Annotated in this window: 129 protein-coding genes and 2 pseudogenes; 108 read left to right on the top strand and 23 right to left on the bottom strand. The window is 51.8% G+C overall.

The genetic code is table 11. The features are described 5' to 3' along the window. Window positions 1-641: 641 nt before the first annotated feature. Both ACFFT4_RS27220 and ACFFT4_RS27225 read left to right on the top strand, forming a co-directional pair. Window positions 642-1,604, top strand: a complete 963-nt coding sequence (locus tag ACFFT4_RS27220) for a helix-turn-helix transcriptional regulator (protein WP_378052205.1) — start codon at window positions 642-644, stop codon at window positions 1,602-1,604. A gap of 110 nt (window positions 1,605-1,714) precedes the next feature. Then, a complete protein-coding gene (locus ACFFT4_RS27225) occupies window positions 1,715-2,341 on the top strand; it encodes a type 1 glutamine amidotransferase family protein (protein WP_378052206.1) in 627 nt (208 codons plus the stop codon). Window positions 2,342-2,877: 536 nt separating this feature from the next. Here the strand turns inward: ACFFT4_RS27225 and ACFFT4_RS27230 are convergent. Then, entirely contained in the window at window positions 2,878-3,075 is a 198-nt protein-coding gene (locus ACFFT4_RS27230) for a DUF2281 domain-containing protein (RefSeq protein ID WP_378052208.1), read from the bottom strand. A 281-nt stretch (window positions 3,076-3,356) separates the two neighbouring features. On the opposite strand from ACFFT4_RS27230, the gene ACFFT4_RS27235 reads away from it, so the two are divergent. The 9 genes from ACFFT4_RS27235 (at window position 3,357) to ACFFT4_RS27275 (ending at window position 15,606) form a co-directional block, all read left to right on the top strand. Continuing rightward, a complete protein-coding gene (locus ACFFT4_RS27235; RefSeq protein WP_378052209.1) occupies window positions 3,357-3,710 on the top strand; it encodes a BlaI/MecI/CopY family transcriptional regulator in 354 nt (117 codons plus the stop codon). Window positions 3,711-3,719: 9 nt separating this feature from the next. Next, window positions 3,720-5,405 carry a M56 family metallopeptidase gene (locus ACFFT4_RS27240; protein WP_378052210.1) on the top strand — a complete coding sequence of 562 codons (1,686 nt, stop codon included), beginning with the start codon at window positions 3,720-3,722 and terminating at the stop codon, window positions 5,403-5,405. A 179-nt stretch (window positions 5,406-5,584) separates the two neighbouring features. Then, window positions 5,585-9,454 (top strand): GLUG motif-containing protein, encoded by a 3,870-nt coding sequence (locus tag ACFFT4_RS27245; RefSeq protein ID WP_378052211.1) that lies wholly within the window; start codon window positions 5,585-5,587, stop codon window positions 9,452-9,454. A 252-nt stretch (window positions 9,455-9,706) separates the two neighbouring features. Next, window positions 9,707-10,864 (top strand): nucleotidyltransferase family protein, encoded by a 1,158-nt coding sequence (locus ACFFT4_RS27250; RefSeq protein WP_378052400.1) that lies wholly within the window; start codon window positions 9,707-9,709, stop codon window positions 10,862-10,864. Between the two features lie 37 nt (window positions 10,865-10,901). Beyond that, window positions 10,902-11,939, top strand: a complete 1,038-nt coding sequence (locus tag ACFFT4_RS27255; protein WP_378052212.1) for a phosphoenolpyruvate carboxykinase (ATP) — start codon at window positions 10,902-10,904, stop codon at window positions 11,937-11,939. A gap of 1 nt (window position 11,940) precedes the next feature. Continuing rightward, window positions 11,941-12,360: a hypothetical protein gene (locus ACFFT4_RS27260; RefSeq protein ID WP_378052213.1), complete on the top strand. Its 420-nt coding sequence runs from the start codon at window positions 11,941-11,943 to the stop codon at window positions 12,358-12,360. A gap of 4 nt (window positions 12,361-12,364) precedes the next feature. Next, window positions 12,365-13,030, top strand: a complete 666-nt coding sequence (locus tag ACFFT4_RS27265; protein ID WP_378052215.1) for a glycosyltransferase family 2 protein — start codon at window positions 12,365-12,367, stop codon at window positions 13,028-13,030. After that, complete coding sequence (locus ACFFT4_RS27270) at window positions 13,027-13,878, top strand: glycosyltransferase family 2 protein (protein ID WP_378052216.1); 852 nt, start codon at window positions 13,027-13,029, stop codon at window positions 13,876-13,878. Before ACFFT4_RS27265 ends, ACFFT4_RS27270 begins: the two co-directional genes overlap by 4 nt. Window positions 13,879-13,908: 30 nt before the next feature. Next, on the top strand, window positions 13,909-15,606 hold the full coding sequence (locus ACFFT4_RS27275; protein ID WP_378052218.1) for an ATP-binding cassette domain-containing protein: 1,698 nt from the start codon (window positions 13,909-13,911) through the stop codon (window positions 15,604-15,606). A gap of 42 nt (window positions 15,607-15,648) precedes the next feature. Here ACFFT4_RS27275 and ACFFT4_RS27280 read toward each other — a convergent pair whose 3' ends face one another. After that, complete coding sequence (locus ACFFT4_RS27280; RefSeq protein WP_378052219.1) at window positions 15,649-15,984, bottom strand: helix-turn-helix domain-containing protein; 336 nt, start codon at window positions 15,982-15,984, stop codon at window positions 15,649-15,651. A 313-nt stretch (window positions 15,985-16,297) separates the two neighbouring features. On the opposite strand from ACFFT4_RS27280, the gene ACFFT4_RS27285 reads away from it, so the two are divergent. The 3 genes from ACFFT4_RS27285 to pyrE all read left to right on the top strand — a co-directional run bounded on the left by ACFFT4_RS27285 (window position 16,298) and on the right by pyrE (window position 17,512). Next, window positions 16,298-16,486 (top strand): aspartyl-phosphate phosphatase Spo0E family protein, encoded by a 189-nt coding sequence (locus ACFFT4_RS27285; protein ID WP_378052220.1) that lies wholly within the window; start codon window positions 16,298-16,300, stop codon window positions 16,484-16,486. Between the two features lie 26 nt (window positions 16,487-16,512). Further along, window positions 16,513-16,812, top strand: a complete 300-nt coding sequence (locus ACFFT4_RS27290; protein WP_378052221.1) for a hypothetical protein — start codon at window positions 16,513-16,515, stop codon at window positions 16,810-16,812. A gap of 181 nt (window positions 16,813-16,993) precedes the next feature. Next, on the top strand, window positions 16,994-17,512 hold the full coding sequence (pyrE, locus tag ACFFT4_RS27295) for an orotate phosphoribosyltransferase (protein ID WP_378052222.1): 519 nt from the start codon (window positions 16,994-16,996) through the stop codon (window positions 17,510-17,512). A 156-nt stretch (window positions 17,513-17,668) separates the two neighbouring features. On the opposite strand, the gene ACFFT4_RS27300 is transcribed toward pyrE, so the two are convergent. Further along, the gene (locus ACFFT4_RS27300; protein ID WP_378052223.1) at window positions 17,669-18,808 is read right to left on the bottom strand and encodes an ROK family transcriptional regulator; all 1,140 of its coding nucleotides are present in this window, start codon (window positions 18,806-18,808) and stop codon (window positions 17,669-17,671) included. Between the two features lie 213 nt (window positions 18,809-19,021). Here ACFFT4_RS27300 and ACFFT4_RS27305 point away from each other — a divergent pair, with 213 nt between their 5' ends. From ACFFT4_RS27305 to ACFFT4_RS27335, 7 genes and pseudogenes are all read left to right on the top strand, one after another. Further along, window positions 19,022-19,798: an SDR family oxidoreductase gene (locus ACFFT4_RS27305; RefSeq protein ID WP_378052224.1), complete on the top strand. Its 777-nt coding sequence runs from the start codon at window positions 19,022-19,024 to the stop codon at window positions 19,796-19,798. Between the two features lie 242 nt (window positions 19,799-20,040). Next, the gene (locus ACFFT4_RS27310; RefSeq protein ID WP_378052225.1) at window positions 20,041-21,228 is read left to right on the top strand and encodes an NAD(P)/FAD-dependent oxidoreductase; all 1,188 of its coding nucleotides are present in this window, start codon (window positions 20,041-20,043) and stop codon (window positions 21,226-21,228) included. Between the two features lie 31 nt (window positions 21,229-21,259). Next, a pseudogene (locus ACFFT4_RS27315) lies at window positions 21,260-21,637 on the top strand (sigma-70 family RNA polymerase sigma factor); the annotation flags it as partial. A 19-nt stretch (window positions 21,638-21,656) separates the two neighbouring features. Further along, on the top strand, window positions 21,657-22,289 hold the full coding sequence (locus ACFFT4_RS27320) for a succinate dehydrogenase cytochrome b558 subunit (protein WP_378052226.1): 633 nt from the start codon (window positions 21,657-21,659) through the stop codon (window positions 22,287-22,289). A gap of 138 nt (window positions 22,290-22,427) precedes the next feature. Further along, window positions 22,428-23,093, top strand: coding sequence for an MgtC/SapB family protein (locus tag ACFFT4_RS27325; RefSeq protein WP_378052227.1), 666 nt, complete (start codon window positions 22,428-22,430; stop codon window positions 23,091-23,093). A 199-nt stretch (window positions 23,094-23,292) separates the two neighbouring features. Continuing rightward, the gene (locus tag ACFFT4_RS27330; protein WP_378052228.1) at window positions 23,293-24,024 is read left to right on the top strand and encodes a response regulator transcription factor; all 732 of its coding nucleotides are present in this window, start codon (window positions 23,293-23,295) and stop codon (window positions 24,022-24,024) included. Then, window positions 24,024-25,763, top strand: a complete 1,740-nt coding sequence (locus ACFFT4_RS27335) for a HAMP domain-containing sensor histidine kinase (protein WP_378052229.1) — start codon at window positions 24,024-24,026, stop codon at window positions 25,761-25,763. Before ACFFT4_RS27330 ends, ACFFT4_RS27335 begins: the two co-directional genes overlap by 1 nt. Before the next feature lie 77 nt (window positions 25,764-25,840). Here ACFFT4_RS27335 and ACFFT4_RS27340 read toward each other — a convergent pair whose 3' ends face one another. Further along, the gene (locus tag ACFFT4_RS27340; protein ID WP_378052230.1) at window positions 25,841-26,590 is read right to left on the bottom strand and encodes a CPBP family intramembrane glutamic endopeptidase; all 750 of its coding nucleotides are present in this window, start codon (window positions 26,588-26,590) and stop codon (window positions 25,841-25,843) included. A gap of 619 nt (window positions 26,591-27,209) precedes the next feature. Here ACFFT4_RS27340 and ACFFT4_RS27345 point away from each other — a divergent pair. The 22 genes from ACFFT4_RS27345 (at window position 27,210) to ACFFT4_RS27450 (ending at window position 66,221) form a co-directional block, all read left to right on the top strand. Beyond that, window positions 27,210-34,244 (top strand): InlB B-repeat-containing protein, encoded by a 7,035-nt coding sequence (locus ACFFT4_RS27345; RefSeq protein WP_378052231.1) that lies wholly within the window; start codon window positions 27,210-27,212, stop codon window positions 34,242-34,244. 212 nt (window positions 34,245-34,456) lie between these two features. Next, window positions 34,457-36,625, top strand: coding sequence for an ATP-binding protein (locus ACFFT4_RS27350; RefSeq protein WP_378052232.1), 2,169 nt, complete (start codon window positions 34,457-34,459; stop codon window positions 36,623-36,625). A gap of 82 nt (window positions 36,626-36,707) precedes the next feature. Continuing rightward, window positions 36,708-37,412 (top strand): winged helix-turn-helix domain-containing protein, encoded by a 705-nt coding sequence (locus ACFFT4_RS27355; RefSeq protein WP_378052233.1) that lies wholly within the window; start codon window positions 36,708-36,710, stop codon window positions 37,410-37,412. Window positions 37,413-37,448: 36 nt separating this feature from the next. Further along, complete coding sequence (locus tag ACFFT4_RS27360) at window positions 37,449-37,853, top strand: hypothetical protein (RefSeq protein WP_378052234.1); 405 nt, start codon at window positions 37,449-37,451, stop codon at window positions 37,851-37,853. A gap of 244 nt (window positions 37,854-38,097) precedes the next feature. Beyond that, window positions 38,098-38,235, top strand: coding sequence for a hypothetical protein (locus ACFFT4_RS27365; RefSeq protein WP_378052235.1), 138 nt, complete (start codon window positions 38,098-38,100; stop codon window positions 38,233-38,235). Window positions 38,236-38,297: 62 nt separating this feature from the next. Next, on the top strand, window positions 38,298-39,068 hold the full coding sequence (locus tag ACFFT4_RS27370; protein WP_378052236.1) for a peptidylprolyl isomerase: 771 nt from the start codon (window positions 38,298-38,300) through the stop codon (window positions 39,066-39,068). Window positions 39,069-39,089: 21 nt separating this feature from the next. Continuing rightward, window positions 39,090-42,131 carry a peptidase domain-containing ABC transporter gene (locus tag ACFFT4_RS27375; protein ID WP_378052237.1) on the top strand — a complete coding sequence of 1,014 codons (3,042 nt, stop codon included), beginning with the start codon at window positions 39,090-39,092 and terminating at the stop codon, window positions 42,129-42,131. A 111-nt stretch (window positions 42,132-42,242) separates the two neighbouring features. Further along, window positions 42,243-42,827 (top strand): TetR/AcrR family transcriptional regulator, encoded by a 585-nt coding sequence (locus tag ACFFT4_RS27380; RefSeq protein WP_378052238.1) that lies wholly within the window; start codon window positions 42,243-42,245, stop codon window positions 42,825-42,827. Between the two features lie 83 nt (window positions 42,828-42,910). Further along, window positions 42,911-43,270 carry a hypothetical protein gene (locus tag ACFFT4_RS27385; protein ID WP_378052239.1) on the top strand — a complete coding sequence of 120 codons (360 nt, stop codon included), beginning with the start codon at window positions 42,911-42,913 and terminating at the stop codon, window positions 43,268-43,270. Between the two features lie 34 nt (window positions 43,271-43,304). Continuing rightward, entirely contained in the window at window positions 43,305-44,498 is a 1,194-nt protein-coding gene (locus ACFFT4_RS27390; RefSeq protein WP_378052240.1) for an NAD(P)/FAD-dependent oxidoreductase, read from the top strand. 147 nt (window positions 44,499-44,645) lie between these two features. Continuing rightward, on the top strand, window positions 44,646-45,398 hold the full coding sequence (locus ACFFT4_RS27395) for a response regulator transcription factor (protein WP_378052242.1): 753 nt from the start codon (window positions 44,646-44,648) through the stop codon (window positions 45,396-45,398). Beyond that, window positions 45,325-47,211: a sensor histidine kinase gene (locus ACFFT4_RS27400; RefSeq protein WP_378052243.1), complete on the top strand. Its 1,887-nt coding sequence runs from the start codon at window positions 45,325-45,327 to the stop codon at window positions 47,209-47,211. The genes ACFFT4_RS27395 and ACFFT4_RS27400 overlap by 74 nt, the downstream gene beginning before the upstream one ends. Window positions 47,212-47,353: 142 nt before the next feature. After that, entirely contained in the window at window positions 47,354-48,676 is a 1,323-nt protein-coding gene (locus ACFFT4_RS27405; protein WP_378052244.1) for an ABC transporter substrate-binding protein, read from the top strand. Next, window positions 48,676-49,563, top strand: coding sequence for a carbohydrate ABC transporter permease (locus tag ACFFT4_RS27410; RefSeq protein ID WP_378052245.1), 888 nt, complete (start codon window positions 48,676-48,678; stop codon window positions 49,561-49,563). Before ACFFT4_RS27405 ends, ACFFT4_RS27410 begins: the two co-directional genes overlap by 1 nt. Before the next feature lie 2 nt (window positions 49,564-49,565). Next, complete coding sequence (locus tag ACFFT4_RS27415) at window positions 49,566-50,417, top strand: carbohydrate ABC transporter permease (protein ID WP_378052246.1); 852 nt, start codon at window positions 49,566-49,568, stop codon at window positions 50,415-50,417. Window positions 50,418-50,453: 36 nt separating this feature from the next. Continuing rightward, window positions 50,454-51,602 carry an enolase C-terminal domain-like protein gene (locus ACFFT4_RS27420; RefSeq protein ID WP_378052247.1) on the top strand — a complete coding sequence of 383 codons (1,149 nt, stop codon included), beginning with the start codon at window positions 50,454-50,456 and terminating at the stop codon, window positions 51,600-51,602. Window positions 51,603-52,252: 650 nt separating this feature from the next. After that, window positions 52,253-60,832 (top strand): immunoglobulin-like domain-containing protein, encoded by an 8,580-nt coding sequence (locus tag ACFFT4_RS27425; RefSeq protein WP_378052248.1) that lies wholly within the window; start codon window positions 52,253-52,255, stop codon window positions 60,830-60,832. Between the two features lie 273 nt (window positions 60,833-61,105). Next, entirely contained in the window at window positions 61,106-61,744 is a 639-nt protein-coding gene (locus ACFFT4_RS27430) for a hypothetical protein (protein ID WP_378052249.1), read from the top strand. Between the two features lie 45 nt (window positions 61,745-61,789). After that, a complete protein-coding gene (locus ACFFT4_RS27435) occupies window positions 61,790-62,275 on the top strand; it encodes an SRPBCC family protein (RefSeq protein ID WP_378052250.1) in 486 nt (161 codons plus the stop codon). Window positions 62,276-62,873: 598 nt separating this feature from the next. Then, a complete protein-coding gene (locus tag ACFFT4_RS27440) occupies window positions 62,874-63,839 on the top strand; it encodes a carbohydrate ABC transporter permease (protein ID WP_378052251.1) in 966 nt (321 codons plus the stop codon). 72 nt (window positions 63,840-63,911) lie between these two features. Next, window positions 63,912-64,763 (top strand): carbohydrate ABC transporter permease, encoded by an 852-nt coding sequence (locus ACFFT4_RS27445; protein WP_378052252.1) that lies wholly within the window; start codon window positions 63,912-63,914, stop codon window positions 64,761-64,763. A gap of 57 nt (window positions 64,764-64,820) precedes the next feature. After that, window positions 64,821-66,221 carry an ABC transporter substrate-binding protein gene (locus ACFFT4_RS27450; protein ID WP_378052253.1) on the top strand — a complete coding sequence of 467 codons (1,401 nt, stop codon included), beginning with the start codon at window positions 64,821-64,823 and terminating at the stop codon, window positions 66,219-66,221. 145 nt (window positions 66,222-66,366) lie between these two features. Here the strand turns inward: ACFFT4_RS27450 and ACFFT4_RS27455 are convergent, their stop codons facing one another. Together ACFFT4_RS27455 and ACFFT4_RS27460 are read right to left on the bottom strand one after the other, a co-directional pair. Next, a complete protein-coding gene (locus tag ACFFT4_RS27455) occupies window positions 66,367-67,251 on the bottom strand; it encodes a helix-turn-helix domain-containing protein (RefSeq protein WP_378052254.1) in 885 nt (294 codons plus the stop codon). Between the two features lie 173 nt (window positions 67,252-67,424). Continuing rightward, a complete protein-coding gene (locus ACFFT4_RS27460) occupies window positions 67,425-69,014 on the bottom strand; it encodes an FAD-dependent monooxygenase (RefSeq protein WP_378052255.1) in 1,590 nt (529 codons plus the stop codon). Window positions 69,015-69,153: 139 nt separating this feature from the next. Here ACFFT4_RS27460 and ACFFT4_RS27465 point away from each other — a divergent pair, with 139 nt between their 5' ends. The 10 genes and pseudogenes from ACFFT4_RS27465 to ACFFT4_RS27510 all read left to right on the top strand — a co-directional run bounded on the left by ACFFT4_RS27465 (window position 69,154) and on the right by ACFFT4_RS27510 (window position 77,795). Beyond that, window positions 69,154-69,792 carry a TetR/AcrR family transcriptional regulator gene (locus ACFFT4_RS27465; RefSeq protein WP_378052257.1) on the top strand — a complete coding sequence of 213 codons (639 nt, stop codon included), beginning with the start codon at window positions 69,154-69,156 and terminating at the stop codon, window positions 69,790-69,792. Window positions 69,793-69,884: 92 nt separating this feature from the next. Next, the gene (locus ACFFT4_RS27470) at window positions 69,885-71,474 is read left to right on the top strand and encodes an AraC family transcriptional regulator (protein WP_378052258.1); all 1,590 of its coding nucleotides are present in this window, start codon (window positions 69,885-69,887) and stop codon (window positions 71,472-71,474) included. 313 nt (window positions 71,475-71,787) lie between these two features. After that, a complete protein-coding gene (locus ACFFT4_RS27475; protein WP_378052259.1) occupies window positions 71,788-72,666 on the top strand; it encodes an ABC transporter substrate-binding protein in 879 nt (292 codons plus the stop codon). 182 nt (window positions 72,667-72,848) lie between these two features. After that, on the top strand, window positions 72,849-73,490 hold the full coding sequence (locus ACFFT4_RS27480) for an SRPBCC family protein (RefSeq protein WP_378052260.1): 642 nt from the start codon (window positions 72,849-72,851) through the stop codon (window positions 73,488-73,490). Beyond that, window positions 73,487-73,816, top strand: coding sequence for an ArsR/SmtB family transcription factor (locus tag ACFFT4_RS27485; RefSeq protein WP_378052261.1), 330 nt, complete (start codon window positions 73,487-73,489; stop codon window positions 73,814-73,816). Before ACFFT4_RS27480 ends, ACFFT4_RS27485 begins: the two co-directional genes overlap by 4 nt. 20 nt (window positions 73,817-73,836) lie before the next feature. Next, window positions 73,837-74,154: pseudogene (locus tag ACFFT4_RS27490) on the top strand (VOC family protein); the annotation flags it as partial. A gap of 156 nt (window positions 74,155-74,310) precedes the next feature. Next, complete coding sequence (locus ACFFT4_RS27495) at window positions 74,311-74,964, top strand: 5-bromo-4-chloroindolyl phosphate hydrolysis family protein (RefSeq protein ID WP_378052262.1); 654 nt, start codon at window positions 74,311-74,313, stop codon at window positions 74,962-74,964. Between the two features lie 21 nt (window positions 74,965-74,985). Beyond that, complete coding sequence (locus ACFFT4_RS27500) at window positions 74,986-76,155, top strand: toxic anion resistance protein (RefSeq protein WP_378052263.1); 1,170 nt, start codon at window positions 74,986-74,988, stop codon at window positions 76,153-76,155. Between the two features lie 10 nt (window positions 76,156-76,165). Then, a complete protein-coding gene (locus tag ACFFT4_RS27505) occupies window positions 76,166-76,720 on the top strand; it encodes a LemA family protein (RefSeq protein WP_378052264.1) in 555 nt (184 codons plus the stop codon). Window positions 76,721-76,733: 13 nt separating this feature from the next. Beyond that, complete coding sequence (locus ACFFT4_RS27510) at window positions 76,734-77,795, top strand: TPM domain-containing protein (protein WP_378052265.1); 1,062 nt, start codon at window positions 76,734-76,736, stop codon at window positions 77,793-77,795. Between the two features lie 62 nt (window positions 77,796-77,857). On the opposite strand, the gene ACFFT4_RS27515 is transcribed toward ACFFT4_RS27510, so the two are convergent. Beyond that, window positions 77,858-78,250 carry a VOC family protein gene (locus ACFFT4_RS27515; protein ID WP_378052266.1) on the bottom strand — a complete coding sequence of 131 codons (393 nt, stop codon included), beginning with the start codon at window positions 78,248-78,250 and terminating at the stop codon, window positions 77,858-77,860. Between the two features lie 154 nt (window positions 78,251-78,404). Here ACFFT4_RS27515 and ACFFT4_RS27520 point away from each other — a divergent pair, with 154 nt between their 5' ends. The 8 genes from ACFFT4_RS27520 (at window position 78,405) to ACFFT4_RS27555 (ending at window position 83,819) form a co-directional block, all read left to right on the top strand. Then, the gene (locus tag ACFFT4_RS27520) at window positions 78,405-79,256 is read left to right on the top strand and encodes a helix-turn-helix domain-containing protein (RefSeq protein ID WP_378052267.1); all 852 of its coding nucleotides are present in this window, start codon (window positions 78,405-78,407) and stop codon (window positions 79,254-79,256) included. A 225-nt stretch (window positions 79,257-79,481) separates the two neighbouring features. Continuing rightward, window positions 79,482-80,858: a histidinol dehydrogenase gene (hisD, locus tag ACFFT4_RS27525; RefSeq protein WP_378052269.1), complete on the top strand. Its 1,377-nt coding sequence runs from the start codon at window positions 79,482-79,484 to the stop codon at window positions 80,856-80,858. A 207-nt stretch (window positions 80,859-81,065) separates the two neighbouring features. After that, complete coding sequence (locus tag ACFFT4_RS27530) at window positions 81,066-81,263, top strand: type II toxin-antitoxin system HicA family toxin (RefSeq protein WP_378052401.1); 198 nt, start codon at window positions 81,066-81,068, stop codon at window positions 81,261-81,263. Window positions 81,264-81,361: 98 nt separating this feature from the next. After that, window positions 81,362-81,727, top strand: a complete 366-nt coding sequence (locus ACFFT4_RS27535; protein WP_378052271.1) for a toxin-antitoxin system HicB family antitoxin — start codon at window positions 81,362-81,364, stop codon at window positions 81,725-81,727. 357 nt (window positions 81,728-82,084) lie between these two features. Beyond that, window positions 82,085-82,423 carry a VOC family protein gene (locus ACFFT4_RS27540; RefSeq protein ID WP_378052273.1) on the top strand — a complete coding sequence of 113 codons (339 nt, stop codon included), beginning with the start codon at window positions 82,085-82,087 and terminating at the stop codon, window positions 82,421-82,423. Window positions 82,424-82,458: 35 nt separating this feature from the next. Then, window positions 82,459-82,875: a hypothetical protein gene (locus tag ACFFT4_RS27545; RefSeq protein WP_378052274.1), complete on the top strand. Its 417-nt coding sequence runs from the start codon at window positions 82,459-82,461 to the stop codon at window positions 82,873-82,875. A 261-nt stretch (window positions 82,876-83,136) separates the two neighbouring features. Next, window positions 83,137-83,442, top strand: a complete 306-nt coding sequence (locus ACFFT4_RS27550) for a hypothetical protein (protein WP_378052275.1) — start codon at window positions 83,137-83,139, stop codon at window positions 83,440-83,442. A 26-nt stretch (window positions 83,443-83,468) separates the two neighbouring features. Then, window positions 83,469-83,819: a VOC family protein gene (locus tag ACFFT4_RS27555; protein WP_378052276.1), complete on the top strand. Its 351-nt coding sequence runs from the start codon at window positions 83,469-83,471 to the stop codon at window positions 83,817-83,819. Window positions 83,820-83,834: 15 nt separating this feature from the next. Here ACFFT4_RS27555 and ACFFT4_RS27560 read toward each other — a convergent pair whose 3' ends face one another. Both ACFFT4_RS27560 and ACFFT4_RS27565 read right to left on the bottom strand, forming a co-directional pair. Further along, window positions 83,835-84,362, bottom strand: a complete 528-nt coding sequence (locus tag ACFFT4_RS27560) for a GrpB family protein (protein WP_378052278.1) — start codon at window positions 84,360-84,362, stop codon at window positions 83,835-83,837. A gap of 194 nt (window positions 84,363-84,556) precedes the next feature. Then, window positions 84,557-84,640 carry a putative holin-like toxin gene (locus tag ACFFT4_RS27565; protein WP_378052402.1) on the bottom strand — a complete coding sequence of 28 codons (84 nt, stop codon included), beginning with the start codon at window positions 84,638-84,640 and terminating at the stop codon, window positions 84,557-84,559. Between the two features lie 354 nt (window positions 84,641-84,994). On the opposite strand from ACFFT4_RS27565, the gene ACFFT4_RS27570 reads away from it, so the two are divergent. Together ACFFT4_RS27570 and dhaK are read left to right on the top strand one after the other, a co-directional pair. Next, window positions 84,995-85,795 (top strand): TatD family hydrolase, encoded by an 801-nt coding sequence (locus ACFFT4_RS27570; protein ID WP_378052279.1) that lies wholly within the window; start codon window positions 84,995-84,997, stop codon window positions 85,793-85,795. A gap of 64 nt (window positions 85,796-85,859) precedes the next feature. After that, on the top strand, window positions 85,860-87,641 hold the full coding sequence (gene dhaK / locus ACFFT4_RS27575; protein WP_378052281.1) for a dihydroxyacetone kinase subunit DhaK: 1,782 nt from the start codon (window positions 85,860-85,862) through the stop codon (window positions 87,639-87,641). Between the two features lie 211 nt (window positions 87,642-87,852). Here the strand turns inward: dhaK and ACFFT4_RS27580 are convergent, their stop codons facing one another. Next, the gene (locus tag ACFFT4_RS27580; protein WP_378052402.1) at window positions 87,853-87,936 is read right to left on the bottom strand and encodes a putative holin-like toxin; all 84 of its coding nucleotides are present in this window, start codon (window positions 87,934-87,936) and stop codon (window positions 87,853-87,855) included. A gap of 244 nt (window positions 87,937-88,180) precedes the next feature. Here ACFFT4_RS27580 and hxlA point away from each other — a divergent pair, with 244 nt between their 5' ends. The 3 genes from hxlA (at window position 88,181) to ACFFT4_RS27595 (ending at window position 89,864) form a co-directional block, all read left to right on the top strand. Further along, window positions 88,181-88,813 (top strand): 3-hexulose-6-phosphate synthase, encoded by a 633-nt coding sequence (gene hxlA / locus ACFFT4_RS27585; RefSeq protein WP_378052282.1) that lies wholly within the window; start codon window positions 88,181-88,183, stop codon window positions 88,811-88,813. A gap of 5 nt (window positions 88,814-88,818) precedes the next feature. Beyond that, complete coding sequence (gene hxlB, locus ACFFT4_RS27590) at window positions 88,819-89,376, top strand: 6-phospho-3-hexuloisomerase (protein WP_378052283.1); 558 nt, start codon at window positions 88,819-88,821, stop codon at window positions 89,374-89,376. A gap of 104 nt (window positions 89,377-89,480) precedes the next feature. After that, on the top strand, window positions 89,481-89,864 hold the full coding sequence (locus ACFFT4_RS27595) for a winged helix-turn-helix transcriptional regulator (RefSeq protein WP_378052284.1): 384 nt from the start codon (window positions 89,481-89,483) through the stop codon (window positions 89,862-89,864). Between the two features lie 150 nt (window positions 89,865-90,014). Here the strand turns inward: ACFFT4_RS27595 and ACFFT4_RS27600 are convergent, their stop codons facing one another. Then, complete coding sequence (locus ACFFT4_RS27600) at window positions 90,015-95,501, bottom strand: discoidin domain-containing protein (protein ID WP_378052285.1); 5,487 nt, start codon at window positions 95,499-95,501, stop codon at window positions 90,015-90,017. A 198-nt stretch (window positions 95,502-95,699) separates the two neighbouring features. Next, window positions 95,700-96,566 carry an AraC family transcriptional regulator gene (locus tag ACFFT4_RS27605; RefSeq protein ID WP_378052286.1) on the bottom strand — a complete coding sequence of 289 codons (867 nt, stop codon included), beginning with the start codon at window positions 96,564-96,566 and terminating at the stop codon, window positions 95,700-95,702. A gap of 217 nt (window positions 96,567-96,783) precedes the next feature. Here ACFFT4_RS27605 and ACFFT4_RS27610 point away from each other — a divergent pair, with 217 nt between their 5' ends. The 8 genes from ACFFT4_RS27610 to ACFFT4_RS27645 all read left to right on the top strand — a co-directional run bounded on the left by ACFFT4_RS27610 (window position 96,784) and on the right by ACFFT4_RS27645 (window position 107,044). Next, on the top strand, window positions 96,784-97,740 hold the full coding sequence (locus ACFFT4_RS27610; RefSeq protein ID WP_378052403.1) for an ABC transporter permease: 957 nt from the start codon (window positions 96,784-96,786) through the stop codon (window positions 97,738-97,740). A 28-nt stretch (window positions 97,741-97,768) separates the two neighbouring features. Continuing rightward, window positions 97,769-98,674: a carbohydrate ABC transporter permease gene (locus ACFFT4_RS27615; protein ID WP_378052287.1), complete on the top strand. Its 906-nt coding sequence runs from the start codon at window positions 97,769-97,771 to the stop codon at window positions 98,672-98,674. A gap of 30 nt (window positions 98,675-98,704) precedes the next feature. Then, complete coding sequence (locus ACFFT4_RS27620) at window positions 98,705-100,384, top strand: ABC transporter substrate-binding protein (protein ID WP_378052288.1); 1,680 nt, start codon at window positions 98,705-98,707, stop codon at window positions 100,382-100,384. A 21-nt stretch (window positions 100,385-100,405) separates the two neighbouring features. After that, window positions 100,406-101,413 carry a hypothetical protein gene (locus ACFFT4_RS27625; protein WP_378052289.1) on the top strand — a complete coding sequence of 336 codons (1,008 nt, stop codon included), beginning with the start codon at window positions 100,406-100,408 and terminating at the stop codon, window positions 101,411-101,413. Window positions 101,414-101,468: 55 nt separating this feature from the next. Next, on the top strand, window positions 101,469-102,425 hold the full coding sequence (locus tag ACFFT4_RS27630; RefSeq protein WP_378052290.1) for a zinc-dependent alcohol dehydrogenase: 957 nt from the start codon (window positions 101,469-101,471) through the stop codon (window positions 102,423-102,425). A gap of 33 nt (window positions 102,426-102,458) precedes the next feature. After that, window positions 102,459-104,807, top strand: a complete 2,349-nt coding sequence (locus tag ACFFT4_RS27635) for an alpha-L-rhamnosidase-related protein (protein WP_378052291.1) — start codon at window positions 102,459-102,461, stop codon at window positions 104,805-104,807. Window positions 104,808-104,939: 132 nt separating this feature from the next. Beyond that, on the top strand, window positions 104,940-106,097 hold the full coding sequence (locus tag ACFFT4_RS27640; RefSeq protein ID WP_378052292.1) for an alpha/beta hydrolase family protein: 1,158 nt from the start codon (window positions 104,940-104,942) through the stop codon (window positions 106,095-106,097). Further along, a complete protein-coding gene (locus ACFFT4_RS27645; protein ID WP_378052293.1) occupies window positions 106,094-107,044 on the top strand; it encodes a hypothetical protein in 951 nt (316 codons plus the stop codon). The genes ACFFT4_RS27640 and ACFFT4_RS27645 overlap by 4 nt, the downstream gene beginning before the upstream one ends. Before the next feature lie 75 nt (window positions 107,045-107,119). Here the strand turns inward: ACFFT4_RS27645 and ACFFT4_RS27650 are convergent, their stop codons facing one another. The 6 genes from ACFFT4_RS27650 to ACFFT4_RS27675 all read right to left on the bottom strand — a co-directional run bounded on the left by ACFFT4_RS27650 (window position 107,120) and on the right by ACFFT4_RS27675 (window position 114,558). Further along, window positions 107,120-108,886 (bottom strand): cache domain-containing sensor histidine kinase, encoded by a 1,767-nt coding sequence (locus ACFFT4_RS27650; RefSeq protein ID WP_378052294.1) that lies wholly within the window; start codon window positions 108,884-108,886, stop codon window positions 107,120-107,122. An 18-nt stretch (window positions 108,887-108,904) separates the two neighbouring features. Continuing rightward, on the bottom strand, window positions 108,905-109,726 hold the full coding sequence (locus ACFFT4_RS27655) for a response regulator transcription factor (protein ID WP_378052295.1): 822 nt from the start codon (window positions 109,724-109,726) through the stop codon (window positions 108,905-108,907). A gap of 150 nt (window positions 109,727-109,876) precedes the next feature. Continuing rightward, window positions 109,877-111,472: an extracellular solute-binding protein gene (locus tag ACFFT4_RS27660; RefSeq protein WP_378052404.1), complete on the bottom strand. Its 1,596-nt coding sequence runs from the start codon at window positions 111,470-111,472 to the stop codon at window positions 109,877-109,879. A 54-nt stretch (window positions 111,473-111,526) separates the two neighbouring features. Continuing rightward, window positions 111,527-112,420 carry a carbohydrate ABC transporter permease gene (locus ACFFT4_RS27665; protein ID WP_378052296.1) on the bottom strand — a complete coding sequence of 298 codons (894 nt, stop codon included), beginning with the start codon at window positions 112,418-112,420 and terminating at the stop codon, window positions 111,527-111,529. Between the two features lie 25 nt (window positions 112,421-112,445). Then, window positions 112,446-113,306, bottom strand: coding sequence for an ABC transporter permease (locus tag ACFFT4_RS27670; RefSeq protein ID WP_378052405.1), 861 nt, complete (start codon window positions 113,304-113,306; stop codon window positions 112,446-112,448). Between the two features lie 124 nt (window positions 113,307-113,430). Further along, complete coding sequence (locus tag ACFFT4_RS27675; protein ID WP_378052298.1) at window positions 113,431-114,558, bottom strand: family 10 glycosylhydrolase; 1,128 nt, start codon at window positions 114,556-114,558, stop codon at window positions 113,431-113,433. 278 nt (window positions 114,559-114,836) lie between these two features. Here ACFFT4_RS27675 and ACFFT4_RS27680 point away from each other — a divergent pair, with 278 nt between their 5' ends. The 9 genes from ACFFT4_RS27680 (at window position 114,837) to ACFFT4_RS27720 (ending at window position 121,234) form a co-directional block, all read left to right on the top strand. Continuing rightward, complete coding sequence (locus tag ACFFT4_RS27680; protein ID WP_378052406.1) at window positions 114,837-115,127, top strand: hypothetical protein; 291 nt, start codon at window positions 114,837-114,839, stop codon at window positions 115,125-115,127. Between the two features lie 182 nt (window positions 115,128-115,309). Next, window positions 115,310-115,516 carry a 7TMR-DISMED2 domain-containing protein gene (locus tag ACFFT4_RS27685; protein WP_378052407.1) on the top strand — a complete coding sequence of 69 codons (207 nt, stop codon included), beginning with the start codon at window positions 115,310-115,312 and terminating at the stop codon, window positions 115,514-115,516. Window positions 115,517-115,588: 72 nt separating this feature from the next. After that, a complete protein-coding gene (locus ACFFT4_RS27690; protein WP_378052300.1) occupies window positions 115,589-116,176 on the top strand; it encodes a TetR/AcrR family transcriptional regulator in 588 nt (195 codons plus the stop codon). Window positions 116,177-116,231: 55 nt separating this feature from the next. Continuing rightward, entirely contained in the window at window positions 116,232-116,690 is a 459-nt protein-coding gene (locus tag ACFFT4_RS27695) for an SRPBCC family protein (RefSeq protein ID WP_378052301.1), read from the top strand. Window positions 116,691-116,908: 218 nt separating this feature from the next. Further along, a complete protein-coding gene (locus tag ACFFT4_RS27700) occupies window positions 116,909-117,355 on the top strand; it encodes an NUDIX hydrolase (RefSeq protein WP_378052302.1) in 447 nt (148 codons plus the stop codon). A gap of 29 nt (window positions 117,356-117,384) precedes the next feature. Next, window positions 117,385-118,383 carry a LytTR family transcriptional regulator DNA-binding domain-containing protein gene (locus tag ACFFT4_RS27705; protein WP_378052303.1) on the top strand — a complete coding sequence of 333 codons (999 nt, stop codon included), beginning with the start codon at window positions 117,385-117,387 and terminating at the stop codon, window positions 118,381-118,383. A gap of 124 nt (window positions 118,384-118,507) precedes the next feature. Continuing rightward, on the top strand, window positions 118,508-119,224 hold the full coding sequence (locus ACFFT4_RS27710) for a hypothetical protein (RefSeq protein WP_378052305.1): 717 nt from the start codon (window positions 118,508-118,510) through the stop codon (window positions 119,222-119,224). Between the two features lie 33 nt (window positions 119,225-119,257). Then, window positions 119,258-119,743 carry a small multi-drug export protein gene (locus ACFFT4_RS27715; RefSeq protein WP_378052306.1) on the top strand — a complete coding sequence of 162 codons (486 nt, stop codon included), beginning with the start codon at window positions 119,258-119,260 and terminating at the stop codon, window positions 119,741-119,743. 414 nt (window positions 119,744-120,157) lie between these two features. Then, on the top strand, window positions 120,158-121,234 hold the full coding sequence (locus ACFFT4_RS27720) for a hypothetical protein (RefSeq protein ID WP_378052307.1): 1,077 nt from the start codon (window positions 120,158-120,160) through the stop codon (window positions 121,232-121,234). Window positions 121,235-121,449: 215 nt separating this feature from the next. On the opposite strand, the gene ACFFT4_RS27725 is transcribed toward ACFFT4_RS27720, so the two are convergent. Beyond that, window positions 121,450-121,533 (bottom strand): putative holin-like toxin, encoded by an 84-nt coding sequence (locus tag ACFFT4_RS27725; protein ID WP_371822914.1) that lies wholly within the window; start codon window positions 121,531-121,533, stop codon window positions 121,450-121,452. 191 nt (window positions 121,534-121,724) lie between these two features. Next, on the bottom strand, window positions 121,725-123,770 hold the full coding sequence (locus tag ACFFT4_RS27730; RefSeq protein ID WP_378052308.1) for a catalase: 2,046 nt from the start codon (window positions 123,768-123,770) through the stop codon (window positions 121,725-121,727). Window positions 123,771-124,024: 254 nt separating this feature from the next. Here ACFFT4_RS27730 and ACFFT4_RS27735 point away from each other — a divergent pair, with 254 nt between their 5' ends. The 7 genes from ACFFT4_RS27735 to ACFFT4_RS27765 all read left to right on the top strand — a co-directional run bounded on the left by ACFFT4_RS27735 (window position 124,025) and on the right by ACFFT4_RS27765 (window position 132,911). Then, window positions 124,025-125,725, top strand: coding sequence for a sensor histidine kinase (locus ACFFT4_RS27735; protein ID WP_378052310.1), 1,701 nt, complete (start codon window positions 124,025-124,027; stop codon window positions 125,723-125,725). Then, entirely contained in the window at window positions 125,722-127,158 is a 1,437-nt protein-coding gene (locus tag ACFFT4_RS27740) for a response regulator (protein WP_378052311.1), read from the top strand. The genes ACFFT4_RS27735 and ACFFT4_RS27740 overlap by 4 nt, the downstream gene beginning before the upstream one ends. Window positions 127,159-127,364: 206 nt before the next feature. Then, window positions 127,365-129,062, top strand: a complete 1,698-nt coding sequence (locus ACFFT4_RS27745) for an extracellular solute-binding protein (RefSeq protein ID WP_378052408.1) — start codon at window positions 127,365-127,367, stop codon at window positions 129,060-129,062. Between the two features lie 76 nt (window positions 129,063-129,138). Continuing rightward, entirely contained in the window at window positions 129,139-130,029 is an 891-nt protein-coding gene (locus ACFFT4_RS27750; protein WP_378052312.1) for an ABC transporter permease, read from the top strand. An 18-nt stretch (window positions 130,030-130,047) separates the two neighbouring features. Continuing rightward, the gene (locus ACFFT4_RS27755) at window positions 130,048-130,938 is read left to right on the top strand and encodes a carbohydrate ABC transporter permease (protein ID WP_378052314.1); all 891 of its coding nucleotides are present in this window, start codon (window positions 130,048-130,050) and stop codon (window positions 130,936-130,938) included. Window positions 130,939-130,977: 39 nt separating this feature from the next. Further along, on the top strand, window positions 130,978-131,859 hold the full coding sequence (locus tag ACFFT4_RS27760) for a sugar phosphate isomerase/epimerase family protein (protein WP_378052315.1): 882 nt from the start codon (window positions 130,978-130,980) through the stop codon (window positions 131,857-131,859). Between the two features lie 35 nt (window positions 131,860-131,894). Next, entirely contained in the window at window positions 131,895-132,911 is a 1,017-nt protein-coding gene (locus ACFFT4_RS27765) for a Gfo/Idh/MocA family protein (RefSeq protein WP_378052316.1), read from the top strand. A gap of 74 nt (window positions 132,912-132,985) precedes the next feature. Here the strand turns inward: ACFFT4_RS27765 and ACFFT4_RS27770 are convergent, their stop codons facing one another. Both ACFFT4_RS27770 and ACFFT4_RS27775 read right to left on the bottom strand, forming a co-directional pair. Continuing rightward, window positions 132,986-134,245, bottom strand: a complete 1,260-nt coding sequence (locus tag ACFFT4_RS27770) for a response regulator transcription factor (protein WP_378052318.1) — start codon at window positions 134,243-134,245, stop codon at window positions 132,986-132,988. Between the two features lie 40 nt (window positions 134,246-134,285). Next, the gene (locus tag ACFFT4_RS27775; protein WP_378052319.1) at window positions 134,286-136,034 is read right to left on the bottom strand and encodes a sensor histidine kinase; all 1,749 of its coding nucleotides are present in this window, start codon (window positions 136,032-136,034) and stop codon (window positions 134,286-134,288) included. Window positions 136,035-136,264: 230 nt separating this feature from the next. On the opposite strand from ACFFT4_RS27775, the gene ACFFT4_RS27780 reads away from it, so the two are divergent. The 14 genes from ACFFT4_RS27780 to ACFFT4_RS27845 all read left to right on the top strand — a co-directional run bounded on the left by ACFFT4_RS27780 (window position 136,265) and on the right by ACFFT4_RS27845 (window position 156,077). Further along, window positions 136,265-141,124 carry an S-layer homology domain-containing protein gene (locus ACFFT4_RS27780; RefSeq protein WP_378052320.1) on the top strand — a complete coding sequence of 1,620 codons (4,860 nt, stop codon included), beginning with the start codon at window positions 136,265-136,267 and terminating at the stop codon, window positions 141,122-141,124. Window positions 141,125-141,214: 90 nt separating this feature from the next. After that, on the top strand, window positions 141,215-142,552 hold the full coding sequence (locus ACFFT4_RS27785) for an ABC transporter substrate-binding protein (RefSeq protein WP_378052321.1): 1,338 nt from the start codon (window positions 141,215-141,217) through the stop codon (window positions 142,550-142,552). A gap of 84 nt (window positions 142,553-142,636) precedes the next feature. Beyond that, a complete protein-coding gene (locus ACFFT4_RS27790) occupies window positions 142,637-143,509 on the top strand; it encodes a carbohydrate ABC transporter permease (RefSeq protein WP_378052322.1) in 873 nt (290 codons plus the stop codon). Then, window positions 143,506-144,339: a carbohydrate ABC transporter permease gene (locus ACFFT4_RS27795; RefSeq protein WP_378052323.1), complete on the top strand. Its 834-nt coding sequence runs from the start codon at window positions 143,506-143,508 to the stop codon at window positions 144,337-144,339. Before ACFFT4_RS27790 ends, ACFFT4_RS27795 begins: the two co-directional genes overlap by 4 nt. A 198-nt stretch (window positions 144,340-144,537) precedes the next feature. Then, window positions 144,538-145,488, top strand: a complete 951-nt coding sequence (locus ACFFT4_RS27800) for an ABC transporter permease (protein WP_378052324.1) — start codon at window positions 144,538-144,540, stop codon at window positions 145,486-145,488. A gap of 61 nt (window positions 145,489-145,549) precedes the next feature. Beyond that, on the top strand, window positions 145,550-146,437 hold the full coding sequence (locus ACFFT4_RS27805; RefSeq protein ID WP_378052325.1) for a carbohydrate ABC transporter permease: 888 nt from the start codon (window positions 145,550-145,552) through the stop codon (window positions 146,435-146,437). 32 nt (window positions 146,438-146,469) lie between these two features. Further along, window positions 146,470-148,188, top strand: a complete 1,719-nt coding sequence (locus tag ACFFT4_RS27810) for an extracellular solute-binding protein (RefSeq protein WP_378052326.1) — start codon at window positions 146,470-146,472, stop codon at window positions 148,186-148,188. Window positions 148,189-148,295: 107 nt separating this feature from the next. Next, window positions 148,296-150,602, top strand: coding sequence for a helix-turn-helix domain-containing protein (locus ACFFT4_RS27815; RefSeq protein WP_378052327.1), 2,307 nt, complete (start codon window positions 148,296-148,298; stop codon window positions 150,600-150,602). A gap of 23 nt (window positions 150,603-150,625) precedes the next feature. Continuing rightward, complete coding sequence (locus ACFFT4_RS27820; protein ID WP_378052328.1) at window positions 150,626-152,587, top strand: right-handed parallel beta-helix repeat-containing protein; 1,962 nt, start codon at window positions 150,626-150,628, stop codon at window positions 152,585-152,587. A gap of 81 nt (window positions 152,588-152,668) precedes the next feature. Next, window positions 152,669-153,514, top strand: a complete 846-nt coding sequence (locus ACFFT4_RS27825) for an oxidoreductase (RefSeq protein ID WP_378052329.1) — start codon at window positions 152,669-152,671, stop codon at window positions 153,512-153,514. A gap of 23 nt (window positions 153,515-153,537) precedes the next feature. Further along, entirely contained in the window at window positions 153,538-154,410 is an 873-nt protein-coding gene (locus ACFFT4_RS27830; RefSeq protein WP_378052330.1) for an AraC family transcriptional regulator, read from the top strand. Window positions 154,411-154,517: 107 nt separating this feature from the next. Further along, window positions 154,518-155,168 carry a peroxiredoxin-like family protein gene (locus tag ACFFT4_RS27835; protein ID WP_378052331.1) on the top strand — a complete coding sequence of 217 codons (651 nt, stop codon included), beginning with the start codon at window positions 154,518-154,520 and terminating at the stop codon, window positions 155,166-155,168. A gap of 4 nt (window positions 155,169-155,172) precedes the next feature. Continuing rightward, window positions 155,173-155,403 carry a glutaredoxin family protein gene (locus ACFFT4_RS27840; RefSeq protein WP_378052332.1) on the top strand — a complete coding sequence of 77 codons (231 nt, stop codon included), beginning with the start codon at window positions 155,173-155,175 and terminating at the stop codon, window positions 155,401-155,403. After that, entirely contained in the window at window positions 155,400-156,077 is a 678-nt protein-coding gene (locus ACFFT4_RS27845) for a Crp/Fnr family transcriptional regulator (protein ID WP_378052334.1), read from the top strand. Before ACFFT4_RS27840 ends, ACFFT4_RS27845 begins: the two co-directional genes overlap by 4 nt. Before the next feature lie 86 nt (window positions 156,078-156,163). Here the strand turns inward: ACFFT4_RS27845 and ACFFT4_RS27850 are convergent, their stop codons facing one another. After that, window positions 156,164-157,183 carry an alpha/beta fold hydrolase gene (locus ACFFT4_RS27850; protein WP_378052335.1) on the bottom strand — a complete coding sequence of 340 codons (1,020 nt, stop codon included), beginning with the start codon at window positions 157,181-157,183 and terminating at the stop codon, window positions 156,164-156,166. Between the two features lie 144 nt (window positions 157,184-157,327). Between ACFFT4_RS27850 and ACFFT4_RS27855 the strand changes: the two genes are divergently transcribed. From ACFFT4_RS27855 to ACFFT4_RS27870, 4 genes are all read left to right on the top strand, one after another. Further along, window positions 157,328-158,212: a LysR family transcriptional regulator gene (locus tag ACFFT4_RS27855; protein ID WP_378052337.1), complete on the top strand. Its 885-nt coding sequence runs from the start codon at window positions 157,328-157,330 to the stop codon at window positions 158,210-158,212. A 261-nt stretch (window positions 158,213-158,473) separates the two neighbouring features. Then, on the top strand, window positions 158,474-160,291 hold the full coding sequence (locus tag ACFFT4_RS27860; RefSeq protein WP_378052338.1) for a leucine-rich repeat domain-containing protein: 1,818 nt from the start codon (window positions 158,474-158,476) through the stop codon (window positions 160,289-160,291). Between the two features lie 117 nt (window positions 160,292-160,408). Then, a complete protein-coding gene (locus ACFFT4_RS27865; protein WP_378052339.1) occupies window positions 160,409-161,233 on the top strand; it encodes a helix-turn-helix domain-containing protein in 825 nt (274 codons plus the stop codon). A gap of 155 nt (window positions 161,234-161,388) precedes the next feature. After that, on the top strand, window positions 161,389-162,441 hold the full coding sequence (locus ACFFT4_RS27870) for an ABC transporter substrate-binding protein (RefSeq protein WP_378052340.1): 1,053 nt from the start codon (window positions 161,389-161,391) through the stop codon (window positions 162,439-162,441). Window positions 162,442-162,727 lie beyond the last annotated feature (286 nt).

Raw genomic sequence — 162,727 nt, forward strand, 5'->3', positions numbered from 1 at the left:
CCGGAAGAGGTACCTTTATTGTATCACGAAGTATCTCTTTTCCAGAAAGGCTGCTGCTGCCCTTTCTGGTGGCAAAATTGCTTGCTGCATGCGAAGTTCTCAGAGCAATATGTTGACTCTGCTTACTCGGCACATGTGGAGCCGGTCATATTGATGGTTCGTAAATGAGATGTGGCAGGTTCGCTTAAAGATAGATTGATTGAAGTAAAAGACGTGATATGTAACACTACAATATGACAAATGGTGGAGACTTCAATGGCTGTGATAAGGCCCGACCGGGAAGGCTGGCCTAATTTTACGAATTAGAAATCAGTTATTATCAATCACGGTAAAGATCGCTCTCAAGTATACCATCTATTCAAAACTCTCAGTTCGATCCCTCTAAGGTCCACCATATATGATAAACGCACGCAGTCCGTCGGGGCTGCGTTTTTCAAAATTGGGGCGTCCCGTGCGTAGGGAGTGCTGAGAAACCTCAACGAATTGTCATCAACGAAATATCTGGATTGTCAACATAATAAGGAACTCAGGAGTGTATCAACACTACTAGGCGCAGAATAAAGGAATACAGTTGATTAGCAAACACTTAAAGTGTTTGTTAGAATTTAAGTATAGTGTTAATCAAAGGTGAGGGTTATGTTATGCCAAAAAATGATAATATGCTAACCATTCTATGGATGTTGAATTCGGGAGAGAAATTGACTGCGAAGCAAATATCGGAAAAGTTAGAGATAAATATAAGAACAGTTTATCGGTATATGGATGCATTATGTGCCAGTGGCGTCCCTATCATATCCGACGCCGGGCACAATGGCGGGTATAGCTTGCTGCACAATTTTATCAAATCTCCTCTGTTATTTAGTATGGATGAAAAAAAGACACTGCTTCATGCTGCCCTATTTGCAAAAGAAGCCGGGTATCCTTTGAGTGAGGCATTAGAAAATGCAACATCCAAGTTGAAAATGTATTCGAATCAGGAGCAGGAAAGGTTACTAAGCCATCATTTAGCCGGATTTGAAGTCATAAACCGCAGGGGATACCCCGCTGTACAGCCGGTATTGCAGGAATTGGAGCACGCTGTAGCAAATGAATGGTCTGTAGAAATTTCTTATCGTAACAGTCATGAAGAGCAGTCCCCCTATAGGGTAATAGACCCCTACGGCGTGGTTAATTGGAACAATAAGTGGTACACCATTGCATTCTGCCACCTGCGGAATGAGATCCGCAGCTTTCGGGTAGAACGAATTCTGAGCATCACACGCACACCATTCTCATTTAGGCGTCCCAATGAATTTTCAGCGCGTACTTTTTTTATGAATAATCTGTTACCAGATGTAGCAAGTAAATCCGGATACATTTCTTTAATTATTAGTGGTAAGGCAGAGGCGTTGGATGATCTATGCATACATTGGTTTTTGGAGCATCATTTGCAGGAGCGGACATCGACGCAAGCCATTTTTTTACTTGAGGAAGAAGCACTGTATACACATGTTCCGTTAATCATTCTTCCTTATGGGAAATCCATTCGAGTTATAGAGCCACAGAATCTAAAGAATAGACTTGTGGCGGTTGCTTCAGAGTTAATGGAATATTATCAAGTTTAACAGCTTCACTGACAGCAGTTGTCAGTGAAGCTGTTTTATTATAAGGATAACCACTCATTACAGATGAATGGTTGTTGTTACCTAATAAACTTGATGAGGAGTACTTAGAAATGAATAATACCGTATATCTTTATGTGTTTGATACCATGTCCGATTGGGAAATAGGTTATTTAGCCGCCGAACTGAACTCTGGAAGATACTTCAGACAGGGGCTGGCTCCTGCCCAAATAGTCACCGTTGGGATAGAAACGACTCCAGTAACTACAATGGGCGGATTGAAAATAATGCCTGACATCAAAGTGGATGAGTGCAGCATTAAAAGCGTAGATGCACTGATTTTACCTGGTGGAAATACATGGACAGAAGCTATTCACGTACCCATATTAAAAATGGCCGAGATGTGTTTAAAGGAAGGGGTAGTCGTTGGAGCAATTTGCGGCGCTACCTTAGGACTTGCTCAAGCAGGATTGCTGGATTCACATGGGCACACAAGCAATGATTTGGCCTACCTTAAAATGGTTTGCCCTTCTTACACGGGAGAAGAATATTACAACATGGAATCGGCTGTCACCGATGAGAGATTGATCACTGCATCCGGAGTAGCTCCATTAGAATTTTCTGTTCATGTTTTAAAAGCGCTAGATGTATTTTCTCCCAAAACATTAGACGCTTGGTATCGTCTTAATAAAACTCATGAACCTAAATACTTCCACGAGCTAATGAGTTCAATCCAATGACAGTTTAGGAATAGAAGGCATGTAGAGTCGGTCATATTGATGGTTCGAAAATGAGATGTGGCAGGGTCGCTTAAATTAAATGATTGATGCATTAGACATGTGAAAAGCTGGTGAGGAAATAATCTTGACCACATTTACCTAAAGTAAAGAGCTCAAGTTGATCGTTTGATGATCATTACTTGAGTTCTTTTCTGTTGTAGGTTTTTGGCGAAAGTCGTCAATATTAAGCACTCCACACATGTGGAAGCGGTAGTGTCATTACATCGGACTGGTCAATAATTGGGGGACGCCTAAACCCTAAGTCATCACTACGCACAACAACAGCCCTTCACCACTGAGTAGAGCGGTGAAAGGCTGTTGTTGCTTCTTAATTCACTCGTCGAGCAGATGCATGAATTGCTGTTTAACCTCTGTGAAGAGCGAAGGTTTTAGGTGTCCGAATTTTTTAATAACAATTTGACAAGACAAGAACGGGACGCTGTTTGGTTGTAGACAAGTCACTGTACGGAAAAGGAATCAGTACAATATCTCCTTGTCTATACATTGTTCCAAACCTCATCGTCCACTGAATTATTCCAGAATTCCATGCTGGTCAGGCTGGCGTGTTCGAGATTTTTTAATGCTTCGCGTTCTCGTTTTGCGTTCAGGTATCCAATAAAATCGGCAACTTCAATGGCGTCCTGCTCAGGTATATGGTCAATGATGCGCTTTAATTCTTCTCGGTTAATGCTCACAATATCACGGCCTTTCGGAAGAGGTACCTTTATTGTATCACAAAGTATCTCTTTTCCAGAAAGGCTACTGTTGCCCTTCCTGGTGGTAACTAAATTGCTTTGCTGGCATGCGAAGTTCTCAGAGCAATATGTTGACTCCGCTTACCCGGCACATGTGGAAGAGGGAACTGGAGTAAGAAAATTGGTAGGCTCTATCGACAAATTTATTCTACTCAAGTAGAATACTAGTATATGATTCTACAGCAGTAGAATAGTGATGAACAGGGGGCTTTCATTTGGTTATGAAGTTATTCGATAGCGAGCTTAATATTATGGAAATCTTGTGGAGAGATGGCGATACTCCGGCAAAGAGAATTGCAGAAATTGCAAAAGAAAAAGTAGGTTGGAGTAAAACAACAACGTATACGATCATCAAGAGATGCCTGGATAAAGGGGCGATTGAGCGGCATGAGCCCAATTTCGTCTGCCATGCGCTTGTTACACGAGAGCAAGCGCAGGAACACGAAACAACGGAACTGATCAATAAAATGTATGATGGCGCCCCCGACAGACTGATTGCTTCATTGTTGGGACAGAAACGGCTATCGAAGGAAGAAATAAACCGCTTAAAACGTCTAATCGATAGTTTGGAATGAGGTGAGGGGATGTCGTTGCTTCAAATGAGTATCTCGGCTTCCGTCTTTATTTTTGCAGTAATTTCTTTACGTTCCTTGCTCATTCACAAGCTGCCCAAAATGACCTTTATGTTTCTTTGGGGTGTTGCACTGATTCAATTGCTTGTTCCTGTTTCAGTTCAATCGCGATTTAGTGTTTTTACGGCAGCGGAACATGTAAGCAGAATGTTTACAGCGCCCAAATTGATTTCCACACCTGAAAGTTCGACATTTAATAATGGAACTACGGTAATCATGCCGCCAATTACAGAACACTTGACCGCGCCGATGATGCCATTGAAGATGGCCTCACAAATATCGCCTTTTGTATGGGTGTGGTTAGTTGGTTTTATGTTATGCGCTTTATTTTTTATCATTCCGCATTTAAGGTATCGCAAAATCTACAAAATGGCTGTGCCTATCCGAAACGATTTTATAAGAAAATGGCAGCATTCAAATCTGTTATGGCGAGATGTTCAAATCAAGCAGCTGGATCATATTTCAACTCCGCTTACCTACGGTATTTTTCAGCCTGTTGTCCTCTTGCCGAAAAATTTGGACTATGACGATGAGAAACAGCTTGCGCTTATCCTGACCCACGAATTTACGCACATCAAGCGATTCGACACACTCCAGAAATGGGTTCTTGCCACTGGCGTATGCTTCCATTGGTTCAACCCTTTTGTATGGATTATGTATATCCTTGCCAATCGCGATATCGAGCTATTCTGTGATGAAACGGTCATACGAAAATTTGGGGAAAACACGAAATCTGCTTATGCCAGGGCACTTGTACGTTTGGAAGAAAAGAAAATCGGTTTGTCGCCGATGATCAGCAGCTTTTCCAAAAGCTCAACCGAAGAAAGGATAATATCGATCATGAAAACCAAGAAAATCACGATCGCCACGATGCTGCTCGCCATTGGGCTTGCAGCCAGTGTCGTTGTCATCTTTGCGACTTCTGCATTGGACAAAATGGAACCTTCTGCGGGTGTCGACAATCCCATAGCCGAGATAGCCGAACCTTCAGCCGAAGCAGTGCCTGCATTATCTCATGGTCCCATCACTACCGAAATAGTGCCCGCATTATCTCAAGGTGCCGCCACTACAGATTTAATGCCGCACGATTTAACTTTCAACAAGAAATACGATGTACCGAAGTTGATAGACAGCCTTATGGCTTCAAAGTATCGTGCAGTTTATATGGACAACGAAATATCTTTACGGGTCATGATGGATAACACAATACAGATCAGCAAAGATAATGGCGCGGCTTGGAAAAAACAGGATACAGATGAAGTCGATGCAAAAGAATTTGCAAAATGGCTGCTGATCAATGATCCGAATCCGGGCTATTCAATAGAAGAAGTTCAGACTCGCTTGGCAAATGGGGCAGAAGTCAAACATTTGGTGTTTGAAAATGTGAAGGAAATGTATTTCATCATCGACGGGAACGGCGTACAGATTGAACTGGTACAGCCTGAAAAAATAGCTTCTGTTCTGATCGACGGTCAAAGAATGATGATTACTTCCGCTATATCAGCCCAGAGGCTGAAATCATTTTATGACTTGTTAGTGTCGAGCCATATACTTTCGGAAACTCATGCCGAACAAGATTATTCGGAAAGAATGAAGGTTCTTGAGAAAAATCTACCTAATTTTATCGTGACAAAATAAGGTGGGTTACCGTCCTTTATGAAATATCGGCGTCGGTCTAAATGATCAACGTCTATTCGTTTATGAAACTGAAATTCAAACATAATCGTGAAGGGTTATAGTCTTTCATAATTCTTTCACTGCTCTATGTTACGATGTCGCTGAAAAACGGGTGGCGTTATAGCGTTAGGAGGAGAATTATGAATCAGTGGATAAAACAAGGGGTTTTGGTTTTAGTCATTTGCATGCTGGTAGTTGGACCTTACCCGGGAGGATTAGCGGGAACTGTTCATGCAGCGGGACCTTTTGCAGGTGGTGACGGAACACCTGACGATCCGTTTCAGATCGCAACAGCAGAACAACTTGATGAGATCAGGAATTATTCATCGAGCCATTTTGTTTTGAACGAGGATATCGATTTAAGTACGTCTAGTGCATCTTCCGACTGGGTTCCGATCCCTGACTTTACAGGCAGCTTGGACGGCCGAGGCCATCGTATTACCAATTTGTATATTCAAAGTACAGGAAACGACGTCGGACTGTTCGCCAAAGTTGGGACTGCTTTGAGTAATGGGATTGTACATAATTTGGAGGTCCATGCCTCTCAAGTTCAGGGAATTGATAATGTAGGTATCCTGGCCGGAACCAACTTTGGCTCTATAGAAAACGTCAGTGTTACAGGAGCTGTATATGGGCAGAAAAGTACAGGCGGTTTGATCGGTTTTAATAATCAAATCGTTAATCGCCAACACAGGGTATTCAACAGCCATGCCGATGTATATGTGTCAGGACTTATGAACGTAGGCGGTCTGATCGGCGACAGTTCCCGGAGCGATATTATCAATAGCTCTGCGTCTGGCGTTGTTACAGGCCAAGGTGATCATATAGGCGGTCTGATCGGTCAGAATGGCTCGAGCCTTACCCTAGGAAGTCACGCAACAAGTCAAGTCCAGGGTGTCAATAAGGTAGGTGGTCTGGTTGGTCGCAGTTTTACAAGTGATTATTCGGACAGTTCGGCAGCAGGCCAAGTTCAGGGTGAGGATAATGTAGGCGGCTTGATTGGGATTATAGAGGGTACTGACCCTAGAACAATTTCCCAAAGCTCGGCAACAGGTGATGTCAATGGTAATAAATATGTAGGGGGCTTGATCGGATATAGCTTGAATAGTGCCATCACAGACAGCTCTGCATCGGGTGACGTTACAGGTCAGGGTGACTATGTTGGCGGTTTAATAGGAAATTTCAGTAAAAGCAACATTTCCGACAGCATTGCAACAGGTTCAGTCGCAGGAGAAGGTGACTATGTAGGCGGTTTAATCGGGCATGCTCTGGAAAGTATCGTATCACTCACCTCAGCATCAGGCTCGGTCGTAAGCAAGGGGGGCTATGTAGGGGGCTTAATCGGACAGTCTCGAGATGGTGACGTTTCCGATAGTTTTGCAACAGGCGATGTGAAGGCGAACCAGCGTTATATCGGTGGTTTAATTGGCCGCAATAGGGGAGGAGATGTCGCTAATAGTTATGCTGCGGGGACAGTTGTCGGTGACTTCGGACCTGTAGTGGGTGACTTTGGGTATGTCGGCGGCTTGATTGGTCGCAGTTCGGACGGGGATGAAGTGAAAGACAGCTTTGCTACAGGTAATGTAACAGCCAATAGCGATTATATTGGCGGTTTAATAGGATATGCTGTAGGGAATGTTACGGATAGTTATGCGACAGGTCATGTTGATGGCGAACGGTATGTAGGCGGTTTGATCGGCGATTTTAGAAACGGGGATATTTCAGATAGCTTTGCAGAGGGAATGGTTACTGGCGAGGACTATGTAGGAGGTCTCGCGGGATTCATTATGGGAGGAAACGCCTCAATTAGTTCTGCATCCGGGGATGTTCGGGGCGATAGAAGTGTAGGCGGTTTGGTTGGTGAATATATAACGGGCACGATTACTGAAGGTGCTGCAATGGGGAGTGTCACGGGTAGCCGTAATGAAGGGGGGCTCGTGGGCAGTTTCCAAGAGGGTGACGTTTCCTTCAGTTATGCTGCCGGCGAAGTAAAGGGTCATAAAAACACGGGTGGCTTGATCGGTGAATTTGTAAATAGCTCCGTCACCTACAGCTATGCTGCAGGGAACGTTGCAGGTGAGGTAGACGCCGGCGGTTTAGTCGGAGGGAATAGGAAGGGGGACATCTCTTTTTCTTTTGCCACGGGGAATGTGTCTGGCTGTGATGATATCGGAGGATTAGTGGGTGACAATGATCAAGCGAACATATCCAATAGCTATGCTACAGCTAATTTAACAGGCTGCAATCCAGGCTCGGATTCCATCGGAGGTCTCGTTGGGGATAATTCCGGAACAATTGAAAATAGTTTTGCGAAAGGTTCGATCATCGGGCCTATAACTAGAGCCGGCGGTTTAGTGGGTGACAATCGCAACATCGAAGGAAATATCACGAACAGTTATTACGATCTGGAGTTATCAGGGCAATTAGATAACATCGGTCAGGGATTAACTTCCGAACAAATGAAAGATATTGCAAACTACGAGGGCTGGAACTTCGATGCCGTATGGAAAGTGGATCAGCATCATGACGGATATCCTTATTTGATCGGAATGGAGAGCATGCAAGCGTTCTTAACTTACATGGGGAATGATTCGAACGATGATAGCGGGTTGTATGTAAGCAAGCCTTATAAGACCGGCTCTTTGATGACTATAGAGGATCTTGACTGGACAAGGACAGGACATCTCCTCCAAGGGTGGAATACAGAGTCTGATGGCAGTGGGGTACCCTACGGGATCGGCGATACGACACAATTGACTAGTAATTTACTGCTCTATGCCAATTGGCAGCCTATTCGTTCGGACAATGCGAATATGGCAAGTCTTAAAATTGTCGCTCGTGGTGAAGAGTTAGCGTTATCTCCAGAATTTGCGGTAGAGGAGAAAAGTTATCGAGCGGAAACCACGTCAAGCGAAGCAACGATTATAGCGACTCCTTCCGATGGAAGAGCTACAGTGAGCTTGGAAGGAGACGAGTTGGATGGAGGGAAAACCGTCTTTCTTGTCGAGGGAGACAATGGGTTTGAGCTTGTCGTGACAGCGGAAAACGGTGAGACAGAAGCTTATAGCCTGACGATTCATCGTAAAGGTGTTCCAACAACACCGGGAAATCAAGGGAGCAGCGGATCTGGAGGGTCGCAGTCCAACAACGCCAATCTTGCCGACTTGAACGTTATCATAGATGGCGAGAAGCTAGTAGTATCACCAGAGTTTGCGGTAGAGGGGACTAGTTACCGAGCGGAAACAATGTCCAGTGAGGCAACGATTAAAGTGACTCCATCCGATGCAAGAGCTGCGGTTTCCTTGGGAGATGAGAGGATAGACGGAGAGAAAACGGTCGCTCTCGAAGAAGGCGATAATGTGTTCGAGCTTGTCGTGAAAGCAGAGGACGGGACGATCAAGACCTATCGTCTGAAGATTTATCGTGCAGCAGCACAGGAAGCTTTGGAACCTCCGGTATGCCCATTTTCCGACATGACGGGTCACTGGGCAGAGTCATTCCTATGTGAAGCCTTCGAGCGAGGCATTGTAAACGGTCATACGGAAACGAGGTTTAGTCCGCAAAGCGGCATCACACGAGTCGAGTTCGCAGCGATCTTGCTCCGAACATTGGGTATGGCTTCATCAGCCTCCGCATTGACCGAGCATCGCTTTGTGGATGAGGATCAAATTCCCGCTTGGGCGACATCTACGGTTCATATTGCGGTGGAGAAGGGTCTATTATCTGGATATCCGGATCATTCGCTTCGACCGATGCATAACGTGAGTCGAGCGGAGATGGCGGCGATGATAGCGAGAGCGATGAAGTGGGGGAACTCACCAGGGAACACAACCTTCCGCGATGATGCCGATATACCGCATTGGGCCAAGGGGGATATCCAAGAAGTCGCTGCGAGAGGTTTACTGAATGGGCGTGGAAACAATCGATTTAGTCCGTTAGAGTCGGCGACCAGAGCGGAAGCAGCTGTGCTGCTGCTGAGATTATGGCATGTTATTGATGAGTTAAATTAGCGCGAAAGAAAAATCAGACCGCAGATATGCGGGCGGAAATAGCAAAGAGGGGCGACGAGCCCCTCTTTTTTGCTTGCCAGTGTAGGTGGCTCCCATTGCAATGATTAGTACAGCCTCTTCCATCCGGTGTGGGTCCTCCATTTGTAATAACGCGGGGCCCTTGAAGTCTTTCATTACTCTTTCATTCCATGCTGATAGAGTAGGGCAAGAGTCTTAAAATGAGTACATTAGCAACAGAGAGGAAAGAAAGTGATGGACTTTAAAATAGAAAAAGAGCTGCAGAAGCGGGTGCTTGTTCCAAGCGAGCAAAGGTTGATGTCGCTGCTGTTTAAGGAACATGTGAGTAAAGAAGAAATCGAGAATCTGCTTCAAGGTCTAAACATAGACGTGGCTAATCATAATTATTTGCTGATGTTAGCTCATTTGGGATTTGGTGTGAATTGGATGGGGTTTCCCGGACAAGTCATTCCGCGATTAAAAGGGATCCATCGCTATTATCAGGCGCAAAACGCGTTGATGCTGCAGAAACTTTATCTATTTACACAAAAGTTGAATGAAGAGAAAATTTACCCGCTGCTCTTAAAGGGAGACGCGATGCGACTGTATTTTGCTTCGGGAGTATCCAGAATGATGGCTGACTTAGACTTGGCGTTTGAGGGTGAAGAGTATGGGAAAGCTTTGTCCATTGTTCAAGATAGGGGTGCGGAGTATGTAGGAGAAGCTAATCATTCCATGACCTATAAGCTGGGGCAGACGGAGATGGATCTTCATCATGCGATTTTTAAGAACAATCTGGAGAAGGGCAGCGATATTTGGAAAAGAGTCGTTCCTATAGAGGTTAATTCCTGCCATTTCAAAGTATTGTCGCCGATCGACATGTTCGTACATCTATTGGATACGCAGTCCCGATGCCTATTTAGTATTGAAATGCCACAGCGTCGAATGAAATGGTTATATGATGCGAGAATGGTGCTGCGAATGATGCCTGACACGGATTGGGCAGCTATTGCCAAGCGAGCGAACGAATTGCATTGTATGTATCGGGTTCACTTGATGATGAAATTTTTTGCGACTTGTTATCCGGAGATCATTTCATTGGAGGACGTAAAGACTTTATTTGCAGTGGATAGCGGATATGCAGCATGGCTCAAAAACGCAATGGATTATCATGAGATGATTGTGTCCTACATGAAAGAACGGAGTAAGAGGAAAGACAAATCAATCACGCTGTGGTTATTCAAGTTAAGAATAAAACACAAACCCTTACGGAAGACGTACAGGTATTATTCTCAGGAATTAAAGAGACTAAGATCGGATATGTGTTATGCAAGATATGTTGCGGAACATTATCATTTTAATCGACCGGACCTGTTGTATAAGAAATATCTTTCAAGAATACGGTTTCGTTAATTGGAACAGATTCCAAGCGAGAAAGCGAGAGTCAGCAATGGGGAATGAAAAACCGACAATTTCCGCTTTTTTCGAAAGGGTGGAGCAACACATTTTAAAGAAAAACGGGGTTCTCTATGAGAGCTTTCAAATCGGATTGGCAGGTAAAAGGGTTGAGATTCGATATTGGGATGAAAAGGAAGTTTCGTTAATCAGATACTCTGTGCTGGGCAGAGTGCTCCCACAAGAGAAGTACGCAGTGCCGGATGCAGTCATCTGGTGTTATACGCACGATGTAAATCTCTATATTCCTGACTCGTTCCGTGATCGGCCGCTGCCTGAAGGCGCAATAACCGATGTATATCAGGGAAAGGATGCAACGGGATGTATTAGGATTACCCGAAGCGCGGAGATGGCGGGCGCCGACTATATCAGAAATACGTATTATTTTTGCAGACAAGCAGGCACTGACGATGAGGATTGTATGCTGGGGCATCCGCTTCTAAGATGTTTCTATTTCTGGGCAGAGCAGGAGAACCTGTTGATTCTGCATTCCGCTGCAGTCGGGTTTAATCATAAAGGGGTATTGATTAGCGCGCGGGGAGGCGCCGGTAAGTCGACTTTATCGGTGAGCTGCTTGCTTGAGGGACTGGATTTTGTGTCAGACGATTATGTGTTGCTGCGTGAAACCGGAGAGGTCAATGCCCTGCCCTTATATACAATGATTGGATTAAATCAGGATATGTATCGGATTCTAAAACCGAATATGCCTGTGATCAAGACGGAGGAGAAGCGAAACGGAAAGAAGTTCTTTGACGCATCCGCCTATTCTTTTCAAGAACAATTGCCGATCAAAGCGATTTTATTTCCGCATGTTACGGAGGGAAGCGAACCAAGGATTGCTCCGGCAGATCAAGGCCCGGTATTGGTAAAATTGGTTCATTCCAGTGTAAGCCAGATTGGCGGACGAAGAGATACAGAAAGGGTTAGGAGGATGATAGCCAGACTGAAGCCTTTGCCGGTTTATGAGTTTAGTTTAAGTAAAGACCTTAAGCAGAATGTGGAAGTGTTGAAAAACTTTATGGAGGGACTTTAACATGTATAAGTTAAACACGGAGAAAATGTTTTATGATATTGCGGACGGACAAGCCATTGTCATCAATTTTGAAACTGGGATGTATTACGGAACAAGCACTCTGGGATCGATGGTTTTAGATGGGTTGATCCAGGGAAAGGCGCCAAAGCGGATTGTCGATTCCATCCAAAATAATAAGGATTGTGTCACGGACATCGATCAGAGTGTAGAGCGGTTTATTGATGCTCTTGCGGAAAAGGAAATTATCATTGCGGATGATCAACCTTACAATGCGGAACAATTGAACGATCTGGTCGTCGTTGATGGAGATTATAGCCTTGATCTGAATGAGTTCGCAGAGGTTCAAGATATCCTGTTGGCCGACCCTGTACATGATGTGGAAGCGGATATGGGATGGCCTACGCTCAAAGAAGAGGATTAATCCAGTGAAGCTGTCTATTATCATGCCTTTATACAATGCTGGAGATTATTTGGAAGAAGCGGTGGAATCGATACGGAACCAAACCTGGAATGGAGAGCGGGAGATCATTATTGTGGATGATCATTCAGAGGATCATTCCCTCGCCCTAGCCCAGCGTTGCGGCGATCTCGTGATCTCGGTGGAGCATGGCGGTGCAGCAAAGGCAAGGAATGTCGGACTCCAGATGGCCAGCGGGAATTATATCTTTTTTATGGATGCGGATGATGTTTTGTCTCCGGATGCTTTGGAACACCTGTTTGCTGCCATGAAGGAAGATGCCGATTGTGAGGTTGTATATGGTAAGGCAACGGATTTTGTTTCGCCTGAGCTATCGGATGAACAACAGAGGCGGCTGAAGGTAAGGGAAGCCGGTTATGGCGGCGTTTTGCCGGGATGTGCGCTGATCAAAAAATCGGTTTTTGAGCGGAGCGGATACTTCGATGAGAATCTTTCAAGCGGAGAAACGGTAGCCTGGATGATGAAGTTGAAGGAAACGGGAGCCGCAGTTCGGGAAATCAATCAAATTACCTTAAAGCGACGCCTTCATATGACCAATACTGGACGGTTGAAGCGCGAAGAAGAAATGAAGAATTATGCGGCGATTTTAAGAGAAAGGATGTTGAAGCGTTGAAACCGTTAGTATCCATCATAACGCCAGTCTATAATGCCATGCCTTATCTAACCGCCTATTTGGATTCCGTGGAAAATCAAACCTATGCGCCTCTGGAACTTATTTTAGTGGATGATGGGTCTACCGATGATTCATTAGCGGTTCTTACCGAGAGAGCGGCGACTTTGAAAGAGAAAGGGATAGCTGTGCAAGTGTTATCCCAGAACCATGCCGGACAAGCGGCTGCCGTAAATCTGGCCCTTCGGAGGGTGCGCGGTGAACTGTTAACTTGGTGCGATGCGGATGACTACTGGACGAACGACAGTGTGGAGAAGAAGGCGGAGTGTCTTCTTGCTCATCCCGAACTCCATATCGTACGCAGCAACGGCGTGATCCAGGATGAGACAGAAAACCCGATTACCTATAGAGAAAGAGAAAATCAACCCTTTATATCGGATATATTTGACGATTTGTTCCGTGAGCGCGTTCTGGAGCTTGCGGGCCGATTCATGGTGCGAACAGAAGCTTTGTTTGCCTGTTATCCGGATCGCCATATTCCTGTATCCAATGTGGAACAAAATCTGCAGATTCTGCTTCCCGTCGCGAGCAGAAGCCAATGCGCTTATCTGGAAGAGGAATTGCATGTCTATTGCCGGAGGAGCAGCGGCCATTCCAGTCAGAAGCGTAGTTTCACGGAGACGATGAAAAGGATAGAAGAGGTTAAGCAGCTTTACTTAAGTATTTTGCCTTATTGTGAATGTGATCAAGCGTATTATCGTCAGGAAGTCGAAAATATGACTGCCGCATCGAAGAAGAAATTAATGCAAACTACGGTCATGAGGGTCAGAAAGGGAACGGGCAAAGAATGAAGACGGGAATCTTGACGCAGACGGCCTGCCATGAATAAATCACTCGGAGCGAATATACATACCCTATGGAACCTGTTCGGTCCAAAGCGAAAATTTCAATTTCGTGTACTTGTCTTTTTCTATGTGATCGGCGCAGGATTGGAGACCGCCAGCATTTCACTTATTTTCCCCTTCGTTTCTGCCATTCTGGATGGGGACAATGAGCGTATAAGCAAAGTCGCTTTTTTTGCGGGAATGATATTGCTCGGTTTTCTAGTAAAAAGCCTTTATTTATATGGGTTAGGCATTATAAAGCGCAAATATATCGTTAGCAATTATAGGGATACAAGCAAGGCCTTGTTGCGCTTATACCTTGAACAAGATTATCAAGCTTTCACGGATGAAGATTCGTCGGTTTTGATTAATAATATCAACAAATATACGGGTTCCATCTTCATCAGCATCCAGAATATGCTGGAATTTTTTGCAGAAATGACGATTATTATCATGCTGTTGGCTTACATGTGTATTCTGGATATCCAGATATCGGCGGCTATGATTTTGGTGTATGCGCTTATCATGATCCTGTTCCAGCGGTATATTTTTAATAGCGTGCGAGTGGCCGGCAAACGTTCCAATCACAGCTTTGACCGCATGAGTGCAGTTACCAGAGAGGCGATAAACGGGATCAAGGAAGTTAAGCTTTATCATGCCAAAGAAGCGGTGGAGCAGCTCTACGAAAAGCATATTGATGAGAACGCAGCATTGGAAGTCAAGCTCGCGGCTTATTCCACATTGCCCCGATATCTGATTGAATTGATTACGGTGGCTTGTATGCTGCTCGCATTTGTCGCCACCTTTGCAACACAGGGCTCGGCCGAAGTTGTGATGTCGAAAATTGCAGTTTTGGCGATGATTTTAATTCGAGTCATGCCGGGCATTACCCGAATAAATGGTTATTTATCTTCCATGTATGCGAATGCCTCTGTGTTGGATCGAATGGACGGCGGATTTTACGAGAAAATTCAAGGGATACTCAAGGTAGACCCAAAAAGCCAGTTGCCTTCCGCAAATGAACCAGACAAGGATGGACGGACGACAGGCAGGTTTCATCGGGAGAGCAAAATGGTATGCCGTGATCTGTCTTTTTCCTATGAGGATGGGAAAGAAGTCTTAAAGAAAATAAACTTAGAGATTCCTTACGGAGCGATCGTCGGTCTAAAGGGTCCCTCCGGAATAGGCAAAAGTACGCTGTTAAATCTGCTGACGGGCCTGCTTGTGCCGAACGAGGGAAATCTCTATGTGGAACACGAAGAAGGAGCGGCGGAACAACCCGGCGAGATCAGGCTTCGCTGCGGATACCTTCCGCAAAAAGTATTTTTGTTGAATGCGACTCTGAAGGAAAATATTGTTTTCTTCCGAAGCGAGGATCGAGACAAACTGAAGCATGCGATAGCGGTAGCGCAAATCGCAGATCTGATTGCAGGGTTAAGTCAGGGTGAAGATACCCGAATTGGCGAGAACGGAAGCTTCCTTTCCGGGGGACAATGCCAACGAGTCGGTCTGGCGCGGGCGGTGTACGATTCTCCGGATATCTTGGTGTTGGACGAGGGAACCTCTGCATTGGACGAATATCTGGAAGAGGAAGTGATGAAGGCGGTGACCCGATTAAAGAATCAGACGGTTATTATTGCATCCCATCGAGAATCCACGCTAAAGTATTGTGATTTCGTTTATGAATTGAAGTGAAGTCCTAAAATTTAGACCCGCGAAGAAGATCGTTGGGGGGTATTATCGAATCGCAGTTAAAAACAGCTTCAAGAGAGCCAAGGCATCCTTTCGCTGCTTATCTGTGCATTGGTTGAGGGCGGATATAATTAAATCTGTTTCATTGTATGTTGTGGTGATTGTGTCCAGGCCTAAAAGTAATTCGTTAGGAGATAGTTTGAGGAAGGTGCAGATGCTGAGCATGGTTTCAATGGACATACCGGCTTGACCGCGTTCAATGTCGGCACAAAATTTAGGAACTCGGCCAATCCGCTCGGCAAATTCTTCTTGAGAAATATTCAGTGCCTTGCGTCTTGTCCGAATACGTTCTCCCACCTTCTTTTTGTCGTAAGTATTCATGACAGACTCCTTCCCAAACAAGTATAAAGAGCTCTTAACTCCTATTATGGGGAAGTTTAAAGTTGACTATAATGAGTTTTAAACGTATTATTTATTATAGTTTTAAGGGTTGATGACTGATTCCTTATCAAGTAGTGCATAAACGAAACACCAGTGTTTTTCAATTGCGACGATTCCTAATCCGATAAAAGCCTAAATTACTCTTTCAATCGGGATAGGCTGTTCCGGATGATGTCAAAACGAATGTTTGCAATTTGGTGTGGAATTCCTTCATTCGCTTGGCCTTATGATTTGCGGAAAGTGGGGCAAACCGATGAAAGAGCTGATGCACAATTACGAAAAGGAAAAGACGAAGCTAAACGAACTTGGCCAGGAATCGCTGGCGAAGGGAATTCCGCTTTCAGCGAATGAAACAGTTCTGGCGCAGAGCCGAAGGGTCGACGAGCTAATTACCCGATTTTATATTCAAAGAATGGTCAAGAAGGGGCAAGGGGATCGATAAGCTCGTTTGTGGGGAGAGATGAGGTCATGGAATTTCCGTCATGGTTTCAAAGCGCGATCCAGGAACGCCTTGATGATGTATCCGCTCGAATTCAGTTTCATCCGGAGCTGAGTAAGTACCGGGAAGAGGAGAAGAGTGCTTTTAAGGCGATGTTTTCCGGGAGGGATGTAACACAATGTCCTGGATTTATAGAATGGGAGGACAAGCATCATTACTGCCGAGGTCTAGAGAATGAACGATTATATTTACAGGGGATGCGCGACGGAGCGAGGCTGGCGATTGCGCTGATGTTCGATCCGTTTGCGGAGCAGGAGGAGACGCACTAGATGTGTAAATATTCCATGATCTGACGGCAGGAAGAGGCTGTTTCGGAGGTCGAGCGAACCTTCCGGGACAGCTTCTTTTATTCTAATTGGAATAGGTCTAGGTTTTTGATGGACATAACCAAGTTGAATTGGTATTCTAAATTTTGGAATAATATTGCGGATTTAAGGAGAGGGATCGCATTTGGACAGGCAGAAGTTGGCTAAAGAAATATACGATACTTCACATCTCACCGGAGTATTCAAGTTAAGATCGGGTAAAACTTCCGATCAATATTTTGATAAATATTTATTCGAATCTAATCCAGTATTGTTGGCGGAAGTGGCCGAACAGCTCGCCCCGCTAATCCCCGAGGATACGGAAATATTAGCCGGATTAGAAATGGGTGGTATTCCAATAGCAACAGCACTGTCGTTAAAGACGGGCATACCCGTTGTTTTCGTAAGGAAAAAGGCAAAAGAGTATGGAACGTGCAAACTCGCTGAAGGAATGGATATTGAAGGTAAGAGGGTCTGCATGATTGAGGATGTGGTTACAACTGGAGGGCAAATCCTGCTCAGTGCGGAGGATTTAAAAAAGTACGGTGCTAAAGTTAAGGATGTTTTATGCGTTATCGAAAGAGAAGTAGCGGGAAGAACCAATCTGGAAAATGCCGGTTTAGCATTTCGATCTTTGTTTAAAATGGAAGAATTGATATCCTGAGAAGATGAGGCCATCGCTGCAAGATCGGAGGAAGCCTCATGACGACGAACTCCGATGCTGACGCTCGCGAGCGCTCAGCCAGTGTATCTGGCAACCGGATCAACGGCTGAGCGCAATTCCATCGATGGATTTGCCGCGCCGGTCGAGGAACAATACTTAAATCGAATTTACAAATTCCTTCATGAAGGACAATGCCGCTCCTATGGCTACCGCATCCTTGGTCAGGCTGCCTAAGCTGATATTACTCTCCTCTTCAGGAAAAGCGCTGTGGGCCTTCACCAATTCGTTGATCCGGTCGAGGTGGCTCTCGGCAAGATAATTAAGAATGCTTCCACCGATAATAATCTGGGTGTTTAAGATCATGTGAAAATTATTGATGGCCAGTGCAAGATAATCCAGGTATGAGTTCCATAGCTGAACAGCTTTTGTATCCCCTTTTTGCATAGAAATCATGAGCTCCTCAACTTCTCCGCCAAAAGCTGCTTCAAGCGCACTCAAAGAACAGTAGGCCTCCACGCACCCCTTTTTTCCACAATAGCATTCGCGGCCGTTGGGATTAATGATGGTATGTTCAATGGTCCCGCTTCTGCCGTTGATTCCATGATAAGGCAGTCCATTGATGAGGAGCGCTCCTCCTAAATGTTCGCCTACGGACAGAATCATCGCATCCTGCAAATCCGGCCGCTTCCACTGCTCTGCAGCAGCCACGCAATCTGCATCATGGAAGAACCGGCATGGATAATCCAAATGCTGCGATATCCTCTCAATGGTAAGTCCAGTGCAGTTGAGAATCTTGCCGTATAGCACAGTAGAACCATCATGCGAAATTAAGCCTTGAATGCCTATACCGATTCCCTGAATACGCTGAGGCTCAATCCTACTGTCTGCAATAAACTGCTTCATATGTTCGGCGAGCTTTACATAGTAGGCATCTGTATTTTGATAGAGCAGGTTTAATTTTATCCGGTTAGTCGTATCTCCCAACAAATCCACTGAAAGAATAGTGACAGATTGCTTAAGGATTTCCACACCGATTGCATACCGTGCCGAGGCATTAAGCGAGTAGGCAATGGCTTTTCTTCCGCCTTTTGAGGACAGCTTCGTATCATCAATAATGAGGTTCCGGGCTAATAATTCCCTTAGATTCCTCGTTATCGTAGGCAAGCTGAGATTTAATTTGCGAGAGATATCGTCTTTTGACAGCTTGATCCGGTGCTCTTTCTCGGACAAATAAATCAGTTGAAACATATTGGATAAATTCGTTTTTTTAATATCTGTTTCCGGAAATTCGTTCATCGGGCTCAACTCCATTACCGATAAGCTTTTTGTGAAAACGGGATAACGTCCATTCTTGAAGAAGTCCAGAGACGCTTCTTGTTACAGTATACCGTTATTTCGGCGTAACTAAAGAGGCATTTGAGAACACTTGACATACAGGAAGTAATCGCTTACAGTTATTTTAGTTTTAGAAAGTAGTTTTGCAAAACTAATTTTAGGAAGTGAACCTATATGGGAATCATTGAAAAGTTCAGATTGAATGGCAAGAAGGCTTATGTAAGCGGAGGAGCGCGCGGTATTGGTAAAAGCATCGCCACTGCACTGGCTGAAGCGGGAGCCGATGTAGCAATTGTTGACTTGGATCTTGTCGAAGCGCAAAAAACAGCTGCGGAAATCTCCGAACGGCTTGGCGTCAAAACTTTGGCGATCCGGACGGATGTGGCCAATCCCGATGATGTCAATCAGATGATCGAGGACATCCTGGCGGGCTTTGGAAGAATTGATATCGCATTTAATAATGCGGGGATTTGTATAAACATCCCTGCCGCCGAGATGACCTTGCAGCAGTGGCAGAAGGTGATCGACATTAATCTGACAGGAGTATTTCTCACTTCCCAAGCGGCCGGCAAGGTCATGCTTCGGCAAGGGAGCGGCTCCATCATTAACACGGCTTCGATGTCTGCCCATATTGTCAACTATCCTCAACCGCAAGCTTCTTATAACGCGTCTAAAGCGGGAGTGGTGCAGTTAAGCAAATCGTTGGCGATTGAGTGGGCCAAGTACGGTGTGCGCGTCAATACGATCAGTCCGGGTTACATCGGTACGGAGTTAACGCTGCAATCCCCGGATTTGAAGCCGTTGATCCAGCAATGGGAAAGCGTGTCTCCGCTTGGCAGAATAGGACGGCCCGATGAATTGCAGGCGATTGCCGTGTATCTTGCAGGGGATGCAAGTCCATTTACAACAGGAGCGGATTTTGTTGTCGATGGCGCTTTTACGGCTATTTAGAAGTTTATGATCACGACAAGCTTTACAAGCTTTTAATAGGATCGAATGGAGCCGCCTTGAACAAGGCGGCTCATTTTATTGTGTTGCTGCAGGTGCAATACGGGATTCTAAGGAGACCCTGCCCAGTGAAGAATGAAATCGACTATCAGCAGTCTGGATTTTTCTCTGATTGTCTCCGTTCCGCGTCACATTTAATCCCTCTATTTCGTTCTATATGCAATCAAACAGAAGGAGTGACTCTGATGAAAACAACGACTTGTGTTGTCATCGGTGCCGGGTACGCGGGAATTCATGCTGTGAAGGAAATTCGCAAGCTGTTCAAAGATCAGGTAAATAAACATCCCCTGCGACTCGTCTTGATTGACAGAAACTCTTTTCATCTGCGTAAAGTGTTAATGTTCAGACCAGCTGTCACGAATGAAGAAATTCGAATCCCGCTAACCAAGCTGTTTCCGGACGGCGTTGATTTGGTGCAGGCGAACGTCTCGAACATCAATGCGGCTGAGAAGAAACTGGTGTATCAGAATGCCGCGGGGACAGAGCTTGAGATGAACTACGATATGCTCGTTGTAGCAGCGGGCAGTGTGATCCGACAGCCAGATCAGGAACAGGGCGGGATTGCGCTCACTTCGCTGGAAAATGCGCAAAGGATTCGGAACGTATGGCTTGCCAATCTAAAGCAGGCTGTTGTGGAAAACAAACCCAAAGAACGCGAACGCTTGATGCGCATCGCGATTGCGGGAGCAGGCATCAGCGGGATGGAAACTGCTGCGGAGTTGGCCTACTACGCCCGTAAGGATGCGGAGCGGATGGGACTTGATTCGCAAGCGATACAAATCGATTTGTACAATGCGCACCAACGGCTTTTTCTTGACGGTCCCGCCAAGGTCGGGATGAAGTTGGAACATCTTCTCCAGGACATTGGAATCAACATTATGCACGAAATACGCGTGATCAAGGAAAAAGACGGGGTATTATGGTTATCAAACGGTGAAAAGCGGCCAGTTGGTCTGTGCATCTGGACGCTCGGGCTACAACCCAATCCCATGCTTCACACGATCGGCTTACCGATAACATCGGAAGGATATGCACATGTTGATGCCAGTTACCGGGTAGCGGGTATGACAAGCGTGTATAGCATCGGCGACTGTGCCAGAATCGTGGATCCGGGCAACGGACATATAGATGGCAAGACGTGCAAGGAAGCGATTCCCCAGGCGGCAAGACTTGCCAAAATCATGCTGGCGGATCTTGAAGGGCATCGGGCACCGGTGCATGAAAGCTATATGAGATCGTTCAGCATCGGTCTTGGTCCCGACAAAGGATTAACCTGGGTGAACAAATGGGGGCTCGATATTATCGTCACAGGTAAACTCGGCTGGAAAATCAAAAAATATACTTGGGATACAGCAAGCTTGTTGTCGAAATAATGTGGATGAAACCGGAAACGGGGTGGCGAATATAGAAAAGCTATACAAACAAAACAAACCGCTTTTGCTTACATTGGCTTACCAGATGACGGGGATTTGGTCAGATGCGGAAGACGCCGTGCAGGACGTCTTTCTAAAGGTTTGCGACGTAAGTCCGGCCGGTTTGATCGAGGAGCCGAAGGCTTATTTGTGCAAAATGGTCGTCAATCGTTGCCGTGACCTGTACAAATCGGCTCGCAGACAGCGAGAGCGCTATGTCGGAGAGTGGCTCCCCGAGCCGATCCCAACTTCAGAGGAAGAGCCGCTCGATTTTGTTGTACGCGACGAGTTGCTGTCCTATGCGACGCTGGTTCTGCTGGAGAAGTTGTCCCCCGCAGAACGGGCGGTGTTTGTCTTGCGTGAGGCGCTCGACTTGAGGGAATTCAATAATGGAAAAAAATTCTTACTACTGGCGCAAATTGCATTCACTGTTCGGGGTCATACCGCTCGGAGGGTTCATTCTTTTGCACAGCATAGCCAACTTTCAGTCCTTTGAGCGTGGACCGGAAGGGTTCTCGAAAGGGGTACATTTCATCAATAGCCTGCCCCTTTTACCTATTCTTGAAATTTGCGGCATTTATCTCCCGGTTTTGTTTCACGGGATTTATGGTTTATACATGGCGTATCAGTCGAAACTGAATTCGAGACGATATTCGTATGAACGTAACTGGACATTTACGCTACAACGCATTACCGGAATTCTAACATTTATATTTGTATTTTGGCACTTCTATCAAATCCGTTTTCAAGTTTACATGGGCAACATTAACCATGACGAATTGGGTTCAACGATGCATCATATTGTATCAAATCCCACTTTCTTCATCCTTTACGTAATTGGCGTATTGGCCGCAGTGTTTCATTTCAGTAACGGGCTATGGGCGTTTCTAATCAGTTGGGGAATCACCCTCTCGCCGAGTGCCCAAAAAAGATCGTCTTACTTTTGCATGGGGATATTTGTATTAATATCTACGTTGTTTATTCTTTCTCTTGCTGCATTCAATGGTGATGAATTTAAATAAAATGTAAGCAAAACACAATGTTTCTGGCTGTTCTACCGCCGGTTCGAGCGTGGCGCGCTCCAATGATAAGGCCATTTACCAACCGAAGAAAAAGAGGTATTATTGTTTTATTTAATTTTAGTCCCCAGGAGGGATTTTATGGAATTTGAATATTTGTTGCGGATTTTAATTGCAGGATTGTGCGGTGCATTAATTGGTTATGAACGTAAAAGTCGCTTGAAAGAAGCAGGAACCAGAACTCATTTTGTTGTGGCTGTCGGTGCTTCCCTGATGATGGTGATTTCAAAATATGCTTTTCAGGATCAATCTGATTGGGATAAATTGGTCCTGGATCCCTCGCGTATTGCGGCGCAAGTTGTAACCGGGGTGGGATTTCTTGGCGCCGGTATGATATTTATGCAAAAACAAACGGTAAAAGGTCTAACAACGGCAGCGGGCATTTGGGCAACGGCTGGGACAGGGATGGCTGTCGGAGCAGGCCTATATGTGGTTGGAGGCGGTGTAACGATCCTTATATTGTTGGCACAGATTTTACTTCACGGAAAGATAACCAGGTTTGTTTCCCCAAAGACAGAACAATTGACTCTTTACCTGAAAGACGAAAAAGATGCAGTTGCTCGTATAAAGTTACTATTTCACGAAAAAAATATATCCATCATCAGCTTTATTGCTAAACAATTATCAGAAGAAGTGTCGGAAATTAGGATTGAAGTTCTGATTAAACTGGCGGGTTCTCAGAATATAGATCAGTTTCTTACATTAATTCAAGAAGAATCCTCAGTGAAATCTGTTGAGATTCATTAATATGTGAAGGTGAGTAACCGTTCTGTCAAGCCCCTTCGTTAATTCGGACATGAAGCCTGGGAATCCTTCCCCAAAATGAAACTAACTTCAACACTGGACAACAGCTTTGTGGAAACAAAGATAAACAACAGTTTAAGTCGATTCCCTCCGTTTAGGTTCTGTTAAAGCGAGTGTGCTACCCTGAATAAGGGGGGATAGGATGACAAGTCTAACCGATATTACAATCGCAATCGTCGAAGACGAGCGCTCAATCGTCACAATGCTGCAAATGGTGCTCCGAAGGGAAGGATTCCACCGCTTGTACGCGGCTTCCACTTGTGCAGAAGCACTTGATTTGGCTGCGCGGGTTGCTCCCGATATTATTCTGCTCGACATTATGCTCCCGGATGGCAGCGGACTGGAACTCTGCTCCAGGCTCCGCAAATTCGGGAATCCGTATATTTTATTTTTGACGGCCAAAGCTTCCGATCTCGACGTCCTGCAAGGCTTCGCCATGGGCGGAGACGATTATATCACGAAGCCCTTCAATCCCCTGGAGGTGGCCGCAAGAATTCAAGCGCGCATCCGCCGTATGGGGGAGAAAGCTTCCACAGCCAGTCCGGTGAAGCTTTCCAGTTCGGGGGAGTACCGATTCGGCCGCTTTACCGTCAATGAGGCGGAGGGCGAGCTGATCGTGGAGGGACAACCGGTCCCTTGCCCCGCACAGGTCTTCCAACTGCTCGTGCACTTCTGCAAGCATCCCGGAATTGTATTTTCCAAAGAACAGCTCTACGACAAGGTTTGGGGAATCAACGGACAGGGCGATGACTCCACCGTGATGGTGCATATCCGGCGTATTCGGGAGCGGATCGAGGTCGATCCTGGAAATCCGAAGCTGCTGCTTACCGTACGCGGGCTCGGCTACAAGCTGGCGAAGGAGTCGCAGGAGTGATGAAGATACAACAACGCATGGCCCTCCACTTTACCTATCAATTGATTTTCTACTCTCTGCTGATTTTAGCCCTTACTCTGGTTGCTTGCATCCTGTACTTTCAGAATATGAAGAATAATGAGATACGCCGGAATTTTCCGACTGGCGCCCTCCAGTTGATTGCTCAAGAAGCCGATTCAAAGAACGGAGCGATTCGCCTCTCCCCAAAGTGGGTCAATCTCATCGAAGAGAAAGGCATGTGGATGCAGATCGTCGATGCAGAAGGAGCGGTGATCTATGCCATTAATACAACTTCGTATCCTGCACTGCCGTCCTCCTACACCATCGCCGAACTGCTGGATATTCAAGAAACACGGACGCTCGATAAGTATGACGTGTACACTCAGATGAATTTCACCTTTAACAGAACGTATCTCTTCATGCTAGGCTACCCTAGCCCTGACCTTGACCAGCTTATGACCTGGTTTGACGCTTACGGACAGCAGGGGATAGTACGAAGCGAGGCGATTACCCCCCTGGACCGGCGGCTGCGCGAAACCGGCAGCTATCTGCAGGTGATCGACCCGGAGGGACGGACCGTATATGGCATCGGCGATGAAGCATACGCGCAAAAGGCGTATCGCCCATTGGATATCTTGGCCATCCGGCAATCGCCCGGCAACTATGACACGAACATTGTCTCCCATCGGGATACACTGAGCGGAATGACTTGGATTCTCTACACGCCCTATGCAGAGGGAGGTCCTCTGAAGCATCCGGCGTTGGATTCGACAACGCGTAGTCTCGTATGGTTTGCAGGCTTAATTCTGCTCTTGGCGGTTCCGGTCTCCGTATGGCATGGCTACCGATACGGTCAGCCGCTGATTCTGTTCGCGGGCTGGTTCGAACGGATGCGTATGGGCCAATATGACGAAGTGCTGACCGCCAAAGACAAGCGGAAGGTATTCCGCCGCAGCGGTACGCTGCGAACCCGCTACAAACTCTATAAAGAAGTGATTGAATCCTTCTATCAGATGACCCGTCAATTGGCACAAACCGAAAAGGAACGCGAGAGGCTGGAAAAGGCTCAAACGGAGTGGATGTCGGGGATTTCCCATGACCTGCGCACTCCCCTGGCCACAATTCAAGGATATGGGTATATGCTGGAGAGCTTGCCCGGGCAATGGAGCTCCGAGGAGTTGCGGATCATGGGAGCTTCGATTCGGGAAAAAGGGGATTATATGCTGGAGCTGATCTCCGACTTTTCCCTCATTCATCAGCTGAATCAGGGAGATCCGGCCATGGATCTTCGAGAAATAGACTTGGTTGAGCTGGTGCGTCGTTCTGTGCTGAAGTACGTCAACGATACGAACATGTCTCAGTATCCGTTTCACTACGTTGGGGAGGAGCGTCTCCTACCGATAAAGGCAGATGAGACCTGGCTGCAGAGGCTGATGGACAACTTGCTGTCCAACGCTGTGAAGCATAACCCGCCGGGAGCAATCGTTACCGTCTCTGTCAGCAGGATGAACGGCAAAGCATGCATACGCATCGTTGATAACGGCAAAGGGATGGACGAGGAAACATTGCAGCATTTGTTCAATCGCTACTACCGGGGGACGAATACGGAAGAGTCGACGATTGGCTCCGGGCTCGGAATGAGCATTGCCAAAACTATCGTGGAGGCGCACGGCGGTGAAATTCAGGTATATTCCAAAGTAGGGCAGGGCACGAAAGTTGAGATCATGTTGCCCTGCTGAGTCATTGGGAGGGGCTCCGTCGGGAATCGGGAGTACGACAGTGACGTTCGCCGCATGTCGTTCTCCCGATTCTCTTATTATGCCGATTCTTTCTTGATAGAAGACCTGTTCTGAGGAGTCCGTTCAGGACCGGCGCGACGGGTACCGAGCCATATTATAAGGGTGACGAGCACAAGCGCCGCACAGGGCATAAGCATGATTTTGGACCCCATTCCGGCCGAACGATCTATGGCAGTCAAATAATCGACGCGCAGAAGGATAACGAAGATGTAGGCAAGCGTATTGTTTACGGCATGGATAACAATCGCGTGCTCCAGCCCGCCTGTTCGCCAGGTGATCAGGGCAAAGGCAACGCCGAGAACTAAGTAATACAGGTTATACCACGGGTCGGTCGACATATGCGTAAGGGCGAATAACACGCTGGATACAACGATGCCGACGATAAGTGACGTTTTCGGACCACGGGCCCAATTCGAGGCAATCCGGAATACCAGTCCCCGAAAGCCATACTCCTCGCCCGCGCTTTGGAGCGGCGCCAGCAATACGCTCACAGCGAAGATAGCAAGTAAATCGCTGACTCGAAACTCCATGGTGTTGTACGACGAGTACCAGTTGAAGAAGACCATGTAGATCGTCCAGATGGGAAGAATAATCAGCATGGCACGACCGAACACGGATAGACGGAAGACCGAGCGCACCGAATGCAGCGTGGCCCCCTTCACGCCGTAAAGCCAGCGCTGTATCAGCATGCTCCACGGGATAAGTGTAGCGACCCCAATAAAATTGCTGGCCACGTAAACCGGGGTGAAGTCCGTTCCCCCGGACATGGGATTAGCCCGCCCGAAGATATGGGTATCGATTACGCCTCCAATTATAGGGGACAGCAAACTAAAGAAAAACAATCCGCCTACGAGAAGCACAAGCGCGAGTATGTCACGTCCAATGTGAGGCTTATCGCTGACGAGTACCCGATGGTACGGCACTTCTCCTGGCACGGTCCGCAATCTTCGCTCAGTTCGTTTTTTCATCCTAATTCCCTCTTTTTCCAAATACAACATTCTCCTTTCAGTCGGATGCTTGATCGGGTTCCTTCTTTTCAATTCTACCAACGTAAGTTAAACGGACCCTAAACGGATCGATAAAAATCAGCTTAATTCTCTTCCTGCCGTTTAGATTCAGTTAAGGTATAGTGACAAGTTTGTGGAGTGCGGGGCTGTCCCATAAGTAAGCCAAGGCGTACCGAGAGATGATCGCTGCGCTGGAATATTGTAAGTCGCATCCAAGTGTGAGTTTAAAGTTTTCTTTAGGTTTCATAGATGAACGAATCTACCATGATAGAATAGCTTCGCTGGTATATAGAATGAAGATTCACACCTAGTTTTTCAACGAGAAAATTTTTCATTGCTATTAGAGGTTCATAACAGCTACGAGAAGGGATGAATAAGTGTGAAGAAGGCAACGAAACGGGAGTGGAAGTTGACCTCACGGATTCTGGCGTGGATGCTGATTGTCAGCATGATCGTGACCGCACTGCCGATGCAGCAAGCGTCAGCGGCCGAATTGCCGGTACAGCAGGCGATGGCGCCCGAGCTGTCGGTGCAGCAGGCGGCAGCGGCCGAGCCAAGCGGGTTCCAGGATGTGAAACCAACGGACTGGTACTACGATGCGGCTGTCTATGTCCGGAAGAATGGTATATTTAGCGGGACGGGCGGGAGCTCCTTCTCGCCCAAGGGAACGATGACGCGCGCCATGTATGTGACGGCGCTAGGAAGAATGGCCGGCGTGAATGTAAGCGAGTATTCCGCCTCGAGCTTTGCCGATGTGCCGGCGGGCATTTGGTATGCGCCCTATGTCGCGTGGGCGGTTAAGCAGGGGGTTACCTCCGGCACGAGCAAGCGGAATTTTTCTCCGGATGCAACCGTAACCCGGGAGCAGATGGCGACGATGACTTTGCGATATTTTGAAAGCTATCAGATTCCCTATCAGACAAGCAACCCGTTAACGACGAAACCGAGCGATCTCGCGAAGGTCTCCTCCTGGGCGGCTGACGCGGTCGTGAAGCTGTGGCAAGCAGGATTGTTCGTCGGGGATAGCAATGGCAATTTCAATCCTCATGCCCAAGCGTCCCGCGCGGAAGCGGCTGTTCTCTTCATGCGCAATAACGCGATTGTGGAGGCATGGCAAAATCAGAATCAAGAGACGGCAGAGCCGACACCGACACCGATGCCGACATCCGGAGCCGGCGGCAACAGCGGCGGCGGATCGACCGGAGGATCCGGTGGCGGAGGCGGAAGCGGCGGAGGCGGAACGGGAATCGAATATACGCTTACGTTCGAGAGCAACGGAGGCACGACGTTCGACGCCCGGACGGTACGGCAAGGGGAAGTGTTAAGTAAGCTGCCTGCCCCGGTAAAAGACGGGTATATCTTCCAAGGTTGGTTCAGGGACAGCGAATTATCGCTTATCTTTGCGAATGGCAGTACCATTGCCGCGGATACGAGGCTGTATGCCAAGTATATCGATAACATTAGTAATGCGGTACAGAGCATTCCCAGCTATTCTAAGATGGATGTCGCGCCGGGCTTCACGATCGATGTTCAGGATGCGACCGGCAGTCTGACGGCATCTGAGGTGCAAGATCGTATGACGTTTGAGGACACCTCGAATCCCGACTTCGCGGGGATTGCCGTTACCGGCGGGGACGGTCGCTTCACGGTAGCGTCCGCAGCCGAAGACGGCAAGTTCGTCGAAGGCAATACCTATCAGTTGACGTTAACGGACGACAAGCTGTCTTTCCAAGGTCAAGACGCGACGACGAGCATCTATGTGTTCAGCGTCGCCAAACAAGAAGTCATGAACATCCCGTTGAATCCGAATATGATCTATCTGCCCTTCGCAGAAGTCGCGGATATGATGCTGAATGGTGCGGATGTAAATTCGCCCGCGATCCCGGTGGTCACGACGACGGTGGGCGACAGCGATACGGGTCTCGCTGCGGCGAATGCGAGCAGCGGAACGTTCACGTATACCGGAAGCGAAGCGATTCAAGTCGGCGATACCGTCGCCATCTACGAAGGGATTCGCCCCGATCTGCGTACGGTGGACACAACTGGCGCCGCCGATGGCGCTATCGCCTATGTGCAGATTACGGAGATTGACGGCAGCACCTACACCTATGATCACGCGGATGCCAAGCAGGTGCTGTTCAGGCCGGATGTTCTGCCTGTGAGCGTAGACGCGGACGCGGATGGCGACCCGGACAACCACTCTATCACGGTAGAGCGCGCCGTAATGAACTACAGCGACAGCCAGTATGCGCCACTAGGCTTGAGTGAACTCACCACCGTTGATGTGGGCGATTTTATCGCTTTCTATGAGGGTGAACTAACGGATGCAGGCTCCCAACTGGTTGGTTATGGACGCATTACGTCGATTGCGCCCGACGCGGAGAGGGATATCATTACGTATACCGATGCTACAGAGGAAGATATCGAGCATGTCTTCGACATCTATCAGCAGCAAGCGATTGACGGCGAGCAGCTGCTGTCGAAGGAGGATATTGCGAAGCTCGAGGATCAGATTGAACAGCAGGCGACAGTTAGCGGATTCGTCGTTCAAGCCGCGGACTATCTGTCCGATCTGGCTATGAAGACGGATGCTCTCAAGACACATATGGAAGTGAATATGCTATCGGCAGACGAGAGCGATGTCAGTGTGGAGAATCTGACCGTCGTCGCGTCACTCGGCACAACGCTGCACAATATTGACGGCCAAACCTCCGGTGTAAGTGCCTCGCTTCAAGTGGGAGCCGATATTGTCATACGTGTCCATGAAGAGAGCGACCTCGTCATCCATATGACCGGTACATTCCTTGAGGAGATAAGCTTGGGGTTAGGCGTAAATGGAGAGACGGAATGGGGAGAGGCATGCGTCTGGTTTCTTTGCATTCCCTACCCGAGTGATTTCCGTGTCACCGCGAATCTGGATGCCTACAGCTATACCGGGATCAACGTTACGGCGAAGATCGCCACCGTCGAACACGATAAGCTGCAGGAAGCGTTGGACGACTGGGATAAAGCGTATACTGGCGGCAAACTAGGTCAGGTGCGGGATATCGCAACCGAGATTCAAGCGTTAATCGATGGCGTGCAAGATACCGGCGTCGATGAAGCGTCGCTGAGAGCGCAGTACCAAGAGATGATGGAGAACGAGACGGATTGGGTTCCGTTAATCAAGAAAGAGCTCGTCGACAAGAGCATGCGCGTGGCGCTTGGTATGGTTGAAGTCAACTTTACGGCAGAGTTCGTTGTCAAAGCCAATGTGAACCTGACGATCGGGGCGGATTTCAACTATACGACGGCCAAGCGCTACTCGGCTACCCTTCACGTGCTTGGTTTCACAGGATCGAGCAGCACCGTAAGCTTGCCGGGCGACGGCAATTATCAATTCACGTTCTATGTCATGGGGACGCTCGGGTTGCGGGCGGGCATTCTTCTGGAGCTCAAAGCAGGGGTTGGAAGCGTCAAGCTGAATAGCATCGGGTTATCCGTAGAGCCCGGCGCTTATGTGAATCTATGGGGATACTTCTACTATCAGGTGAAGCAGCTGAATGGGAAGCAGACCTCCCGGTCTTTAGGCGCTCTGTTGGTTGAGATTGGCATCTATCTGGAGAGCGCGATAGGCGCACAATTGGGCGATGGATTGCTCTCGGCCAGCATACCGGTGTACGAGAATACATGGCCGCTGTACACGGTAGGGGAACAACAGCATGTTGTCGACTTTGCCTATTCGCAGGAGGATGCGCCGACAGTGAACTTGGCGGGTTCCGCGTCATCCATCTCTGTGCCGCAGACGCTGCTCACGATGAGTACGTTTGATTTGAAGACTGGCGAGATGAATACCCAGGTGTATGACCGCTCGAGATTCGATATCCAGGTGGACAACAGGAATTTCAGGTATAGAGCGGATAAAGGGACGATCGAAGTGGTGAACAAGGATATTCAGGTGAGCGAGGGCAATCTGGTCATCACCTGGAAGGGGGCGCCGCTGTCGTATTCGTCAGATTCGCTCACGCGCAGGATTCCGTTGAATTGGTTGGCCAGAGTGGGCGATTATATATTCCAACTGCATCCGCAGAATGGCGGTATGACCGAGATTGTTGCCGCTCCGTATAACGCGGAGATCAGCTTGAACAACCCGGTCTATCCGGGCTACACCTTTGACGGCTGGTACTGGACAGACTCCGGCGGTACGAAGGCGACCATTCCGAGCCGTATGCCTGCCTCGGACTGGAATCTCTACGCGCATTGGATTCCGAACACGGATACGCCGTATACCGTTCGGCATTATTTGATCGACCCGAACACCAAGACATCGACGGCGCCTGCCGCTACGGAGACTTTGACCGGTACAACCGGCACGGAGATTCGGATCAGCTCCGACAGGTTCAAGGACCGAGGCTATGCGACGGGTACATTAAGCGGTGTGACGATCAAGGGAGACGGCTCGACGGTCGTCAGGGTGGATTACTACCCGATGAATCGAACGATGACCTTCGATTGGGCTTATGCAGGTGCGCCTGGAAGCTCATTAACGGAAGCTGTCGGAAAGACTATTTCCGCTCGCATACCGGTGCCGACAAGACAGGGGTATACGTTCGCCGGCTGGTCGCCGGAGATTCCAAGCGAGATGCCGGCTTCGGACACCGCCTATACTGCGATGTGGACGCCGAGAGAGGACACGCCTTACCAGGTCGTGTACTTGCTGCAAAATATCGGAAGCGACACCTATACGGTTGCGGATACGGAATCTTATCGCGGGACAACCGATACGGTGGCGAATCTGATAAATCCGACCAAGTCCTACGAAGGCTTTACGTTCGACGGCAGCGTTCCGGGGACTGCGCTGGAGGCTCCGATCGCGGGTAAAGGAACAACGGTGCTGAAGCTGTACTACAAGCGCAATAGCTACGCCATGACGCTCAATTACAATGGTTCCGGCAAAGCGACCGAGATTGTTAACGTACCGTTTGGGGCAACGATGCAGTCACGCCTTGCCGCCCCGATCTGGCAGGGGCATGCATTCACAGGATGGTCGCCTGCTCCTCCGACAACGATGCCCGCGCGCGATGTCGAGTTTACCGCTCAGTGGACGCTGAACGCCAATACGGTGAGCTTCAATAGCAACGGCGGATCGGCGGTGGCGGATCAGACGGTAGGCTATGGCTTCCAGGCAAGCGCACCGGATGAACCGACAAAGGACGATCTGGTGTTCGGCGGCTGGTACAGCGACAGCGGGCTGACGAGCGCCTACGATTTCGCGACACAGGTGACGGAAGACTTCACGTTGTATGCGAAGTGGCTGCGCAGCTTCACGGTGAGCTTCAACAGTGACGAGGGATCGGCAGTGGCGGATCAGACGGTGAATGAAGGAGATAGAGCGGCGGCGCCTGACGCGCCGACGAAGGAAGGCTATGTGTTCAGCGGTTGGTACAGTGACCTTGAACGGATGAACCCGTACGACTTCACTAAAGAGGTGGTGACGACGGACCTTACGCTGTATGCGAAGTGGACGGTTTATGTGCCGATCACCTATACGGTAGCTTTCGAGAGCAACGGGGGATCGGCGGTAACCGAACTGACGGTGAGCGAAGGCGGCGTGGCTGCTGCTCCTGGCGCTCCGGTACGGGCAGGATATACGTTCGACGGCTGGTACAGCGACAGCGGATTGACGAGCCCTTACGGTTTCACGGAAGGTGTGACGGAAAATCTGCTGCTGTATGCGAAGTGGACGATTAACAGCTACACGGTGAGCTTCAACAGCAACGGCGGATCAGCGGTGGCCAGCCAGACGGTGGAATATAACGGCAACGCTTCGCTTCCTGCCGCGCCGACGAGGAACGGACATATGTTCGCCGGTTGGTACAGCAACGCGGGTCTGACCACAGCCTATAACTTCTCGACGGGGGTGAGCGCCAATCTCACGCTGTATGCGAAATGGACCGCCGTCTACACGGTGAGCTTTAACAGCAACGGCGGATCGCCGGTGGATGACCAGCATGTGGAACAGGGCGGCAATGCTGCAGCGCCTGCCGCACCGACGAAGGACGGTTATACGTTCATCGGTTGGTACAGCGACGAGGCACTGGATGAAGCATATCTCTTCACGGAGAGACAGGTGATTGCTGACCTCACGTTGTACGCGAAGTGGTCATTTGACAGCTACACGGTGAGCTTCGACAGCAACGGCGGTCCAGCCGTAGCGAGCCAGGCGGTAATTCCTGGCGAACAAGCTGTGGCGCCTGCTGCGCCGAAGTGGATCGGTTATCGGTTCGACGGCTGGTACAGCGATCCCGCGTTGACAACCGTCTATGACTTCTCGACAGCGGTGAACGTAGATATGACCCTGTACGCGAAATGGACGATGACATCGTGGCTGACACTTGGCGATGCGCTGGCAGCGGGAGCGCAAAAACACTCCAATATCGTATTCGACAACAGCGGAACTCCCTATAGCGCTTATGTGACGTGGAATAATGATATCATCGTGATGAAATACGAGGATGACGCCTGGCAGCCCGTCGGCAACCTGACTGCCTTCAATAAAGCGTGGAATAATTCGATTTCTGTTACGCTCGCCATTGACAGCAACGATCGGCTTTATGTGGCTTATATGGCCAATCTCGATGGAGCGTATAAACACATCGTGATGAAGTATAATCAGGGCGCTTGGGAATCCATGGAGCTGTTTGCGCAAGAGTATTTCGGGTACGATGCTTCCATTGCCTTTGACGAGGATGACAATCTTTATCTGTCTTATCTCGAACAAGGCAACAATATTAGATACTTGTATGTGAAGAGATACAAAGACAATCAATGGGAGAGTGTGCACAATACGAACTGGGCTAATGCTAACTATTCTGTCCTTGCGTTTAACCCAGGCGGCACCCCTTATCTATTCCACATGTGGTACAGCTTGCCGGATTATATAAGCAAAACATCGTTGAGGACATACGACGGCAGCATGCAGTGGTCTGCCGTTCCCAATACGGAACTCTCGGCAACGAATAATGCGGATGCATCCTTCACGCTTAGTCCGGATGGCGTACCTTATGTGGTTTATAAGAGTAAATCTAGTAACGAGGTGGTCGTGGCGAAGTATATGGACTCTTCCTGGCAACCTGTAGGCGCGACTGGAATCTCGTATGAGACATCCGGGGCTCCCGACATTCAAATCGCCTTTGACAGCGAGGGCACGCCGTATGTCGCGTATGTAGATACGGATCACGATAAAAGGGTGACTGTGAGGAAGTATGAGAATAACAGTTGGAACGTCGTGGAGTATGCAGGCATCTCGGCTGCTAACATTAGTTACTTAAATCTCTCCATAGACAGCAACGATAACCTTTATGTGAGCTATAAAGAAGGTATCACAACGACAAGTAAATTGACCGTGATGAAGTATGATCCGAGCCTGCATTAACCTTAAACGGATTTTAATCAACAGAGCAGCCTGCCCCCATCGGAGCAGGCTGTTCCGCTGTGAGCCCGGCATGGGCCAGAACTAAAAGGACCTCAGCGTGATCGTTGTATTCTACGCCCCGCACAGATTTGCAGGGCACATTTTCCTTTAATGATGTTATCATGGAATCAACTTACGTATCGCGCATCCTGTAGATTGGGGTCGATTTCATTATGAGGAGCATTCTCCGCTCCGGTTCTCGTACGGTCTTGCTTTATATCGCTGCTGCCGTTGCTGTCGGTTTGGTTGCAAGCTATATCGTCATGCCTGCACCGAATTCCCCTAAGATCGAAAGTAAAGAAGGCATTCTGGATTTAACGCAGGTTCATGTCCGTGAGCATCCGCTAAAGTTAAAAGGGGAGTGGGCGTTCTACTGGCAAGAACTGCTGTCGCCTGAGGACATACAGAATCGCTTGTCAAGGGACGGAAATCATGATCGCTGGATCAGCATCCCTAACTCCTGGCTAGGCTATCGGTTAGATGACCAGCGGCTGAGCGGTACAGGTTATGCCACCTTTCGGGTAGTCATAAAACTTAGCGAACAGGATCGGAATGAGCGGCTTGCGCTGCGGCTGCCTACCCTCTTTCATGCCTATAAATTATGGGTGAATGGCGAGCTGCTGGCGGAAGTCGGCGCGGTTGGTCGGGACAAGAGCAGCGTAACGCCGCAATTGGCAACGAAACTGGTGTTCTTTCAGCCCGAGAATGACAGGGTGGAGCTGGTTATGCAAATCGCCAATTTCCATCATCATCGAGGCGGCATCACTAAGCCTATCGAGTTGGGCGGCAGCGATGCGTTAACGGTAAGGACTCATCTGAACATCGCCGCTGAAATGTTCGTCACCGCAAGCCTGCTGATCATTGGCGTATATCACCTGCTGTTGTTCGCCCTGCGGCGCAAAGACAGGGCGCCCTTGTTCTTTGGCCTGTTCACCCTAATGTTCGGTATCCGCTCGTTGCTGGTCGGCGAGCTATTGCTCACACAATGGTGGCCAACTTTTCCGTGGGAATTGCAGTTCAAGATCGAGTACCTGATTCTGTGCAGCGGCGGGTATATCATCACGATGTACTCTGATTGCATCTTTCCGAATTACGTGTCGCGTTGGTTCCGTCTTGGCACGCGGATCGTAACCGGCGCATTATGTATCGTTGTTGTGGCGACCCCTGCCATTATCTATACCCAAATGCTGCCGATAATCGGTGTGATCGTTGTCCTTCATATGGTTTATCTGATGGTTGGGCTGGTCCATGCGGCTGCGCGGCGTGTGGAAGGAGCGCTGGTCTTCCTGCTGGTGTCGGTGGTTGCTTTAGTGACGGTGATCAACGACTTTTTATATTACAACGAATGGTCGCGAATCGGAAATACTTCTCCGCTGGGTCTGCTGGTGTTTACGATCGCACAGATGATGCTGCTTTCTTCCAGATTTACGAGGGCGGCAGCGAACGAGGAGAGGATTGCGCGCGAGCTGCAGGACGCCAACAACAAGCTGACCGAAATGAATATGAATTTGGAACGGACCGTGCTGGAACGCACACAGGCCTTATCCGCCGCTCATGACGATCTCCGCTTATCGTATGACCAGTTGCTTCAATCCGAGCAAGGGAGGAAGAAGCTCCTTGCCTATATTACGCATGATTTGCGCATGCCGCTGTCCAGCATGCTGGGGTATGTCGAGGCTGTGCAGGACAGAGTCAAACCGGAACGCAATGATCAATACCTGAAGTACATCCGGGATAACACGATAAGGATTAACCGGATGATCGAGGAATTGAGCTTCTTGTCGCATTTGGAGACGGGACAAGTCTCGTACCGCATGGAGCCGGTTCATGCGGTACACTTCTTGCGACGATTCTATGAACAATATGAGCTGGTTGTGCGTGACGCAGGTCTGGATTTCAGGCTGGATTACAGAGATGAGGAAGATCAAGGATCTAATTCGCCTGTTATCGTGATGGATGTGCAAAGACTCGAGCAGGCGTTGTTCAATCTGGTGTCGAACGCCATGAAGTTTACCCCAAAGGGCGGGGTGGTGCGTATTGCGCTGGCTGTGGATGAGGTGAATCTTACCCGCTATGCGATTATTAGCGTGCAGGACTCAGGCATGGGGATTCCGCCGGAGCAGCTCGAGCAAATCTTCGATCGCAATTACAGGGTTGATCAGCCGGGCGAGAAGGGCGTAGAGGGAAGCGGGCTCGGGCTGGCAATTTGCAGGGAAATCGTGCAAGCGCACGGAGGAACGGTTCGAGCGGAGAGCGACGGCAAGACGGGGTCGATCTTCTATGTCTCGCTTCCTTGTATGCCGCTTCAAGTGTGGCAGGCGCACTTAAAGTTTTCTTTGTAATTCACAAGCGGTTTCATCTACCATGATAAAATAGGAGAAAAATCGATACGGGCGAAGGACACTGAAGAAAGGCGACGGTGTGATGGAAACGCATAAAATTATGATTGTCGATGATGATTCCCATATCTGCGAGATTGTTCAGGTGTATTGCGAACGGGAGGGCTTCCGATCTTCCTATTGCCACAACGGGACAGAAGCCATGAAGCTACTTAAGTCTTTTGAGCCGGATTTGATTGTACTGGATGTCCTGCTGGCTAATGAAAACGGAATAGATTGGTGCAGGAACGCACGCAGCTACACGAATGCGCCGATCGTGTTCCTGAGCAGCCGTGAGGAAGACGAGGTGAAAATCAGCGCATTGTCCGATGGCGGCGACGATTATGTAACCAAGCCGTTTAGTCCCGGGGTACTTATGGCCAAGATCAAGGCGCATCTTCGCAGAGTGTCGTCGGGCAGAAGGGAACAATTGCTGGAGTTGCCGGGATTAACGCTGGATTATTACGCACAGTCCGTCATTATGGGGAGTGAAACGATCTTTTTATCGAAAAAAGAATTCGGTCTGCTGTCCTATATGGCGCAAAACGTCAATCGTGTCGTCAGTGTCGATGCGTTGTTTCAACTCATCTGGGGAACGGAGAGTCTGGAGGATACAAGAACGGTCGCTGTACACATCAGCAATTTACGCAAGAAAATCGAGGTTGACCCTGCCAATCCCGAGAGAATCGTTACGATTCGAGGCACAGGATATATGCTGGTTGCCAGAGGCGCGTTGCAGGCGCGCACTTAAAGTTTTCTTTAAGTTTCATATAGTGGGGGAAATGGCGTGAATGTAAAATCCGTGATGTCGGCCAGTGATTATTTCAAAGCGATGCAGCAAGGCAAGGACGCACGCGCGACGAAGGATCAGTCGCGTTTGGCATCTATTCGAAATATCCTCATGCTGGGCAAGAAGCTGCGCGCCGACGAAATGGACTACTTACAGCGACATGATCCCAATCTATATGGTCAAGCAATGAGCTTCTCGATGGAGCGCCAAGCGTATGAGGACGCACTGCAGCATAGCCGCAGCAAAGCGGATGCGAACTATTACAACACGTTTAAGCTGATGCAGATTGCCGGCCAGCTGAAGCATGGGGGTTCCGAAGAGCTGCTGATGCGGACGAACGCGATTCAGGAAGCTCATCGCGAGTTCATGCGATCGAGCAAGTATGCCTCACTGAGGGGGTAAACTTATTTGTATCCAGCACCATTCAAAGGCTCGCCAATTCGTATGGACGGCGGAATGGTTCCGACGATTTACTAAAAAAATTTGATAGTTTGCTAAAACCCGCGAGGTCTCGGTTCTACGCGGTTCTTCCGCATGAAGCGCCCTTTTCTTTCATAATTCTTTTATTCGGCTTTGCTACACTGAAAGTAATGCTGGTTGAAGATAGATTCCTCCGGCAAATGGGGTTCAAGAGGAGGTGACGGAAATGGCGGAGCAAAAGAAGATGGACGCGACCAAGGAATCCGTGGAAGCGAATGAGGCTCAAGAGATCAAACTGGACGACTTGCCGAAGAAGCTGACCGAAGAAGAAGCGAAGAACGTGGCTGGCGGAAGATTCATCTAACGCAAGAACGGCGCGGGAGCGACTCCCGCGCTTTTATATAGAACCATAAAGGAGTATGCACGATGTCACTCGATCAAGTCGTGGCTCTTCAAATTGATGAACGAAGCTACTCGTTAGCGAACGTTCTGCGTTCCGCCGTCATGCAGGGAAGCTTCGGGGCGATTGACAATTACATTTCGCATGCGCTCGTCGCCTCATTCGCGGAAGAAAACGGTATTGCGGTCGGCCAGGAAGAGATCCAGGAGGCGGTCAACGACTGGAGAGTCATGAATGGACTTTATCAAGCTTCCGAGGTAGCTGATTGGCTGACGGAGCGCGCGCTTTCGATGGCCGATCTTGCCGAATTCGCCCGGATGAACGCGTTGAAGGAGCGAGTCCGCCAACATGTGACGGCCGGCAAGGCAGAGCGATACTTTACGGAGTATCGGTCCCTTTTCGAGGCGGTTGCTCTCTCGCAGATTGTCGTGAACGAGCGTGGGCTTGCACGCGAGCTGCGGTTCAAGGCATTGGAGGAAGAACCCTTTTACACGCTGGTCCGCGCCTACTCCATCGACGAGTCATCCAGGCTTGCCGGAGGGTATATCGGCCGCAAGGAGAGAGCTCAGTTGCCGAAGGCGATCGAAGCGCAAGCGTTCGGGGCGGCTCCCGGAACGATAGCCGGGCCTCTCGAAATCGAAAAGAAATTTTACGTGATCAAGGTCGAAGAGGTATACCCGGCGGAATTGAACGGCGACACCAAGGCGAGAATCGAACGAATTCTCTTCGATGAGTGGCTTGCCGCTAGGCGCAAGGAAGCGAACGTGTGCAAGCCGGCGTTGTGGACACGAGATTAGGTTATAGGGGACTCGAAAGCAATGGAGACGAACAGGCAAATTGACTATGTGGAGCAGGTTCCTTTTTTTAGCGTGCTTAGTCTAAATGAGAAGCAAATGCTGTCCAAGCATGCGCGAATGCTTCGGTTCTCGATCGGACAGACGATTCAGGAGAAGGACGACATCCCGCAATATTTGTATTGCATCGTCTCGGGAGAGATCCGAATGATCGACGAACGGCCCGACGGCTCGGAGAACAGCCTCGGCCTGTTGAAGGACGGGGACAGCTTCGGGTGGGAGGGCGACGAAGAGCGGTCGGGCAATCCCGTCGTATACAGCGCGGCAGGAAACGCGCTGCTGTTGGCCATTCCGATCGCAACGCTTCGCGAACTGTTCGCGCATAATCCCGGGCTCAAACAGTTGCTCGCTACCTATATGTCGTCCCGCGCCGTCACGATGTTTCTCAGGCGCACGTCGCTGTTATCCACCGAAGATCATCAAGCGGTTCGGAAGTTCCTGGAACGGATGACCGTGATTCAAGCGGACAAGGGACAAGCGATCGTACGTCAAGATGACGTGGGGGATGCGTTCTATATCGTTCACGCGGGACATTGCGAGGTCGTCAAGGAAGAAGACGGCTCCGTCATCAACCGCCTCATCCCCGGAGACTTCTTCGGGGAGTTGGCTTTGCTTACGGGAGCGAGGCGCAAAGCGACGGTCGTAGCCGCCAGCGCCGCTCAGCTGTTCCGATTGAGCAAGAACGACTTCGATGCGATGATCGTCGAACACCCGGCTCTGCGGACGGCGATCGAAAGCATTGCCTCCAATTACGTATCCGAATCTTCCAAATATGACGATGACGAGGCTATGGGGGAGCTTGCGGCCGCTTCCGGCCAGGCGGTCCGATGGGCGGAGGTCGATCGGAAACGTCCCGTTCGATTCCGTCTGCGCAAATATCCGATACGCTTGCAGCAGAACGAGATGGATTGCGGTCCTGCCTGTCTTGCCATGGTGATGGCCTATTACGGTTCGCGAATTCCGATTGGCCGGATTCGGGAACAGACCGAGATGTCGCGGTCCGGAAGCACGCTGTACGGCTTGACGGAGACGGCGGAATCGCTGGGGCTCGCCGCGCAAGGCTTCACGACGCAGCTGGGCGCACTCTCCGGGATGAAGCTGCCCGTGATCGCGCATTGGAAGGGCGAACACTTCATCGTCGTATACGAGGTGACGAAAACACATGTGATTGTCGGCGATCCCGCGTACGGCTTGGAGAAAAAAAGCAGATCGGATTTCGAGGCGGGGTGGAGCGGGGCGATCTTGACGCTGACCCCGACGGATCGGCTTGCTTCCAATGAGCGAATGCGCAGCCCGGTTTCCCGATTTGTCGCCTATGTGACTCCGAATCGCAAAGCGTTGATATCGCTTCTGATCACGTCGCTGCTTGTCCAATTGACCGCGCTTATGATTCCGATCTTTACGCAAGTCATTGTGGATAAGGCGCTCGTCAATGGAGAGGGTGATTTTCTCCGAATATTACTGGTCGGGATGCTTGGATTATCGCTCTGTTATGTTGTCTCCAATTCATTCAGGAATTTCATAGCGGCTCGAATCGCTCTGAAGATAGACATCGGGATGTTGGGTGATTTCTATAAGCACTTGCTAAGCTTGCCCTTGTCTTTCTTCCTCGCTCGAACGATCGGCGATCTGACAAGCCGAGTGGGGGAGAATCAGAAAATCCGCAGAATGCTGACGACCGGGGCGGTCCAACTGATGCTTGACTCCCTGACGATCGTCATTTATGGGACGCTCATGTTCGTCTATCATGTGAAGCTGTCGTTGATCGCGTTTGCCATCCTTCCCTGTTATATCGCGCTCGTGCTTCTCTTCTCCCCACTGATGCGCCGGAACAGCCGGAAGCAGTTCGAAGCGGAGGCGGAGTCACAGACGACGATGGTCGAAGCCATCAAGCTGATCTCGACCGTTAAGGCGCTGGCCGCGGAACCGACGATTCGCTGGAAGCTGATGGACAAGCTGCAGCTTTCGCTGAAACAGCGAATCAAAGCCATTCAACTGCTGGTAGCATCGGAGACGATAGCGGATTTTATCAAGATGATCGGCAACGCCTTAGTGCTATATGGGGGCGCTGTGTTTGTCATGCGCGGTCAACTGACAGTGGGACAATTCGTTGCCTTCTTGTCCGTTTACTTTACGGTTACGCAATCGATTACCCAGATGCTGCAGATGCTCAACGATATTATGGAAGTGCGGGTCTCGATGGAGCGGATCGACGACGTCTTCAGAGCAAATCCGGAAGAGTTGGAGCCACAGAATATGCGGAGATTGGCGGCGCTGAAAGGCAGCATTCAGTTCGACAACGTCTCGTTTCGCTACAACAAGGACGGTCCCAGCATCTTGCAGCAGATCAATCTAAAGATCGAGCCTGGGCAGACGGTTGCGCTTGTCGGAAGGAGCGGTGCCGGCAAATCTACGTTTGCGAATTTGCTGACCAAGCTGTTTGCTCCTTCGAGCGGGACGATTCGTGTCGACGGACACGACATACGGCAGATTCATTCCGCTTCCTTGCGTCGCAAGATCGGAATCGTTCAGCAAGAGAACAGGGTATTCCGCGCCACGATCCAAGACAATATCGCGATCCGATTCCCGTCCGCTGCGCTGGAAGAAGTTGAGGCGGCCGCGAAGCTGGCGGGGGCCTACGATTTTATAGCCGCGTTGCCGCTCGGGTTCAAGACGATGATCGGAGAAGGGGGGTTAAGCCTCTCCGGAGGGCAATTGCAACGAATCGCCATTGCGAGAGCGCTGCTTGGCGAGCCGGGTATTCTGATTTTCGACGAGGCGACCAGCGCGCTGGATTCGGAGTCGGAGCGAATCATTCAGCAGAATATGGATACGATGTTGAAGGGCCGCACCTGCCTGATCATTGCCCACCGTCTGAGTACGGTGCAGAAGGCGGATATGATCGTCGTATTGGATCGCGGAGCTGTTGTGGAGACCGGTTCCCATGCAGAACTGATCGAATCCAAAGGGCTTTATTCGTACTTGATCAGCCAGCAGTTGAGTTAAAATCTCATAGGATCATTTCCCTGAGATCTTGATCAATCTGTTGACAATCAGAATTAGCATGCATATACTAATGAATGAATAATAAAAATATTCACTCACAAAGAGATAAAGGTGATTCTGTTGAGTCTACAAGATAAACGCCAGGAATTGTTTGAAGCCGCCCGGAAACTGTTTTTGGAAAATGGATTCAAGAAGACGAGTGTCTCGGAAATTACCGGTATGGCGCAGGTTGCCGTCGGAACTTTCTACAAATATTACGATTCGAAGGAACAGATTTTTTGCGAAGTGTATCTTGCTGAAAACGAAAGGTCTAAACGCATCATCGTCGACCAAGTCGATACTCGCCAACCGCCCAAAGCCGTTGTAAAAGAGTTCCTCAGTGCGGTGATCCAAACAAGCAGTCAGAACAACATTTTGACCGAATGGTATCGAAACTCCGAGCTTAATCAGATGATCACGCGCAAATATGCCCATAACAACAAGCACAACGATTTTATATACAATTTTCTTATTGATCAGATTAAGCTTTGGCGAGAGTCTGGGCAATTCCGCGAGGATTTAAGTGAAGAGACCATGATTGCGTTATTTAATTCGTTGATTGTGATCGATCTTCACAAAGATGAAATCGGGAGCGAGCATTTCCCGGATCTATTGGAGCTATTGGCTGGATTTCTGGTTGATGGTCTTAGTAAATAAAAAAACGCCGTTCCATCGGCGTCTTTTTATACAAAGTAGTGAATGAATTTAAAAAATATTCATTCTAGATAAGGAGGAAAGAATTGAATATTCAACGCAATCCAAAAAAGTGGGAGGAACGTTCGATGGGGTTAGTCATTCTTGGATGGTCGTTGGTCGTTGTTGGTGTTGTCATTGCGAGTTGGGGTTTCTTTGAAGTTCCGGCAAGCAGCTGGCGCGAGACGGAGTTTCTGGCTTTCGCAATCGGAGGGATGGCCTTCATCGCCGGTGGTCTGGCTTTTCTTAAAGTACCCGGGTGGCTTATTGTAATTGCCATTATGATTGCTGCACTGCTGTTAATCCTCTTTATATGGAAGTCACAGTTGGATTGGGGATCTGCGCTGCTTTGTTATGTTACGGTTGCCGCGCTTGCTGCATGGCTCGTTCGTCTGGCCCTGAAGTAAATATATCGCAACAAACGATAAGGAGCGATGACGAATGGATGAAACGACGATGAAAAATATCATTGTAGTTGGCGGCGGATACGCCGGATTGCATGCGATACAATCCCTTCGTAAACATTGGGGAACCAAGATCGGGAATCGCATTCGCTTGATTTTACTCGATAAGCAACCCTATCATTTCAGAAAAGTCGTCATGGTTAAAGCGCCTGCACGTCCAGTTGATTTATGCGTTCCGTTTCAATCTTACCGCTGGAATCATGTGGAATTTATACAAGGGGAGCTTAGGGATGTTTTATCCGATCAGCAAATGATTCAGTATAAAACGGTAGAGGATCGCTTGGAGACGCTTCGATACGATCAGCTCGTAATTGCCGTCGGGAGTATCGTCAAGAAACCGGAAGGTGATGTTGGAGGATTTGTTCTAGAAGGAGAGGCCGATGTCCAAGGCATTCAAGAAGAACTAAAATCAGTTGCGATGAGAGCGGAACAAGCAGCACACCTTGAAGAGAAAGAAAGGCTGTTGCATGCCGTCGTAGTCGGAGGAGGAATAACGGGGATTGAAATTGCCGCGGAATTAGCCGCCTGCCTCAGAGCAAAAGGCCTTTCACTTGGGCTTGGTAAAAATCGAAATGTCGTTAGTTTAATTCATGCCGGAGATCGGCTGCTTCCCCAAGCTCCTCGCAAAATCACTGGTCAACTGGAACGAAGACTAAGGAAATCAGGCGTTAGTCTGATCAAAAATACAAGAGCGCTTCATTATAAAGAGGGGGCGGTAAAGCTGTACCGTGGTCAAATCGCCGCAAGCCTCTGTGTATGGGCGCTTGGAACTTCACCCAATCCACTCGTTCAACGAATCGGATTACCGGTGCATGAAGAAGGCCGACTGTTGGTAGATGCCAGTTATCGCGTACAAGGGCACAAGAATATTTACGCAATCGGAGATTGTGCCTATGTTACGGATCCCAAAACCAATCAAGTGGATGGGATGAATTGCAAAGAAGCGATGATGCAGGCCAAGCGTTTAGGCAAGGTGATGAAGATCGATCGGGCAGGGGGCTCCGCACCGACCCATCGAGATTCGGTAACGCATTTCTTTTGTATTGCCTTAGGTCCTCATGACGGATTCTTATGGACAAAAAGATGGGGCATCGATTTCGCGATTTCGGGCATCCTTGCAAGAAAAGTGAAGGAATACGCTTGGAAAACCGCCAGCTTAGTGAAACGGTGATCTTATGTTGACTCTGCCTACTTGCCTACTCAACATAGAGGATGATGAAGTGGAATTGTTCCCAGAGCGTGCAGTCGTGTCGTACAATGAAAGCAACAAATCAAAATTTGATGAGAATTCGGTCCACTTTATAGGGGAGAGGTCGTTATGTATAATCTAGTCATTGTGGAAGATGATCAACAGATACGAACAGGGCTAAGCACTTATTTTCCTTGGTCGGATATTGGCTTCGATATGGTTGGCAGTTTTGAGAATGGCAGCTTAGCCTTGGATTACATCAAAGCGAACAAGGTCGATATTATTCTCAGTGATATTCGGATGCCCGTCATGGGGGGCATCGAATTGGCCGCTGAGTTGGAACAGGCGAACAGGAAGATAGCTATTGTTTTCCTTAGCGCCTACGAAAGCTTTGCCTACGCTCAGCAGGCAGTCAACTTGGGAGTGAAATATTATATCGTCAAATCTACCAAGTTTGATGATCTTGTAATCGCTTTCCGGAAGGTGAAGAAAGAATTGGATGAAAAAGACGGCCTGAACAATATGGTCGATCCGATGTACGATGATGCTGACCAAGAAAACAAACTGGAGAATCTGAAAATCAGGAGAATTAAAAGCCTTATAGAGGAAAACTACATGGATGCTTCATTAAGCTCGATCGCCGAGCAGCTAAAGATGAATCAAAACTATTTGAGCCGCCTATTTAAAGAAAAAACAGGGGTTAATTTTATCGATTATGTTACGGAAGTGAAAATGAAAAAGGCCGCCGAACTGCTGTTACTAGGGGAGTATAAGTTATATCAGATTAGTGAAAGGGTAGGTTACAGCAATGCAAAAAACTTTTCACGCGCTTTTAAAAACTTTTTTCATGTCAGTCCCAGTGAATACAAAAATAAAACGTAACCCTTTCGGCAATTCAAACTCCACCGTCACTTTAAATAGGCGATTTTTCTTTAAAAACTTAATCATCTTGTTTTCTTCTTTGATTATGCCTTTGGTTTTGTTGAGTTTTTCCATTTACTACATTATGCAAAACAACATTAATGAAATTACAAATAAAAATAATGCGAATATTCTCACTCAAGTGCAAAGCAATACGGAACGGTTTATCGATGATATTAACTCGTTAACACTGACCTTCAGCACCAATCCTCATATGAACAGTATGCTGCATGAGGTTCTTAACTTGACCAGATCAGATGCCAGTGCGAACTATTCCTCTCTAATCAAGAGTGAGCTTGTTACGACAGTGGCCTCCCGGGCCTATATTCATTCCATTTACATTTTCAGCGATAATCCTTACCAGAACTTTATTTCCAGCATCAACGGTTTAAATTCGATCAGTGCGTATTATGACCGTGCATGGTACGACAGTTTCCTGCAAAATCAAAATCGTTCAGTGAAGTATTGGAGCGAATCCCGAAGCATCAAACAGTTTTCATTTGAGAAGGAAGCAACGGATGTCATTACTTTTTACAATCGATTTTTTGATAACGATCAAGGTTTGGTTGTGTTGAATATAAGCAAGGAGTATATGGAGAATAAAATTAATGAGTTGGATTTATTTCCCGATCAAAACATATTTGTGCTGGATGACAAGAATCAATTGATTCTTAAAAACGATGTTGAACTCTTATTGTCGGATACAGACTTTGAGAAAATATATAAACAAATGGACTCTTCCGTCGTTAACCGTATCGATAATAGAGATTATTATATGACCAAAATTACATCTGACAAAAACAATTGGAAGTATGTATCCATTATCCCTTTGTCGACTTTATACGCGGATACGATCAAACTGAGGAAAATCATAATCTTGATTCTTTCTCTACTTATCCTCATTTGTGTATTTCTTTCTTTGATTATTACCAGACGAGCCCATGACAAAATTAAAACCATTATGAAAATATTAAGAATCGCCGAGTCCGGCCAGCCGATCCCCAATCTGCCTCCCAGAGTCAAGGATGAGTACGATCTGATTATTCAAAACGTCTTGAAAACCTATATTGAACAGAATAAGTTGAAGATGGAGGTTATGGAGAAACGATACCGGATGAGAATAATGGAGAGCGTCACGCTCCAGGCTCAGATCAATCCTCATTTTCTGTTTAATACTTTTAAGTCGATATTCTGGATGAGCTTTCGGCTTACAAATTCCAAAAATGAAGTCAGCCAAATGATAGAGAATTTATCCAGTATTCTCTATTATTCCATCGGCGACCAATCCAATATCATCCCTTTTTCGGAAGAAATTAAAACAACCAAAAACTATATTGAAATCGAGCAATTGAGATACAAGGATAAATTTGAAGTGATATGGGAATATCCCATCCATATTGATCAGTATTACTCAATAAAACTATTGATTCAACCGATACTGGAGAACGCGATTATACACGGCTTAAGAGGAACGGATAGAATGGGGTATATTAAAATAAAGATTGTGGATACCTCGGAAGACTTATTATTGCACGTAACTGATAATGGAATTGGAATGGACAATCACGAGGTGCTTGAAATTAATAACAAGCTGATTCAACAACAAGATAACAGCGGCCATATCGGTATTTACAACTGCAACAGGCGCCTGGCTTTGACGTTCGGCGAGGCTTACGGACTGAGAATCAGGAGCAAGCGGGGGATAGGGACAAGCGTAACGGCGCGGCTCCCCAAAAATGCAACGTCATCATTAAAATGGATACCCGAAGGGTAAGGAATTGATACCAAAAGTACAGTCAGCTCCCTTTTTCACCTTTTCAGGCCTCTGTATAATGTAGTTACTAAGCTTAGTCACTACAACATTCATGTGGGTGTAATCCGGATACACTTCATCATGATTTTCGGAGGTCAAAGGAATGAGAAGGCAGATAGCTCTATTTAGCTCGGTTGTCCTGGCTGCAGCACTGCTCTTATCGGCTTGCAGCGGCGGCAATGAGGCGTCCGTAGACGATGGCAAGAAAGAAAAGATCACGTTGAGAATGTCATGGTGGGGCGGGGAAACCCGACACAAAGCTACCTTGCAGGCCATTGAGCATTATCAGTCGTTGAATCCCCATGTCACAATTGAAGGTGAATACGGTGGATTTGACGGATACCTGGAGAAGTTGACCACTCAACTTGCAGGACGTACGGCTCCCGATATTATGCAGATTGACATTGCTTACTTGGGCCCCTTCTATAAACAAGCGAATTTATTTGTGGATTTTAATGCAACCAATCAGGTTGATTTATCCGGATACGATTCAAATTTCCTGCAGAGCCTTTCTTCGCCGGACGGAAAATTGATTGGTTTGCCTACGGGAATTAATGCAAGCGCATTTTTTATCAATAAGGAGCTTGCCGACAAAGCCGGAATCGACTATACAACACAGCTAACCTGGGACCGGCTGGTGGAAGAGGGCAAGAAGCTCCATGACAGCGATGAAAAAATGTATTTGCTTAATGCGATTCCGGGAGATCTGTCGGCCTTTATATTTGAGCCCTATTTGTTTAACCTCACAGGCAATCGGCTCATCAATGACGATTATACGATCGGCTTTGATAAGGAATCCTTGGTTAAAACCTTTAAATACATTAATTCGTTATACGACAATCACATTATCCAACCGATTAAAAATATAACAACGGTAAAAAGCTATTGGGAAGATCCGAAGTGGATCAACAACGAAATCATTGGCGGGTTGAATTGGAGCGCGAACTACAATCCGATCAAAACGGCCTTGGCCGGCAAAGAATTGATTTCTGTTGCATACCCGGCAACCAAAGGAGCTGCCAATACCGGCATTAACGTTCGCCCAACCAATATGCTGGCTGTTAACGCCGATTCGAAAAGTGTGGAGGAGTCAACCAAATTCGTCAATTGGTTCCTTAACGATCCGGAGGCCATAAAGATTCTTGGTCTCGAGCGGTCCATTCCCGCAGTAGCTCCCGCCCGGCAAATTCTTCTGGATATGAATCATATTGATCAAGCCTTTGACAACGCGGTTCAGTACAGTCTGGAGAATCAGGGACTTCTGCAAAATACCATCTCCCTCAACGGTGAAATTCTGAAGATAGAAGGCGATATGCTCACCAAGCTTGCATACAAGTCGGTGTCGGAAGAGGAAGCGGCCGATGAAATGATAGCTGCGACAACAGCGAAGCTGGAAGAGCTTAAGAAAAGGGACAAGGTGCAATAATGCTGGCCAGATGGAAGAAGAATGTGGGGCTTTTGTATATCTTGCCTTGGATAGTCGGATTTCTTGGCTTTCAGCTGTATCCCTTAATCGCTTCCTTGATCTATTCGTTTACCGATTTGTCGACCTTCGATTCCGGATCATTTATCGGTTTTGAGAATTACATTTACATGTTTACGAAAGATCCGGATTTCTATCAGTCTGTGAAGGTAACTATTTTATATGCCATTATGGCCATACCCGGAAGAGTAGCGTTTGCCTTGCTGATTGCTGTCATTTTGAGTGTGACCTTGAAGGGGATTAATCTATTTCGAACCGTTTATTATTTACCTTCGATTTTTGGAGGAAGCGTCGCGATTTCGGTGCTTTGGCGCTTTTTGTTTCAAAATGAGGGCGCTATCAATAATATTCTGAATACGTTCTCCATCCCTTCAGTAGATTGGTTGGGCAATCCGTCCATTGCACTCATCACGTTGGCTATCATTCCGGTGTGGCAATTCGGGTCCTCCATGGTTTTGTTTCTGGCGGCGCTGAAACAAGTGCCGAAAGAGCTGTATGAGGCTGCCCGCATAGATGGAGCATCGGCGGTCAGAGTGTTTTTCAAGATTACAATTCCGCTTATATCGCCGATTATTTTGTTTAACCTCATCATTCAGTCCGTGGCGTGCCTGCAGGAATTCACCTCTGCCTTTACCGTTACCGGCGGGGGACCGAATAAAGCGACTTACGTATATGCCATCAAAGTATACGAGGAAGGCTTTTCCTTTTTCAAGATGGGTTATGCCAGTGCATTATCCTGGTTCTTGTTTATTGTGATCATGCTGTTCACCTGGGTGATTTTCAAATCATCGACCTACTGGACGCATTATGAGGACAGAGGTGATAGTTAAGTATGAGCTTGCTTCTGCGAAATAGGAGGATCGGGCCACCGCTTTATTACGTATTTCTATGCTGCTTTGGACTGATCATGCTGTATCCGCTGATTTGGCTGTTGCTTGCATCGGTTAAGCCTAGCCACGAGATTTTTGCAGGTACTGGCTTGTGGCCTTCGGAATTTGTGTTCAGCAGCTATTGGACAGGGTGGAAGAGCGCGGGGCAAGTGGGTTTTGAAACCTTCACGCTCAATTCCTTGCGGCTGGTCATTCCGGTTGTCGCCTTCACTCTCATCTCAAGCTTGACGGTAGCTTATGGATTTGCCCGGTTTAATTTCGTTATGAAGAAGACATTTTTTGGCTTAATGATTATTATGCTCATGCTGCCGAGCTCTGTCATCATTATTCCGCGCTACTTGCTCTTCAGAGACTTGGGATGGATCAACACGTATCTACCGTTTATCGTGCCGGCGATTTTTGCCACATCGTCGTTTTTTATCTTTATGTTCATCCAATTTTTCAGAGGGCTGCCAAGGGAACTGGACGAATCGGCTAAGGTTGATGGATACGGCTCATTAAGAATTTTAATTTATATCCTGATGCCATTGTGTAAACCGGTTATTATATCCGGCGCCATTTTCCAGTTTATTTGGACCTGGAACGATTTTTTCGATCAATTGATTTATATTAATTCGGTCTCCAAATTTACGGTTTCGCTCGGTTTGAGAATGTCGCTTGATACTTCTCAGTATGTGGAATGGAATCAATTGCTGGCCATGTCAATCGTTGCGATCCTGCCTTGCGTAATTGTTTTCTTTATGGCGCAAAAATATTTTGTGGAAGGCATATCTACGACAGGGATGAAGGGGTAAAGTGGAACGGATATTGGAGCGGGAGGGGATATTCAATTGAATGTATCGATTATTGAGCCAAGTTGGCGCATAGAGAAGATAGAATGGGCGATCCTGCCGGGCAAGAGAGCCAGAGCCGCAGGGCTTAATGCCCGGAGAGGCGTGCATGGGATTGACGTTCCTTTGCAATTGGCAAGGATTACAATTGCCGGGGAGACGGGCTTCGGTTGGTCGCGGATCACCAAACAGGCCGCTCAAGAGCTCATTGGTACCAAAGTCAAAGACGTCTTTGGCTCCAATGGTACCATAGCTGCTAATTATCGGAGCATTGAGTATCCCTTAATGGATTGGTTTGGGAACGTGCAGGGTAAACCGGTCTATTCCTTAATAGCGAGGAACGAAGAGAGGGAACAGCTTCTGAAGCTGCCTTGCTATGACACTTCTCTATATTTTGACGATTTGCATCTATTGGAGGAGCTTGCTGCCGTCGAGTTGATGATGGCGGAAGCGGCCGAAGGCAAGGCTCAGGGTCATATTAATTTTAAGATCAAGGTGGGTAGGGGCGCTCGCTACATGCCACTAATCGAAGGGACCAAGCGGGATATTGCAATTATTCATGGCATTCGGGACATAGCGGGACCTGATGGCAAGCTCATGATTGACGCCAATAATGGTTATAATCTCAATTTAACCAAGCAGGTACTGAAGGAGACTGAAGGAGCCAAACTGTATTGGCTGGAGGAGGCATTTCATGAAGATGCCGAGCTTTATGCAGACCTGAAGGCATGGATGCAAGCGGAGGGGCTAAATGTGCTGGTGGCAGACGGCGAAGGGTTGGCTGCTCCTCCATTAATTCAATGGGCAAAAGAGGGGGTGATTGATGTCGTCCAATACGATATTCTTGCTCCGGGCTTCTGCTTCTGGTTGGATCTTGCGCCTGAGCTTGATGCGAGCGGTGTGAAATCGGCTCCTCACAGTTACGGTACACCATACGGCAATTATGCGCTATGCCAAGTAGCTTCTGCAATTGAAGGCTTCCAGTTTGTCGAATGGGATCAGATTGAAGTTGCGGGTATGGACGCCTCCGGTTATCAGATTGACAACGGTTATGTTACCGTGCCGTCGCTTCCGGGTTTTGGCCTTCGCTTCGACGAAGCTTATGTCGGCAGGCGTGTTCAGGAAAGCGGATGGGCAGTGGGAAAATAATAGGTGAATCGATGGTACTGGAGTAGAGGAAGAGGGGCGGATGCGGGGATGAATCCCGACATTCGCCCGCTTTTTCGTTTTTAGTCATAGATCGTAAACGGAGCGGAGGAAATTCCGCTTCTTTTTCGATTATAAGATCAATCGGGGAATCAAGGTAATAATGCCCCCATAAAGGATAAGACTGCCCCGTAGGAACTTGATTGCAACACTCGTATGATAAGATAAGTCCACAATATTATACAGAGTGTTGTTCCTGAAGAAGATTGCAGGGGTTAAAGAAGCGGCGAGAATGCGATATTCGAACGTATCCGTTTCGCTCTTTGAAACCTGTTGAAAGCGCTAACATTTTGTCGATTGTGGTCGGATAAGAGATTAGGAAGATTGCACATATGGAAAAGCAGAGGTGATGCGGAGGCGAGAGTATAAAAGCGGAAAAGCATTGTCAGGCCGTACGAGGGGTTCAGGTGGTCCTAGAATCAAAGAGTTATGGGAGCTCTTCAAAACCTAAAAACAGGATACATGGAGGAAATTTAAGGATGATAAAAAGACGGTTATTGGCATCTTTACTTGTGACAGCGATGCTGGTTACTTTGTTTTCTCCGCCTTTGACAGGGACAGTCAGCGCGGCATGGGAAGATGATGTAAATCTATTGACCGTAAATGAGGGGACGGATGGAAATACGGCGACAGCTACCCAAGCGCCGGACGGACAGACAGCGTGGAAGCTGAACACGGGAACTTCCAAGAACGGCGGTCCTTGGGACAATCTTTTCACGCCGAGCGTGTCGCCTCTAAGAGATGTGTCCGCTTATAGAGACGGCTACTTCGCCTTCGAGATGTATATTCCCAATGCTGGCCTCAAAAATATGGAAGGGAATAACTGGCTTGTCATCGTAAGCGACAGTAATCCTGCTGGCGACAAGTTTAACGACGATTCCCGTCTCCAGCTTGAGCTAAGCGGGGTCACGAATGCAGCGGTGGGTACATGGGCGACGGTCTATACGAAGCTGTCGTCGTCAAGCGCCACAGCCGGGAATTTCAATGACGACTGGCTGGACCAGGTAACCAGACTGGCCATGCATCTGCAATGGGGGACGAGTGTCCCTGGCGCCGACGTTTTCATTAAAAACCCGCGTTTTCAGAAAAGCGCGTTAGGCGTTCCGCTCTCATCGTCAACGGTTCCCGCACTGGACGCAGCGACAAAAACGGTGACCGCCAACGCGCCGGCCAGCGGACAAGCCGTGGAATTCGCGATAAGCGAAGACGGCATCGCTCCGGCATCCGGTTGGGTCGACGGGGTGAACAACGGCGGCGTTTATACGCATCAATTTGCCGAATTGCCTTCAGCGGAAACCTATTATGTATTCGCGCGCGCGAAAGCGAACGGCACTTACAACTTCATCGGCGCATCTTCCAGAATTATCGTAACGTCGATTGACGAACAAGTGCTCGTAGATGACGCCGCGGCGTCTCTGACCTGGGATACGATTAAAGGCAGCAATGCTTCGATTGACGATGTACAGTCGCAGCTTAATCTTCCGACGACAATCGGCACAACTAACGTAGCCTGGTCTTCGGACAATGCGGCCATAAGCGGCACCGGAAGCATAGATCGTTTATGGAACAGAGAAGTGGACAAAACCGTAGTCCTCACGGCGACAATAACCAAGGGCGAGGCAAGCGCGACGAAAGCTTTCACGTTGACGGTGAAAGCCATGCCGGCGGAGGTCAATGCCCGGACTGCGACGTATTTTCCAAATATCGAAGAGGGGACGATCGGCGCTGCTGCGCCGGACGGCAATAACGCGGTTAAACTGGGTCCCGGAAAAATAGGCGCCGGCGCTGAACGAATCTGGAATGCCAGCAGCGGCAGTCAGAATCTATTGGCTTACGCGAATCAATATTTTGTTTTTGAAATGTATGTTACGCATGCGGACCTTCTAAATTTCAACGGGAATAACTGGATTGCCATTGCATCCGGCGGCAACAATCTGGACACGAATTCGCGTCTTAATCTGAATGTGAATGAAATGAGAAACGGACAGGTCAACGAATGGATGACCGTCTATGCGCAATTATCGACGGCCAATTCTCCGAATGGCTTCAACCCCGTTACGTTGGACACGGTAACGGAAATGAGATTGCAGATGCAATGGGCTTCCGCGCCCCAAGGCGACATCTATATCAAGAACGCTCGTTTTCAGAGTACCGCGGATTCGCCGAAACCTGTTCCGGCAGCCGTTGAGACAACCGACAACGTGACGTTATCTTCGGCCGCGCCGACGAACGGTCAGGTCGTGCAGTTCGCGATCAACGCGACCGGCAGCGCTCCTGCAGAAGGCGATTGGACGACGGGGACGCTCGATTCGGGCTCGTATACTGCTACATTTGCAAAACCCGTAGGCGACACCTATTACACCTTCGCCCGCACGGCCCAAAATACGCAGTATCCTTTTGCAGGAACGCATACAAGGGTTAAAGTGGTGCATCTTGACGACAATCAAGCCGTAGCGGACGCGGCAGACCAGTTGACCTGGGATACGATCAGGAATGCGAATGCGAATCTATCCGAAGTCAGAACGGCGCTGACGCTTCCGACAACGGGGGCGAACGATACGGCTATCGTATGGTCGGCCGTACCTGCAGGTGTTCTGGATACCGCAACCGGCAGCGTCACTCGCGATCCCGACCAAGACAAAGCCGTAACCCTTACGGCGACGATAACCAAAGGCAGCGCAGCGCCTGTTGCCAAAACGTTCAATCTGACGGTAGTCAGGACGGATAACGAGCTGGCCGAAGTGTTTATCGACTTCAACGATCCGGCCACCTATGCTCCATCCGGCGACAATCAAAAACTCCAAGGCGACGGCATCGACATCAGCCTGAACGGAGACAGCGTCCTGGTGGAAAGAGTCACTCAAAACGGCGTGAACGCCGTGAAGGTTGGCGACTTTATTTACGTCATTGTTAACGACCCTCGACTTGTGTCGGTCAACAAGGTCGAACTGGAAGTCAAATACTGGAGACCGAGCGCCACCGGCGGGATTTCGCTGCACTATAACACCATCTATCCCGGCAGCTTCTCCGGATATGACGCGTATCGATCGGCGAGCCTTCCCGCGACGGGAAGCGGCAACGCTTGGGTCACTTCAAGAGTGAATCTCAACGGAGCCAATTTCGCGGTAGGCGCGCAAAATCAAGGCGCACACCTCCGTTTTGCTACAGCAGGAGCCCTTATTCAGAGCATTCGAATAACCGAGATTCCCCCCACGGATACCGAAGCGGTGCAGCTTGCTGCGGAAGCTCTGACTTGGGACGCGATCAAGGGCGCGAATACAAGACAGGATCTGGTGGAAACGGATTTGACTCTTGCCAAGTCGGGTTCGGGGAGTACGAGCATAACCTGGACCTCTACCCATGAGGCGGTCATCAACAGCGACACCGGCGCAGTAGAGCGTCAAGAAACCAATACGGCCGTAACCCTGACGGCGACCCTAAGCAAAGGTACGGCAGCGCCGGTGGTTAAAACCTTTCCTATCGTCGTTCGCGGAACGGGGATCGGAAACGACGAGGATGCGGTAAATCAGATGTGGAACAAGCTGACCTGGGATTTAATCAAAGGCGTGAACGTCATCGAGAGTAATGTGACGACGAACCTGGTTCTTCCGTCGATGGGCGAGAATATGACGGATATTACATGGACGACCTCCGACGCTGCTCTCGTGACCGCCGCAGGCGTGATCCCGACCATCCGTCCGGATGGCGGCGGCGCCGTAACGCTTACGGCAACGGTACGAAGAGGCCCGGTTGCCGCTCCTGTAACCCGGACTAAAACCTTCGCGTTGACCGTTCCGGGCAGATACGATTACGCCAAACATATGAGGACGGCAATCGATCAGGAACATGACGCGAAGGATTGGGTGATCTCCGACTTTAACGTACTCGCTTTCGGCGCGAAAACGGAAGCGATGGCGGCAGCGGAAAGTTTGGTTGATTTCGATAACAGAGAGGCTTTCCAAGCGGCGATTGACGCGGCGTATAATGACGGAGGCGGCGTAGTCTATATTCCGGCGGGAACCTATGCGTTCCGTTCGGAAACGACCGGGACAGTCAGCGTTAAAAGCACGACAGGCAATACAACCTACGAGTACAAACAAGTTTTGAATTTGCGGGCAGGCGTACAGCTCCGCGGCGAATGGGATAACCCGGATGCGGACGATTACGACGGCACAATCGATGGCACCGTGCTCGCGGTCTATGCCGGGCATAATTCCGCCAACTACGACACCTATGTGGACTCCGACGAGAGGGAAAATCAGACCGGCGGCAAAAAAGTGGCCAACGTGTCCGATCGCTTCATCGACATGGAGCAGGGCACAGGCGTGTCCAACCTTTCCGTATGGTATCCGAATCAGGATATTAACGCGACAACCACGGTTGAAAAGAGGAACGCAGACGGTCAGAAGACGGGGGAATTCGAGACGATTCACGGAATTCCGTATCCGTGGACGTTCTATCAGAGAACCGGCAACAGCGCAACGCTGGATAACGTTACGCTTGTCAACGCTTGGGGAGGCTTCATCTCCCTGCCGAGCGAAATGCATTACGTCGTGAACAGCAAGATGACGGCTCTTTACAAGGGGATCGTGGTTCACACCTGTACGGACATCGGACGGATCGAGAACGTGAACGTGAACCCGAAATACTGGGCGAATTCCGGACTTGGCGGCGCGCCGACGCTTGCGGAAGCGAGAGCTTACACCAGAGCGAACGCGACCGGGTTCATGATGCACCGTTCGGACTGGGAATACGTATCGGGGTTGAACATTTCCGGGTATAAGACGGGGATGTGGATCGGAAGGGAGCCAGGCGGCGACGAAGCGCCCAACGCACAGTTCTACGGATTAAAAATCGAAGACAGCCAGACGGGCGTCTATATCGACAACGTTAACGGCTTCGGTCTGCTGATCTCGAATTCGGAATTCGGAGGCGACACGGCTGTACAGTTCGACGAACGGTTCAACACTTCCGTTCAGTTCAACGGAGTAGCCTTCAAAGGTCCGATTGTCAGCAACGCCAGAGGGGGAGTAATCTCCTTCGAGGATAGCACGTTCGACGACTATGACGCTTACGCGCTGAACTTCCTGAATCGGGGCAACGCCTTGGTCAGTCAGAGCAGTTTCAAGCAAGCGGACAAACATGCGCAGCTCGGAACAAACTTCGGAACGTTCAAATCGGTCAATTCCGGTTATAACCTTGACCTCAAGAGCGCTAACCTGGCCGCGCACATCGCCAATCTTGAGCTTGATGTTAAGGTTGACGGGGAGAACACCAAGGTGCAAATCGTGAATGATGTGGAATATCTGTTCGAACCTATTCCGAAAGACGTCAAGACGGATATCGACGTTCACCCGAGACCGGCCTCAAGCGCGGTGCTTAGACTGGACTTCCCGCGCTCGTTAACCAGCAGCGCGCCGACCGCGGACATCTCCGCGAAATTGCAGGAAGCTCTGAACTATATGAAAGCGAATCACGGCGGCGGCACGATTTATTTGCCGGGAGGAAGATATCGGCTGGATCTTCCCGTCATCGTTCCGGAAGGCGTTGAGCTCAGGGGAACATGGGACGTACAGCACCATACGCAGGGCGGCGGCACGGCAATCTTCACGACTTACAGCGGCGGCGCCCAGGGAGAAAACGGAGCCTCTCTTATTCAGCTTAAGGCGAACGCGGGTCTCAGAGGACTTAATCTGACCCAAGCGAATCTGACCAGCGTCAATCTCAACAATCCCGATCAAACGCTGAAAACCCCGTTCCTGGTACAGGGACAAGGCGCAGGCGTATATGCGATCAACTTGACGATCCCGATCGGGGACAAAGGCATAGACCTGGCTTCCTACCCAACGGATGGTCACTATGTGGATTATTTGGGCGGCACGCTCTTGAGAGCGGGCATCTGGGTCGGGGGAGGTGCGGAAGGCGGATTTATTCGAAACATGCAATTCAATCCGCATTACGCATTAAGACTTCCGGGAGGCCAAGGCTACACGGCGCCTTCAGGAGATCTGTACGGATTCGTGCAAAGATACATGAGTGCGCTCAAATTCGCCGATGTGGAAGACCAGACGATTTTCAACAACTTCGTTTACGGCTCGGTATATGGCATACATTTTCTGAAAAGAGACCTGGGGAACGGAGAATTCGCTTACCCGGGAAAAATGACGATGATCGGTCACGGCTCGGACGGAACCACGTACGCTCTCCATGTGGAGGATGCGGACGAACACACCCGAATTGTCGCGATCAACTCGGAATTGGTGAATACGAACATCGCGACGGAGCCCAACAGAGCGTATGTTAAAATGGGCGATGCCGCCAATCCCGCAAAAATCCACCCCGACGCCGAGCTTGCCCTGTACAACAGCGCGTTCTGGGGAAGCCCGACCTTGGCGGGAGCGGTCGTCTATAACGGCAACGTTCGTTTCCAGCAAGCGAACTTCACTCAGCTGCCCGGCAGCAATCCGGGGATCGACGTTCACGGCGGTAAAGCGCACGTATACTCCTCTTACTTCCAGCCGTCCAAGGACGGCCAGAATAACAACGTGTATGCCATGCTGCGCGAGGGCGGCACATCGATCGAGCTGAGCAACAATTATTACGCGTCCGGTTTGAGGAACGGCACCCCGGCCAACAATCCGTACGGAATTTACGGCTCGGATTTAATGGCGGATCCGTTCGTATTCAACCTGACCGACAACGGAGATCAACATCAAATCAACTTTAAGTATAATGTCGGAGGAAGGGTGTCCGCTCCCGGGACATTAACCGTGGTTTCCCCGGCGGCCTATGCCGAAAATTTCACTCCCGTGAAATTCGACGCGCTTGCGGCAGGCGAAGTCGTAACCGTAGATTTACCGGATTACGCTGCAGGTCTGATCACCTTCGAGCTTCGCCTCGAAGACGGCAATGCATACGCCTATACGGCCAAATACGATACGGCTTACGCCGAGAAGATAAGCTCTGTCGGTTCGGAAAACCCGGCGAAGAGCGCCGCAACTCCGGCGTTCGTCATGGATACGGAAGATTACGTAACGATGGGAACGTGGGAGGGTCCGCAAGACCTCAGCGCGGAATCGCGTTTCGCATGGGACGACAACAACTTGTACGCGTACATTGTCGTTACGGATGACGTGCACTTCAACAGCCAGACCGGAGGGAATATATGGCGGGAAGACAATTTGCAGCTAGGCATTGATTTGCGCAATCCTGCAACCGACAGTACGACACGGAATGAATTGGGATTCACGCTCGCCAACGACAACGAAGTCGTCGTATTCTCGTGGACTCGTCCTACGGGGGCCAATGCGCCGACTGCTCCGGTAACCGATATCGTGGCCAACATTACGAGAGATGAAAATACGAAAACGACGATTTACGATCTGAAAATTCCGTTTAATACCGTTCATAACCATCCTGCGTCGGAGCTTGCGAACGAGAGAATCGGAGTATCGGTCATGCTCAACGAATCCGATGGCTCGAATGAATCCGACGGCTCCAGAGCCACCTTTGAAGTGATAAGCGGACAATTGAAGAATTCGAATTTATTTACGAATTTATATCTGTTAAGCGCGGGCGAATACAATGAACGGCTTGAAGCTTCGGCAAGAGCGGCCGTCACCAGAGCGCTCGCGTCCGAATTGGCCGCCGATATCGCAATGGCTCGCAACTTTGTCGTGATTATGCCGGACGGCGAGGCCAGAACGGAACTGCTGAACACGATCAATGCGCTCGTCGTATCGTATACGGTCACGTTCAAGGACTGGAATGGAACGATTCTGAAGACGGAGACGGTGAGGCACGGAGAAGATGCAACCGCGCCGTCGCAGCCGTCGCGGGCAGGGTATACGTTCAGGGGATGGAGCGTCGCCTTTGCGAACGTGACGTCGGATCTGACCGTGGTGGCGGAGTATACTGCCGTATCGGGAAATTCGAGTAATTCGAGCAATTCAGGGTCCGTTTCGGCCCCGCCTTCTGCAAAGGTTAATGCAGATAGCAGCGGAAACGTAACCGTAAGCTTGACGCCAACGTTGGATAACGCGTCTCAACTTGCCCAAACCGTCTTGTCCGACAACGAGCTTGCAGACGCATTCGAACAGGCAGCCGGCGAGTCGAAGCAAATTAAAATCCTATTATCCGCCATCGAGAATGCGAAAGGCTACACATTAGGGCTTCCGGCCTCGTGGTTCGAGGGAGCCTCCGATCGCTCGGTCGCAATAGAAACATCGCTTGGCTCGGTTATCGTATCGAGCGCGATGTTTACCGCAGCTCAATTGCAAAGTGCCGGGCAGACGGTAGTAACCCTCGTGGTTCGCCAAGCGGACAAGAGCGGATGGAGCCAGCGGTTGATCGATCAGATTGGCGATCGTCCGGTATTGGATCTGTCGATCCTGTTCGACGATAAAGCAGCCGAGTGGAGCAATAGCGAAGCGCCGGTTACGATCCTCGTACCGTATACGCCGACAGCAGCGGAGCAACAACATCCCGATCAGCTAGTTGTCTGGTACGTAGACGGCGAAGGCAGCGCAACTCCTGTGCCTAACGGCAGATATGACAGCGCAGCGGGGCAGATGGCGTTTCGAATTTCGCACTTTAGCCAGTATGCAGTCGGATATGCGGCGCCTAAGTTCAGCGACTTGTCTCGCGTAGCTTGGGCGGCCAAGGAAATCGAAGCGTTGGCGGCCAGAGGCGTAGTCGAAGGCGCGACGGCCACGACCTTCGATCCGGGGACCGCAATCGGCAGAGGGGAATTCCTCGCGCAATTGATCAGACTCCTGGAGCTGGACGCTGAATTCACGGCCAACTTTGCCGATGTTCCGGTAAGCTCGCCTTATTACGAGGAGCTTGGAATCGGCCGCGCGCTTGGCATTGTTGAAGGCGTTGGCGGGAACAAATTCCTGCCGGATACGAAAGTCAGCAGAGAAGACGTTGCCGTCATCCTTAAGCGAGCGCTGGACCAATGGCAGAACAAGCTGTCGCAAGTCTCGTCCAAGTCCATCGACGATTTCAAAGACGGCGCGAAGGCGGCAACCTATGCAAGGGAAGGGTTAGCCTATCTGCTTGGCGTCGGTTTGCTCCAAGGCAACAGCGACAACAGCTTGAATCCGAAGGGCAATCTGACTCGCGCGGAAGCGGCGGTTATTTTGTATCGAATCTATGCGCAATCGCGCTGAGGCATTTAGAGGAAGAAGCCGGGGAACACTCCCCGGCTTTTTCTTTAACCATTCAGAAAGGATAAAATTCTCTAGCCTTAACTGAATCGTCCTCGACAAAACGCGTTCACCGTCCTAAGGACGTCGAAGGCGTTTTGGCTTGTATAGCCGTTTTTGTTGATGCGGAGAGACTTTCGTCACTTTATTTAAGGGGAATTGGAGTACAATTTGTATATAGGGATAGAGGGGCATAATGCCAAGGGTTGGAGCGGACGAAGCAGGGGAGGTTATGAAATGAAAAATGCAAAGACGGGCCTTTATTCCGCAATTATAGCGGGGATCTCGACGGCCATTTTTGCCGTATCCATGTTAAAGGAGAGTATGTCGCTCATCTCTTTTGGCATTTGCATGGCGCTCTCCTGGTCCTATACGATTTTAACGTGCGCTTTTGCAGCTGAGGCTGACGAGGATCATAAAGCTTTTGCGTATGCCGGCTTGTCCTTTGCTTGCCTCTATGCCGTTTTTATTCAGTTGGTTTACTTTACGCAATTAACAACCGTAAATCAGGCGGCGGCTTCAGAGGAGGTTATCCATGCGCTGACCTATACCCCGGGAAGCTGGATGTTTGCTCTTGACTTGCTCGGTTATGCAGTAATGGCTGTCTCGACGTTTTTTGTGGGCTTAACCATTCAGCCGATTAGCAGAACGGATAGATGGCTGAAAGCCATGCTTAAGCTTCACGGACTTTTTGCTATTTGCCTTGTCATGCCAATGTTTAGTCTATTTGATAACGCAGGTAACGATTCGTTAAATCAGGTGGGAGTCATCGTATTGGAGATATGGTGTTTGTACTTTATTCCGATGATGGTATTGGCCGCAAAGCATTTTAATGAAAGCGGCAAGTCAGTTCAAAACAGCGATAAAGGCTTGTAAAATGAGGGTTTAGATGTTATTCACATCCGAAAGGGAGGATGTCTCATGACAAAGGCATTCGGCGGGAAAAGAACAGATACGGCATCGAAATGGATAAAGGCATCGGCGCAAACCATTTATAAAGCATTTGTGAATCCGACAGCTCTCATGTCATGGCTGCCGCCGGAAGGCATGGAAGGTCATATTGAAGAGTTTGACGTTCGGGAAGGCGGAGTCTATCGAATGACTCTAACCTATGTTGGAGCCGATCACTCAACTCCAGGCAAAACCTCGGACCATGCCGACGTTGTTAGCGGGAGATTTCTGAAGTTAGTTCCCGGCGAGAGGATTGTGCAGCAAGTCGAATTCGCGTCTGAGGACCCCGCATTCGCGGGCACGATGACAATGTCATGGCTGTTAACGGAGGTTCACGGGGGCACCGAAGTCACCATTCTATGTGAAAACGTACCCGGAGGAATACGGCAGGAAGATCACGACGCGGGGTTGAAGTCCAGTCTGGAGAATCTCGCTGCTTTCACGGAACAACTATAACTGGGAGCGGCCCGCTTTGTGAGCGCTTCTCAAGATAAAGGCAAATTGCAGGAATGAAACAGCCGTGTTATGATTAGGATAGAAAAAGGAGCCGGACGGCCATCCGACTCCCTGCACAACATTTTGGGCGGGAAACCTCCAAAAGAAGTTCGAGAAAATAACCCGCAGGCCGTCAACCTGGGCGGGTTATTTTCGTTTGTGCAGATAAGTGAGCAACGCCAGCAGGAACATGCCCAGCATAATCACTTCTGTTAACGAAAATTGCATACGCATCACCCCCGTTCTGGAGGCGATACTTCCCACCCAAGTCTGTTGTACACTGGTATTATACCAAAATATGTCGTTTTTTGCCTAGAAGATAGAAATACGGAACGTGAAGATCAGAGCCGAGGCCCTGGTCTTTTTTCTGTTTTATTAGTTCAATATAGTACGATTATTTACGAATTTGAACTTTTATTATTATCTTTATACTGCTATATTGACTGTCAATTGGATGCTGAGATATTCTATTCTTGTCAATAGCTATTATAAGAAAATTCAAAAAAGAGAAGGTCTTAAGTTTCTTTTTTTTATCGCATCATAGCGGGGGTGAGGGATTTTGAATAGAAATGGAATCGCTTTCTTTTTTAAGCGGAATGCGGCTGCGTATCTGTTTTTGCTGCCATGGCTCATAGGCTTCGTTGTTCTCACGCTGTATCCGATGATCTATTCGCTTTATCTAGGGTTTACCGATTACGACTTTACGAAGCCGGATTCTACACAGCTGATTGGTTTTGGCAATTATACGAAAATGTTCGGATCGATCTTCGGCATTCAGGACTTTACGGTTGCAACGGGCGAGGTTATGCGAGTCGATCCCTATTACTTGAAATCGCTTTCGGTTACGTTCACTTACGTGTTTGTGTCCGTACCGATCAAATTGGCCTTCGCCTTATTAATTGCAATGCTGCTCAGCCAAAAACTCCGCTTTATTCCGTTCTATCGCGCTGTCTATTATATTCCGACTTTGCTTGGCGGCTCCGTAGCGATCGCGGTGTTATGGCGCAAGCTGTTCGAAAAAGACGGCCTGCTCAACGGCCTGCTCGGCGGCCTGGGGTTCACGGATTTGCCAGGGTGGATCACCAATCCCAAATATGCGCTGTCGACCTTGATTTTGCTCACCGTCTGGCAGTTCGGTTCCAGCATGATCATCTTCCTGGCCGGTCTTAAGCAGATCCCTTCGGAATATTACGAGGCGTCGAGCATCGACGGGGCGGGGAAGGTCAAGCAGTTCATCGCGATCACGATTCCGTCGCTTACTCCTGTTATTTTGTTTAACTTGATCATGCAGATGATTTCGGCGTTCCAGGTATTCACACAGGCCTACATTATCGGCGGCGGCAAAGGCGGCGTCTTGAATTCCACCTTGTTTTACACCTTGTACCTCTACATTCAAGGATGGACGTATCACGAGATGGGGTATGCTTCGGCCATGGCGTGGGTGCTGCTGTTGATCATCGGTATTTTCACCGCGATTATCTTTAAGAGTTCGAAATACTGGGTGTCGTACGGAAGCGGCGAGTGAAGCTCCCGGTTCCCCGGCGCAAGGATAAAGGCTTCGTGAAAATTAATTTTACGATAAGAGTGGTGGTATCTTTTGAAAACAGGAACCGATCGTCCGGTGTTTAAGGTATTCACCCATATTTTCATTATCGTGCTTGGCGTGGGCATGCTTTACCCGATCATCTGGATGATTGCCAGCTCGTTCAAGCCCAACAATATGATTTTTAGCGATACCAGCCTGATTCCGAAAGCGTTCACTCTTGAAAACTATGTCAATGGTTGGAAAGGTTATGCGGGCACAAGCTTCGGAACGTTTTTCGCGAATTCGTTGATTCTGTGTATCGTGGCGGTTGCCGCCAACCTGATTACCTGTTCTATGGCGGCTTACGCGTTCGGACGGCTCAAGTTCGATGGCAAGAATTTATGGTTTGCGATCATGATGATAACGCTCATGCTGCCCGGCCACGTCACATTGGTGCCGCAGTATATTCTGTTTAACACCTTCGGATGGGTCGGCACTTATCTGCCGATCATCGTACCGAAGCTGCTGGCTACCGACGCGTTCTTCGTGTTCCTGCTCGTGCAGTTTATTCGCGGGCTGCCCAAGGATTTGGACGAAGCGGCAGTGATCGACGGATGCGGGAAAGCGGGAATTTACTTACGGATCGTCGTGCCGCTTGCGGCTCCGGCGCTGATTACAACCGCTCTGTTTACGTTCTTATGGACCTGGGACGACTTCTTCAATCATTTGCTGTATCTTACAAATCCCAAGACGTTCACCGTCTCCAGAGCCCTGCGCACATTCGTCGGCGATGCGGGCGCGGTTTCGAACTGGGGCGGGGCGCTGGCCATGGCCACGCTTTCGATTATCCCGTGCTTTGCGTTATTCTTCTCGCTGCAGAAATATTTCGTGCAAGGCATCGCCACTTCAGGCAGCAAAGGGTAGGTTGCAAGGGGGAATCCCCCTGTAATAGATATAAACAAATCATGGGAGGTTGCTTAAATGAAAAAAACTTTACATTTAATTTTGGCAGCGGTCATGCTGTTGTTCGTTCTCGCCGCATGCAGCAGCAACAAGGAACCCGCAGCTCAGTCAAACACTCCGCCGGCGTCGGAGGCGACAGCTTCGGAACCGTCGGCATCGACGTCGGAATCGCCGCCGGCCGACGCAACGCGCCCCGATGGGCTGCCGGCCTACACGGGCGGACCCGCCGAGCTGCGTTTCGGCTGGTGGGGCAACGACGATCGCGCCCAAATTACGAATGACGTCATTGCTAAATTTATGGAAGCCTATCCGGAAATCAAGGTCACCGGCGAACCCAATGGCGGTACGCCCGACCACTTCGCGATTATCGACACGCAGCTTCAGAGCAACAACGCCCCCGATCTTATTCAGTTCGGAGGCAACTATCCCGATTATGAGCAATATTTGCAGCCCTTGAACGACTTCCTGGGTAAGCAGCTGATGATTGATACGCCCGAGACATTCGATCAGACTGCGCTCATCCCGGCTACGCTGAACGGAAATCTGTATGTGGTTAGCCTCGGCACGAACACTCTTGTCCTTGCCTATAACAAAACAATGATTGAGAACGCCGGCGCAGCGCTGCCGCAGGACAACATGTCGTGGGACGAATTGATCGCTTACGGAAAAGAGTTAAAAGCCAAGCTGCCGGCCGGGGTATCCCCGTTTGTCGACAACAGCACCAACACGGCAAATTACTTGAGCTATTTCTATACGCAAGAAGGGACCCCGCTGTGGACCTACGATGATGGAGGCAAATCTTACGCAACGGTCGATTCGGCCAAGAAGTGGCTGCAAATGTGGGCGGATTTGCGCGCGGAAGGCATCATCCCCGATGCGGACACGACGGCAACTTACGCGGAATCCGGTCCGGACAGCTCCGCGCTGGTGGCAGGCAAAGCGGCGGTCGGTCTGATTTGGAGCAACCAGGTTGCGGCCTATCAAGCCGCGATGACGGACACCTTGGGCGCGACCACATTGCCTAAAGGCGGCGAGAAGGCTTACCAAATCCAGATGAGCCAGTATATCGGAATCAACAAGAACAGCAAGAACGTGGAGGCTGCGGCGATATTCGCCAACTATTTCGTGACCAGCCCCGAAGCGGGCGCAATTCTGGGCACCAATCGCGGGGTTCCTTCCTCGCCTGAGGTTCGTCAAGCGATATCGGCCAGCGCAACGCCGATCGACGCGGCCGTATACCATATTTACGACGTAGTCGCCGACAGAAGCGTACCGCAAGGCCCGAACCTTCCGAACGACCAAGAGTTTGTCACCGAGCTGCAGCTGCTTGGGCAGAACGTGGGCTACGGCAAATTAACGGTGGATCAGGGCGCGGAGGAACTGCAGGCGCTTATTGAAAGAATGATCGCCAAAAAGTAAGGCACGGCACCTGGCGGGTGCTGCCCCGATTTTCAATAAGGGGCAGCGCCCGCTTCTTTCCTTATCTGGAATCATCGCCGACAAAACGCAATTCTGCGTCAAGAGGACGCCGAAGGCGTTTTTGCTTGTTGCGGCGCTTGGTGTTCTATTGTTTTTTATTGCGTACTTTTTGCTTGATGATGCTGAGCTTTTTTCGGTATTTCAGCGGGGTTGTTTCGGTGTATTTCTTGAAAACGCGTTCAAAATAGGTGACGCTGCTGTAGCCCAAGCATTCGCCGATCTCGGCTACGCTCATGTCGTTTCGTTCCAGAAGCTGCTGCGCTTTCTTGACGCTGTGAATATTGATATAGTCCTGTACCGTAAAGCCGGTAACTTCTTTGAACACGCGGCAAAGATAGCTTTTGCTGATAAAGAAATGGTTGCATACTTCATCCAAGGTTCTTACCCTAACCTCGCCTTGCGTGATGAACGTCGCGATTTCATTGATCATTTTATGCTTGGGTTTGTCGGACATGGAGAGGTTGGGCGGAATCAGTCTTTCGGAATGGGAGCGGCGGACGTAAAGCAGAATTTCCGTGATTTTCATCATAATAAAGGTCGAATAGTTATCGTGTTTTTTGTCCGCTTCCTCCATAATATCGTTGAAACGGCGCTCTATCCAGATCTGGGCTTGCTCGTCCAGCTCCAATACGCAGGAATATTTGAAGAAAAACTCCGCCAGGCTCATCCCGCTGATGTTCTGAAAAAAGGTCGAGAAGGGCTCGGCGTTCAACTCGATCAGGAAGCGGTCGTGAAAGTTTTTGCCGAGGACGCTGGTTTTGTGGATATGCATGGAATCGACCAGCACAAGGCTGCCTTTGCGAATATGGTACGTTTTATTTTCGATAAAATAATAGCGTTCTCCGTTAAACATGTAGTAGATTTCAAATTCCGGGTGCAAGTGCATGTCCGGCATCACGAATTCTTCGTTGCGTATCACTCGTTCAAGCGTAATGCCGTCAAGCACGCAATCGCATAATTTTGTGATCATACAGCAGCCTCCGCCTATTTTGTGAGAAAGGGGATATGCGCAAACCAAGCTTTGCCTGAGGGCATTATATCATATTTTCCCTCGGATTAGATGCGGGAAAAAGGAGCCGGAAGTCCTCCGACTCCTTGCGCAATAAGGCGGGAACCCTCCTGTTCGATTCCTCCTCGCTGCGGTTATTTCCGTTTTCCGTAATTCGCGGCAAACTCCTGTTTGGAGTGCAGATAGTCGTTAATCTCTGTCTCGTCATCGCATTTGCATCGCAAAGCAATGTAACCATCCGGACGGATCAGCACAGCTTCGTTGCCGTTAGAGGCATAGACACGGTACGCGTTCCCTTCACGGTCGACGAATCCGTCTACGGCTCGGGCATCCGGTCTGGCCATTCGATGCACATGCAGCTCGCTGCGATCGATATGCGACAGGGAGGGCAAAGGGCCGTCTGTGAATGCGAGAAGCGTCCAGTGAGGTCCGCGAAGCAGATCGAAGACACTCCCGTCAAAACCGTCGCCCTGCAGGCCTGTGGCGTCGGGCGCGCGGTCTCCGGGTCTTGGACCCGCAATGCTCTCATCGGCCATTGGCTGGGTCAGGGAGCTGTCGGGATAAGAGACAAGGAGTCCGCTGGTAAGATCGTCGCTGATTTTGCCGAGCGAAGCGGACAATGAACGGCTGTCGGTAACGGTCTTCATCGTCGCACCCAGCCTCTTCGTGCTGTCCTCGAGCACGGCTCGTGCAACGGGACGTCGCTCCTCGTCGTACGTATCGAGCAAGGCCGCATTTGCTCCCCGCAGCACCGCAGCCAATTTCCAGCCGAGGTTGTAGGCGTCTTGCATTCCTGTATTCATTCCTTGGCCGCCGGCAGGGGAGTGCACATGCGCGGCATCGCCGGCAAGAAAGACGCGGCCGTTGCGGTAGCTGTCGACCATGCGAACATTCACCCGGTAAATCGAAAGCCAAGAGGCATGGGCTACCACGATATTCTCGGCGCCGGCTCGGCGATTGAGCATGGCCTGGTAAAGCTCAAGGGAAGGCTTTTCAGGCTCCTCGATATCCGTGGGAATTGTACTTTGAAGCTGCCAAATATCGGTGCCCGGCAGCGGTGTCAGTCCGATCATCCCCTCCTCTGAGGCCCAAATATGCATCCGCCCGGGATTCAGTCCCTGAAGCCGGACATCGCCCAGATACCATCGCTGGTTCTCATAGGTATGCCCGACGAGCGGCCTGTCGATCAGCTTGCGAACGGTGCTCTTCCCGCCATCGGCGCCCACCACGTAGCGCGCGCGAACATGTCGGCCGCCTTCGGGGGCAGCGACAGCGACGGTGACTCCGTTATCGTCTTGGCTGAGTTCCACCGCGGTCGTGCTCAGCTTGACATGACCTCCAAGTTGGGCGTACCTTGCGCGCAGGGCGGCTTCCACATCGAATTCTGCGATCCAGACGGGATCGGGGTATGGCGTACTTTGTTCGGGGGTTGCGGGAATCGATAGGCCGGGTTTGTCGATAAAATCGCCCTTGTCGTTGTAGTAACGGGCGGGCAGATCGGTAACTCCCTTGCTGACGATGCTTTCAACGAAACCCAAGTCGTCGGCGACCTCGAGAGAACGCGGCATGATCGTTTTCGCACGGGAAGCGACGCTGTAGGAATCGGAGCGTTCGATAATGCAATGCGAGATGCCGCGGCGCGCCAGATCGCAGGCTAACGTCAGACCAGTAGGACCGGCGCCGACGATCAACACGTCAACGTTTGAAGAGAAAATCGAATCCATGGAAAGTCCTCCTTGAGCTTGATTTATAACGATACACGAAGTATACTACACCGTATAGTGTATTTAAAGCAAGTCTATAAATTCGTCGAATGAATTGTTTTTAACTTAGAAGATCCAGCTTACAATTGGAGGGCCCGCAATGACAAATCATGTGGAAACGAAGGTGTTGCGCGAAGGTTCTGCCCAAAAGCGGGCAGATATACTTGCGGCCGCACGTTATCTTTTTCTTGTGGAAGGATTCGATCGTTCAAGCGTAGATGCGGTAGCGGCGCGCGCAAAAGTGTCTAAGCGGACCGTCTACGACTATTTTGGCGATAAACGAGCCTTGCTGCTCGCTGTTGTGGAAGAGGCGGGTCACTCGGTCGTTGTCTCGATCCAGCGTGCGATCGACGATTGTCTCACTGAAGTCGAGAACCTCGAACGCGCACTGATCGCGTTCTGCGAACAGATTGTGACGTTGACGATTGAAACCTCGGACTACTCGGCGCTTCTTCGTCTGGTGACGGTGGAAGGGAAAAACCTGCCGGAGGCAACTTACGATTGGCTGGACAGCGCGCCTGAAGAAGGAATAGCGAACCGTTTGGCAGAGCTCGGAAGAATGGGGATGCTCGAAGTTCCCGACTCTCGGCTTGCCGCCCAGCATTTCAGCGCCCTGACCTTTCTTCTGGTCTTCAATAATATGGGGCGTGCCCGAGATAGGGAGGAAATGCGGACAAAGAAGACGATTGTCGACGGGGTAAGAGCCTTCCTCCGCGCCTATGCGCCCAGAACGACATAACTCCGGGCATGAAGCATACCTGCCACGGTTCGGCACGAATTGGGCGCAGGTCGCAAGTTGAATACGTCATATACGGCGGTGATAGGGAAGTCATGAGTAAACTCGCAGACCTTCATTCATGGTGGCTGAAATTACGATCGGCGGAGGAAATCCAGGCGAGCGGTTGGATTTATTCGCTCAGGTATCTTCAGTCGCATTTGCTGCTTCTGAATCTGGACAGCAAGGCGGAGATTACGGTCAACGGCCGTTCCATGCGAATTCACGGGGGGCAAGGGGTTATAGGCCTTCCCGGCCAACTGTTCAGCATTGTCCCGGAGGAGGAAGGGACGTTATTCGTCGTTCTCTTCGATGCGATGGAAGAAATAAACGCGGAAGCCGGCCGGAATGCGCACAAGAGCGGCAACCCGTTTCCGCTGATAGGACAGTTCATGTTGACCGACGTTAGAGCCGCAGAGGAAATATGCCGTCGAATTTGTCGGGAATGGCTCGGTAGAGACGCTTCAGGGCGTCTGATGGCGCAGGCCGGTTTTTACGAACTGCTGAATTGTCTGCTGAAGGAGACCGATTCGGCAGCGACGGTCCTCGCTTCCGATGAGATGTTGAGCCGGACGTTAGCCTATATGGAACAAAATTATGAGCGGAATCTTACGATTGACGAACTTTCGAATTTGGCCGGGCTCAGCCGTTATCACTATATGCGGTCGTTCAAGGCCGCTTACGGTGTAAGCGCAATGGATTATTTGGCGGAATTGCGGATCAACAAAGCAAAGGCTCTGATGGCCTCATCGTCCAAGCCATGCCTGCGGGAGGTTGCCAGGGAGGTTGGATATAACGAGGAATATTTCTCCCGTAAATTCAAACAGCAGACGGGAATTCCACCCGCTACTTTTATCCGCAATCGCCAACGGCGGATCGCGGCTTACAGCTTCCCCAACATCGGACAGCTTCTGGCGCTGCAGATTGTTCCGTTCGCCGCTCCTATGGATCATAGTTGGACGAATCTGTATGACAAATACAAGGCGGACGTCGTCACGGTGCTCAGTCATAATTATGAATTTAATTTAGCCGCGCTGAAAGAGGCTCGCCCCGATGTGATCATCGGCCTGGAAGGCTTCGTACCCGCAGAGGAGCAGGAACGACTTCGGGAAATTGCGCCCGCTTTGTTCGTTTCCTGGGGAAAAGAAGACTGGCGCGGGCATCTGCGGCAGGTTGCACAGTTCCTGGATGTCTCGGCTGCGGCGGAGGCATGGCTGTCCCAATACGACCGGCTTGCCGCCAGCTTGCGCGAGCGGATTCAACGCCTTGTGCGGGGAGATACGGTGCTTGTCGTTCATCGGAGCCGGGACGGGTACATCGTCTGCGGAGGCAAGTCGGTTGCCGGAGTGCTGTATGAAGACTTTGGATTGCGACCTGCAGAATGCGTATCCGGAATTGAATGCGGCAAGATCGTGACGCCCGAGGAACTGGCTTTGTTCAACGCCGATCGCATCTTGCTTATGCTGCCAGGCGGGGGAGATATTCGCTGCGAGTGGGAGGACCTGAAACATTCGGAAGAATGGAAGCGGATATCCTCGAGCAATCGCGGCACGGTTACGCCGATCGGGGTATGGCCGAGGTATGACTATTCGGCGTATTCCCAGAAAAATTTTCTTCAGACATTGCCGGCGCTGTTCAAGCCGTAACCGCTTGTACAAATGTGCTCCATTTGGCGGCTGCATTCGATTTTTTTAAGCACATTCTGAAATTGACGGTTGGCCGGGCACCAGCTACACTTTTGTTGATATTGATTATCGTTATCAAAAAAAAGGAGCCCGTATAATGAATTTATCCGCCAAACGTTGCACGATGGTTACGCTAATTCTGGTTTTATGCCTATTTGCCGCCGCTTGCGCTTCAAATTCGTCTTCGAATTCAGCGGTCCAATCGGGACCCGCCTCAGCGGCGAACGAGAACGGTCAAGAAGACGAATCCGATAATCATGCGTCGGAAACCCGTGTGTTTAAGGACTACATGGGACGCGAGGTTACGATTCCGACCCATCCGAAGCGCATTGTGGTCAATCAATTTATGGGACACCTGCTTGTGCTGGGTGTGAAGCCGATTGGGGCGACAACCTCGCAGACCAGCCAATTCGAGAAATCGTCGTTTCTGAAGCCGTTGGGGTTGTCCGAGGGCGTGGAGCCTGTGGGCGAAAATGCGATCTCGCCGGAGAAGGCGCTTAGTCTGAGTCCCGATTTGATCATTATTCAAGATAATTCCGCCGCCGATGTCGAAAATCTCGATAAGCTCTCCAGCATTGCGCCTACTGTCGTGTTGAGCTTCGGCTCCAAGCCGGTGTTTGAGCTGCTGCGGGACATCGGGGATATCGTCGGCGAGGCCGAGAAAGCGGAAGCCTGGATTGCAGGGTATGAGAAGAAGGGGGAGCAATACCGCGAGCAGCTGGCCGAGGTCATTCCTCCGGATACCACTTTTACGGTTATGGAAGTATGGCCGAAGTCGACCATCATGCTGTTCGGGAATTTGTGGGGAAGAGGAACCTTTAACCTCTACAACACGCTCGGGTTAAAGGCGCCGCCCAAGGTGCAAGACGCGGTTATCGATAAAGAGCCGTCCAACTTGAACATCTCGCTTGAAGTTCTGCCGGACTACATCGAGGATTATGTATTTCTCACCGTGTACGATTATGAGAATGGCGATAATGACAAGTTGAAGAAGGAGCTCGACGAAACTCCGGTCTGGCGCAACTTGCCTGCTGTGAAGGAAGATCACGTCATTCAGGTAAGCATTAACGATTACCTGCCCGGAGACCCGATTTCTCTGGAGAAGCAGATGGATGAACAGGTGAGATTGCTGCTTGAGAAGTTTGGGAAATAGCTAACGATGTTATAACCAGGTTGCTGTCCTAAGCGACCTGGTTTTCCTTTACCCTATTAAAATCGCCGAGAAATAGACGAATCTCTTGACAAAAACTAGAATACAATCTACCATTTATATAAGTTAAAACTTGTATAAACAAAAACTTGTATAACGAGAATTCGCGAATGGAGGAAAGTTTTATGTTCAATCTGGAATCCAGCTTCGGAGCCGTAACCCGCACGGTATCGGAGCTTGAGAGAGAGGGAAAGCCTGTCCGCAGCGTTATGCTGGAGCGATCTTACGATACGACGCCGGACGATCTGTGGGATGCGATGACCAATCCGGAGCGGCTGCCCCGCTGGTTTGCGCCGGTTACCGGCGAATTGAAGCTCGGCGGCAGGTACCAGGTCGAGAACAATGCCGGGGGCGTAATTACCGAATGCGCGCCGCCGCATTATTTCTCCCTGACCTGGGAATTCGGGGGCGGATTAAGCTGGGTCGAGCTGCGCATAAGCGCCGAAGGGGAGGAACGCTCCCGCTTAAAGCTGTCTCACATTTGTCCAATTGACGACCACTGGAGAAAGTTTGGGCCGGGCGCGGTCGGCGTTGGCTGGGATCTGGGTTTGGTCGGGCTGGCTTACCACCTTTCGTCGGGCAACCCGGTCCATATTGACGAGAACGCCTTCGGCGCCTCCAGCGAAGGAAAAGCTTTTATGGCGGAATGCAGCGAGGACTGGCGGCGCGCGGCCGTTGCCGCCGGAGAGAATCCGTCTTGGGCCGAAGCTGCGGCGAAGCAGGTTACGGCCTTCTACACGGGCAGCGGGGAGCAGGGCGCGGAATGAACGCCTTCGATGTACTTGGCGATCCGGTGCGGCGTCGTATCCTGGAGCTGCTGGTCGAGAACGAGCGGCGCTCGGGAGACATTGTCGAGATCGTCCAGCACGAGTTCGGCATTACCCAAGCCGCTGTTTCGCAGCATCTTCGGGTTCTGCGGGACAGCGGATTCGCCAGCGTCAAGGTTGACAAGCAGCGCCGCATCTATTCGTTGGTCGCCCAGCCGCTGCAGGAAGTCGACGATTGGCTCAATCGTTTTCGCGCCTACTGGGAGCCGAAGCTCAGCGCGCTCGAGACCGAGATCGCCAGAGGCAAAAAGCTGCGGAAAGATTGAAGGTTTGTTGATCATACAAAGAGGATTCGGAGATTACGAGCCTCTCCCGTTACGGACCGAACGAAGCAGGCGCCGAGGGGAGCGTGTTCCAAGCTACTTTTACGTTAAAGGGCCGAGAATATATGTGTATCGATAGCAACGTGAAGCATGGTTTTACTTTTACGCCTTCGTTTTCCCTCTACATTACGGCCGACACGGAAGAAGAATTGGACCGTCTTTATCAACAATTGTCCGAGGGCGGGAGTGTCCTGATGCCGGCGGGAGATTATTCGTTCAGCAGGAAGTTTGGCTGGGTCGTCGACAAGTTCGGCGTTTCATGGCAGATTAATCTTATCTGATTTCAAATAAGCGATTTCGGACTTCGCGAGCTCCGCTCAAAAAATACATTTGCAAATCCCGCAAGAGCGTCGAGCTCCCGCGGGATTCGCATTTTTGTGGGTCTGCAAATACGCTCCGCTGTGTTACACTATTTATTGGAAAGGCGGTGAACACTAGTGCGCGAAGTCAAAGTTCCATCCGTTATCCCGATCTATGCGCTGGGCGGGATTTGGCTTGTCTATGCGCTGCTGTTTCCGATGTATCGGTGGGCGGATTTTTTAATTGCAACCCTTTTGTCGGTTGGTGCGTATTTTGTACTATCACGTTTGATCCCGCCGAAGGTCGAGCTTGTCGAAGACAAGCCAGCGCCTATTCGCACGGGGAATGCCGCGCATGACGAGCAGCTTCAACAGTGGCAGGCGTACAGACGAGAGCTGGCCGCGCTGCGCAAGCAAATTTCCGATGCCGGGGTTGGCGCCAAGCTCGACTCGATTTTAACGTCGTCCGATCAGATGTTTGAACTGTTGAAAGCAGATGCAGGCAAGTTTCATCTCGTTCGCACTTTTTCTACATATTATTTTCCAACGACGATCTCCCTGATAAAGCGTTATGTGGATTATGGAGATAATCCGAGCCAAGGGTCGAATGTGACGACCGCGATGCGCAAGATCGAAACGGCGGTCGACACCATTGAAAAAGCGTTCCATGACGCGCTGGATCGGCTTTACCGGGATGAAACGCTGCAAACCGAGGTAGAAATAGAAGTAATGGAGCAAATGCTGCGCAAGGACGGCCTCGGCGGCGCGAATGACCCGTTCATGAAAAAATAAAATTTAAGGAGCGGTGTTACGATGACAAATGAAAATGAAGGCCTTCCGGAAGTTCCGCAGTTAACCCTTGAGCTTGGAATTCCGGAGCCGAGCGCTGCGGCAGCGGCCGTTCCGGAGAAATTGCCCGACGCGAGCGAATTGCTGAATCCCGAAAACAGCGGACTTACGGATCAGGAGCTGTCCACTGTCCGCGATTTCGCGCAAAAAATCGATGTCACCAACGCGACTCATATTCTGCAATACGGATACGGGGCGCAGCAGAAAATCGCCGATTTCTCCGAGAATGCGCTCACGAACGTGCGTACGAAGGACATGGGCGAAGTGGGTTCGATGATTTCCGGCCTTGTGGTGGAGCTTAAGGGCTTCTCCGCTACGGAAGAATCCAAAGGTTTCCTGGGGCTGTTCCGCCGCGCCGGACGCAGCATCGAGGAGTTGAAGGCCAAGTTCGTATCGGTAGAGCGGAATGTCGATTCGATTATCAATGTGCTGGAGAAGCATCAGATTACGCTGCTTAAAGACGTCGCCATGCTGGATAAAATGTACGATTTGAATTTGGCGTATTTTAAAGAGCTGACGATGTACATTTTGGCCGGACGCATGAAGCTGGACGAGCTTGTCAAGACGGAACTGCCCCGACTGCAGGAAGCGGCCAGACAAAGCGGCAAGCCGGAGGACGCCCAAGCGGCCAATTCGTTCGCCGAAATGTGCAACCGGTTCGACAAGAAGCTGCACGATCTGAGCCTGACGCGCATGATCAGCTTGCAGATGGGGCCGCAAATCAAGCTGATTCAGAATACGGATAGCATTATGGTAGAGAAAATTCAGTCGTCGCTCGTCAATACGATTCCGCTGTGGAAAAATCAGATGGTGCTTGCGCTGGGGATGGCCCACTCCAAGAAGGCGATCGAAGCGCAGCGCGCCGTGACGGAGATTACGAACGACCTGCTTCGCAAAAACGCCGATGTGCTTAAGTCGAATACGATCGATGCCGCGCGCGAGGCGGAACGCAGCATCGTGGATATCGATACGCTTAAGCATACGAATCAGCAGTTGATCGAAACGTTGGATGAAGTGCTGACAATTCAAACCGAAGGATTCAACAAGCGCCGTCAAGCGGAAGGGGAGCTTGTCCGCATCGAGAACGAGTTGAAGAATAAGCTGCTTGAAGTGCGCAGCGCCGTTCAGCGATAGGAGCGAAGGAATGATGCAACTGTTGAAGCGGCGCAGGGTGGCATGGACGATTACCCTTATTGTTGTCCTCTCTGCGTCAATGCTGGGGGCTTCGCTATCGCTCGGCGGTTTGCGCGCGGATGCGGACGCGTCCTTCGTTAATGGGGTTTCCAAGGAGGAGCCGGGCGTCCAGTTCGATCTGAATTGGCTGCTGGAATTGAGCGCCAGCCTGACGACCCTTGCCGGCCGTTACGTTGCGGAAGACGATACCGAGCTGGCTGCGGTGAAAGAAGCCAGGTCCAGACTGGAGACGGCCGCATCTCCCAAGACCAAATACGATGCGGCGGATCGGCTCGTGTCCAAGAGCACGGCGCTTATCTACACGCTTGGCCGTATGAAGCTGGAAGCTCGCGACGAGCGGTATAGCCAAACGATCAAGGCGGACATCGAATCCCGCTGGTTGATTCTCGGACGGAATCCATATAATGAGAAGGCGTCTGAATTCAACGATGTTCTGAAAAAGTTTCCCGCCAGCATGCTCGGCAAGCTCGTGTCGGTAAAGCCGCTCGAGTTATTTGCCCCCTAAACGAGGTGAGTCGATGAAATATTGGGTCAGCAAGGCGTGTATGAGCATGATTGCGTTGCTGCTCCTGCTGCCAGGCACAGTCCAGGCGGCAACGAAGCTGCCTGCGCCAACGGATGCTTTCTTTGTAAATGACTTCGCCAATGTCATGGACTCGGCGGACGAGGCGCTGATGATCGAAAACGGCAGAGCGCTGGAGGAATTGAACGGCGCTCAGGTCGTGATCGTAACGGTGGATAGCGTCGGAAGTCGTTCGTTAAGCGACTATGCGGCTGATTTGTTCAATGAATGGGGCGTCGGCGATGCGAAGAAGGACAACGGCCTGTTGATCTTGCTGTCCATCGGCGACGACGATTATTGGGCCGTGCAAGGCCGAGGGCTGGAATCGACGCTGACAAGCGGGACGATCTCCGATATTTTGTATGATTATTTGGAGACGGACTTTGCCAAGCAGGCATACAGCGCCGGCGCCAAAAAGGTTTATGCGGCGTTCGTGCGGCAGCTTGGCGGCACGTGGACCAACAGCGTTGCACCAGAGACGTCGGGGAACGAGAGAGAACCGGCCGCCGGCACTGGCGGTACGGGCAAATCCGCAGGCAGTCCGACTTCCGGCGCAGGTTCGGAGGGCAAGTCTTTTCCGATCTTTTGGGTTTTTGTTATCCTGTTCATTCTGTTTATCATCATCGTGGGCAGACGGAGCAATCGCACGGGCAGGACGCGACATCGGTCCAATCCTTATTCACCGCCGTATCGCTATCCGCCGCCACCCCCGCGGCCGCCTTACAGAAACAATGGCTGGGGAAGGAATTCCGGCGGCCGCGGCTCTTCCGGGGGCGGCTGGTTCGGCGGCGGAAGCTCCGGCGGAAGTAGAGGAAGCTCCGGTGGCAGTGGAGGCTTTTTTGGCGGCGGCGGCTCTACGCGCGGCGGCGGGGCTGGACGTTCCGGCGGGAGCGGCAGTTCCGGCAGCCGCGGCGGCTTCGGAGGTTTTTCCGGCGGCGGTCGCGGCGGCTCAAGCGGAGGCCCTTCAAGAGGCGGGGGCGGATCCACACGCGGCGGCGGTGCCGGACGGCGTAAATAAGGAAGCAGGCGGCGCGGGGAAGATCCCTGCGCCGCCGTTTCTTTTTTTCGATCGGTCGTCGCCTATCTGCTAATATTCGTGGCGATGTACCAATGGTTGCCGAAGGGGTCTTCCACCCCTCCTGAGCGTTCCCCGTAATCATGATCTTGCGGTTCGTACAGGGAGCGCGCCCCCGCTTTTAAAGCCCTGTTGTATACCTCATCTGCGTCTTTCACGAACAGGTGGACCGCGCTTTTCATCGGGGGAAAGTCTTTATTGGTTCCTCCGCCGATTTCGATCATGGAGTCTTCGATTCGAAGCGCGGCATGTTGAATGCTTCCGTCGGGTCGGGTGTGTCTCTCAAGCTCCTCGGCATGAAAGGCAATCTTAAGAAATTCGATAAATCGATCCGCTCCGGCGACAATGAAATACGGTGTGACAGCGGAATATCCTTGCGGTTTATAAGTTGCGGTCATGGCGTGTCCTCCTCAATTCTTGTGGATTAGTGTTCCCTATAATCAGTATAGCCCTGTCAGATCAAAACGTATTGTACAAAGTTGATCTTCGTTTGTTAGGATTAGCTGGTATAATTTTGGCATCGGTATTCGTTTAAGATTAGGGGAGATTTGCTTGAAATTTCATGCGCGCAAACCTGGACCTATTTTAGCAAGATGGATTGATAAGCTGTGGATATGCGAAGACTATCGCCCCGGCCATCGGATGGAATTTAAATTTCCGGATGCCTCTTTGGCCTGGATCATTAATCTCAAAGAGGATTGGATTCGGGTGTTCGAGAGTAAGCGGATGGATCGTCATAGGACTTTGCCGGGCAGTATTATTGCTGGACCGCGGTCGTCCTACTACTACCTGGATACGATATGTCAAGAAACCTGTATGGGCATTCAATTCAGGCCGGGAGGCGCGCTGCCTTTTCTCGGTCATTTGGTAGGCGAATTAAAGGATATGGATATGCCTCTTGGGGAGGGGCTGGGCCGATATGGCCAAGCGGATGAACTGCGGGAAAGGCTGCAGGAAACCGCTGCGGCGGAAGAACGGTTTCAACTCGTCGAGCAATACTTGCTGCGCCGTCTGGAGCGGGAAACTATCGTTCCGAAAGGGCATCCGGCCGTCGCTTATGCGCTGCAAAGGTTTGAGCGTTCCCCCGCGGATGCGCCTTCCATTGCCGAAATTGCGGACATGGCCAATCTCAGTACGGAGCATTTTATACGCGTGTTCAAGGAAGAGGTAGGACTGACGCCTAAAAATTACGGAAGCATTGTGCGATTCCAGCGGACGCTTCGAATGATCAGGCAGGAGCGGGTAGGCTCGGGGATCGATCTGGCTCTATCCAGCGGCTATTACGATCAATCCCATTTGCATCGGGAGTTCCGTAAATATGCCAATATGACTCCGGCCGAGCTGTTTTGCAAGCAGGATCTTCTTATGAATCACGTTCCGATCCTGATGTCGGATCAATTTTAAGCGGTTTTTCGTTGGGAATTTTTGATGGAAACCCTTTACAAATTCTTTTTTGAACTCTATAATGTGTCCAAGTATGGTTAAGGGGATATGGAGATGAGTCGTTTTATAGTTGTGTTAGCAATATTCTATAGCCATCATCCTAGTTAGGCGTTTGTATTACGGAATTTTTTCCGTAGGTACAGACGCTTATTGGCGTTATACCTACGGACTTGAAGCATAAGAGTCATGTGGGTATTTTTTATCCTGCATGACTCTTTTTTGTTTATAAAAAATGGAGGTGGAGAAATGCAAAGTTCAAGCAGGATATTCAAAATTCCCGAACAGAGCAAGCTGCTTACGGAACGCTTCAGCTCGCATAAAACGCTATTCGACAGAGAGGTGCTTAATGGGGTTTTGTCCATTTTCGACGAGGTGGCCGTTAAGGGCGATGAAGGAATCAGAAGTCTAACCATGAGGCATGATCAGGTCGAGTTGGATGGGCTGATTCTTTCAAATGATTACATTGAAGGATGCGTCTCTTCGCTATCGCCATCGTTGCGCTCAGCTATAGAACAAGCAATTAGAAATGTCCAAGATGCGAATATCGCCATGTTACCAAAATCATGGGAAAAGCAAATTAGACCCGGAACCGTAATCGGCGAAAATGTAGTTCCCTTAGATTCGGCGGGGATATGGATACCGGCGAGGAAAGGACCGTTAGTCTCTACTGCGATCATGCTGGTTGTGGCGGCGAAAACAGCTGGCGTGAAGAAAATCGTTGTGGGGATGCCCCCATTAAAAAATGGACTTGGAGACCAAGGGACGACAGCGGCGGCAAAGCTGGCGGGCGCGGATCAATTTGTAATCGGTAACGGAGTAGCCGTCATCGCTGGACTCGCACAAGGTACAAACTCTATTCCGGAAGTTGACGGGATTTACGGACCGGGGCCGGGCGGAATAGCAGCGGCAATGAGCGTGGCTATGACATATGGGAAGAAAAGCGTATTAGGCATTGGGCCGACCGAATGCCTAATTTTCGCAGACGAAACTGCCGATCCGTTAATAATAGCTCATGATCTAATCAATGAAGGAGAGCATGGGCCTGACTCTTCATCTATTCTGGTCACAACCTCTGTAAACCTTGCTCATAAAGTAGATGCACTCCTTTGGAAATGCATAGAGGAGGTCGAAGAAAAACGAAAACAGTACTTGCAAAACGTCTTCGGGCCTAAAGGTAAGGGGGCAATCGTTATTGCATCGGATGTTGGCGAAGCTTTTGAGTTTATTAATTGGTTCGCGCCGGAGCATTTGATGTTGGTATGTGACAAGGAAACGGAGAAGCGAGCTTTAACCTGTATTCACCATGCAGGTGAAATCCTGATTGGCGAATTCACTCCTTTTTCGGCGGCTAATTACGGTATAGGGATTACAGCGGTTTTGCCGACCAATCATTTTGCAAGAGCTTTCTCGGGCGTGACATCTAAGGATATGGTGAAGTATTCAACAATCGGAAGACTGAGTAGAGAAGCTTTACAGGAAATACATCCAATAATTAAAGAAATGGGAAACTATGAACAATTGCCCTGCCACGTAAAAGCAGCGGATATCAGGTTGTTTGGATAGGCGGGTATAGTCAGTCGCACCTAATTAGGCTAATCCATCTGGGATTGCTTGATTTATCCTTTAATGAGAATATCCATGATTTTGATGTAGCCTCTTGTTGGTTGATATCGTATATAGTATCATTATAATAACATCAGGGTAAATACATCGCAATCACGCTATGGAGGTGAAAGCTGTGTGTCGAGGATAGACAAGTTAGTGGAGAAGATGAAGAACCAACCACATAACATAAGGTATCCAGAAGCCGCTAAGGTATTGGAACACTATGGTTTTGAATTGGTTCGTCAAAATGGTTCTCATCGTCATTTTCGAACTTCTGAGGGGGCATTAATAACCATAAAGGAGGAAAAGCCCACCATTAAGAGGGCGTATGTGGAAGATATCTTGAGTCGGATTGGGGAATAAACTTCCCCATTCCTGACTACATTGAGTATAGATGATCTAGGTATAGGGAACATGGGAGCGGGAAATGTAGTTAGATTCTTATTTCAAGGAGGGTGCGGGTGAGGGGCTTAATGGAGAAAAACTTAGAATATTACATGGGATTAGAGTATACGATGATGATCAGGCATGTTTCAGAGGATTCAGGAACATATTATTATGGTAAATATGTGGAGTTAGAGGGATGTCAAAGTACCGCGGATACAATTGAAGAACTTATTAAAAACCTTGAAGAGGTAAGAAAAGACCACATAGAAATTAAACTTGAATTTGGTGATCCAATACCCGAACCTAGAGAACTTCCAAGTGGGAATCTAATGCTTAGAATGCCCAAAACGTTGCATAGGGACTTGATTGATCATGCAGAACGTGAAGGTGTAAGTCTAAACCAATATATATTGTATAAACTTAGTGGAAAAGTAAAATGATTTTGAAAAGGAGAATTATATGAAACATTATTTAAATTGTAAATCAAATTATGATTAGATCTATTTTTATAAAATTATTTAATTTATATAGGTTGACCTAAAGAGAACTTCTCGCAGGCTGTGAGTAGTTCTCTTTAAGTTTTCATTTGCAATTTTTATCGGGTTATCGTACGCGAATCGCTTAAGCCTTCATTTCACAGATTTATCTAAAACATTAAAGCAATGTGACGGATACCGTAGCTAACATTTATAAATATTAATCCGATAAGATCCAAACATTCGCACTTGCATGTATGTAATAAAATGATTGTGAACGAGTTTGAATCCATTATAAATGAGGAAAGGGTGGAATGAAGAATGAAGCTTAATCACCTTAATCTCACGGTAACAGATGTTCCGGCTGCTCGAAAGTTCCTGGAAATGTATTTTAATATGGTGTGCGCAGGAAGCCGAAAGGACAGCTTTGCGGCTATGTTCGATGACGATGGTTTCGTACTTACTCTAATGAAGGGCGGAGAGGTTCATTATCCGAAAACCTTCCATATCGGATTTCCCCAGGAAAATGAAGAGCAGGTGGACAAGATCAATCAGCGGCTAAAGGAGGACGGTTATGAGGTAAATCCTCCACAGCACGCCCACGGTTATACGTTCTATGTTAAGGCTCCTGGAGGATTTACCGTCGAAGTGCTCTGTTAATGGGAGGAAGAACTATGTAAGATGGATAGAGGATAATGGTGTTTTCAATGAATTTTTATGGAGGAAAACGAACCGTGAAAAATCGTATTTCAGTAATCCCGAACGCAAAGAAGAAGATTGGCTTGGTCGTTCTTTGTGTGGCACTGGCTTGTATTCTGACGGTTGGAGTTGTTATAGCTGGGACAGATGCACCGCAGCAATCGGCTCGGCCAGGAGTAGCCATCACGGCTTCTGAGAGTGATAACGACAGCATTACAGAAGTAACCCACTTTCTAGAGCTGCTGCGTCGCTCCGCCTTTAGCGACAGACCTAACGCAAATGCGCCGGCAAATTCAATACAACCTCAGGCGGTTGTCGCGCCTGCCAATAGCGAAAGAGATACGGATAATGAAGTCGTCCGATTTCTAGAAATGTTACAGCAGCAAGGGAATGTGGAGCATCAAGCGGAGTAGAGAATCAAACAAATAAGAGCAAGACACAGGCTTCCTTTAGCCCTATGTCTTGCTCTTATTTGCGTGCTCAATCTTTTTTTCGCGTCTTCTCATCATTTTGAGCCCAATTAATTTAATATAATTAAAATTACTTTATTTTACTTCTTGTTGAATACTCTATCTGTCACGGCTGGTATAAAAGATTGATAATGGATTTAAAGAAGTGATATTCCTTGTGCAATCGGAGACTGAAAATGTTTGTTTACGGGGAGAGATGAGATCATGGAATTTCCGTCATGGTTCCAGAGCGCGATTCAGGAACGGCTGGATGACGTCTCCGCTCGAATCCTGTGTCATCCGGAGCTGAGAAAACACCGGGAGGAGGAGAAGAGAGCGTTCGAGGAACTGTTTTCCTGGGAGGATGTAACGCAATGTCCCGAGTTTATGGAATGGGAGGACAGGCACCATTACTGCCGAGGACTGGAGAATGAGCGGTTATATTTGCAGGGGATGCGCGACGGCGCGAGGCTGGCGATTGCGCTGATGTCCGATCCGTTTGCGGGGCAAGAAATGGAGGGCTTGGAATGAATATCAGCCGATAAGATCATCTGGTTTTGACTGTCGCGAATCTCGATACGACATGCGATTTCTATTCACGTGTTTTAGGAATGAAGGTTGTTGCTTTTGGCGAAGGAAGAAAGGCGCTACGTTTTGGACAGCAAAAGATCAACCTGCACGAAGTAGGCAAGGAATTTGAACCCAAAGCAAAATCGCCCATGTCCGGTACTGGGGATTTATGTTTTATAACCGATGTTCAAATCACCGATGTCATTCGTCATTTGGAGGATTGTAAAGTCATAATTGAAGAAGGGCCTGTAATTAGAACGGGAGCACTGGGAGCGATAATATCCGTTTATGTAAGAGATCCGGACGGGAATTTGATAGAAGTCTCCAATTATCGCTAAGCAGCGCCGCCTGCTTCATCGTCTATTTTTTTCAGAAAACCCTATCATTGCTTTCTTCATAATTTCGTTGCAGAAGGCTTCTTTGCCGGCTTGATAGAGATGAACATTATCCGGTGATTGTTCGGCCAGATGCAGCTTCAATTCTCCGTACGCTTTCGCCTCCTCGGGATGATTCGAGAGGTATTGTTTGAAGTTCAAATGATACTCGATGTTGAGATTTCCGACTTCGTAGATATGTACGTGATGGGTTCTATGTTCTCCGCCTTTTGGAAAGTAGCGACGGCCAATAATTCCTTGTTCACCTCGCGGGATATAACCCATGGAAATCATTTGCTCGTTGTAGTCGCCTACTCGGTTAATATTTTTAACAACAATTAGAATATCAATAATTGGCTTTGCAAATCCAATCTGAGGGACGGAAGTGCTTCCGATATGATGAATTTCGAGCAACTCGTTCGAGAATATAGGCCGTAATAATTTTTCTTCTTTACGGTATAATTCATGCCAGTCTTTCGTCCAAGGAGCAAGGTCGGGTCTTCTCAAATGTACACCTCATTCATTCGTTAAATGGGTGAAAATTATCTGTTTACAGAATAAATCACCGTGGTATACTTTAGAGAGATGTAATTGTTAAAGGAGCCGTGCGTCAACACGACTCCCCGCAACAGCCGCTTTTAAGGGCGACAGGCTTTCGGATATACGGTCAGAAATAAACCGCGACCTTTGGCGAGGGCGGTTTATTTCCTTTTATGGAATGAAAGTATAAGTACGACGAGTGTCGCGAATGAAATCATTAGCGTCAAAGCGTCCTTAACCTCCATGGCATCACCTCCCTTCCGGGAGATTTGCCTGCCGCCCTCAAAGCCTATACTGTTGTAGTCAGATTATACCATATTTTGTTGATAGGGCGGCGAATGTGTCGCTCTTTTTTGTTATCATTGAAATATAAAAGAGAGGCCGAGAGCTAGGGCGTGTATGCAAACCCGCTCAGGGGCATCTATCACCGCCTTTTCGCCCCCTGCTTCGTCATTTTTGCTTGACGTACCCCCGGTACGCCTTCACAAAAGTTCCTTGCATGGAACGAAAATTCGGCAATATCTGCTGTCCTCGGAGTATGCATACACGCCCTAGGAATAGCATTCCAAAAACGACCTGTGAAAAGGGGACCTTGAATTATGGATCATTCAATCGTGGATATTGGCGTTAATTTGATGCATCGTTCCTTTAATGGAGATCGGGAACAGGTGGTCGAGAGAGCGATAGCCAATCAGGTTACCCCTCTTATTGTAACAGGAACAAGCTTGAGGAACAGTATGGAAGCTGCGCGTTATGCCGGACGTTACCCGGGAAAGCTGTATGCGACTGCGGGAGTGCATCCTCACGATGCCAAGAGCTGCAGCGAAGAGACGATCGCGAAGCTGAAAGAGCTGGCGGCATTACCGCAGGTGGCGGCCATCGGGGAATGCGGTCTGGACTACAACCGGGATTTCTCGCCGCGAGACGTGCAGAGGAAATGGTTTGCCGAGCAAGTCCGTGTGGCGAATGAACTGAACATGCCGTTGTTTCTGCATGAGCGGGAGGCATTTTCGGATTTTATTACTATTCTTAAGGAACATTCGGTGCAAAAAGCAGTCGTCCATTGTTTTACGGGGACCTATTCTGAGCTAAAGGTATACCTGCAAATGGGCTTCTACATTGGGATCACCGGCTGGATTTGCGATGAACGGCGGGGCAAGCATCTGAGAGAGCTTGTTCGCACGATTCCGCTTAATCGGCTTATGATCGAGACGGACGCACCGTACCTGACCCCGCGGGATTTAAAGGAAAAGCCGGCGGATGGACGGAACGAGCCGGCTTTCCTTCCGCACATTCTGCAGGCCGTAGCACGATGTATCGGCAGACCTGCGGATGAGGTCGCTAAGGCAACGACGGAAACGGCGGCGGAGTTTTTTTATCCTGAAGCGCCTGCACTATAATGCAGGTATTAACGCTAGGCATTCTATTGGGCTTCATCCAGGTTCGAATGAGGAGGCGGCGCAAGTGAAAAAGATCATGAACAAACCCGAAAATCTCGTGGTGGAAATGTGCAACGGAATGGTGATGGCGCATCCGGAACTGGAGTTTCTGAAAAAGTATAAAATCATGAAGAAAAAAGCAATCAATGAACAGAAAGTCAGTCTGATCAGCGGCGGCGGAAGCGGACATGAACCGGCTCATGCGGGATTTGTGGGGAAAGGCATGCTGGATGCCGCGGTATGCGGCGACGTATTCGCTTCTCCTTCGCAGATCCAGGTGTATCATGCCATCAAGGCAAGCGCCGGACGCAAAGGCGTTCTGATGATTGTTAAAAACTACAGCGGCGATATAATGAATTTCAAAAACGGCGCGGCATTGGCACAAGAAGAAGGCATCCAGGTCGATTACGTTCGGGTGGATGACGATATCGCAGTCGAAGACAGCTTATATACGGTAGGGCGCCGCGGCGTTGCGGGAACCGTGCTCGTTCATAAAATCGCCGGGGCTGCGGCGGAGGAGGGCAGAGAACTCGGGCAGGTGAAGGCAGCAGCGGAAAAAGCGGTCGCAAACGTACGAAGCATTGGCGTCGCCCTTACATCCTGTACCGTTCCCGCCAAGGGATCGCCTACGTTCGCGCTGGGCGAAGACGAGATCGAATATGGGATCGGCATTCATGGGGAGCCGGGAATTCGCCGGGAAAAGATGATCTCCGCCGACGAATTGGCGGCACGAATGACGAATGACGTTCTAAAGGATTTGGGAATAGATGGAGATGAAACGACGGAAATTGCAGTCCTGATCAACGGTTTTGGAGCAACGCCTCTGCAAGAGCTTTATCTCCTCAATCATGCGGTCATGGGGGAAATGCATCGCAGGAAGATTAGCGTTTGCAGAACCTTCGTCGGCAATTATATGACGAGCCTCGATATGGCGGGAGTTTCGTTGAGCGTAATGAGACTGGACGAAGAGCTTAAGGGGCTGTTGTTTGAAGAATGTACGACTCCGGCATTCAAAGTGGAAGGACCGGTAGAGCGTGTCGACTATGTCGATATGATCGAGAGCAACGAAGAGGAGCCGGTTTCCTTTGAGCCGGAGACCCTGGAAGAACATGCGATCATCAAGGATAATGTACTTTCTTTAGCCAACCTGATCTATCTGGTCGATAAAATGAGCGAAGTCATTATCAAAAATGAAGTGCCGTTCTGTGAACTGGATTCGCATGCGGGAGACGGGGATTTCGGCATGAGTCTCGCCAAAGGATTTAAACAGCTCAAGCGGGAGTGGAGCGAGATCCTGAGCCGTCCTCAATTAAACATCGGAACGTTCCTTCATGATTGCTCAATGGTCATTATGGAATATTGCGGCGGGGCCTCCGGTCCAATCTGGGGTTCGGCCTTCCGCGCGGCGGGTAAAGCCGTCGACGGTAAACTTGAATTGTCTGTCGGAGAGTTTGCCCACATGCTGCAGGCTGCCGTCAATGGAATACAAGCTATAGGAGAACGTTCCTTCGGGAGGGGAGCGGTAGTCGGCGATAAAACGCTTATAGACGCGCTGGTGCCTTGCGTTCAGTCGTGGTTGGCAAGCGAAGCGGCGGGCGATCATTTCAAGACCGCTTTCGAGAAAGGCGCGGCGGCGGCTGTCGAAGGGGCGGAAAAGACCCGGGGAATCGTGGCTCGAATGGGACGCGCCGGCACTGTAGGAGAAAGAAGCTTGGGCTTTCCCGATGCTGGAGCTTACGGTCTGGGCGTTATTTTCACTGAGCTTGCCCGTTCTCTGAAATTAGAAAGGGATTTAAGGAAGAATTAGGGAGCGGTTGGGACGTGGAGCCGTGCGGGGAAAAGGTGTGCTAGAAATTATCTGTTTACAGAATAAGTCATCGTGGTATACTTTAAAAAGAGATGTAAATGATTAAAGGAGCCGTGCGTCAACACGACTCCCCACAACAGCCGCTTTTAAGGGCGGTAGGCTGAAGAATTAGGTTGCAGGAATAGACCGTTAACCTTTGGTAGAGGGCGGTCTATTTCCTTTTATGGAATGAAAGTATAAGTACGACGAGTGTCGCAAATGAGATCATTAGCGTCAAAGCGTCCTTAACCTCCATGGCATCACCTCCCTTCCGGGAGATTTTGCCTACCGCCCTCAAAGCCTATACTGTTGTAGTCAGATTATACCATATCTTGTTGATAGAGCGGCAAGTGCGCCGCTCTTTTTGTCGTATTTAACCTGCTTATCGGTATCGTCCAGGTAACTACCCCACGGCAAAGTGCCTACTTCCTAAAATAAAATGATGGCTCTACAATAGGCTAGTGTTGGACAACAATCATTTTCGAGGAGAGATTATTCCTATGGAACTTCAATTGGCGCTGGATCTTGTAGATATTCCGGGAGCAAAACAAGTGGTTGCGGAAGTGGCTGAGCATATAGATATCGTCGAAATCGGCACGCCGGTCGTGATTAACGAAGGATTGAGAGCGGTGAAGGAAATCAAGGAAGCATTTCCGTCTTTGCGCGTTCTGGCCGACCTGAAAATTATGGACGCCGGCGGATACGAGGTCATGAAGGCATCGGAAGCGGGAGCGGACATTATTACCGTGCTTGGAGCGTCGGATGATACGACAATCCGCGGCGCCGTCGAGGAAGCCAGAAAACAAAACAAAAAAATTATGGTCGACATGATCAACGTGAAGGACATTGAAGGCAGAGCCCAAGAAATCGACGCGCTTGGCGTGGATTACATCTGCGTTCACTCCGGTTACGACCACCAGGCGGCGGGCAAAAACTCTTTCGAAGAGCTTGCGGCGATCAAACGCGTCGTTAAGCAGGCGAAAACGGCGATTGCAGGCGGCATTAAGCTGAGCACGCTCCCGGAGGTCATTAAGGCCAATCCGGACCTGGTGATTGTCGGCGGCGGCATTACCGGACAAGAGGATAAGAAGGCGGCCGCGGCTGAAATGAAGCGACTGGTTAGTCAGGCCTAATCGTTATGGACACGGTAAAATATGCAGCCGAGATCGTCAAGGAGCTTCAGCGCTCGGTGGAACGGATCGCGGATGCGCAAGCCGAAGCGTTGGCCGATATCATTTTGCGATCTGACAAGGTGTTTGTAGCCGGCGCCGGAAGATCGGGTTTGATGGGACGGGCATTCGCCATGCGGCTGATGCACGCCGGCCTGAACGCCTATGTGGTGGGGGAAACGGTAACTCCCGGCATCGACAAGGGCGACGTCCTGATCATCGGCACGGGCTCGGGAGAAACCAGAAGCCTGATCCCCATGGCCCAGAAAGCGAAAAGTCTAGGCGCCGCCGTCGCTGCGGTCACGATCTCTCCCGAGTCAACGATCGGACAGTTGGCGGACGCTCTGGTGAACCTGCCGGGAGCGACCAAGGATCAAGCAAGCGGCGGACATGCGACCCTCCAGCCAATGGCTTCATTGTTCGAGCAGACTTTGTTGATCTTTTACGACGCCGTCGTGCTCAGGATCATGGAAAAGAAGGGACTGGACTCCGACCGGATGTTCGGCAGACACGCCAACCTGGAGTAGACCGATCTCAAGCCGATTTCCCGGAAGTCCTCGCCGTTCTCGGCGAGGGCTTTCTTTTATCCGGTATAGATGCTTGTGATATACTACCGTAGGAGGGATGGAAGATGGCTTATGAAGTGAAAGACCGCATCGATCTGACGACGATTAATTGCGAGAAGGAATTGACGCTGGCCGTTATCGGAGGCAAGTGGAAATTAATCATTTTGTGGCATCTGGGGTTGGAGGGCACGAAACGGTTCAGCGAGTTGAAAAAAATGATCCCCCACATCACTCAAAAAATGTTGACTCATCAGCTGCGCGAATTGGAAGAGGATCGGTTGATCTTCCGCAAAGTATATCCCGTGGTTCCGCCGCGGGTGGAATATTCGTTAACCGAATACGGCGAAAGTCTTATGCCTGTCTTGAAAATGATGTACAACTGGGGGAAAAATTACGGGGAACAGGTCATCTGGAAAGACGGGCGAGATCGGCAGGGGACTGTAGTATAGCCGCTGTGAAACGTGGCGGGAGGGAGCCGCATAAGCTCTATTCGGCTGGAATCGTCAATATGGTCCCTCCCGCAGGGAGCGAAAAGGGAAAGAAGCCGTTCCGCAGGCCATTTGGGCTGTGCGGAGCGGCTTCTTCTCATCTGGCGAGGCTTAAGGAACCAGCAATGCCGATGCATATTGAGCGTACCACCGAACGAGGTAGTCGTTCGGGTGGTTGACGTTGTTGGCGGTCATGTCGAGGAAGTCTTTATGCTGCAGCAATTCCCGATGAACGCCGGTCATGTCCATGACCACGGTGCCGTCGTACGTGTTCGCGAGATTGTCGAGCACCACCTTGTAGTCCGCCTGGTTGCCCGCCAATACGGTGGAGCAAGCCGCGTCCGAACAGACGCCTTCCCGCGCCAGCGTCGTGGCGACGAGGATGAATTCCGCGTCGGCGTTGACGGCGAGCACGTCGTCCATGATCGACTTGACGTTGCCCTCGAAAGCGGCCGGAGATACTTGGTAAGTACCGTCGTTCATGCCGAAGGCGATAATGACGAGATCGGGATGATCCGCCGCGATCAAGCTGGAATTCGCCGCCCCCCAGGCGGACACCTGACCGCCGACAGACTTGTTCGCCAGCGTGACGTCGCTGCCGAACGCCTCGCTCAGCTGCCGGACGAACAAGCGGCCCCAGCTCGGCATGTAAGGCGTGCCGCCCGAATAGCCGGAAGCGTTGCTGCCTACGGAGATGCTGTCCCCGAGCAAGGCGACCCGGAGCGGTGAACCTGCGGTCAGTTTGGCGGACGTATTCGGCAGGTCGGCTCCCGCATATTGCGGAACGACGCCGCCCCAAGGCTCGGACTTCGTGTACGTGACGGCCAACTGCCTGCGTGTAATGTCCGTACCCTCCCGGTACAGAATGTAGCCGGAGCCCTGTCGATACATCGCCCAGCCGGATTGATAGGCTGTCGGATACAACTCGCTTGTCGTCATGAAGCCGGCTTTCGTTCTGGGCAGCAGCTTCAGCTTGCCGGAAGCCGAATCGTACGTCCAGTCGATTCCTTCAATATACTCCGTTCCGAGCGACGCGTCTTTGATCGATACGATATCGAGCGGTGTATAGTGCAGCTTCGCTTCCGGCTGACCGCCGTCGTGCGAGACGAACATAACCGACTCGTTGTAGATCGTGTTCGAGGACCAGAGCGGCGTCATCGCTTCGCTCTCGTCGTACCCGGTCCGGGCGCTGCTGTCGGCGTCGACCTTGACGTAGTCGAGCTCGATCGTGCCGCTGGAGGCGGTGTTCGCCGGGGCTAGCCGCAATTGCCGGATGACGCCCTTCCATTCCGGCACTGCGGACAGATCGACGATATACTCGGTATAGCCGTCGTCGTTCGGACGGATGTCGAACGATTGGTATTTGACCAGATCCCACGTAGTGTCGTCGTCCCTCAGCCAATACAACTCGGCGGAGTCGTCCGCCGTGTTGTTTTTCATGCTGATTTTGACGTAAGCGTAACGGGAAGCATCGATGGCGAGGTTGTCCGGAGAGTGCAAGTACGGGTCCGCTCCGGTCACCGTTAAGTAATACGTATCGGAATAGATATAGCCGGACAGGCTTTGCATCAGTGTCCAACCTTGCGCGTTGCCCGGGCTGAAGCTCGAATAGTAGGCCGAGCCCGGCGCGGGATCTTCCGGATCGCCGTACACGGCGAGCTCATTGAGCTGGTTCGTGCCGTCGCCGCTATAGGACGATTTCATATAGAGCCGAATATAACGCGCCGTCGCCTCCCCGACGCCGAGGACAGTTCGGCCCTGCGTCAAGTAGCCGGCAGATAGCCGGTCGTAATGGATACCGTCAGCCGAGCCCAGCACGATGACTTCGGCGGGACCGAGCGGATAAGCACCCATCCGCGAATCGACTGCGATCGCCCGCACGTTCCGCACTGTGCCTAGATCGGCCGTAATCGTCTGAGGCTGGCTTTCGGAAGGCTCCGTCCCGACATAGAAGCCGGAGCCGTTATCGTACACGCCGTCGTCGACGCGGCTCGGCCCATGGGGTGCGACTTCGGACGAGGCGGCTACCGAGGCGATCGGCAGACGATTGTCGCTGCCCGGGACGATCGGTCCGAAAAACTCCGTCTCCCGAATCTGCACGCTGCCCGTATCGTAGCCGGACTTGAACAGCAGCTTCACGAACCGCGCGTCCGTCCGGCCGAAGGACCGGCTCTGAGCGGCGTTGGCCGCAGTGTAGTCGGCCACCTTCGTATAACGGATTCCGTCTGCGGACACCAGAATTTCCGTGTCCTTATTCCCATAATTCTCCCTTGGCAAAATGCGGACCATGCCGAGTGTGCGAAGACTGCCCAGATCGTAGACGAGCCACTGGGGATTGGCGGAGGCAGCCGGCTTGCCGCTTACCCAGAAGCCCTCCTCCGGCAAATCCTTCACCCCGTCCAGCGTCTTGGCCGGATTGTAGGCGTAGTAGCTTAGCGTACTGGAAGCTTGCACCGTTGCCGCCGCAATTTCTTTGTAGTCGTCCTCTTTGGCCCCGGTCGCATAGACGGCCATCTCGGCAATGCCCGTGTCGCTCCAGCCGTAGGACGAGCGGATGTTCAGCTTGACGTAACGCGCCTCGGTCGGCTTGAACGTATGCAGCTGTCCGCCGTTCGCGCTTGTCGCCGTATACGCGAAGCTGTAGCTGCTGCCGTCCGTGGACAGCAGAATGTCGATATCCTTCGGCCCTTCATTCGGCACGGGCTGAATTTCGACCCGGTTGACGCGATGGCTCGTGCCCAAATCGTAGACGATCGACTGAGGCGCCGGTTCGGTCGGATAAGCCCCGCTGCGCCAGTACGTGTCCTCCCGCAAATCGTGGACGTTCGAGACCGGGGAGCCAGCCCCCTGCGAGGAGGCGGTGGCGCTGGCCGGAGCGATCCGCTTGGCATCGTCCTCGGATTCCGGTCCGTACAGCTGCAGCTCCCGAATCTGCACGGTGCCGTCCGGAGAATATGAGGAGGTGACGTACAGCTTAACGAACTGCGCCCGCATCGGCCGCTCGAAAGAGACGACCTTGCGTTCGTCGGGCAGCGTTCCGTTCCATACGTCCGTATAGCTTGTTCCGTCGCTCGACACCGAGACCGTCGCGTTCTTCGGTCCGAAGCCTTGGCGCGGCTCGATGACGACGGCGTGAACAGCCCGTTCCTTGCCGACATTGGCGATGATCGTCTGAACGGCGGTCGGCGTGCCGGCCCAGAAGCCGTGGTCTTCGCCGCCGATCATGCCGTCGATCATATTCTCGCGCGGGTAATCTCCGTGCTGATTCGTCGTCTGCACGTCGTAGATGGGGATCGGACTTGCCGACCGGTAGTGCGTGACGTCTGCCGGAAGAGTGACCGTCGTCGCGATCGCGTCGGTCATCGTATCGCGCGCGCCGGGAGAGCCGACGGACGGATTTCCGTAATACTTGGTGAACTGCAGCACCTCGGCGCTGCCAGCCAGCGAGGGGGAGAACTCGATCCGCTGCTGAACGCCGCCTGCTTCGTCATATTGGGAATCCATCAGGTTTTTGCCGCTGTAGGAAACGACGAGCTTGCTGCCGCTGGCCGCATCGGTGCCCGTATAGGCGGCCGCAACGGTCGGTTCGAACCGAATAGGCCGCGCGACGCCTGCCGAATCTGCGAAGTCGGACAAGATGTTCGGCATGATCTCGTTAAAGAAGGCGTTGTTCTGTACGCGAGTCGTCGTGAACAGCACGCTGCCCGAGCCGTACGGATACTCGACGACGAGCGCGTTGCCGTCGCCGTCCTCCACGACCGGAACGGCTCCCGCCGCCAGCGAGACGAAGGCCTTGTCGATCGCGGGCAGCTCGCCCTCGTCGGCCGTCGTCAGCGAGGCGAGCCAAGCCGGTTTGCTATCGGCAACGCGCCATTCCCGGCTGGCCGTCGATGCCGCCGCTGTGCCGCCGCTGAGGCCCAGGCTCCAGTTCGCAGGATCGGACGGGGCCGAAGCGACGAGGCGCCGGTCTTCGTCGATCTGATACGTGAGCGCGCCTTCCCCGAACGTAACCAGCCTGCCTCCAGCCTGCACCCATGCTTTGATTTTGTCGCCGACCGATTCCAGCGTGACGGTGCTCGACGTATTCGGCACGATCAGCACCTTGTAGCGGCTCAAAATATCGTCCAGAATAAGCTGCTCGTCCACGACGTCCGGCGTGGTCAAATAGCGGGCCCACGAAGCGTATGCGCCGTAGGCGCCGTGCGTCATCTCGGCATCGTAGACGAGGCTGACGTCGCGGTTCGTCTTGTCGCCGCCCCGATACCAGGACGAATAGTGCGATTGGAAGAAGGCGACCTCGCTCGGCTCGTAATCGGGCCGATATTGCTTAACCGTTTCGTTCAGGCTTTTCCAGTAATAATAGTCCTTCGTCTTCTCGAAGCCGCCCGTCCAGGAGGCGGTGCCCCAATCGAAGCCCTTGAACAGCCACTCCACGTAGGCGTAGTGCATCGTATCGGCGCCCGACATTAACAGATTGGCCGCGTTCTGCCGCTGCTGATTGTACGAGACGGACGGGATGCCGCCGTCGCCTTCTCCCCAGATTTTGACGCCGTAATGGCTGCCGATCGTCGTGCTGTGGCGCATAGAGCTCAAGTTCTCATTGTTCGTGTCGTCGAAAAAGGCGGGATGCCCGCCGCTGGCTAACAGCTTGAGCAAATCGGCCGTGGACGCCGAGAAGGCGGCGGAGTTCGGATTGGAGCCCATCTTGGCGCCGCCGATCTTAATGCCGAGCGGTTTGGACGTCGCGCTCTTGGCCGTTGAGAGCCATCTCTCCATGACGTCGTAGAGGAACGTATGACGCCAGGTCACAAAGTCCGACCAACTCTGCCGCAGATCCACCTCGCCCTCCCCGAGAGAATAGTCCGGCAGCGGAGGGTGAACGTCGCCCCAGACGGTATACGAGGAGCTCCATGCCGCATTCAGCGCGGCTACGCTCGGATAGACGGTCTGAAGATAGGAGCGGAAGGCCGATTTGGCATGCGAGTCGTAGCTGTAAAACTTCGGGCTAGCGTAATTGTCGGTCAGCATCTCCACTTCCCCGTAGTAGCCTGGCCCGTCAATATAGAACCCGTAAACGCCGTCGTCTCCGTCGTAATGAGCGACTACCGCTTCGATAAAGCTGTCGTAGCCGTTTTGCAGCGCGGGAACATAGACGTTGAAGCGATTCGGGAGAATCGAGCCGTCCTCCGCCACATAATCGGCATAATACTCCGGCCACCAGTCCTGCCGGAACGAGCCGTTCAGCGTCACCTCGAGCACGACCCGGATGCCTTTCGCCTCCCAGCGGTCGATCTGCGCGTCGAGCAGGGAGAAGTCGTACGTGCCTTTGGCGCTCATGACGCCGTCGCCTCCGGGATTCGGATGCGCCAGCGGGTCGTTGGCCACCGCCTTCAGCTCCACGACGTCGACGCCCGCGTCGGCTACGTCCTGAATGGCCGAATCCGGGAAGCTCCACATGTCCGGAATGGCGGCGAGCAGTCCGATCCGCGGCTCGGCGGACGAGGACGCCGCCGGTCCGCCTTCGGCAAGCGCCGCTTGCGCGCCGAGCGGAAGCCAGACGATGGAAGCGAGCATACCCGCAGCGATCGTTTTTTTCATTGTCATTTTCCTCCTTCGATCCGATTGTTGTAAGCCCTTACAAATTACTGAGCCCTATTATAGTTGGGAAGAAGGAAAAAGTATTTACACGACATCTTGTTGTTGCGCCTCGACCTTGGTCCGTCAAGGCGCTCCAACTTCTTATGTCCAATATCCGGTTTGCACTTGACTGACATTCGGACTTAACGCACCTCTCCGCTACCCTTCGTTCTCCGCTTTGCCCCCGTTCAGTCTCCACTGCGACGGACTTACGCCGTACGTATTTTTGAATACCCGGCTGAAATAATGAATGCTTTGATACCCGGTCAGCTTGACGATGTCCTGGATCGACAGGTCGGTGCAGCTCAAGTGGCTGAGGGCGGCGTTCATCCGCAGACTGTTCAAATATTGGAACGGAGTCATGCCCTTCATCTGCTTGAACACGCGGATCAGATAGGACGGGTTTAGATGAATCCGGTCGGTCAGATCCTTCATTGTAATGTTTTCCCGGTAGTACGACTCCATGAAGTGCATCAGCTGCTCCACCGCTTCCTCGGTTTCGGATTTGCCGCCGTCCGCATCGCGCCGTTCCTTCTTGTCGGGCTTGGCGTTGGCGTACAGCGCAAGCGATACGATATGGCGCACGAGCACGACCACCTTCTGCATCTCGGCCGCTACGAGCCGGTTCAGCAAGCCGCTGTCGACGGACAGCTCCGACTCGAAATGGTTGCGAATCATATTCATCGTCTGAATGACTGCGGATAAGGCATAGGAAGGGGACTGCATCCCGATCTGGAGCTCGTTCCAGCGAATGATCTCCGACAGACTGAGGAAAGGATCATGCTGCATCTCGGCTTCTATAAATAGAAAACTGTATTGCGTGGACAGCTTTGTCAGCTGATGCGGGGTGTTCGGCGTCATGAAGAACAGCGCGGGCCCTTTCGTCTCGTAAACGTGATTCATCCAGGTCAATTGAACCTCTCCTGAAGAAATATACAGAATCTCGTGATGATAGGGATGAATGCCGCCGCTCTCGTAGCGTTGAGGAGAAGTAAAGGTGATGTTGCCGTATTTGCGAATGTGCATCGGAAGGTCCTCCAATCGGCTGAAAAGCTCGGAAAGTCAATGGAATGCAAATAGATTTCTCGATATGTGCAATTACGCACCGTTAAAATACCGGGGACTACCGGCCAACAACAAGATGTAATGCAAATACAGAAATGCCCTCTCAGTTTATAATGAGAGGGCAACGTTGTAAAGGCTTACAAAATTCCGAAGGGGACGAGAGGGGGTGAGACTGCGCATGCCGGGCGAACCAACAATCGCGGCGTATCGTTCCGGGAGGACCGGACAGACGAGATGGCAGAAAATCCGCAAAGGCCGGCAGTTATATCTCATGCTTGCGCTGCCGGTACTGTTCGTCATCTTGTTCAACTATGTTCCGATGTACGGGGCGCAGATCGCATTCAAGAACTATGTGGTTACAAAAGGGATCTGGGGGAGCGAATGGGTCGGGCTCAAGCACTTCGACCGATTCGTGAATTCTTACGAGTTCTGGAGACTGCTTCGGAACACGCTGTCGATCAGCTTGTACAGCTTGCTCGCCGGATTTCCTTTTCCGATTCTGCTTGCGCTCAGCTTGAACTACGTGCGCAGCCTGGCGTTCAAGAAAAGCGTACAGATGATTACGTACGCGCCTTACTTTATTTCCGTGGTCGTCATGGTCGGCATTATTTTCGAGCTGCTTGATCCGCGGAAGGGGATCGTCAATCACTTCATCCAGGCGCTGGGCTTCGAGCCGATTGCATTTCTGGCCAAGGCGGGACTGTTCCAATCGATCTATGTCTGGTCCGGCGTGTGGCAGATGATGGGCTTCAGCTGCATTATCTATTTGGCGGCGCTGGCCGGCATCGATCCGGCGCTTCACGAATCCGCCGTCATCGACGGGGCGAGCAAGCTCAGACGCATGTGGCACGTCGATTTGCCCGGGATTATGCCGATCGCCGTTATTTTGCTGATCATCAACATGGGGCATTTGCTCGACGTCGGCTACGAGAAAATTTTGCTGATGCAAAATTCGTTGAACCTGCGGACTTCCGAGGTCATCGATACTTACGTGTACAAGGTGGCTTTGAATTCTCCGGCCATGAACTATTCGTATTCCACGCTCATCGGTCTGTTCAAATCCGTGATTAACCTGGCGCTGCTCGTGCTGGTCAACCAGGTGGCGCGCAGAACGAAACAGACGAGTCTGTGGTAAGAGCGCCAGCGGGAAAGGAGACCTGGAATTGGATAATCGCTCTATCCGCGATTCCGGCGGGGATCGCTGGTTTACCGTGCTGAATTACATCGTGTTGACGCTGTTTCTGCTGTCGGTGCTGTATCCGCTTCTCTATGTCTTAAGCGCTTCGTTCAGCAGCCCCGATGCCATCGTATCGGGCCGGGTGTGGCTGTGGCCGGTCGGCTTCACGCTGGACGGCTACGAGGCGGTGTTTCACCATAAACTGATCGGCTCCGGCTTTCGCAATTCTCTCTTCTATATGGTAGCGGGTACGGCGATCAACGTGACGCTGACGATTCTGGCGGCCTATCCGCTGGCAAGGAAGGATCTGTACGGACGCAATTTCTTTATGTTTCTGTTCGTGTTCACGACGATGTTCTCCGGAGGCCTGATTCCGTTCTACATTCTCGTCCGCAATCTCGGCATGCTCGACACGGTCTGGGCGATGCTGCTGCCGGGCGCATTGGGGGTATGGAATGTGGTCATAACGCGGACTTATTTCCAAACGTCGATTCCGGAAGAAATGCTGGAGGCGGCGCAATTGGACGGCTGCAGCGACTTCACCTTCGTGCGCAAAATCGTCCTTCCGCTGTCCATGCCGATCATCGCCGTCATCACTTTGTTTTACGCGGTCGGCCATTGGAATCAGTATTTCAGCGCGTTTATTTTTCTGAAGAGCCAGAACTTGTATCCGCTGCAGATCGTGCTGAGGGAGATTCTGATTCAGAACAACATCAACATGGATATGCTGTCCACGGTCGTCGACGTACAGAGCGCGGCCAAGCGGGAAGGGCTGAGCAATCTGCTGAAATATTCGTTGATCGTCGTCGCCACCGTGCCGCTCATGATCGTGTACCCGTTTGTGCAGAAGCATTTTGTCAAAGGGGTCATGATCGGTTCGTTGAAAGGTTAACCCAAACTACAAATCAAAGGGGTGTTCGGCTTGAAGAAAGGCCATTATTCATTCGCGGTGCTTCTGCTTGCCTTATCCGTTCTTGTCAGCGCGTGTTCCGGGAATAACGGCGGGGGGAATACCGGATCGGCGTCGCCGTCCGCAGGTTCGCCGTCCTCAAGCGCCTCCGATTCGGGCGCAACGTCGGCGGCAGGAGAGCTGCCGATTACGAAAGAGAAAACGACGCTTCGGATTATGACGCACGCCAACTCGCTCGTCGAGGATTTCGCCACGAATGAATTCACGAAATATTTGGAGGAGCAGACGAACATTCACATCGAATGGGACATTCTGCCCGAGAAGTCGGCTTCGGAGAAACTGAATCTGGTGCTGGCGAGCGGGGAGAAGCTGCCCGACGTCATTATGACAATGGGAATTTCGCCGGCGCAGCAGATGATCTTCGGCGCGCAGGGCTTGTTCCGGCCGTTGAACGATCTGGTGGATCAGTATGGCGTCGAGACGAAAAAGATGTTCGAGCAGATGCCGTACGTGAAGGAGACGATCACCGCGCCCGATGGCAACATCTACGCGATGCCGGCTCCGAACGAAGGCTTCCACGCGATGTTCATGCAGAAAATGTGGATCTACAAGCCTTGGCTCGACAAGCTGAACCTGCCGATGCCCACGACGACCGAGGAGTTCTACAACGTGCTCGAGGCGTTCAAGACGCAGGATCCGAACGGGAACGGCAAGGCGGACGAAATCCCGTTCTCCGGTTCGCCGACGGGATACGTGACGCAAGTGCAGAATTTCCTGATGAACTCGTTCACCTATTCGCCGATGTCATGGCTTACGGCCGCCAACGGCAAGATCGAGGTGCCGTACAACAAGCCGGAGTGGAAGGAAGGGCTTAAATATTTGCATCGTTTGTACGCCGACGGTCTGATGGACCCGCAGGCGCTGACGCAGGACGGCAACCAGCTCAAGCAGCTGGGGGAAAATCCGGACGTCCCGATTCTCGGCGCGGCGACGACGCTGCATATGGGCGAGTTTACGCAATTTTTCGGCGAGAGCGGCAGATGGAAGGAGTACGTAGCCGTTCCTCCATTGAAAGGGCCGGGAGGCGTCCAGGTTACGCCGTACGATCCTTACGGCGTGTTGAATACGGGCGCCTACGTCATCACCAAGGACGCGACGAATCCGGAGGCCGCCTTCCGCCTGCTCGACTTCATGTACAATACCGAAACGACGATGCGCAGCTCCTACGGACGTCTCGGCGTCGAATGGGACTGGGCGAAGGAGGGGGAGCTCGGCATCAACGGCGAGCAGGCGATCTGGAAGCCGCTGACCTCGTGGGGCAACGTTCAGAATTCGCATTGGTCGTTGTCCGGGCCGATCTACAACCCGTCGACTCTCCGTCTGGCTCAGGTCGACGATCCGGCCAATCCTCTGGAGAAGCTGCTGTATACGGAGACGAAGGAGAAGTACGATCCGTACAAGGCCGATCTGGACCAAATCGTGCCTCCGCTGTACTTGTCCGACGAGGATTCCGCGGAAATCGCCGACCTGCAGCTGACGCTGCACAACCGGGTGAACGAGATGCTCGTCCGTTCGATCAACGGCGACGTCGATATCGACAAGGACTGGGATTCCTATGTGAAAAGCTTGGACGACATGAATTTGGCCCGCTATTTGGAGCTTTATCAGGAGGCGTACGACGCCAAAAAATAAACCGGACGAGGGGAATGCGCATTGAAAGGGAAAGCGGTCGTCTTTCCGGACCGGAATCGCGTATCGTTCCAAACGGTCGATATTCCGGAGCCGGGAGACGACGACATCGTCGTAAAGGTGCGGCATTCGTGGATCAGCGCGGGAACGGAAGGCTCGTTCCTGCGCGGCGAGCGGATTGCCGGAGAACGGCCGTACGCGGAGGGCGATCCTTGGCCCTTCCCGCATGCGGCCGGGTATCAGAAGGTCGGCATCGTGCGCTCGGTCGGGCGTGACGTGAAGGGATTGAAGGAGGGAGACCGGGTGTTCGTGGCGATGAGCCGCGTCTCCGGGCTATTCTTCGCCGAAGCCGGCCACATTCAGCCCTCCGTCTCTGGCGCCGATCAGGTGTGGAAGCTGCCGGACGAGACGGACGATCTGTCCATGACCGCCTATGCCGGTCTGGTGCTGGCGCAAGTCGGCTACAACTGCGGGATGCGTCCCGCGGTTGCGCCGGGCGAGCTGGCCGTCGTGGTCGGCGACGGGCTTGTCGGACATTGGGCCGCCCAGACGCTGGCCCATCGCGGCGCGGAGGTCGCGATGCTCGGTCGGCATGACGGCAGGCTTGGGCTGGCGGAGGCGTCGGTTCGCAAGGTGAATATGCGGCGGGAGTCGCCTGGCTCGGCGCTGCGAGGCGAGGCCGTGGCGATCGTCGTCGATACGGTCGGCGCGATGGAGAGTGTGCGAGAGCTGCAGCCGCTGATGAAGCGAGACAGCCATCTCGTGTCCGCGGGTTATCTCGGCACGGAAGGCGTCGTCGATATTCAGAAGCTGAGGGAGCAGGAGATTACGCTGCATACTCCCTCGGGCTGGACGGGACCGAGGATGGAGGCGACAATACAGGCGATTCGCGAAGGCTGGCTGAAGACGGTGCCGCTCATCACACATCGTTATCCGGCGCACGAGGCGGAGAAGGCGTGGGAGCTGATTCGCGGAGGCAGCGAAGCTTGTCTGGGCGTTCTGCTGGATTGGGAAGGCGTATCGGAATCGTAACGAATTGCCGGAACGAGCGGCAGCTTGAGAGAGAGATTGAGAGGAGCCATATGGCATGGAAACAATGAGAACGCTTGTGATTCGCGGGAAGGAACAGGCGGAGGTCGTCCGCGTGCCGATTCCCGAGCCGGGTCCGGGACAGGTGCTGGTCCAGGTGAAGGCGGTGACGACGTGTCCCCAATGGGATCTGCACATCTATCACGGCAAGCCGATGTTTGCCCATCAGGGGCCAGTCCCCTTTCCCTATATTCCGGGGCAGCCGGGACATGAGATGACCGGGACGATCGCGTCCGCGGGCGAAGGAGCGAGGCTCGCAGTCGGTCAAACCGTATGCGCATGGCGCGATCCGGGACAGCTTCGTCCCGGATGCTACGCCGAATACGTGGTCATGGACGAGGCCGACGTGATCGAGGTGCCGCAGGAGCTGCATTACACGCAGGTCGTATCGCTGGAGTTGGCGATGTGCATTGCCGGCACGATTATTCGGCTTAAGCGCACTCTGGGCATAGAAGGCAAACGGTGCGCGGTCAATGGGCTAGGTCCTGCCGGTCTGATCGCCCTGCAGATGCTGAAGGCCGAAGGGGCCACGGAGGTCGTCGGCATCGATCCTCTCGCCTCGCGCCGGGAGCTGGCGAAGTCGTTGGGCGCAGACCGGACGTACGAAGCCGGATCGGACGAGCTTGCCGCTCGGACGGAGGCGGGGGCGCCGGATATCGCCGTCGATTGCGTCGGATACCCGGCTGCGGTCAGTTACATGATGGACCATACGAAGGAAGCGGTCGCGCTGTTCGCCGTCCAGCGGGAGGATTATGTCCTGAACCATTCGGGGCTGAGCGTCATCGGCTACCCGGGTCATTTTCGGGAATCCGCAGAGTATGCGCTGGCGCTTATCGTTGCCGGCAAGCTGGAGATGCGGCCCTTGATTTCCAAGGAGCTTCCGTTGGAGGCTTACGGGGAGGCCGTCCGGCTGCTGCGGGATCAAGAGGCGATCAAGATTTGCTTCGTGCCGTGAGCGGAGAATGGAGAAGGAGGTGAAGAAGCGGCAATGGAGGAAAATAAAGCGTGGGAGGCCTCGTGGATCTGGACGGAGCGCCATCGCGGGGAGCGGGCGGACGGCAACGAGCTGATCTATTTCCGCAAAACGTTTCAGCTCGCGGACGTCTCTGCGGTCCGCTTGATCGCGGACGTGTCGGCTGACAGCCGCTACCGTCTGTACGTGAACGGCGTTTCGGCGTCGACGGGGCCGGCCCGGGGCGATCTGCGCACCCACTATTACGAAACGATAGATTTGTCCGCGTTTTTAAGAGACGGTCTTAACACGCTGGCCGTGAAGGTGCTGCATTATAAGGAAGGGGAGCCTCGTCCTTCCGCGATTCCGAGCGCGCATACCGGAGCTTTGCTTTTTCAAGGCAGGGTAACGGATTCACATGGACAAGAACTGCTGCGGCTCGATACGGACGAGTCGTGGCTGTGCCGGGTGGACGACGCGATCGCGTTCCTGCCGGAAAGCTATACCTGCGTCGGCGGCGGGGAGTCGGTCGAGGGAGACCGGCTTCCGCACGGCTGGCAGGAAACGGAGTTCGACGACCGGGACTGGAAGCGGGCCGTTGTCATTGCACAAACCCATCTGGAGCACGACGGTTTCTTGACACCCTGGCAGCTTGCGGCGCGGACGATTCCGCCGATGTTCGAGCGGGACAGAGCCTTCGTGAGCGTTACCCGCGAGGAGGAGAGGTCTCCGGGAGTTGTAATGCGGGAGGCTTCGTCCGAGCGGGAGTGGCTTCGGCTGCCCGCGCACGGCAAGGCGGTCGTAGAGCTGGACGCCGGAGAGCTGACGACGGGGTATTTGCGAATGGAGATGGCCGGCGGACGGGGAAGCGAGATCCGCTTTCTGTGCTCGGAGGGCTATGAATCGGAAGATGGCGTCAAAGGCGTCCGCGATAAGGCCGAAGGCAACGTCCTGCGGGGGTACCTCGAGCGGTATGCGGTGGCGGGCCGGATGGCGGGAGACGAGATTTATGAAACGTTCCTGTTCCGCACGTTCCGCTTTGTCCGGCTTGAAGTCGAGGCGGGCGGCGAGCCGCTCGTCATTCATCGTGCGTACTACCGGGAAACCGGCTACCCGCTTGAAGTCCGGGCTTTCTTCGAAGCCTCCGATTCCAGTCTGGGGCCGCTGTGGGACGTCAGCGTGCGCACGCTGCAACGCTGCATGCACGAGGGTTACTATGACTGCCCGTTCTATGAGCAGCTGCAGTACAGCATGGATACCCGTCTGCAGGCGATGTTCACGTATGCGATTAGCGGGGACGACCGGCTGGCGCGCAAGGCGATCTATGAATTCCACAGTTCCCTGCTGCCCGGCGGCATGCTGCTGAGCCGTTATCCGTCGATCCAGCCGCAGGTCATTCCCGGCTTCGCGCTGTATTGGATCATGATGCTGTACGACCATCTGCTGTATTACGGAGACGCTGAGCATGCGGCACGCTACCGTCCGACCGTGGACGCCGTGCTGGACTGGTTCGCGCGCCGGATCGGCGGCGACGGTCTCGTCGGAGCCGCGCCGCGAGGGTATTGGTCCTATGTCGATTGGGTGAAGGAGTGGGAGCGGACGCGCGGCGTTCCGTCTTCGGAAGGCCCGTTGACCGTGTATAACCTGATGTATGCGGACGCGCTGGAGAAGGCCGCCTTCATCAACGAGGCAACCGGCCGGCCGGAGACGGCCCGCGAGTACAGGGGCCGCGCGAAGGAAATTCTCGCGGCGGTCAACGCCCGCTGCCGCTCAGCCGAGCGGGGCTTGTACCGGGACGGACCCGGGCTGGAGTCGCACAGTCAGCATGCGCAAATCTGGGCGATCCTCTCGGGAGCGGTGCACGGGCAGGAAGCATCTGAGCTGGCGGAACGGCTGATGGAGGATTCCTCCTTGCCGCAGGTGTCTTACTCGATGGCTTTCTTTCTGTTCCGCGCTTTGTCCTCGGCCGAACGGTACGACCTTAGCTTCGCGCTGTGGGAGCGGTGGCGGGAGCAGATCGGCCTGCATTTGACGACATGGCTGGAGGATCCGGTATCCCAGCGCAGCGATTGCCATGCCTGGGGAGCCGTGCCGTTGTACGAATTCACGTCCGAAATTCTCGGCGTAAAGCCGGACGGCATCGGATACGAACGCATCCGGATCGAGCCGCGGCCGGGTCCGCTGCAATGGGCGCGGGGCCAAGCCGCAACCCGGCACGGACCGGTGGAGGTGGCGTGGTGCATTTCCGAAGGAGAGTTCCGGCTGGAGGTAGCCGGGCTGCGCGGGAGGTCGGCGAACGTTCGGCTGCCGGACGGAACGGTTCGGTGCGTCGAGGGGAAGGATGGCGCCGAGTTCGCGTGCCGCATGCCGGGCAGTTCCGGTTAAGGGGGAAACGCGATGTTCTCCAAGGTCGCCGTCAGCGCGGTCGCCGCACTTATTGCCGCTGCGCTCCTGATCCTCGGACTTCCGGGATGCGGGACAGCACCGGATTCGGAACCATGGGAAAGGAAGAGGCTAATGGAAATCCCCGCTTTCGCCTATGCGCCGGAGCATGATGCCGCAGACGGCGTCAGGGCGCTATTCTATGAAGGGCTGCCGTATGGAGATAAACCGACGAAAGTATTCGCTTACGTCGGCGTGCCGGAATCGGCAACGGCCTCCGGCGAGGCCGGGGTACCGGCCGTCGTTCTTGTGCACGGCGGCGCAGGCACCGCTTATTCCGATTGGGTTAGGGAGTGGAACCGCCGAGGCTATGCCGCCATCGCGATGGATCTGGAAGGTCATCTGCCAGAGTGGGATGAGCAGGCAGGCGGATACAAGCCTCACGAATGGGGAGGGCCGGCCAATCAGCCGGTATGGAAGGACATCGACAGACCGGAGCGGGAGCAATGGACTTACCATGCCGTTGCGGACATCGCCCTCGCGCATTCGCTTCTGCGTTCGCTGTCGGGCGTCGATCCGCAGCGAATCGGAATCGTCGGGGTATCGTGGGGCGCGGTATTGACGGAAATTGCGGTCGGCATCGACGAGCGGTACCGCTTCGCGATTCCGGTCTACGGCAGCGGATTCGTAGCCGAGTCGGAAAGCTATTTCGGCGACGCCTATCGGAGCTGGCCGGAGGAAACCCGGGCGAGGTTCGAGCGTCTGTGGGAGCCTTCCGTCTATTTACGACGCGTCAAGCTGCCGATGCTGTGGGTGAACGGGGATAACGACGCCCATTTTCCGCTGACCGTATTTACCAAATCCTACGAGGTCGTGAAGGACAACTCCGTTCTGAGCATTCATCCCGGCATGCCGCACAATCAGGAGGAAGCCGTCCGTCCGCCGGAAATTTACGCCTTTGCGGACAGCGTCGTATCCGGGGCAGCGCCGCTGGCGCGCATCGTCCGTCACGAATGGCGGGAAGGGGCCGACGGTGTCGATGTCTCAATCGAGCTGGATAGTCCCGAGCCGATTGTTCGCGCGGAGTTCTACTATACGTTGAACGTATCCGATCGACTCAGTCCGGTATGGAGCAAGCGGGTCGTGAATGTGCCGGCGGACGAAGGTCTGAAGCCGCGGGTCGAAGCCGTGTTGCCCGCCAAGACGAAAGCTTACTACACGAACGCCGTAGACGCGAGAGGTCATATCGTCAGCGTCGGGCTGACGGATATAGCAGGGAGGGCGAATGAATGAACCGCATTCTTCGATCTTTGGGTTGCTGGATGCTGGCTATCTCTATCCCGCTCGCCCAGACCGGTTGCACGTGTTCGCCGTCCGGAGCGGACAACGAATCGGCAGACAATTGGATTCTCGACACGGGCTTCGAGCGCGGAGCGATGGTGTTTCATCCGATTCCCGGCGCGGCCCGCGTAAGCGGAAAGCTGGATTTCGGCCGCGATCTGGAAGGGCTGAAGTCGGAATGGATCGTGTCGCAATGGAATTCGAAGAGCGATATCGCCAAAATAACGGGAAAGCGCTACGACAAACGGTATACGTACGAGAACGCGGCCAAAACGTTGGACGTAGCGGACGACGGAACCGTAACTCTCCGGGTGGATACGGGAGAGGAGTACGACGCGCCCCGCGTCAGGCCGACCGACCCCTGGGTGCATTTGTACCTTGAGCAGCGATACGCGAGCCCGTACCGGCTCGCGGACCGGGGCAATCTGCGTCTGCGCTTCGAAGCCCGGATTACGGAGTCCGAGTCCCTGATGCCGCCGGAGCAGTACGATCCGGGCCTTCATGCCTCGATTGCCGTATTTTATCTCATCGTCGGGGATCTGTCCGGCAGCGGGGACTTTCTGAACTTCTGCGTGCCGATCTATGACAACCGCCACGACGTTCCGCCGGGAGAATGGCATATCGATAGCGGCTTCAACCCGGCGGGAGACACGCACAAGCTCATCTATACGCTTGACGGCGGCGGCCTGTACGATTCGCCGACCGGAGACGGACAATGGCATCGCGTCGACGTCGAACTGCAGCCGCACATCGAACAGGCGCTGGAGATTGCCAAGCAGAACGGATATTTTGACGGAGTCTCCTACTCCGATCTCGGATTGGAAGCGATCTATATCGGCTGGGAGGTTCCCGGCGTCTTCAGAAGCGAGATGCAGATCAGGGATATGGCGATCTTCTAAGGCAGTCCGACAATGCTGGGCGAGAGCGATAGGGGATGTCCCATGGCGAAGTGGCGTGAATGGCGAAAATACGATTCAATCCGAATTTAATCGTTGTCTGGCCGTGGCGGGGATCGTAATCGTTATCCCGGTGCCGCCGCCGATCTTGCTCCGAATGGACACTCCGTATTCGTTGCCGAAATATAATCGGATCCGCTGTTCGACGTTACGAATCCCATAGCCTAAATAGACTCCGTCGTTCGGCTTGAAGATCTGGGCAATCGTATCTTCGCTCATCCCGGACCCGTCGTCTATGATGCGGAAGACGATATGCCCTTCGTCCATGACGGCATGAATCCCGATGCGGATAATTCCTTCTCCGCTCCAGCCGTGATCGATGGCGTTCTCGACGAAGGGCTGCAAGATCAGCTTAACCGTGTCGTAGACCAGAACAGCAGGGTCCACTTCGAACTCGGCGACCAATCGATCCGTGTATTTGATTTTTTGAATCTCGATATACGCTTTGATCTGCTCGAGTTCCTTGGCGACCGAGATGAGCGTCTCGCCGTTGTTCAGCGAATATCGATAAAACTTGGACAGCTCCATGACCATCGATTGAAGCTTCTCCAGCTCCCCGAATTTGGCCAAGCGGCTGATCGAAGAGAGCGTATTGTATAGAAAATGAGGGTTGATCTGCGCTTGCAGCGATTCCAGCTCGAGCTCCTGCTTCTCTATCTTGGTCAGGTACGTTTCTTTAATCAACCGGTTCATATGCTCGCCCAACTGATTCAGACCGGACGCGATGAACGTAAATTCGTCGCCGCCCTTATAGCGGATTCGTTTGTCGAACTCGCCTTCTTGGAACATGCGGAGTAAGGAAACCACCTTGCCGATCCGTTTCGAGAACACCCGAGAAATGAAGATGCTGGCAATGGCGCATACGGATATGCTGATCAGACAGACGAGGACGGTCCAATTCGCGAGCCGCTTCGCGTTGTTTTCCAAGAGTTCAATCGGAATTACAGCGGCTAATTTCATATTGATTCCGGGAAGCTCTTGCGAGATGACCATCTTGTTATCCGATGCGTAGTCGACCAGACTGCGATGAATTAAAGTATCCTCCGAGGAATACGCGATCCTGTCCCGGGCATCGATCGCAAACACCAGCGTACCCGTTCCCAGCTTGCGATAATCCAAGCTTTGAAAAATTCCGGCGATCTTGGTCGTAATTCGGATAAAGCCGATTTGGCTATGCGTGAACGGGTCGCTCGAGTCGACCAGTCTGCGCAGGAAGGAAATATTGCCGTGCTCGCGATCGTCTCCGACCTGCTGCCATAACATCGTTTTCCCGTATTGTTCTTCCGGAAACCGCTTGTACCAATCTTCATTCTCGATGCGGCTAATGTTGTACATTTCGAAAGAACGCTTCTGCTCCCCGAGAGGATCGATCTGCTGCTCGGATTTTCCGTAGATCTCGGGAAATGCCGGATTGTTCATGTAAACGGTCAATTGAATCTCTTGCCCGGTGGCGTTTATCGTGCTTTGGAATTTGGGAATGACATATCTGACGGTACTCTCGTAGCTATCCCAGCCCATGTTATAGTTCTGAATATCACTCGCAAGGGTGTCGTCGTTGTACAGGAGATCGGATATGCGGCGTATATCGTCAAGCTTGAAAGCGACATTGTCCCCGATCTGCTGAAGCGTTTCCATCATATTGTCGCGTTTTTGCTCTTTCATCGAGCGCATGAAGGTCGTATAAGAGAATAAGCCGATCGCGATAATCGGCACGAGGCAAATAAGAATATAGGAGATCAATAGCTTATAGCCGAAGGGAATATATCTTTTACGCGTGTCCTCCATCCGAATGCCTGCCCCCGATCAGCTTTGCCTTCTGAATTCCAACGGAGATATCCCGAAGCAATCTTTGAATTGTTTGCTGAAATAATTCAGATTCCGGTAACCTACTTTATCCGCGATTTCATATATTTTCAGATTCGTATCCGTTAGCAGCTCCTGGGCTTTCAAAAGACGGGCTTGAATCACGTAATCCGTAAAGGCGACTCCCGTTTCTTCCCTGAACATTAACCCGAGATAATTGGGGGTGTAAGAGAAGGTATTTGCGGCATTTCGCAAAGTAATGACTTCATGAATGTGAGCGTGAATATAGGCGATAATTTCCTGAGCCAATTTTGGGTTTTTCTTGTTTTGCTTTTTATCGTAATCCGCGAGGGCTTGTTTCAAGTCGGGCAATGGAGGCTTGCGATCCGTACTCCGGGCTTGTACGATTTCCATATAGGCTCTTTCCGTTTGCTTCCGGCTCTGCTCCTGGTCCAGCATTTCCTTTACTTTGGTTAAAGCTTCATAAACCTCGTTGTCGTTAACCGGTTTCAAGATATAGGAACAGGCATTAAGACTTAAAGCCTGCTTGGCGTAGGAGAAATCCTCGTACCCGCTGATAAAGACGATTCGTATGCTTTTGTTTCTCTCTTGCGCCAGCTTGGCTAGCTCCAAGCCGGACATTTGGGGCATGCGAATATCGGTAACAAGGACGTCCAGCTCCGCTTGGCCGATGTATTTGGCGGCGGAAATCGCGCTGTTCTGCGCGCTTACGACTTGCATGTTCAGTTGCTCCCATGGAATGAATCTTCGCAACGCCTCCAAGTCTAAATCCTCATCGTCCACAAGCAGCACGTTGTACATCCGGATTTCTCCCCTTCCTGTGTCATGCCGAAAGAGCATACTATTTCTAGTATACTCTCTAGAGGTAGTTCCAAAAGTCCAATTTTGATTACGAAGCATTACTTGAAGTGTATTCGAAGTCGATTCTTGAATTCAGCCGGGACTTCCGGTTTAATTGCCGTTCATTTTTTTAAGATTTTCTTGCCACCTTGCCGTTTCGTACTCCAGAAGCTTAACGTAACCGGCCTTATTCGCGGCATCCTCGCCATCCTTAATGATTTTCTCGACCTCCTCATCGCTTCCGGCATAGAGACCTTTGGCAATGACGCTGGTTTCGATATCCGCTACTTTCTGCAGAACTTTGCCTTCTTCGGATGCGGGGTCCGGAGTCAAGTTGGAAAATTGCGTCGTGTTAAAGGAGGTTTTCCATGCAATCGTGAACTGGGCTTCCGCCGCCCAATCGCGTTGATCCTCCGGCAGCTTCATGTTGTTGCTCGCCTTGGAACCGTCGATAAAGCTCGTATTGCCGGCCCATTGAAAGCTGTCCGTAACGGCCATGAATTTGGTTCTTTCTTCCACGTCGGTCTTGAACTTCTCCGTCCAGATCGGCGCGCCGTTCTCGTCCGTACCTTCCCAATACAAGCCTTCGGGTCCCCAGAAAATGATACGTTCTCCTTCCTCCCCCGTTAACCAATCCAGGTAAGCGAATATTCCCTCCGGATTTTTGGCTTCGGTCGTAATGACGTTAACGTTCCAGCCGATGCTGTCGTAGTTGTTGGGATAGACCTTGTTGGGATCTACGCCTTCCTTGCGCAGCGGCCAGATCATCGTATATCCGGCATTGGGATCGTTCTTCTTCAACTCGACCGTCGCTTGGCTGCCCAGATCCGCCGTGTCGTAGGAAGCATATACGGCAACTTTACCCGTATTTAGCTTTTCGATGACTTGATCTCTTGTTTGCGTAAGGGCATCTTGGGTAATGAGCTTCTCGCGGAACAGAGTGCTGGCGAACGTAATCGTTTCCTTGAATGCCGGATTGGCAAAGAGAGACGTCAGCTTGTCACCCGAAGGCACGAACCCGTACGAAGTGTAAGCGGCGGTGTGATCCTCCCCGAATCCGGAATAGAGAATGCTGATGCCTTGCGTTCCGTAGCCGATGTCGAAGGGAATGACGTCCGGGAACTTCTCCTTGACGATCTTCAAGTAGGCATACAGATCGTCGAACGTTTCCAACCTGGGGGAGCCCAGCTCCTTGTAGATGGTTTTATTGATCATATATCCTCCGTTGCCCATCGGTGTAGACGTATACCAGTTCGGAAATTGATAGAGCTTGCCGTCGTCGGATCGGAGCATGTTCAACGTTTCTTCTCCGGCGAATTTCTTCAGATTCGGATATTTATCGAGATAATCGTCAAGCGGAACGAGTTTCCCGGCTTGGCGCAGCTTTTCCACTAAAGGACCTCGATCCATGAACATAACGTCCGGCAAATCCTTGGAGGCGACCATCGTATTAAACTTCTGAACGGATGCTCCTTGAGCGGGGACGGGGATGACGTTCACCTTTTTGTTTTCCTTGATCCATTTGGAAGCGGGGTCTTCTCCCCAAGGCTGCATGGTGTACCAGTCGTAATTGCCGTAGAAGGAAAACTCCACGGGCGTTTCGCCGAACACGAAGGCGCTGGATTCATGGACGGGAGCGCTATTTTCCTTTTCCTTATTCGAACATCCCGAAATGACGATCGCAAAGCCTAACGCAGCGGACAGCATACCGACGACAAAGCTGTTTTTCTTCAACGGAGATCCCCTCGATTCGTCTATTTGTTATTCTTTCAATGAGCCTACCATTACGCCTTTGACAAAATACTTCTGAACGAAAGGGTATACGAGAATGATAGGAATCGTAGCGACCATCATGGTGGCCATCGTCAGCGATTTGGTCGTAATTGTGCGGGCGGATGCCATATGGCTTTGAGCGGCCGAACTGGTCTGCATCATCTGCTCCGACATGATATTGGAGCTAAGGATCTGCTGAAGCAGCGTCTGGATCGGCAGCAGCTTGGCGTTCGAAATGTACAGCGTCGCCGTAAACCAATCGTTCCAATGCGCTACGGCCGTGAACAAGGCCAATGTAGCGACGACCGGCCCCGAGATGGGCAAGACGATGCGGAACAGCGTCTTCCAATATCCGCATCCATCCATCCTGGCCGATTCTTCGAGACTATCGGGCAGCTGCTGGAAGAAAGTCCGAAATACGATCATATTCCAAATGCTGACGAGAGCCGGGATGATCATCACCCAGAACGAATTCATTAATCCGAGCGAACGGACCAGCATATAGGAGGGGATTAAGCCCCCGTCGAAATATAAGGGAATGATGCAGAAGATCATGTAATACTTGCGGCCGACAAGCTCTTTCTTGGACATCCCGTATGCGAATATAGCTGTCAATATGATAGAAAGCAGCGTTCCCGCCACTGTCCGCAGTATGGAGATAAGGAAGGCCTGGGTAAGCCGCTTGTCTTGAAAGACGACCTCGTAGTTATCGAAGGTAAAGTCTCTCGGCCAGAAGGTCACTCCCCCGAGCGACGTGTCCGACCCGGTGTTGAAGGAGATGACCGCGGAATTCCAGAACGGATAGAAGGTAACGAATACGAGCAACGCCAAGAGAAAATAGATGACACCGGACGACATTCGCTCGCCATAGGATATTTTCATGAAGTAATCTCCAAACTGAGGGTATTTACCATAGGCTATTGCCGGATTTCCGGGCAATGGCGTTGGCGAGGGTCAGCAGGATAACGCTGATGATCGCTTTGAACAGCCCGACTGCGGCAGCGTAAGAGAACAGCGAATTCCGGATGCCTACTCTATACACGTACGTATCCAGGACGTCGGACACATCCCGGACAATATCCGATTGCAGCAGCAGAATGTCCTCGAATCCGGCGCTGAGCAAATCCCCGATCGCAAGAATCAGGAAAATAGAGATAACCGGCATAATGCAGGGCAGGGTAATGGCGTAGATTTTCTTGAATCGACCCGCCCCGTCGATGGAAGCGGCTTCATACAAGTCCGGATTTACGCCGGAGATTGCGGCAAGGTAGACGATGGACGAGAAACCTACGCCTTTCCACAGCCCGGTTGCGATTAAGATCGTCCAGAAGTAGTTGGGAATCGTCAACCAATTGACGGGCTCGTCGATCAGATGCAGCTTCTCCAAAGCGATATTCAAGCTCCCGTAATCGGCGGAAAGCAGGGTCGCCACGAATCCGGACACGATAACCCAGGATAAGAAATGGGGCAAGTAGCTGATCGTCTGCACCACTCTCTTGAAGAGCGGAATTTTAACCTCGTTCAGCAGCAAAGCCAGCGCGATCGGAGCGGGAAAACCGACGATAAGCTTCAGTAAGCTGATGCCGAGCGTGTTGCGAATGACCGTCGTAAATTCCGGGGCATAGAGAAACTCTTTGAAGTTAGCCAATCCGACCCACGGACTGGCGTTAAAGCCTTGAAAAATGTCGTACTCCTTAAACGCAATCAGAATGCCGTACATGGGAACGTAACTGAAGACGAAAATAAAGAGCAGAGCCGGGATCACCATCAGCTGTAAATCCCATTGACGCAGGAATAATCTTCTTGTCTTCACGGAGATCCTCCTTAAGCGGTATTGCCATGAACTTCACGTACTGCGGCAGCGGGCGGCTGCCGCAATACTTGCCGCGTACTTACCAGGATCTGCGGTTATCGATTTTCTTAAGGTCGTTGTCCGTCCATTTGCCGTAGAGGAAGAAGGACAGATTCTGAATCTCCGGAAGTTGATTGCGGATTCCGGCGTAGATCTCATGGTACTGCGCGTTGCTCCACCAGACGTCCAGTCCGGGTATGATTTCTTTGGTGCCGATCTTGGCCTTGGTTTGCGCCAAAACTCCCGTGCTGTTGTATACCCAGGAAGGCTGGAAGTCCCAGTCGGCGAAATAGGCCATCGGAGATATGAAATCCACGTAGTTCTTGAATTTCTCTACATCTTGGCCGACTTCCACGAATTCCGGAGGCAAAATATACACGCCCGTAAAGAGGTCGGGGACGATGCTCTCGATATCCGCTTCTACGTCGCGCACATAGTTCGCAATCTGAGTCGTTCTCCAATCGTTCCACTGCGTTCTCTGTGCATTATCGGTCGTGAAGTCGATTGTTACGGGGTCATAGCCATAAGCGGCGTTATACGCTTGTCTCGTATAGTCGCTCATGTCCATGTTGTAGTCATCGAAGCGCAGCCAATCCAATACGACCCCGTCAATGTCATAGTTGGACACGATTTCTCTAATGATAGAGCGTTCGTATGCCTGTACGTCCGGGTGGATTGGATTAACGAAATATTCATTGTTATTCGATCCGGTGAATGGCACGACCTGACCATTCTTAAGCGCCATCATTCTCCAGGAAGCATTGTGATCGAAGGCGGCCTTATCGTGAAACTGCGGGATCCAGGCCCTGACTTGAATGTCCCGGCTATGCGCTTCCGCGATAACGTCGGCCAATGCGTCGAACTGGGCGTAACCTTGCGCGATGGGGGCAATCTCGCTGTCATAGAACACGTAACCGGAAGGAACCGTATCGTCTTCGTCTTCCTTCACGTTCAGATTGATGACGGAGACATGACGCTTGGCGGCGTTCTTCATGAAGGCGACGACATCCGCATGCTTTTTGAAATTTTCAACGGTTCTTACGATGATTTCGGTAACGAAGGGGCCATTCGCCGCTTGCGCCGAGGGAGCTTGGGGAATACCTGCGCAGCTCGCCAACAATATAGCGGCCAAGACAAAGACAAACTTGGAAGAATACTTCTTAGCCATGTTATCCTTACCCACCTTCATGGATTATTCGACCGGTCGATGACTTTATAGTAAGCATTCTCTAGACGCAAAACCACAGCAATATCCAACAATAAGTGCAACAAATCAATGATGGTGGCGGTTGCCCCGTCGAGCTGGTTCAGAAGCGAGTTACAGATCGGGAATATGACCCTATTTTGAGTAAACTATAATAAAAAGCTTGTAAAATATAAATCTTCGTGCAGAATTAAGGAGTGATACTACATTCAAGGAGTGGGAATTTGAGAAAGCAAAAGCCAATGTCGTTCGATGAACTGTTGAAGGATTTGCAAGGCCAGAAGACGATTGTGGAGGATCCGAACCATATCTCGTTGGGCAAGCTGTTTAATGAAGCGTTTATAAGCAGGCATTCCAACTCCGCAAGCTTTGACGAGCTTCTGGAGAAGGGCAATTTCCAGGCCAAGTCTTGGGAAGAGATAGACAATATTCTTGAAGAGCTGTTGGATCGCCATATCGCAAGGGAGACGGATTTTGCGAATTGGAAGGCGATGCTGGATACGGCGACCAAGGAATATAACGGGAAAAGCTAAGAAATTAAGCTTCCGCTTGCCTAAGCGGGGACCCTGCGAAGTCAATAGCCCTGGGTATCGGGCAAGTGAAAACACCTTATTCGCCAAGCTGCCGGAATAAGGTGTTTGTATTGCTGGAATTCAAAGTGATCAGGAAGCTATCAGAGAGGAATAACGAATCCGGTTACTCGATCAACGCGCACATGGAAGTATTGGAAGACGCGCAGCGACAATGGACCGTGAAGGATGTGCAATCCCCCGAGCTGCAGCAGCGGTTTCGACCCGCCGGAGGCAAATCCTCTTTCGGCTACACGTCGTCCGCGTATTGGGTCCGCGTCACCCTTAACAATGAATCCTCCAACGACAAATGCGATTTCATTCGCAGCCATTGTATTGACATTGCAGAATGATAATCTTATGCTTAAATTAGGATGTTAGTGAGCACTAACTATAATGAGTGGAATCGAGCTGGGAAGGTCATGATGGAGAATAAGAGGATCTTGGACAACAAAGCCAAACTGATGCGCGCAGCAATAGACCTCATGGCCGAGAAGGGCTACAAAGGCGTATCTACGAAGGAAATTGCCGCGGCGGCAGGCGTCAGCGAGATGACGCTGTTCCGAAATTTCGGCAGCAAGATCAACCTGCTGGACAAAGCGGTCGACCATTATCATTACTCGATTGAAATGACCCAAATTTTTGACGAGCAAGTGATAGGAGACTTGAGAACCGACTTGCTCACGATCAGCCGGTTGTATCACGAAATGATGGAGCGCAACCGCCAATTGTTCCTCATTGTATTGAGCGATCAAGAATTGACTGAAATCCGCGAAAAGGCGCAGAAGCATCCTCGGAAGCTGTTGGAGCTGCTGACGAATTATTTTATGGACATGCAGAGAAAGAACAAAATGGTTGCAACCGATGCGGAGATGCAGGCGATCACGTTTATGTGGATGAATTACGGGGCGTTTATCTCGCAATTGTTCGTCAAGTCCGAGCTTACGGCAAAATCCAAGCAAGATTTTATGAGCTCAAGCGTCGATTTGTTTGTCCGGGCGTTAAGCCCTTGATTTTTTGAATAAAAGATAGTGAGTACTAACCAACCTTCAAAAGGAGGCTTCATTTATGACACGTTCAAATAGGGAATCGTCGAAGCTTGTTGGTCAAACGGCAGCTGCAGGTTTCCAAATCGGGGTTAGGAGGACGTTTCCCGTCTCGCCGGAGCAGGTATGGTCGTTTCTAACCTCGCTCGAAGGGACAAAATTGTGGCTTGGGAACGTGCCTCCTCCTGCGTTTAACGAGGGAGAGACTTTTGTATCCGATCAAGGGATTTCGGGCCAATTCAGGGTCGTAAAGCCTCTCAAGCAGCTCCGCTTAAAGTGGGGCAAGGAGAATTGGGAGAAGCCGTCCACGCTGCAAATCCGGCTGCTGTCCAGTCACCCCGACCGAACAACGATCAGCTTCCATCAAGAGCATCTGGATCATCCGAATACGCGGGAGCAGATGAAGCTGCATTGGGAAAATGTTCTGCGTGCCATCTGGCAGGAAACATGTGCTATACATGGAGGAGATGGGGAATCATGAATAAGCTTAGCCATATCGATCTTAGAGTGGCCCCCGATTATTCCCGATTAGCCCAACGTATTAAGCCATCTATTTTGAAGATTCTTGCGGAAACAAATATGAACTGGTGCACCGATTGAATTAAATTGCAATGCAGTCGGAAGCGACGAAGAGGGGCAGCGATCCCCTCTTTTGTGCTATCATAGTTTTTTGAAATAGTATTCGGGAGGCGAATAGCGATGAGCAATCTTTTGCAGGTTAGAGTAACTGGGGTACTGATTGAGGATGAGAAAGTGTTATTGGTCAAACAGAACGTAACGTCTGAACGCAAATGGTCTTTGCCGGGAGGCAGGGTCGAACAAGGTGAGACGCTTGAAGAAGCAATTGTTAGAGAAATCGAAGAAGAAACAGGACTTGCCGCCAAAGTCTCCAAGTTACTTTACCTATGCGATAAACCTGATGCTTCGCCCTCACTTTTACATATCACCTTCCTGCTCGAAAAAGCAGGAGGGGAAGTACGTCTCCCATCGAACGAGTTTGATCTTAATCCGATAAGCGCTGTGGAAATGGTTCCGATTCAAGAGCTTGTAGCCTACGGATTCTCTAAGAAATTCATGACGATTATTCAGCAGGGCTTTCCCGAGTCGGGAAGCTACAAAGGTCTGAAAAGCAATATCGGCCTATAGGGAGAGCAGAACGGTTGGAGGGACCGCATTTGTTAGAACTGATTAATCTGAATAAAACGATCGGAAACCAAGATTTCCTATCGAAGGTAAATTTGAATGTTGCTCCGGGACAATCCGTTGCGATCTATTCCGCTTATGAAACGGCCGAAATGCTCATGGGTCTTCTGCAGGGCCTTCACAACGCTTCCGGCGGAGAAATTCGATTTGAGGATCGCGTTGCAGACAAGGGGATCATGGAGCGATTTGTTTTCGCGCTAAATGGAGAGAAAGTAAATCAACGCTTGAAGGTAAGCGAATATTTGAAGTTTTGGAGCCGTTTGTTTGGTTCGAGAATAGAGATCGCCCAAGTCGCTTCGCTGGTCGGATTGACGGGAAAAGCCGATTCGTTAATCGCCAAACTGACCGCTTCCGAGCAAATTCGATTGCAGTGGGCGAGATGCATCCTTCAAGATCAAGCGCTGGCCGTATTTATTGATCAATCGATGCAGGTCATGGATCACGAATCGTTAGCCATTTTGCAGGCGGTGATCGCTTTTTTGAAGCGGGAGAATAAAGCCGTTCTCGTTGTGGCTGCTTCCGCCGAGCAGGCGGCCGATCTTGGCGACCAGACCTATCGATTGTTCAAGGGGGAACTCCTGCCGCTGCAGCAGGATGCGGACAAGGCAGGCTCCGATTCTGTGCGGCGAATGATCGAAATCAGTAAAGTTCCCGTCAAGCTGGACGACAAGATCAGGCTGCTTAATCCGTTCGAGATCAATTACATTGAAGGGCGCGACGGCAACGCCATCGTATACGTAGACAGTCTATCCTATATTTGCGCAATGACATTAAATCAACTGGAAACCCGGCTGACCCCGTTTGGATTTTTCCGCAGTCATCGCTCCTACCTCGTCAACTTGCAGCAAGTGCGTGAGATCGAAACTTGGACAAAGGACAGTTATATTCTTAAGCTGGATGGCGTGCAAGGGTCAACAGTTCCTCTGTCCAAGTCCAAATATCTGGAATTGAAGGAGCAGTTGGACATTTGATGCCCGCCTTTCACTGCGTGCTGCCGCTTTTCACCCTCGATTTAACGCTTTTCACGGTATTTTTACGGTTATGGGACATTGAGCGCTGTAAACTGATAGCAAGTCGGCGGGGAGGAGGCTGTATTTGAAGCAAAAGAGCGCCGTATGGCGTGCGCTGCTGTATCGGGAAACGAGAATCGTGATGCGCAGCCCGCAAGTGTTAATGTTTATTATGCTGCCAATCTTATATGCGGTCATCTACAACATGATCGGCCAGCAAATGTTTACCGCAGTACAGGTGTGTATAAGCATGGCAGTCTCGATCTGCGGCATCTTTGTTGAAGCGTTGCTGATCGTCGCGGAGAAGGAAACGAACGAGTGGCGAACGCTTAATCGCGCAGGCGTTTCTTTGTTGACACTGCTCGGATGCAAGACCGTTGTAACCGTGGCGATTTCTCTGCTTACCGTATTGACTTGCAGCATAATTGCCGGTTATGACCTGTTGCAGGTCTGGCAGCTGTTGATAGTTCTATTGCCCGTATTGGGAACCTTTGTGTTGACGGGCGTCATTGTCGGATTGGCTTACAATTCGATGGAGGAAATTGTATTAACGAAATGGCTGCCCGTATTGTTATTAATTATCCTCGTTGTTTTACCGGTACTCCTCCCGTTACAGAACAACACAGCGCTTCTTGCCTGGTACAAACACTATCCAACAGGCATTCTGTCCGCAGCCATGAACGTTGTTGCGGAGGCAGGGAGCTTCGGAATGCTGGCGGTGCTGGCCTTGAAGGCTTGCATATGGATGGTTGTCGTCGGGGGCGTCGGCTGCGGTATAGTCTGGAGAGAACGAGGGCGGTAGTCACATCATGCGGGCAGCGTCCGGAGGTTAAAAATGGATATCGGAAGCCTATTGGAAAATGTAAAAGAAGCCAATCTTTTTATGCAATTGGGAACCGTGTTTTTGGTCTCGCTTGTCCCTTTTTTAGAGGGATATGTGGCGGCTTCGGTCGGTATTGTGATCGGGTTCCCCGCGATTCCGACGATTATCGCCGCATGCTTCGGAAACTGGGTTTCCGTCATGGCGATTATTGTATTGTATGAAAAGCTGAGCCGCCGTCGAAAAGCCAAACAAAGCGGCGGCCATTCCGGCAAGCGAATGGAACGCGCCCGAAATTTATTCAATAAATACGGCGTGCCCGGCGTCGCGCTGATCGGGCCTTTCGTTTTCGGCCATCATATTGGGGCGTTCATCTCGCTCGTGTCGGGATCATCCAAACGTTATGTCACTTTGTGGATGACCACCGGGATTCTGGTATGGACGATCGCCGCGGGAGTCTTGGCCGCTGTAGGGATTGATTTTGTAAGCCGCTTGCGGTAAGTGCGACGTGGACTGCTGACGGCGGTCGTGATCATCTTGGCGCTTGTCGCGCTTGCGGCAGGATCTCATTTTGTGGTTGCAAGAACTGGAATCGCATCAATAGGACAAAACGTCAGCCGACGAGGGGGTCGGCTGACGTTTTCATTAAATTAAGGGCAGAATTCCGCAACTTTCCAAATCCCAAAACGTTTTGTTGTTGTAGGTCCAAATAAAAGGGAGCGGGATCATGTGAGGAAGGCAATTCATACGGTAATGGTGCTCTTGCTTATTTTGGCTATGTTTGGGTGCAATACGGCGGCCAAGGACGAACCTGCGTTGACAGCGGAGAAACATGAAGTTGACGATATTCAAGAGAATCCGCCCGCGTCCGCATAAACGGAAGCCGATGTCCCCGTCCTGCCGCTTAAAGAATATGTGGAGCTGCCGGCGAATCATTTTGTTGAGGTAATAGAAGCGCTTAGCGACAGTGAGCTGCGAGTGAAATTAACGGATGTGCAAACGGATATAGAAACGAATCGTTCCTATTGGGCTCTGATCGATATGAACATGAAAACCATCACAAAAACAAACGACGCAGCAGCAGAAGAAATGCCCACAGAATATTGGGAAGCGGAAAGCCCGACAGGAAAGTGGACAGCGGCGTGGGGTACGAATACGCCTGGCATCTGGGGCATATCTACGGATACGGGAGACAAGACGCAATGGACGGATAGTGACGGGGACAGGAATCCGCTCTGGCTAAGCGATGGGAGCGGCTTTTACTATTTGCATTCAACGGGTGTCAATCTGGGGGATGGCGCCGGATTTGAAGCTACGCTCGCCCATTATGACCTTGCGGCACGGAAAAGCACGATTCTTACTTACGAAAAGGGATTTTGGGGCGGACTCAATTGGCTTATTCCGGATGTAAGCATTGTGGCTTCGAACGGATTTGACGATGTCATCGGATTGAAGATGATTAATTTACTGGATGGCACAGAAAAACAGATTATAGAAACCTCGCATCTCGACTATGTGGATGATTTGATTGATGAAAAAACGGGCCGGCTGCTGATAAGCGATCACGGGAAGTTTACCTGGTATGACGGCAAAGGAGACATTGTCAATCAAATGGATTGGCCTGTCGATCTGGATGAATTCACGAGAAAGAATCCGAATTACTCGGAAGATGGAAATCCATACGAACATCCCTTTTATGAAAAAGGCGTGAAGGGTGGACGAGTCGGCCCACATGGCTTGAAGTCTTCTCCAGACGGAAATTACCTTTCTTATTTGCTCGGCGCGATCGGGGAAAGCATCGACGACAAGGTGCCTGGCGTAAAAATGGTTGTCAGCAAGATCGACGGGACGGATCCTGCCTTGGTGTTGGACGATTATGTGCGAATGGATAGGGATTATGTTTGGAGCCCTTCGTCGAAACGGATATTTATCGTTTTCTCGACAGATGCGGCAAGAGAACGGGCTTATGTAGGAGAGATTCCAATTGAATAATCAGATATTGCAGGGAAAGTCCATGGAAGAGGAGAGTTGGAGTTAGAGTTTGGATGGAAATTATCTGTTTACAGAATGAATCATCGTGGTATACTTTAAAGAGATGTACGATTAGAGGAGCCGTGCTCGAACACGACTCCCCACAACAGCCGCTTTTAAGGGCGGTAGGCTGAAGAATCAGGTGCAGAAATAAACCGAACCTGTGCGAGGGCGGTTTATTTCTTTTTAAAGAATGAAAGTATAAGTACGATCAAAGTCGCAAATGAGATCATAAGCGCCAAAGCGTCCTTAACCTCCATGGCATCACCTCCCTTCCGGGAGACTAGCCATACCGCCCTCAAAGCCTATACTGTTGTACGTCCAATCATACCATATTCTGTTGAAAAGAAGAAAAATTTGTCGCTTTTTTTCATCGTCTGTTTGCCTATAATACGAGGGTATCCCAAGCCGTCATAGTGGCTGAAGGATACCCTCGTTTTTGCAGAAGAACTTAAACGTAATAAAGGTAACTCGGTCGTTCCCAGAAACGCTGTTTGGCCATCACTTCCGTAAACTTACGTCCGAATTGGGCGTCCTCTTCAATTACCACTCCCGGTTTTCCGTTAATGTCCATGTCCTCAAGCAGCGAAATGCATTCTTTTCTGGCGCCGATCGGTTTGAAGTGAGTGTATACCACGCCAATAAATTTGCGGGCCTGATTATGAAAATAATCGTCCGCGCCCGTACCGCCGACCAGATACACCCCGTCGTATTTCAAGGGCGAGCCTGTCAGGAAGCTCTGTTCCACCTTAAGCTTAACCCCTCCGGTGCCGCTGACTTCGCCGAGATTGTTGCTGACAATGACGGGATGCAGCTTGGCGTCCTTCCACTGTTTAAGGATCGATTCGACCTCGTGTCCGGGAAAGCCGTCGGCCAGGAAGACCCCGATTTTAAGCGTATCCGCGACAAAAATCGTATTCATCAAACTGACGGCAGGCGTCGAGCGGGTCACGGTCGACTCTTCTACTTCGGGTACGGTGACCCCGACTTTTTTTGCGACAGGCTCGGCGAGCTCCCGGCTCACTCTGGCCAGACGGTTGACCATCTGCTGCCGGACGGCGCTGCTTAAGCAGCTGCCCAGCTCAAAACCGAAAGCGCCGATAATATGCTCCCGTTCCACGGCGCTCATGCTGTTCCAGAACATCCTGGCCTGCGAATAGTGATCCTTGAACAGCGGCGCCGTCTTGCGCTCCTTCATTCCTTGCACAGTCGAAGGATAGGTGACGAAGCCTCCGTCCTTGACCGGAACTTCGGAGGGCGTATTATCGGCCAAAATATTGTTGTGATAAGATACCTTCCCGCGATCGATCACATAGCGGGAGGCGCCGTCACGCTGATTGTTGAACACGGGGCACACTGGCCGATTGATGGGAATTTGCTGATAATTTACGCCCACCCGCGCCTTTTGCGTATCGCTGTACGAAAATAAACGGCCCTGCAGCAGCGGGTCATTCGAGAAATCGATGCCGCGAACGATGTTGCCCGGATGAAGCGCGCTTTGCTCCGTTTCCGAGAAGGCGTTGTCGACGTTGCGGTTTAACGTGATCTTCCCGATTTTCTGCAGCGGTACGATCTCTTCCGGCCACAGCTTGGTCGGGTCCAGAATGTCGAAATCAAATATGAATTCTTGATCTTCCCGAATGATCTGAACGGCAAATTCATATTCGGGATAGTTGCCCATCTCGATATTCGTCCACAGGTCCCGGCGATGAAAATCGGCGTCTTCTCCAAGCTTCTGCGCTTCATCCCAGATCAATGTATGTACGCCAAGGAGAGGCTTGACATGAAACTTCACGAAATGGGAAATCCCCTCTTTGTTCACGAAGCGAAACGTGTGAACGCCAAAGCCTTCCATGGTGCGGAAGCTTTTCGGAATGGCGCGGTCAGACATGATCCATAGGGCCATATGGGTGGTCTCGGGATTGCTGCCCATGAAGTCCCAAAAGGTGTCGTGTGCGGTTTGACCTTGAGGGTATTCGTTATCCGGTTCCGATTTGACGGAGTGGATCAAATCGGGGAATTTAATCGCGTCTTGGATGAAGAAAACGGGGATATTGATGGCGACGAGATCAAAGTTTCCTTCGTCGGTATAGAATTTAATGGAAAATCCCCGAACATCCCGAACGGTTTCGTTGCAGCCTCTTGAGCCGATCACTTGTGAAAACCTCACAAATAACGGCGTTTTTTTGGCAGGGTCCTGCAGAAAATCCGCCATCGTCACTTCGCTCAGCGACTTGTACAGTTCGAATTCTCCGTGCGCGCCGTAACCCCGGGCATGAACGACCCGTTCGGGAATTCTCTCGCGGTCGAAATGCGCCAGCTTCTCCCGGGCAAAAAAATCTTCAATCAGCGTAGGACCGCGATCGCCGGCTTTCAGCGAATTTTCGTCGTCGGCGATCTTGATCCCTTCGTTGGAGCTCATCTCTTGATTAAAAGTGTCTCTGATAAAGGGTTCCAATTGTTTTTGTTTCTTGTTTAAGGATGGGTGTTCGGTCATAGGCTTGATCTCCTTTCAATGGCAGCTACGCTGTATCTTCTCTGGGAAAGACTTAAAGTATGCACAACATGCCGTCGTCCGGATCCCATTCACGCCCGTTCGGTCACAAGGTACGATCCCCTCTACTTTTTCCAGGAACGTATGATATAATCGCCATCAACAGCGATCCCCCTGATTCGACACCACTTTCAAAGCGAGGGCCGCATAACATGAAGCGCAACCGGCGGATTTGGCAACGTGTGGAGAGCGGTTCCATGACGCTCAAAAAAAGAATTATCGTTCTTTTCTTGATCAGCGCTCTTCTTCCCTTTATTTTCCTGTTCTTTATTTCCTATCACACGATCAATTCGATTTTCACCAACAAAATTCAGGACAGCATTCAAGGCAACCTCAAGCAGGTCAGACTGTCTCTGGAAAATGCGATCGGCAACTTGAATTCCGTCTCCCAGCAGCTCTCGTTCACGGGAACGATCGGACGGGAATTGGAAATTCAGCTGGCCTCCGAAAGCACGTATGAGCGGTCCTTGATGACAAGTCGAATCAACAGCGAGATGAACCTGATTACGTTCACGAATCCGAACGTCGGCCTGACGATGTACTATTTCGAGAAAGACGGGACGTACAGCTTCGAGAATACCGGCGTGAAGCCGAATTTCGATCCTGCGGCGCTGCCGCTGCTCGCGGAGTATTTCGGAATCACCTACTACGGCCCGCATATCAGCCGTGACCGCTTCAACAACAAGTATGTGCTGTCGGCGCTTCGCAAGGTCGACCTGCCGAGCCGGGACGATGTATATGTGTATATCGAGACCGATTTCAAATTGACCCAGAGCATTCTGGACAACGGGATCAGCATTCAGCACGCCAATTACCTGTTCCTGGACAACGACAACAAAATCACGTACAGCGAAATGCCCGAGGTGTTCCCGGCGAATTCGAGATTCGACCGCGATTCGGCCTTCCGGTCCGGCGATTCGTCCAAGGACTACTACTGGTTCAACGAGACGAGCAACCAGGGGTGGACCATCGTCTCCGTCATCTCCCGGGCGGACTACAACAAGGAGCGGAACGGATGGTTTCTGCAGGTCGTCTTCTTGTCCTTGCTCATTCTGCCTGCGAGTTTGTTCCTGGCCTGGCTGCTGTGGAAGATGGTCTATCGGCCGCTGTCGAACTTCAGCAAGGAAATCAAATGGATGACGAGCAGCAAAACGGCGGCCCCTCCGGCTCGGACCCGGATTCCGGAGTTCGATCAGCTGCTGGATCAATTCCGCAAGATGAAGACGCAGATCTGGGATCTGATCCTGGAAGTGCAGCAGAAGGAGAAGCGGAGGGCCGATCTGGAGGTAGAGAAGCTGCTGTACCAGATCAACCCGCATTTCCTGATGAATACGCTGGATACGGTGCATTGGCTCAGCGTCATGAACGGGCAGAAGGAGACGGACCGGATCGTGACCTCGCTGAACAAGCTGCTGCACTATAACTTGGGCAAGCTGGGCCAGTCCTCCACGATCCAGGATGAAGTCGAGGCGCTCCGGCAATATTTGACGCTCCAGCAGGTTCGTTACGACTTCGAATTCCAGGTGCAGATCGAGGTGGACCCGAGCGTGCTCGACATGCCGATTCCCCGGTTCATTCTGCAGCCGCTCGTCGAGAATTCGCTGTATCACGGCTTCAGCGACAACGGGATGATTCAGGTCCGGATCGCGGCGCGGGAAGAGATCGAGGTCTCCATCAAAGACAACGGATCGGGCATGACTCGGGAGGAGATCCATAAGCTGCTTCAGAGCGAACAGATCGACCGCGAGAAAGTCGGGATGGGGATCGGAATGAACTATGTGAAGCGAATGCTGGAGGTTTATTATAACGGCAAAGCCCGGATTCATATCGACAGCGAGCCTGGCAGCGGGACGAGCGTCCGGTTAAGCCTGCCGTTCGCGAAGGAGGAGATCACTTGATACGGGTACTGGTCGTCGACGATGAGAAATTGGTGCGGCAGGGCATTATTTCTTCCCTGCCGTGGGCGCAGTTCGATATGCAGGTAGTGGGAGAGGCCAAAAACGGGGAGAAGGCAATCGAGTTCCTGGAGCAGAACGAGGCGGACTTGATGCTGACCGATCTGGCCATGCCCATGATGTCGGGGATCGAGCTGATGCGAATCGTCCGCAAGCGGTTTCCGCAGATGCATATGATCGTCCTGACGCTTCATCAGGACTTCGAATATATTCAAGAAGCGCTGAGATTGGGCGCAATCGATTACATCGCCAAAGTCGAACTCGTGCAGGACCGGTTCCACGAAATATTGGCCCGCATTCATGCGCGCATCCGGGAGGAAGAAGATCAGGGCGGGCGATCCTCCTTGGCGTCCCCGGCGCCCTCGACCTCTGCCGATCCGGGGACGATTGTCTCCGACCGGGGCTACGCGCTGCTGATCCTGCGGCCCGGCGATTCGGATGCCGATTGGCCAAGCGAGCTGTATGCGTTACTGCCGCAGCGGGAAGAGGGGGAGGGCCTGCTGTTCGGCTGCCCGTCCGATGAATCGGACAGCCAGCGCTTGCTGGCCTCCCTAACCGAAGCGGCCCGCGCTCGGCTGGATGCCGCGGTGCTGTGTCTGGATGGGCTGAAGGGCGCGGGCATGCCGGAGGTGAAGCGTCTGCTGGAGGCTTACCGGGACCGCGATTTCTTCTACGATTACGACCCGTCCGTCGCGGTGCTGCGGAAATCTCTGCGGGAGCTGCAGGAGAAGCCCGCGGACGGACGGGATGCCGGCCTCGCGGAGCTAAGCGAGCAGTGGGCGGATCTTGCCTGGCTGAATAACGACGAACGGTTCGCGGCTTTACTCGATAAGCTCAAACGGATGAAGCTGCCCCGGAATAAGCTGACCCGCTTCCTGTTCAAGCTGACGGAAGAATGGAACGCGGTATTCGGCTCCGTCTTGTCCGAGAGGCTTCAGCTGCCGGAGGAATTCGGCGTCTGGGACGACGTCGAGGCGTTGTTCCGCCGGATTCGGGAGACGATGAGCGGAACGCTGGGGGCGCAGCATTATTCCCCGGAAGTTCGGGACGCGGTCACGCGGGCGGTCCAATTGATCCAGGAGGGATTGGACGGACCGTTGCATGCCGCGGAGATTGCCAGACGGGTCAATATGAGCCGCAGCTACTTCAGCCAGTGCTTCAAGGACATCGTCGGGAAGACGTTTAACGAATACGTGCGTCAAGCCCGGGTCGACAAAGCCAGGGAGTACCTGATCCATACCGATAAGCCGATTGCGTGGATCGCAGAGAAGACGGGCTACCTGGACGGCAAATACTTTAGCACGGTATTTCGCGAGCAGACGGGCCTGCTGCCGAGCGCCTACCGGAAATCCCATCGGCGGAAGCCGGACGCGTAGGGTAGACATTTGTCCGAAAAGAAAGGCGGACGAATGTCCGATCGGGCTGTATCCGCTTGGCCGGGAGGCGCAATCTGCGGTCATTTCTCCCCCTAAACAGCAAACCGCTCCCCGTCTTGCCGAAAGGCGGAATGTGCTAAATTGAGGATGCGAGATCAAGACAACAGGGAAAGAAGGGGAGTACGTTGGGAAACAAGTTAAAAAGCATGGCTCTGCTGGCCGTAGCCGCGACGTTGGTATTAAGCGCTTGCAGCAATTCGAACTCGAGCTCGAATTCGGATTCGAACGCGGGCGCCGGCAGCGACGGCGGACAGCCGTCGAACACGGCGGAAGCTGCGGCGGATCCGTTCGGCAAGTACGAGGAGCCGGTTGCGCTCAGGGTCGGCCAGAAAGTCGATCCCACCGACAATACGCTGTCCAACGGCGATACGCCGGTTGACAACCAGTACACCCGATATATTAAAGAGAATCTGAACATCGTTACGGAGGATGCGTTCACGGCGTCCCCTGCGAACTACGATCAGAAGATCAGCCTCTCGATCTCCAGCAACGATCTGCCGGACGCGATGATCGTCAATGCGGTGCAGCTTCGGCTGATGTACGAGAACGACCAGCTCGCGGATATGACCGACGCCTTTAATCAGTATGCGTCTCCGGCGCTAAAGCGCGTTCTGCAGGATTCGAACAAGCGCGCGCTGGACAGCGTAACCTACGACGGCAAGATCATGGCTCTTCCGCAGGCGGAAGATGCGGGCATTCACATTATGTGGATTCGCAAGGACTGGCTGGACAAGCTGGGCTTCGAACCGCCCAAGACGATGGACGAGCTGGAGAAAGTCGCGGACGCCTTCGTCAATCAAGACCCGGACGGCAACAACAAGGCGGACACGATCGGCATCGCCGGACCGTCGAGCAGCGGCAAGATGTATGCCAACTTCCTCGATTCGGCCAACAATCTGTACGGCTTCGACCCGATCTTCTCGGCTTACGGGGCTTATCCCGGCTACTGGGTCGAAGACGCGGAAGGCAAGCCGGCTTACGGCTCGATTCTGCCCGAGACCAGAGAAGCGCTCGGCAAGCTGAGAGATCTGTACGCCAAAGGCTTGATCGACAAGCAGATGGCGGTTCGCCAGGATTCCGGGGAGCAGATCGTCAGCGGCAAGACCGGGATGTTCTTCGCTCCTTGGTGGATGGGCTACGGACCGCTTACGGACGCGGTCAAGCAGGACCCGAACGCGAACTGGCAGGCCTATGCGCTTCCGCTTGACGCGGACGGCCGGTTCAGCCCGCATCTGAGCGCGCCGGCCGGACAATTCCTGGTCGTCCGCAAAGGCTACAAGAATCCGGAAGCCGTCATCAAGCTGCAGAACCTGCTGCTGCGGGACGAGAGCAAGTTCGATCTCAGCAAGGGGGCCATCGGCTTCTATCCCGTTCGCCTCGCTCTGGGACCTTCTGATGAATCGGAGTATACCGTGCAGGCGCTGCGCGAAGTGCTGGCCGGAACGAAGACGCCGGAGGATTTCAGCGGCAAGCCGGAATACAAGCTGCTGCAGGGGGATCTGGACAACGTCAAGAAGGTGAAGCTCGAGCCTTACGACAATATGGATATCGAATACTGGAACCCTTCGGCGGATTGGGGCGCCTGGACCCGGCTGTACTCGCTGATGGTCGGCATCGCTCCCAACGTAGACGCCGATATGAACCGGGTAAGCAGCCTGCTCTATTCCCAGACGAAAACAATGGAAAGCAAGTGGGTCAATCTGAAGAAGCTTGAAGATGAAACCTTCCTGAAAATCGTCGTTGGAGGGGCCACGCTCGAAGCGTTCGACCAGTTCGTCGAGGACTGGAAAAAACAAGGCGGCGAACAAATTACCGCGGAAGTCGCCGAAATCGTGAGCGAATAAGGATGAACGGAGACGCTTGCTGCTCTTGCCAAGCGTCTCTGTCTTCCCAGCCATCAATGACGCGGGAGGAATGGCAGTGAAGAGCAAAGGCTTCGCCAAGCACTACTACATCATGCTTCTGCCGGGATTCGTATGGATTGCCATATTCAGCATATTCCCGATGTTCGGAATCGCCATCGCCTTCGAGAACTTCAATCCCGTCAAGGGGATAACGGGATCGGAATGGGTCGGACTGGAACATTTCCGCTATATGTTTACGCTGGGCGATACCCGGAGCATTTTTTTCAATACGATATTTATCGCGGTTATGAAAATTATCGGCAATTTGGTTGTACCGCTTTTTTTCGCGCTTCTGCTTCATGAGCTGCGGCTTGTCGTGCTCAAGAAATGGGTGCAGACGATCGTCTACTTGCCCCACTTTCTATCGTGGGTCATCCTGGGCGGCATCGTGCTGGACATTTTCTCTTACGACGGTCCGGTCAATCAGATCTGGACTGCCTTCGGCATGAAAGAGGTCAACTTCTTCGGCAGCGCTTCGCTCTTTCCTTTCCTGGCGGTCGGAACCGACGTGTGGAAGGAATTCGGCTTTAACATGATTATTTATTTGGCCGCGCTGACCGGTATCAATCCGACGCTGTACGAAGCGGCGGGAATCGACGGCGCTTCGCGGATGCGCCTGCTGTGGCACGTGACGCTGCCGGGCATTCGGACGACGGCGGTGCTGCTGGCGGTTCTCGGTTTGGGCAACGTCCTGAACGCGGGCTTCGACCAGATTTTCAATCTGTACAATCCGCTGGTCTATTCGACGGGCGATATTATCGATACATGGGTTTACCGCACCGGTCTGCTCAATATGCAGTACGAGCTGGCGACGGCCGTCGGGCTGTTGAAATCGGCGACCGGCTTCATCCTGATTGCGGTTTCCTACTTTGCGGCTTACAAATGGGTCAACTACCGGATTTTCTAACAGAGAGGAGGTCTGCGGATGGTCCGGGATACAACGCTCGGCTCGAGGGCGTTCGACGTTGCGATCGTCATTATTCTTGTCGCGGTCGCGATCACCTGCGTGCTGCCTCTGTGGTATACGCTGGCGCTGTCGTTCAGCACGAAATCCGCCGCGGCGGGAGGACAAGTCTCGCTATGGCCGGTCGGCTTTAATGTGAGTTCCTACAAGCAGCTGCTGCAGGACAGCCAGTTCTTCGTCTCCTTCTGGACGTCGATCAAGCGCGTCGTTCTGGGCGCCGGTCTGAATCTGCTCGTGGTTCCGCTGATGGCGTATCCGCTGTCGAAGACGGTCAAAGATTTCAAGCTGCGCAACCTGCTGATGTGGATTCTGATCTTCACCATGCTGTTCAACGGCGGGCTGATTCCGCTGTACCTGATGATCAAGAAGCTGGGCTTGTTCAACAGCATCTGGTCGATGGTTCTGGTCGGCGGAGCGCAGACGATGGTGTTCTATATCATTCTCGTTATGAACTTCTTCCGCAATCTGCCCAAGGAGCTGGACGAGGCGGCGCTCGTCGACGGAGCCGGCCCGTGGTATATTCTGCTTAAGGTCTATATCCCGCTGTCCGCGCCGGTGCTCGCGACCGTGACGCTGTTCAGCATGGTCTACCATTGGAACGAGTTTTTGTACGGCCTGGTGTTCATGACGCGCGAGAAGTTCTACCCGCTGCAGACGTATATTCAGCAGGTCGTCGTCATGCTGGACCCGTCCACGATGTCGCAGGATCAACTGCAGCGGATGAGCCAGCTGTCGAACCGGACGCTGAACGCGGCCAAAATTTTCATCGCCATGACGCCGGTGCTGATCGTTTATCCGTTTTTGCAGCGCTTTTTCATCCACGGCATTACGCTAGGCTCAGTGAAGGAATAAGCCGAAATCCATTACACAACCAAAGGGGTATCGTTAACCATGAAGCAAATTCGAATCGGCACGCTGGTCGGCGGGGAGGACGCGGTCCGCGTTCTGCCGCAAATCGTCCCGCACGGCTTCGAATCGTTCAGTCTCACGTTCTGGCAATCGACCCGCGGGCTCGATCTGTCCGAGACGGCCAAGCGGATCAAGGAAATTCTCGCGGAGAGCGGCAGCGTCATCTCCAGTCTCGGCATCTTCGGCAACGTTCTTACCGGCGCCGGGGACAATGCGGATACGCTGGCCAGCTGGGAGCGTCTGATCGATCACGCCCATGAATTCGGCACGGACCTGGTGGCGGGCTTCACCGGACGGATGCCGGGGTCCATCGACGGATCTATCCCGAAGTTCCGGGAAGTGTTCGGGGAATTGGCGAAGCGGGCGGCGGACCGCGGCGTTCGTCTGGCGTTCGAGAACTGCGATATGGGAGGCACCTGGGAGAACGGAGACTGGAATATCGCGCATAACCCGACCGCCTGGGAGATGATGTTCAATGCCGTTCCGGATTCCAATATCGGCTTGCAATGGGAGCCGTGCCACCAAATGGTCAGCCTGATCGATCCGATTCCGCAGCTGCGGAAATGGGTCGGCAAAATATTCAACGTCCACGGGAAGGACGCGACCATCGCCTGGGATATCGTGCGCGAGTACGGCATTCACGGACCGAAGGCATTCGTCTGGCACCGGTCGCCGGGCTTCGGGGACACGAACTGGACCGACATCATTTCGATTCTCAGGCAGAATGGCTACGAGGGCAGCATCGATATCGAGGGCTTCCACGATCCGGTGTACAGGGGCGACTGGGAGATGACGGGGCAAGTGCACAGCCTGCGGTACTTGAAGCAATGCCGGGGCGGAGATTTCATTCCTAATCCGGTATAAAAGCCGGGAGAATCCATGGAGAAGAGGAGATCGGCATGGCAAATCATAAGGTGATCGTGGCCGGCTGCGGAGGCATGTCCAATGAATGGCTGAACTACGCCGCGCAGAGAGAAAACGTAGAGATCGTCGCGCTCGTCGATCTGTACGAAGAGACGGCGCGGAAGGCGGCGGAGAAGCACGGGCTGAACGTTCCGATCTTCTCCGACTTGTCCGCGGCGCTGGCCGGGACGGAAGCGAATCTCGTATTCGACGTTACGATCCCGTCCAGTCACAAGCAGATCGCGACGACGGCGCTGCAGGCGGGCTGCAATGTGTTCGGAGAGAAGCCGATGGCGGAATCGCTCGCCGACGCGCAGGAGATCGTAACCATTGCGAATGCGTCCGGCAAACGCTACTCCGTCATGCAGAACCGGCGTTACGTCGGCAATATCCGCGCGTTGTCCGGCTTTCTGCGGAGCGGCGGGATCGGCACGCTCGGCACGCTGCACGCCGACTTTTTCCTCGGGCCGCATTTCGGCGGTTTCCGCGAGGCGATGGACAGCCCGCTGCTCATCGATATGGCGATCCATACGTTCGACCAGGCCCGCTTCCTGATAGGCGCCGACCCGGTATCCGTGTACTGCCACGAGTACAATCCCCCGGGTTCCTGGTATGCGGGCAACGCTTCGGCGATCTGTCTATTCGAGATGAGCGACGGTTCCGTATTCTCCTATCGGGGCTCCTGGTGCGCCCAGGGCGCGCCGACTTCATGGGAGTCGGAATGGCGGGCGACGGGCAGCGGGGGCACGGCCAGCTGGGATGGCGATCATCGTCCCGTCGCGGAGATCGTGGACGGCGACGAGGGCTTCTTCCGGCCCACGAAGAAAGTCGAAGTGCCGGATATCTGGACGGGGAAGCAGGGCCACTTCGGCTGCCTCGACGCCATGTTCGAAGCGCTGGAGCAGGATCGTCCGGCGGAGACGGACTGCACGGACAATATTAAGAGCGTCGCGATGGTGTTCGCCGCGTTGGAGAGCGCGAGAACCGGCAGCAAGATCGCGATCCGGGTATAGCGAGAATAGGAACGTCGTCATTAAGCAGCCTTGGTCCGAAATTCAATCGGACTGGGGCTGTTTGATTTCTGACATCAATTGCCGTCATGGTCCGAGTCGACAAGAGGCGCTTGCACGCGGTAATCGGTCGGAGAAAGTCCGTACTTCTGCTTGAACTTCCGGAAGAAGTAGTTCGAGTCCAGGAAGCCGACCTGATTGGCGATGATCGATGCCTTTAGCGTCGTGTCGAGCAGCAATCTTCGGGCATGGTCCAGTCTGACCCGATTCAGGTAATCGTTGAAGTATTCGCCGGTTTCTTCCTTGAACAGGCGCCCCAAATAGACATTGTTTACGTCAAAACGATCAGCCAGCAATTGGAGCGACAGCTCGTCTCCGTAGTTTTCCTGCATGTACCGCTCGACCAGACGTATCGTCGGGTTCCGGGAGACGATGGCGAGAGTGTGGTTAACGGCTTCCGCCCGGCTATCGTTCCATTCGGCAAGCGCTTTGCCGTACGACTCGTGCACCCGCGACGGCAGATCCACAACCTCGCCCCAATGGTTGATCCAGGTTGTTTTCAGCAGAGCGGCATAACGGGGAGACAGCTCGTTCATCCAAGCCAGATTTTGCGCCCGGAAGACTTCCGGATCCTGTTCATTCCCCATAAATAACACGATAATTTGCCGGTCCTCGTTAATAAAGCAAACGCCTTTTCCCGTATCCGCTGCAGCCTCCTCCATGCTGTTCCATATGGCGAACGAACGAAATTGTTCTTCGGCTGGCGGCAGTTGGTCCTCGTGTACGGATCGCCACGAAATGAGGCAGATTTGATACTGCCCATACGGAAGGAGCGACAAATTCAAGAATCTCAGCTTTTCTCGCAGTTGATCCTGTTGAATTCGATTTTGCGCCCAGCGCAGCAAAATATTGTTTTTCAGCAATAGGAACGACTCGCGCTGCATTTGCGTTTGAATCCAGCGATCGCGGAGACGTTCCGTACAGCTGGCCAAAATATCGGTTAGTTCGGCGGCATCGACGGGTTTCAGCAAATAATCCTCGATCTGGAATTTCATGGCCTGCCGGATGTATTCATATTCGTTATAGCCGCTGAGCACAATGATCAACGTCTCCAGCCCGCGGCTGCGAATGTACTCGATGAGCTCCAGCCCGCTGCCTTTGGGCATACGAATATCCGTTAATACGATGGAAGGGCTGTACTTCCCGATCTTTTCCATCGCCTCGTTGCCTCCCTCGGCCTCCAGCAAATCGTCGATTTCGAGAGAGTTCCAGTCGACAAGCTTTTTCAAGCCTTCACGAATATAACGGTCGTCGTCCACGATAAGCAGGCTGGTCATTCGATGTCCTCCACAATTGGAATGCGTGCGGGATTGGAATTTAGGATTTATAGGGCAGTATCATTATCAGGCGAAAAGGAATGGAAGATCCGTCGGAAGCCAGAAGCCGCAGCCCGTGGCCTTCGCCGAAATAAAGCTTGATTCGTTCATGGATGTTTTTGAGTCCGAGATGGCGATCGGGAAAAGCGGAAGACCCGTTCAGCATCGCCGAAATGCCGTTGTAGTCCTCAAGGGTAAGGTCATTGCCGTTGTTGGTCATTTCCATAATCAGCTTGTCCGAGTCCAAACGGATATGGATGGAGATCATCGGGTTCTCGAGATCCTCCAGCTTTCCGTGTTGGATAGCGTTTTCAACAATAGGCTGCAAAGTGAACTTGAGCATATTGCACTTATGCAGATTCAACTCCGAAGCGACATGAATCTCCACCCGATTCGACTTTCCGAGCATCAGCAGGTTCAAGTAGCCTTGGGTATGCTCGAGCTCCTCGTACACGGTAATGAGATCGTCGGCCGGCTGCAACATCCAGCGATACAACTTGCCCAGTCGAAACAATTGCTCGGCCAGGGCGGACTGACTGGCGATGACCGCCTGCATCCTTAGAGATTCAAGAGTGTTGTAGAGAAAATGCGGCTGGATCTGAGTCTTCAAGGCGATGAACTCGGCATTCTTCTTATGAATCTCCGCTACGTATACCTGGTTGATGTGGTTCTGCAATTCCGTCGTCATCCGATTGTACCGAAACATCAAGTCGCTGATTTCATCATCGCCTTGCACCGGGATGCGGAACGTAAAAGGATTTCTTTGCACTTGCTTGAAGTGCTGGCTCATCAGCTTAAGCCTGCCCACGATAAGGCGCTGGATCATATGGATCATGAGAAAACAAACGATTAAGCTGAGTCCCAGAATCATGGAGATTCTGACGTTAATGGCGTTAAATTTGCTTTGAAGCGCCGCCTTCCGGCTTAGGCCGACGAGGGTCAAATCGTAAGCGGACAGCGTTTTCTCGGATCGCAAATCGTCCGTTATGCCAAGGGCCTGCTTATCGGAGGCGCTGCTTACCAGAGCGTAGTCGTTTTGTCGGATCAGCAATTGATAATCGGAATTGTTCTGGTCGAATTCGCGCAGCAGCGTATCGGCTTTAACCGTCATCAAGTAATAACCGTATACTTTGTCGGGATGGATGCTCTGCGTGTTGTAGATCGGGCTGACCAAATACAGCATGGCGTCGCCGTGCAGGAGCAATTCATTAGACGTACCGAGGAAGGGATGACTGTATTTTTTGGCGAATGAACCGAAAAATCCCGCGTAATCAAACGAACGACTCAGCGCGTAGCTGTGCAGCGGCGATTCGAAAAACAAGCGTTGGTCCTGCAATCTGTACATCATGACGGACGTTGCGAGAGGATTGCGCGTCAACATCAGCGTCATGACGCTCTTCAGATAGTGCTGCTCCGCAAGCGCTTGTCGATCGTCGGCAAGCCGCGCCACATGGTCGGGAAGAAACAACTCGTAAATGCTCGTCTGCAGCTCGCTGGTCGAATCCTGGTGGATGCTTCTCGCATCGTATTTGAACCTGTCGATCATGTCCGTTAATTGCATGCCCAGCTTTTCCGTTCGCGAATGCAGCAGCTCCTGCTCTTTATTTTCCAGAATGGAGTAGAAGCTATTGTAGGTTACGGCCCACAGGAGCACAAAGATAACGATCAGGGAGAGTCCGATTCCCAAATTTAATTTTCGAAAGATGAAACGGCCGATCCATTTCTTGTACCAGAAGGAGATGAACGACATTCCATTTCTCTCCTTAACTTTGAATAATAGGAATCTGGCATCTGCCCTCAAGCTTTACTAGTCATTCTAGGGATTACGTTTGTACAGTGTCAATAGTTTTCGCCGGGACGCGGGGCGGGTGTATACATTCTCCTGTAAAAGTATAGTTTTTGCTATGGTTGGCGCCGCGAAGTCGCTTTTATAATTTATAACGAGCAACCAAGTCGAAGAACGAAGGGGAGACGACAGCAGTGAGACTAAGAAGTTCAATCCGAAGATTCACCCTGTTGGGATTGGCGATGCTGCTTGCAATTCCGGCGATAGCTGCCGGTGCCGATTCTGCCAACGCAGCCCGGGCGGTGTCGATTGAGGGCCTGTCGGGCGAGGCCGATTCGGGGAACGCGCTTCGGGTGGCGTCAATCGCAGATCCGCTTAGCGTTACCGAATCTACGTATGCGCCTCGCCTCATTTCGCTTGCAGACAGCTTAAACGTAGTGGAAACGGGAACATGGTTCGAAGACGATTACGACCATTATCCGGTTGGACCGCTGCCGTTGGACGGTTACGATTCCGCGCCAAGCGGATTCAGCGTAGCGGAGACGGAAGCGGGCAGCGGCAACCACATGCTGCTTGCAACGGGGAACAGCGGAAAGCTGTTCAAATCCGGCAATTGGACGAACAGCGCCTTGACCTTTGATTACAAGTTCAACGATCCGTTGAATAACAGCGATTACGGCCTGTTTGCAAGCGCTTACTCCACGGCGCCGGACGAGAACGAAAGCAAGGTGTATCTGTCCTTGCACCCCTATACGGATCGGGGAGCGAATTTTTCCGTTCAGGAGTATGTCAACGGCGGGTACAAACGGCATGCTTCGGGAGAAATGACGATGGAGATCGGCAAGTGGTACAAAGCCGAGGCGGTATGGTATGAAGGCATTTATTACTTCAAAACCTGGCCTTCCGGAGAGCCGGAGCCCGAGCAATGGAATCTCGTAACCGCTGCCAGCTTCCTGCCGTACGGGGGAGGCCTCAATCTGGAGTATTACGGAGGAGCCGATCATGTCTCGGCGGCGTTCGACAACGTTAAGGTATCGTCAATCGAACCGCAAGAAGAGATTCCCGACAACAGCGATGCCGTTCAGGCGGAGCTGTACGTGTCTCCATCGGGCAATGACGGGGAGGACGGGTCCGAGCTTCATCCTTTCCGTACTTTGCGCAGAGCGCAGGAAGCCGTTCGCGCCATCAATTCCGATATGACCGGCGACATTATCGTTTATTTGCGGGGAGGCGTATTCCCCGTTAACGATACGTGGACGTTAACCGCACAGGATTCCGGCACCAACGGGTATCGAATCGTATACAAGGCATACCCGGGAGAGAAGCCGGTTCTGAGCGGGGCCAAGGAAATCGCGGGCTGGTCGCCGTTGGGCGACGGCTCGGGCATATGGGCGGCAGCGGTTCCCGATGTGCGCGATACGCGCCAGTTCTATATCAACGGCAAGAAAGGCGTCTTGGCGCGAGGGGACGAGATCAAGGTCGAAGGCTGGAGCACGGTCAACGATCCCGATATGGCGCGGCACAATCTGGTGGAAACCTTTACGGGGTACCAGGGCAGTCTGCCTGTCTACAGCCAATACGCGACAAGCGCCAAGTACCGGGAGATGGCCGGTTGGCGCAATCCCGACCAAATCGAATTCGTGTACGACGTGGCGTGGACTCATTCCGTCATCCCGGTAGACGGCATTGCCGCCGATCCGCACGGAGACGGCGTTATCATCACGATGCGCAATCCGGCATTCCGGGACGTTCAGATCAAGGACGGCGTACAGGTTGAGGACCCCAGCTATATTCAAAATGCTTACGAGCTGTTGGACGAACCCGGTGAATGGTACTTCGACCGTACCGGCCGCACGTTGTATTACATGCCGCGCGCCGGCGAAGAGATGAGGACGGCTCAAGCCATTGTGCCGGTTGTGGAACAGCTTATGACGCTGGAAGGAACGTTGGATGCGCCTGTGCATCATATTTCATTCGAAAATTTGGCGTTCGAACATACGACGCCGCTAAGAACGAGCGAGGAAGGACATGTCGAGATTCAGGCCAACATCGTGAAAGATCCTGGGATTGACTTGCACCACACCTCCTACATGAAGGTGCCGAGCGGTATTTCCTTAAGCGCCGCGCAGCATATTTCGTTCGAACGCAATCAGTTCCAATTGTTCGGAGCGGGCGTCATCGATATCGACAACGGCTCCAGCGACAATAGAATCCGCGGCTCGGTATTCCGCGAGATTGCCGGCGGCGGCGTCCAGATCGGCGGCTTCCAGCTGGAGGATGCGCATCCCGACGATGAGCGGAAGATCGTGAAGAACAATGTCGTAACGAATAACTTTTTCAATAAAATCGGCACGGATTTCAAAGGAAGCGTAGCGATATTCGCCGGTTATACGGAAGGCACGACCATTACGCATAATGAAATATACGATACGTCCTACAGCGGGATTTCGGTCGGATGGGGATGGGGCTTCTTCGACGAGAACGGAAGAACGGATCGGGCGGCGGACGACTTGCCCCGATACGATAATCCGACCGCTGCCAAAGCCAACATCATTCGCAATAACTACATCCACAAGGTGATGCAGCAATTGCACGACGGAGCGGCCATCTACACGCTTTCCATGATGGAAGGTTCCCTGATTGAGGGCAATTGGATTCACGATGTTCCCGGATGGCCCGGCGGGATCTACCTGGATGAGGGTACCGGCGGCTTCACGTTAAGGAATAATCTTATCTACGACGTTTCAAAGCCTTATCATTACAATGACGTCGGCATGGTCGGCCGGCAGGAGACGAATCAGATCCAGACGAACTACTTCGGCATCGCGCCGGACAACCCGAGCTTCCCGACGCATGTTGCGGCGAACGCGGGCATTCAGCCCGCTTATCTGGAAGGCATGCCGGCTTTGATTGCCGCAGCCTCCGACTTTGCGCGGGCGGGAGAGGTGCTGACGATTCCGGGCAAACGGTTTGGCGCTTCCGCGGGGACGGTCGCATTTGCGGGCAAAGACGCGTCCGTCATCGCCCAAGGCGGGGACATCGTGTCCTGGACGCCGGAGCGGATCCGGGTTCGCGTACCGTCCGCGGCTGTGTCGGGACTGGTCTATGTGACGACAGCGGACGGCGGCGTCAGCGACAAGCAGTTTCAACTGACCGTTGTGCCGGATACGACGTTGTTGTTCGAAGCGGGATTCGACGACCTGGATCAGGGGGCGCTTCCGGACGGTTTGTTCTCTGCGGCGCCGTCCGGGTTCAGCGTCGTCGAGACGGATGCCGCATCGGGCGCGAAGGCGTTACAGGCCAGCGGTTCGAGCGGCAAGCTCTTCAAGGAGGCGAATTGGACCGACAGTCAGCTGACGTTCGACTTTAAATTCAATGACGCCATGACGGGCCAATATCACGGAATCTACGTCAGCCAGCTGTCGGAGACGCCGGGCGGCAACGAGAATAAAGTGTATTTTTCCATTCATCCGAACGAGGCTAACGAGAACGTGCTGGTGCAGCAAAATATTAACGGGTATACGAGACACGCGACCTTGAAGCAGGAAATTGCAATCGGGGCCTGGTATTCCGTCAAGTCGGCCTTGATCGATCATAAGCTGTATCTGAACATTTGGCCTGCGGATCAGCCGGAGCCGGAGCTGTGGCAGAGCGTCAGCGAAGTCGGGACGTTGTCCAACGGCGGCGGCCTGAACCTGGAACTGGCATCCGCCGCGGGCAAGACGGTGCTGTTCGACAACCTGAAGGTCGAGACCTGGGATCGTACGGCGCCGATAACTGCCGCGATCGCGAGCGGCGAAGAGCATAACGGCTGGTATTCGTCGGATCCGACGATTACGCTGACCGCGGAAGATGACCTGGACGGGGTCGTGCGGACAGAGTACCGGATCCTCGAGATCTCCAGCGGTGAGGAGGAATCGTCGAACTTCGTGCCCTATACGGGGCCGTTCACTTTGGGAGAAGGCGTGCATGAGGTGGTCTACCGCTCGACGGACGCTTCCGGGAATCGCGAAGCGGACAAGCGGCTGGAAGTGAAGGTGGACAAGACAGCCCCGCTTATAGCCGTTACGACGCAAGGCAGCGTCTTAGCTCCCAATCAGACGCTTGCGAATCACAGTCAGCTGCGGCTGGACATCGAGATTCGGGACGGATTGTCGGGAATGGGAGAAGCGCGGATCACTTTCGACGGAACGCTGCGCGACAGTGGAGAAGCGATTGCTCTCGCCGGCAAGATCGGCAATCACGAGCTGTTAATAGAAGCCGTGGATCGGGCCGGCAATGCCGCCGCGGTGCGGTATGCCTTTACGGTTAAGTCTGCCGGCAATGGCGGCGGCACCGGCACCGGAGGCGATACGTCCGGCGGTACGGGCACCGGCGGCAGCACGGGGAACGAAGCTCCCGAAGCGAACGGCGGGACAGAGCCCGAGGAGCATGAACACGGCGAACAACCCGGCCCCGGCGCGCAGCCCGATTCCGGCGGACAACCCGAAGAAGCGGCCAAGCTGAAGGATGTATCCAGCCATTGGTCGAGCGAATATGTGGCCGAGGCGATTGCGTTGGGATTCGTTCAAGGATTTGGCGATGGCACCTTCCGGCCGAATCAAGCGGTGACGCGACTGGAATTGGTGACGATGCTGGCGCGGGCGCTGGGGCTTAAGTCCGAAGGCGCGGCGCAGCCGTTCGCGGATTCCGGGCGGATTCTCGCATGGGGCAAGCCGTTCGTGGAGGCGGCGGTCGAGGCCGGGCTTCTGAGCGGTTACGAGGATCATACGTTCCGTCCGGAGCGCACGACAACACGAGCCGAAGCTGCGGCTATTCTATTCAAATTGATTTTACCGGACGCAGGCACCGTATCTTCTTCTACCGGATTTGCGGATGACGACCAAATTCCGGCATGGGCCAAACCGTATATCGCCGCCGCGAAGGCAGCGGGCCTTCTCCAAGGGAAAGGCCGGAATCGGTTTGCTCCGCAGGATCAACTGACTCGCGCGGAAGCGGTGGTCATGATCCTGAACCTGATTCATTCGATCAGGGACCATGACGCAAAAGTTTAATTTTTACAGTTAAAATATAGATTATACTGTAAAAATATCCACAAATACAAGCTATAATTGCAGTTGACAATAGAAGATGAGGTGGTCCGCATGAAAAAATGGATAAGTATTTTGGCCGCGGCAATGTTGGTTTCCGCTTTGTCCGCCTGTGGCGGAAATTCGGGAGAGAAGGCGGCAAGTTCCCCGGCGAACGGCTCGGGAGCGGCGAATTCGCCGACCAGCGGTTCGGAGGGAACGCAGGCTTCGGGCGATCCCGTCGAGATCGTATTCCAGTCCTGGATTACTCCGAATTTAACGGCGGAATACTACGACGGCCTGATTGCAAGATTCGAGACCGAGAATCCCGGAATCAAGGTCAAGCGGATTCAGCCTCCGGCCAACGAAGGCTCTCCGGACAACTATCTGAAGACGCTGCTTGCTTCCGGCGATTTCCCCGACGTAGTGACGAACGCTACGATCCAGATGTTCGTGGACGCCGATGCGCTGCTGGAAATTCCGATTGACGAAGAAATTCAGAAGATCAACAACTATGAGGCGGAAATGATAGACGGCAAGCTGTATAACCTGTCCGCCATCCGTCAGCCGCAATCGCTGGTATTCTACAACAAAAAGCTGTTCGAGCAGGCGGGGATTACGGAGACGCCGAAAACCTGGGCGGAGATGGAGGCTGCCGCCGAGAAGCTGGCGGCGAATGGGATTACGCCTCTTCTGACGGCGGGAGACTGGACCTCCGGGTTTACATTCTCGGTTCTGACCTCTTCGGAAATCTACAATCATAACAGAGCATGGTATGCGGATCGTTACGACGAGAAGGTCAAGTTTACCGATGCGAACTGGATGGAAGCGGCCGAGTATTACGCCAACCTCGTGCGCAAGGGCTATTTCAATAAAGGCGCGCTGAGCATCGATTACACAGCCGTAGAGCAAGAATTCCTGAAGGGCAACGGGGCGATGTATCCGATGGGATCCTGGTTCAGCGCCGCCGAAGCGGGAGCGGAGAAGGACTTCGAGGTAGGCGTGTTCGCAACGCCGACCAAGGACGGCACGCAATACTTGCTGGGAGGCGAGAATGCCGGCGGATACGCGGTTTCCAAAAACAGCAAGCATCCGAACGAAGCTCTGAAATTTGCCAAATTCATGATGCTCGATCCCGAAGCGCACAAAGGTTATCTGCAGGCGGACGCGCTGTTCTCCAATCTGAAGGAACCTTTGAAGTGGGAGATGTCGCCGCTGCAGGCCGAAATTTATAACCTGCTGCTGAACAATCCGCCGATGGTCGGTCATCTGAACAACAAGGTCGGCCGGGTTCCGGTAGCCGGCATCCAGGATCAATACAACAAGGTCGCGCAGAATATTCTGCTTGGAGACTCCGATTTAACGCAGCTGATGGCGTCGCTTGACGATTACTGGGACAAAAACAAGCAATAACGACAGGAAGGGGCGAGCGAGAAGTCTCGTCCCTTTCTTCTGTCTTGCGCAGCGAAGAAATCATGAAATCTGGCGGTGATGAAATTGAACAAAAGCGATCGTCGGTCGTACGCGACGATGTTTGCACCCGGCATTGCGATCTATGCGTGCTTCCTTCTCGTTCCAATCGGATTGTTGATCTATTATTCCTTCCTCGACTGGAACGGCGTAAGCCCGTCGTACCATTTTGCAGGATGGGACAATTATAAAGAAGCTTTGCACGATGAAGCGTTCCGCAGAGCCCTTGGCGTCACCCTGTTTATAACCGTCGTGGCGACGGCAGCCGTGAACGGTCTGGGCATCCTGTTTGCCGTTCTGCTGAACAAGAAGAGCAGGATGACGAACTTCTATCGTTCGGTTTTTTTCTTCCCGCTCTTGCTCAGCACCGTATCCATCGGATTTATTTGGAAGAGCATCTTAAGCTACAACGGCTTGCTGAACAACCTGCTGGAAAGCTGGGGATTGGAGCGCATCGAATTTTTCGGCAATCCGGACCTCGCTGTGCTGACCCTTACTTTTCTGGCGGTCTGGCAATCGACAGGGTTCATTATCGTGATTTATTTGGCGGGGCTGCAATCCATTCCGGCCAGCCTGTACGAGGCCGTGAAGATGGACGGGGCCAATCGCTGGCAGCAGTTCAGACATATTACGTTCCCGATGCTGGCTCCGTCCTTTACGATGAGCGTCATCTTCATGTTTACGGGCTCCATGCGCGAATACGATCGGGTGGCCGTATTGACCTACGGCGGACCGGCCGGCGCTACCGAAACCATTGCGTATCAGGTGGTCAAAGTCGGCTTCAGCGCCAACCGGTTAAGCTATTCCGCGGGTCTGGCCGTTTACATGCTCGTCATCGTAAGCGTTCTGGCCGTATCGCTGACGATTTATTTGCGCAGGAGAGAGGAGAGGCTACTTTGAAAATCACCGTGAGGAACGGATTCCGTCACTTGTTCCTGCTGCCGCTGTCCATGGCGCTGCTAATTCCTTTCTATATCGCGCTGGTCAACGCGTTCAAGACCAAGAACGACATTCTGGCCAGTCCGTTTTCGCTTCCGCTCGATCGCATGACCTTCGACAATTTCATGCGGTCCTCGGTAACGCCTTCCTTTAATATCTTTAAAGCTTACGGGACTTCCATTCTGATTACGGGCGTCTCCGTTGGGCTGCTTATTCTGATTACTTCGATGATGTCGTTCGTATTTGCGCGGGTTCAGAACCGGGTTCTGTCCGTCTGTTACCTGCTGCTGCTCTCCGGCCTGATGATTCCGCCGCAAGTCATCCTGATCCCGCTGGTAAAGGTGCTTGCCGCGCTGGGGCTCATGTTTACGCCGCAAGGATTGATTTTGTACAATATCGGCTTCTACATTCCGTTTACCGTATTTATTTATGTCGGGTTTATCCGGACGTTATCTCGCGAGCTGGACGAATCCGCCAAGATCGACGGCGCCAGTCCGTCCCGTATTTTCTGGAGTATCTTGTTCCCCTTGCTGCGCCCCGCGACGGCGTCTGCCGTCATCTTCCTCTGTCTGTGGATCTGGAACGACTTTATTAATCCGGTTATCCTTCTTGGCTCCGCCGGAAGCTATACGGTAACGACGGGGATCTTCCAGGCGGTCGGGCAGTACAGCACCAATTGGGACGATGTGTTTGCCTTGGTCGTTCTGGCTTCGGCTCCTATTTTGCTGCTGTATCTGTTTATGCAGCGGCACTTCATCGCCGGGTTGACGGAAGGATCGATCAAAGGTTAGCCTAAGCGCAGGCTGCACGCTGCAAACCGCAAACCACGGGCGATTTAAATAAGGTATGCCCTGAAAAATAGTATGTTGATCTTCCAAGTAAGCGATTTCAAAAAAGGGATGCACGCCGATAAATTGCCTCTATGAATCTCCGCCGAGCGAGCCTTATGATACAGGAGCGCCAGGAGTTCGGAAGGAGGTGATTAAACCGTGCATTCTCCAGCAGCGTTGCAAGTTTCCGGAGCGACAGGTTTGAATTCCTCCCTGTGGAAACGAATGACTCGCAAATGGCAGCTATACGTCATTCTGATTATCCCTGTGAGCTGGTTAATTATTTTTCAATATGTGCCGATGCTCGGCATTCAACTGGCTTTCAAAGACTTCTATGTGATGAAGGGAATATGGGGGAGTCCTTGGGTAGGAACCAAATACTTCGAGCAGTTTTTTAATTCGCCTTCGTTTTACACCGTCATTCGGAACACCGTGCTGATCAATGTGTATACGCTTGCGGCGGGATTTATCTTCCCCATTGCGTTGGCAGTCGGTCTGAACGAGCTGCGCTCCAGATGGTTCAAGAAGATGGTGCAGACGGTAACCTATATGCCGCATTTCATTTCTACGGTCGTTATGGTCGGACTTGTCATGCAGGCATTGGACCCTCGGGTCGGGATCGTGAATCAAGTGATTGGCTTGTTCGGGGGCGAATCTATTGATTTTATGGGTTCGCCCGGCTATTTCAGGTCGGTCTACGTTTGGTCGGAGGTCTGGCAAGCGACGGGGTTCTCGGCCATTATTTATTTGGCTGCGCTTTCTTCGGTCGATCCGGCTCTTAACGAGGCGGCGACCATAGACGGGGCGTCCGTCGTACAGCGAATCTGGCATGTGGATTTGCCGAGTATTCGTCCGACCATCGTCATCTTGTTCATTCTCAGCTTGGGCAACGTCATGAATATCGGCTTTGAGAAAATCTTCTTGATGCAAAACGGGTTGAATGCTTCCAACTCCGAAGTGATTGCCACTTGGGTATACAAAGTCGGGCTGCAGAGCTCCAACTTCAGTTTTGGTACGGCCATCGGATTTTTCAATTCCGTGATTAATTTTGCCATTCTTCTCGTAGCGAACTCGATCGCCCGCCGGGCAAGCGGCAGCGCTCTATGGTAGCGGCTTGCGAATTTCGGCTGCGGCGCGAATCGGAACGGATCGGGATGAGGGGAGGAATCACGTGAATATCCGGCGATCAAGAGGAGATCGAATTTTTTATGCGGTCAATTTAACCTTTTTGTTTTTGATTTTTGCCGCGGTGCTTTACCCGATGCTGTTCATCTTCAGCGCGTCGTTCAGCGCGCCGTCGGCGGTCATCGGCGGCAAAGTGTGGGCATGGCCGGTCGACTTTACGTTGGACGGCTACCGGGCCGTGTTTCAGAATCCGGCCATCGTGACGGGGTTCACGAATTCCTTGATCTATATGCTGCTGGGTACCGCGATTAATTTGATTGTAACGGTGCTGGGCGCATATCCGCTGGCCAGAAGAGATCTTGTCGGGCGGGAGCTGATCATGGGACTGTTCGTCTTTACGATGATCTTCAGCGGGGGCTTGGTGCCGGCGTTTCTGCTGGTCAAGGATTTGGGCCTTTATAATACCCGTTGGGCCATTCTGCTTCCCGCGGCATTAAGCGTATTTAACATGATTATTACGAAGACTTATTTTCAGACGACGATTCCGCAAGAATTGCATGAAGCCGCCGAAATTGACGGAAGCAGCGACTTCAAGACGATGCTGTCGATTGTCATTCCGTTGTCCGGGCCGATCTTGGCGGTTATTGGCCTGTATTACGCGGTCGGCCATTGGAATTCCTATTTCAGCGCAATGATCTTTCTGCGCGACAATCATTTGTATCCGCTTCAAGTCATTTTGCGTGACATTCTGATCACCAACACGGTCGATCCGATTATGCTGCAGGACTTCGATGCGATTAAACGGAAACAGGGACTGGTCGATGTTTTGAAGTTTTCCACGATTGTCGTGGCCAGCGCGCCTATGTTCGCCATTTATCCGTTTGTTCAGCGGTATTTTGTAAAGGGAATCATGATCGGGTCTATAAAGGGGTAAAGCTAGGAATAATTCACTATGGAGGGTCAACTATGAAAAGACGGGTTGCAGCAATAGGGGCAGCGATTCTGGCCGTTTCGCTGGCGCTGTCCGCTTGCTCCGGCAGCAATGAAAGTTCCAGTCCGGCGCCTGCCGAAACTTCGAGTCCGTCGGCTTCCGGGAATGGAAATCCGGCGCCTGCCGACAAGCCTTATTGGGTGTCGAACGAGAAGATCACGTTAAAAGTCGCGATTCCTCAAAATGCTTCGGTCATCGATTACGCCACCAACGAGTTCACCAAGTGGATGGAGGAGCAGACCAACGTTCACGCCGATTTCGAAGTGATTCCGACCGACAGTACGTCCAACGGCCTTAACCTTCTTCTGGCTTCCGGCGACTATCCCGACGTCTATCTGGGATTCGGCGTATCGGACAATCTGGAGGCGACTTACGGGGTCAGCCAGCATCTGTTCCTTCCGCTGAACGATCTGATCGAGAAGAACATGCCGAATTTCCAACAAGTGCTGACCCAATATCCTGCCACGGCAGGGATTATCACCGCAACGGACGGCAATATCTATGCGCTTCCTTCTATTAATGAATGCTACCATTGCACGTATCAGCAGAGAATGTGGATCAATCGCGAATGGCTTGAGAAGTTGGGACTAAGCGAGCCGAAGACGATAGACGAATTGTATGAAACGTTGAAGGCATTCAAGGATAACGATTTGAACGGCAACGGCAAGGCGGATGAAATTCCGCTCGTGGGGGCATACGAAGGCGGCTGGAACACGAATATCGAGCCGTGGCTCGTAAGCGCCTTCATTACGGACCCGGGGATGAACAACAAAACGAAGGTTTCCATCAACGACGGCAAGGTCTTGACAATTGCCAATCAGCCGGAGTACAAAGAGGCGTTAAGCTATATTCGCAAGCTGTATGCCGACGGTTTGATCTACAAGGGCTCCTTCACGCAGAAGGAAGATCAGATGAAACAAATGCTGGCTTCCGACCCGCCGATCGTCGGCGCGTTCATGTCGGGCGCAAGCGTAATCGATATCGATCCGAATTCCAATGAACAGGCCTATCGCCGCTATGAAATGCTGGCTCCGGTCGTCGGTCCGCTCGGCAGGGAGAATACGCCGAAGTTCGAATACGACAGCATTCAGAAGGGAGCGTTCCTCATCTCCGCGCAGTCTGAGAAAGCGGATATCGCGGCCAAATGGGCGGATCAATTTTATAACAACGATTATATTGTTCAACAGCACCGAAGCCAAGGCGTCGAAGACGAGGATTGGAGAAAAGCGACAGCGGACGAGAAAGGGCTCGACGGAAGGCCGGCCCTGTTCACGGGACTGAAAGCTTACAGTACGGAAGCCCAAAACAATGCCTGGATTTATGTCGGCATCGAATATTATCCGGCGGATTACCGGCTCGGACAATCCGTCCCTCAAGTGGATGATCTGTACGCGCCTTCGGCTTCGGAGAAGCTGCTGTTCCAGGAAACGAAGATCAAGTACGAGCCTGCCGCTTCGGAAACCGTTAAGCCGATGCCGCCTGTCAAGCTGACGGTCGACGAGAATCAGGAGCTGCTGACCAGCAGCGTTGAAATCGATAAATATATCGAGGAGTTCCGCGTCAAGTCGATTACAACGGAAGGCTATCTGGAGAAAAATTGGGACGGCTATCTGGACAGGCTCAACAAGATCGGTTTGACCAAGTATCTTGAGATTTATCAAACCGCCTATGATCGGCAATACGCGAATCCATAAGATGACGGAGCGAAAGTGGCCTTGAATTCAAGGCTGCTTTTCGCCCGTCTGAATGCGGATCGGGCTTCCCGGAACAAACAGATATAAGGGAGGGGGCTGTCTTCCAGATGTGGTCGGGCAAAATCAAGGATTATCGCGTTCTATGGAAGTTTTCCGTATCCTATCTGATCGTGCTGCTTATTCCGTTTATGCTGGGCGTCGTTGTCTATTTGCAGTCGGTAGCCATTCTCAAAAAAGATGCCCTGAACAACAACCATTCCATTTTGGAGCAATCCCGCGGCATTGTGGACGGGCATCTTCGGGACATGTTGAATCAGGGTCAGCAGCTTGCTTTCAATTTCAAAAATCTGACCTTGCATGAGAAGACCCGGCTGGACGAATCCGTCTTCGAGGTGTTCGACTTCCGGAGGGATCTTTCGCAGTTTAAGCTGACGAACCAATTTGCCTATGACTTTCTGATCTTCTATCGGAAGAGCGGCTTGACGGTAACCTCGCAGACGGCTTATTTCGATTCCGACTTGCTCTATGGGGCTCTGTTCCAGGAGTCCGGAATCAATGCCGGTTTTCAGGATTGGGAACATAAGCTGTGGGAGGAATATTCCAACGGTCAGTACGTCAGATTGGGCAGGGTCGGCCGCGGGCCGACGGCTCGCGAGATGCTGGCCTACGTACAAACCTTCCCGTTGGGCGCGTCCGAGGAGCAGCAGTCGAAAATTTTGCTCATGATCGACGCCGACACGATTAAGGGGCTGTTGAATCGGATTGATATCGGAAGCCAGGGGGCTGTCGTCATTCTTGATCGTCATGGAGAAGAGATGGTAACGGTGACAGGGGAGGACAACAGCTGGGAAGAGCGCGATTTCAAGACCATCCTGTCCTCCCGGGCGTCCGAAATCAAGCTTGGCGGACAGACGCTGATCCTTTCCAGAACGTTCTCTCCGAACAACGGCTGGAGCTATATCAGCGCCGTTCCCGCATCGCTCGTCTATGCGAAGGCCGATACGATACGAAATACGGTCATGGTGTATTCGCTGATCGCGGTAGGGCTTGGTTTGCTGGCGACGGTCTTCCTCGCGTATCGGAACAGCCGGCCGATCGGCGAAGTGCTGTCGGCGGTTCGCCAGCTATTCGACAGTGAGGCGGAATCTCAAGCCCATTATCGGTACGAGGAAATCGGCAAGTCCGTATCGAGCCTGGTGGAAGGCCATAAACGGCTGCGCGCGGAATTAAAAGCGCAGCTGCCCTTTCTGCAGAGCGCTTTTCTTGGAAGGCTGCTGAACGGCGAGTTTTACGACGAGGCGGATTTGCGCGCCCATGTAGAGCGGCTGGAGATCGATCTGTCCGGCGAGCTGTTTGTTGCGGTCGTGCTCGGGATCCAGGTCGAAGCGGAGGGCAAGTACGAGACGAAGGACGAGCTGGTTCGTTACGACTTGATGCGCTTGCTGGTCAAGGAAGAATGGGGAGCGCTCGAGCCGCCGGGCCAATCGTTCTTTAACGATTACGAAGAAAAAAAGCTGGAAGTATTAATGGTCTTCCAGGACCGGAACGAACCGGCGATCAAACAACGCCTCGAGTCGTTCTTTCGTGCTGTTCGGAGAAGCCTTGAGGAGAAGTACGGGATCTCCCTGCTTATCGCTGCAGGAAACCTTCAAACCGGACTTTTGGAATCCGCCCGATCCTTCGACGAAGCGCAGCAGGCGATCGATTTTTTTCGATACCGTCAAGGAAAGAGCATTGTCTATTATTGGGAGGTGCCCGCCGTTCACCCGCCGTTCTATTATCCGATTGAGCTGGAGATACGTCTCATCCACGCGTTGAAGGCCGGGGACCGGGAGTCCGTTCAGGCGATGCTGCAAGCCCTTTGCACCGAAAACCAGGCGAATCGAGAGTTGTCGTCCGTAACGATGGATCAATTTCTGGCCGCGCTAAAAATGACGCTAATTCGCGGATTGGGCTCGCGGCTCGCCGCAGAGGAACTGGAGAACGTACTGGCGACAGCGGCTTTGGAACCGTTCATCGAGCAAATGGATCTGGCGATGAACGCTTATGCGCTCAGCATGGTTCAAGACCGATCAACCGAAGCGAACGAATTCGTCAACCAGGTGATGGAATATACCGAGGCGTCTTATTCAAATGTAAGCTTGAATTTGGAGCAGACGGCCGCGCACTTTAATGTGCTTCCCTCTTCGTTGTATACGATGTTTAAAGAGAGGGCGGGGACGACGTTCGCCGATTATGTAGAGAAGCTTCGAATCGATGCGGCTTGCCGGTTGATCGAGACGGGGGAAGCTTCGATCAAAACCATTGCCGAGAAAATCGGCTACAGCAGCGATCAGACCTTTAGACGAGCCTTTAAGCGGGTGATGGGCGTCTCCCCTTCCGATTATGGAAATACCGTTCGAAATAAACTTTGATCGATAAAAGGAGAGAGGATTCCTTGACAATGGACAATCGCTATTCGCATCAATGGTACGTCTCCCCTGGCGGAGACGACAACAATATTGGGACGATAGACCGCCCTTTTCGAACGATCGGCCGCGCGAGGGACGAAGCCAGGAAAGGGACGGCATCGATGACGGGGGACTTTCGGATTTGGATTCGAGAGGGGACGTATGCGCAGACGGAAGCGCTGGTTTTCGATAGTCGCGACTCCGCGCCGGCCGGCTTTCGCATCGTCTATGCCGCGGTTCCCGGCGAATCCGTGACGATCAGCGGCGGCGTTCGGGTGGAGAACTGGGTGGAAGTCGATGACGCCGAGGGAAGAAGGCTGTTTCAAGCGTCGGCCAAGGGCCTGCCGTACAGCCGTCATCTCTATGTAAACGGGTCTCCTGCTCCGCGGCCCAGGAGCAAGGAGATCAAGGCGACTTCATGGAATGTGGCGAAGGACGAAGATTTTGCATTCTGGCATCTGCTCGAGACGGTTACGACCTATCAGGGCGAGCTTTCCGTGTACGAAGGATATCGGACAACCCGTACCGATATGCTCGGCTGGAGCAATCCGCAGGATGTGGAGGCCGTATACGACGTCGGCTGGACGCACAGCGTCTGTCCGATCGAATCGATCCGAAGCGATGGCGCGGATTCCGCGGTCGTACGGATGAAGATGCCCTGCTTTCGCGACTGTCAAATTAAGGCGGGCGTGCAGATCGGTTCGCCGAGCTACTTCGAGAACGTGTTCGAGTTGATGAACGAGCCGGGGCAGTGGTACTTCGACCGAAGCGGGCAGACGGTCTACTATTACGCTCGCGACGGGGAGGACGTTGCCGCGATGGAGTTCGTTATTCCTCTGGCCGAGCGGCTGATCGACATCCGGGGCGAACTTGGCAGCCCTGTCCGCGGCTTGGCGTTCGACGGCCTGGAGTTCTGTCATACTACCTTCCTGCAGCCGCTGACGAGCGGGCATCCGGAAGTTCAGGCGAACCTGTTGAAGGATAGCCGGGACGATGCGCATGCGCACTCGGCCTATTTGAAGGTGCCGTCCGCGATCGTGCTTCACGCTGCCGAGGACGTGCGCTTCGAGAACTGCCGATTCCATCGGTTGGGGAGCGGCGCGGTGGATATCGAGACGGGGTCGAGGCGCAACGCGTTCGTCGGCAACGAATTTGCCGGAATCGCGGGCAGCGGCATACAGGTGGGCGATTTCTCTTTCGCCGACGCGCACCCCGACGACGAGCGGGAAATCGTCGGCGACAATGTGATCGCCAACAATTATTTTCACGAGATCGGCACCGATTTTAAAGGCAGCGTCGCCGTAATTGTCGGCTATGCGGAAGGCACCGCGATCTCGCATAACGAGATTTGCGAGATTGCCTACTCGGGCATTTCGGTCGGCTGGGGCTGGGGTTACGCGGATCCGGGGGTCGAACGCTTGTCCAACTTTGCGCCGGACCATTATCCGGTCTACGACAAGCCGACCGTTCTTCGCCGAACCCGCGTCGAGTACAATCATATTCATCACGTCTTGCGCAAGCTTCATGACGGCGGCGGAATCTATACGCTGTCGGCCCAGCCGGAGTCCGTGATCAACGGAAATTATATTCATGACAACGGCAGCGAGCCGGATGTTGTCTGCGTGGAGGACATCGTCAGGCACACGTATGGAAACTACGAGAAATACGGTCATTACGGCAGCTTCCACGGTTTTCCCGGCGGGATTTATCTGGACGAAGCGTCGGCGGAGTTTGAAATCTCGAATAACGTCATTCATAGCGTTATTATGCCTATTCATTATCACGAGGTGGTCAAGAACGCGTTCCGCACGCTTTCCATATTCGGCAATGTGACGAATATTTTGCCGGAATCGCCGTTATTCCCAGCCGCGATGGCCGCCCGGGCAGGGCTGGAGGAGCCCTACCGTCATCTGTTGGATAGAGAAGGTGAATTTGAGCCGCATTCATAACTCCAAATGAGCTTTACGCCAAAGCCCCTGATGCAGGTTTATGGTATTTTGTTGCTATAAAACCGAGAGGGATGATCATTTGTGTCAGCACAAAAGGTATGGTTCATTACGGGAGCGTCGCGAGGGCTGGGGTTTGAGATTGCCAAAGCGGCATTGGCGTCCGGGCATAAGATCGTAGCGACGGCAAGAAAGACGCAGGATTTGATCTCCGTCGCCAACCTGGGCAGTCCCGATCGCGTACTGCTGACGGCGCTGGACGTTACGGATGAACGGCAAGCGAAGGAAGCGGCAAGGCTGGCGGTCGAAGCCTTCGGCCGCATCGATGTGCTGGTCAATAATGCCGGTTACGGCTTGCTGGGCGCCATTGAGGAGGCCAGCGACCAGGAGGTCAGGCGGGTCTACGAAGTGAATGTGTTCGGTCTGTTGAATGTGACCCGTGCGGTTCTTCCCTGCATGAGAGCACAGCGCTCGGGCCATGTCATAAATATGTCTTCCGGGGGCGGCCTGAGCGGCACGGCCGGCTGGGGCGTCTACGGCTCTACCAAATTCGCCGTCGAAGGGATCTCGGAGACGTTGGCTCATGAGCTTGCGCCGTGCGGCGTTCATGTTACGGCGGTCGAACCCGGATTTTTCCGTACCAACTTCCTGGACGGCACGTCCCTTGTTCAAACCGCGGCGATTATTGACGATTACGCCGAATCGGCCGGCAGAATGAGAGCCATGGCCGCGCAATTCAATAAGCAGCAGCCTGGAAATCCGGCCAAGCTCGCCCAAGCTCTGCTCCGGGTTGCGGAGGCCGAACTTCCGCCCGTCCATTTGCCGCTGGGAAATGATACGTTGGCCGCCTATGAGACCAAAACGGGAGCTTTTCAAAGAGAGATCAACGAATGGCGGGCGGTCATCACGGATACGAGCTACGACGGCTAACCCGAATCGAAGGAAGGATGCGAATGTATAAGAAGGCGGCCAAGGCGCCGCAGGATCTGATTCGTATGGGCATGCTTAAGCGCAACGGCTATTCCGCGATCGGCGCTTGCAGCTATTCGGCCGCTGCGTCCGGAAGGATGTATTTGCAGGATCACGTCCTGCTCGTCGTTCTGGAAGGGACGTACAAGATCAGGCTCGGAGGCCGGGAGTATCCTGTCCGGAAACACGAGATGATGCTGCTGCAGAAGGCGATTTTAATTGAATACGACAAGTACGGGAACTCCGAGTCCGGGGACCTTCTGGACTACATGATGTTTTTTATTAAGGACGACTTAATCCAGGATTTTTTCAAGCTGTCGAAATACACATTCCCGGTTTCCGAAGCTCCCGTTCCCCTTGCGATAAGCCCGATTGATGAGCGGATGCTGTATTACGCCGCTTCCTTAAAGCCCTACTTCCAAGAGCAGGAAAAGAAGGAAGACGAGTTGATGAGGCTGAAGCTGCTGGAATTGATGTTTAATATGGGGGAAGCCAATCAGGCGCTGCTGTATCAATTCCTGCAGCTGAAGCCCAGGAAATGGTCAAGCATTGTTGAAATGATGGAAAACAACTATACGAATCCCGTAACCCTCGCCGATCTGGCCTATTTATCGGGCAGGAGTTTGTCCACCTTCAAGCGGGAATTCCGCCAAATCTATCGTGAGCCTACGTTCCAGTGGCTTCGCAATCGCCGCTTGGAGAAGGCCAAGGAGCTGCTGACCGACTCGGGAGTTTCCGTCACCGAGGCTTGCTTTGCGTCCGGTTTTGAAAATGTGACGCATTTCTCTGCGGTGTTCAAGAAGAAGTACGGCCTGACGCCGTCCGCAATGAGGGCGGCCCGCGGGCAATACGAATGAGTTTAACGAGTCTGCGCTCTGTAATCCAGATTACGGAGCGCAGGCTCGTCTTCTCTTATAGTAGAGAGAGGAACAAGAGAATTCCCTTTAAGCAGGAGGAATAGGCTATGACAACTCTCGCCTTGAACGAGCAATTATCCGCGATCAAACAACAGTTCATTGCCGCAACGCCTGCAGAGGCGCATCTGGCGCTGTCCCGTTTCATCCAGGAGCAGCAGAATTCCGGCTTGTACAATGGGCTGGAGGCAGGCTCGAAGACGAAGGATTTCGTATTAAAGAACGCGCTCGGCCATTCCGTATCCTTGTACGAGACGCTCTACAAAGGTCCGGTTGTTCTAACTTTCTACCGCGGCGGATGGTGTCCTTATTGCAATACGCAATTGCGGGCGTATCAGAGCATCTTGCCCCAAATTCGCGAAATGGGCGGTCAGCTCATCGCCGTTAGCCCGCAATCTCCCGACAATACGCTGTCCCAGGTCGAGAAGGAACAATTGACGTTTGAAGTGTTGAGCGATACGAACGGACTTGTCGCCGCTCGTTACAACCTGCTGTGCGATGTGCCGGAATATGTCAGAAATGTGCTCGAAGGATTTGGACTTGATCTTGCGGAATATAATCAGACGGACAAATGGATACTTCCGGTGCCTGCGACGTTCATGATTGACGAGAACGCCATCATACGTTCCGCCTATGTGAACGCGGACTTTATGCAGCGAATGGAGCCCGATGATATTTTGCACGAGCTCGGGAAGCTGTAAGCGGTTGGTTACGCTCTATGTCAGTTGGGAGTGCGAAGCCTGCCGTGAAGCCATTGCCTATTTTGGGCGGAAAAACATTCCCGCTCATATTCTGAATGTACGGGCAAGCCGACATTTCATGGAACGAATGATCTCCAAGGGCGGCATCGCGACCCCCTTCATTACGATTGGCGATCAGGTACTCCATAGTTTTGACGTCGAACGCATAGAGCGACTGCTGGAAGGTGAAGCATGAACAAGCTGTGGTATTTGTCGCAGATCAGTATTCTGGAATCTCTGCCTGAAGACGAGCTGCTCCGGATCGATCGTTCTAACGCCATCGAGCATTTTCAGGCCGTGCCCCCGAATACGGTGATCCAGACGCCCGATCAGGAAAGAAAGGCGCTGTTCTTCGTCAAGGAAGGCAAGCTTAAGCTGTATAAAACCAATGAAGCCGGCAAGCAGCTAACCGTGGGCATCTTGACCAAGGGGAATATGTTTGGCGAGCTGGAAAACTTCTCGTTGGGAACGAAGCGCGTGTTCATCGAAACCATGGAGGAGTCGTTCATTTGCTCGATGTCCGAAATGCAATTCGAAGCGCTCCTGCTGCGGCACCCACAGCTCGCGCTGAAGTTTCTTCGCGCCATAAGCGACCGCCTGAACGAAAGCGAGCAGATGATTGAGCAGCTTACGCTCAAGGATTTGCGCGGAAAAATTGTATACATGCTCTGCATGCTGGCAGATCGTTTTGGCGTTGCCGAGGAAGAGTACGTATGGATTGATTTGCCGCTGACGCACCAAGAGATTGCCAACATGATTGGCGCTACGAGGGAAGCGGTGAGCAACGTATTGCGGGAATTAGCGAAAGAAGGAATGGTCAGAACCGGACGAATGTCGATATGGCTGTCGGCGGACGTTTTGAAGAAGTGAGCTCTTGTCTCTTGATGGAAAAAGGAGGTCGGACCGGCAAGCTCTGGCGACCTCCAATACGACGGGCCTGTGGTGTTTACGACGATCTATTCGTTCGTACTAACAGCCAATAAGCGTTGGAGACTATCATCGATAAATTGATTGTCGGGACCGTTGATTCCGCGACCGGCAAAGTGGCCCCAGATCGACTCGATAGGGTTAAAAACGGCGTTAGGTAAAAGATTGGCCTCGTATTCGTTGTCGTCCGCCGGGCAAAAGAGATCCGTGCTCCCCGGCATGACGCAGGCCAGCGCTTTAATGCTTTGGAGCGCTTTATCGAAATCTCCGTTATAGGAGGGATTGGCGCTGATATCCGCATGTTGGCCGGTCCATAACATGGCCAGGAAATTGTGCGGGTCCATCTTCATAAAGCTGTCTTCCCAGACGCCGCTCATAAAATCTGCCAAGGATTCAAATCCGAAATTGCGATAAAGTTCTTCTCTGTAAAAGTCTCGCGACAGACCCCATCCCGCATAGACGCGTCCAACGGCGCGCATATCCGAAGAAGTCAACCGGTTGAGTTGACTTGAATCGAAGCCGACGGCGGCCAGGAGCGAAGCCTTCATTCCTTCCAGTACGACATACGTTTGAGGCCAGGTTTTTGCAGCTCCGGCGAAAGAGGCGATTCGTTCCACCATTCCCGGATAGCTTGCCCCCCATTGATAGGCTTGCAGCCCTCCCATTGACCATCCGACGACAAGAGCGATCTTGCGAATGCCGAATTTTTCGGTCGCCAGCCGATGCTGGAATTTAACATTGTCATAGATCGTTACCTGCGGAAAATTAGCCCGGTCGAATGGCGGAGGCGTATTGCTGGGAGACGAAGACAATCCGTTGCCCAGCAGGTTGGGAACGAGGATGAAATATTTCTCCGGATCCAGGGCCATGCCGCTTCCGATCAACCATTCGTTCTGAATATGCCGGTCGCCAAAAGCGGTCGGATAGACGATGACATTATCTTTCCTCTCATTTAATTTTCCATAAGTTTTATAAGCAAGAAAAGCGTCCGGCAACGTCTCTCCCGACTGCAGGATGACGTCCTCCAAATCAAAAATTTCATAATCCATCGTGCGGTTTGCTCCTTTCAGAATGAACCCATCCATTTAGAATGTATTTCTTGTTGTCAGTATAGATCCGTGGTACTCTCAATAAAAGTGAATGAATTTCATAACAGTCTTCAATATTATTGAAAGTTCAAGGAGGAGCCGATGATGGAATTGCGTCAGCTGAATACGTTCCGTACAGTGGCGTCCACCTTAAATTTCACTCGGGCCGCGGAAGCGCTGAATTACGTCCCCTCCAATGTCACGATGCAAATTAAAGCCTTGGAGGAGGAGCTTGGCGTTCGTCTCTTTGATCGCTTGGGCAGACAGCTCGTTCTCACAACTGCGGGCAAACGTTTCTTAACGCATATCCATGACGTTCTTGACAAATTGGAAGAAGCGCACAGCGTCGTTCATGACAATGAACATTTAAGCGGCACCTTAACGATAAGCGCCAATGAGGTAGTTTGCGCCTATCGGCTTCCGGCTGTCTTTCAACGATTTCGTTCACAGCATCCGGGAGTTCGTCTGATCTTTCGCTCCGTTCCCAATCAAGAGCTTAAGCAGGCGCTGTTTGAAGGAACCGCGGATATCGTCTATATCCTGGACGAACCCGTTCGCTCGAGCGGACTGGCCGTAGAGCCGATGCTGGAAGAAACCTTCCGCTTGTTCGCTGCCCCGGATCACCCGCTCGCCAAACGAACGGTACTGCACCTGGAAAATTTTCACGAAGAAGTGTTCCTGACGAATGAGAAAGGTTGTCCCTATCGAACCCTGTTTGACCGGTCCTTCGAGAAAGAGGGCATTGACAGCATCACGTATTTAGAGTTTCAAAGTGCCGAGGCCATTAAACAATGCGCAATTTCGGGAATCGGTATCGCTTTTCTTCCCGAAATCGTAACGAAAGCCGAGGTTGAACGGGGAGAGCTTGTCGCCCTTCCATGGCAAATTCCGGATTTGCACGTATATACCCAGATGCTGTGGCATAAAGACAAGTGGCTATCGCCCATTCTGTTGTCTTTCATAGAAGCGGCAAGGAAGGTCTTGCTATAGAGAAGAAAACCGGCACGGTCATGCAGGGGGCCGCCCTCTGGCCCATGATCCCGGCTTATTCCGCGTCCATAGGCCTATCGACAGGGTGAAGATTCGATCATGTAGGAGGGCCTTTGGAATGATATGATCAGTAAGAACGCTTCGAGGCTTGAGGCGGTTCTTAAATCTGAACATCGATCGTTAACGAGGTGCCTAATGGAATTGATTCGCTTAAATTGTCCCAGTTGCAACGGGCAAATTGAATATAAAGAAGGGCAAATCTTGAAATGCCCTTACTGCAAGACGGAATTGCTGCTAAAGGAAAATAACGTCTACTTCGTCGAACAAACGATCAACCATTATTACGGGACGTCTCCTGCTCCAGCTCCGGCCCCCGCCGCACAGCCCAAAGGGAATGCGAAGGCGCTGCTGATCGTGCCGGTCGTGCTTCTCGGGCTGGTCTTGGCGTATTTCTTTTTCTTGCTCCAGCAGCCCGGCCGCTCCGACGACAACTATGCCCGGACGCCTGCCCGAACCGTGCCGGAGAGCGAGGTGCTGCTGTTTTTCCTGAAGGATATTTTCAACAAAGGAACGGCGATGCCCACGGGAGAGGAAATCGCAAGCATCCGCTATTTGGCCGCCGATTACGAGGACAACGAGTGGCGCTTTACTTACAGCTTCGACGACCCGTTTACGACAGAGCAGCCCGAAATGTTCGACTACACGGTCGCCGACAAGCTATTAAACACGCAGGAAATCGAGCAGAAGGATTTTGAGGCTTTCAGCGGACTGGCCGAGCTGAATCTCATGAACGAATACGAAATCGGGCAGGGTCAATCCATCAGCTTTGAACATATGCACGGCTTAAAAAGCTATACGGGCGCCTTTAACGAATCGTTCCGCTTGTTCGCCGACTATTTCGAGGATAAAGCGAAAATCGTGAAGCTCTCGACCCAAATTCGAAGCAATGCGGAATTGGCTTTATTATTGGATTTTCCGAACCTGCAAGCGTTGGAAATTACCTATGTCGACGAATCGGTTACAGATTATCACCTGCTGAGTCAGCTGCATCTAAAGTCGTTGTCGCTAACCTACATCAATGACCTGAAGTGGCTGTCAGCGTTAACGGATCTCCATTCGTTGGCCATAAACTACAGCGAAGCGACCGATTTCAGCGCGCTTTATTCGCTGAGTCAGCTGCAGGAGCTGAAACTTTCGTTTGTCAAAAACTTAAAAACGCTCGATTTTGTCCCAAATATGCCGACCCTGCAATCGCTCGACATTGAGATGGCCGATATCCCGAACCTGGAGCAGCTGAAAGGCAAAAAGTCGTTGACGAAGCTTCGTCTGTCCAGCGTAAACAAGCTCAGATCCGTCGAGCCGGTCAACAGCTTATCCTCTCTAACCGAGCTGTCGCTCTCCGGCTATTACGGACCCGAGACGGCGTTAACCTTGCCTCATTTGGAGAAAGCGGAGCTATCCGGCCGCTTCTTCTCCCAATTGCAGGCGCCTGCTTTAAAATCTTTGATCGTGTACATCAGCGGCAGCGATTTGAACGGGGCCGAGTTATTGAAGCATCCCCAGCTGGAGAGGCTGGACGCAAGGGAGTACGGGGAGTTCACGGACATTCAAGCGCTGGACCATCTGCCCAATCTGCGCGTCTTGAATTTAAGCGAGACGGCATTGCTCGGCGAGACGAGCGAATTATTCCGTCTGCGGCACGTCGGAACGTTAAGCTGTCGGGAGTGTCGGTTCCAGCTTGGGAGCGCCGACCCGCTTAAGAACGATACGCTGGAAAATCTGACTTTGAGTAAAGTGTCATTCCAGGTCGACGAAGGCGAATGGCTGAATGATATCGACGAGCTTATGCCTTATTTTGCGGGCTTGACGGGCTTGCGTTCTTTTACGGTGCAGGACGAGTCGCTTCAATCGTTGGCGTTTATGAGAAATTGGCGGACAATCGAGTCGCTTCATTTGGAGAACAACGCCATTTCCGACGTGGAGCCTTTGAAGGGGCTGACCCATTTGCGCAAGCTGTATCTGGTGGGGAATCCGGTGCAAAACAAATCCATTCTGGACGCGCGAGTTTTGGTCTATTAAGGCAGTGGAGGAAAGGGCAGGGACAGGACGTTTCTTTCTTTACATCGCTATTGAAAATTATTATCATCAAAGTACGTTAACGCGATATTTTCCGAAAGGTTAGGCGGTGTCGCATACATGGAAGTGGATTTGAACGTGCTCACGGAGCAATGGATGGGCAACAGCTTCAGCGTGAAATCGGTCGTTCGAATTATCAAAGGTCCGCGCGAGCTTTCGACATCGTACGAGACGACGTGCCCTTCCTTTACCTTTACGGTGCGAGGCAGCGGGGAGCTTCGTCTGAATCAGCATGCCTACGAGCTGCTGCCCGGAAAGGTGATTCACAGCAATGCGGGCATGCGGCTGAAAGCCTGGAATACCGGCGACGAGGAATTCGAATGTTACCGGGTGCTGTATTTGCCGGAGGCGAGGGAAAGCCACAAGGACAATTGCATGTATAAGCACTACGAGCTGGAGATCGGCTTTAATCCGCAGATTTTCTCCACCCTGGACAAAATGAACAACATCTCGCATCGCGGCGATATTCCGTCCGGATTCCAAGTGAAAGTGCTGGTCTACGATCTGTTGGGAAAAATGTTCGCAGCCGCCAGAAGCCTGCGGACCAGCGAGCATCGGACGATTGTCGAGGACAGCGTGGCGTATCTTCATTTGCATTTTCAGGAGCCGCATTCGTTGTTCAGTCTGGCCAGCCGTTATCAGCTGTCGCCCAAATATTTTGCGGAAATTTTCTACAAGGATATGGGAATCAGCCCGATTAACTACCTGATCAACTACCGGATGAAGTTTGCGGAGAAGCTGCTGCTGACGACGAACGCCTCCATTCGCGAGATTGGAAGAAGCGTAGGTTACGCGGATCCTTACCAGTTCAGCAAAATGTTCAAAAAGCATATGGGCGTGGCGCCTAGCGAATTCAAATCCAGCGCGCTAAGCTCGTCCGGATAGAGGCGGCTGGCCGCGAACGAACAGGACATATGACATTAGAATCACAAGGAATATGCCATTCCCTTTGCTCCTCCCATCCTCTACAATTGAATCGATAATGAGAATCGTTATCGATAAAATCGTCACAAAGACAGGGGAACAGGATGAATAAGAACATGAAGAAAAACGGGATGGGCATCGTTCTCATCGTATTGATTTTGCTGTTGGCGGCGTGCGGATCGAATTCCGACAATTCAAGCGGAAGCCCGGAGACGGGAGCAAGCGCCGCGCAGCCGAGCGAGTCGGCGCCAAGCGCGCAACCGAGCGAATCCGCGCTGCCCGAGCAAAGCGGGGAAGCGACAGCGAGCTTCCCGCGCGACATAGATGGCGCTTTTGGCAAGGTAACGCTTGAGAAGAAACCGCTGAAGGTGGGATTGGCGAACTGGATGCTGCTGGAGCTGCTGCTTCCGTTCGATCTGTCGGAGGCGGGGATAACGCTGCCTTTCTCCGCGGCCAACTCGTCGCTGGAGTCCGACATTTACAAGGAATATGCCGATAAATTCGACGATCTGAAGATTGTCGGCGAGAACACGCAGGTCAATCTTGAAGCGATGCTGGCCTTCCAGCCGGATGTCATTATTGCGGGCAGCGTCTCCAACAAGGAGATCAGGCAGCAGCTGGAACAGATCGCTCCGACCGCTTGGTACGATGAGGAGAAAATCAACGTACGGAATGATTGGACCGAGCTTCTGACTTATATGGGCGGCGTACTCGGTCAAGAGGAGCGCGCGCAGCAGCTGATCAACGACTTCCGTACGAAGCAAAGCGAAGGCAAGGAGAAGCTGGCCGGTCGCAGCGACGAAACGGTCATGCTGGTCCAGGTCCGGGAGAACGCCGTGTATGCCATGAGCTACGGTTCGATCCCGCAGTATTACGACGGTCTGGGTCTTACGCCTCCGGACGCGGTGAAAGAGATGGGCGGGCCTACGCAGATTTCGTTGGAGGGCTTGACCGTGATCAATCCCGATCATCTCTTCCTCGGTTATTTTAACCTGACGGATACGTCGCTGGCGGCGCTTACGGACGAATGGCAGGACAGCGAGGTATGGAAAGGCTTGAAGGCGGTCAAGAACAATCAGGTCTATCCGTTTAACGGCGAGCTTGCCCTGGGCATCGGTCCGATCGGTCAAGCGTACGGAATCGACACGGTCATCAAGGCGCTGGAATAGAGAGAGGCGCAAATCCACGTAAAACCGGGGCTGTTCTCTAAGGGAATCAAGCTGCTCTGAAAGATCATCGATGAACAAGGTGCAAGGGGGATGTACCTCCTTCCGATGCTATACGCTCCTGAAACCTGAATAGGTAAACCCGTGATAGGGTGATTTCAGGAGCGTATGAGGCATTCTCCAGGCTATGCTTGACCCACAACGCTACCATAAACAGGGATTTAAGAAAATAAGGATGGACAACAGGCCCGCAGCAAAGTAAATTGGGAGAAAAAGCAGGCGGTAGGTG

Origin of the sequence: Cohnella cellulosilytica (genome assembly GCF_042431195.1) — a bacterium.
GTDB lineage: Bacteria > Bacillota > Bacilli > Paenibacillales > Paenibacillaceae > Cohnella > Cohnella cellulosilytica.

Excerpts from the sequence above, each read along its gene's own strand:
- ACFFT4_RS27220 (WP_378052205.1), top strand. The coding sequence starts at position 642 with ATGCCAAAAAATGATAATATGCTAACCATTCTATGGATGTTGAATTCG.
- ACFFT4_RS27225 (WP_378052206.1), top strand. The coding sequence starts at position 1,715 with ATGAATAATACCGTATATCTTTATGTGTTTGATACCATGTCCGATTGG.
- ACFFT4_RS27235 (WP_378052209.1), top strand. The coding sequence starts at position 3,357 with ATGAAGTTATTCGATAGCGAGCTTAATATTATGGAAATCTTGTGGAGA.
- ACFFT4_RS27240 (WP_378052210.1), top strand. The coding sequence starts at position 3,720 with ATGTCGTTGCTTCAAATGAGTATCTCGGCTTCCGTCTTTATTTTTGCA.
- ACFFT4_RS27245 (WP_378052211.1), top strand. The coding sequence starts at position 5,585 with ATGAATCAGTGGATAAAACAAGGGGTTTTGGTTTTAGTCATTTGCATG.
- ACFFT4_RS27250 (WP_378052400.1), top strand. The coding sequence starts at position 9,707 with ATGGACTTTAAAATAGAAAAAGAGCTGCAGAAGCGGGTGCTTGTTCCA.
- ACFFT4_RS27255 (WP_378052212.1), top strand. The coding sequence starts at position 10,902 with ATGGGGAATGAAAAACCGACAATTTCCGCTTTTTTCGAAAGGGTGGAG.
- ACFFT4_RS27260 (WP_378052213.1), top strand. The coding sequence starts at position 11,941 with ATGTATAAGTTAAACACGGAGAAAATGTTTTATGATATTGCGGACGGA.
- ACFFT4_RS27275 (WP_378052218.1), top strand. The coding sequence starts at position 13,909 with ATGAATAAATCACTCGGAGCGAATATACATACCCTATGGAACCTGTTC.
- ACFFT4_RS27280 (WP_378052219.1), bottom strand. The coding sequence starts at position 15,984 with ATGAATACTTACGACAAAAAGAAGGTGGGAGAACGTATTCGGACAAGA.
- ACFFT4_RS27285 (WP_378052220.1), top strand. The coding sequence starts at position 16,298 with ATGAAAGAGCTGATGCACAATTACGAAAAGGAAAAGACGAAGCTAAAC.
- ACFFT4_RS27290 (WP_378052221.1), top strand. The coding sequence starts at position 16,513 with ATGGAATTTCCGTCATGGTTTCAAAGCGCGATCCAGGAACGCCTTGAT.
- ACFFT4_RS27300 (WP_378052223.1), bottom strand. The coding sequence starts at position 18,808 with ATGAACGAATTTCCGGAAACAGATATTAAAAAAACGAATTTATCCAAT.
- ACFFT4_RS27305 (WP_378052224.1), top strand. The coding sequence starts at position 19,022 with ATGGGAATCATTGAAAAGTTCAGATTGAATGGCAAGAAGGCTTATGTA.
- ACFFT4_RS27310 (WP_378052225.1), top strand. The coding sequence starts at position 20,041 with ATGAAAACAACGACTTGTGTTGTCATCGGTGCCGGGTACGCGGGAATT.
- ACFFT4_RS27320 (WP_378052226.1), top strand. The coding sequence starts at position 21,657 with ATGGAAAAAAATTCTTACTACTGGCGCAAATTGCATTCACTGTTCGGG.
- ACFFT4_RS27325 (WP_378052227.1), top strand. The coding sequence starts at position 22,428 with ATGGAATTTGAATATTTGTTGCGGATTTTAATTGCAGGATTGTGCGGT.
- ACFFT4_RS27330 (WP_378052228.1), top strand. The coding sequence starts at position 23,293 with ATGACAAGTCTAACCGATATTACAATCGCAATCGTCGAAGACGAGCGC.
- ACFFT4_RS27335 (WP_378052229.1), top strand. The coding sequence starts at position 24,024 with ATGAAGATACAACAACGCATGGCCCTCCACTTTACCTATCAATTGATT.
- ACFFT4_RS27340 (WP_378052230.1), bottom strand. The coding sequence starts at position 26,590 with ATGTCCGGGGGAACGGACTTCACCCCGGTTTACGTGGCCAGCAATTTT.
- ACFFT4_RS27350 (WP_378052232.1), top strand. The coding sequence starts at position 34,457 with ATGAGGAGCATTCTCCGCTCCGGTTCTCGTACGGTCTTGCTTTATATC.
- ACFFT4_RS27355 (WP_378052233.1), top strand. The coding sequence starts at position 36,708 with ATGGAAACGCATAAAATTATGATTGTCGATGATGATTCCCATATCTGC.
- ACFFT4_RS27365 (WP_378052235.1), top strand. The coding sequence starts at position 38,098 with ATGGCGGAGCAAAAGAAGATGGACGCGACCAAGGAATCCGTGGAAGCG.
- ACFFT4_RS27370 (WP_378052236.1), top strand. The coding sequence starts at position 38,298 with ATGTCACTCGATCAAGTCGTGGCTCTTCAAATTGATGAACGAAGCTAC.
- ACFFT4_RS27375 (WP_378052237.1), top strand. The coding sequence starts at position 39,090 with ATGGAGACGAACAGGCAAATTGACTATGTGGAGCAGGTTCCTTTTTTT.
- ACFFT4_RS27390 (WP_378052240.1), top strand. The coding sequence starts at position 43,305 with ATGGATGAAACGACGATGAAAAATATCATTGTAGTTGGCGGCGGATAC.
- ACFFT4_RS27395 (WP_378052242.1), top strand. The coding sequence starts at position 44,646 with ATGTATAATCTAGTCATTGTGGAAGATGATCAACAGATACGAACAGGG.
- ACFFT4_RS27400 (WP_378052243.1), top strand. The coding sequence starts at position 45,325 with ATGCAAAAAACTTTTCACGCGCTTTTAAAAACTTTTTTCATGTCAGTC.
- ACFFT4_RS27405 (WP_378052244.1), top strand. The coding sequence starts at position 47,354 with ATGAGAAGGCAGATAGCTCTATTTAGCTCGGTTGTCCTGGCTGCAGCA.
- ACFFT4_RS27410 (WP_378052245.1), top strand. The coding sequence starts at position 48,676 with ATGCTGGCCAGATGGAAGAAGAATGTGGGGCTTTTGTATATCTTGCCT.
- ACFFT4_RS27415 (WP_378052246.1), top strand. The coding sequence starts at position 49,566 with ATGAGCTTGCTTCTGCGAAATAGGAGGATCGGGCCACCGCTTTATTAC.
- ACFFT4_RS27430 (WP_378052249.1), top strand. The coding sequence starts at position 61,106 with ATGAAAAATGCAAAGACGGGCCTTTATTCCGCAATTATAGCGGGGATC.
- ACFFT4_RS27435 (WP_378052250.1), top strand. The coding sequence starts at position 61,790 with ATGACAAAGGCATTCGGCGGGAAAAGAACAGATACGGCATCGAAATGG.
- ACFFT4_RS27450 (WP_378052253.1), top strand. The coding sequence starts at position 64,821 with ATGAAAAAAACTTTACATTTAATTTTGGCAGCGGTCATGCTGTTGTTC.
- ACFFT4_RS27455 (WP_378052254.1), bottom strand. The coding sequence starts at position 67,251 with ATGATCACAAAATTATGCGATTGCGTGCTTGACGGCATTACGCTTGAA.
- ACFFT4_RS27460 (WP_378052255.1), bottom strand. The coding sequence starts at position 69,014 with ATGGATTCGATTTTCTCTTCAAACGTTGACGTGTTGATCGTCGGCGCC.
- ACFFT4_RS27465 (WP_378052257.1), top strand. The coding sequence starts at position 69,154 with ATGACAAATCATGTGGAAACGAAGGTGTTGCGCGAAGGTTCTGCCCAA.
- ACFFT4_RS27470 (WP_378052258.1), top strand. The coding sequence starts at position 69,885 with ATGAGTAAACTCGCAGACCTTCATTCATGGTGGCTGAAATTACGATCG.
- ACFFT4_RS27480 (WP_378052260.1), top strand. The coding sequence starts at position 72,849 with ATGTTCAATCTGGAATCCAGCTTCGGAGCCGTAACCCGCACGGTATCG.
- ACFFT4_RS27485 (WP_378052261.1), top strand. The coding sequence starts at position 73,487 with ATGAACGCCTTCGATGTACTTGGCGATCCGGTGCGGCGTCGTATCCTG.
- ACFFT4_RS27500 (WP_378052263.1), top strand. The coding sequence starts at position 74,986 with ATGACAAATGAAAATGAAGGCCTTCCGGAAGTTCCGCAGTTAACCCTT.
- ACFFT4_RS27505 (WP_378052264.1), top strand. The coding sequence starts at position 76,166 with ATGATGCAACTGTTGAAGCGGCGCAGGGTGGCATGGACGATTACCCTT.
- ACFFT4_RS27510 (WP_378052265.1), top strand. The coding sequence starts at position 76,734 with ATGAAATATTGGGTCAGCAAGGCGTGTATGAGCATGATTGCGTTGCTG.
- ACFFT4_RS27515 (WP_378052266.1), bottom strand. The coding sequence starts at position 78,250 with ATGACCGCAACTTATAAACCGCAAGGATATTCCGCTGTCACACCGTAT.
- hisD (WP_378052269.1), top strand. The coding sequence starts at position 79,482 with ATGTGGGTATTTTTTATCCTGCATGACTCTTTTTTGTTTATAAAAAAT.
- ACFFT4_RS27530 (WP_378052401.1), top strand. The coding sequence starts at position 81,066 with ATGAAGAACCAACCACATAACATAAGGTATCCAGAAGCCGCTAAGGTA.
- ACFFT4_RS27540 (WP_378052273.1), top strand. The coding sequence starts at position 82,085 with ATGAAGCTTAATCACCTTAATCTCACGGTAACAGATGTTCCGGCTGCT.
- ACFFT4_RS27545 (WP_378052274.1), top strand. The coding sequence starts at position 82,459 with ATGGTGTTTTCAATGAATTTTTATGGAGGAAAACGAACCGTGAAAAAT.
- ACFFT4_RS27550 (WP_378052275.1), top strand. The coding sequence starts at position 83,137 with ATGGAATTTCCGTCATGGTTCCAGAGCGCGATTCAGGAACGGCTGGAT.
- ACFFT4_RS27565 (WP_378052402.1), bottom strand. The coding sequence starts at position 84,640 with ATGGAGGTTAAGGACGCTTTGACGCTAATGATTTCATTCGCGACACTC.
- ACFFT4_RS27570 (WP_378052279.1), top strand. The coding sequence starts at position 84,995 with ATGGATCATTCAATCGTGGATATTGGCGTTAATTTGATGCATCGTTCC.
- ACFFT4_RS27580 (WP_378052402.1), bottom strand. The coding sequence starts at position 87,936 with ATGGAGGTTAAGGACGCTTTGACGCTAATGATCTCATTTGCGACACTC.
- hxlA (WP_378052282.1), top strand. The coding sequence starts at position 88,181 with ATGGAACTTCAATTGGCGCTGGATCTTGTAGATATTCCGGGAGCAAAA.
- hxlB (WP_378052283.1), top strand. The coding sequence starts at position 88,819 with ATGGACACGGTAAAATATGCAGCCGAGATCGTCAAGGAGCTTCAGCGC.
- ACFFT4_RS27595 (WP_378052284.1), top strand. The coding sequence starts at position 89,481 with ATGGCTTATGAAGTGAAAGACCGCATCGATCTGACGACGATTAATTGC.
- ACFFT4_RS27600 (WP_378052285.1), bottom strand. The coding sequence starts at position 95,501 with ATGAAAAAAACGATCGCTGCGGGTATGCTCGCTTCCATCGTCTGGCTT.
- ACFFT4_RS27605 (WP_378052286.1), bottom strand. The coding sequence starts at position 96,566 with ATGCACATTCGCAAATACGGCAACATCACCTTTACTTCTCCTCAACGC.
- ACFFT4_RS27610 (WP_378052403.1), top strand. The coding sequence starts at position 96,784 with ATGCCGGGCGAACCAACAATCGCGGCGTATCGTTCCGGGAGGACCGGA.
- ACFFT4_RS27630 (WP_378052290.1), top strand. The coding sequence starts at position 101,469 with ATGGAAACAATGAGAACGCTTGTGATTCGCGGGAAGGAACAGGCGGAG.
- ACFFT4_RS27635 (WP_378052291.1), top strand. The coding sequence starts at position 102,459 with ATGGAGGAAAATAAAGCGTGGGAGGCCTCGTGGATCTGGACGGAGCGC.
- ACFFT4_RS27640 (WP_378052292.1), top strand. The coding sequence starts at position 104,940 with ATGGAAATCCCCGCTTTCGCCTATGCGCCGGAGCATGATGCCGCAGAC.
- ACFFT4_RS27645 (WP_378052293.1), top strand. The coding sequence starts at position 106,094 with ATGAACCGCATTCTTCGATCTTTGGGTTGCTGGATGCTGGCTATCTCT.
- ACFFT4_RS27650 (WP_378052294.1), bottom strand. The coding sequence starts at position 108,886 with ATGGAGGACACGCGTAAAAGATATATTCCCTTCGGCTATAAGCTATTG.
- ACFFT4_RS27655 (WP_378052295.1), bottom strand. The coding sequence starts at position 109,726 with ATGTACAACGTGCTGCTTGTGGACGATGAGGATTTAGACTTGGAGGCG.
- ACFFT4_RS27660 (WP_378052404.1), bottom strand. The coding sequence starts at position 111,472 with ATGCTGTCCGCTGCGTTAGGCTTTGCGATCGTCATTTCGGGATGTTCG.
- ACFFT4_RS27665 (WP_378052296.1), bottom strand. The coding sequence starts at position 112,420 with ATGAAAATATCCTATGGCGAGCGAATGTCGTCCGGTGTCATCTATTTT.
- ACFFT4_RS27670 (WP_378052405.1), bottom strand. The coding sequence starts at position 113,306 with ATGGTGATCCCGGCTCTGCTCTTTATTTTCGTCTTCAGTTACGTTCCC.
- ACFFT4_RS27675 (WP_378052298.1), bottom strand. The coding sequence starts at position 114,558 with ATGGCTAAGAAGTATTCTTCCAAGTTTGTCTTTGTCTTGGCCGCTATA.
- ACFFT4_RS27680 (WP_378052406.1), top strand. The coding sequence starts at position 114,837 with ATGTCGTTCGATGAACTGTTGAAGGATTTGCAAGGCCAGAAGACGATT.
- ACFFT4_RS27685 (WP_378052407.1), top strand. The coding sequence starts at position 115,310 with ATGGAAGTATTGGAAGACGCGCAGCGACAATGGACCGTGAAGGATGTG.
- ACFFT4_RS27690 (WP_378052300.1), top strand. The coding sequence starts at position 115,589 with ATGGAGAATAAGAGGATCTTGGACAACAAAGCCAAACTGATGCGCGCA.
- ACFFT4_RS27695 (WP_378052301.1), top strand. The coding sequence starts at position 116,232 with ATGACACGTTCAAATAGGGAATCGTCGAAGCTTGTTGGTCAAACGGCA.
- ACFFT4_RS27700 (WP_378052302.1), top strand. The coding sequence starts at position 116,909 with ATGAGCAATCTTTTGCAGGTTAGAGTAACTGGGGTACTGATTGAGGAT.
- ACFFT4_RS27715 (WP_378052306.1), top strand. The coding sequence starts at position 119,258 with ATGGATATCGGAAGCCTATTGGAAAATGTAAAAGAAGCCAATCTTTTT.
- ACFFT4_RS27725 (WP_371822914.1), bottom strand. The coding sequence starts at position 121,533 with ATGGAGGTTAAGGACGCTTTGGCGCTTATGATCTCATTTGCGACTTTG.
- ACFFT4_RS27730 (WP_378052308.1), bottom strand. The coding sequence starts at position 123,770 with ATGACCGAACACCCATCCTTAAACAAGAAACAAAAACAATTGGAACCC.
- ACFFT4_RS27735 (WP_378052310.1), top strand. The coding sequence starts at position 124,025 with ATGACGCTCAAAAAAAGAATTATCGTTCTTTTCTTGATCAGCGCTCTT.
- ACFFT4_RS27745 (WP_378052408.1), top strand. The coding sequence starts at position 127,365 with ATGGCTCTGCTGGCCGTAGCCGCGACGTTGGTATTAAGCGCTTGCAGC.
- ACFFT4_RS27755 (WP_378052314.1), top strand. The coding sequence starts at position 130,048 with ATGGTCCGGGATACAACGCTCGGCTCGAGGGCGTTCGACGTTGCGATC.
- ACFFT4_RS27760 (WP_378052315.1), top strand. The coding sequence starts at position 130,978 with ATGAAGCAAATTCGAATCGGCACGCTGGTCGGCGGGGAGGACGCGGTC.
- ACFFT4_RS27765 (WP_378052316.1), top strand. The coding sequence starts at position 131,895 with ATGGCAAATCATAAGGTGATCGTGGCCGGCTGCGGAGGCATGTCCAAT.
- ACFFT4_RS27770 (WP_378052318.1), bottom strand. The coding sequence starts at position 134,245 with ATGACCAGCCTGCTTATCGTGGACGACGACCGTTATATTCGTGAAGGC.
- ACFFT4_RS27775 (WP_378052319.1), bottom strand. The coding sequence starts at position 136,034 with ATGTCGTTCATCTCCTTCTGGTACAAGAAATGGATCGGCCGTTTCATC.
- ACFFT4_RS27785 (WP_378052321.1), top strand. The coding sequence starts at position 141,215 with ATGAAAAAATGGATAAGTATTTTGGCCGCGGCAATGTTGGTTTCCGCT.
- ACFFT4_RS27810 (WP_378052326.1), top strand. The coding sequence starts at position 146,470 with ATGAAAAGACGGGTTGCAGCAATAGGGGCAGCGATTCTGGCCGTTTCG.
- ACFFT4_RS27815 (WP_378052327.1), top strand. The coding sequence starts at position 148,296 with ATGTGGTCGGGCAAAATCAAGGATTATCGCGTTCTATGGAAGTTTTCC.
- ACFFT4_RS27830 (WP_378052330.1), top strand. The coding sequence starts at position 153,538 with ATGTATAAGAAGGCGGCCAAGGCGCCGCAGGATCTGATTCGTATGGGC.
- ACFFT4_RS27835 (WP_378052331.1), top strand. The coding sequence starts at position 154,518 with ATGACAACTCTCGCCTTGAACGAGCAATTATCCGCGATCAAACAACAG.
- ACFFT4_RS27845 (WP_378052334.1), top strand. The coding sequence starts at position 155,400 with ATGAACAAGCTGTGGTATTTGTCGCAGATCAGTATTCTGGAATCTCTG.
- ACFFT4_RS27850 (WP_378052335.1), bottom strand. The coding sequence starts at position 157,183 with ATGGATTATGAAATTTTTGATTTGGAGGACGTCATCCTGCAGTCGGGA.
- ACFFT4_RS27855 (WP_378052337.1), top strand. The coding sequence starts at position 157,328 with ATGGAATTGCGTCAGCTGAATACGTTCCGTACAGTGGCGTCCACCTTA.
- ACFFT4_RS27865 (WP_378052339.1), top strand. The coding sequence starts at position 160,409 with ATGGAAGTGGATTTGAACGTGCTCACGGAGCAATGGATGGGCAACAGC.
- ACFFT4_RS27870 (WP_378052340.1), top strand. The coding sequence starts at position 161,389 with ATGAAGAAAAACGGGATGGGCATCGTTCTCATCGTATTGATTTTGCTG.